The sequence below is a fragment of the Hwangdonia seohaensis genome, assembly GCF_031932625.1.
In the GTDB taxonomy this organism is placed as follows: domain Bacteria; phylum Bacteroidota; class Bacteroidia; order Flavobacteriales; family Flavobacteriaceae; genus Hwangdonia; species Hwangdonia seohaensis.
Window position 1 is genome coordinate 417,650 of record NZ_JAVSCK010000003.1, and the last position, 230,686, is coordinate 648,335.

The following is a 230,686-nucleotide window of genomic DNA, read 5'->3' on the forward strand; positions in this document are numbered from 1 at the left end:
CGTAACCGGAATGGATGAAGACGTTGCCAAATTATTGCGTAAAGTTAATAAGCCTGTTTTTTTAGTTGTCAATAAGGTTGATAATGCCAAACGGTCTGAAGATGCCGTAGAGTTTTACGCCTTAGGTTTGGGCGATTATTACACCATTGCCAGTATTAATGGAAGTGGAACGGGCGAACTTTTGGATGCATTGGTTGAAGCATTACCGGAAAATGAGGACAAGGTAGAAGAAACCTTGCCCAGATTTGCGGTTGTTGGTCGTCCAAATGCCGGAAAATCATCGTTTATAAATGCTTTAATTGGAGAAGATAGATATATTGTTACCGATATTGCAGGCACCACGCGTGATGCTATCGATACCAAATACAACCGTTTTGGTTTTGAGTTCAATTTGGTTGATACGGCTGGAATCCGCAGAAAATCTAAAGTAAAGGAAGATTTAGAATTTTATTCGGTGATGCGTAGTGTACGTGCCATTGAGCATGCCGATGTGTGTTTGTTGGTTTTAGATGCCACTAGAGGTTTTGACGGACAGGTACAAAATATTTTTTGGTTGGCAGAACGCAACAGAAAAGGTATTGTGGTTTTGGTGAATAAATGGGATTTGGTTGAAAAAGACCATAAATCGATGAAAGAATTCGAGAAATCCATCAGAAAACAAATGGAGCCTTTTACCGATGTGCCTATTGTTTTTATTTCAGCGTTAACAAAACAGCGTATTTTTAAAGCTATCGAAACGGCCGTTGAGGTTTATAAAAACCGTACCAAAAGGATAAAAACCAGTCAGCTAAATGATATATTGTTGCCCATTATAGAAAACTATCCGCCACCGGCTTACAAAGCAAAATTCGTAAAGATTAAATACATTATGCAATTGCCAACACCACAACCGCAATTTGCTTTTTTCTGTAATTTACCTCAGTATGTAAAAGATGCGTATAAGCGTTTTCTTGAAAACAAACTGCGTGAACATTTCGATTTTACGGGCGTTCCTATTAGTGTTTATATGCGGAAAAAGTAGATGCCTAAATTGGTTAGGATAGTGTTACCAACTTCCGCCAGCACCACCTCCGGAAAAGCCACCGCCACCGCCAAATCCGCCAAAACCACCGCCGCTGGAACCGCCGCCAAAACCGCCACCAAAACCACCAGAGCCTCTGCGGTAGTTACCACGGCCCATATTGCTTAATATAATGGCTTCTAAAATATCGCTGGCCGGCGATGATCTGCGCCCTCCATTTCTACCGCCACCGCGTCTGTTATTAGAAATGGAAATAAGAATTATAATAAAGATAAAAACAAGAATAATTATAAAACCAACCGGAAGTCCATTTGTTCTTTTCGATGGTTTTTGGTTGTTTTTATATTCACCGCTTAAAACCTGAAAAATAGCATCAATGCCTTTGTCCAATCCACTATAATAATCATTGCGTTTAAATTCAGGAATAATTATATTTCGTATAATTTCTCCATTTATTCCTGCAGTTAGTTTGTGTTCAACACCGTAACCAGGAGAAATCCATATTTTTCTGTCATCTTTTGCCAATAAAACAAGGATACCGTTGTCTTCTTTTTTTTGGCCAATTCCCCATTTATGACCCCATCGAGGAGCAAGCAATCCAATGTTTTCTCCTTTTGTTGTTGGTATGATTACAATTAAAATTTCAGTAGAAGTAGAATCGTTGTAATGTTTTAATTTATCATATAATAGTTGATATTCTTTGGTGCTTAAGGTTTTTGTACTGTCTATTACAGGCGGAATAAAACTAGGCTTTTTAGGAATGTTATACTGCCCAAAAGAAAGATTGAAAGCACAAAAAAGCATTAAAAAAGTAACGATAAACTTCACTTCTTTTTTTAGTGATGGAATACTTAAAACTGAATATTGCATATTAAAAGTTATCCTTTTGATATTTCGTTTGAAAGTTCGTTGTTGTCGTTATGTTTCCACGGAAAATGATGGGCAAGTTCGGTACCTGCTTTTTTAACGCCCTCAACTAAGCCTTGTTTAAAATTGCCGGCTTTAAAATGCGTTTGCATGATATCTTTCGTGCTGTTCCAAAAATTATTGGGAACCACGTCGTTAATGCCTTTGTCGCCATAAATAACAAAACTTCTATCATCAACCGCAACATAAATTAAAACCCCATTTTGTAGTTTGGTGTTATCCATTTTTAAATAATGAAACACTTCCATGGCACGGGAAAACACATCGGTTTTTGAGGTTTTTTCAATATGCACACGTATTTCTCCAGAGGTTTTTGCTTCAGCAATTCTGATAGCTTCTATGATTTCCTGTTCTTCATCTACGGAAAGAAAATCTTCTATTTTAGACATGTTGTTTTAGTTTGAAAAATCTACTTTAACAGGTTGGTTGGCACCGGCTTCTGAATCAAAATATGGTTTTTCATCAAAGTTTAATATACCGGCAAGTATAGTATTTGGAAATTCATTCACATGGATATTATAAGGTTTTATAGCTTCGTTATATCGTGTTCTTGCTGTTTGAATCGTGTTTTCGGTGCTCGTTAACTCGTCTTGTAGTTTTAAGAAATTTTGATTGGCCTTTAAATCGGGGTAGCGTTCTACGGTTACCAACAAACTTTTTAATGCACCGCTCAATCCACCTTGTACTTGATTGTACTGTGCCAATTGTTCCGGTGTCACATTTGCGGGGTCTATGGTAATTGAAGTTGCCTTGGCACGTGCGTTAACTACGGCCTCTAATGTGCTTTTTTCAAAATCGGCGGCACCTTTTACCGTGTTAACCAAATTGCCTATAAGATCGTTTCGGCGTTGGTATGAGGTTTGTACATTTCCCCAAGCTTCTTTAACGCCTTCGTTTAAATTAACTGCCGTATTATTAAACCCTTTTCCCCAGGAATATAAACCAATTACAAGTATTCCTAAGATAATCCATGGTAAAAATTTCTTCATTGTTGTTGTGGTTTTTTAGTTGATTTTTTTAATGTCACTATTATAGGTTGATAATAAACCGAAAATGTTACAAATGATTTTTAATTTTAATCAATTGATTTTTTACATCTTCAAGTTTACTTATAATTTCAAAGTTGTTTAAAGTCTCTTTTTTGCCTTCTTTTAAATGGATTTTAGCGCCATCTAAAGTAAAACCGCGCTCCTTAACTAGGTGGTAAATAAGCTTTAGGTTTTTAATGTCTTCGGGTGTAAATTTACGGTTGCCTTTGGCGTTCTTTTTTGGTTTAAGCGCATCGAATTCCTTTTCCCAAAAACGAATTAATGAGGTGTTTACATTAAAAGCCTTGGCTACTTCGCCAATAGCATAATATCTCTTTTCTGGTAAATCTATATGCATTAATCTAATGATTGATTTTCTAACGAGGCGTGTTCTAGTAATTTACTGAATTCTTCAGCAGTTAAACTACCATAATAAAAGTTTATAGGATTAATGCGTGTGCCATCCTTCCAAATTTCGTAATGTAAATGTGGCGCTTCAGAGCGTCCTGTGCTACCAACAAAACCTATCAAATCGCCGCGTTTCACTTTTTGGTTTCGTTTTACATTGTACTTATACAAGTGGGCATATAAACTCATATAGCCAAAACCGTGGTCTATTCTAATATGTTTGCCATAACCGCTCGACCCTGCATCGGCACGCTTTACAATACCGTCTCCCGTGGCGTAAACAGGTGTGCCTCGTGGTGCGGTAAAATCCATGCCCCAGTGCATTTTTCTAACTTTGGTAAAGGGGTCGGATCGCATGCCGTAACCCGATGCCATACGCGTTAAATCCTCGTTGCTAACGGGTTGAATGGCTGGTATGGCAGTTAATAGTTTTTCTTTTTCTGCGGCCAAAACAGTAATTTCATCCAGCGATTTAGACTGAACCACAATTTGTTTTTGTAAAATATCCAAGCGTTTATTGGTTTCGATAATCAATTCAGAATTATCGAATCCTTCTAAATTTTTATATCTGTTAATTCCGCCAAAACCCGCTTTTCGTTGCTCTTCGGGTATGGGGTTTGCCTCAAAGTAAATACGGTAAATATTGTTGTCTCTATCGGCAACGTTGGCAAGAACCGCTTCGGCCTCGTCCATTTTTTTATTCAATAGTTCAAATTGCAACTGTGCATTTTGAAGCTCTCTTTTTAAAGCCTTTTCCTTGGGCGATTCAATATATAAATTCCCAATAAAAATAATGATGAAGGAGAACAGAAAGGCGGCTAAAAGAAAAAGTGAAATATAGGCAAATGTTTTTCTTTTTTTGCGCTCAATTTTCCGATAGGAAAGCGATTCCGGATCGTAATAAAATTTTACCTTACTCATTGTTTAAATTATACTATTTTTGCTAAAATTTAAGATGATTTATCCTCTTATAATTATAACCAAACGAACAAACCTACAAAAAAATTATCTTATGTTTTGCAATAATAATTCAACCCTAGGTTCACGCTGTCCTAAATTTAAAATAAATTTGCAGCATAAATATAAAAATTGTTTCTCATTAAAAGCAATTTAGCGGAAACAAGATTTACAAAATATGTACATGAAGTCACAAGATATTCGATCGAAATTTTTAAGTTTTTTTAAAGAAAAGAAACACAGCATTGTGCCGTCTGCACCCATGGTTTTAAAAGACGACCCCACATTAATGTTTGTAAACTCCGGTATGGCACCTTTTAAAGAGTATTTTTTAGGGCATGCACAACCAAAAAACAATAGAATTGCCGATACCCAAAAATGCCTGCGCGTTTCTGGAAAACACAACGATTTAGAAGAGGTTGGTTACGATACGTACCATCATACCTTGTTTGAAATGTTAGGAAACTGGAGCTTTGGCGATTACTTTAAAAAAGAAGCCATAGCTTGGGCCTGGGAGCTTTTAGTTGATGTTTATGGCATTGATAAAGACATATTATACGTTACCGTTTTTGAAGGAAGTGATGATGACGATAAACTCCCCATGGACACTGAAACTTACGATTTTTGGAAACAATACATTTCTGAAGACCGCATTTTAACAGGGAATAAAAAGGATAATTTCTGGGAAATGGGAGACCAAGGCCCCTGCGGACCATGCAGCGAAATCCATGTTGATATTCGCTCTGCAGATGAAAAAGCAAAAGTAAACGGGAAAGATTTGGTAAACATGGATCATCCGCAAGTGGTTGAAATATGGAATCTGGTATTCATGCAATACAACCGAAAAGCCAATGGTAGCCTTGAAAATTTGCCTGATAAGCACATTGATACCGGCATGGGCTTCGAGCGTCTTTGTATGGTGTTGCAAGGTGTGCAATCCAATTACGATACCGATGTGTTTACGCCCATAATTAGAGAAATTGAAACCATAACCAATAAAAATTACGGAAAAGACGATAAGACCGATATTGCCATTCGTGTTATTTCAGACCACGTTCGTGCGGTAGCGTTTTCAATAGCCGATGGGCAGTTGCCAAGCAATACGGGTGCAGGTTATGTAATTCGCAGGATTTTGCGTCGTGCCGTGCGTTACGGATTTACTTTTCTCGATAAAAAAGAACCGTTTATTTACCGATTAGTTGATGTTTTAAGCAATAAAATGGGAGATGCTTTTCCGGAATTAATCGCTCAAAAACAACTCATAGAAAACGTTATTAAAGAAGAAGAACAATCCTTTTTAAGAACTTTAGACCAAGGATTGGTATTGCTAAATCGTATAGTTGACGAAACCACAGGTGATACCGTTTCTGGCGAAAAAGCTTTCGAATTGTACGATACTTACGGGTTTCCAATAGATTTAACGGCTTTAATTCTTTCTGAAAAAAACTTGAAGTTAGATGAAAAAGGTTTTAATGAACAGCTTCAAAAACAAAAAAACCGTTCGCGAGCAGCCAGCGAAATGTCTACCGATGACTGGACCATTTTAAAGGACGATGCCGTAGAAGAATTTGTTGGTTACGATACACTTGAAGCCAATGTAAAACTGACCAAATACAGAAAAGTCACTTCCAAAAAAGATGGCGATATGTATCAATTGGTTTTCAATATAACACCGTTTTACCCCGATGGTGGCGGGCAAGTTGGCGATAAGGGCTATTTAGAAGACGCCCACGGCGATGTGGTTTATATTTTAGATACAAAAAAGGAAAACAACGTTATTATCCATTTTGCCAAAAATTTGCCCAAGGATTTAAATGAAACTTTTAAAGCCGTTGTAGATGCCAAACAGCGTTACAGAACCGAGTGCAATCATACGGCTACACACTTATTGCACCAAGCTTTAAGAGAGGTTTTGGGCGAGCATGTCGAGCAAAAAGGTAGTGCTGTACATTCAAAGTATTTGCGATTCGATTTTTCTCATTTTTCAAAGTTGAGCGTGGAGCAATTACGCGATGTCGAAAATTTTGTGAATAGCCGAATTGAAGGGAAATTGCCGCTAATTGAAAAGCGAAATATCGCTAAGGAAGAAGCCCTTGCGGAAGGAGCGATGAGTTTGTTTGGCGAAAAATATGGCGATACCGTGCGTTCCGTTCGATTTGGGCAATCCATTGAGCTTTGTGGCGGAACACATGTAAAAAACACAGCGGATATATGGCATTTTAAAATCATATCGGAAGGTGCTGTGGCGGCCGGAATACGACGTATTGAAGCCATTACCAACGATGCCGTTAAAGATTATTATTCTGAAAATAATCGGGCTTATTTTGAAATGAAAGATTTGCTTAACAATGCCAAAGAACCCGTAAAAGCACTGCAGAATTTACAAGATGAAAATGCGAGCCTTAAAAAGCAAATTGAAGGGTTGTTAAAAGATAAGGCGAAAAATATAAAGGGCGAACTTAAAAACGAATTACAAGAAATAAATGGTATTCGGTTTTTAGCTAAAAAGCTGGATTTGGATGCAGCCGGTTTAAAAGATGTGGCTTTCGAGTTGGGGAGTCAGTTTGATAATCTGTTCTTATTGTTTGCCACCGAACAAAACGGAAAAGCATTATTATCCTGTTATATTTCAAAGGAATTGGTAGCCAGTAAAGGTTTAAATGCAGGACAAGTAGTAAGGGAATTGGGTAAATTTATTCAAGGCGGCGGCGGCGGTCAACCGTTTTTCGCTACAGCTGGTGGAAAGAAACCAGATGGCATTGATGAGTCTTTAGCTGAAGCTAAGAAGTTTATAGAATAAAAGTTATAACGCAGAGCTTCACAGAGTAAAAAAAACACAGAGATTCTCAGAGAATTTTAAAGGTAAAGTTTCTCTGTGAGTCTTTGTGATACTCTGCGAACCTCCGTGTAATAGTTGCGAGTTTATGAAACTACAAACCAAAATAACACTTCAACCACAGCAACATAATCAAATAGATTATAAATCTAATGTCTTGTTATTGGGTTCGTGTTTTGTTGAGAATATTGGTAACAAATTAAACTATTTTAAGTTTCAGAACCTTCAAAATCCCTTTGGTATTTTATTTCAACCTTTGGCCATTGAGAAGTTAATAACCAATGCTATAAATGAAAAAGAATATTCAGGAAACGACATTTTTTTTCACAACGAGCAATGGTATTGTTTTGATGCACACTCTAAGTTAAGTAACGCTTCAAAAGAAGACTTGTTAACTGATTTAAACAAAAGAATCAAATACACAAATCAACAAATTAACGAATCCACACACATCATAATTACGTTGGGAACCGCTTGGGTTTACAGATATGTTGAAACAGATACTATCGTAGCCAATTGCCATAAAGTACCACAGAAAAAATTTTTAAAAGAATTGCTTTCGGTTGATGAAATTTCAAAATCTTTGCAGTCCATTGAGGAGCTAATTAGAAGCGTTAACAAAAAGGCATCTATTCTATTTACCGTATCTCCAGTGCGTCATTTAAAAGATGGTTTTATTGAAAACACGCAAAGCAAAGCACATTTAATTACAGCAATTCACCAAGTGGTTGGGCCAAGAAACAATCTACACTACTTTCCTTCTTTCGAAATCATGATGGACGAGCTGCGCGATTATCGTTTTTATAATGAAGATATGTTGCATCCCAACCAAACGGCCATCAATTATATTTGGGAGAAATTTCAAAGTGTTTGGATATCTAATGAAGCTTCAAAAACCATGGAAGCGGTTGATGGTATTCAAAAAGGTTTGCAACATAAACCCTTCAACCCTAATTCAGAAGCACATCTTCAGTTTCTTCAAAATTTGGAACTAAAAATAAAAGAGATTCAATCTGCACACCCAAAAATTTCATTTTAATTTAAATTCTTTTTTCAGTATTGATTCTTGTTTCTAAAAGCGAAGCGATCTAACCTCTTTTTATAAAATATACGCAATTCATCGTATTGACTTCACACTCATTTAATTGCAATTTTGGTCGTACAATTTTAAACAAACTAACCAATGAAAAACTTAAAACAATACATTCTATTATTAACAAAACCATTTGTACTTGCAATCATAATAAATACATATTGTTGTCGAGATTTAGTGATTATATGTAATGGATTACATTATTGCGCTTAATCTTTTTTTATAACATTTGGTCGAAAAATTAACTAACATATCACTTTAAGTTGTAGATTTAAACTGCTATTAATCAGTTCATATCAAAAAACATCGATTGCTATAATCATTTTAAATGGTTTGCAGTTGATGTTTTTTTTGTAAATGAGTTTCTCGGTTAACGAAGCAATATAGATTGAAAGAGTCGTTGTCGCAAAGTCGGGAACCTTAATCCAATAATGTGTTTGCTTTTAGTTAAAGTTTCTTTCCTCTTAAAAAATATTTCTAAATTAGTGCATGCGAAAAATTCTATTTGGTGTCATCATTACATTGGTCGTTTTATTCACTTTTAAATATTGTGATAAAAAAAAGGAGGACAAAATCGTGCTTCACGAAAGTTCGGCACTCATTCAAAAGCAAATCAAAAATGTGGGTAAATTAATTGTTACCGAAGGCCATTTTAGCGAAGTTTTCAACTATAAAAATTCCAAAGAGATTTTTGGCGAGTACTTTACTTCGGACAAAAAAGCATTGGTTGTTGTTAATGCCGAAGTAACCATTGCATACGATTTAAGTAAAATTGAATTTAAAATTGACGAAGCCACCAAAACACTTCAAATAATAAGTATCCCAAAAGAAGAAGTGAAAATAAATCCAGATTTGGAATATTACGATATGCAATCCGATTTTTTAAATCCGTTTGAAGCCAAAGATTATAACGCTATTAAAAATACCGTTAAAGCATCGTTGACTAAAAAAATAGAAGCATCTGATTTAAAAGCAAATGCTAAAAATAGACTGATTAGCGAGTTGTCAAAATTCTATATTTTAACCAATTCCCTGGGTTGGACATTAACGTACAATGACACGCCAATGGAATCGTTGGACAACTTTCAAAACTTAAAACTGTAATTGCCCGTTATGGATAAAGCGACTTTACAAAACGTCCACAATCGTATAAAACCGTACATTCATAAAACGCCGGTGCTAACCTCAAAATTAATAGATGACATATGTGGTGCCCATGTATTTTTTAAATGTGAAAACTTCCAAAAAATGGGTGCCTTTAAAATGCGAGGAGCCGCTAATGCTATTTTAAATTTAACCGAAGCACAGAAAATTAAAGGCGTTGTAACCCATTCGTCGGGTAATTTTGCGCAGGCCTTATCCTTGACAGCAAAACAAATAGGTGTTAAGGCTTATATTGTCATGCCCAAAAATGCACCGCAAGTAAAAAAAGATGCGGTAAAAACCTATGAAGGGATTATTTTAGAATGCGATTCAAACATCAAAGCGCGAGAAGATGAAGCTCATAGGGTTGTAATTGAAAAAGGCGCAACTTTTATTCATCCATCAAATAATGATGATGTGATTTACGGCCAAGGTACTGCGGCCATGGAATTGCTTGAAGATTACCCCGATTTGGATTATATGTTTACACCCGTTGGCGGGGGTGGTTTATTGGCAGGCACGCTTTTGGCAGCAACATATTTTTCTAAAAATTGCAAAGTAATTGCTGGCGAACCTAAAAACGTTGATGATGCTTACAGATCGTTAATATCTGGAAATATTGAAAAAAACGATACCACAAATACCATTGCAGATGGATTGAGAACCCATTTGGGCGATAGGAATTTCCCAATCATTAAAAAACATGTTGAAAAAATAATACGTGTTGAAGAAGATGAGATTATTCACTCCATGAAACTCATTTGGGAACGCATGAAAATCGTTATCGAACCATCAAGTGCCGTAGCTTTTGCCGCCGTTTTAAAACAAAAAGATGCGTTTAGAAACAAGAAAATAGGCGTTATACTTTCAGGTGGAAACGTAGATTTAAACAACCTTTCTTTTGCGCTACAGCGCTAATTTGCTATTCAGACTATACCAGCCACCGCCATTTATCGCTTCAATACCGTTGCTTTTTAAAATGGTTGCAGCACTCGCCGAACGCATACCACTTGCACAACAAGTTATTACTGGTTTATTTTGTTTTTTTATCTCTTTAATTTTAGAATTGATGCTTTGTAACGGTATGTTTTTAGACCCAGGAATAGCGCCTTGAATATACTCGCCATGTGTTCTAACATCAATAACAATAGCGCCTCTAGTTTTGAAGTCTTCAATTTTTTTCTGTTTTTTGTTGCCAAAAAGAAAGCTAAATAATCCCATGTTGTAATTTTTATTTGTACAAATATCCAATTAATTTTAAAGAAGAATGTAACATGTGTTACCAATAATTTTATATATTCAGCCAAAAGAATTTAATAATGCAACCATACGTTACTTTAACTGTAGAAGGCCAAATTGGAGTGATTGAGTTTTTCCATCCAGAACACAATGCCATGCCTAGCGATAATCTTAAAAAACTGCAAAACACTATTGTTAAAGCTGGTAACAACGATGCCGTTAAAGTTATTGTTTTAAAAAGTGGTGGCGACCGAACTTTTTGTGCCGGTGCCAGTTTTAAAGAGCTAATTGCCATTGATGATGCCAAATCCGGAAAGCAGTTTTTTTTAGGTTTTGCCAATGTTATTAACGCTATGCGAAAATGCCCAAAGTTAATTATTGGTCGTGTGCAAGGTAAAGCAGTTGGCGGCGGCGTTGGTTTGGCGGCAGCAACCGATTATTGTTTGGCAACCCAATATGCCGCCATAAAACTCAGCGAATTGAGCATTGGCATTGGGCCTTTTGTTATCGAACCAGCGGTGTCTCGAAAAATGGGGCAGACAGCTATGTCTCAAATGACGATTAATGCAGAGCAATTTTATACTGCAGAATTTGCAAAAGAAAAAGGCTTGTACGCCGATGTTTTTGATAGTGTTGAAACTTTAGACGAAGCTGTAAAAACCTTGGCCGAAAAATTGGTAGGCTATAACCCCGAAGCTTTAAAAGCAATGAAAGACGTGTTTTGGAAAGACACATCGCATTGGGACAACCTTTTGGAAGAACGTGCCAAAATGAGCGGAACACTGGTGTTAAGCGCCTTTACTAAAGAAACTTTGAAACGGTTTAAGTAAGTTGAGCATTGTTGTGTCATTCTGAACTTGTTTCAGGATCACATTAAGTTTTTAGGATATTTTTTAATTATGCGACCCTGAAATAAATTCAGGGTGACGATAAAAGTTTATCTTTTCGTCATTCCGAGGAGCACCAAAAAGTGCGACGTGGGAATCTGTTTGTCCAATAAATTGTTTTGTTGAAATCGTATTTTTAATCTAAGATATTGTTACGCCCTTCCTCCTCATAATGACCTAGGTTTTCAACAATCCCCAACCCGTCATCAATCAAATGCCCGATTTCGGGCTTGTTTTGTTTAATGGTTTCTAAATGATTTATAATGCTTTTGCACAATTTACTTTCATTTCCTATAAAAGCAAGTTCGTAAAGTTCAACAGGCAATAACCAATCGTTTGGATGGTTTTCAATAAGTTCCTCCAAAACCTTGGTTCTGGAAATGGTTTTGTTTGTGCCATTTCGGTAATCTCTCACTTGGTGATAAAGTGCTTCGAGATTGAGTAATTCTTTAGACTTTTTTACACGAATGGTTTGTGAAGAAGGCACATGGGTAATTAAATCGAAACTGTTATTATCCGCTGGTCCCGAAAATGCCGAAACAATGTCTTTGCCAACAGCCATATCGTAAATGCCCCATTCCGGTTTAAACAAAATCGTGTCGTTATGTGTAACCGTGCAGTTATTTAAACTAATCAATATGATTTTGCCTTGAAGGTTTCGTTTTCCGGTAATAATTTCACCAGAAACTTTAATGCCGCCTTCAAATTCCAGCGTAACAAGCTGTTCTTCATAAATATTGTAAGCGCTTAAATCGCGCGGACTCATATCTTCAATAGCGAGATTAATGCCTTTCAGTTTCCCAATGGGTGATCCAAAGCCTTTTAAATGTGTTTCCGTACCATGGCCAACCAACTCTTTTTCCCTGTAAGCCAAAGCGGTTTTGCCCGTGGTTTGTATGTAAATGGGCTTGCCATCGTGAGCAATAACATTACTAAACACGCCAGAAATTTGTATGCCCGTGCTCAATTCGATGGTACCCAGTGCTTGGGAATGAATGAGTTTATTAACCCCAGAAAGCCCGCCTTTACGCAGCGACATTGTGTTGGCGAATTCTTCTAAAATTAAACTTAAATGCGCAAAATCCGGTGTAACAAAAAGTTGGGGTTGCGGTTTTGTAATGTCGAAATCCTTAAAGGTGGCATCAATATTATAGGGTAGTTTTTTGACTTCATCAGTCATGCACCACGCGCTTTCGCCAATAGACGATAACAAGCCTGCACCGTAAATTTTTGGGTTTTCCAAGGTGCCGATTAAACCATATTCAACCGTCCACCAATGCAGGTTTCGTATCAGAGCCATTTCACTGGGTTCACCCATGTTTTTTTGTAAATCTTCTACTTTTTTTTCCGCGGAAGCGATATCGGATTCTTTAGAATTTGGTGCTTCTTTGATGATAGAAAGATGTCTTACGGCTTCGTACAATTCATAATCCTTTGCCGACGAAATGGCTTTACAACCAATCTCTCCAAAGCGTCGTAAATATTCGGCATATTCTGGGTTGGCGATAATGGGAGCGTGTCCTGCTCCCTCGTGAATAATATCGGGAGCCGGTGTGTATTCAATATGTTCCAATTGCCTAATATCACTGGCAATAACCAGCACGTTGTAGGCTTGAAATTCCATAAAGGCATTGGGTGGGATAAAGCCATCAACCGCTACGGCTGCCCAACCAATATCTTTTAAAATGCGGTTCATCCCGTACATATTGGGGATGCTATCAATAGAAATCCCCGTTTGTTTTAAACCGTCTAAATACGATTTGTGCGCCACTTGAGTTAAAAAATCGACATTCTTTCGCATCACATAACGCCAAACCGCTTGATTGATAGCCGAATAATCATCGTAGTTTTGCGGTTTTATAAACTGTTTTAAATGCTCCGGCAAACGATTTAAAATAGGATTTGATGTATATGAATTGGACATGGTTTCGAATTAGGTAACTTTATGTAAAAATACGAACTCTTAATAAATGGGACGCTTCTTGGTTATTAAATTTAAGGATTCTTATAGTTTTAATGGTTTAAAATGGGTTTTAGGATGAACCGTTATTAAAATGAATTTGTATCTTTCAATAAAATAAGAAAATATGTATACATACAGAGCGAAAATAATTGATGTTTACGATGGCGATACCGTAACGGCCGTGGTGGATTTGGGGTTTCTTCATTCTCAAGAAATGAAATTACGGCTTTATGGCATAGATACTCCCGAAATGAGAGGGCCGGAAAAAATTGAAGGTAAAAAGGTGCGGGATATTGTACGTGAGATGATTCTTGATAAAGAAGTTACCATCCGTACCTACAAAGATAAACAGGGTAAATACGGGCGCTATTTGGCTAATATTGTTTTGGAAGACGGGCTGGAAGTTAACCAATGGTTGGTTGATAACGGACATGCAAAACCTTATTTGCCGTAAATAAAAAAGCAACCCGTTAAAGTTGCTTTTTATTGGAATTTGGAATTTTATTTTTTTTGTCCTGATAGTTATCGGGATTAATACCTCGTGCATTTGCTCCGAAGTAGTTTATTGTTGCATTCCCGGAGGATATTTTTCCAGAATTTTAGCAACAAACTCTTTTATACGGTCGTCTTTTTTCTCCATGTTTTGCGATAAATAGCCGGTTCCCATACCTTGCCATACCAATTCTTTTTTATTGGCATCAATTAAATCTACATATAAAACACCTTCTGTTGAACGCGAAACCGAACTGGTATTATAAGTATTCCAATACCAAGGATGCCATCCCCAACCGTAGCCGTAAGGGCCAAAACCGTTATTGTAAATGTTTATTTTTTCGCGGGATTTTGTAAACAGACTCACCAATAAATCTGGGTTTTCAGATTTAGTAAAGCCTTTTGCCAAAAGTTCGGTTTCAATAGCACGAAGGATTCGGCGCTTGTCTAAATCGCTAATTTCAGCCTTATCGATACCGGTTTTGTAAAAAGCAAAGGTTTTGTAAGCGTTAAAGTTTGCATTTTTATCGTAATCGGTTGCCACTCTCACCGAGCTGCAAGAGGATACTAAAAGTAACAATGCTAAAAGTGGTAATGTTTTAAAAAGTTTTTTCATAGCCTTAATATTTAGTTTTCTTTTTTATTTCTAAAATACAAAAATTCATTTACAAATTTTGATTTTTAGGTAATATTAACATCAATAATCGTACCAAGGAAATTAAAACAAAACTGTTATGTCCATTGTTTTTTTTCTGTTTTTTAATGGCGTTTTTTTATTTCCCTGTTCTGTGCTCAGTTGATGGATTGTAACCGTATGGGCAATGTCTGCAACCGCTTTCGCAACAATAGCCACGTTTTAAATGGTATTGCTCGGTAAAACAGCGGTAGCCTTCTGGCGTTAAGTAGTAATCGCCTTCTTCAATGGGGATGATTTTCTTCATTATATGGCAAATATAGCATATATTGGAAAACCATTCCTTGAATATTCAATCAAGGTTTTTATTTATTGGTCATGTTCACGAAAGTGGAAATTGGATTGATTTTTGAGTGTAGTTGTTTATGATTTTTATTTCGAAATACTTAGTGCCAAAAGGATACACGGGATTAACCATTTTTCCTTTTGTATTTTTAAAATCGATTCGGTTTAAAACGGATTATGTTTTAATTAACCACGAGAAAATTCATTTAAAACAGCAATTGGAAATGCTTTTGATTCCGTTTTATTTGGTTTATGGATTGGAATTTTTGTTTCGATTAATTCAATATAAAAATTGGAATGTTGCTTACCGTAATATTTCTTTTGAACGCGAAGCTTACACCAACGAATTGGATTTAGATTACCTAAAACAACGTCCGTTTTGGGGATTTTTAAAGTATCTTCGCGTCAATGATTTTTAAGCTTGAACATAGTGTCAATCAACCCGTGATTTTACCACAAAACAAAGGTGTTGCGTTGTTTGTAAAACGCGAGGACAGCATACATCCTTTCGTTTCGGGCAATAAATACAGAAAGCTAAAATACAATTTTATTGAAGCCAAAAACAGAGGCCTTAAAACACTGCTCACTTTTGGTGGCGCGTATTCAAATCATATTGCCGCGGTCGCCGCAGCTGGACAAAATCAAGGCTTTAAAACTATAGGCGTTATTAGAGGCGATGAGTTGTTTAATAACATCGAAAACAACCCAACCCTAAGTTTTGCAAAACAATGCGGCATGCGGTTTAAGTTTGTATCGCGTGAAGATTATCGCAATAAAACCTCTCAAGCGTTTATCGATAATTTAAAAAAAGAATTTTCGGCGTTTTATTTAATTCCGGAAGGTGGCACCAATCCTTTGGCCATTAAAGGTTGCGAAGAAATATTAACTAAAGATGACGCAAATTTCGATTTTATATGCACATCGGTTGGAACGGGGGGCACGATTTCAGGGCTTATAAATAGTTCGGCAGCCAATCAGCAAGTTTTGGGTTTTTCGGCTTTAAAAGGTGATTTTTTAAAAGAAGATATTAGTAAATTTGTAACCAAAACCAATTGGAAACTCGTAACCGATTATCATTTTGGAGGCTATGCTAAAATAAATGAGGCGTTAATCAGTTTTATTAATGATTTTAAAAAAGATTATCAAATACCCTTAGACCCTGTTTATACAGGGAAAATGATGTTTGGAATTTACGATTTAATCGAAAAAGGGTATTTTCCAAAAGGGTCAAAAATATTAGCCATCCACACAGGGGGTTTGCAGGGCATTGCTGGAATAAATGCGATTTTAAAAAAGAAGAATTTACAAATTATTGAATAAAAAATGAAGCGGATAGTATTAATATGTTGTTTAGTAACTGTGGTTTTTAGCTGTCGTTCTAAAAAAGCGATTGTAACCAAAAAAGAAAAAAACAAAACTGAGCAGGTTGAAACTAAAGTTGAAACCACCGAAACCGAAGGTAGAGTTACGGTTACACCGCCAAAGGTTTACACCAGTAAGGTTGAAAAATATATTGATACTTATAAGGCCATTGCGCAAACCGAGATGCAATTGTACCATATTCCGGCAAGTATTACCTTGGCCCAGGGCATTTTGGAATCGGGTTCTGGTTACGGGCGACTTTCGGTGGAAGCCAACAATCATTTTGGAATAAAATGCCATGAATGGACCGGGAAAAAGATCTATCACGATGACGATAAAGAACAAGAATGTTTCCGAAAATATAAAGACGCCAAATACTCGTTTAGAGACCATTCGCTGTTTTTAACCGAGCGTAAACGCTACGCAAAACTCTTCAATCTTAAAAAAGAAGATTACAAAGGTTGGGCCAAAGGCTTAAGAGCTGCGGGTTACGCTACCGATAAAAAATATCCACAGAAATTAATCAGTTTAATTGAGCGTTACAAGTTGTACGAATACGATAAAGAAGTGTTGGGTGATGCCTATGTAAAACACGAAGAACCCATATTGAGCGATGTTGTAACCTATACCGTAACTAAAGGCGATACCCTGTATTCAATCTCAAGAAAGTATAATATTAGTGTAAAAGAACTTCAAAATATAAATGGTTTAAACGATAACACCATCAGTATTGGACAGGCATTGATTGTTAAACCATCATCAAAAAATTAATAAAACACATGAATTACAAACGTAGTAGCGCTTTGTTTGCGCAAGCTGAAACCGTTATCCCTGGAGGTGTAAATTCGCCCGTACGTGCTTTTAAAGCCGTTGGAGGAACACCCATTTTTGTAAAAGAAGCCAAAGGCGCGTATTTGTACGACGAAGACGGCAACAAGTTAATCGATTATATAAATTCGTGGGGTCCCATGATTTTAGGTCACGCCCACAAACCGGTTGTAAATGCGGTAATTGATAAAGCCAAAAAAGGAACCTCGTTTGGCATGCCAACCGAAATTGAAACCAAAATCGCCCAATTAGCGGTTTCCATGGTGCCAAATATCGATAAAATCAGGTTTGTAAATTCGGGTACCGAAGCCTGTATGAGTGCGGTGCGTTTGGCACGAGGTTATACGGGAAAAGATAAAATCATAAAATTTGCGGGCTGCTACCATGGGCATTCCGATTCGTTTTTAATCCAAGCGGGTAGTGGTGCGGTAACTTTTGGGTCGCCAAATAGTCCGGGAGTAACACAAGGCACAGCAAAAGACACGTTGTTGGCTCGTTATAACGATATTGAAAATGTAACTGAATTAATTGAAGCCAACAACAACGAAATAGCCTGTATTATTATTGAGCCCGTTGCAGGTAATATGGGCTGTATTCCACCAAAAGAAGGTTTTTTACAAGCGTTGCGTGATGTATGCGATGCTCATAATATCCTTTTGATTTTTGATGAAGTGATGACGGGTTTCCGATTGGCAAAAGGTGGCGCCCAAGAACTGTTTAATATCAATGCCGATATTGTTTGCTTCGGAAAAGTAATTGGTGGCGGATTACCCGTTGGTGCTTTTGCGGCACGAAACGAGATTATGAATCATTTGGCACCATTGGGTCCCGTGTATCAAGCGGGGACTTTAAGTGGTAACCCGTTGGCTATGGCTGCAGGATTAGCGATGTTAAATGAATTGGATAATGACGCTGAAATTTTTAACCGTTTAGCTGAAAAAACAGCGTATTTGCACGAAGGCATAGCCAAAGTTTTAAATGAAAATAACATTGTGCATACCATAAATAGAGTGGGTTCGATGATTTCGGTACACTTTGATGAGGGTGAGGTTGTAGATTTTGAAACTGCTGCGAAAGGCAATAACGATACCTTTAAAAAGTTTTTCCACGGTTTGCTTAACGAAGGGGTTTACATTGCGCCAAGTGCTTTTGAAACCTGGTTTATTACCGATGCTTTAACTTATGAGGATTTGGATTTTACTATTGCTGCGGTTAATACGGTTGCGGAAACACTGTAATTCAAATCGAGATTTAATTGGTGTTCAAAAAAACAAAACGCATTTCTGAATTCAGAAATGCGTTTTTCATCAACCAAACTATAATCAACTAACCAACCAAAAAAGTTATTGTTGTTTTTTCTTGCCGTGTCCTTTTTTACGGTATTTGTTTTTGTGCATTTTTTTTGCTTGCCCTTTTTCCCATTTAGCGTATTGCTCGTTATTTAAAATGTCTTTCATTTTTGCTTTCATCGCTATTTGATGGTCCAATTTTGCATTCATCATCGCATAACGCTCCTCTTTTGTTGGCTTTTCGGCATTACCACTTTCCTTTTTTGCTTTACGCGCTTCCATCATCGCTTTTCTTTTTGTAGCGTTCTCCAAATTAATTTTCTGGATTTTGGCTTGCTGCGATTCGTTTAAATCTAAATGCAAGGTCATTTTTTTGGTTTGCAGTGTCGCTATTTCTTCGGGAGAAAGCATTATCATTTTATCGCCTCTTTCTTTGTTGGCGTGCTCTCTTTTTTGTTCTTGCGCTGTGGCTTGCAATGCTAATAAAGCGACGGCGATTATTGCTATTTTTTTCATTTTTATTATGTTTTGAGTTATTTGTAGTTAGGACTAAAACAAAACAAAAAGGTTTAATAGGCTTCTTTTAATTAACGTGATGTTAACATATTTTGGTTGTTGATTACTTGGCTTGAGCAAAGGTTTTGGCGTATAGGCCCCGCGTTAGGGATTGTTGTCCTTCGACAAGCTCAGGATAAACTCATCCTTTTTTTGAGGGAAACAAGACGTATTTTGCTGTAAACTGGAATTTAACAGATTGCCATACTTCGACTACGCTCAGCACAGGCTAACTCGCTCCTCGCAATGACACAAAAAAAGATATAGCGGAAAGCCCGACCCGCAGTGGAACGCCCAAATAAAAAAGAATATATTATTTAAAAACAGGAATGCTTAAGCTAATGCCTGTTTGTAAATCGGGAGCATTATTTACTAAAAAGTCTTCTTTAAAAAACAATGATAATTTAAAGGTTGGGCGGCCGTAAACATAAATAAACGACCAATTGGATTGTGCTCTGTATAGTGTAGAAATACCATGCTGCCAACCCCCGTTTATCTCTTCCCATTTGCCTAAAAGCTTGTAATAATCGGCTTCTTTTTGCTTGTTATATCGGGATTGGATTTGATAATTTATGCCAAAAGCGTGGTAATTTCCTTTTTCAGTATATTTTGTAAATTCGATGTGGGATTCAATGGTTGCCAGAAATTTGTTGTTTCCCAAATCCATAACGTCGTCAAAATTAATAATATTTTTACGAAGCAAATTCATTCCAACGCCCACATTAAATTCATTGTTACTTTTAAGCGTCACTTTTTTAATGGCACTTGCCGATACACCGACATCTATGGACGGATTGAATTGCGACGTATTAATCCCTAAATGATGCCCTAGGCTTATAAAAATGTTTTTGGTGCTGTTTATTTTTAATGATGGATAAAAGTAGTGGCTAAACTCAATACCGGCCAAAAAGAAGTCATTATCGTGTAACTCTAGCGTCCTTCCGTTTCTATCGGTGTATTTAAAATTCACTTGATTTAATCCGTAATAACGTCTTCCGTAAGGGTCTTCGCCACCAGAAATATGGCTGTGAAACCACTCAATAGTTTCATCGCTGGTAAAAAAAGAAAAAAACGGTTTGCCTTTGGTAATTAAATAAGACCGCAATGAAATTCCTAGCTCGTGGTGTTTGGCTAAAGGGATATTAATGCCAAGTCTAAATTCTTTAATAACGGCATCAATAACAATATTCATATAATCGGCCGGAGTTGTTTGCTGATCGATAAAATTAAAACTCCGGTCGTGCCAAATAACTTGACTGAGTCTTCTTCGGACTTCGGGATTTTTGGGCAAGTAAGCTTCAACAAAAGGATGGAAATTGTTGCCACTTGAGGCATTTACGCGAATGGTTGTGGTTTTTGGCGGAGCTATTTTGAAGTTTTGATGAATGCGCGAACTGAATATTCCAAAATGATGTGTCGATAAAATATTGGGATTATCAACACCATTTTTAAGTGATAAACTATCTTTTTGCTGCGCCGATAAACCAGACATGCTGAAAAATAGCGTTAAAACATAGAATAATCTTGCCATCAATACATGTATGAAAGTTTATTGTTAAATCGGTTTCACATTTTCAATTAAGGTTAAGGTCGTGTTATATAAGGGTTTGTTTTCCATTTTGCTTTTTAACCAAGCGTAGAAACTCATTACAAAAATGTCTTCGCGCTGGTTGTCAATCCACTCAAAAGATTTTTCAACTTTATCTTTAAAAGCTTTTGAAGTTATCTTTTCCGGATTTTTATAGCAATCTTCAACAAGACTTAAATAAGTTAGTACGCGTTGTTGGTTAATTCCTTTCAAATAATTGCGGTGGCTTCTTTTAAAACTCAATAACCGCGATTCAACTAAATCAATGTTTTTAAGTTCAATATGAAGCAATATTTCAATCAAATGCTTTTTGATAACCCAGTCTTTTCCGGCTTTTTCAGTGTACCAATTATCGGTATGATAAAATTTAGAAAAAAGTGTGTATGCTTTTTTCAACTCGTTTTTTTGAAAATAAAACATAATTAAACTTAACCTCATATCCAATAAAGTTTCAATGTCTGCATGTTTAATGGTTGCCAACTGTGTTAATACATCTACGGCTTCATCGGGTTTGTTGGTATAGTTTAAATTAAGGCTTAAAAGCAAATGGTATTTAAGTTTAAAGGTGTTGTAGTGCTTTTTTTGTTTCTCATTCATGTGTTCGTGCATCAATTCCAAATACTGCATAGATGCGTTGAATTTTTTATTTCGGAACAAGGTGTTGGCTATAAAATAAAGAATTTGAATGTGGTAATACAACTGTTTTTCACGGTCTTTATGCGCAATTATAGATTGATATGTGTTGATTAAAAAAGGTTCTATTTTTAAATAATCGTTGGTAACAAATGCCGAATAACTGTTAATGGCGACCAATTGATACAACGATTTAAACGACATGGAATCGGTTAAACTAATGCGGTGCTCCTTTAATGTATTGTTTAAAATGGTTTCAAAATCCACCACATCGCCTTTAAAAGTCATGTTATGAAGCGTTTGTCGGATTTTTGCATAAACGATATTGAGTTGGTCTTCGAGTTGATGGTTTTTTTGATTGCTTTTGAATTTTGAAATAAGCTGATTCATATCTACCGAGGGATACGCATAAGCATATTGGATTTTGGTATGGTAAATTTCGTTTAACAACGGAAACAAATGATGCTCGGTGGCCAATATTTCGGCTTTGTCTAAAATTTTATAAGCCACTTTGTATTGTTTGTGATGTAAACAGGTACGCGACGCCAATATGTATTTAATAATTTGCATGTCCACCGCTTTTTCATCTTGCAAGCTCGCATTGGCAATAAAATCGATGATGGATTGATACAAACGTTTTCTCAAAGCGTGATACGCCCCTTTTTTATGGTTGCCATAGAGTTTAAAACACAAGTCTTCCGAGTTTAAATCGTCATTTACCAAATACTTAAATAACTGAACGTTTTTAGTATCGTTGCGTTTGTTCTTTTTTTCTAAATAGCTTACAAAACGCTGTTGGTCTTCATTGGAAAAGGTAGAGATAATGGTGTTTAAATCATTCATTTAATCGTCATTAAAATATTTTAGATATCAATAAATATAGTTCTTTTGTAATTAATTGTAAAAAATATATCATCAGTTTTATTCAAAAGTAGTGTTTCATACCATCATAATGTTTCGCAGTTTTGTACGGTAATCATTAAAACAATAATTATGAATTATGAAACAACGTTGTCTTTGGATGAGAAATCTAAAAAATCAGACACTAAAAAAGAGATTAAAATTTACGACCAGAAACCAACAGCGGCATTTATTGGTGCCTCTTGGACAGCATTGTTAATAGGAATGACCTCGTATTGCATTGGCCTTTGGAATGCCGGAATGCAATTAAACGAAAAGGGCTATTATTTTACTATATTGTTGTTTGGGCTGTTCTCGGTAATTTCAGTTCAAAAAGCGGTGCGCGATAAATTAGAGGACATTCCCGTAACCGATATTTATTACAGCATCAGTTGGTTTACAACGGTAACTTCCATCGTGTTGTTGGTTATCGGACTTTGGAATGCCGATTTGCTTTTAAGCGAAAAAGGCTTTTATGGCATGTCTTTCCTGTTGAGTTTATTTGCTGCCATTGCGGTGCAAAAAAACACCCGGGATGTGCAGTATATTGATAGAGGTTGCCTTGAGGAAAAATAGACGTTGAAACAAAAAATCAAAACAAAAACACAAAGGCTTGTTTTGATGGTTGGTTAGTTAACCCAAAACCCCGTGGTTTATGGCTGCGGGGTTTTAAAACAGTTTACCATGAAAAAAAAATATAATATCGATAAAGTAATCTTTTGCGCTAGTGTAATTACTTCAGCATTTTTACTTTTTATTTATCTTAACTCAACGGTTTTTAAATTAAACTTTGTGTTAATAGGTGTTTTTCAAGAATTGCTTACAATTCCAAGTATTTTAGCTCAGCCCATACTTTTGTTTTTATCTTTAAGACGATTAATCAGAATAAAATTCAAAGTGAAATCGTATGTGTTTTGTGCATCAATTGTATCTTTAATAACCACGATATTAACTTTTGGAAGTTTCATTATAGCTAAATTACCATCAGTTTTTTAAATGAATAATTATGAATTCAAAAATCCAAAACGATATAAACGAACTTGTTGAAGCCCGGGTTATTTCAACCGAAGTGGCTACCAACATCGAAACCTATTATAAATCCAAAAAGGGCGATACACCAAACCGGTTATTTACGGTGTTTGCGGTATTGGGCTCCACATTGGTTGGTCTCGGAATTATTTTAATTTTGGCGCATAATTGGGATCATTTTTCCAGAGGCATAAAAACCATGTTTGCCTTTGCGCCATTGCTTATCGGACAGTTTTTTGTGGGCTATTCCATTTTAAAAAAGAAAAGTGCCACATGGAAAGAGGCTTCGGGCGTATTCTTGTTTTTTGCGGTTGGGGCTAGTATGGCATTGGTAAGCCAGATTTACAACATTCCGGGGAATTTTAGCAGTTATATGCTAACTTGGATTCTACTTTGCGCTCCCCTAATTTATCTGTTAAAATCTCATGCCTTAGCTGTTTTGCATATAGTTTTCGCAACCAATTACGCCTGTGCTTTTGGGTATTTTGATGGTAACCAAACGCCATGGATTTTCTTAATATTAGTCGCTGTAGTCATTCCACATTATTATAAACTACTTAATGAAAAGAAAACGCACAATATCACCTCCATTTTTAATTGGCTTTTACCATTAAGTGCTGTTATTGTATTGGGAGCTTTTGTTGATGGAAGCGGAGAATTCGGGTTTTTAATGTATGTTATTTTATTCGGATTGCTGTATAATATCGGGAAATTGCCATATTTCGATAATCAAAAATTAAGACCAAACGGCTATCTGATTTTAGGTTCCTTGGGCACCATATACATGTTATTATTAACCAGTTTTGAGTGGTTATGGCAGGATATTTTAAGGCACGATATGGAATTGGGCACTCAAGGGTTTTATGTGTCCGTTGTCCTTTTCTTGATAACCTTGGGCGTTTTAATCTATTCATATTCAAAAAAATGGATTCAAAATTTCAATCTATTTCAATATGTATTTATCATGTTTACGGTCATCTTTTTTATGGGAATGTCCGGTAATTTCATTTCAATACTATTAATCAACCTGCTCATTCTAGCTTTAGGAATTATCGCCATAAAAATTGGCGCCGATAAACTTCATTTTGGTATTTTAAATTACGGCTTACTAATCATCACAGCGCTTATTGTATGTCGTTTTTTCGATACGAACATGAGTTTTGTTATTCGCGGCTTGCTATTTGTAAGCGTTGGCGTTGGTTTCTTTTTAACCAATTATTTGATGCTTAAAAGACAGAAATCGAAGCAAATTAAATGATGAGGTTATTGAAAAAAATATTGAAATTTATTTTATGGGTTTTGGCAATTCCTGTAATGTATCTTTTGATTTCATTGGTGTTAACTTTAATTACCGCGAATAAAAATAACGTTAGTTTAATTACAGAAAAGACGATATATTTAAGTACAAACGGTGTGCATTTGGATATTGTAATTCCTGTAAGTGATGTTGACGATGCCTTAAAAAAAGGGCTTAAAATGAAATCTGAAACATACTTGTCTTTTGGTTGGGGCGACGAAAATTTTTATTTGAATACACCAACATGGAATGATTTGACCTTTAAAACGGCTTTTAGTGCCATGTTTTTAAAAGGTAACGCATTGATGCATGTAACGCGATATTCGGGGAAGAACCCAAAATGGACGATTGTTAATTTGAACGAAAAACAATTATCTAAACTTAACAGCTATATTTTAAACGCTTTTCAATTTGATACAGATGGAAATAAAATCATTTTAGAAAATAAAGGCTATGCTTTTAACGACGATTTCTATAAAGCCAAGGGCAGTTATTCAATTATAAAAACCTGTAATACTTGGGCGAATTCGGCCCTTAAAACAAGTGGTTTAAAAAGTTGTTTTTGGACGCCGTTTGATTTTGGAATTATCAATAAATATAAAAACTAAAAACATGAAAACCATATACATTTTCATACTATTTGTAGTTGTAGCAGTGGCACAATTATTCGTTCCGGCACAAATGATTTTTAACCAAGAATCGATTATTAAAACCGGTACTGCCTATAAATTTAAAACACAGCCTGTCGACCCCAGCGACCCGTATAGGGGCAAATACATTACCCTCAATTACGAGCAAAATACATTTATAACAACCGATTCGCTTTGGGATAGACAAGATAAAGTTTATGTGTATCTCGATACCGATAGCTTGGGTTTTGCAAAAGTGGACACGGTTAGTAAAACGCCTTTAATTTCAGATAGAGATTTTATTGTGGGCGACGTCTGGTGGTACAATAAAAGAGAACAAAAACTAAATTTCAACCTGCCATTTAATAGGTATTACATGAAAGAAACCAAAGCTTATGATGCCGAGGTTGCCGTAAGAAACAATCAGCGCGATACTATTCAAAATACAACCTATGCGTTGGTGTATATTAAAAATGGCGAAGCGGTGTTAAACGATGTGGTTATCAACGATATTTCTATTAAAGATTATGTTGAAAAAGAGGACGATAAACAATAGACCGATTTATTGTATATTAGTAATCTAACGTGTTTTAAACGGATTTTTTAAATGCCATATTGGTTACATACGCTTATAATTGTCTTGGTAATTTATATTGCAATAAGTATCGCTTTGTACTATTTGCAGGATTATATGCTGTTTAAACCAGAAAAACTTCCGAAAGATTTTCAGTTTAATTACGAAAACCAGGATTTTGAAGAACACAATCTTGAAACCCGCGATGGTGCCGTAATAAATGGGATTCTTTTTAAGCCCAAAGGTAAACCCAAAGGCATTGTTTTGTACCTAAAAGGAAACTCGAAAAGTATAAAAGGTTGGGGCAAATTCGCCGTCGATTTTACACGGCATGATTACAATGTTTTAATGGTCGATTATCGCGGTTTCGGAAAGAGTACGGGCAGACGCTCACAAAAAGCCATTAAACGCGATTTACAGGAAGTGTACAATAAAATAAAGGAGCGCACAACCGAAGATAGAATTATACTTTATGGGCGTTCGTTGGGCTCGGGTTTTGCAGCAAAATTAGCCTCAATGAACAATCCTAAAATGCTCATTTTAGACGCGCCATATTACAGTTTAACCAAGGTTACGGCACGCTATGCGCCATTTATGCCCTTGAGTGTTTTAATAAAATACCCGTTGCCAACCTATAAATGGTTAAAATATGTGCAATGTCCCATTCACATAATCCATGGGACAAACGATACGTTGATTCCGTTTAAAACCAGTATAAAATTATCAAAGGTCAACCCTAAATTAACCAAGCTGCATTCGGTAATTGGCGGCGGTCATAAAAATTTAAACACTTTTGAATCGTACCATAAAATGATTCATAATATACTTAACCAAAAACCACTCGACATCGATTTATCAACCACAAGCATTCATGTTAAACACAGCTCGAAACCCACGAAAACAAAAGTTTAAAAAAGCAATTTTAATCCTACTAAGTATCTATATTATGGTTGGTTCTCTATTATATTTTTTACAAGAAAAAATGTTGTTTTTTCCAACCGTTTTAGAACAGGATTACGTGTTTGAGTTTTCGAAACCTTTTGAAGAGTTGTTTTTAAAAACGGATAACGATGTAGTTATAAACGCCATTCATTTTAAAACTGAAAACCCAAAAGGTGTTATTTTGTATTTCCATGGAAACGCAGGCGATTTATCGCGTTGGGGATGGATTGCTGAATATTTTGTTGAAAGGCAATACGATGTGTTGATAATGGATTACCGAACCTACGGAAAAAGCACCGGAAAGTTAAGCGAACCAGCATTGTACAACGATGCACGGTATTGTTATGATTATTTAAAAGCACGCTATGCGGAAAAAGACATAACACTTTACGGTAGGTCCTTAGGCACGGGAATAGCAGCGTATTTGGCATCGCAGAGCGAACCCAATCAGCTTATTTTGGAAACCCCGTATTACAGCATTACCGATGTGGCAAAAACCAGATTCCCGGTGTTGCCCGTTGAAACCTTGTTAAAATACAAGTTGCCTACACATCAATACCTTGAGGAAGTTAGTTGCCCCATTACCATATTGCACGGAACAGATGATGTAGTAGTGCCCATTTCTTCAGCTGAAAAGCTTTTAAAATTGAATAAAGAAAATTTGAATTTTATTTCGATTGACGGTGGTGAACATAATAATTTAATTGAGTTTGAGGCTTATCATCGGACCATAAACAAAGTGCTTCCTTAGTTTAATTGTTGCTAAAATAAAAGTGTAAAAGCTTGTAGATGTTTTCTTTTTTAAAGGGTTTGGATATGTAGTTATTCATGCCATTTTCCAAAGCTCTATCTATGGCTTCTTTGGTAACATTGGCCGATAATCCAAAAATGATAACATCCTTACTAAGTTTTCTTATTTCCTTGGTGGCTTCCCATCCATCCATTACGGGCATGTGAATGTCCATGAAAATAAGTTGGTATGTTTTTGTTTTAAATTTTTCCAAAGCCATTTTTCCATTTTTTGCAGCATCTGAATTTATGCCCAAATCTTCAAGGAATTTTTTTAGCACTATAATATTTAGATTATTATCGTCAACGATTAAAACATTTAAATCTGTAAAAGCTACATTTTTTAAATCGGCCGAAGTTAATTGGTAGGTTTCTTTTTGCGCGATAGGAAATGTGACATCAAATTCAAAATTGGTCCCCACATCTGGAATGCTGCTTACAGATATTTCGCCACCCATCATTGAAATAAAAATTTTGCTAATGGCCAACCCAAGGCCACTGCCTTCGAACTGTTTTTTTATGCTGTTTTCAACCTGGGTAAATCGTTCAAAAATGGTATTTATTTTGTTTTTTGGTATGCCGATGCCGGTATCTTTGATGGAAATGTTTATTTTCAGTTGGTTTGTATTAACTATGGTTTCGCTGTATGTTAGGGTTACGCCACCGGAGTTTGTAAACTTTAGTCCATTTTTAATAATATTGCCTACGGCTTGAAGTAATTTGCTTTCGTCGCCAATAACGCTGATGTTATGGGGGTTATTGAAATTTCCTTTTAGATATAATTCCTTTTTAATGAAAAGAAACTGATTTACTTCCAACAATTCTTTTATTTTTTCCGAAGGGTTAAAACATACCTTTGCCAACTCTATTTGTCCGGCTTCAATTTTTTCGAAGTCCAAAATATCATTCACGATGCTTAACAAATTGTTAGAAGACTTACCCATTAAATCGAGATATTCCTTGTCGGTTTCGTTTAATTTACTGCCCTTTAAAAGCTCAATAAAACCCAAAATAGCATGAAGCGGCGTGCGTATTTCATGGCTCATATTAGATAAAAACTCCGATTTTGCTCGTGACGCTTTTTCCGCTGTTTTCCGTGATTTAATTAGTTTTTTATTGGTTTGTGAAAGCTTAAAATTTGAGTTGAGTGCAAGTTTTGTACTTTCCCTAGCTCTTAAATAAAAATAAACGAGCAAGCTTATTAAAACACAAAATATCAAGCCAACAACAAGAGATAAATTGGTAATGAATTTTCCTTGTGCTAAAATCAGTTCTTTATTTGCCGATACATGTAAAAGCCATTTTTGGTTATCTAAAACGTCTACTAAAATGCTGTCTTTATAAGTAACGTTATCTTTGGTTTTAAAATGGTTATGCGCGTTTAGTTCATAAAAAAGCGTACTTTTATCGTCCCAAAATTTTATGGTATAGCGGTTTTCTAAATTGGCAGCCAACTTATTAAAGTTTTCTTTAAAGTCCATTCCGGCAGTAATTGTACCTTGAAAACGGTCTTGAAAATAAACTGGAATATCAACCAAAAAGGCATTGCCGCCTTGTGTTAAATTCGCCCATTGGGTTATATTAATTGAGCCGTCTAAACTATGATTAATCCATTCATCTCTGCGGTATTCAACTTTTGAAATGTCTAAATTAATCACGTTCTCATTGCCTTTTAAAGGATTGATTTTCCTTATTACCATACTGCTATCAATCCATTCCAGAAATTTATAGGATGGATTTTGCTCTATCAGCATGTTGGCGTCCTTTTCCCAGTGCTCTAGATAAGCACCGTTTGTGAATTCAATTCTGTTTTTTAGATTTTCAAGATGAACAATATCGGCTTTTACAATGCTTTTGAATTCTTTAGAAACAAGGTTTCCGGTTTGGAGTACATTTTCCTTAACTAATTTGTCATCATTTTTTTGAGCCCGATTCCATACGGCAAAAACCATTAAAGCTGTTAGTGTAAATGATGCTATGGTAAGTAGAACATTTCTGTTTTTTAGGTTTTTAAGCATTGCTTTATTAGTTTGGGGCTAATGTGAGAGCAGTTTTTAAGCCAATTTTGATGATTGTAAAAATAGAATTTTTAAAATGATTGTAACGGTTAATTTAAGGGGGCAAAACTATAAATAATATTTAAAACTATCAATTAAAGTTTTAGATTTATAAACTGTTGGAGCCGGCAATATAAGTGTTTAATGTTTTTATGGCTATTGAATGTAGAAATAATGGACATTTAATTCGCTATGAACGGATTGCTTACAAATAAAAAAAACTTCAACAAATATTTTATTGTTTAAAAACCTTGCCGTCTTTCATTACAAAAGTAACATGCAATAGAGTAGAAATGTTTGTTAACGGATTTTCGTCCACGGCAATAATATCTGCTATTTTTCCGGAGGAAATCGTTCCCAGTTTATCAGACATTCCCAATAATTCTGAAGCCGTAATGGTTGCCGATTTTATGGCTTCATTTTCATCCATTCCGTATTTGACCATAAGTTCAAATTCCCTGGCATTGGTTCCGTGAACACTAACGCCGGAATCTGTTCCAAAAGCAATTTTTACGTTTCCTTTTAAAGCTCTTTTAAAGGACGCCTTGACAACGGGACCGACTTGACGAATTTTATCTGCAATGGCAGGTGGGATATTTTTGTTAACCTTTAACTCTTCGGAAACCGAAACACCTGCCAACAAAGTGGGCACTAAATATGCACCTGTTTTATTGAATAATGCTACGGATTCATCATTTAAATAAGACCCGTGTTCAATAGAGTTTACGCCAGCTTTTAAAGCGGCATTAATACCATTTGCTTCATGGGCGTGCGCTGCTACTTTTCTGCCCAAACCATGAGCGGTTTCTACAATGGCGACCAATTCCTCATCGGTAAGTTGCTGTCCAACACCTGCTGCAGTATTGCTTAAAACGCCTCCTGTAGCCGTAATTTTAATAACATCGGCACCTTGTTTTACAAGTTCTCTAACGGCTCTTCGGCAATCGTCGGCACCATCGCAAACACCAACCCGTTTTTCAAAAGCATTTAAAATTTCAGGCCTGTAACCATGCGCATCGCCGTGTCCACCCGTAGCGGAAACCGCGCCTGTTGCAGCAATAATTCTCGGGCCATGAATGTCGCCTCTGGCTATCGACCTTTTAATGGAGTTTATAAGCTGATAATCGGCACCTAAATTTCTAACGGTTGTAAAACCGGCCATAAGCGTTTTGTTAAGAAAGGGAATAGACCGAAAGGCAAAATCCTCATCATTAAGCGTTGTCCATTCATGTGGATTGCTGTTGGGGTTTCGCTCTTGCGTAATGTGCGTATGTAAATCGATAAAACCAGGTAATACGAACTTGTTTTTTAAATCGATAATACTCACGGTTGAATCGGGTAACTTTAAATCCGATGCGCCGATAAAACCATCTCTAACGTTTTTAATGATACCGTTTTCAACAATAATGCTTTTATTGGTTTCGGACTTGCTTCCAGGGTTTGCCAATAGGGTGCCGGCATGAATAATGGTTGTGTTTTGTGCATGGGTCAATAAAGAAAAACACAGCGATAGAGTTAAGCATAGTATGAGCTTTTTCATTGAAGTTTTATATTAGTTTCGATGGCTATTAAAAAACGAATAATTCCCCTAAAGATAGTTTTTTTATTGTTTTCACCAAAAGTTAACGACACCGCAACTCTTAAAATTTTAACAAGTTATTACCCAGTTCTTAAAGAAAGCATAAAACTGAAGTTTTGAGCGTTAAACATTTCTAAATAAGCATGATTTTTTAAGTTATTTGTCGTCAATTTGTGCCGAGGTTAGTTAGTAATACTTCATATTAAAAAGGTTAGTTAAGTTTAGTTAGTTAAAAAGCCCGTAATTGAAAAATTACGGGCTTTTTTTATTTTATAAAATCTTGTAAAAAGGAACGCTAAACGAGCTCAACAAACAAACCATCATCTGTTTTTTCAACTTTAGCCAGCTTGTTTTTAGTCAATTCCTTAATGGTTTTGTCCCATTTTTTATTCGATAAACCCGACTGTGTTTTTAAATCGTTTAAATCCAAAGTCTCTGCTTTTTTGAGTATTTCTAGAACAGCTTTCCCATCATCGCTTAGGGCAACCGCTTTTTTCTCTGGTCGCATTTGCGGAAAGAATAAAACCTCTTGTATCGATTGGTTATTGGTTAAAAACATAATCAATCTATCCATGCCAATGCCCATGCCCGATGTTGGAGGCATGCCATATTCTAAAGCGCGTAAAAAGTCGTGATCTATAAATTCGGTGGCTTCGTCATCGCCTTTTGCGGCAAGTTTTAATTGGTGCTCAAAACGCTCGCGTTGGTCTATAGGGTCGTTCAGTTCTGAATAAGCATTGGCAATTTCCTTACCGCAAACCATCAGTTCAAAACGCTCTGTTAATTCAGGATTGTCGCGGTGCTCCTTACACAACGGACTCATTTCTTTTGGATAATCCGTAATAAAGGTAGGCTGTATGTAGTTGCCTTCGCATTTTTCGCCAAATATCTCATCAATAAGCTTGCCTTTGCCCATGGTGTCATCAACTTCAACACCTAGGTCTTTTGCAGCTTGTCTTATCTCGCTTTCCGTTTTTCCGGTAATATCAAACCCTGTGAAATGTTTTATGGAATCGGCCATTGTTACTCGGGCATACGGAGCCTTAAAATCTATTTCGTGGTTACCAAAAGTGGCTTTTGTAGTACCGTTTACGGCAACGGCACAGTGTTCCAACAAACGCTCGCAAAAGGCCATCATCCAATTGTAGTCTTTATAAGCCACATAAATTTCCATGGCAGTAAACTCAGGGTTGTGGGTTCTGTCCATGCCTTCGTTTCTAAAGTTTTTAGAAAACTCGTAAACCCCATCAAAACCACCAACAATCAAACGTTTTAAATATAATTCGTTCGCAATTCGCATATACAAAGGCACATCCAAAGCGTTGTGGTGAGTTACAAACGGACGTGCCGCAGCACCACCGGGAATAGGCTGTAAAATAGGCGTTTCCACCTCAAAATAGCCAGCGTCGTTAAAAAAGTTACGCATGGCATTAAATAGTTTGGTGCGTTTTACAAATACGTTTTTTACATGCGGGTTCACCACTAAATCGGCATAGCGCTGTCTGTAACGTTGCTCTGGGTCGGTAAAGGCATCGTAAATTTTTCCATCTTTTTCTTTGGGTAACGGCAGGGGTTTTAAAGCTTTACTTAATAGCGTAAAATCTTTAACTTTCACCGTTTTTTCACCAACTTGAGTGGTAAACAATATACCTTCAATGCCAACAAAATCGCCAAAATCCAAAAGCTTTTTAAACACCTCGTTGTATTTTGTTTTGTCTTCGCCCGGGCAAATTTCGTCCCTGTTAAAATACACTTGTATCTTGCCTTCAGCATCTTGTAACTGCGCAAAACTCGCTTTGCCCTGTACTTTTATAAGCATCAATCTTCCGGCAATAATTACTTTTTTGCCTTCCTCAAATTCAGCCTTTACCTGTTTTGAGGTATGGTTTACGGGATACAAATCCGCTGGAAACGGATTAATGCCCATTTCACGTAATTTTGCTAACTTTTCTCTTCGTACAAGTTCTTGCTCTGATAATTGCGACATATTATAATTGCTGTGTGTAAATTTTTAATGCGCAAAGATACTATTAAAACCGCTCTTTTAAAATTAATTTTTTGGGCGTTACCACAACCCTTCGGCTGCGCTCAGGGCAAGTGGTCGGGCTATCCGCTACAATCTTTTTACTCGTGCCTCACAAAAAGGATTTTCACTACTATCCCTAACGCAGAAAGCATGCACTGAACGTAGTCGAAGTGTAACAAAAAACATACTTTTGCGTCAAATAGGTAAATCATCAATTAAAAAAAATCAAATGAGTTTCTGGAGAGTTTTACTGTCTATTATTTGTCCGCCTTTAGCCGTTTTAGATAAAGGTTGTGGCTCTATTTTAATCACTTTTTTACTATGGCTTTGCGGCTGGGTTCCGGGCGTTATCGCAGCATTGGTTATTGTTAATAATCCGAACAGATAAAAGTTTATCTTTGCAGTCTATCAACCTATTTAAAATTTAAAAATGAATAAATTTTATGTTGTGGCTGCATGCCTTATCACGTTGTTTTTTACCAGTTGCCAATTTTCAGAAAATATTTATTTTAATGAAGATGGTTCTGGTAAAATGGAATTTAGCTTTGATGCATCGGAAATTATGCAAATGGCAGGAGATACAATGAGCGAAAGTACTAGTGAAAAGGATATGGATTCTACATTTACTTTCAAAGAAATATTTGACCAGAAAAGGGATAGTATTTCAACATTATCTGTTGAAGAACAAGAAAAATTAAAAGCCTTAGAACCTTTTTCGGTACATATGTTAGTTAGTGAAAAAGAAAAGAAAATGAATTTTGAAATTTTTACAAATTTTAAAAGCGCGAATGAATTACAAGATATGTTTATGGCATTAAACGCAGTAAGTAATTTAAAAGGAAAAGAAGCGGCTAAAGTTAACGATCCTACTAATCCTTTTTCGTCAATGATGAATGGAGGTAATTCAAATTTGAGTTATTCTTTTAACAATGGCATTTTTAAACGTACGGTAAAAATAGTAGATAAGGAAGTACAAAAGCAAATAACAGATAGTTTAGGTAATGCGGCTATGATGTTTACTAATTCCAAATATAAGCTTAAATATCATTTTCCTAAAAAAATTAAGTCTGTATCAAATGAAAATGCGCTATTTAGTGCAGATGGAAAAACCGTAACCATTGAGTATGGCTTAATGGAATATATAACGGACCCTGAAATAATGAATTTAGAAATTTTATTAGAAGATTAAGTTTGAACAAAACAATAGAACTGCAGGATTTAGGCTATAAAGACTATAAGCAAACTTGGGATTACCAAGAGCAATTGTTTAAAGGTATTGTTGACACCAAAATTAAAAACAGGCGCGAAGAAGCGGGTTTAAAAACCCAAAACTATTTCTTGTTTGTTGAGCATCCGCATGTTTATACTTTGGGCAAAAGCGGCGATTTGTCAAATTTGCTTTTAAGCGAAGCACAGCTTACCGAAAAAGGCGCAACCTTTTATAAAATTAATCGCGGTGGCGATATTACCTACCACGGCCCGGGACAAGTGGTTGGCTATCCTATTTTAGATTTGGAAAACTTTTTTACCGACATCCATAAATACCTGCGTTTTTTAGAAGAAATGATAATTTTAACGTTGGCCGAATACGATTTAAAAGCCGAACGAAGCCCCGGAGAAACCGGTGTTTGGCTAGATGTTGGCACACCCTTTGCTCGTAAAATTTGTGCCATGGGCGTTCGGGCGAGCCGTTGGGTAACCATGCACGGGTTTGCATTGAACGTAAACGCTAATTTGGGGTATTTCGATAATATCATACCCTGTGGTATTCGCGGAAAAGCAGTAACCTCCTTAAACGTGGAGTTGGCTCAAAAAACAGTTGATGAAACCGAGGTTAAAGAAAAACTTTTAAAACATTTTTCCAATCTTTTTGAGGCTGAGTTTTATAACAAAATTTAAAGCTTAATGCTCTATGTTTTTTATTTTTTCAGCAATAAGGTGGTAGGTTTCCATTTCCTGTTCCAATTGTAATTTGCTGTCATTTTTCTTTTTAAAATCGTAATCCGTTAAAATAACATGTTCGGTTGGCTCAACATTTATACCCTTTAGGCAATGTTTGGCACATTGTAAAACACAGCCGTCTATGGCAATAATAGGTCTGTTGGATTGTGCTTTTTTAACCAAAGGCTTAACCTTTCCGCCTATGCCTGCGATACAGGACATTTCGGCTATACCATCAGCATTGGCTTTCAATGCTATGTCGTTTGCTAATTGGGCCACATTGCTACAACCTGAGCAAGAATAAATTAAGGGCTGTATTTTTTTTTGATCACTTTTTGTCATAAACCATAACCATTTATCGCGGTACTGAACTTTTTCGGCGAAATTTCACGATACAAAAATGATTATAACAAGAGTGATATAAAATGATAAATGTCATAATATAAACCTGTAAACGATTAAATTGAAGTTGCGTAAAGCTTTAGGGTTAAGTTGGTTAATTGCTGTAGTTTATTAATGTCTTTTTAGAACAAACAACGATTTTTTTATAATTTCGATTTTAGACTAAATGTATATTCTATTTTAGGTTATTTCGGCACTAATACGCTCTGTGGTTTCGAGGAAAAGTAGTAACTTTCTTGAATGTAGAGTTGGCTCAAAAAACAGTTGATGAAATTGAGGTTAAAGAAGAGTTCCTAAAATTTTTTTTGAGGCCGAGTTTTTAAACAATGAAAATAAAACGCTTTTTTAAAATACTATTATTGATTTGTTGTTTGTTGCTTACTTCAATGTCAATTGCTTTAATGTATTCAGTTATAATTGTTGAAAAAGGTTCTTTTGAATATAGCATGTTAATTCCTTTGTTAATGATTCCTACAGGTGCTTTAAGTGTAGTTTATCATTTTAAAACTTTTAAATATTATAATTTAACTTTTAATACAAGTATTTTAAAAGATGTTGTTTTATGGGTTGGTAATGTGCTATTTGCCATATCCACTTTTTTAATGGCTTTTTTTATGTTGTATTCAATTTATAGCTTAAATAAAACAAAACTAAGCTCAGAATTATATTCTATAATTATATTTTGTGGTATTATTTTTTTAATAGTTGTATTTCTAATTATTGAAGAAATATGGCTTTATAAAAGAATTATTAATATCAAAGAGCAATCTAGATTATCTAATATTGATGGTATTAAAGGTAATATCGATGACAAAATTTAGTTTGCGATTATTGAATATTATCTAATAAGTAAGTTTTAATCGTTAGAATATGCAATACCCAAATCGTTAGTTCTAATAGCTTTTAATTTCTTGGCAAGTTTCTTTTTGAATTGAGCGACAACCTTGGCATATTCCGGGTTTTCGGCTAAATTGGTATATTGTTTGGGGTCTGTTTCCATATCAAAAAGCTCAATGCCCGCTGAGGCATCTTCGTTATATTGAATATAAGCCCATTTATCATTCCGCAATAAAAAACTTTTTCCGCCTTGCGAAACACTAAAGGCCATATCCCGAACTTTCTTTTTGGGGTTGTCTAGCGTTTTTACCAAACTTTTTCCTTGTAAATGTTTTGATGGTTTTAAACCCGCTAGTTCGGCAATGGTTGGATACAAATCCAATAATTCAACAAAAGAATGACAAACAGCGGCTTTTTTACCGGGAACTTTAATGATTAACGGTACGCGAACAGACTCTTCGTGCAAACTCACTTTCATCCAGAAATCATGCTCGCCTAAATGGAAGCCGTGATCGGAAGTGAAAATAACAATGGTGTTGTCTTCCAACCCTTCATCTTTAAGCGTTTTAAGCACTTTCCCAACTTGTGCATCCATGTAGGAAACCGATGCGTAATATGCAGCCACTGCCTTTTTTTTTTGCTCTAAACTCATTTTTGCATTAAGGCTCGTTACGTAGTTTATGCCTCGTTTTGGTATATCGTCCCAATCGCCATCAACTTTTTTGGGTAAAATGACTTCGTTAAAAGGATATGGTTCAAAATACGATTTTGGCGCCACAAATGGCACATGTGGCCTTACAAAACCCACCGCTAAAAAAAAGGGTTTGTCTTTGTGTTTTTTAATAAGTTCTGAGGCTTTTTTGGCCGTTTTTCCATCGGAATGCACTAAATCGTCACCATCAGCTTTTACAATCGTCATGACGTTTCCGCCCTTTCTTTCAATTTTGCCATCAGGATTTCCTTGAACCAATTCGGCATCGCCATCGGCTTTCCATTCGGGGCCAGGGCTGTTAAAACGTTCGGTCCACGAGGCTTCATCATCTTGCCCGTTCGAGCCGGTTTCGATATCAATAGGAACACCCATGTGGTAAATTTTGCTTACCCGTGCGGTATAATAGCCGTTTTCCTTAAATAGCTGTGACCATGTTTTTCGGTCGTGACCTATATTTTTTCTACCGCTAACATAGCCAAAAGTAGTGGTGGCATTGGGGTAATAACCAGACATAAAAGAGGCTCGGGACGGACCGCAAACCGGGTATTGCGTATAGGCTTTGGTGTACCTAACGCCTTCTGAGGCTAATTGATCAATGTTTGGTGTGTAGCATGCTTTGTTTTCGTACGATGACACTGCTGTTGCCGTTAAATCGTCTGAAATAATAAACAATATATTGGGCTTTTTTTCTTGGGAAAAGACACAGAAACTTAGCAGAAAAAACACGGAATAAATAAATGGTTTCATAGTTTATTTCTTATAAGTTAAAGTCATTTTAGAGCTTTGTTTGAAACTTAAATACAGTAAAAACTACAGCTCGACCGCATTGTTATTTACAAAGAAAATGGCGTTTGCAAAAAACAGTTTTCCGTTTTCCCAAAAACTTCTAAACATTACATCGTCAACCATATAAATCATGCTGCCTTTGCCAATTCGTTCTTCTCCAAAAATTAAAGTGTTGTTTAGTTTTTTTAAGGCATTGCTTCCTGCAAACCCCGAGACTTTAGTTGGATTGTTATCTAGATAGGCCACATTAAAATGGTTTTTGCCCAATAGTTTGTAGGCGCTACTGCTAACTTTAAGTGACAGGTAATTGGTATCGTAACCAAAAGCCAGGGGATGTGTGTTATCGACTTTTGTTTTAAAAATAGCCCCGGAAATCAGGTTTTTTATAGCTTCGCGTTCTCTATCGGCGTAGGGTATTAAGTTGTTGCTATCCTCGTCTTTTTTGTCGGTTTCACTCTTTTTTATATTAAAACCATTTTTGCCCGTAAAAGCATTTAGGGCGTTGCCTATGGCGATTACTTTTCCGCCACTGGCAACCCACGATTTTAATTTTTCTAAACCTTTGTCGTTCAAAATACTTGAATAATATCCGTTGGGAATAATAAGAACATCAAATTTATTTAGGTTCAAACCAGCAAAATTTTCTGTGTTTATGGAAGTAACCGGGTAATGTAATTGCCTTTCAAAAAAGTACCAAAGTGCGCCGTAATTTAAAGATGAGGTGCTTTTACCGGAGAGCATTGCAATTTTTTGTTTGTTAACCAATTTAATCTCGGGCGAACCAAAATCGGGACCATCTGTTGAAAAACCGGATTGCGCAGTGGTTAGTTTTCGGTTGTGTTTGTTTGCTGTGTTTACAACAATATTATCGAAATCATCCACTTTTTTGTTATCGCCCCTAACAATAATCAAAGAGCCGCTGTTAAAAGTTTCTCCTTCGGTTTTTAATGGCTTTTCGGTAAATCTTACTTTTATATTTTGATTTAATAAATCGGCTAAAAATTTAGCGTCTTTTAAATGGTTCCACGTTACCAAATAACCCGTTGCGGTTTTGCTGATTGTATTATTTATTGCGGCTTGCAGTATTGTTTTTGTGGGTACTATGTTTTTACTTGCCACGGCATTTAGCCCGTAAGCATAAGGTAAACTCCAAGCTGTAATATCGTAAGTGATGGAATCGCTTAATTTGGTGTTTGGCTCAAAAAGTACTTTTACCATTTTGCCTTTTGGTTGATTGGTGCTCACCACCAAATCTTTTGATGTGGTGTTTATTTGCCCTTGGGAAGATGTATTATAATGGTAACCGCTAACTTTTCCGCCTTGAGCGAAACCATAAGAAATCTCGTGTTTGTCCAATAGATTTTTTAACGATTCAATGTTATCGGTATCGCCCTGCATTACATAGCTTTTATATGTTAAGTTTGAATTATCGAAGAATTTTTTAAACTCGGTATTTAATTTTTCAGCATGTTTGGAAGCTATTTCAACGGTTGATAAACCCGCTGTGGTGTGATGAGCAATTCTATCGATAAGCGTTAAAATAGCGCCTTCATCATTTAAAACACCCAATCCTGCACGCCCATGTCCAGCTTGCTCGTATGTCATGCCAATGGCGCCCATGTATGTAGGATACGTGTCGCCATAGCTGGGATAGAGTAAGTCGAAACGTTCTTTGGTAAAATAAAGCCAACCCGCTTTATCGAAATATGTCGCATGGTTTTTACCAATTTGTGTTTGGAAATCGCGTTGCCAATTGGTAATTATTTCATGAAAAGGTTCGGCAGCCGGCGCAAAATAGTAAGGCTCGTTAATGCCTTGTTCATGAAAATCCACATGAATATGGGGCAACCACTTGTTGTAAATTTTTAATCTAGAGGCCGACTCGATTTGGGTTGCCCACGCCCAATCTCTGTTTAAATCGAACAGATAATGGTTTGGTCTTCCACCGGGCCAAGGTTCATTATGTTCGCTGGCTTGTTGGTTTATATCGTATGGTGTACTTGCTGTTGTGTTGTACCAATTAACATAGCGGTCGCGGCCATCTGGATTTAAGCACGGATCGATAATAACTACGGTATTTTGCAACCAGTCTTGTTTTTCGGTTAAAAGTTTGTACAGCGTTTTCATGGCCGCTTCGCTACTCGACGCTTCGTTACCGTGTACGTTGTAGCTTAACCATAAAATGGCAATATCGGTTTTGGTTGGAGTACCGGCATTCACACCGGTGTTTTTTAAGTTGTTTTGTCGAATGGTTTCAAGGTTTTGCAAATTTTCTTCAGATGAAACGTAAGCAACCATTAGCGGTCTGCGTTCGTAAGTTTCGCCATACTTTTCAAGTTTAACTTGGTTCGGAAGTTGGTTGGAAACCTGTTTAAAGTAATCCACCACTTGATGGTGTCTGGAAAACTGAGTACCTAAATCGTAGCCTAAAAACTCTGAAGGCGATTGAATGTTTTGAGAATTGAGGTTAAGGGTAAATACCAAGAAAGTTAAAAACAGAAAACGACTTAAAAAATGTTTCATAAAAAATGACTGTATAAATGAGCCGCTAATTTACTCAATTTATAAATGCGTGCCTAACGTAAAAATCTTGATAATATTTAATGTTTAATAGATAATTTGATTTAGAAAATCAATTCACCTGAGATGTTTTTTTTTGAATAAATTATTTTTTCAAAGAAATAACGGTTTGATAGAATCAGGCAAACCATGGACAAAATGAATGATCCACATATTTGTCTATTTAGTGGTTTTAGTAGTTTTACAAACGGCCAATCATCGTTACCAAAATTTAAAAACCTAATATTTTTAAGTTTATGGTCTGTTTAAGCTAATTCCAAACATGATTAACCAACCAATCAGCGGCATCTTGTAAATAGGATGCGTATTCGCAAGGTTCGTTATGGGTTAAGCCTGGGGCAATTACCATGGTAATATCGCTACCGGAATCAATGCTGGCGTTTACCCAATTTTCGACATTCTCCACAGGAAATAAAGCATCATCCTCACCATGAATCACATACACCGGAATAGGTATTTTCCTGCCCACACCGTTGTTTGTTGTGTTATATTGACTGGCCATGGGAATAGATGCAGAGAAAATATCGGATTGGGTTTCGGCAAAAAACCAACTTCCGTTGCCGCCATCGCTATAGCCGTGTATCACCACTTTATTGGTATCTACCGGTAGGTATGTGGATGCTAAATCCACTAAGGCTAAAACCTGTTCGTTGTTATCAATTGTTGGCCATAATATGGCATTGCTATTCGGACTGATTATAATGGCATCAAGCGATTCAAAGCCTGTTTCAGCTAAACACTCCGTAAATTTATGGGCATTTGGCGAGTCGCCACAAGCAGCACAACCGTGTAAGGTAATAATTAGCGGTCTTTTGTTATTTGTAAAATCCACATCCGGCATAATTACCCTAAAGTTCCAAGTACCGTTATTTAGGTTTTCTAGTGAAATATCATTGTTTCCAGTATTAAAATCGATGTTGCTAAAATCGTCTTGAATATCTTCATAGGTCCGCGGTCCAGCATCACCAATATCGGGTTCATCAAAAATGCCGGATTTATTACAGCTCAAAAAAGAAAAGAGGATTAATGAAAAGATTAAAACGAATTTGAGGTTTTTCATGATTGATTTATTTTGATGATGCCATGTGAAATTAATAAAATTTGAATGAATCAGCTTCAAATTATTGTTAAAAATACATTGAATGACGTATATTGATAGGGAAACCGAATTCTTGAAATAGAATTAATGCCAAATGCTTTAACGTATTTTTTAGAATGATAAAATTGGAATAACTGTATATTTACATAATTTTTTAATTAAACATGCATCAAAATTATATTCCGTTTCGCGATACTGGTTACTTTTCATCATTAATTAGTGATTATTTAGATGAAAAAAGCGAGTTAAATCCGTTTTACAATCGTTTTCCAAATCTTGAAAATTTTAAGGCCCAAATGGAGGAGAAGCGCCATTCGGAACTTGTTTCAGAAACCCACCGTAAAATTTTGGCTTCAGTTTTAAGCCAACAATACCAAAATATTGAAGCATCAAAGCAAACCCTTCAAAATATTGAATGGCTAAAAGCCGAAAACACCTTTACAATAACAACAGGGCATCAATTAAATTTATTCACTGGGCCGCTGTATTTTCTGTATAAAATCATTTCAACCATAAACCTTACAAAACAATTAAAAGAGGCCTATCCAAAAAACAATTTTGTGCCTGTGTATTGGATGGCGACCGAAGACCACGATTTTGAAGAAATCAATTATTTTAATTTTAAGGGCAAAAAAATACAGTGGAACCACCAGTCAAACGGAGCGGTTGGTGAATTGCAAACTGATGGATTAGATAAGGTTTTCGAGCTGTTTTCAAAAGAATTGGGGCATGGTAAAAACGCCGATTATTTGAAGCAGTTATTTGAAGACGCTTATATAAAACACAGTAATCTAACAGATGCCACACGTTTTTTGGCTAACGCGTTGTTTACAGATTACGGATTGGTAATTATTGATGCCAATGAAGCCGACTTAAAAAGACAATTTATTCCTTTTTTGGAAGATGAATTGCTAAATCAAACATCGCATAAATCGGTTTCAAAAACAAATGAAGCGATTTCAAAAGATTATGGAATTCAAGTTAATCCACGGGAAATCAACCTGTTTTATTTAAAAGAAAATTTACGCGAACGTATTGTTTTTGAAGACGACATTTACAAAGTCTTAAATACTGATATTTCATGGCGTAAGAATGAGGTACAAAAAGAACTTTTAGAACACCCAGAGCGCTTTTCGCCAAACGTGATTATGCGCCCCTTGTATCAAGAAGTCATATTGCCCAATCTGTGCTACATTGGCGGCGGTGGCGAATTGGCATACTGGTTTCAATTAAAACAGTTTTTTAATACTGTTAAAGTACCATTTCCAATACTTTTGCTTCGTAATTCGGTTTTAATCCAAACGGAAAAGCAACAGGAAAAACTTGATAAGCTCCATATTTCAAAAGCCGATATCTTTCTGAAACCCGATGCGTTTATAAATAAAAAAGTAAGACAGATTTCGGATATTGATATCGATTTTTCGCCTCAAAAAGCACAGCTTAAAACACAGTTTGAAGCCTTGTACCAAATGGCCGAACAAACCGATAAGTCCTTTTTAGGCGCAGTAAAAGCCCAAGAGGTAAAGCAGTTAAAAGGGCTTGATAATTTGGAGAAACGCTTATTAAAAGCACAAAAACGACAACTGGCAGATCAAGTTTCTAGAATGCGCGACCTACAAAGAGTACTATTCCCAAACGGCAGTTTGCAAGAGCGAAACACCAATTTCTCAGAGTTTTATCTGGAATATGGCGAATCGCTTATTGTTAAATTGATAGAAAATTTAAAGCCATTAAAAGGGGATTTCTCAATCTTAACCTTTTAATCATTGTTATTTTAGGGATATACAGGAACTACCTTTAAAAGTAGTGCTTTCAATAACATTGTTTTTATTGGCCGTGAATGATGTTTGGCAATAATTTTGAGTTGTTGATTGGTAAGTTACATCGGCAAATTGGCTGTGTCGGGTCGTTACCAAGGAATTATTAACATACAAATACGTATACATTTTGCTGCCGTTTGGCAATTCGTAAATGTCGCTTGGTGGTCCCCAGCTGTTAATTAAGTCATTTACATCGGCTCCACGCCATGTATTAATTCTATTGGCGTAATTTTTTGAGGAAACACATGAGCTTACTAATAGGCCTATTACTATTATTTGAATTGTTTTTATAAGAGTTTTCATTTTTGTGGATGTTTATAATTTATCAATTAATTTGGATTTTAATTAATTTCTACCTAAGTCTAAGTCAGGAAATGTGGTTACATTTTCCTCGCAATTAGAAATCTCAAGTTCAGAGATGGTTTCGTTATGAATCTTATCTTGACAACGAGAGCATCTTCCTCTTTCATAAACAAAAGAGTAAAGCTTGTATTTTCCAGGTGTTAAAATGATGATTTGTGATTGTTTGGAAGGGATGATATAATTTGGAGGTAAATCGTTTTCATTTATATCATAAATGTCAGATTCATCTTCAATAAAGTATACATGTCTTGGGTACAAACTTTCATTGTTTTTAAGGGTTAATGTGGCTGGAGTATCACATATTTCGTCTTTGCTGCAAGAAACCAACATGGTCGTTGTGCTTATAACTATCAAACACAATGTGTTCAATCTATGGCTGTATTTTTTAAATAAAGAATTCATAATTTTTAAGTTATATGGCGATTAATTAGAATATTTTAGAAATTCTTCTTGACAACTGTATATGTCCATTTCCAAACTATTATCTACTACAATCCATTTATCATTGTTGGTTTTATATCTCAAATAGAGTGTATAAGGACCTTCAGGTAATGTAATAGTTTCTTTGCCTTGAGTATTTATAACATGGTCACCGTCTCTGTCGGAGCGGTCTACACTAGAAGCGTTTTCGTAAACGTGTAGGTTATAAGAGCGATTGTTGTTGGTAATGGTAAGCCAACCATTGCCATCGCATGTTTCTTGGTCTTCTGCCGAACAGGAAGTTAAGCATGCAACTAAGGAAATTTGCAATATTAACGTGCAAAGAGTAAATATTTTTTGTTGTAATGGAGTTTTCATAATTCATTGTTTTGCGGATTTATGATTAGTTTTTGGAGTTTCTTGCAACCGGTTTAGTCTGCAGCCATAACCAGTGCAAGACTCCACAAAACTTGTTTGTCAACTTAATGACATTACAAACTTAGAAGAGTGGTTCCAAGATTAAAAATATGGATGGGGTACAAAGGGGGTACACCTTTTTAGCCTAGAGTTTATAAGGGTTTTGAAAGGGGAGGAGAAATGAGTTAAATGGCTAAAACGGCGTTTTCTAGCGAATCTTGAGGGGTTAAATCCATTTTTTTACGGAGACGATGTCTTGCTTTTTTCACGCCACCGGTAGATATATTTAATATGGTTGCAATTTCTTTTGAAGACATATTCATTTTTAAAAGAGCCATAAAACGCAGTTCGTTTTTAGTTACTTCAGGGTATTTAGTTTTAACGTTAAAACTAAAATCTTTGTGAACCTGCTCAAAATATTGTGTAAAGTTTTCCCAGTTTTTATCATCCTTCTGGTCGAAATTTATAGTTTTAATAAGCTCTTGATAGCCTTTGCTTTCTTTTGAGGCAACCTTAAGCGCTTTTGCTTGTTGCTTTAAATTTTCTAAAACTTCGTTCTTTTTGGCTAAGTGCAAAGCATGAGTGGTAAGTTCTTTCTTTTTGAATGCCAATTCTGCTTTAACACGTTCTTTTTCTAAATGGTTACGCTTCATTTTTTGACGAATGGCATAAAAGCCTAGACCAAAAAATAAAAGTGATAGTACAAGCCCTCCACCTAAAAGCAATTTTTGTAAGTTATTTATTCGGGCTTCCTGCTCCAAAAGTGAAATGGCAGTTTCTTGTTGCGCAATCTGTAATTCCTTCTTTTCCGTTTCATAGATAGTTTTAAGCTTTTCTATTTCCTTTGTTTTTTCAATTTGGAATAAACTATCTTGTATAAACTTAAACTTAGTAAAATCTTCCACAGCAGGTTTAAAAGCACTTCTTTTTTTATAAATGTTCGATCGCAATTCGTACGTATGCATGCGCATAACATGGAGTCCTACAGAATCTGCTAGGTTAATGGCATTGTTAGCATATTTTAATGCCATATCAGTATTGTTTTCTTCATAATAAAACTCACTGATTTGATAGGCAGACTTAATTACATCCATAATACGGTTGTTCTTTTTACCAAAATCCATAGCGGTTTTTAAATAATTTAGCGCTTTATGGGGTTGGTTTAATCGTATATAAGTTTTACCCAATTCAAAAAGTGCTAAGCACTCAACAGTAGGTGATGGGACCTTACGAGCCAATTGTAGTGCTTGGGTAAGTGTTTTTTCTGCTTTGTTGTAGGCCTTGAGGTGATAATAATTACCACCAATATTCATAAGGCTTTGGGCTAAAAAATCTTGGTCATTTTCTTGTTCGTAAATGGCTTTGGCTTCATATAAGTAGGTATTGGCATTTTCAAAATTTCCTAATTCAGTCTCTATGCGACCAATTTCAGATAAGGTATCCGCTCTTTCCAATCTGTCGTAAGGTTTCGTTAAGAGTTTTAACGCTTTATAACAATACGCTAGCGCATTTTCAAAATCTCCTTTTTCTCTAAATATTAACCCCATGAATTTATATGCCAAACCTTCGCCCCTTAGATTATTGTTTGCTTGAGCGATAGTTACATTTTTTTGAGTAAGCTCAAAGGCAAGTTTATGGTCTCCCTTTTCGAGGGCCAAAGTAGCAAAGGCATTGTTTACCAAAGTTTCTCCTTCGGCATACCCATTAGTTTTAAAAATGGACTGGGCTTTTTTAAAGAAAATTGTGGCAGAATCTTTTTGACCTATTTGTCTAAAACTAGTACCTATATTGAAATTTGCAAATCCAATTTCCTCTGTTTCATTTAATTTAGTAGCCAAATCAAGCATGTTGAAAGCATATTTTTTAGCTAATCCAACATCATTGTATAATGTTGCATAGTGTAGTCTGTCAAGTATGTAAACCTTATCTGCATTGTCTGGTAAGCTGTTATAGATTTTTAATAAACTATCAACCTTTTTATTGTTTTGGGTAACTAATGCTAAAGGTATTAAGGAAAGTAAAAAAAAGGTCTTTATCATGTAATAGAAGGTTGGTGTTTGATAAAAATACCTTTTTATTCTTCGCGAAACAAATTGCTAAATAAGAATCAAGTTTATCAAGAGTTTGTAGACCAATAAATCCAACCATAAGTATTAAATTTACATCCTCTAAATAAAGAATTTTAATCTTAGAATTTAAATACATGCATAAAATAGACATGGATTTGATTGAAATGACCATGGATGTTATGAAATATACCATCGATAGAATTTCGTCAACACAACATAAAATTGGAAAACCCAAAAAGGCTGAAGAACTTAAAGGTTTGGTGGGCGATACCATCACACCAAAAGGTGTTGGCGGTGAATATGCCTTTAAAATGTGGAAAAAACACTTGGCCAAAGCCAATGTGCCTATCGATCACCCTAGGCATTTAGCCTTTGTTCCCGCATCGCCAACACGTGCCGCCATTATGTTCGATTTAATTACATCGGCATCCAGCATTCACGGTGCTTATTGGATGGAAGGCGCCGGCGGTATTTTTTGTGAAAACGAAGCCATGGAGTGGATTGTATCCTTAACCGGTTTGCCCAAGGGTGCATTCGGTGTTTTTACAAGCGGCGGTACGGCAGCCAACCTTTCGGCTATTGTAACTGCGAGAGAGTATTGGCGCAGTTTAAACGAGCAGAACAAAGTTGAAAAAGGCCTGGTGATTACATCGGTTGGGGCGCATTCTTCAATAAAAGCGATGGCTAAGGTTGCCGATGTGGATATTCTTTTAGTCGATACAGAAGATGTTATGTATGGCACAGCCTTGCAAGAGACTATCAATAATTTAACAGCGCATCAACGCAGACGTTTGTTTGCCATTGTGGCAACAGGCGGAACAACAAATGCGGGCATTATTGACGATTTAGAGGGCATTGCCAGAGTTTGCGAAGCAGAGAATTTATGGTTCCACGTAGATGCTGCTTATGGCGGTGGCGCTTTGGTTGCCGATTCTGTAAGACCGTTGTTTAAAGGTATTGAGCGCGCCGATAGCATTACTATCGACCCGCATAAATGGATGTTTTCGCCTTACGATTGTGGTGCCGTAATTTATAAAGAACCCGAATTGGCAAAACAAGCACACTCACAAGAAGGCTCGTATTTGGATATTTTTAAAGATGAGGGAGCGCACGGTTTCAATCCAACCGATTATCAAATCCAGTTAACACGTCGTGTTAGGGGCTTGCCATTGTGGTTTTCGCTGGCTACCCATGGCACAGACCGGTATAAAGAAGCGGTTGAGCGTGGATTGGAATTAGCTCAAATTGCAGGTGAAATTATCGAGAAGATGCCGCATGTGGAGTTGGTGCGAGCACCTAGTTTGTCTTGTGTACTTTATAGAAGAATAGGATGGAAGCCCGAAGATTACACGCATTGGACTTACGAAAACCACAAAAAGGGATTCGCTTTGGTTACTCCAACAAAATGGAAAACAGGCGATAGCTTTGAAACCGTTTCGCGTTTTTGTTTTATCAACCCGGATACCACAGAAGGTGATGTTAAGGCTATTCTAAACTCAATGAAATAAATATTTCTATGGTTTAACCAAACACAAAAAGCGAGCTTTTAAGCTCGCTTTTTGTGTTTTAAAGCTGACTAACTGTGGTCTATTTGTTTTTAGCCTCGCTAATTAATTTTGAAAGTGCTCCTTCCGGATTGCATGTGGTTGTTTTTACACGTGCCCTTTCTACCATTTCACTGCCACTAAAAACATCAAATTCTTTCACTTCTTTTTCTTCACCATTAATAATTATAAATGGTGTAAACGCTTTAGTATTGTGGTTATATGTAAAACCAGATGATTGTAAACCACTCGTTAATTCATTAATACATCCTTCAACACTATCTTTCAAATTTTCTAAATCTTCAATGGTCGGTAATTGGTCAAGAATTATTTGAGCGTCAAATTTAATGCCTTCAGCTTCAGTAATATATTGTACATTGTCGGCGGCCTCTAATAATTGCGATACTTGCTCCGTGGTTAGTATTGTGGCAGAAACGGTTCGGTTTCTTGTAGTACTACTAGACCAAACACTACATTTGCTAATATCGGGGATGGGACTTGGGTTGTTAACAGCTTTATTGCCATAGGTAATGGTTACTTTAACTGTTTTATCTATTTTGTTTAAAGAGGCTAAATGGCGTAATGCCGCTTCTAATTCTGTTCTAGTTTGCGTATTGTCATTTGAGTCGTCAACGGCATCTTTAAGTCTGTCAAGCGCGTCTCTATAAGGGTCTACTATGCCATTGACTTTTGAAGAAATATTTGTACTACATAAGGCAGCGCCATTTTCGCTAACTATGTCGCTCGCTTGCTTATTGGCACTCTCAATAGCTGAGGAAACGGCATCGTCAATTTCTTCCTGAGCTCTATCAATAATACCAGGTAGCGCTGCTCTTAAACCTCTTAAGCTCAATTCGAGTTCATATTGTTCGTTAGCTGCTTCTAAGTCAGCAATAGCTTGTTCGGTAGTTGCAATGGCATCATCAATTTGTCCTGTAACGGTTTCAGAAATACCCTCTGTAAAATTTACAGGTGGGGTTGCAATCATTTTGGTTTCATCAGTAGTAAATGTTGCTTGGGCTACCCAAACTTCATCATCCACTATTACTTGGCCTTCCATAGTAAATGCTTCAGGTGTTGCACGCATACCACCACCTACTGATTGTGTACCTGTTGGTGTTTCTAAACTTAATTCCCCAGATAAACCAATATCGAAATACCCGGTTTGTTCAACAAAACCGTAAGCATTTAAATTGCCACTTGGAGCCACGGGTATAATTTCTGGCCACCATGACAGGTCGGGTTCTACCAATCCGTTAATAAATGCTTTGGAAATTATACCGTTATTGGTACTGGCTTCTGCTACAATTGCTGCGCTACCAGAACCTATAGGAAATCCAAAGGAAATAAAGGAAGCAATATCAAATGAAAAATTTAGTTTTCCATTGATACCGGCTCTATAGTATGCTCCAAAATCAGATTCCATGGGTTCATCAAAATTGGCGTTAATATCAAATCCTCTGTTTTGATAATACATCCCTGAGGCCTCGAATACTTTATAAAACGATACGGTGCCACCAGTAACTTGGTTTGCTTCAAACGACACCACGTTACCTTCAACGGGGTTAGTGGGAACAAACATAAAATTAGAACCAAAAGAAGCGCCAAAACTTACGCTACCGAGTTTAGAGCTCGAATCGTTACTACCTCCGCTTCCGCCACTATTACCGCCATTATTGCCGCCATTGTTACTGCCATCGCCTCCTCCCAATGCATCGCCTCCTAAAGTGAAGAAAAACATGGGGTCTGTGTAGTCTGCAATATAAGTTATGTGTCCGCCAACAGGTGCTTTTATGGAAATAGGTTTCTGTGCATCGGGGTCATCATTTGCACCTACTTTTAGCTCGATGTTAACTGAAACGTGAAAAACAAAATAATAGCGTTCGTCTACCAATTGTATTTCAAAATCCCTGTTTTCGTTTAAAAACTTTCCTAAAAAATAGCCTACATCGGCTTGTACAGGGTTTTCGAATTCAAAATAATTGCTGTTTGATGGAATATCAGAAGTGCCCGTTACCCCAACTAAATTACCATTGTTGTCAAATTCTACATCTAAATCTGCATTATCAAACACAACATCGCCCGAGGTTTCAGTATCAATGGTTAAACTACCTTCTACATTATAGCCGTTTTTGGTTTGGGTAACATTGCCATTGGTTGTAATGTTTAGATTTGAAATTTTACCATTAGCGGCAGCTGGAATATCTACTGGTTCGGTGTTTGTTGAACAGTTTGTGAGTATAAATAAAATTAGTAAAAGGGAGCAAAACGTTTGAAGTTTGTTGTGTGTTTTCATAATGGTTTGTTTTGTGATTGTTAACTTAGCTTTGTGTGCCCTTGCTCTGTAAAGGTCTACAACCCAAGCTAGCGCAAGACACCACAAAACGGTATGCCAAATTAATGACATTCCAAACTTATTGTAAGAAATTTAAAATGAAGAATTTAAAGGGTGGACAATAGGTGGACAACCCGAAAACTAATAAAAGACAAAGGTTAGACAGGTGTTTAGTGCCACGTTTTTATAGGTTTAAAACGAGGTCTTGTAGCGAATCTTCGGTTGAAATTCCTAATTTTTTTCGAAGGCGGTAGCGTGCTTTTTTAATGCCTTCTGGTGAAATATTAAGAATGTTTGCAATTTCTTTTGAAGATAAATTCATTTTTAGAAGCGACATTAAACGCAATTCGTTTGAGGTAACTTCAGGAAATTTTTGTTTCACATTACTGTTAAAGTCTTTGTGCACCTCTTGAAAATATTTACTGAAATTCTCCCAATTATTGTCGTCTTTCAAATCGAAATTTATGGTTTGAATAAGTTGCTGGTAACCGTTAAGATCGTTTTCAGAGGTTTTAAATTTCTGGGCTTTTTGTTTTAAGCTTTCCAATACTTCATTTTTTTTAGCCAAATGCAGGGCGTGAGTGGTGAGTTCTTTCTTTTTAAAGGCTAATTCGGCCTTTATTTGTTCTTTTTCCAGTTTGTTTCGTTTAAGTTTTTGCCTAACAGCATAAAAACCTAATAGCGATAAAAGGAAGCCTATGCCTAAAAGTAATCGTTGTAAATTGTTGTTTTTTTCTTGTTGCTTTAGTAAATCTATTTCTTTATTTTGAAGCAGAATTTCTTGTTCTTTTTTCTCGGTTTCGTATTGGGTTTTTAATTCATCAATTTGCTGTGCTTTTTTACTATTAAATACCGAATCATTCAAAACGATGTGGTTTTTATAATCTGAAACGGCGTTTTCATAGCTGCCAATTTCCTCATAGGCTTCGGCTCGTTCTTTGTAATTATCAGATAAGTTATCAATAGAACCAATAGAGTCTGCTAAGTGGATAGCCTCGGAAAAATAATTTATGGCTTTTTGGTATTCTTTTTTGCCAAGGTATGCAGAGGCCACATCATTAAAATGAATAATTTGATTGTTTACAGAGCCATGCTTTTTAGAAATTTTATTGGAATTAAAAAAATGCTCTAAAGCTTTATCATATTCATTTTTGTCTAAATAAATAGCGCCTATGTTGGCCAAATATGGCGCAATAAAATCATTCCATTTTTTCTCCCTACTTATCTTTAAGCCTTTATTATAGTTTAAAAGGGCTTCATCGTAATTTTTTAAATGATAAAACGTATTTCCAAGTTCCATATATGTGATGGCCAGCCATTTGTGGTGATTCAAATCAATAAAAATAGCCAATCCATCTTCAAGGTATGGAATAGCTGCCTTGTAATTGTTCCTTAAGGTTTCTGTACGCCCAAGACCGGTTTTTATAATGGCTTCGCGTAATGGCTTTTTGTTAGCTAGTGTATCATGAACTTTAGATGCAAGGATTAAATTTTCAATAGCACTTTTAAAGTCCCCTTTATCTAAATGAATGTTAGCTTGTTGCTGGTAGGCATCACTTAACATTAACCCATGTTGTAAATTCTCTGCAATTTGAATGGATTGGTTTGATAACTCTAAAGCTGTTTTAAAATTACCCTCTAGGTTTTCCGTACGGTTCCAGGCATGCAATACCTTAAACAAGGATTTATGATCATTTAATTTTTTGTAAGCACTTTCGGCTTTAGCAAAATAATATCTTAAAGAATCTAGGTTATGATATTTTACATAGTAATGACCTAAGTTTTTATAATTTATAGCCACACCTTCAGGGTAGTTTATATTTTTCGATATGGTTAACCCTTTGTGCAGATACTCTAGTGCTAGAGCAGGATTAGAAACTCTACTTTCAATAAAAATTAAATCAGCGGTTTTTACTCTTTCTGTATTTTGAGATTGCTGCTGGAACACAGAGCGTAAACTATCTAGTTTTTTGTTGTTTTGGGAAATAAGAAAAAAAGGAACAAGGAAGGTTATAAAAAAGACTTTTTTCATATATCGGTTGGTTGGTTTTTGCTAAAAATAACTAATTATTCGTTGTAAGTCAAATAGTTGTGCCTTGGTTGTGTATTTGGAAGAGCTTAGAGTTATTCACATGTTAATGTTTTAAAAAATTATGTAAAAAAGTAGCGTGCCCAATTCGCTATTATAAAATCAATTATTACTTTTGCGCATGCAACACGATAAGGTATTAATTTTAGATTTCGGATCGCAATACACACAGCTTATTGCGCGTAGAGTTAGAGAGCTTAACATCTATTCCGAAATACATCCATTCAACAAAATTCCAACAAACATTGACGATTACAAAGCCGTAATTCTTTCTGGTAGCCCATTTTCGGTACGGGGCGAATCTGCTTTACATCCAGATTTATCTGAGATACGAGCAAAAAAACCACTTCTCGCCGTGTGTTATGGCGCGCAATATTTGGCCCATTTTTCGGGAGGTGAAGTGGCACCATCAAACACTAGGGAATACGGGCGTGCAAACTTGTCGTTCATTAAAAACGATGAGCCTTTCTTTAAACATATAAACGAAGGCAGTCAAGTTTGGATGAGCCATAGTGATACCATTAAACAATTACCTACAAAAGCTGTTTTATTGGCCAGCACAAACGATGTTGAAAATGCCGCATATAAAATTGAAGGTGAACAAACTTATGCCATTCAGTTTCATCCGGAAGTATATCACACAACCGATGGCAAACAACTTTTGGAAAACTTTTTAGTGGGCATTGCCAATCTCAATCAAGATTGGACACCCGATTCCTTTGTTGAAGAAACCGTTGAGGCGATTCGAGAAAAAGTAGGAAACGGCAAGGTGGTTTTAGGGCTTTCGGGTGGCGTAGATTCTACCGTGGCGGCAGTGTTGTTAAACAAAGCCATTGGAGAAAACCTGTATTGCATTTTTGTAAATAACGGTTTGCTCAGAAAGAACGAGTTCGAAAACGTATTAAACCAATACAAAGGCATGGGCCTTAACGTTAAAGGTGTTGATGCCTCTAAGCGATTTCTTGAGGCTTTAAAAGGCATTGAAGACCCAGAGCTGAAACGCAAAGCCATTGGGAATTCGTTTATCGAGGTTTTTGATGACGAAGCCAACAAATTGGAAGACGTAAAATGGTTGGCACAAGGCACGATTTATCCTGATGTTATCGAGAGTGTATCGGCTACTGGCGGCCCATCGGCAACCATAAAATCGCATCACAACGTTGGTGGATTGCCGGATTTTATGAAGCTTAAAATCGTGGAACCGCTTCGCGCTATTTTTAAAGATGAGGTAAGACGCGTTGGTGCGACTTTGGGTATCGATCCGGAATTGTTAGGGCGTCACCCATTTCCGGGACCCGGTTTGGGCATTCGTATTTTGGGCGATATTACGGCTGAAAAAGTACGTATGCTTCAAGAGGTTGATGCTATTTTTATTAATGGTTTGAAAGCTTGGGGACTTTACGATAAGGTTTGGCAAGCCGGCGCGATGTTATTGCCCGTTAACAGTGTTGGCGTTATGGGCGATGAGCGTACCTACGAAAAATGTGTGGCGCTTAGAGCCGTAGAAAGTACCGATGGCATGACGGCCGATTGGGTAAACTTGCCATACGAATTTCTTCAAAAAACATCCAACGATATAATAAATAAAGTAAAAGGCGTTAATAGAGTAGTGTACGACATTAGCAGTAAACCACCGGCAACCATTGAGTGGGAGTGATTAGGTTTTGAGGCTAGAAGCTTGAAGCTAGAAGTTGGAAGACATAAAAGTAAATAAGTTGAATTTATATTGAGCATTTAATTTTAACTACCAAATCAGTGCCCCTCCTTGGAGGGGTTAGGGGTGGGTTTTTAGAGCAAGAGTTTCGCGTTAGGGATTGAACGGCATGTTTGAGCTCGCCGACGAAGGAGGAAGCGAGTAGTGAAAGCCCGACCACTTGCCCTGAGCGCAGCCGAAGGGTTATGGTAACGCCCAAATAAAAAATTTGAACGCTTTAAAAATGTAGTTTTGGCACACTATGTGCTCTTGTTAAACGAAAAGGAAGCCTATGGCATCTATTAGGCAAAATAGCAACGTATATACATAGATTGCCCGCGTTTTATTATATTTATATCGATTAGACATTAACAACATGAATAGATTTTTATTAGTATTTATTTTGGTTTTGGCATTTGGTTTTACTTCGGTAAATGCCCAAAACTTTAGCACCCACCAAGTTAAAAAAGGCGAAACCATTGAAGAGGTCGCCAAACGATATTTTGTAACGCCATCGGATATTTATGAGTTAAATCCGGATGCCAAAAAGGAATTGAAGCCCAATACGATTTTAATCATTCCGTTGTCCAAAGCCCAAAAGCCCAAAATGGTTACGGTTAAGGAGTTGCAAGGTTTTGAAAAGCATAAAACCCGAAGAAAGGAGACTTTGTACAGTTTGGCCAAAAAGTATAATGTTACTGAAGACGATATAAAGAAATACAATAAATTTTTATATGCCGATCCGCTTAGGAAAGGGGATAAGCTGCAAATTCCGATTTTTAAAATTACCGAGGAAATTGAAGCAGAACCTACAAAAACTTACATAGTACAGCCTAAAGAAGGAAAATGGCGCATTGCCTATAAATTTGGGATTTCGGTTAAGGAACTGGAAGAGCTCAACCCGGAAATGGACGAGGTCTTAAAAGATGGCCAAGAAATTATTGTACCAAATATTGAGGATGGCGAAGAACGGGAAGTTGACGATAAATACAGCTATTACAAAGTATTGCCAAAAGAAGGCTTTTATCGATTAAAGCTTAAATTAGGTTTGGAAAAGGAAGCGTTGGAAGCTTTAAATCCGGGTTTGGCAGAAAGCGGTTTAAAAGTGGGCATGATTTTAAAAATACCGTTTAACGACACGCTTTCCATTGAAGCATCGAACAGCATTAATTTAACTGACAGTATTGTGGACTTTAATACAAAACACATTGCTGTAATGCTGCCGTTTAGATTGAATAGAGTAGATTTTCAATCCAAGGAAGAGACTAAAAATAGCATTGTTAAAGATCGATATTTAGACACTTCGCTCGATTTTTACTCGGGTGTTTTAATGGCCATTGACTCGTTAAAAACTTTGGGCATTTCGCTAAAAGTAGATGTGTACGATACTAAAAATGAAATAGGCGAAGTTTCAAAAATAATCAAGGAAAACGATTTTGAAACGGTGGATGCCGTAATTGGGCCATTAACCTCAAATACGTTTGATAAAGCGGCATTAGAACTAAGGCGTTATAACGTGCCCGTAGTTTCGCCCATTGGACTGAATTTAAAACTATACGACAATGTGTTTCAATCAAGGCCACCAAACGATAAGCTGAAAAGTACCTTGGTAAACTACGTTAAAACGGATACTTTACCGAGCAACATTATTGTAATTTCAGACTCTAAACACACACAAATCTCTAATGATTTAAAACGCGATTTTAATCACGCCAAACAAATACATTCAAGAAAAAACAAAAAGAGTGGCGATGATGATTTTTTTGTTACCAAAGAAGATATTGAAGAAGCGTTGAAACCCGGTAAAAACATGGTGTTTTTAGAAACTAAAAACGAAGGTTTTGTGTCTAACGTTACCAGTATTTTAGCTTCATTAATTAAAGCAGAAGACTTAATCACAAAAACAGAAGCGGTTGAAATTGTATTGGCGACTACCAATATGAATGCGGCTTTTACGGCCGATGGTGTATCTAACGAACATCTGTCTAAATTGCAATTTCTTTATGCGGCTACCTCTAAATCGTATAACGAATCTGATAATAATGCTTTTGTAAAACGCTATAAAAATCTTTACAATACCACACCAAATAGTGCAGCGGTTAAAGGCTTCGATTTAACGATGGATGTTGTGCTGCGCATTGTGAGTTCGGAAGACTTATACATGTCGGTTAACAATGCGCCACTAACGGAATATGTAGAAAACAAGTTTGCTTACAAAAAGAAACTTTTTGGTGGTTATTATAACGACACGGTTTACCTGGTTAATTACCAAGATTTAACCGTTGTTGAGGTTAAACAATAAGCTTTAAAGCAAAACGTTTTAAATACGTTAATACGAAGTAGTCGCGATGTTTATCGGGATGACTGGCTCTCTGTAAGAAAACAAACAGAACGCGTATTGGCAAAGTTTAAACGGTTGTTTTTTATCTAATTTTTGTGGCAAAAGTATTCCTTATTTTATGTGTCTTTTTATGTGTTCAGGATGAGCCAACGCTATCTTGGAACGAATCTTACAAACTATCGTGGGCAGATTTTAAAGGAGCGCCAAACCCTAAGGTGAGTGCTGTGGCCATAACTGCTTCGGGAATTTCGTTTGGGTTTTCGGTGCGAGAAACGGATGGTGAAGTTGTTGGTTTTTCAGCCGAAGTGTTTAGTCATTTTTATCCAGAACAATCGTGGTACAAATCCAACCTTGCCGATAATCATGTATTAGGGCATGAGCAATTGCATTTTGATATTACCGAGCTGCACGTTCGTAAATTTAGGCAACGCATCAGTCTGCTTAAAGTATCAAATCATATTAAAAATGAATTGCGCCAACATAATAAAACCATTAATAATGAATTGGCCGCAATGCAGGATAAATACGATGCCGAAACGAATTATTCCAGGGATAGTGAAAATCAAGCTAAATGGAAGAGCTATATTGCAGACGAACTTAATAAGCTTTCAAAATATAAATCGGTAGAGTAGTAGCGGCATGAATCCAGATAAAGATTTCCTTATAAAATTAGCGCATACTAAAATGCCTTTTGGCAAGTATAAAGACCGCTATTTAATTGATTTGCCCGAATATTATGTGGTTTGGTACAACAATAAAGGCTTCCCGAAGGGGAAATTGGGCGATATGCTTAAACAGGTTTACGAGCTTAAATTAAACGGGCTGGAAGATTTAATACGGAATATAAAGCGGCAGTATCCTAAGTAATTTTTTTAATCTATTCTTTTACTCAACCAATCTTTAAACTCAAAAAAATTCTGTGGCGCAACGCCGTGCCCGACAGGAAATTCAGAATACACATTCTTAATATTCAACACATTTAAAAACGGGGCTGTTTGTCGCGCCCAATCTACTGGAATCACTTGGTCCACGCTTCCGTGGGAACAGTAAAAATCCAGATTGGAATAATCTTTTTGCTTTATGTCTTCAGGTAAAATATCATGGTTAATATAACCGCTTAGTGCCACAACATTCTTTATTTTTTCGGGGTAAGTTAGCGCTACGGCATAACTTAAAATAGAACCTTGGCTAAAGCCTAAAAGCGATACATTGTTTTTGTTTACAGGATAATTATTTACAGCTTCATCAATAAAATTAGCAATTAATTCGAGGGATTCCCTGGCCTGTTCGTTGTCGTTCCATTTGCCTTTATCGGCATCAAAATTAATGGCATACCACGCATTGCCATAAGGCTGTAATGGGTACGGTGCTTTTACTGAGATGATAAAAAGCTCTTCTGGCAGTTCGTTGGCGAATGAGAATAAATCGTTTTCATCGCTACCATAGCCATGCAACATAATTAATAATGGTGCGTGTTCTGTTAGAGTAGATTCCCGAATGATATGCTGTAGTGAAAGAGATGTATTTGACATTTATTGACCTAAATTTGAAAATATTTTTTGATAAAAAGCACCAACCAACGGTATTTCTTGAGATTTTCCGCTAATCGCACCTATAAAAGCATAGATAAATAATACGCTAAAAAAAATCCAAAACCCTAATGTGGCAAACCAGCTATTTACGGCACTTACCACCCAAGCTAGTATAAAATAAGTGAGCCATAAACCTAATGCTTGTCTGACATGAAAATTAGTGAACACATTTTTTTTATCATTATTCATAAAATAGGCAATAATAGTTCCTATAATAGTAATGTAACTTACAATTGCCAAGGTTTTGCCTTCTTCAATATCTTGCTGTGTCATGATTACGGGTTTATAGAAATTTTATTATTCGAAATAATGCCATAAACTTTTCCTTTTAAAGGTTCATTTTCAAAAATGGCATTTTTAGACTTCGAAATGATATCCTTTTTAGTAAATGTATATTTATGTGCAGGATTAAAAAGCGTAATATTAGCCGTATTGCCAACATTTATAGGGGTTTGCTCCAATCCAAATCGCGATTTTCCTTTAGTTAAAATATCAATTGTTTTTTTAGTTGTAAAGATATTTTGTAGCGCACCAAAAGCCGATTCGAGTCCGATAGTGCCATAATCGGCATAATCAAATTCTATCTTTTTTTGTTCAATATCAATAGGGTTGTGGTCGCTGGTTACCATATCAATCGTGCCATCTTTAAGACCTTCAATTAGTGCCTCAATATCTTCTTGGGTGCGCAATGGTGGCGATACTTTAAAATGGGTGTTGAAATCATTTAAAATGGCATCGGTAAAATATAAATTATGTATGGCGACACTGCAACTTACATCCAGTTTTTTCTGTTTTGCAGCTCTAATCAAATCCACCGATTTTGCTGTAGAAATGGTCGGTATATGTAATTTTCCGCCGGTGTATTCCAATAAAAATAAATCGCGTACTATTTGCAATTCTTCTGCTAAAGCCGGATTTCCTTTTAAACCTAAAGTGGTGCTGGTAATGTTTTCGTTCATAACACCATGCCCGGAAATTTTATTTTCCTGCGGAAAGGAGCAGACCAAACCATCAAAATTACTGGCATATTGCAAGGCGATTTTCATTAGATTCGGATTGGAAATGGACTTTTTATAATCGTAAAAAGCTACCGAACCTGCCGTTTTCATATCAAACAATTCCGCTAAATCTTCCCCTTTGCTATTTACCGTTAACGCGCCAACGGGCAATAAGGTTACGGCGTTGTTGGCCGATTTTGAGTTTACAAAGGTAACATCCGAATTTGTATCGATTACAGGATTGGTATTAGCATGCATCGCTACCGCCGTAAAACCGGATGCCGCAGCGGTTTTTAGTCCGTTTAAAATGGTTTCGCGTTCCTCAAAACCTGGTTCGCCAAAACATACGCTGCTATCAAACCAACCTTGTGAGATGTGCAGATTGTCAAGTTCAATTTCGGCGTAATTATTGGGGTTTTTAAGCGATTTTCCAATTTTTGAAATCACACCTTTTTCAATTAATATATCTTGAGTGGAATTGTGAAACTCACTTTTAGAATCAATAATTGTGGCAGACTTTATAAGTATGTTCATTTAAAATATTTTAAGATGAGCATTTCAACAAGCAATAATAGTAGTGCAAAAATAACAAACCATTTCCACAGCGCATTAATTTTTGAGTCACTTTTTATGGTATCGAAAATTTCAGTAATGGAATGGCTTACGGTGGCATCTTTTACATTCGAAAGATTGCTGTAAATTAAATCGCTCTCATTTCTGTTGTAATTATAGCTCACCTTTGCAATGGTTTCAGCTTTGTTTTTTATGGCGTATGTACTGGCAACCGTTGGATTATCGGATGTATTAATCACCACTTTGTTGTTGAAGGATTGCTGTTTTGGTATCAAATTGATATCATTATTTACCAGTGCTAAAATATCGTCTTGCTGCAATTGCGTATCCACATCAAACCGGTTTTCTTCGCCTATGGTGTAATATAATTGCGGGATTTTAAAGCTGAATTTTGCGATATTATAAAGCGTGGGAACAATTAAAGGTGAACTCTTGAAATTTGAATTATCGTTATTTAAAGCCGAAGTAAATATAAACGCATTCTGGTTTTGGTATAAAAAAGCCTTGTTATCCTCAAAACTCAAAACTTTTGAAGCACCATTTGAAACCACATTGTAAAAGCTATTTACTTTGGGGTATTGAAAGTTACGCACCTGTTTTTCAAACACACCATTGCTGTATAAAGGATGCGAATAGTTTATGGTGGTCATGCGTTTTTCATTGGCATTTAAATCGCTAAACGAGGTTGCGTAGTTTAAAAGCAGTGCGTTGTAAGCTGATTTTGTAATGTCTTTTGAAGGTATAACAACCAGCGAGCCACCTTGATTTGTAAAGGCTTTTATGGCCGAAACTAAGGCATTCGGAATGGTTTTCAATTCATTTAAAACAATGAGATGCTGATTATCAAAAAGATTATAATTTAATTGATTGGTTGAAGTTGATGTATAATTGAATTCAGTTGAATTGTAAATACGTTTTAAAAACGAATCGTCACTTTCATTTATTGATAAAACATTAATTTTTGAAGCGGTATTTATATTGAAAAACAAGCTGTTGTCGAATTGTAAATGGGCATCGTTAATGGTGAGCTTTCCATCTATAACTTCATTTATGGGAAGCGAAAAAGTAGTGCTGGCTTTATCATTGATTTCCACCGAGGTTTTAGCAATTAAGTTCTCGTTGTTAAATAACGAAATGGGTACGTTTTCTGTGCCGTTCCCAGTTTGTTTTAATTGTACGGTAAGCTCAATATGTGTTGGAGAGGTTCCGGAAACATAGGCGCTATCAACCGAAATATTACGCGCATTTACTGGCTGTAGTTTAACAAAATGCAAATTGGTTAACGAGTCTTTTTTAACGGTTATTTCGCTGTTGTCTTCTTGGAAATCCGATATTAAAACGATGTTTTTAACAGCATTCGATGTTGCGTTGAAAAGCGTCTGGCTTTTTAATAATGCCGCTGTAGTTGTTAAATTGTTCGCTGTATAATCCAGTTGTAACAAATCATTTTTTATAGCCTTTATTGTCGTATTTTTATAAACCGTGTTGTTTGTAAATAATGCTATATTTTCGTTTTCGGGCACATTATTTATAAGGTCGTGTACGGCACGTTTTAAAAGCTCGCCGTTATTGCCTTTGGCTTGCATGCTAAACGAATTATCTAAATAAATAACCGTTTCTTTTTTGGTATTTAAGGCGTCGATTTTTGAAGTAAACGGTTGCGCAAATGCCAATACAATAGCCGCTAACAATAACAATCTGGTACACAGAATCAGCCATTTTTTTATTTGCGAACTCTTACGTGTTTTCAGTGTGGCCTCTTTTAAAAAAGCCACATTGGTGAACGCTGTTTTTTTAAATTTCCGGAGTTGAAATAAATGAACAATAATAGGTATTAGCAGTAAAAATAAGGCGTAAAGAAGTTCGGGGTGTTTAAACTGCATTCCTTTTTAGATTTGTCAAACCATAATTTTTTAATAAAAGTAAAACACAACGGTATAAGGTTTTAAGCTTTAAAGTTCTTTCAGATTTAATTTTCTCCATTTAATTAAAATGCCACCACCGCTATGTATTTGCAAGGCAATGCTGCCAGTGCCAGCCCCAATTTTCTCATCGTCAATGGTAACCATTTGCACGCCGTTTAACCACGACGTTATTTTACCGTCAATAGCTCTTATTTTTAGTTTATTCCATTTTCCCGATTTTAAAACCGCTTCTTTTTCAGGTGCAGGTTTAATAAGCCAACCACGACCGTAAGATTCATAAATGCCACCGGTGTGTAAATTTGGTGGAGCAACTTCAACTTGCCAACCGCTAACTTTTGTGCCTTCAATAGTAGAGCGAATAAAAACACCGCTATTGCCATTATCGGTTTCCTGTTTAAATTCTAAGGTGAGCTCGAAATTTTTATAATGTTTGTCGGTTGCTAAATAGCCATATTCCTTATCCGGACCACTTTCAGAGATTAAAAATCCATCTTCTACATACCATTTTTCGGTGCCGTAAATGGTCCAACCGCTCAAATCTTTTCCGTTAAAAAGAGAGACTTTTTTTTGGGCTGTAACAAATTGATTGGAAAAAAATAAAGAAAAAAGTAATACTACTGCTGTTGATTTTAGATTCATAATAATGATTTTTTAAGTGAGTGAATATAAGCATTTGTTAGCAAAAGAAGAAGTAATCTTTTTTATTAACCATGTGTATTGATTTTAAATAAGTGTTTATTTCTTTTTGAGCGGATTTGTTGGCTACCGTAATGATGCTTTGTGGGTTTTCGATACCTTCCAAATACCGAAAAGGATGTAATGTTTCGCCATAAATATCACGACCGATTTTTTTGGGGTTGTCGCAAATCCACTCAAAAGGAACCTTCTTCTTTATCAGCTTTTTTGCAATCGTTTTACCCTTGTTTCCCGCACCCCAAACCACCAGTGTTTTATTGGGATTGTAATCCAACTCTAAAAAATAATGGAGCTTTAAATCGATAAAATGATTTTCGGCATAATGCACATGCGTTCGTGATGTTCGCGACCTGTAATCGCGCCAATTGTGTATTACTTCATCACATGGGATGCATTTATAGTTGTGCTTGTAGAATCTGAAAGCCAAATCGTAATCCTCAGGATAGCTATTCGGGTTAAAGGCATCGCAAGCCATTAAATCGCTTCGGTAAACCATCCAACAAGGCGAGGGAATAACGCATTCTTTGTAAATTTCAGAATAATTTTCACCGCTTTTGGTCAAGTTGTTCAACCAGATTTCATAACTTTTATAACCGTCTTTTATGCCGTCTTCAGAAAAATAATTCACCAATCCTATGGCAACATGCTGTTTGCCATACGTTAAAAGCTTGTTTGCCAATACCTCTAGTTTGTTGGGCTGCATCACATCGTCGCTATCCATTCTGGTAATCAATTCGCCTTTACTGTTGCCAAATGCCAGTTTTAAGGCATCAATAATACCGTCGCCGGAATTTTTTAAAAGTTTAATCCTGCTATCTTTATCGGCATAAGCTTTAACGATGTTAGGGCTCGAATCCGTAGAAGCGTCATCAACAATCAATAATTCCCAATTTGTGTAGGTTTGATTTACTATAGAATTTAAACAAGCTTCTATATAGGCTTCGGTATTTTTAAAAGGCGTCAATATACTTATTAAGGGCTTTTCCATATTGCGAAAATAACGATAATTCGGCTTATTTTTAACAGAACCTTAAGAACAGTCATCGTAACATAGTAGTATTTTCGGCGTCTATAAGTAACCTATAATTACAGACATGAAAACGAGAACTTTAATCGCATTATTTGCAGGGATTTTACTTGCCAGTTGTAGCACCACCAAAACCACAGCTAACGATTTAGCCATTAATTTACCTATTGAAACGGCCATACATTTAGACAAAGTTGTAGACGATAAAGCGCCGGTTACCATTAACCCAGGGCGTTTTACGGTTGAAACGGTTACATACCGAATGCCCAAAGTGGTTCAAGGCACGTACGCTGTTAGCAATTTTGGAAGTTACATTGACGATTTTAAAGCTTTTGATTACCAAGGAAATGAAATGCCCGTAACCAAAGCGGATACCAATTCTTGGACGATTGCAAACGCAACACAGCTTGATAAAATCACCTATTGGGTTAACGATACTTTTGATATTGAAACCGAAGGAGGCATTGGAAAAGAAGTGCCGTTTTCGCCAGCAGGAACCAATATTGAGCCCGAAAATTATGTGTTGAATTTACACGGGTTTATCGGGTATTTTGATGTTTTAAAGAACAACCAATACAAACTGGATGTGACGGCTTCAAGCGATTTTGTTCGTACTTCGGCATTGCAAAAAATGGGTTCTCAATTAAGTGAAGACGGTAAAAACAAAACAAGCAGCTATTTTGCACCACGATATTTTGACATTACCGATAACCCCATGATGTACGGCAATTTGGATGTTGAGGAATTTATGGTGGGCGATATTAAAATTGTTTTGAGTGTGTATTCGCCAAATAAAGTGCATTCGGCCAAATCGTTAAAAGAAACGATTTATAACATGATGAAAGCACAAATAGCTTTTTTGGGCGATATAGATACCACACCTCGTTACGACATTTACTTGTATTTATCTGATGGCGAAGAAACCTCGCCAAAAGGTTTTGGGGCTTTAGAGCATCATACGTCTACCGTGGCTGTTATGCCTGAAGCTATGCCAAAAGAAGCCCTTGAAGAAGGCATGATTGATTTGGTATCGCACGAGTTTTTTCATATTGTAACGCCGTTGAGCGTGCATTCTGAAGATGTGCATTATTTTGATTATAACAATCCAACATTTTCAAAGCATTTATGGATGTACGAAGGGGTTACCGAATATTTCGCATCGCTGTTTCAAGTGAGTGAAGGTTTGGTTGATGAAGCTGCTTTTTACAATAAACTAATGGATAAAATTCAAGCAGCTTCTCAAATGGACGACGCTATGAGTTTTACCATTATGAGCGAAAATGTTTTAAAAGCACCGTACAAAGATCAGTATTTAAACGTGTATCATAAAGGGGCTTTAATAGGTATGTGCATCGATATTTTAATGCGCGAAGAAAGCCAGGGCAACAGAGGTATTTTATCCTTAATGAAAGAATTATCAAATAAATACGGGAAAAACAAACCGTTTGAAGATGATAAATTGATAGATGAAATTGTAGCGATGACCTATCCGTCGTTACGCGAGTTTTTCGACGACCATGTTATTGGCGATTTACCAATAAACTATACGACATTTTTCGATAAAGTAGGATTGGAAATCGGCGAAGGCAAAGTGGAAACCAATTACATATTAATGAATGGCGCGCCAATTGTTAGTGGCGACGGTCAAACAGGTACTATCTTTTTTACGGATATGGTTTTAGAAAATAGTTTTTGGGCGGATCATGGCGCAAAACCAAACGACGTTATAAAATCGATTAACGGAACATCGGTTAGCTTGCAAAATGCGAATAACGTTTTAGAAGGTGTGTTTTCTTGGAAACCGGGGAAAGAGATTGAAGTGGTACTTAATAGGGCAGGCGAAGATATTGTTATTAAAACAAAAACGACAAAAACCTATACCATAGGCCAAGGCATTATGCCCAAAGAAGATGCTACCGATGCACAAAAAGCATTGCGTGAAGCGTGGTTAAAGGGCTAGTTCTATTAAAAAAAAACAATAAAAAAAGATTGATAAATTATAGGTTTATCAATCTTTTTTTATTTATGAAAGCTTTTGAATCAATTAACTCAAAAACCCAAAAATTGGATTAAACATTGAACAAGAAGTGCATTACATCGCCATCCTTAACGATATAATTTTTGCCTTCAACACGCATTTTACCAGCTTCTTTAACTTTGGCTTCACTTCCAAAAGCCACATAGTCATCATAAGCAATAACCTCGGCTCTAATAAATCCTTTTTCAAAATCGGTATGGATAACGCCTGCTGCCTGTGGTGCCGTAGCTCCAATATCCACAGTCCATGCGCGCACTTCTTTTACACCAGCGGTAAAATAGGTTTGTTGGTTTAATAGTTTGTATGCAGAACGGATTAATTTAGCTGAACCCGCTTCATCAAGCCCAATGTCCTGTAAAAACATTTGGCGCTCTTCGTAATCGTCCAATTCGTTAATATCGGCTTCCGTTCCCACAGCAAGTACTAAAACCTCGGCGCTTTCGTCTTTAACGGCATCTTTTACTTGCTCAACATAAGCGTTTCCGGTAACGGCAGAACCTTCATCTACATTACAAACATACATAACCGGCTTATCGGTAATAAGTTGTGAAGGCTTTACAAAATCGTTGTAATCATCTTCAGAAAACGTTAATGCTCGTACCGAAACCCCAGCTTCTAAGCCAGCTTTTAATTTTAATAAAACAGCTTCTTCCTTTTGGGCTTCTTTATTCCCGGTTTTTGCAGCACGTTTTACTTTATCCAGTTTTTTATCGACGGTTTCCAAATCTTTCAACTGCAGTTCCATATCGATGGTTTCTTTGTCCCGAATGGGGTTTACGTTGCCATCAACATGCACGATATTATCGTTATCAAAACAGCGCAATACATGAAGGATAGCATCGGTCTCACGAATATTAGCCAAAAACTGGTTGCCTAATCCTTCGCCTTTACTGGCTCCTTTTACCAAGCCCGCAATATCTACAATCTCTACGGTTGCAGGTTGTACGCGTTCTGGATTTACCAATTCTTCCAGTTTTTCCAACCTCGGATCTGGTACATTTACCACCCCAATGTTAGGCTCGATAGTACAAAACGGAAAGTTTGCACTTTGCGCTTTGGCATTTGATAAACAATTGAATAAGGTCGATTTCCCTACGTTTGGCAATCCTACAATTCCTGCTTTCATTGAATAAGTTTTTATTCATTCCCTTGAAGAAGGGAATCTATATTTATTTGCGAGTGCAAATGTAGTTAATTAGTAGAATATTAGCTTACCTTATAATAGTATTAAATCAAACTAAATTACTTTAAATAAACCTATAATTGATTTTTCCTCAAAACATCAAAAAAATCATTCACAGCTTTAAATGCAAACTCACATTCTACTTTTGTTAATTTTTTGTTTTCATGTACAATTTCATTTCTAATCTTACGAATACTATCAATTTGACTCAAAACTTTCCTGTCATCATTAGTTATATTATTCAAAATAAGTGGCAATTCAACATTAATTAAGTAACTGATAGGTATGTTTTTTTTAAACTCCTTGAGTTTCTTGTTTGATACACCGTTAGCCAGTTTATATTTGGTTAATTTATCTACTATAAGAACTTCAATCATTGTAAATAATTCTAAAATAGCATACTTATAATTATTGTTGACATAAAATTCTTCTCTTGCTTTAAGATGAAATTCATCAATTTGAGATATTTTACTATTAGATTTTACAAACTCTTTTATTACTTCTCCATTTTTATCAAAATCTAAGTTTTTCTTAGAACCAATAGTAAAAGAAGTTGGCATTTTTAAGCTTTTGATTCCTATAGCAACTCTCATTTCTGAATTTAACCTTTCACTTATTTTCTTATCCAAATCTTCTTGAAGATATAAATATCTACCTTCTCTTATCACAAGTAACTCTTCATTCAAATCTTCTGGAAATTTTGTATGAATATCTCCTGATTTTATTCTATAAATTTTCAAAAAATACTTTAATATATCATCAAATTTATCTTGTACTGAATTGACATTTTCAATATCCTCAACCTCTATTCCAAATAATAAATTGGTTATATCTCTAGTTCTAAAAGAATTACAATTAGACCCAATAGTTTCAATAATTAATTTTGAATTCTCTATTTGAATAAAAAGTTCTTTTTTAGACAATTCTTTTATTTTGTTAGTTTTCAAAGTACTTTCAGTCTTCTTATCTGAAATTTTATTGACGATAATATCATTATTATAATCTAAAATTTGTAACGCTTTAACGTGTTGTTGAACCCTAACAGTAAAATCATATCCTTCATGGTTCATATGTAACCCAAAACCTTTTTTGAGAGTTATTAAACTAGGATAACTAACCAATTTATATAATATTCCTCTTTTCATTTTTGATTAAATTAATAAGCTTTATTTAATTCATTTTATGAATGTAAGATAAATAATAAAAAAATCTCAAGTTGAAATTTAAGACTTTATAACGTAAAACCTATTTCAATTTTTAACAAACTTATAAACACCAGTATTAATATCGTTGCTTTTTAGCTTAACAAAATAAATACCCGAAACCATATTTAAAGTTGATACATCTATTTTTGTTTTGGTTGTTGAATCATTTAAACGATTTAAAGGTCTCTCGAAGATTTTTTCGCCCAAAACATTATAAAACTCAACAGTAATCGTGTTATTTGTTTTCGCTTTCAATTCAATATTCAGTTCATCTTTAACCGGATTGGGATACATGTTTAAATGATGATTAGAATGCACAACTTCATCATTACTTAATGGGGCATCAACCTCACTAAACCGGATATAATCAAATTGCGCAAGCAGATTTCCCGGATAAGCTTCAAAAACATAAGCTATAAGCCCGACTTGTAATGTAGCTGGTAAATCTGGGCGATTAAATGCGTCTCTAAATATCCAAGTGGAGCTTCCAATTTGTCGTGAATAAAGACTGAAAAATGTTCCTTCCCGCACCATTCTGAGCTCTGCGGCGGTACCGGACATATTATCTGTAAAGGCGCGTATTGAACTTAAATTGTTGGTGGTAGATTTAAGCTCAATCGATGGATTATCAAAACGCATTCCGGCAACATTAAAAACATAGTTTTCGTTTCCGGATGTTGTAGATGCAGGGTCTCTGGCCATTAATCCAGCCAATTGCGTCCATCCATCAATATCTTGTGTGGGATTGTTTTTCTGTTTGGTGTAAACGGCTATAACCACATTAAAATCTCCCGTGATTTCTTTGTAGATAAGTCCCGCATTCATATCTACCCACCAAACGCATGTTCGGTTGCATTCCACGTCATCAAGGTTCATTTCCATAAATCCGTTATTCATGGGAACTGGTGTTTGGTAATATTGGGTTTGGAATAAATTCCATGATTCATCCAGTATTGAATCGTTAAACACATCGCTTAAAGCACTTATTTGACTGAAAACCGTTGTTGTAAAGCAGATGTAAACGATGCCTATTAAGTAGTTGTTTTTCATTTTTAGTTGGTTTTAAATTTATAATAGATTTACTGACTCCTGTTTAAGTTGCTCTAACAAATTTTAAAAGCCTATTTTGATTGCTCGCCATAGGCTTTTGGTTTTGAATAAATTAAATAATCCCCGAAAAAAAATTAATCATCCAAAAGTTCCTGTTGGTAATGTGATTATATAGTAATTTAAAAAGTTTTGATGTTTTTAGATTTATTGTTTTTTGAATTGATAGAATTAGACCTTTATTATTCAATTATTTGATCATTTCTGAATGTTCTTCCCATTTTTGAACGGTCCTTGGCATAGAAAACCATAGAATTATAAACATGGCCAATAGCAAAAAACCCGTATATAATGGAATGTAAAACAGGGTTTCTACGGGGAAGTTCAATCCCATAATTAGGCTTGTGGCCGAAATAATTCCTGCCATAATAGCGTACGTGTTGTCATCGTAAAACCAAGTATAAGGAAACAAGTGCGCGCCCGTAATAATGGCATATACCATTACAAAATAATCCGGTTGGGTAAGTAAAATAAATACCAAAAACGGAAAGTAAAACAACTGTGCAAAGTTTAACCAAAGCCCTAAGGATTGCAACGGGTTTTTGGCCACTTTCCATTGTGTTTTCAAGAGTTTTGAAAACACAAACGCCAACGGAAGCAACAATGCACCAATTATAAAAACCAATACGCTTTTGTTGTATGATGTGGCTTTTAACGACCATATGTAGGCTATGGCAAACCAAATTACAGATGCCGCCAATAAAAAGTCGGTGCCTTTTTTTGCTTTAACTGCGAGCTCTAATTTAAGTTTTTGGAGTTGGCAATAATTCATAATTATAGTTTTAAGATTTAATGTTTTCTACTGTGTTAAAAATTATTTAATGGCTTTTCCCCTTATTTGGGTTGTGATAGGAATAAAGGGCGAGTACAAATTATAAGCCTCAATTTCCAGTGTATTAAACCCGGCAGATTCCAATAATATTTTGGTGTCTCTATTGGTGTGGCACCCTTCAAAAAACCAATGCCACGGTTTGTGCAGTATTTTTTGAATGTAAGCTAAAATGCTTTTTTCTTTAGCTTTAACATGCTCAACAAACACAAAAACCCCGATGGTTTTAATATGCGTTTAATTTGCTTAATGCATGTTACAGGATTGTTTACCGTACAAAGCACTAAAGTTGATACCACAAAATCACATGAGTTATCTGGTAAACCTATCGACTCGCCAACCATGGTTTTTATTTCCAGATTAATGCCATATTTTGCAGCATTCTTTTTTAAATTATTATGCATATAAATATTGGGTTCTATTGCAATTAACCTTGTTCCCTTTTTTAAATAGCGCATATTTGCCCCTGTTCCCGAACCAATTTCAACAATGGTTTCTGGATGGTTTTTAAAGAGTTTCTTTTTAGATTTTCCAAAAAGATAATTCATGTAACCATCAAGGATTTTAAACACCCAAGCATTTATTGGCCCGCGAATGTTATTGGTTTCGAAATCAGAATGCTTCATCACTTATAAGCTTTGAAGGGCTTTGATATCTTCTATTAAACGCGAGACTTCCTCATCCTTAATACCATTATAAATACCTCGTATTTGTTTGTCTTTATCTATGAGGATAAAATTTGAGGTATGTATAAAATCTTGTAATCCACCATCGCCTTCATCAGTAACCGCGAAATAACTTTTGCGCGCCAGCTCGTAAATGTGTTTTTTATTGCCCGTTGTAATATGCCATTTTGAGTCTATCACACCATTTTTATCGGCGTAAGCTTTCAACCTCGGAATGCTGTCAATATCTGGGGTTACGGATAACGATAGAAGCATAACCTCGTCATCATTCAAAAACTCCTGTTGAATTTTGGCCATATTATTGGTCATAACCGGACAAATTGTTGGGCAACTGGTAAAAATGAAATCTGCTACGTAAATTTTATTTTTATAGGTGTCTTGGGTGATGGTTTTTCCGTTTTGATTGATTAATTCAAAATCGGCAACCCTGTGGTTTTCACTCAAATGGTGTAAACTCGCATCTACCAATTCAGGATTTACATCCGTTGGATTGTAGACAGCTGGCGCCTCTTTATGCGACAGATATAATTTATATACATGTGCTGAAATTAAAACCAATACCAATAATGATAATGACGATTTAACGATAAATACTTTCATTTTAAATACTGTTATAAAATTGAATTGCTAATGTTGATATCGGCGTCTTTCCAAGCTTTGTTGAATTCCTTTTTTATGGTCTTTGCCTGAGATTTTTTTCCTTGTGCCACATAGGCATTGTATAAACCGATGAGCGACCATCCGTTTTGTCTTAAAACTGCCAAATCTTCCTTGTATATTTTTTCGGCTGCTTCGTATTTTTTAGCCTTCATTAAAACAGCGCCTAAATTCTGCCTTGTTGGAATATGCCACGCCGAAGGTTCGGTATAAACGAGGGCATCTTCAAAAACCACAGCATTTTCAAGATGTTTGATAGCCGTTGGCAAATCGCCTTTTAAAGCCGCCAATTCTCCCGCCACAACCTCAAAAGCGATTGCTGCAATTGAAGCTGAATTATTGTTGGCTGTTGCCACGATATTTTCTAACTCTGGGTCGTTTTTAAGTGTCTTAATCGCTGTTAATTCTTCCTCCGCATCTTTTATATTTCCTTTTCTAATAAAGGCAATTCCCCTGGCGTAATGTCTTATCAGATTTAAATGTTTGATTTTTGGGCTTGGTGCCGGTGTCGATAAAATTTCATTCCATTTTCCGAATCGTGTATAAGCCAATAAAGGTGTTGAAGCAAAATCCTGTAAAAAGGGCATGTCAACAAATTCTCCAGCGGGTACTTTTTCAGCTGTTTTTCTGGCGGCATCAATAGCCAATTCGCTGCTCCCCAACAAACTCGCTGAAGACCATAAAAAATGTATGTTATGCGGATAATAACCCAACGGATACAGCCCTTGCGAAAAACATTGCGAAATATAATCCTCATCGGCCAAAATAGCCGCTTGATTAACTTTTACGGCATCTTTATAGCGGCCCACTCGAATATAAATATGCGAGGGCATGTGCACGATATGTCCTGCTCCAGGCATTAGCGACGCCAATTTATCGGCACTTTCTACACCAAGGTCTGGATAAGGCAATTCTACCATGTGGATATAATAATGATGCCCGCCCGGGTTTTCTGGCTCTAGTTTCATAGCTTTTTCCAATGCCGTTTTAGCCTCTTTTATATTTGGTGATGGGTTTCCGTTTTTATCCCAGTAATTCCACGGTACCGTATTCATTACCGATGCGGCATATAAAATCTGAATGTTCGCATCGTCCGGATACATTTTAACCACTTTGGCCATTTCCATCATGTAAGCCATATTTAATTCAGCAACATCTTTACTTAAATTTTCGCTATATCTTGCAGACAGCGCTTTAATTAATGCTTGTTCTTTTGGGGTTGCCAATGGTGCTAATTTTTTAGCCTTAGCGATGGCCTCATTATATTTTATCTTGCGCTCGTCATCTGGTTGGGTATCATTTATATTCGGGCCTAAAGCAAAGGCTTGTCCCCAATAATTCATGGCAACATTTGGTGCCAATCGTGCTGCTTCCATAAAAGAACGGTGTGCTTCGGCGTGATTAAAAGCGTAACTGAGTTTTAAACCTTGATTAAAAAAGGCCTGAACTCTATCATTAGTTGTAGAAATTTTAAAACTAAGGTTTCCCAGATTATTGAAAAGCGGAGAAATTTGTTTGGTTGTGTCCACTTCACCCAACAAAAATTTCGCTGGTGTACACTTTACAAAATTATAGGCCAAAGGTTTTGAAGCTTTCGGTTCGGTTTTATTTATAAGAATTGCGGTAACGCATAATGACAGTACAAAAGTTATAATTGTTGATGCATAAATTGTTTTTTTCATGATTTCTATAAGATTAAATTCGATTTACAAATCGTTTCTGGTTTTTATGATTTTATTTTAAAAGTGTTTTTGTTGATTTAATTGTCTTACTCTTAACTTGTACTTTCTATTAAACCAAATTTGCTTTAATGTTGAATCGTATTTTTTTGATTGTAAATAATTCATAACTGTTCGTTTTTGTTTTAAATGATGCTGCAAATCTAAATGCAGAGGAAAGAGATTTAAAAAAAAGGGCGTATACAAAAAGTGGTCTATCGAATTAATTTAGATAGACCACTTTTAGTTTTAACTTAAAAAAAGGTGAACAATAGGTGAACACTAACAGTGTAAAGAGTTAATAATCAATGATTTGAATATATTTTGTTTTTAAGGAAAAAAGAAGTAAAAATATAAAAGAAAAACAGAGGTTTTAGTTTTCCAAACTTAAAAAGTAGCTTAAAAGCTCCTCGTTGGGTTCCAGGTTAAGCTTTTTTCTGAGTCTGTAACGCGCTGTTTTTACACTCTCTGGTGTAATCCCTAATATGGTTGCAGATTCTTTAATGTTTAAATTAAGTCGGGTTAGCGCACAAATCCGTAAGTCGTTGGTGCTGAGATTAGGGTGCTTTGCTTTTAGCTTTTCGTTAAAACCTGTGTGCACATCTTCAAAATAACGCTTAAAATCTTCCCAATTCCTATCGATATTAACATGCTGTTTTATAACCCGGTTTAGCTCTCTAATAATTGTGTCATGCTGTTTGGGCGTCGCTGTTTTTAAAGATTCTATTTTTTCTTTAAGTTGCTGGAACAGCTCGCTTTTCTGTACAAAATTAAGCGTGTACGAGGTGAGCTCTTTATTTCTATAGTCTAATTTTTGTTTTAATTCTTGCTGTCTCAGTTTGGCGTTTTCCAATTCGGTTTTAGTAAACTCCTCCTTGGTAATTTGCAATTCTCTACTTTGGGCAATACGTTTTTTAAAATTCAGAAAATAAAATATGGTAAAAAACATAAGGGTTACCAAACCAATTATTAAGCTCCATTTAACAAAATTATTGGAACGCTCTTTTTCGGCAAGCAGTTCCAATGCCTTTTCATTGGCTTCAATTTGGTTGTTAAATTCCAATGCCGAAATACGCATGGTTTTTTCCGAGTTGAAAATACTATCTTTTAAAGACACATATTTATCGTAATATTCTAAAGCTTCTTCTGGTTTTCCCTCAAGTCGTTTTAATGTTTTTAACTCTTGGTAAGCCTCAAGTTCATAGCGTTTTAAATTGTTTTCTTTAGCGCGTTTTATGGCTAAAACCAAATGTTGTTCGGCAGCATCAAATTTATGGTCAAGCATAAGAAGCTTTCCGTATTGGATAAGATTACTGGTCATACCATCGGTATCGTTAACTTTTCTACCGTAAATTATCGATTTTTCAATGTGGTAATAAGCCTGTTCTTTTTCACCTTGCTTAACATACAAAATACCCAACCTGTTGTGGGCTTCGGCAATGCCATAAGTAAAATTAGCATCGGTATGCATTTTTAGTGCGTTTGTTAAATATTCCTTTGCGTCGTAAAGCCTATCCTGTTTTATATAAATCGATGCGATTTTTGTAAACGTTGTGGCAATTCTGCCATCTAAATTTAAAGCGGTAAATTGGGTAATGGCGTCGTCGTACATACTTAAAGCCTTTTCGTCTTCTTGCAGTGCGGCATAAACCATAGCGAGATTTAATGTGCAGTTTGCGGTACCTTCTAAATTGTTTAAGTTTTTATTTTGCTTTAAGGCTTCGTTTAAATGTTTAATGGCATCTAAATGATTGCCCTGCGACCAATACGCTACACCAAGTACGCGATTTGCCTTGGCTTTTCCGGATAGATAGTTAAGGCTATCGGCTAATTTTAAAGCCTGTTTTCCATATTTTAAAGATTCGTTGGAATCTACAATCCAATAATTATAACCCAATGCGTTAACAATATCGACATAAGCTTCAGACTTTGATATTTGGTTTTCAATGGCAACTTTTAAGCTATCAATTTTATGTTGCGAAAAACACACAACTGATATTAACAAAGCATAGATTGATATAAAAACTTTCATTATCTGTTTTGGGTGTGACATAAAAAGGAGTTCAAAGTTAATCTTTTTCTTTAAAATGATGGTTTTATGGCCATTCAAAGTATAGCCATAGTTTAAAGACGTAGTTAGATTAAAAATGTTTCACTTTATAAACGATTTACTTTTGATGCTGAATGTTTTTCAAAAAAAAATCCCAAGTAAAAACTCGGGATTCATTGTATAGTTAAATATCGATTATCGTCTATCCATCAGGATGCATAAAGCGTTGTTTGGCCAATAATTCTTCTTCGGTCTCCACCACATCTTCATCGGGCACACAACAATCAACCGGACAAACCGCAGCACACTGTGGCTCGTCGTGAAACCCTTTACATTCAGTACATTTATCGGGTACAATGTAATAAATTTCGTCGCTAATCGGTTCCTGCGCTTCGTCGGCATCAACCTCTGTCCCGTTGGTTAGTACAACGGTACCTTCTAAACTCGTACCATCTTTATAGCGCCAATCGTCCGCACCTTCATATATTGCTGTATTTGGGCATTCGGGTTCGCATGCGCCACAATTTATACATTCGTCTGTTATTATAATTGCCATAGCGTTTTTTCTCTTGAGTTTGCTTAAATTTGCAGTTGCAAAAATAAAGCCAAAACCATTCATAACCAAATATAGAATGAATTTACAACAAAGAATTAACGCTTTTGTAAAATTAGGAGATTTTATAAGTCAATTTTCTAATGAAGCTATCCAAAAAAAGGATAATGTGGAACACAACGTTTTATTCTTTGACGGGTTTAAGCATCAATTAAAGTTGGCCGAAGAACACAATGGCTGGTTCACTGAAGAAAACATAAAATTTGCCTTAAAAGGGTGGTCCGATTCCTTAACTCTCAAAAACTTAACAACATGGTTGCAGCCTTATAATTTAGATGCTGTTAACCCTAAAACGATCGCCATAATTATGGCAGGCAATATACCGTTGGTAGGGTTTCACGATTTTTTATCGGTGCTCATTTCTGGGCATCGGGTATTGGTTAAGCAATCATCAAACGATAAACATTTACTTCCTTTTTTAGCCAAATATTTAGAGTATGTTGAAAAGGATTTTAAAGGTAAAATTGAATTTACCGAAGAAAAGTTAACAGATTTTGATGCTGTAATTGCCACGGGAAGCAACAATACAGCGCGTTATTTTGAGTATTACTTTAAAGGTAAACCATCTATAATTAGAAATAACCGAAACTCGGTTGCGGTTTTAAACGGCAACGAATCGCAAGGAGATTTGGAAAATTTATCAGAAGATATTTTTAGATATTACGGTTTGGGTTGCAGGAATGTATCAAAACTTTTTGTGCCGAGAAACTATAAATTTGATGCTTTTTTTGAAGCCATTTATCATTGGCATCCCATTGTTGAAAAAGCCAAATACGCTAATAATTACGACTATAATAAAGCCGTGTATTTAATGAGTGAATTTGATATGCTTGAAAACGGCTTTTTTATGATTAAAGAAGATGCAAGCTATACATCGCCCATTGCAACCTTGTTTTACGAATATTACGAAGATGCAGATCAGCTAAAACAAAAATTAAAGGCCGATGCACAACAAATACAATGTGTGGTTTCAAACGGGTTTTTAGACAATGAAATTGCTTTTGGCAGCACACAAAAACCACAACTTTGGGATTATGCAGATGACGTGGATACTATTGCATTTTTAACAGAAATATAGGGCAAAAATTATTATTTTAATAACACAATTTTACATAGAAATTACCACCTTTGCAATCAAAATTAGTCAACAATATAGTTTTTCGCTTTCGTCGAAATAAAAAATAATATTTAATGAAAAAACACAACTTTAACGCAGGACCATCTATTTTACCACAAGAAGTCTTATTAAAAGCTTCTGAAGCAGTAATGGATTATAACAACAGTGGTTTATCTGTAATTGAGATTTCGCACAGAAGTAAAGACTTTGTTGAAATTATGGAAAAAGCCAGAGCATTGGCTTTGGAGTTGCTCGGTTTAGAAGGTAAAGGTTACAAAGCCTTGTTTTTACAAGGTGGTGCTAGCACACAGTTTTTAATGGTGGCTTTAAATCTATTGGAAAAAAGAGCAGGTTATTTAAACTCGGGGACTTGGGCAGACAAAGCCATTAAAGAAGCCAGAATTTATGATGATATTTACGAGGTAGCATCATCAAAAAACGCCAATTATAATTACATTCCTAAAGGTTACGATATTCCTTCAGATTACGATTATTTTCATTTTACAACCAACAATACCATTTTTGGCACACAAATGAAATCGTTCCCAAAATGCGATATCCCAATGGTTTGCGATATGAGTAGCGATATCTTTTCGCGTGCCATAGATTACAGCCAATTCGATTTAATTTACGCCGGTGCACAAAAAAATTTAGGAGCAGCGGGCACAACCTTAGTGGTTATTAAAGAAGATATTTTGGGCAAAGTATCGCGTAAAATTCCATCAATGATGGATTATAAAATGCACATTAGCAAAGGGAGCATGTTTAATACACCACCAGTTTTTGCCGTGTACACATCCATGTTAACTTTAGAGTGGTTAAAAAACCTTGGTGGCATTGAAGCTATTGAAAAGGAAAACGAAAAGAAAGCACGCTTAATGTATTCTGAGATTGATTTGAATCCGTTATTTAAAGGTTTCGCAACCAAAGAAGACCGATCAAACATGAATGCTACATTCACTTTAGAAAACGAAAATTTAAAAGAAACGTTTGAAGCCATGCTGAAAGAAGGTGGAATTAACGGTATAAACGGGCACAGAAGTGTTGGTGGCTACAGAGCCTCAATGTATAACGCATTGCCATTGGACAGCGTTAAAGCTTTAGTTGAAATAATGAGCGAATTGGAAAGTAAGGCGTAATAGATTAGCATTTGGTGTTCCCTCGAAGCAGGGTATCCCATGAAGCTAACTGAAATATAATTATTAAGATTCCCGCCTTTGTGGGAATGACAAAAACAGAATTTAAATGAAAGTATTAGCAAACGACGGTGTTTCTCAAAGCGGTATTGATGCTTTGGAAAAAGCCGGTTACCAAGTCATTACAACAACGGTTTCACAAGAGCAACTAATAAATTACATAAACGAAAATAAAATCGATGTTTTATTGGTGCGCAGTGCCACCAAGGTCCGCAAAGATTTAATTGATGCTTGCCCAAACTTAAAAATTATTGGTCGCGGTGGTGTTGGAATGGATAATATTGATGTTGAATATGCTCGCGAAAAAGGGATTTCGGTTATAAATACACCAGCAGCTTCCTCGCATTCGGTTGCAGAATTGGTATTTGGGCACCTTTACGGATTAGCACGTTACCTGCACAACTCAAACAGAGATATGCCATTGGAAGGCGATAGCAATTTTAAAGGCTTAAAAAAAGCCTATGCTAAAGGTACTGAATTAAAAGGAAAAACCTTAGGTGTTTTAGGTTTTGGCCGAATTGGACAAGCTACCGCAAAAGTAGCTATTGGCGCCGGTATGAAAGTGGTTGCTTTCGATCCGTTTTTGGAAAAAGCCAATTTGCAATTAGACTTTTTTGACGGACAAACCTTGAATTTTGAAATTGAGACCATTTCTAAGCAAGATGTTTTAAAACAATCAGACTTTATTACGTTACACGTTCCATCACAAGAAAGCTACGTTATAGACGAAGCCGAATTTAACATGATGAAAGACGGTGTAATCATTGCCAATGCAGCTCGTGGTGGTGTGGTAAACGAAGTAGCCCTTGTAAAAGCTATTGAAAGCGGTAAAGTAGCACGGGCAGCTTTGGATGTTTTTGAAAAAGAACCTAAGCCGGAAATTCAATTGTTAATGAATCCTTCGTTATCGTTAACACCGCATACCGGTGCAGCAACTAACGAAGCACAAGATAGAATTGGTACAGAATTAGCGTCACAAATTATAAGTATTCTTGGGTAAAGGAATTCTTTTTAATTAAAATGTGACCTAAACGGTATAAGTGAGTCCTAACAATATGTTGGGACTTTTTTTGTACCTTCAACATCCAATTTATTAATCTTAAAAAACAAAATACAATCATGTCAGGAATTTTAGACTTATTAAACAGCGACCTAGGAAAAACCATTGTTAGTGGTGTTTCGGGCTCAACAGGAACCGATGAAACCAGAACGAGCAGTGTTTTAACCATGGCTTTACCGGTATTAATGAAAGCTATGGAAAGAAACACATCAACGCCGGAAGGTGCCCAAGGCTTAATGGGTGCATTAATGAACAAGCACGACGGAAGCATTTTAGATAACCTTGGAGGTTTATTTAGTGGCGGTGTTAATGAAGAGGTTAAAACAGATGGCGATAAAATTCTAAATCATGTTTTAGGAAGCAAGAAGCAAGATGTTGAAAAAATTATTGGCGAAAAATCTGGTTTAGATGCAGGTTCTGTGGCCGATATTCTTAAGGTGGCCGCTCCAATTTTAATGGGTGTTATAGGAAAACAATCCAGACAAAACAATGTGAGTACGCCAAACGATTTGAGTGGATTGCTAGGTGGATTACTTGGTGGTAGCGCAGCCAAAGAAGAACAAAGTTTTTTAGAAAAAATATTGGATGCCGATGGCGACGGTAGTGTTATTGACGACGTTGCAGGAATGGTATTGGGAAGTGCCAAGAAAAAAGGCGGACTAGGTGGCTTATTAGGCGGCCTTTTTGGAGGAAAATAAAATAAATTCGTTTTATAGAATTAAAAATGCCAACCATTGTGTTTGGTATTTTTTTTTAAAATCAGTTAAAAATCAATCGATTAAGGAATGATTTTTGTATCTTTAAATTAAAAAAATTTAAGTTATGAAAACGTTTCTCTATCTAATCCTAGTCTTAGGTTTTCTTATTGGATGCAATTCCTCAAAAAAGATACCTTCTTCAAACAACGAAGTAACAAATAAAGTAACCCAGAACGATACGGTAAAAATTGCCAACAATGAGCTGGAATACGAAATAATTATTATCGAACCGGGATTTAATTTTTGGTTGGCAAGCAGAGCAAAACCAGAAGGTTACTATTCGCAACAATTTTTGGAAAACAGAAATTATCTTTACGTTACAGAATGGAATAGTAGGGTTATGCAGCCACAGCGCTTTAATCCGGACCTTTACGAATTGCGTATTGATTATCAACCAGGAATTGATTATGGCTACGATGTAAATTATAAACTTTATAATTACTTTATCTACTTCCAATTAACTTATAAGCAACAATTAGCTGGTTTTACACCTAGAATTTAAAACACTTTAACTATTTTTGCTCTCAAAATTTTTATAGTGAAGAAATTTAAAGAGCATTGGCAAATACATAAAAATTGGCAACTTATTTTTCCCCTTTTGGGATTAATAGCTTTAGGTTACTCATCTTATAAATTATCTAAAGTGCTTTTAAAAGATGTCCAAATCATGTTAACGTTATTGTTAAGTGGTGTTATCTTTTTTATACTTTTAAAGTTAACTCTTTTCATTTTCAATAAATTGGAAAAAAAATGGAATGTCACCTTTAAATGGGAAATGATAAGCATTTTTTTGGTGTTTGCAACCACGGGTACGTCATCATTATTTGTAAGCAGGCCACTCATTAAACTCATGGGCATAAATAAAGAGAACCTGCCAACTTATACGTATTGGGTATTGTATATAGTTATCGGATTTATTTTTTATCAAATACTTCTGGTTTTAATAGGATGGCTTTTTGGGCAATACAAGTTTTTTTGGGATTTTGAAAAAAAGATGCTTCGTAAAATCGGCTTTAAACGCTTTTTTGATTAATGCAGAGTATTAAAGAACATATCGCTTTTAAGGTTATTACACTGTGTATTGCTGCTCTGTTTTTAGTGCCATCGGCTGTAAAGTTTGCACATATATTTACCCACCACACCCACGAAGTTTGTGAAGGATATAACACCACCCATATACATAAGGTTGATGTGGATTGCGATTTTTACAAGTTTAAACTCAATAAAAATTTCACGTATTCTTTTTTTTATGTTGATTTGTTTTTAGAGCAAATTGACACCCAACAAATTGCATCACAATATTATTTTCTTAGTAAATACCAACGCTTACAAACTTCACTTCGCGGTCCGCCGACATTAATTTAATACCATTATAAAATTGTTGAAATTAGTTTTCAGCTTAAAATAATTATTAAATTAAAAATTCATATATGAAGTTGTTTCTCAATATATTGCTAGTATTGGCAGTATCAAATATATATTCTCAAAACAAAATAGAAGGCATCGTAACCGATGCTAGCACAAATATAGAATTAGTTTATGTAACCGTTTACGTGCCTCATTTAGAAAAAGGCACAAGCACTAACGAAAATGGTGAGTTTACTTTAAATGATTTACCCACAGGCACGCATATTTTGCTGTTTTCAATGATGGGTTACGAAACCCAATCGATAGCTATTACCATTCCGTTAAACAACCCTTTATCCGTTCAATTAAAACCTTCAGCCATTGAAATGGAAAGCATTATTATTTCCACACCTTTTCATAAACTACAGCGCGATAATGTTATGAAAGTTGAGCACAAAAACGTAGCGGACTTAAAGGCAAGTGGTGCCATAACATTGGCCGACGGCATTACGAATATTGCCGGTGTAGAAAGTGTTACTACGGGCATAGGCATTGGTAAACCTGTAATTAGAGGTTTGAGTTCTAACCGTGTTTTGGTTTACACGCAAGGCGTTCGGTTGGAAAATCAGCAATTCGGCAGCGAACACGGACTGGGAGTTAACGATGCCGGTGTTGAAAGTGTTGAGGTTATAAAAGGGCCAGCTTCGTTGCTTTACGGTAGCGATGCTTTGGGCGGCGTGCTTTATCTTAACCCCGAAAGATTTGCCAATAACAATACCGATTCAGGCGATTTTGGTACTAATTATTACAGCAACACCAAAGGCTTTAGTACCAATGCGGGATATAAATCTTCGGTAAATAATTTTAAATTTTTATTTAGAGGAAGTCTTACCGAACATTCAGATTACAAAACAAAAGCATATCGAGTTACCAATACGCGTTATAGAGAGCAGGATTTTAAAGCAGGTTTGGGCTATCAAAACCAAGCGATTAAAACGGCTTTTCGATATAATCTCAACAATTCTAAATTGGGCATTCCAGAAGAAATCGGAGAGCAATCAACAAACAAAACGCCGTTGTTGCCGTTTCAGAATATTACAAACCATATATTTAGTTCAAAATCGGTTTTGTTTTTCAACAACTCGAAATTAGACCTCAATTTGGGATATATTTATAATGATAGAAAAGAGTTTGAAGATCATCACCATCATGAAACCGAAGAAGAGCACGAACAACATGAAGGGGAAGAAGAAGACGATATGTTAGAAGCGGCACTTCGAATGAAACTAAAAACATTTAATTACGATGTAAAATATCATCTCCCAAAACTGGGCAAATTTGAAACCATAATTGGTGCCCAAGGGATGAATCAAATCAATTCAAATTATGGCGAAGAAGAATTGATACCAGATGCGACAACCAACGATTTTGGTGTTTTGGCAACTTCTCATATTCATTTTGAAAACATAGATATTCAACTTGGGGCACGTTTTGATAACCGGAACATCAATGTAGTTTCAAGCATAAACAAAAGCTTCAATAGTTTTAACGGGGCTTTCGGAATCAAAAAAAACATTGCGGAAAACATTACCGCACGATTAAATTTTGCAACAGGATTTAGAGCGCCTAATTTATCCGAACTTACATCGGATGGGAGTCACGAAGGAACGAATCGATACGAAATAGGAAACATCGATTTAAAAAGCGAACAAAACTTTCAAACCGATGTCGCTTTGGAATTGAAAAACGAACATTTAGAAATTTTTGTAAACGGTTTTTACAACCAAATAAACAACTATATTTTCCTTTCGCCCAACAGCAATGTTATTGATAATACGCCTGTTTTTGTGTATTTACAAAACGACGCTAAACTTTATGGCGGCGAATTTGGGTTGCATTTGCATCCGCACCCTTTGGATTGGTTGCATTTTGAGTCGAGTTTTGAAACCGTTACGGGAAAGCAAAAGGATGATACGTATTTACCGCTAATCCCTGCAAACTCGATAAGTAATATTATAAGAATTGAATTTGAAGATAATTGGATTAAAAAAGGCTATGCTTTTGTGAAGTTAAAATCGACATTCAAACAAAATAACGTGAGTGCTTTTGAAACCAATACCAATGGCTACAGTCTTTTAAGCGCTGGTTTAGGTGGAGATTTTTCGGTATTTAAAAATGAGTTGAGCGTTACGCTTTCCGGAAATAATTTAACCAATAAAACGTATGTAAATCATTTGTCGCGGTTAAAACCCGATGGTATATTTAATATGGGCAGATCTATTAATTTAGGATTTACCTATAGCTTATAACTAAAAAAGAAGCTGTCTAAAAGGTCTTACCCTATGTCATATTGAGCTTGTCGAAATATTTTAACTTACTGATAATCAAGATCGGTTTCGACAAGCTCAACCTGACAAATTAAATTCAAACGACTTTTTAGACAGCTTCTGCTTTTATAATCATATTATTATTCATTTTCAGCTTCAACCTCAATCACAATAGGCTTTTCTTCCTTTTGAAAAACATAGGTTAAAAACCACATAATCGTAAAGGTTGGAATAATGTCAAGACCCGGAATGGCCTCTTCAATAAACGATACAACACCTGCCACTTTACCTCTTGTCCCTTTATACATTTTACTCATTAAATAGGCCGATGCCGGTGCCCAAATGATATCTAAAAGGGTCAGCATACCAACAATATCAAACAATATGCTTAAGGTTAATTTTTTGTTTTTACTTAAATTTTCTAAATTCATAGGGCTTGTTTTAATCTAAATAACGCAAAAAATATACCAAAAATTACTTTCCAATCAGTTTTAAAAACTCGTTTCTGGTTTCAATTTTTTCAAACTGTCCCCTAAACCCAGAAGTTGTTGTTATCGAGTTTTGTTTTTGCACACCGCGCATCATCATACACATGTGCGACGCTTCAATAACCACAGCAACGCCTTGTGGTTTTAAGGTATCGTTTATGCAATCTAAAACCTGTTCGGTTAAGCGTTCTTGCACTTGCAGTCGTCTAGCAAATATATCTACAATTCGGGGCAATTTACTTAACCCGACTATTTGTCCGTTCGGGATGTATGCAATGTGGGCTTTACCAAAAAAAGGTAAAATATGGTGTTCGCAAAGCGAATATAATTCGATATCCTTCACAATCACCATTTCGTTGTAAGACTCTTTAAACATGGCGCTTTTAAGAACTTCAACCGGATCTTGGTTGTAGCCTTGGGTTAAAAATTGCATCGCTTTTGCGGCACGCTCGGGAGTTTTTAACAAACCATCACGTTGGGTATCTTCGCCTAAATCTTCAATAATGTTTTTATATCTGTCCTTAACATCGTCGGTTACCTGAATGTTGTACTCTTCAAAACTTTTATATGGCATGCTGTGTTTTTTATTAAAATTTATAGCTTAAGCGAGAATGACATTTTTACTGAAACATCAAAACCATGCTTCAAAACATTCTTGTTCGAATAAAAATAGTCAAAAAAACTTAGACGTTATCTTCTTATTAAAATTTCAAAAAAATATTAACAATTAGTTTGTTTTTTTAACGTTTACTTAAGATTAATACGGTTTTAACAAAAGTACATTTGTTAAAAGTGTAACAATTTTTGATTAATATGGTCTTTTAACCATCAACCAAAACAACAAAAATCAACCTTAATGAGGCAACCAACAACGCTCTGCTTTATTTTATTATTCTCTTTTTTTGCCTTTGCCCAGGATAAAAAAACCTTAAATATTGTAAGGACTGATAAGCCGCCGAAAATTGATGGTGTGCTAAATGACCCGGCATGGGAACAGGCAAACGAAGCCAAAGACTTTACTCAGTTTAGACCGGAAATGGGTGTAGCAGAGAAAGCGCATCAAAAAACGGTTGTAAAGATAACTTATGATGACAACGCCATTTATATTGCTGCCTATTTAAAAGATTATCCAGAGGATATTCAAAAACAATTTTCGACCCGCGATAATTTTGGGCAATCCGATTTTTTTGGTGTGGTGTTGAACCCTAATAACGATGCCCAAAACGATACCGAATTTTTTGTGTTTAGCTCAGGCAATCAGGCTGATGCTGTGGCTTCGCCGAGTATTGATAACGGCGAGGATTTTGGATGGAATGCCGTTTGGGATAGTGCCGTTAAAATTGTTGACGACGGGTGGATTGTAGAAATGAAAATTCCGTACCGAGCCCTTCGGTTTTCTAACGATGAGGTACAAACTTGGGGCGTGCAGTTTCACAGACGATTTAGAGTTGATAACTCGCAATATTCTTGGAATCCTATTGACAGAACCAAAGGAAATGTTGGTTTATATCACGGCGAATTAACCGGCATTAAAAACATTAAACCACCAACGCGTTTGAGTTTTTATCCGTTTGTGTCGGGCATTTCAACATCTTTTGATGGTGAACGCGAAACCGATTTTAACGTTGGGTTGGATGTTAAATACGGCATCACCGAAAATTTTACTTTAGATGCCACTTTAATACCCGATTTTAGTCAGGCAGCTTTTGATAACGTAAGATTGAACCTTGGCCCGTTTGAGCAAACATTTAGCGAACAACGCCAGTTTTTTAAAGAAGGTGTCGATTTGTTCAACAAAGGCGATTTGTTTTTTTCAAGGCGTATTGGTAATGCACCTGTGGAACAAGATCGTGTTGAGGACGAACTGATTAACAATAGCAATATTAACGAGGAAATTATCGATAACCCAGACATTGTTAAAACATTAAATGCCGTTAAGGTTTCGGGGCGTACAAAAAAAGGATTGGGTGTTGGTTTTTTTAATGCCGTAACCGAAAAAACGCAGGTTAAAATAAAAACCACCGAATACATTAGAGATCAAAACACACAAGCCATAACAGATAGTGTTATTTCATACAGGAATAGAGTTACCGAACCGCTTGCCAATTACAACATTTTGGTGCTCGACCAACAGTTTAATGGCAATTCTTCAGTAAGTCTTATAAACACCAATGTAACAAGAGATGGTGGTTTTAGAGACGCCAATGTTACGGGGTTTTTAGCCGATATTTCAAATAAAAGAAACACCTATAATATTCGTGGTCAAGTAAAAATGAGCAATGTGAATTTGCCCGATGGCGTGAGTACAGGTTTAAGTTCATTCTTTATGGTGGGAAAAACACATGGTAAGTACCGCTATAGTTTCGACCATAGTTTTGCAGATGAAGAATACGATATCAACGATTTGGGATTGAACAACCGAAACAACTATAACAATTTTGGTTTTGATGCTTCCTATCAAATTTTTGAACCTACTGAAAAGTTGAATGATTTTAGGTTTAACACTTGGGTAAATTACCGCCGGTTGTACAACCCGAGTACTTTTACTGGGGCAAACCTTGGAATGCGTGTTAATGCACAAACCAAAAAATTGATGTGGTTTGGGGCCCGGGTAAATTTTGATTTGGGAAAACAATACGACTACTTTGAACCCCGCGATTTTGAAAACAAACGCTTTTTTATTTACAAAAACTTCGGATCGGCCGGTGTTTGGTTTGAAACCAATGCCAATAAAACATTTTCAGTTGAAGCCAATTTAGGGTCGTTTACCATGTTTGACAAAGAAAGAGATTTGTTTGGCTATGAGTTTGAGGTGGAACCCACCATAAGATTTAATGATAAGTTTAGGGTGTCTTATGAATTTGAATACCAAAACAACAAAGGAAGTCGCGGTTTTGTTGATAATATAAATGTTGATATTGTTTTTGGCGAACGCGATGTGGTTTCGGTTGAAAACGGTCTTTCAGGAGCCTATAATTTTAATCCGCTACACGCCATAAGCCTAACTTTTAGAAACTTTTGGAGCACCGTAAACTACGATTACCAACTGTTTATTCTTGAAAACGACGGCACACTTTCAGCAAATAACGGCTACAATGTAGATAGCATAGCTGAAAGCCCGAATATTAATTTCAATACTTGGAATTTAGATTTGCGTTACTCGTGGCAATTTGCTCCGGGTAGCCAACTTACCGCGTTGTACCGAAACTCGTTATTCAATTCAGACTCGGCCTCAAAAGACAATTATTTTAATAGTTTAAACACCTTATTCGATCAACCTATACAACATGTGTTTTCATTAAAACTTCAATACTTTATCGATTATTCAAATCTTAAAAATGTTTTTAAAAAGAAAAGTAACAGCTAATCGTTGCTTATAAATCTATAAAGTATTACTTTCATTGCCCTAATTATTTTGTATGATTAAAGCACATAACGTTCATAAATATTACAACGATTTACACGTCCTTAAAGGTGTTGATATTCATGTGAAAAAAGGCGAAATCGTCTCTATTGTCGGTGCTTCTGGAGCAGGAAAAACCACCTTGTTGCAACTGTTGGGCACCTTAGATCGCGCTTCGGAAAAAGAAGATTTCAATATCACCATTAACAATACCGATATTAATACGCTAAACGATAAAGCCTTGGCAAAGTTTAGGAACGAGCATATTGGATTTATCTTTCAGTTTCATCAATTATTACCAGAGTTTACAGCTTTGGAAAACGTGTGCTTACCGGCATTTATAAAAGGCACCAAAAAAACAGAAGCTGAAAAACGCGCCAAAGAACTATTGGATTTTTTAGGCTTATCGCATCGTCAGGATCATAAACCAAACGAATTGTCTGGTGGTGAGCAACAACGGGTTGCCGTGGCTAGGGCTTTAATAAATAACCCCGATTTAATTTTTGCCGACGAGCCTTCTGGAAACCTGGACAGCGAATCGGCCGAAACCTTACACAGCCTGTTTTTTAAACTCCGCGAAGAGTTTGGGCAAACCTTTGTAATTGTTACACACAATGAAGAACTGGCAAATCTCGCCGATAGAAAACTCACGATGGTTGACGGGAAAATAATCAACAACTAAACTTAGATAATTTAAGCAATAAAAAAGGGCTCATAAATGTTTATGAGCCCTTTTGCTTACTTATGTGTTTTAATAATTAATTTCCTAAAGGATATGTTTGGCCCAAAATGGTTATGGTTGAATTGGTATAATTCAATTTAATATCATTTATTTCGGCCACATCAATATCAAGAATACCAGATTTTATACTTCTTGGCAACAGCACAAAATGCAAGGATTCTTCAACAGTCAGTGCATACGGAATGCCTTTGGAGCTTGTTCCAGATTGTGTACCATCTAGCATATATTCATCGTCCCAAATATTAAAGGGTGTATCGGAACCTGCTACCCAAGTTCTGGTAGAATTTTCGATGTAATTTACAGACGCGCCATTTTCTGCTGTGATTTTTCCGTTTTCGATGGTCACACTGTATTCTAAATGATCATCTTGATTTTTACCTAAATTTTTAACGTGGTGCGTGCCTTCAACCTTAAAGCCTTCATGGTAATAATCTGCAAAGGTTGTAGTGTGCTCACTATCTGGTTTGCCGTACCAATCGGTTGAAACAATAATGGCTTTACCTTTACGTGTAATGCCATCTTTACACAATACGCCTGATTGATAATCAATCGTAATGGTTTTAGGAAATGTAGTAAAATCTAATGGTTCAACAGTAATTATCGGGCTGTCGCCATTTTTGGTTTTACTCGATTTGGAAGTGGTCGAACTTTCCGAACTTAAAACAGCATCGCCACTGTTATTGCCTACATCCTGAAAAACTTTGTTTACAATGGCATACTCGGTTAAAACTTCAATAGCAGATGCGGAGGCATCAATTGGTTTTAATTCATCATCTTGACAGCTCATAAAAAGCAGTACAAGAATTGGGGCTAAAATTTTTCTCATAATATTTATTTTATTTGCTAATTAACGTTTTAAATTAAAATTTTAGTACAACTGGGCTATAAATTTTGTAATTTGAAGTTGATTTGTGTATTTCATCGATATTTTTTTAAATATTGTAAGTTTTTAACTTCGAATTATATTAAAGAAAATGCTCGGTTAAAATATAAACAGTGGAAATTATTCAGAAGCTCTAAATAACAATTGCTAGAATATCTTTCGATTATTTGAAGCTTTTTAGCAAACAAACCATTAAAACAAAACCAGATTATTTGGTGTTATTCTTTATCCTTTTTTTTGGATTCGTTAGCATTTGATATTACATGTAAATCCATTTGAGGAAAAGGTATAGAGATATTGTTTTTGGCAAATTCCCGACTAATAGTTCTGCGTATATCGCTTTTCACTTTACTTATCCGAAATATATTTTGACTGAAAAACAAAACTTGAAAATCCAATGATGAACTGCCAAAATTCACCAATCGCGCTTCTGTTGTTTCACGGTCAGGTATATCGGGATGTTCAAAAGCACTTTCTTCCATAATTTTTATAACCAAATCAATATCACTTCCATAAGCAACACCAACATCAATTCTAAAGCGCGTTTTCATGGTTTGATGGCTCCAGTTTATAACCTTATTGGTTGTGATTAATGAATTTGGAATAATTATAGAGACGTGGTCGGTATTTAGTGCTTTGGATGTTCGCAAACCAATACTTTGTATCTTAACGATATCGCCATCAATGTCCAAAACGTCATCTATTTTTATAGATTGTTCGGAAAGTAAAATTATTCCGGATATAATATCGTTGAATGTTTGCTGCAAACCTAAGCCAATACCAACTAGTAAAGCCGCAGAACCGGCCAGTAATACGGTAACCTTAACACCAACGGTTTCCAGAATAAGCCCGATTGCAATTATCCATATAAAATATCTAATAATTTGAAGTAGGGCATAAGCACTCCCTTTGGTGAGTTTTTTAAATTGACGTTTGCGAAAAAGCGCTTTTTTGATGACCAAAATGATGAGTTTGGAAACCAGAAAAATCATTAAAACGGTCACTAATGTAAACACCTCTATACTGTTTTTTCCTATACGGATAAGCTCAAGGTCTAAAAAATCTTTTAATGTTTCCATGTTGTTCTTTTACTGTCGCTCAGCGATTTGGATATGTTTCAATAATTTATATAAATCGTTTAGCTAAGTTAGTTTTTTTAACTTATAATTTCAATAACTCACTATTTATTTTATGACTAAACTTATTTAGATTACTTACTTTTACCCTCAAAATTTACTTCTTGAAAAAAGCAGAACTCAAAGAATTTTTAGACGCTAAAGTTATTCAGTACAATAACCCACAGTTTATTGAAAGCGACCCCATTCAAATTCCACATCAATTCCATAAAAAAGAAGATATTGAAATTGCCGGTTTTTTAACGGCGACCATTGCTTGGGGAAACCGTAAAAGCATAATTAACAATGCCAAGCGTTTGATGGAATTATTGGATAATGCGCCTTACGATTTTGTTTTAAATCACCGAGAAACCGATTTGGAAAAACTTCAACCTTTTGTGCACCGAACCTTTAATGGAAATGATTGTATTCAGTTTATAAAGAGTCTTAGGCATGTATATTTAAATCACTCGGGTTTGGAGTCTTTGTTCTCAAAGCATGCCGAAACCGATTCGCTTCAAAAATCCATTTCAAATTTTAAGTCTGTTTTTTTTGAAATTGAACATTTGCAGCGTACCCAAAAACATGTGAGCGATCCACTTAAAAATTCCGCCGCAAAACGCATTAATATGTTTTTAAGGTGGATGGTGCGCAACGACAACACCGGTGTAGATTTTGGTATTTGGAAAAGCTTGTTGCCTAGTCAGTTATCTTGTCCTTTAGATGTGCATTCCGGAAATGTAGCTCGAAAATTAGGCCTTTTAAAACGCAAACAAAATGATGCCAAAGCACTTTTGGAACTCGATTTGGCATTGCGAAAATTGGATGCAAACGACCCGGTAAAATACGATTTCGCCTTATTTGGGTTAGGTGTTTTTGAGGGTTTTTAATTGTGGTTTTCGCTACCGTGATTCCGTCGTTTTTAGTGTCGGATTCCATAAAAATGATCAGCTCTTCAAGCTTTACAATTGTTGCCGGAGTGGGACCGATTTCAACCATAGTTTTAGCTGCTATTTTTTTAAATGAAACTTTATCATTGCTTCAGCTATTTGGCGCTTTATTGGTAATTATTGGCATCTTATTGGTGTCTTTTAAAAAAGGAAACAATCTGTAGTTCAACGTTCTCAACAAAAACAATTTTTTATTGTTAATTACTTTGTGATATCGCTGTTTTATATTATAATTGGTTGTGTTATATTAGCGTCCTATCATTAAATTTTGCTCTATTTTATGGCTGTACAATCCAATTATACCGAAGACAATATACGTTCACTAGACTGGAAAGAACATATCCGTATGCGCCCAGGTATGTATATTGGGAAATTGGGTGATGGCTCGTCGCCAGACGATGGCATATACATCCTTTTAAAAGAAGTGCTCGACAACTCCATTGACGAGTATGTTATGGGCGCGGGCAAAACCATCGAAATTTCCATTCAAGGCACCAAGGTAACGGTGCGCGATTACGGTCGTGGCATCCCGTTGGGTAAAGTGGTCGATGTGGTTTCAAAAATGAATACCGGCGGTAAATACGACTCCAAGGCCTTTAAAAAATCGGTAGGTTTAAATGGTGTTGGTACCAAAGCCGTAAATGCGCTGTCGTCGTTTTTTAGAGTAGAATCTACGCGCGATAGTAAAAGCGCTTCCGCGGAATTTGAGCAGGGTAATTTGGTAACCAAGGATTTATTGGAAGATACGTCGCGCAGAAAAGGTACAAAAGTATCGTTCGTTCCTGATGAAGCCATCTTTAAAAATTATAAATACAGAAACGAGTATATCATTAAAATGCTGAAAAACTATGTGTATTTAAACCCCGGTTTAACCATAGTTTTTAATGGCGAAAAATATTTTAGCGAAAACGGTTTAAAGGATTTGTTAAGCGAAAATATTAATGAATCCGATAGGTTATATCCCATTATCCATTTACGTGGCGATGATATCGAAATTGCTTTAACACACAGTAAAACACAATATAGCGAAGAGTACCACAGTTTTGTAAACGGACAAAACACCACCCAGGGCGGTACCCATTTAAATGCCTTTAGAGAAGCTGTAGTTAAAACCATTCGTGAGTATTATGGCAAAAATTTTGATGCCTCCGACATTAGGAAATCGGTAGTCAGTGCCATTGCCATAAAAGTTATGGAGCCTGTTTTCGAGAGTCAGACCAAAACCAAATTGGGTTCCACCGATATGGGTGGCGATTTACCAACGGTGCGTACGTACATCAACGATTTTGTAAAAACGCATTTAGATAATTTTCTACATAAAAACCCGGATACGGCTGAGAAAATACAGCGTAAAATTTTACAGGCCGAACGCGAGCGCAAGGAATTATCGGGCATTAGAAAATTAGCCAAAGACAGAGCAAAAAAAGCAAGTCTTCACAATAAAAAATTACGCGATTGCCGTGTGCACTTTGGAGATACCAAAAACGAAAGAAACCTTGAAACCACTTTGTTTATAACCGAGGGCGATTCCGCTTCGGGAAGTATTACAAAATCGCGCGATGTGAATACACAAGCCGTTTTCAGTTTAAAGGGAAAACCACTAAACTGCTACGGATTAAGTAAAAAAATAGTTTACGAAAACGAAGAATTCAATCTGCTTCAGGCTGCTTTAAACATTGAAGAATCTTTAGAAGATTTACGCTATAATAATGTGGTAATTGCTACCGATGCCGATGTTGATGGGATGCATATTCGGTTGTTGCTTATAACATTCTTTCTTCAGTTTTTCCCTGAAGTCATCAAAGAAGGGCATTTGTATATTTTGCAAACCCCATTATTTAGGGTGCGCAATAAAAAGGAAACCATTTACTGCTATTCTGAAGAAGAACGAAGAGATGCCATTGAAAAATTAAAACCAAAACCGGAAATCACACGATTTAAAGGATTGGGTGAAATCTCGCCCGATGAGTTTAAGCATTTTATTGGCGATGATATTCGTTTAGACCCCATTATGTTGGACGATAATATGTCTATTGAAGATTTGTTGTCTTTCTACATGGGTAAAAACACACCGGATCGACAAGAGTTTATTATTGATAATTTGAAAGTAGAATTGGATTTAATTGAAGAAGAGAAAGCCTAACACAGCATGATAGAAGAAGAAAACGACGATTTAAACAACATAAATAAAGAACAAAACGATGCCCCCCAAGAAACCATTACCCGAATTACGGGTATGTACAAAGATTGGTTTTTAGATTATGCCTCGTATGTCATATTAGAACGAGCCGTACCTGCTATTGAAGACGGTTTTAAGCCCGTGCAGCGCCGTATTATGCATTCCATGAAAGATTTGGATGACGGGCGCTACAATAAAGTGGCGAACATAGTTGGTCATACCATGCAATACCACCCACACGGTGATGCCAGTATTGCCGATGCCATGGTGCAAATCGGTCAAAAAGATTTGTTAATTGATACCCAAGGAAACTGGGGAAACATTCTCACGGGCGATAGGGCAGCGGCATCGCGTTATATTGAAGCGCGTATCTCAAAGTTTGGTCTCGATGTTGTTTTCAATCCTAAAATCACCGAATGGCAGGCCAGTTATGATGGCAGACGAAAAGAGCCCGTAAACCTTCCGGTTATGTTTCCGTTGTTGTTGGCACAGGGTGGCGAAGGTATTGCGGTAGGTTTATCCACTAAAATATTACCACATAATTTTATCGAGCTTATTGAAGCTTCCATAAAACATTTACAAGGCAAGCGATTTACCATTCTACCAGATTTTCCAACGGCTGGAATTGCCGATTTTTCAAATTATAACGATGGTTTGCGCGGAGGCAAGGTGCGTGTTCGTGCAAAAATATCGCAAGTAGATAAAAATACTTTGGCCATTACCGAAATTCCTTTTGGCACTACCACATCAACGTTGATAGATTCCATTTTAAAAGCCAACGATAAAGGTAAAATCAAGGTTAAAAAGATTGAAGATAACACCGCAGCCGAAGTGGAAATATTAATCCATCTTCCGTCAGGATTATCGCCAGATAAAACCATTGATGCCCTATATGCGTTTACCAGCTGCGAGTCGTCAATTTCGCCATTAGGTTGTGTTATTGAAGATAATAAGCCTTTGTTTGTAGGCGTTACGGAAATGTTACGGCGTTCGACCGATAACACCGTTCAGCTTTTAAAGCAAGAATTGGAAATCAAATTAAACGAGTTTGAAGAGCAATGGCATTTCGCATCGTTAGAACGTATTTTTATCGAAAACAGGATTTACCGCGATATTGAAGAAGAAGAAACATGGGAAGGTGTTATTTCTGCTATCGATAAAGGCCTTCAACCTCATATAAAACATTTAAAACGTGCCATTACTGAAGACGATATTGTGCGTTTAACCGAAATACGAATCAAGCGTATTTCAAAATTCGATATCGATAAAGCGCAGCAAAAAATTGATGCTTTAGAAGATCAAATAGCGCAGATAAAACATCATTTGGCAAATCTAATTGATTATGCTATCGCTTATTTTAAGCGACTTAAAAAAGATTACGGCGAAGGGCGCGAACGCAAAACCGAAATCAGAACGTTTGATGATGTCGATGCTACCAAAGTGGTTATCCGGAACACCAAACTTTATGTAAATAGGGAAGAAGGTTTTATTGGAACCTCGTTGCGCAAAAACGAATATGTTGGCGATTGCAGCGATATCGACGATATTATTGTGTTTACCAAAGAAGGCAAAATGATGGTTACCAAAGTGGACACTAAAACCTTTATTGGTAAAGACATCATTCATGTGGCGGTGTTTAAAAAGAAGGACAAGCGCACCATTTACAATATGATTTATCGCGATGGAAAAGGTGGACCATCATACATAAAACGATTTGCCGTAACCAGTATTACACGCGACAAAGAGTACGATTTAACCAACGGAAACAAAGGGTCGATGCTTTACTATTTTTCGGCAAATCCTAATGGCGAAGCCGAAGTGGTTACCGTTAATTTGCGACAAGCGGGCAGTATAAAAAAACTAAAATGGGATATCGATTTTGCAGATATTCTTATAAAAGGGCGCACATCAAAAGGGAATTTGGTAACTAAATATTCCGTGAAGCGTGTGGAGTTGAAAGAGAAAGGTGTATCAACCTTAAAACCTCGCAAAATTTGGTTTGATGATGCCGTACAACGCTTAAATGTTGATGGAAGAGGTGAATTGGTGGGCGAGTTTAGAGGCGAAGACAAGTTATTAGTCATCAATCAATCGGGAATGGTAAAAACGGTAACACCGGAAGTTACCATGCATTTTGATGACGATATGATTGTTATGGAAAAATGGGTGCCTAAAAAGCCTATATCGGCCATTTATTTTAATGGTGAAAAAGAATTGTATTATGTAAAGCGCTTTTTAATTGAAAATGAAGGCAAAGAAGAATCGTTTATTTCTGAGCACCCCAATTCGCAGCTGGAAATAGTTTCTACCGATTGGAAGCCTATGGCTGAAATTGTATTTGCCAAAGAGCGCGGAAAAGACAGAAAAGAAAATGTTGAAATTAACCTTGAAGAGTTTATTGCGGTTAAGGGGATAAATGCTTTGGGGAACCAATTGACAAAAGACAAGGTCAATCAAATTAATTTGTTGGATCCTATTCCTTTTGAAGCACCAAAAGAAAAGCATGCCGATGAGATTGAAGTTGTGGACGAAATGGAAGTTTCGGCAAATAGTTCGGAAGATAAAAAAACAAGTAATATATCAAAGTCAAGCGATAAATCCCATGAATCGGACACAGATGATGAAGGGCAAATAACATTGTTTTAAAAAGGATATAATTTTAAATTAAAAAAGCACATGAAAATTTTCATGTGCTTTTTTGTTTTAGTTGATTAATAAATGCTATTCATATTTTATGGCATTTACGGGGTCTGAATTTGCAGCTAAATAAGCTTGAGAGCTTACGGTAATTAAGGCTATAATTAATGCTAAAAATGTTGCAAAAAAGTAGGGTAGTAACGGCATATCAATTTGATATGAGAAGTTTGTTAACCAATTTTTTGCTAGCAAATAGGTAATAGGCCATGCGAAAATATTAGCAATAAGAACAAGTTTTATAAAATCTTTGGTAAGCATTTGCATAATCTGCGGCACCGAAGCCCCTAAAACTTTACGAATGCCAATTTCTTTGGTGCGTTGTTCGGCAGTATAAGATGCTAAGCCATATAAACCCATTGCCGAAATAATTATGGCTAGAATAGTTAAAAACAAAAACATGGTTCCAAAATTCTCTTGCTGTCTTAATAATGCACCAAATTTTTGATCTAAAAAAGTATACCTAAAGGGATGCGAAGGTTCTAATTTGTTCCACTCATTTTCAATATAATCTATGGTGGCATTCATATCATTTTTTGCGATTTTAAAAGACGCAAACCATACATTATTTGTAATAGCCAATACCATTGGGCGAATAGGTTGGTTAAACCCTTCAATATGAAAATCTTTAACAATGCCAATAACATTTCCGTATTCAGCTGTTCCGTCCAAATTCATATTCCCGATACGACGTCCTACGGCATTTTCAATATTAAAACTTTTAACGGCGGTTTCATTTAAGATGTAGTATGGCACAGAATCAGATTCTTTTTCTCTATCAAATTTTCGTCCTTCTAATAATTCTACACCTAACGTTTTAAAATAATCATAGTCAACTTCCATATTCCACAACGGTAATTGTTCTTCACTTCCTTCTAAAGCAAATTGATTTTGATTAGGTGTGTCTCCGGGATAATATGATGCTCTTGTAACGCTTAGAACATTACTGTTCTTTAGAAAGACATCTTTATAGTTTCTAAAGTTTTCAGTCATAGCATCAGTTTGAATTGGAACAACAATGACTTGATCGCCTTTAAAACCAATGTCCTTATTATGTAAAAATGAAATTTGTTTAAATATAATTATCATCCCAATAATTAAAATAGTGGATGCTGTAAATTGAGTAATTACAAGCACTTTTCTTAATAATGCACCACCTTTGGTTTTTGTAAGATCGCCTTTTAATACGGCAATGGGTTGAAATGCCGATAAGAAGAATGCTGGATAACTTCCTGCAAATAAACCATAAACTAAAGTTACTAAAAGTGCAAATAAAATGGTTTTACCAATATATTCATTAAAGAGTGTAATATTGGTTTCCATGATATTGTTAAAACCCGGAAGAAATAACTCAACCAAAATAAAGGCTAAAAATAGTGCTATAAAACTTTGGATAACGGACTCTGTTAAAAACTGAATAATTAACATTTTTCTTGATGCACCCGTTACCTTTCTCACGCCAACTTCTTTGGCGCGTTTACCAGATCTGGCAGTAGACAAGTTCATAAAGTTTATTCCGGCAATTAGAATGACCAATAAAGCAATGCCAATAAAAACATAAATGTAAATAATGTTCCCGTTTTGTTGAATTTCCCAATCTTTTTGGGAGTATAAATGAATGTCTTTTAAAGGCATCAATTGATATTCAAAAGCATTGCCTTGGGCCATAAATTCCTCTACGGTAATTTTCATAAATTGCTCAACATCGGGCTCTATTTTCTTCATAAAGTTACGCCTCATTTCGGTTTGAAACGCATTAAAATTTGCACCTTCCTTAAGTTTTACATAAGTATAGTTATTATTACTCATCCAAACATTGCGGATGGTATTTTGAGCCATAAACATATTAAACTGAAAATGGGCATGCCCTTGGGGTTCTTTTACAATACCTCTAACAATAAAATCCCTTCTATTGTCGTAATTAACTACTTCACCCAAAGGGTTTTTGTCGCCAAATAATTTACGAGCACTTTCTTCTGTTAATACAATAGCGTTTTCTTCTTTAAGAGCTGTGTCCGGACTACCGTGAACAAATTCATAATTAAAAACCTTAAAAAAGGTACTATCGGCTTCAACGCCATTTTGAATGTATACCTTAGTTTGCTCATGGCGCATTAAAATTTCTTGATTTATGGTATGTATCCTTGTGGCATTTTCTACATCTGTAAATTCAGTTCTTAAAGCATTTGCCATCGGGCTTGGAGATACCGGAGCGTCCATTTTTTGTCCCATCAAATCGGCTTTTATGCCTGTGCGGTAAATGCGCTCGTAGCCATCCCAATGTTTTTCATAACTCGTTTCGTCTTTAATAAATAAGAACACAAGAATAGTTACCGTAAGCCCCAATGCTAACCCAAGAATGTTAATTAGGGCATAAATTCTATTTTTATTTAAGCTTCTAAAAGCAACTTTTATATAATTTTTAAGCATGATTTTTTTATTTTAAAATTATATAACAGCCTGTGTGAGCTTGCTTTTATTTTCAGATACAATCTGCCCATCGAGTAAATTGATTATGCGCTCGGAATAACTAGCATCATGAGGCGAGTGTGTTACCATTACTATGGTTGTTCCGGCTTCGTGCAATTCGCATAATAACTCCATAACTTCGTTACCGTGCGAGCTGTCTAAATTCCCAGTTGGCTCATCGGCTAAAATTAGTGGTGGTCTTGTAATTAAAGCCCTGGCAACGGCAACACGTTGTTGCTGACCGCCAGATAATTGTTGTGGAAAATGTGATGCTCTGTGCGAAATCCCGATTTTTTCTATCAACGCATTTACTCTTTGTTTGCGCTCTGATGCTGGTACTTTATTATAAAGTAAAGGAAGTTCTATGTTTTCAAAAACGGTTAATTCATCGATTAGATTAAAGTTTTGAAAGATGAAACCAATATTTTTTTTACGAATATTTGAACGTCCTTTTTCGTTCAAATGAGAAACTTCTTCGCCTAAAAATTGGTAACTGCCGCTTTCTGGCTTATCAAGTAATCCTAAAATATTTAAAAGTGTAGACTTGCCACAACCCGATGGCCCCATAACGGAAACAAATTCGCCCTTTTTTATTTCGAATGAGACTTCATTTAATGCCGTAGATTCTATTTCGTCCGTTCGGTAAACTTTGGTTAATTGATTTAGTTTGATCATGATTTTTGATTTAATTGATTTTGATTGATTCATAATTTTTGAAGTCGTCATAAGATGATGAAATAAATTCATCACCTACACTTAGTCCTTCCAATACTTGATAATAACTTGGGTTTTGGCTGCCTAATTTTATATAGCGTTTTGTGGCTCCTCCTTTGCCATTAAGCACATAAACATATTGTCCGCCAGAAGATTGAAAATAACTTCCTCTAGGAATCATAATGGATTTTTGTGCTTTGGATAATTCCAATCTTACTTGAAGTGATTGCCCAATAGTAATGGCTTTTGGTGGCGTATTTACAAAAATCAATTCAATTTCAAAACGTCTGTTCGCAACTTCGGGAAGCACTTTTTTTACTTTCAAATCTATTAGTTCGCCATCAAACGAAAAACGCGCTAATTGCCCCGGTTTTACAGTGCTCAAGTAGTACTCGTCTACTTGCCCTTTTACTTTAAATCCGGACTGAACATCTATTTTTGCAACCGTTTGGTTCCTTCCATAAGATTCGCCAATTACCGGGTCGAATGATGATAACATACCAGTCACCGGTGCGCGAACCAGCATTTTATCAATATTGTCGTGTATCATTTCTAAATTGCGTTGCATCATCGCAATAGATTGATTAATTTGCTGAATTTGAACTTTATTATCCGCTCTGCTTTTTTTAACATTACTGGCCACCAAATTGCGTTTGTTTTTTAAATATTTATACGATTCTTTTCTATCGATAAAATCATTTTTTGCAACAATGTCTTTTTGATACAAAATAGAATCTACTTTGTAATTGCGCTCAATATCTGCTAAATTATTTTCGCTATCAATAAGCGATTCTGTTAAAACACGTTGATCTTTTTCAAGTGATAATTTTAAATTTCTAAGATTGTTTATTTGCTCTACAATAGCCGTTTCCTGATTCATGTAACCAAGCGTAACCGAAGGATTGCTTAAGCGCAATAAAGGTGTTCCTTTATCAACTGCAATACCATCTTCAATAAATATTTCCTCTACAGTGCCACCTTCCAAAGTGTTTACCAAAACCAAATTAATGGGCTCTACATCGGCATCAATTAAAATCATATCTTGAAAATCACCTTCGATAACTTTTTTTACAGAAATTTTTGAAGCATCTACTTTATACGTTTTTTTATTAATGGCTTTAAACCCGAAAAAGACTAGAATTAAAAATACAGCTATACCTGCGATATACAGCCTTTTTGTATGATTCCATCTCTTTTTTTCGACTCTTTTGTCCATACCAATTTGTTTCATAACTTATAAATTAAATCAGAATTGAAAATGCTAAGTCTATTATTAATACAACGATTTCTATAAATAAGGCTATCATGATTTATTGGGTTTTAAAGTTGTTAGTCATTATGATTTTTAAAATTTTCATAACAGATTCGTTTTTTGATTGATGAATTTTGAATTGATATATTCAATCCTAATGCCAAATATTTTTTTAATGCAAATAACTGATAATCAATTAGTTAATTTTTTATACTTCACTTTAAGTGTTCATTTTCGAACATTTAATTGTTCGTTATTGAACATTTTGTACATTAGTAAAAATCTTATTGAAAGTTTAAAATGACAAAAAATATAGCAACTATTTTAATTATTGATGATGATGAAGATGTATTGCTCTCTGCCAAATTATTGTTGAAAAAACATTATACCAATATAATTATTCGTAATAATCCTAAGGAAATCAATCAAATACTTTCTAAAGAACACATCGATGTCATTGTGTTGGATATGAATTACAGAATAGGTTTTAATGATGGAAAAGAGGGCATGTATTGGCTAAAACATATCGTGGGTATTAAGCCGGAAATGGTTGTTGTTTTAATGACGGCTTATGGGGAAGTTGAATTAGCTGTTGATGCCATTAAAAATGGAGCATTCGATTTTATATTAAAACCATGGACCAACGAAAAGTTTTTGGCAACCATTCATGCCGGTTTAGAGTTAAGTAAATCCAATCAGAAAGTGTCAATTTTAAAGCATACCAATAAAACGTTATTAAAAAATGATGCCAAAAAATTTGGGCCCATCATAGGCAAATCTTCAGCAATGATGAAAGTTTTGGATGTTATTGAAAAAGTAAGCCATACCGATGCCCATGTTCTAATATTAGGCGAAAATGGTACAGGAAAACAGCATTTGGCAAGAGAAATACACCGACAATCTTCAAATAATGAAGGCTCATTTATTCATGTAGATTTAGGGGCTTTATCCGAATCTCTTTTTGAAAGCGAGCTATTTGGGCATAAAAAAGGAGCATTTACAGATGCCTTAGAAGATAAACCCGGACGTTTTGAAATGGCAGAAAACGGGACTCTCTTTTTGGATGAAATAGGGAATCTCCCTTATAATTTACAATCAAAATTATTAACAGTATTACAGGATAAGAAAGTATCGAGATTGGGTGAAGGCATAGAAAGACCCTTTAATGCAAGATTGTTATTTGCTACCAATGCACCACTACATCAGTGGGTTTTAGAAGGTAAATTTAGACAGGATTTATTATTCAGAATAAATACGGTTGAGATTGAAATTCCACCATTGCGAAAAAGACCAGAAGATATTTCAGAATTTGTTAGTTATTATTTAAAAGTGTTTAAGGAAAAATATCATAAATCGCATTTAACAATTACTGACGAAGCACTAAATACACTTAAATCGCATAAATGGCCCGGAAATATTCGAGAAATTCAGCACACTATCGAGCGAGGTGTAATCATGTCTGATGATGATGTAATAACACCTTCAGATTTTAATTTGAGTGCTATTGATACAAATAAAATGACTGATATCGCTGTTTATGATAATTTGAATTTACAAGACATTGAAAAGTTGCTCGTGCAAAAAGCAATGCATAAACATGAAGGGAATATATCCAAGGCCGCTAAAGAATTAGGGTTAACCAGAGCTGCACTTTATAGACGATTGGAAAAGTTTAATTTGTAATATTTTAGTATGATTAAACGATTTACACTTCAAGTTGTTATTCGCATTTTAGTAATTTTATTACTGTGTGTTTTGTTTTCGTTTTTTTTAATTAAGAGTTTTTGGTTTAGTACATGCGGTGTAGGTTTGTTAATTGTTTTACAGGTTTTTTTATTGATAAAGTATGTTAACAATACAAATTATTCGCTTGTAAAGTTTTTGTATGCTTTAAAAAACGAAGACTATTCGGTGTATTTTTCACCTTCAAAAAAAGGCGATTCGTTTGCCAAGGTTTTTGATGATTTTAACTTGATAATTAAAATTTTCAAGCAGAATAAAATTGAAAAAGAAGCCCAGTACAAATACTTCAAATACATATTAGAGCATGTAAATCTTGGGATTATTTCAATTAAAAAAGAAGATTTGCATCAACAGCAATCAAGTGAAGAAATCTTATTTCTGAATAAAGCGGCTAGTAACATACTTAAATTACCCAAACACAAATACTGGCATCGGTTGGCAAATCAAGTGCCCTGGTTGGTTTCTGAAATTAAAAAAATTGCCAATGGCGGAAAGGTTTTAGTAGATTTTGGAGGCGAAGATGAAATAAAGCAGTTATCATTAGAAGTGGTAGAAATACAATTGCTTAAAGAAGATTATTTAATAATTACATTTCAAGACATTCGATCGGAAATTGAACAAAAAGAAATTGAAGCATGGCATAATGTAATTCGAATTTTAGCCCATGAAATGCTTAATTCTTTCACGCCAGTTAGCTCTTTAGCTTCTACCATGAAATCTATTACTGAAGACGAAAACGGAAAACTTATAAATATAGGCAAGCTTGATAAAGAGGATATTTTGGATATTAATATGGCGGCCGCCACTATTAAAAAGCGCTCGGATGGATTATTGGCATTTGTAAAAGATTATCGTACAATTTCAAACATTCCAGTGCCTCAATTGCATAAAATTAATGTGAAAAGTTTTTTAGCCGGCATTCAATTATTTATGAAACCATTGATAGACGAAGCAAATATTAATTTATCTGTACAGCCAATGCCTGCAAATGCGACGATTTTTGCAGACACAAAGTTGATTGAACAGGTGTTAATCAATTTAATTAATAATAGTATTCATGCTTTAAACGGTGTTGAAATTCCAATAATAAAATTAAGTTGTGAGGTTAAAACCGATAAAACTTTAATTACGGTTTACGATAATGGAAAAGGTATCGAGGAACAGATAATCAACCAGGTTTTTATACCTTTTTACACGACAAAGAAAAATGGATCTGGGATTGGTTTAAGCCTTTCAAAAAACATTCTAAAAAAGCATAACGGCAATTTATTAGTTAATTCTGAATCCGGTAAATATACTGTGTTTACCTTAGTTTTTAACAGGTAATAACTCTTTGTTCAATTGTTTTATAATGTTGTTAACATCCGTTTCATAATCAAACCACAACGTCGTTTCATTTTTTTTAAACCATGTAAGTTGTCGTTTTGCAAATCGGCGGGTATTTTTTTTAACCTCGGAAATTGCGAAATCCAGAGGCCATTCACCATTTAGGTAATTAAAAAGTTCTTTGTAGCCAACCGTATTCAAGGCATTTAATGATTGATAAGGCAGCAAGGTTTTAACCTCATGTAATAAACCATTTTCCATCATTATATCAACGCGTTGGTTAATACGGTTGTAAATAATAGCTCTTTCGGCAGTGAGACCAACTGTAATGGTTTTAAAGTTTCGTTTGCTTTTTCCTTGGTTTAAAAAGGATGAATAAGGTTTACCCGAGCCCAAACAAATTTCTAAAGCGCGAATTACGCGATGCGGATTTTCAATGGCAATGGTGTTGAATGCTTTGGTGTCAAGTGCCTTTAATTGGTTTTGTAAATATTTTAAACCTTTTGTTTCCAAATCGTTGTTTAAACCCTGTCGGATTGTTTTATCAATTGCCGGAAATTCATCCAATCCTTTTGTAACGGCATCAACATACAAGCCCGAACCACCAACCATAATAACGACTTGTTTGGTTTCAAAAAGCATTTTTAATTTTTTAAGTGCATCTCTTTCAAAAGCGCCAACACTATAATTATCTTGTATGGATTTATGATGAATAAAGTGGTGTTTGGCCGCTGATAATTCCTCAGTTGAAGGTGCAGCCGTACCAATTTGCATTTCTTTAAAAAACTGCCTCGAATCTGCCGAAATAATATCCGTATTAAAATACTGAGCGAGTTTAATACTAAGTGCTGTTTTGCCTATTGCCGTTGGACCAACAATTGAAATTAAATAGTTACTCATGGTGTAATTTACAACCGCATTTATGGCAGTATTTGGCTTCGTCTTGATGCTTAACCGCTAAACAATTTACGCAACATTGTGAGTTAAGTTGAACTGGCATGGTTTTGTTTTGGGGCGTGTTTTCTTTTTCTTTCACAGATTTGTTTTGGCTGGTATATTCTGCCGATACAATACCTGTTGGCACCGCAATAATACCATAACCCAAAATCATAACAAAAGAGGCAATAAATTGCCCAAGTGGGGTTTGTGGAGTAATGTCTCCAAAGCCCACCGTTGTTAGGGTTACTATACACCAATAAACACTTTTTGGTATGTTAGAAAACCCGTTTTCTTCACCTTCAACCAAATACATAATAGTGCCCAAAATAATGGCAACAATTATAACGGCAAATAAGAACACCGATATTTTTGCTCTACTGGCTTTTAAAGCATTTAACAAATTATTTGATGCGCCTAAATAACGCGCCAGTTTCAATATTCTAAAAACCCGCAATAGCCTTAAAGCACGTAATGCGGCAAGGGCGTGTACACCTCCAATAATTAACGAAATGTATTTGGGTATGGTTGAAAGTAAATCTACAATACCATAAAAGCTAAAAATGTACTTTATCGGGCGCCTTACGGTTAATATTCTTGCGATATATTCGATGGTAAATAAAATGGTAATGATCCATTCTGAAATATTGAGGAAGTTATGGAAGTTTTCATCAATACTTTGAACGCTCTCCAGCATAACCAGTAAAATACTTGCGAGAATGGTTATTAGCAAAACTACATCAAACAGCTTGCCTTCGGGCGTGTCGGCTTCATAAATAATTTCATGAAGCTTTACTCGCCATTTATTTCTAGTGTATTTACTCATAAACTCAAAAGTAGTAAAAGATTTGCTATTTCTTCTTTAATAATATAAGCGAGTTGGTTTGTATATCTACAATTTTGCTCATAAACGCTTTTAAATACGGATAATATTCTGGTGGGTAAACTGCATCTTGAAAACTGATTTTTAACATGATATTAATTGCGTTACCACTCAAAATATTGGAAAAATGTACGGTTCCTTTATTGTTTGGTAAAGCAAAACTTGCATTTTCCGGTTTTTCCAACACGGTATAAGCATCACTAAAATTAAGCTTTAATATGTAATAATATGCGCCTTTGTATCCGAAATCGATGGGGTAGGTACGCTCTTGAAGTTTAAAAGGATTTTCTTTAAAAAACGCCGTAAAATAAGGGTTTAAATAAATGTTGTCTCCAGTTTCGTCCCAATTATATTCAATATTATAAGTTTCTAAAAAATCCGGATTTGTTTTTTCCTCGTTTGTTACCTTATGATTTGAAATTTCTATGTTTGGGTATCTGTCTTCTAAGTTTGTTACGTAAGCATCACTGTTTTGATGATATCTTTTTCTGTTGGCCAAAGCATGATAACCTGTTTGTTTAGAGTTTACAATACCTGTAATGTTATCGTTTTTATCCATATTCAGTTCTGCTCTAAATTGGATGGTCGATAATTTATTGGGTTTTAAATCTATCCACTCGCTTCCGTTTTTAAAATCCATTAATCGGCCGTAGTTATTCAAACACCTAAAGGGTATCTCGCCAAAGCTCAAATATTTGTCTGTAGCATCAAGTAGGTACGTTTTATCGTTAATAGTAGCTTGGACAATTAAATAGTTAAAATCTGAAATTACCGGATATATTTTAGTGGGAAACCCATTATCCCTTGTTGAAATTAAAACGGGATTAACATCAATATTGGCTTCTTTTAACAAGTTGTGCAACAAGATATTTATTGATGATACGTTGCCCGATTTATTTTTAATTAAATCTCTAACCGATACATCTGAAAATATTTTATAATCGCCGTTCCAAGTGTAATTTTCTTGAACATGTTTATAAATGGCATCGGCTTTTTTATAAGCGTCTTTTTCGGTAATAACGGAATGGCTTACAAAATCTTCTAAATTAAAGGATTTTGAGAGTTGCTTGCCAATATCTTTATCGGTTCTAAATTCCCTATCTGTGGTTTTCCATGTTTTGGTGTAATTATTTATTCTGCCATCAAATCCTTTAAATACTTTTAGCTCGTATTCAATCCGGGCTAAGTAATTATATTTACTGGTCATATAATCTTCTTCAATAAAAGCCGGAATATCTTTCATGGCATAAGAGGAAATGGTGCAATCGGCGTGGGAACCATTACCACCGTATAAACAATTTCGTTTTATTTTCTGATCGTTTTTAAACAATTTTTGGCCTCCAACTAATTTAATATTGTACTCGTAAATGGCAGGAATACTTGTGTTGTATTCGCTATAAAGCTTAGGAATATCGCTCTGAAAGCTCCAACCTTGATAATTAAACTTAAAAGGCGATTGCAGGGTGTAACTATAATTTATAACCGAACCCTCTTTAATATTTGGTAGCGTAAATTTTACCAATGTGAAATCGTCATTGTATTCTTCTTCAAAAATATGGGCGTCGCTTAATTTGGTGCTAGTCACTTTTCCGTCGACCAAATTATAAGTCGTAGCGATAATATTTTTTACTTTTTCTTTTCGGTCATCGCTTTTTTGTAAATAAATGGTAACATTGGCCTTATTAAAACCTTCGCGATTTAGTATTTTTATTTTGCGTTTTTCTTCGGTAACTAAAGAAAAATCGTTGTTATCAATATAACTGTTTCCGTATTCGTATAAAACCAAAGCATTTGCTGTCGAATCTTTTTCGTAAACATTTAGCTCTAAATCAGCACGAGTGACTTTTAACGTTTCTGAATTAAAATTGGTTTGAGCATAAATGGAAGTGTTTAAAAGCAGAAGTAGGAGTAGGGTAATTTTTTGCATGATGTATTAAAGCGTAATAATTTTTAACCGTTTATTTTTTCTGAGGTAACTTTGTATAATGTGTTGGGTGTCCCTATTGTTGGCCATAGGTGTAATGATGGATTCTAAAATCTCGATATTGTTTATTTGGTAATTCAAATTGAAATAGCCCAAACCTTTAAACACCCCATTTTCAATTAAGATGGCACTGCGTTCATCAACCGCTCGACCTTTATCGACAATAACCATGTTTTTATTGTTGTAACTGTTTTTATCAATTAACTCCTGTACACGTTTGTTGTAAATTTCGGCAGATTCTTTTTCAATACAGGCGCCATGGCAGGTTTTAATATCGTAGTTAAAGCAGCTGGTTTTGGTTTTGTAAAGTCCCGTTAATTTTTGGCAAAGGTTATAATCTTCAACCGCTTTTGTAATAAAACTTTTTCCGCTTTGGCGGTTGCTAAATGTGGTTATCGATTTTTTTCTTCCGTCGGCAACATCAATCTTTAAATTAATATAGCCGTTTTCATCCTTAAAACTATACAGGACATGAGTAAAAACGTTACGTCGTAAGGCCCTGTTATAAATGGGTTTGTTGTGTTTAATGGCTTCGCTTTCCTTTAGAAGCGCCACCAATTCGCTGCCCGTGGCTTCGTAAGTTACCGTGGCCACGTTTTGTTGTATTTTTTTTGATTTTTGATTGGTATTGGTAAAATGCTGATTGATGCGCTTTTTTATATTATTGCTTTTCCCGATGTAAATAATGTCGCCATTGGCTTTGTGGATATAGTAAACCCCTGTTTCTGAAGGCATTTGCTCTATAATATCGATGTGGCGAGGTTCTAATTGATGTTTGGGGTTTAAGCGAACGGATTGTTGGATGATGTTTTTTGAAGTGTCTTTCTCCAACAGTATTTTAAACAACTTAACCGTAGCCATGGCGTCGCCGGAAGCACGATGCCTGTCGGTAACCGGAATACCAAGCGAACGTACCAACTTGCCCAAACTATAAGAGCTTTGCCCGGGAATTAAATCTTTTGCCAATTCAACGGTGCAAAGGGTTTTACGCTCAAAATCGAAGCCGAGGCGTTTAAACTCAGTTTTTAAAATTCGGTTGTCAAACTTCGCATTATGCGCCACGATAATACAATCTTCGGTAATTTCAACAATACGTTTTGCCACTTCGTAAAACTTGGGAGCACTGCGTAACATGTTGCTATTTATACCTGTAAGGTTAACAACAAAGGGCTGTATCTCGCGTTCGGGATTGATGAGGCTTATAAATTGATCGACTATCTCGTGGCCATCGTATTTGTAGATCGCAATTTCGGTTATGCCCTCTTCGTTATACTTACCACCGGTAGTTTCTATGTCTAATATTGCGTAAATAGTGAGTTGTTATTTGTTGTTAAGCCGAAGTTCGTTAATTAAATTGCTACTGCAAACAGCGACCGCGATTGAAAACTAATTATAATTCCGTTCGCCAAATATACTACTTCCCACGCGAATCATATTACTGCCACAATCAATTGCCAATTGGTAATCGCCACTCATACCCATGCTTATAATTTTGAATTCTGAATTCTGAATTCTGAATTTATCAAAACTCGTTTTTAATAAAGTGAATTCTTTTTCTATTTGATTCATATCATCGGTAAACGTTGCCATTCCCATAACGCCAATAACTTTTATATGTTGTAATTCTGAAAAGGCATTGGATTGTAGAATTTCGGAAGCTTCGTCTGGCGACATTCCAAATTTAGAATCTTCTGAAGCAATTTTTATTTGAAGTAAACACGCTATTACTCTATCGTGTATTTTTCCTTGTTTGTTTATTTCCTTCAATAACTTAAGATTATCAACACCATGAATTAAACTAACAAACTCAGCCATGTGTTTTACCTTATTGCGCTGTACATGACCAATCATGTGCCACTCAACGTCTTTGGGCATGTCTTGATATTTGTCAACCATTTCCTGGATTTTGTTTTCTCCAAAAACGCGCTGACCTGCATTGTAGGCTTCCATTAAATCGCTAATGGGCTTGGTTTTAGAAACAGCAACCAAAGTGACGTGCTCAGGTATTGTTGATTTTAAATTTTTTAGGTTTTGTTGGATGCTCATTTATAAGGGTTTGTTGTTAAGTTGCTTGCTGTTAAGTTGTACATTCTAAACGACTTAACAGCTAACGAAATGCTTTTTTTAAATGATGTGGTGCATGCGACTTTTTACTTTAAAAACTGTTTGGCTACGTTTTCAGCCTTTCTGTTTTCAGAATAATCATAAAAACCTTCACCAGACTTTACACCCAATTTACCCGCTCGAACCATATTTACCAATAAAGGGCAAGGGGCGTATTTAGGGTTTTTAAAGCCTTCGTACATCACATTTAAAATGGAAAGACAAACATCTAAACCTATAAAATCGGCAAGTTGTAATGGTCCCATAGGGTGCGCCATACCAAGTTTCATAACGGTATCTATCTCTTCAACACCCGCAACGCCATTATATAAGGTTTCGATCGATTCATTAAGCATAGGCATTAATATGCGGTTGGCCACAAAACCTGGGTAGTCGTTAACCTCTGTTGGAGTTTTACCGAGCTTTCGGCTCATTTCCATAATGGTCTGGGTTACCGCATCGCTAGTGTTGTAACCACGGATAATTTCAACCAATTTCATAATGGGAACGGGATTCATAAAATGCATCCCAATAACCTTTTCCGGTCGTGAGGTTACCGCTGCGATTTGCGTTATGGAAATGGATGAGGTGTTTGTTGCCAAAATAGTTTCCTTTGGGCAGGCTTCATCTAATTGTTTGAAGATATTTAGTTTTAAATCTACGTTTTCGGTAGCCGCTTCAACCACAAGGTTAGCATTTTTAACACCTTCGGAAATATTTGTAAAGGTCGAAATATTTGACAGGGTATCGTTTTTATCGGCTTCGGTTATTTTTTCTTTGGCCACCATTCTGTCTAAATTTTTAGAAATGGTTGCCATACCTTTTTTGAGCGAATCTTCACTAATATCAATAAGTTGAACTTTAAATCCGCTTTGTGCAAAAGTGTGTGCAATACCATTTCCCATGGTTCCTGCTCCAATTACGGCGATGTTTTTCATATAAAGCTATTTTTCATTTCCGCGAAGGCGGAAATCTATTTTAATTTATATTCATTTTGTCTTGATACAAAACGAATCAAAAAATCATTTCAAAATTAGGAAATTGCTAAAGCACCATTCGCTTTCAGAATTTCGTGCTTAAAGCTTCGCTTTGCATCTTCATTCTTTCGCTCTTTATTTCTGAATTTTGATAATTCCGACTTTGTCGAAATTAGGGACTTGTATTTTTGCAATATTGTTTTTTAATTTTAATTACCTGTCTTTTAAAAACAATTAATTATTTGTGTTGCCACACGCAAAGCTTCGGTGCCATCGTGAAGGGTAACCACGGGTGTTGTGTTATTATTAATGGCATCGGCAAAGGCTTCCAACTCATCAAGAATGGCATTGTTGTTTTTAATTTCAGGGTTATCAAAATAGATTTGTTTTTTAATACCTTCGGCATTTTGAAGAATCATATCGAAATCGCCCGGGTTTTCTGGGGCATCTTTCATTTTAACCACCTCACATTTCTTTTCTAAAAAATCAACTGAAATATAAGCGTCCTTTTGAAAAAACCGTGCTTTACGCATATTTTTTAACGAAATCCTGCTTGCCGTTAAATTGGCCACACAGCCGTTTTCAAATTCTAAGCGTGCATTGGCAATATCGGGCGTATCGCTAATAACCGAAACGCCGCTTGCCGATATGGTTTTTACTTTAGATTTTACAACGCTTAAAATAATATCGATATCGTGAATCATTAAATCCAGCACCACGGGCACATCGGTACCACGCGGGTTAAATTCTGCCAACCGGTGCGTTTCAATAAACATGGGCGATTTAATGTCGTTTTTTACGGCGATAAATGCAGGGTTAAAACGCTCTACATGTCCCACTTGTCCCCGAATATTGTGCTCTGCTAAAAGTTCTCTAATATGCTCCGCTTCCTCAACGGTATTGGTAATTGGTTTTTCAATAAAAATATGCTTGCCTTTAGCAATGGCTTGTTTGGCACATTCGTAATGCGACAGTGTAGGTGTTACAATATCTACCATATCTACGGCATCGATAAGGGCTTCGATCGTATCGAAAAATTTATAGCCAAATTCGGCTTCTACTTTTTTTCCGTTTTCCGCATCGGCGTCATAAAACCCAACAAGTTTGTATTTATCCGATTGGTTAAGAAGTCTTAAATGAATTTTCCCCAGATGACCAGCACCTAGTACACCAGCTTTTAGCATATTATTACGTTTTCTACAAAAATAAGATATTTAACACAAGAAATTGATTATTTCCATCTAATTTTTTGCTTTATTGACACTTAAAAGAAATAGTGATTAAAATGGATTTAACTTAAAAATCTTTGCTTAATTTAGCTTTGAAAATTACCTGACCATTGAAAGATACATTTAAACACAAAGGATTACGACAGCAGTTAGTTAACGTTATAAGGAACAAAGGAATAACCAACGATGCGGTTTTAAAGGCTATTGGAAACATACCAAGGCATTTGTTTATGGACTCTGGTTTTTTAGACCATGCTTACCAAGATAAAGCGTTTCCTATTGCGGCAGACCAAACCATATCGCAGCCCTATACGGTGGCTTTTCAAACGGAATTGTTGGAAGTTAAAAAAGGCGACAAGGTTTTGGAAATTGGTACGGGCAGCGGGTACCAAACCGCTGTTTTATGCGAATTGGGAGCTAAGGTTTTTAGTATTGAACGCCAGCAGGAACTGTTTAAAAAAACCAGTAAGTTTTTACCAAAATTGGGGTATCGTGCTAAAAAACTCGTTTTTGGCGATGGTTACAAAGGCCTACCGGAAGAAGCGCCTTTTGATAGTATTATTGTTACCGCCGGCGCACCGTTTGTGCCAAAACCCTTATTGAGCCAGTTAAAAATAGGAGGAAGGCTTGTAATACCCGTGGGCGATGATGTGCAAATTATGACGCTTTTTATTAGAAAAGGACCAAAGGAATTTGAACAACACGAGTTTGGTGAGTTTCGTTTTGTACCGCTTTTGGAGGATAGGAATTAAGGATTTCAGTGTTCAGTCCGCTCATTTACCCAATTTCAGTATCCGAAATGCTCCCTGAACTACCAACACAAAAACAATTGTGCCAATAATTAAATCAGGTTTGTTTGAGCTTAACCAATTTACCAAAACTCCTGCAATTATTACTCCTAAATTTATAATCACGTCATTCGAGGTGAAAATCATACTCGCTTTCATATGTGCCTCTTCTTTGCTTTTGGACTTTTGTAAAATGTAAAGACAAATTCCGTTTGCAATAAGTGCAAAAATCGAAACGATAATCATTGTCGAAAAATCGGGGAGTTTCTCATCTCCGAAAAATCTTATTAAAACTTCTACAAATCCAATAATCGCAAGCGTGATTTGAAAATATCCAGCAAGTTTTGCAATCCGCTTTTTCTTAATTAAAGTTCCGCCAACCGCAAACAAACTAATTCCGTACACAAAACTATCGGCAAGCATATCCAAACTATCGGCAACAAGTCCCATGGATTTTGAAATGATTCCCGTTGTCATTTCGATAATAAAAAAGGCAAAATTTATTGCAAGTACAGACCAAAGTATCTTTTTTTGGTTTGCATTTTCTTTAAATTCCGTTTGGTCTGTATGTTCAGTCGATACTTTTTTTCCGCCTAAATTCAGTTCGATAACAGATTTTTCGATTTGGTCGATTTCTCCATTGTGAAAAACGGTCAATTTTCGATTAGGAATATCAAAATCCAAATTTGCAATGCTTGAAATTCCATCCAATTTCATTCGGATTAGATTTTCCTCCGAAGGACAGTCCATCTTGGTAATTTCAAATATTGTCTTTTTCACTCGTTTTATTATTTTTTTGGATTAACATCAACACCTTATAACCTAAGCTAAATGAATAAATCGAGATTATCAGTTGCCAAAAACTTCATTAAAGCTATCAGCCCCACCAACAACAGGTAAAACCAAGTACGTTCCATCCAAATCAACGGTCAATTCTGTTCCTGGTTTTGGGTGCAACGTAAACTCTTTATCACTTGAAAAAATCATCAATCCAATTTGTTGCCCTGCTTTAATGATTTGGTCGTCTGGTTGTAAATCAAAAGTAACGTCGTAAAACTTACCGGGTTTTAAAGGTTTGCTTTCGGTTAACGATTTATGGTTTTGAGGATCTGCCCATCCACGGGTAATAATATTATCGGTTGTTTTTGCGCGTCTGCTGTCATTCCAAGGCAGTGATACCAACCAAACCGATAAATTTGCAGCAGGTTTGTTGCTAGCCAATTTAATGGTGATTTGTGGTACACCCGAAATGTGAACATCCTTTGTTAGTTTGGGTGTTACAAACAGCAAACGGTGGTTCGTAATTTCTGCTCGCGCCAACGCTTCACCGGTAAACGAGTAATTGTCAACCAACGTTTCTTTGCCTTGTTTTGTTGGTTTTGTTGTGGTTAAACCGCCTGTTTTTGGAGTGCCGGATGTTAAGTGCAACGTTACTGGTTTTGCTTCAGGATTTGGGTAGTCTTTATAAGCAGTTGGTTCGTCCATTTTGTCGCCTTCGCGAACTATCCACGCTTTATGGGGTTCGTTTTCAATATCATTGTCAATACCGTGTAAATATTGTGTAAACCATTTATTCATCATGCTTATTGGTGGTGGTCCACCATGACCGAATTGATGGTAATATATTTGCGTGGTTAAGCCCATGTCTTTGGCTTTTTTATAAATGCGGTAACTGTGTTCCGGCATTACATTCCAATCGTTAAACCCGTGTGCCATTAACAATGCGGCTTTCATTGGTGCCATATCGTTTAAATAATCCCGACCTGCCCAAAAATCGTTATAATCGCCCGTAATTCTATCCATGCCATTTTTCATTTCCATATCGCGAACCATGGCATTGCTATACGCTCTTTTGTTTTTAAATGCTTTAGGAATATGGGCATCATTAATAGTTGCATTACTGTTTGGGATTATAGATTCCTCTCCACCACTATGGATATAATCGTATAACACATCGATATCCTCACCTAAATAACCACCCGGAGAACGCACCAATCCGTTGGAACGGTAATAATGATAATAAGACGTATTGGGTGCCACAGGAATAATAACCTCTAAGCCTTCAACGCCCGTGGTTGCGGCTGCCAAGGGAAGTGTGCCGTTGTACGATGTTCCCGTCATACCCACTTTTCCGGTGGTCCAAAACGCCTCAACCTCTTCACCGCCGTAAGCTTCAGTATAGCCTTTTGCACGACCATTTAACCAGTCGATAACCGCTTTTGGAGCCAAGGATTCGTTATCGCCACCAACCGTTGGCGAACCTTGGGATAAACCTGTTCCGGGAGATGATGAATGTACCACAATATAGCCTCGAGGCACCCAAGTTTGAATTTGCGAATTTGAAATAATGGGACGCTCGCCCAATCGGGTAACTTCGGGGTGTACCCTTGCTTTTTCCATAGCACCCAATTCGTGCTTTACATCCCAAAAAACACCATCAACATCTGGGGCAACCCCGGCGTAGTACGGACTGGTTTCGTAAATAACGGGAAGCTTTAAACCTTCGGTTTCGGTTTGATATGGTCTGGTTACACCAACATGCATGCGATCTAGTTTGCCATCGCCATCGGTATCGAAAGTCGTTTCGACAAATAAATCATGACGAATCCATTTATCCGGGGTATTAAAGGCCTCGACTATTTGAGCTTCACCATCTTTAAAAATAGGCGTTGCTTTTTCTTGGGCTACAACGGACAAAACGGTTGTGATGGTTAAACAAAAAGTGAGTATAGCTGTTTTAAATTTGGAATGCTGAGTCATGGAATTTATTGTTTTGGGAGATAAATATTAGGCATGGGTTGGTCTTTGGTTTCTTGGGTCCAGAAAACATTAACAATCCACCAACGCAAACCATCATAAAATAGTTGAATACTATTAATACCGCGCATAAAAGGTTTTTCGTCCCCTTCACTTTTATAAGCTTCGTAGGTGCTAAAAACTTGGGCAATATGACCAAAGGCATCAACTTTTCGGTGTATTTCTTTTTCAAAAAAACCGTTATCAACCAACCATTTGCCCGAACTTTTAATATAGTCGTCCGGTTTCATGTACCGCACTTTGTAAACACCTTTTTTATCCTTTCCTGAAGGAATTAGTTTAGCATTGGGTTTAAACAAATGTTTAAAAAGTGCCCAATCTCTAGCTTCGCCTCTTTCGCCGGAAATAACATCGTATAATGTACCGATAATGCTATCTAAGGTTTTTACCTTGTTAGAATAATCTATTTCCTTTTCGGCATTGTCTTGGGCGTTTATGGTAAAGGTTAATAGGCAAATTAATAATGTGGTAACAAGTTTTTTCATATTGAAAATTTTTCGAGGTTTTACAGAATACAAAGTAGAAATTTAACAATAATTGAAGCGTTAAGATAGTCTTAAATTTAAAAAAATTTCATTGCTGTTTATATCAATGCATTCAAAGAATTGTCATTCGCATTAAAATGGGAATTTATCTATAAGTTTTCTTAACTCTATCTAAATCGCGTTTATTGTCGCGGTCTTTTATGGTTTCGCGTTTGTCGAATAATTTTTTACCTTTTGCCAAGGCAATTTCCAATTTGGCAAACCCTCTATCGTTGATAAATAAACGCAATGGAATGATGGTTAATCCCGTATTCTGGACTTCTTTATTTAGTTTTTTTAATTCCTTTTTATTTAAAAGCAATTTTCTTTCGGCTTTGGGACGGTGGTTGTAATAATTGCCAAAAGCGTATTCTTGAATGGTCATGTTAATTACAAAAAGTTCGCCTTTTTCATTAAACTCACAAAAACTTTCGGCAATGGAGGCTTTGCTGCTTCTAATGGATTTAATCTCGGTTCCGGTTAACACAATTCCAGCGGTGTACTTATCCAATATTTCGTATTGAAAGCGCGCTTTTTTATTTTGTATGTTAATGGTTTTTTGCATGGAGCACAAAGCTAAACGATTTTACTTAAAAGTTAAAGGTTAATTTAAAATTAAAAAGAATGAGTTCAATAAAACCAACAGCACTATTTTTTGTGACACTAATTTCACTAATTAACACAAATAAGTAAGTTAAACTCATTTAAAATTGGTAAAATGATTGCACAAATAGAAAAATCTTTAGATTTTTTCAAATAATCCGTGGAAATCCGTGAAATTCGTGTCTCAATGTTTTTAATGGGCTTGTTCTGTTAAATTAAAATAATTACAATTACTTTAGTTGCCTTAAACGTGATTATTTTTTTTGAATGAAGAAATTCTTTCTGATATTTAGTGTTTTGCTCGTTGTTACTTCTTGTAGTAGCGTTAAAACTTATAACGAGCAAATTAAAGCGTTACACACGGTTGAAGATTTGCAAAACGATGTGGATAAACTCTATAATCAGCTTAAAAAACACCACCCAAAACTGTATCAATATACCTCCAAATCCGTTTTGGATTTTAAATTCGATAGCTTAAAAACGACGATAAAACAGCCGATGACTTCGCGTGAATTCTACAAAATACTGGCGCCCGTTGTTACAAACGTGAGGCAGGGTCATGTTTCGGTAGGTTCGGCAAATAAAAGGTTTACCAGAAAGGAGAGAAAGTTGTTGAAAAAGAAAAAATTTGAATTTTACGATTTGGATTTCGAATATTTAAACCATAAACTTTACGTCAAAAATACACGAGGTAAAGACTCTACATTGGTTGGAAACGAAGTGGTTAAGATTGAAAATGATTCCGCTTCAAATTTAGTCGATATCTACAAAACCCAATTTGCTTCCGATGGCTATAACACCACGCTACACAATCGGTTTGTTGGCAAGAATTTTAAAACCTTTTATTACAGAAACAAAGGCTTTGTAGATAGTTTGAAAGTGACGTTTAAAAATGAAGATTCAACTTTTGTAAAAACCTTTAAACGCTTAAAAAAAGAAGACAAAAAAAAGGATGCTGAAAGCGATTCCACCAAAACGGTTAAACCTAAAAAACTGACCAAAGCAGAAAAAAAAGCCAATCGGATTGCTCGAAAAAAGAAACGGAAATTCAACAAAAAGCACGGTTATATTGCAAGTAGAAAACAATACACGCGCAATTTTGATTTTATTGGAAAAGACAGCACTATTGCCCTTATGAAAATAAGAGGGTTTGGTAACGGGCCATTCAAAGAGTTTTACGAGGAAAATTTTGCAAAATTGGATTCGGCTAAAACCAAATATTTTATTTTGGATTTGCGTGATAATGGCGGTGGACGCATTGCGGAAATCGATAAGCTATACTCGTATTTAACCGATGAAAACTATCAATTTATTACCGAAAGCGAAGTCAATAGCAGAATTCCTTTTATGAAGTTTGTAATGAGCAACACCTCGTCAACCGGTCTTAAAATTGTTGGCGGATTGTTATCGCCCATCATAGTAACCCACAATTTGTTAAAGACCAAGAAAAAAGATGGCAAGCTGTATTACCGATTCAATAAATTTTCAAAAATAAAAGCCCCCAATCCGTTGCATTTTAAAGGCACCGTGTATGTATTGATTAATGGGAATTCGTTTTCGGCATCCTCACTTTTATCAACACATCTAAAGGCCAATAAACGCGCTGTTTTTGTAGGCGAAGAAACCGGTGGCGCATACAACGGAACCGTGGCGGGCATTTATAAATTATACCAATTGCCAACATCAAAACTTAAAGTACGGATGGGCTTAATGCAAATTGAAGCCCCACAAAAACAGCATCCCGACGGTTATGGCGTAAAACCAGATGTTGAAATTACACCAACTATTGAAGATAGAAAAATGAATATCGATACCGAATTGGAATGGGTTTTAAAGGTTATTGAAAATAATGAATAGTTTCGACAGATTATAAAATATGTTAATTACGTATTAATTAATGGGGGTTGACATAATGGTTTTTATACCTTATACGTAAATTTATTTTAGTTTAAAAAAACTAATAGTTGCAAATATGGTATTTTTAATATCCCTTTTTGGAATGGCCCAAACCAAAGATTCCATTCAGCCACAGCATGAAGTTTTTTTTGATAAACTATCCAAAGATTCTGGAACTTGGATTGCTAAAAATCCAAAGTACGACGTTAATAAACCGAATGATTTTTAAAAGTTTATCAATCAGAACCGCTTAAAATTGATGCGGATATATTGGGTGTCAACACCAAAAATGACACAATACCGTTTTGGAAGTTCTCAGAATTCTATGCGCCAGATAAAAAAAAAGAACATATTTTACCAACGCTCTAGGGATGGTTTGTATTATGCCATTGGGGAAGTGAGTATGACAGAAACCGAACGCCATTGCGAAATGTCGTTTTTTTATTATGGTGGTGAATATTTAAAACCTAAAGACACGCATATCTTACTAAGCGAGAATGAAATGCAATCGGTAAGTTATGATTACAACCCGAAATCGAAATCATGGACAAACGAGGCGATTGTGATTTGGAAACGGCAATAAAATAAACGCTAATGCTTTTCAAGAAGTGCCATTAACGACGCCCTATAAGTTGAACTTACAGGGATATGCCTACCCCCAATTTCCACAAATTCCTTTGTATATAATTTGATTTGTGAAACGTTAATAATATAAGATTTGTGTATTCTTATAAATTGATTTGCAGGCAGTTTTTTAATTAATGCGCTAAGTTTATCGTAAACCACAAATGAGTTTTCGTGGGTTCGTATTTTTACGTAATTGCTCAATCCTTCAATGTAAAGTAAAACGTCAAAATCTATTTTCAGCATTTGCTTATTTACCTTTACAAACATGTAGTCTATAGGATTGTCGTCTTTTGTTATTTGGGTTTTAACATGCGTTTTTTGTACCGCTTTTAAAAACCGATCAAACGAAAACGGTTTTAATAAATAATCTATGGCGTTTAACTCAAAGCCATCTAAAGCAAATTCTCTGTGCGCTGTGGTAAAAATTACTTGACTGTCCGAATCTAATATTTTTGCAAAATTTAATCCAGAAAGTTTGGGCATTTCAATATCCAAAAACAGCAAATCAACACTGTAATCTTGTAAATATTCTAGAGCTTCAATAGCGTTTTTAAACTCCCCTTTTAGTTCTAAAAAAGACACGTCTGCAATATATGTTTTGATAATATTTCGCGCCGTTTTCTCATCATCTATTATAATGCAAGTTTGTGTCATGCTGTTTTAATATGGAGTTTAATAGTGTAAGAATCGGGTTGTTCATTAATATGTAAACTGTAATTATCTTCATAAATAATGGCTAAGCGTTTTTTGATATTGATTAAGCCTAAACCTTTGTTTTTGCTTAAAATCCCAGAATCCAATGGTTTGGAATTTGTAACTGCAAAATTCAGGTTTTTTTCTGATACGGATAAATGTATATGAATAGTTGCCATTTCGGTTTCGTTCTTTAGACTGTGTTTAAAAGCATTCTCCACAAAGGGTACTAATATTAAAGGCGGAATTAAAATATCACTTGTTTTGTTTTTTGATAATTTTAACACCACTTTCACACGATCTTCAAAACGGCTTTTTTCCAGGGCGATAAAATCGTTCATCAATGCAATTTCTTTTTCCAGCGGAATTAATTTCTGATTACTTTCATATAAAGAAAAGCTTAAAAAGTCCGAAAGTTTTAAAATAAGACCTGAGGTTTTTTTTGAGTTTTCTAATGATAATCCATAAATATTATTTAGAGTATTAAACAAAAAGTGCGGATTAATTTGCGATTTTAGGTACTTGAGCTCAGAATCTGTTTTTTCCTTTTCTAATACTTTAGTAAACTGCTCCTTTTCTTTAAGGTCTACAAACAATTTCCAACCGGTTGTAATCGCTAATGGCGTTGCAATAATTAATGCAACTTGCACTAAACTTGTAAACTTAAAAACATGTATATGTTGCCCTACCGTCCATTCAGGAAAAAATTGCGGATAACCATAGTAAAGCACAAAAACTCTTTGTGTTATGGCTAATACCGAAAGCAAAACAATTATGGCTGTAGCGTAGTGTGTATGTTTATTGGTGTATAGAAATTTAGGAATAAACACTAACCAATTAATATAAACAGCAATCATTCTTATTGGTAAGAATAAGAACTCAAAAACAATCGCATCAATAAATGTGTTGCGATAATTCCATTCTGAAATGGCGAATGAAAGCATTAACAGAACCCAAAATAGAACATGAAATAAAATAGTTTTTTTAGACATTTTTGGATGGATCAGAATAACAAATCTATTGGAATAAAAGTAGAGATTTATTTTTAAGCACAACTTTTATGCGAAGTGGTTTGTTTTTTATGTGAATTGTTAATAAATGCCCTATGGTTTGTTTTACATAAGAAAGGTTGATGTTGGTATAAAAACTCACTTTTTAAAGGAAGTTAATTCTACATTTGGTTTGGAGGTCTTTAAAAAACCGGTTTAAATAAACAAGAAAACGTATCCATGAAAACCAATAATTATATATCAAGACGAGCAGTTGTAAAAAGTTCTATTTTCGGGGCTTTGGCAGTGGCAATTCCAAATGTTGCATATGCTAAAACTACGGTTGAAAGCAAAAGACAACCAAAAAATATAAACGATTTGTTTTATCGCTATCCCGCCATTCACGAGGATATTGTTTCAGAGGTTGTGGGTAAGTCGCATTTTGATTTAAACCGTGTAAGGGAATTGGTCGATAAACGCCCAGAACTATCTAGAGCGACTTGGGATTGGGGTTTTGGCGATTGGGAAACGGCCATTGGTGCGGCATCGCATGTTGGTCGTCGCGATATTGTTACCTATTTAATAAGTAAAGGTGCAAAACCCAACATATTCACTTTTGCTATTTTGGGGGCTTTCGAAATCGTAAAAAACATGATAGAATTTTACCCGGGAATCCAGAAAAATTATGGACCGCACGGCATCAGTTTATTGGAGCATGCCGAAGCTGGTTTACGAATGAAAGATAAAATGACCTCAAAGCAAATTTCAAACTCTGAAAACCTTATAAGTTACTTAGGAACACTTGGAAACGCTAACGGAGAAGTTTTTTTGAACGAACCAGAGGATAAGGAAAACTACTTAGGGGATTACAAATACGGAGATGGCGAAAATGATGGCTTTTCAGTTAAGCTTAATATGAGAAAAATGTTAACCTTGGGAAGCCTAGGTGCTTTTGGCGGTGCTTTATATCGGGTTAAAGAAAATGTGTTTAAATACAATAAGTTTCCAACGGTATCAATTCATTTTAACAAGGAAAACCGAAAGGTTGTTTCCCTTGAGGTAAGAGAGCCAGACCTCGTTTTAGTGGCAAAAAAAGTATAGCTTAAATACAATAGTTTCATCAATCAAAAAATACTATCTATGCGTATTAGAAGCCTCTTTATTGCTTTTTTTATTTTAACTAATGCGGGGTTTTCTCAAACTGAAATCCCAAAAGCAACAGCACCGATCCAATTAGATGGTTTTATCGATCCGGCCGAATGGCAACATGCTTTTGTTCTTACCGATTTTAAGCAAATAGAACCCAATTTGGGCGCCAGTACTTCGGAAAAAATCATTGTAAAATTGCTTTATAATACGCAGTATCTTTTTATCGCGGCCAATATTCCGTTTACCAATCCTTCAGAGATTTTCGCAACTACTTTAGAGCGCGACAAAGCACAATCAGACGATGATTATTTTGAGTTTTATATTGATTCTTATAATGATAAACTTAACACCTTGGTTTTTAGAACAAACCCTTTAGGGACCAGGCAAGATCTAGAAATTAGCAGAAATGGCGAGGATTTCAATAGTTCTTGGAACACCTTTTGGAGCGCTGCATCAAAAATAAATAATAATGGTTGGAGTACAGAAATACGTATTCCGTTTTCGTCGTTGCGCTACCAAGCTGCTACTATAAATACAATGCGCATTAAAGCTATTGTAAAATATAAAGAGAAAAACGAACGTGTTATTTCACCGCAAAACAACACGGAAGTTGCATCGGCTCATTATCATTTCAGTAATTCGGAAGAAGTACAATTTCAAAATCTACCAATTTCAAAACCGCTTTATATCACTCCGTATTTAAAAGGGAATTTTATCAGTCAGAATCTATTAAATGAAAACGGTACGGCCTATAAAAATCAAACCACTTTTTTAGAGCGAAAAAAATACACAGTTAACGAAACTTTAGATAAAATATTAAGTAATATGGGTTTGGATGTTAAATATAAACCCACGGCCAATAGCACCATTGATTTTACTTTGAATACAGATTTTGCAGAAGTTGAAGTAGACGATAGGGTGGTCAATATTTCAAGATTCCCCATTTTTTTACCGGAAAAGCGGTTATTCTTTTTAGAAAATGCAGATTTGTTCAACTCCAACCAGTTCGATCACCGATTGTTCAATTCAAGGCGAATAGGTATCGAAAATGGTTCGGCAATCCCCATCATCGGGGGTATTAGGTTTACAGGTAATAGCTCGAAGTGGCAATACGGCATGTTGAGTATGCAAACCCATAAGGTTGAAAGCATTGCGTTGTCAAATAATATGAGTGTTGCTCGGTTGCGAAAAACCATTGGTTCCAAAGGTTCAAATATTGGCATATTAAACACCAATAAAATTAATAAAGACGAGAGTAACCACCTTTTGGCCATTGATGCCAATATAAGGTTTACAGATATTATAAGATCCCGGTTTACGGTTGCCGCGACTTTTGACACCCAAACTGGAAACTGGAAACCCATGTACGGAGCGGCCGTTAACACATTTCGTCCCAACGGTTTTGGCATAGATTATTATTTTAGGGAATATACCGAAAATTTTAACCCAGAATTGGGGTTTGTGGAACGCCCCAACACCAAACGGCTTACGCTGAACAATGGCTGGCGAAAAACGTATGCCAATCCAACGTTTTTAAGGTATTTTAGAATTGGGCATTACATAACTAAATATTGGCTGTCGTCCAATGGTGCGCATGAGGTGTTTCAAACCAATTTTTATGTTACGGCAACGCACAAAAAAGGCTACGAGCTGTCTGCCTTTATGCCCATGTACCTCGAAGATAATTTATATGCGTCATGGCAAATAGCGGAGGATGTTGCTGTTCCGATGGGAGCTTACCAAATGTGGAAAATGAACCCGTTTATTAGCACAGGAAACGCAAAACCATATCAATTGTATTTAGATGTGGAATTTGGCGATTTTTACGGTGGTAAACAGTTAACTACTTATGTCAATGTGACCTACGATTTTAGTAAAACCTTTAAAGCGGAATTGGGAGTAAGATATAACAGGTTGAGTTTTCCAGTGACTTACACCACTAATAATGCCTCAAGAAAGTTAAATTTGAGTCGGTATTTTTCGCGTTTAAAACTTAATTTTTCATCCAAAGCGTCACTCAACAGCTATATGCAATACGATACACGGTCAAATAAAGCAGGTCTCAATTTACGCTTTAGGTACAACCCAACAGAGGGCACGGATTTATATCTTGTTTACAACCATAATGTCAATATAAATAGAGATGCGTTAACGCCAAAACCGCCATTTACCAACAATCAAGTCGTTGTTGTTAAATTTTCAAAAACCTTTTTAAGATGAAATTATTACAAGTTACTTTTATGGCAATTGCACTTTTTAAATGCACTACAACTAATGATAAAATTCCAATTACAACGCAATCAAATGAAGCAAAAACCATGTTTCTGCACGCCGTTGAATTTGAAGGATTATTAAAAACAGATGAAGCAGAAAAACAATATGAAAATGCCATAAAGTTAGATTCAACATTTGCTCTGGCACATATTCGATTAGCCATGTTAAAGGACGATTTTGCCAAAAGACGATTGCATATTAAACAAGCAATGCAACACCTCGATAAACTATCCGAAGGAGAAAAACTTTGGATTTTGGCAAGAAACAATTTTTATGGGACACAAGATGGAAAATCAGAATACGATTGTTTTAAAACCGTGGTAAAGCTGTTCCCCAAGGACGAAAACGCAAATTATATGTTTGGTTTTGTAAACCTTCATCACGGCGTAAATCAACCAGATTCTGCAATCCATTATTATAAAAAAGCCTTAAAAATCAACCCGAAAGTGTCGCGGCATTATAACGAATTAGCTTATGCTTACATGGCAAAGCAAGATTTTAAAAATGCTGAGAAAGTGATACAAGACTACATCGCTTTTCTCCCAAATCATGTAAACCCAAGAGATACTTATGCCGAACTTTTAATGCGGGATCATCGCTATAAAGAATCAATTGAAGCCTATAAAAGCGTTTTGAAAATTAACCCAAATGCCCCTTGGGCGTATATGGGAATGAGTGCTAACTTAAGTTTTTTACATCGTTTTAAAGAGGCCAGAAATTTTTTAAAACCTTTGGATACTCTTGAATTAAGCGACTACGAGTACCGCCATAAGTGGAGATCAAAAGTATGTGGTTATTTAATAGAGCAAAAAATAGATTCAGCAATCGTGGTTTTAAACCAACAAAATTCAGAAAGCCTTTCAGGAGAAAATAAAAGAGAGCCTATATTCCATCAATTTATAACCCATTCTCGAATAACCAGACTTTATTTTGAAAACAACCAACCAGACGAAGGAGTGCAAAGCTTTATGGCTTGGAAAAATTTTGTAAAAACTAACATTACAAGACAAGAGACAATAGATAATGTTTTAGGTTTAGAAGAATATTTTATGGCATTCGCCCATATTTTAAAAGGAAATGATGAAGCAGCAAAAATTATAATTGAAAACAACAAAAATCCTTCTGATGATATGAAACTACTCCGAGCGAGACTTTTCCTAAAAGAGAAAAATCACGACAAAGCCATAGGTTTATTAAACACTTTGGATGCCAACAACCCTTATTATTTACATTGGTTGTCAAAAGCTTATGGTCTTAAAAATGATGACCAAAATTTTAAATCGGTTTCAAATAAAATAAAAGATTTAATTGAGATGAATAATATTAATTATGCTTTAATCATTTCGGAACATAGTGAACTGTTGTAAATAATTAAAAACAGTTTGCAACCAACTTACCATTAATTCTATCTCTTTAGGGTTTACTATTGCCTTCCAATTAAAACATTTGTACTTTTGTGTTCGATTTGATAACGAATAACAAAACAGAATATATGAAATCATACGATGTAGCCATTATTGGTTCAGGTCCTGGCGGATATGTTGCAGCAATACGTTGCGCACAATTAGGGATGAAAACGGCAATAATTGAAAAATATGCAACACTAGGAGGCACTTGTTTGAACGTGGGATGTATTCCGAGTAAAGCGCTTTTAGATTCGTCGCACCATTACGAAGATGCGGTGAAGCATTTTGAAGAACACGGCATAGAAATCCCTGGCGATGTAAAAGTCAACCTAGAAAAAATGATTGCACGTAAGCAATCCGTTGTCGACCAAACCACGGGTGGCATCGATTTTTTAATGAAGAAAAATAAGATTGATGTATATCAGGGCTTAGGAAGCTTTAAGGATGCAACACATATTAGCATCAAGGGCGAGGAAACTACCGAGATTGAAACCAAAAACACCATAATTGCCACGGGCAGTAAACCATCAAATCTGCCGTTTATCAATTTGGATAAAGAGCGCATCATTACATCAACCGAAGCTTTAAAATTAAAAGAAATTCCAAAACATTTAATCGTAATAGGCGGAGGCGTTATTGGTTTGGAGCTGGGTCAGGTTTATAAAAGATTGGGCGCAGAAGTTACAGTGGTTGAGTATATGGATCGCATTATCCCAACCATGGATGCTGGTCTTTCAAAAGAATTAAACAAGGTACTAAAAAAGCAGAAATTTAAAATCAACGCGTCGCATAAAGTAAAATCTGTTGAGCGAAGAGGCGATGAGGTAATTGTAAAAGCAGATAACAAAAAAGGTGAAGAAGTAGAATTTAAGGGCGATTATTGCTTGGTATCTGTCGGGCGTCGCCCATATACAGATGGTTTAAACGCCGAAGCTGCGGGCGTAAAGCTGAATGATAAAGGTCAAGTTGAAGTTAATGATCATTTACAAACCAGTGCCTCAAACATTTACGCTATTGGCGATGTTATTAAAGGCGCGATGTTAGCGCATAAAGCCGAAGAAGAAGGGGTGTTTGTTGCCGAAACTTTGGCGGGACAAAAACCACATATCGATTATAACTTAATTCCCGGAGTGGTTTACACATGGCCAGAAGTTGCTGCCGTTGGTAAAACCGAAGAAGAACTAAAAGACGCTGGAGTCGATTACAAAACCGGTCAATTCCCTATGCGTGCTTTAGGTAGAAGTAGAGCGAGTATGGATTTAGATGGCTTTGTTAAAATTTTGGCCGATAAAAAAACAGATGAGATTTTAGGTGTTCACATGATTGGCGCTCGTGCCGCGGATATGATTGCTGAAGCAGTTGTAGCTATGGAATACAGGGCGTCAGCGGAAGATGTATCACGTATGTCGCATGCGCATCCAACATATACGGAAGCCATTAAAGAAGCTGCTTTAGCGGCCACGGAGGATAGGGCATTACACATTTAGAAACGAAATTTATGATAATAGAACCAAAAACAAGAGGCTTTATATGTTTAACATCGCACCCAACAGGTTGCGAACAAAACGTATTAAATCAAATTGAATACGTAAAAGAACGACCCGTTAAAAATGGGCCCAAAAAAGTATTGGTTATTGGAGCTTCCACAGGGTTTGGTTTGGCATCAAGAATTACCGCAGCTTATGGCTCTAACGCGGCAACCATTGGTGCTTTTTTTGAAAAACCACCAAGCGAAGGTCGGCCGGCATCTCCAGGGTGGTACAACAGTGCCGCTTTCGAAGCCCAAGCGCATAAAGATGGTCTGTATGCCAAAAGTATTAACGGCGATGCCTTTTCAAACGAAATAAAGGCGCAAACCATTGATTTGATTAAATCCGATTTAGGCGAAATCGATTTGTTGGTTTACAGTTTAGCATCACCGGTTCGTACGCATCCCGATACCGGCGAGCGTTTTAAATCGGTTTTAAAGCCAATCGGACAAACATTTACTGATAACACGGTAGATTTTCACACAGGTGAAGTCAAGGAAATTTCTATCGAACCCGGGACAGAAGAGGATATTAAAAATACCGTTGCTGTAATGGGTGGCGAAGATTGGCAGATGTGGATCGATGCCTTAAAATCTGCGGGTGTTCTGTCTGAAGATTTTAAAACGGTAGCCTATTCTTATATTGGGCCATCACTAACCGAGGCGGTTTACAGAAAAGGAACTATTGGGCGCGCAAAAGATCATTTGGAAGCGACGGCCTTTAAAATTACCGATGCTTTAAAAGCTATTAACGGTCAAGCCTATGTTTCTGTTAACAAAGCTTTGGTAACACAGGCGAGTTCGGCAATTCCCGTAATTCCCTTATACATATCTTTATTGTATAAAGTGATGAAAGAAGAAGGGATTCACGAAGGTTGTATCGAGCAAATTGAACGTCTGTTTAATGCCCGTTTATATGCTGAAAATTTGGAATTGGACGAAGCTGGTAGAATACGAATTGACGATTGGGAAATGCGCGACGATATTCAAGCGAAAGTTTTAGAGCTTTGGAAACAAGCAACCACCGAAACCTTACCAAATATTGGTGATTTAAAAGGCTACGAAACCGATTTTTATAACCTTTTCGGATTTAAGGTTGATGGTGTCGATTACGATAAAGACGTAAACGAAATGGTTGATATTCCTGGGTTGCAAGAATAATACCTTGTGATTTTTCAAATCGAAAAGAAATCTTATAAATTAAAAAGCCTCCAAAAGTTTAATGCTTTTTGGAGGCTTTTTTTATTGTGATAATAGGTGTTAATTATTCTGCATTTGTTCTAGCATATCTTGAGATTGTTGCATGAGTTCATCCCAACCAACAGTCGATATTCTGTAAATAGTCATTACTAAATATAAAATATTGATTATTAGAATAACCAGTGCTACAATTTTAGCTGTATTCATAGCTTTTATGCTTGCAGGTTCAAAATTTTCGGGATTAAGTTTTACGGCATTTAATTTGCTGTGGGCTATAAAAAAAGCGATACCAGCAAGAATAAAACCTAAACCGCCAAAACAGCAGCATAAAAGACCTAAAATAGCTAATACGTAAACAATAGTTGGATTGAGTTTTTGTTGTTCCATGTGTGAATTTTAATTGATTAATTTAATAATAAAACTTGTTATAATAGTTAGTACCGATATAATTGCAAGTATGGTAATTATTTTATTTGAATGTTTAAATTTAAAGAAAATATTTATTACGATAGATATAAAAAGTAAAATTAAGCTGTAAACGGCCGGATACATATAAAATGCCTCCACAAAATGACCTTGGAAAATTAGTGATACTGAACGTTGCAAACCACAGCCCATGCAATCCATTCCAAAAAGCGTTTTGTTTAAACAGGGGAGCATATATTCTTCAAGCGCTTGCATTAAAAAAAAGATTGAGTTTTGCCAAATTTAGAAAAAAAGCAAGTAAACTACCGCTTTTTTAAAACTAAATTACTGTTTAGTTTTTATTCGAAATAACCACTTTTTTAGTGTACCCTTGGTTGTTTTTTAAACGGATTCTCGCAATATAAACACCATCACTTAAAGATTTTGTTGAAAAGGTATAAGTGTTTTTTACTTCTGAAATAATTTGATTTAAAACTTGTTTTCCAGAAACATCGAATAAGTTGAATGATTTTACATCTAAAGCATTGGGGTTGATAATTTTTAATTCTGAAATGGTGTTGTTCTGATAGATGTTAAAATCGGTAAAAGTAGCCTCATCTACATGTAATGCTTTGCTGTTAAAGGTTATTTCGAAACGGCTGTTGTGAATGCCTTCATCTAAAGTTATTTCAAACGAAGCATTTTTAATATCGGTATACGTGCCATTCAAATTGTCATAAATAAAAATATTTACATCTGAAGGCACATCTTTAAGCGCATTAACTTTAATACTGAATGGCATGTTGTCGTGGTCGGCTTTCAATCCAAAAGGGATTCTTGTTGTTGCGTCATAATTAATAGACTTAATAGCCAATTCTTGATTTTCAGAAAGCAGATAAGCATCTGAACTTAACGCATGAATATTTATACCGTCGTAAAATCGATTGTGAGTTGCATTGTTTGGTGTCGAACTTCGAAACGCAATCACGTTTTCTTTATAAAAAGTATTGTTAACTCGCGTATGTATTCTTATTTCGGGAATAATTGTTGGATTTTTTAAAATAGTCGCATAGTCTACGTTATTGTGCGACATTATAACGACATCTTTTTTCGAATCTTCTTTATCCTTATTTCCTTTTGCAAAAACAGATCCGTTACCTCCAGGAGTTGAGTCTTCTGCTAAATACACGCGCATACTATTATTAAATTCAAAATTCCCACCCAAACCAATACTGCTTACCACAAAACCTTGGCCTATTGCGGCAAAACGCCTTGAGTTATTTGCGCTAAAATCCGTTGTGTTACCAGTGGTTGTGGTATTTGTGCTGCCATCTAAATTATAACTTTCAAAAGCTGCGGTTGCGTATGTACCATTATCCGATAAATCACCCGGGGCACCCGGAGTATATATGCTGTATCCACCTTCGTAATTTGCTAAAGCATGTGAGTTTTTTGGTTTTTGCTCCCAGAAAAAAACCTCGCTACTTAAAACGGTTTGATTTGTAGCATTAATTAAAAACAGCTTTAAATCCAATGCGGAAGGATAGGGGTTTCCTGTTAATGTTTCAGCTCTATTGGGTATGCCAGAATTTGGTTCATCGTCTATTCCGTCAAAAGCACAACTAACTAAAATGGTTCCATTGTTTGGTCTGCCTCTAAAATCTAAAACGTTATTGGCGTTTGGGCTTCCTTTTAGTGTAAACCCATAGCCTGTAGTAACCGGGTTGTTATCAAAAACCTGTACCCAATCAAAGTAGCCTTCGCCATCTTTTAAAGTATATAACCAATAATTTGAGAGTTGGGTGGCTGTTCCGTTGTGGGAATTTGTAAATAAGTATGCAGACGAGGTGACGTTTGTTAAATCGGTATGGTCCTGCGGATCGTGTATTGAATTGTCGCCCTGAAAAGAAACGTTAGCTCGTGTTGTGCCATCTAAACTTATTCCAACTGGAGAGCACCAAAAGTTATAGTCGTAAATACCCGTGGTTTGGTTTTGATAAACCGATAACTCACCAGCATCCGAATTCTTAATATTCGTATTTTGAATAAGCTGTGCGTCGCCCCTCAAATAAAAGTTCGATGTTGGGGCCTCAAGCCTAATATCATTATTAACAAACACCACAACATCCCTTGCATAAAGCTCAGTGTTGTTGCCAACATATAAGTCTTGTGCAAAAGACAAGCCAGTAATAAACAATAAAACAAAAGTAAATTTATGGGGCATAAAAAAGGTTTATCTAAAAAACAAAGATAGATTTTTTTTACATAAAATACAAAATACCGATTATCGGTGCATTACAACGATTATGACGCTTGTATTTTACCGGCCATTTATTGATACTAAAACTATTTTTTAGTGTAATTTGGTAACCTAAATTTAAGCGACTTTTTAAATGAAATATTTTAATTACATATTAATCATTCTAGGTGCTGTTATAGCCGTATATTCCAAGGCTGGAACCGAACAAAATCAATATGTTTTAATTGGTGGTATTATGGTGTTAATGATTGGAATTTATAGGATTTCTAGAGGTATTCCGAGTAAAAACACCGATGATGAAGATGTTGTTAACACTAATAAAGAGGATGAATGAAGGCTTTTAAACTAGGAGATGCCGTTTTGGTTTTAGATGAAAATTTATCGGGGGTGATAACACGGATTGATGGCGATTTAATTTCAATTGAAACCGAAGATGGTTTTTTATTGGATTTTAAGGCTGAAGAGTTGGTTAAAAACAAATCTGATAAAACGCTAAAAAACGAATTGTTTTCGCATTCAAATATTGATACCGTTATCTCTGAAAAAGAGCAGCCTAAAAAGAAAGCTTCAAAAAAAGTAAAAGCTAAAGAGCGCTACGAGCCTACCATGGAAGTGGATTTGCACATCAATCAATTGGTGAAATCTCCAAAAGGCATGACAAACCACGAGATGCTAACCTTACAGTTAAATACGGCGCAACGGCAATTGGATTTTGCCATTAAAAACCGCATTCAAAAAATCGTTTTTATCCACGGTGTGGGCGAGGGCGTTTTAAAAATGGAACTGGATTATCTTTTTGGGCGCTACAACAATGTAAAGTTCTACGATGCCAATTATCAAAAATACGGTTTAGGTGCCACCGAGGTTTATATTTACCAAAATGTAGCTCCTAATTAAAATCCGGAGTTTCGGTTCTGGAGCCCGATGTTTTGCTGTCTGATAGCTCTCCAAAATCAAGAAGGTCTTGCGATAAAATATCTATGTCAATGCCCTTTAACATCAACGTTACCACATAGGTTTTAATAATGGTATGTTTTCTGTATGCCGTGGCTGGTGTGTCTGTATTGGCAACAGCTGGGTTTAAATAATCGGGCCCCACATCGGGGTTGGTAATATCGTCTGTAGGGTCTTGGTTTTGGGTGTTGGTTTCTTCATCTATGGTTTTTACGCCATCGCCGTCATCGTCATCATCTAAATAATTGGGGATGCCATCCCCGTCGGTATCATCATTGGTAAAGTCGCCATCACCATTTAAATCTTCATCTTTTGTGGGTACGTTGTCGCCGTCGTCATCTTCATCAATATAGTCCCAAATCTCATCGCCATCGGTATCGTCGTTTTCTAAATTACCATCACCGTTTCTATCTTCCAACGCCGCTGGAATTCCATCATTATCATCTTCGGTTAAAGTTGCCGTTATTTCGGCATCGCAAGTACTTGCGTAATCTTTTGTAATTATAATGTCCGACGGTGGAATATCGTTACAAAACAAATCGTTGCCTATTATTTTTTCATTGCTGTACGTTCGGTAATTAAAGGCATTCGTGCTTTTTGTTATTAAAGTATCTGCACCAGTAAAACTTAATATTTGATCTAGCGTTAACGATTTTATAACCACGGATAAAGACTCCGAAGGATCGCTTTTGGTCTTATAAAACACTAAGTCTGAAGTGCCACAAGTTTTTGCGTAAAAATCATTCTCAAAATCCAGTTCAACATCAATAATATCGCCATCGCTACACGACATAAAACAAGCAAAACTAAAGGCTATTAAAGTAAAAAATAATTTACGCATGAGTTTGGGTTTTAAGGCAAAAATAATGGAATTGTTATTTATAACGTATCATATTGCTAATAATTTTATTTCAAGTATTTTTGGCACTTATTAAACCGCTTAATTTTAATTATCGATGAAACAGATATATTTTGATAACGCCGCAACCACACAAATTCGTGATGAGGTTATTGATAAAATGGCTGAAGTGATGCGAGCTAACTACGGAAACGCTTCATCTTCGCATAGTTTTGGGAGATCGTCTAAATCGTTAATTGAAAAGTCAAGAAAAACAATTGCGGGTTATTTGAATGTATCGGCTGCCGAAATTGTGTTTACCTCTGGTGGCACCGAAGCCGATAATTTAGTGTTGCAAAGCGCTGTACGCGACCTAAAAGTGGCGCATATCATTACCTCAAAAATTGAGCACCACGCCGTTTTGCACACCATCGATCAGCTTGAAAAAGAATACAATATAAGGGTAAGTTATGTGAATATTGACGGTAACGGAACCGTAGATTATGCGCATTTGGAAACTTTGCTTGATACGTCTGAAAAAACTCTGGTAAGTTTAATGCATGTTAATAACGAAATCGGAAACATTTTGGATATTAAAAAAGTGGCCGATTTATGTGCAGCAAAAAACGCCATGTTTCATAGCGATACGGTACAATCGGTAGGGCATTACAAATTAGATTTACAGGATGTTAAGTTGGATTTTTTAGCGGCCGCAGCTCATAAGTTTCACGGGCCAAAAGGCGTGGGTTTTGTTTTTATTAGGAAAAACTCGGGCTTAAAACCATTAATTTTTGGTGGCGAACAGGAACGCGGTTATAGAGCAGGGACAGAATGTGTGCATAATATTGTGGGTATCGAAGAGGCAATAAAATTGGCTTACGATAATTTAGACGAAGAGTCTGAATATATTAAATCTTTAAAGCAATATTTTATCGAACAGCTTATGGCAAAAGTCCCATCGGTAAAGTTTAATGGGTATTCAGGTGATATGGAAAAGGGAACTTATACTTTAGTAAATGTGTGTTTGCCCGTTGCACCCGAAAAAGCCGGCATGCTGTTGTTTCAGTTAGATTTAAAGGGCATTGCCTGCTCAAAAGGAAGTGCGTGCCAAAGCGGAAGCACAAAAGGCTCTCATGTGTTGGCAGAAATATTGGATGAGAGCGATATGCAAAAACCATCCATTCGGTTTTCGTTTAGTATATATAATACAAAGGAAGAAATAGATTACGTCGTTGATGTTTTGCGTGAATTTATTTAAAATGTAACCTCATTTATGCTTGATGTCGTGCAGCAAATCGCGTATTTCTTCAAGTAAAATATTCGTTTTTTCATTTGAAGAAACAGATTGTGAGTTGTTCTTTGAATTCGATTGAACGGCCTCGCGCTGTTTTAAAACCTGCTTTTTAAAATTGCCGGAATCAATAATTCCAATAAGCTTCATATCACTGCCCTTGGGGTTGCTTTGGCCGGCGGTTTCAATTTTAAGAATACGCAAATCGAGGTATTTTAACAACGGATTTTCAATAAAGGTTAAATCTTGAATGTTTTCCAACGGAATTGTTTTTTCAACTTTAAACAACACGCCTTTTTTAAACTCTAAATGGCGGGTTGTCAATTGGCATTCCAAATTGTCGTAAAACCGTTTGCTAATGTGTTGTCCGAGACCTAAAATCCAAACGATTAATATCGGGATGCCCAAAATGGAAATCAGCAAAAAAAAAGAAACCACATATAGGATGTACGATTTAATTTTTGGGTTAAATTCTGCTTTTTTAATAACAATGGGTTCTTCGGTCATTTTTGTTTTATATGATTTTAAAAAGAAGTTGCATAAATATACTAAATTTAAAACCTTAATAATGAGGTTGCTGTTTCTTTAAATAACAACACGCCATATTACATAGAAAACTAAAAAACTATCAATATAGCGTGTCACCAATCAAACTAACAAAAAACAATGTTTTAGGCTGCTTTTACATTTTTTAACAATTTGCTGATAATCATAGCCTCCCATTTTTTTACCAAATCGAATTCGTTGCTCATTTCAAAATTTACATCGATGTTGTAAAACTCCAAAATGCTTGCCGGTTTTTTAGGGGTTTTATAAGTAATCACCAAATCTATTTTATCGGTTTCAGATTTGTTTGTTGTTTTGTTTTTTAAGCGTCTTTCGGTTTTTTTAATACTACAGGAGTTAACCGAGCTTAAATCAATTACTGCAGTGTTGTGAACGCCGTTGATTATCTTGGAATAGAGTAGTTTATTAGCAACTTCGTCTGTTGCCATGGCGTAATAGGTGCCCCAAAAATCGACGGTTGTTAGGTCTAAATGATGTTTTTCAGCATCTTCAAAAAACTCTTTTTTAGACTGTTTCTTTTTCTTTTTTTGAGAGGCTTGTATTAAAATTAAAGGTGTTATGACTATCAATAATATAATGAATCCAATTATTGTGGCTTGTGTATCCATGATTGAAATTTTTATTTGTTATAAGTTGAATTAGTTGGCTGTTTTGCCAATTAAAATGAAATAATAGAGCCAATTAGTCAAACAGACCATTAGCGTAAATAAAAAGCAATCTGGAATTTAAGAAAACGTATGAAACGGGTAGAGCAGAGCCTTAATAGATAGCCCCGGTTGTATGTGTTTACTATAATTTAGGTAAGTGTTTACTTTGTTTTGCGTATACGGTTCTTTGTGTTTTAAAGCCGAAAACGAAGTTTTAAAATCCTCAGTTTCAAAATTAAAATCAAAAGAAAAATCGTTGAAAACGCTATCGATAAAACCTTTATTCGAATACAAATAAGAAACAAGTGCTTTTGTAGCATCTGAGTCTTTTACGGTATCGCCTTGATGCTTTTCAACGCTTGAAACCGAATTGCTAACAACCTGTTGTATAGAAATAACATTGCCTAAGCTATAAACAAGCAAAACACTTAAGGTAAAAATATTTCTAAAAAGCTGTTTCATCTTTTGAAGGTTTTGCAAACCCTGTTTTTAGTAGTTTATTAATTTCAAGCAACATGGGTTAAAGCATCCAAAAGTCCGTTTCGGACTTTTACATATACAAAGTTATAACTGTTTTTAATACAAAATTTAAAATGGCTGTTAAAAAAACATTAAAACTTCATGGTGGTTCGCACATTAAAAACCCGCGGTGTTAAAAAGTTGGGAATGGCATATTGGCGTTTGCTATACACATCGCGCACCCAAGTATTTGTTATGGAGTTTTGAACATCGAAAATGTTAAAAATCTCAACTCCAAACGTAAGTTCCTTAAATGGTTTTTTCCAACCGCTGTTAAATTGCTTTTTATCGTCAACAATTACAAACTGAAAACCAACATCGGCGCGTTTGTACGATGGCAAACGGTTTTGGTATTCATAAGGGTCGGCATAACTTGGCGAGCCACCCGGTAAACCCGTGTTAAATACCAAATTTAAGTACATTTTCATGCTCGGAATGTTGGGCACGTAATCCTGAAACAATGCCGCAAACTTTAAACGTTGGTCGGTGGGGCGTGCAATATAGCCTCTGTTGTTTATGTTTTCTTCGGTTTTTAAATAGCCAAAACTAAACCACGATTCGGTTCCCGGTACAAATTCGCCATTCAAACGCATATCCAATCCATAGGCATACGCTTTCGCGGAATTGTTAGCGCGATAACGGATGCGAACGTTTTCCAAAGTATAAGGGTTTACATCGCTTAAACATTTATAATAAGCCTCGGTTGTTAATTTAAAGGGGCGCTCCCACATTTTAAAACTGTAGTCATTTCCCAATACCAAATGAAACGATTGTTGCGCCTTTACATTGGGCTGAACAACGCCATCGGCATCTCGTAACTCTCTATAAAATGGTGGTTGATAATATAAGCCTCCTGCAATTCTAAACAACATATCTTTTTCCCAATAAGGTTTTATGGCGAATTGCGCACGCGGACTAAATACGATTTGATTAGAAGATGAAATGCCATCACCATTAACCGACCAATTATGCACTCGCAATCCCGCATTGTACCAAACATCACTGGTTCCTATTACAGAACGTTTGCTCCATTGGGCGTAGGCTTGCAGCCTGTTAATTTTGGTGTTGTTTGTGGCTCGCACGTTTTGAAAAGGTTCAATGGGGCCTTCAAACGGCGTGTAAGGTTGCTCGTTAAAAGCATCGATATGTGGCGGACGAATTGAAAATCCAGCGGAATCGATAACCTCCCATTCCACCAAGCTGTCGCGAATATCTTCGTTGGTATACTTAACAGACCATTCAATACGGTTGTCATTAATTTTTAAATCGCCTTTATGCTCAATCGTGGTTATAAGTGCATCTAAATCGTTTCGTCCATGATTTAATTGTCCACCAATACCTTCGCTAAATTCAACTTCGCCCAAATCTTCATCACCAATATTGGTGTTTACTTCTCCCAATCGGTATTGCGCTAAAATATCAAAATACTCTTCTTCTGTGGTGTGATAGGTTGATGCAATGGCATGAAGCGTTAAATTGTCGTTTGCAAAATAAGTGCCTTTCAAAGCGCCAAAAAGCGTTTGATATTGGTCTTTTTCCTGGCCTTCGTAAAATACTAATAATGCCAACGGATCAGCCAGCGTACCAAAATTGGTTTGTCGCGTTTGTGGCTCGTAATTGTATTTGTTTAATGAGGCGTTTCCTAAAAAACTCAACTGGAATTTATCGGTAAATTTATAAGTTAAAAATGCTTGAGCATCGGCAAAAGCCGCATTATAATTGGTTTCGGTTTCTTTGGCATTGACCAATAAACCATTATCGCGGTAGCGAATGCCAACAATACTTGTGAATTTTGAGTCTTTGCTTATGTCTTCGTACGAAAGACTACCGCCCAATAAACTTAAATCGGCATTGATTTCGAATTGATACGGATTTTTATAGGTAATATCTAAAACCGATGATAATTTATCGCCGTATTTGGCTTGAAATCCACCCGATGAAAAATCGACATTCTGCACCAAATCGGTATTTACAAAACTTAAACCTTCCTGTTGCCCCGAGCGAATTAAAAACGGCCGATACACTTCAATGCCATTTACATATACCAAATTTTCGTCGTAATTGCCACCGCGCACCGAGTATTGTGTACTCAACTCATTATTGTTGCTAACTCCGGGGAGGGTTAATAATAAATTCTCGACACCGGCATTGGCACCCGGTATTTTTCTTATGGTTTTGGGTTTTAGTGAAGTCACGCCTTCAACATCTTTTCTGCGATTTCCAGAAACGACAACGGCTGCAATTTGGGCAACAGTGGTATTCATTACGGGATTAAACTCATGGCTTTCGCCATTTTTAAGATTGAAAGTGATGCTTATTTTTTTATAAACAAGATGAGAGAATTCAACGGTAATATCTTGGTTTGCAGGAATTTTTAAAGTGTAAAATCCGTTTTCGTTGGTGGTGGTGCCATCACTTCCGGCTTTAATGTTTACTTTGGAAACGGGCGTATTTTCTTCATTTAAAACAATACCTTTAAGGGTTGCCGTTTGCGAATAGCCCAATGCAAGAAACAATAAAAAAAGGATGGCTGTAAGTGAAAATCTTGAATTCAAAAGCGAGAAAATTTATTTCCTGTAAAACACAGTTTCAAAAGTAGAATTATTTCCAACATTATCGGTAACAATTAGCTTTAAATTATTTTTTGTTTCCGTAATCATCCCATCGTTAAAATCGTGTGTTAGGGTTTTTGTTTTGTAATCGTACTCCATTAAAATCCATATTCCGTTTACGGTTGCCCTATAATTTGATATGCCAGAAAGTTCATCATCAATCTTAATTTTTAAAAATCTAAAGTTGCTTAACCATTGTCCTTTTTTAAAATTTATCGGTGTTATGGTGGGGCTTATGGTATCGGTTGCCAATGCGAATTCTCCCAAATTTTTTGAGTAAGTCGTTAAAATATCGCCTATTTTTTTTGTTGAAGAATATGCCGGAAATTTTTTGTAACCTATCAATTTAGCAATATATAATTTGCTTTTATCCTTATCGGAATAGGCACTAACATCATAAGAAATTTTAAAGCTTTTTTTAGTTGGAATAATGTCTTCGTGCAAAAGAAGGGTGTCGTTTTTTACATCGAAATCCAAATAAAAATTTTCGTAAAAGGTGTCTTTATATAAATCGACCGATACTTTTCCTTTTTTTAAATTGGTGGTTTCATTGGCATTAATAAAATACGGTGTCGTTTTTTTGGGTAGCGCTTCACCGCGATTTGTTTTATTGCCTTTAATGTTTATGGTGGCCCAGGTGTTGTTGTTTTTAAAATCGCCCACTTTTATTTTGTAAACCGAATGGGTGCTATCTTTTATTGATAAAACACCATCGTTTAAAACATCTTTATACAAACTTAAAGGGTTGTTTTGATTGAATAGCTTTTGAACCCGAGATTTTTGGGTTTTGTAATGTTCGTAATCAATAAGTCTATTGAGGTGCTTGGTTTCGCTAAATGAAAACCGACTGAAATCGAGCTCGAAGTTTTTACTGCCATTAACAAAGGTTTGGATATTGTAAACCCCGTTTTTATTGGCGGCCCAATTTTGTCGGTCAATGGTTTCAATGCCAAAACCAATATTGCCTATGGCTTCAATGTTTTCAACTACATAATCGCCATTTTGTATAGGGATTAAGCGCAGTTTTGTTTTGGAATTGGATTGGTTTATAAATGAATGTTCATCCATCGGATAAGCATAAATAGAAGAAATTAGCGGGTTAATGGAATCTTTTATATCCATGCCAAACAACATGGGGTTTATGGGACGCTCCGTTTTATCGCGAATCTCATAATGTAAATGTGGGCCGCCCGAACCGCCGGTGTTTCCGCTTAAAGCAACAATTTGGCCTTTTTCAATTTTTAATTCATCGGTGCTCGGGAACAATTCAATTTCAAAAGATTCCTTTTCATATTGATGCTTTTTTACATAAGCCTCAATATCGGACGAAAACTTATTTAAATGCGCATAAACCGTGGTGTAACCATTTGGGTGCGTAATGTACAGGGCTTTTCCGTAGCCATAATGAGATACCTTAATTCTGCTAACAAAACCACCGGCCGAAGCGTACACATTTAGGCCCACACGCTGTTGCGTTTTTATATCCAGCCCCGAGTGAAAGTGATTGGAGCGCAACTCTGCAAACGTACCCGATAAAATTAAAGGAATGTCCAGCGGGCTTCTAAAATAATCTTGTGGATAGTTGTTTTGTGCCACAGTAATTGTAGAGAGCAATAAAAAAAGCATGAGGGTTAATCGCATATCTATGGTTTACCAATTGAGTTAAAAAATGGTGTTAAATGGCTATTGATAGTTCTGATTGGAATTAGCTAAATTATTAATTTGGTGTGAATAAGCAAAGTTAAAAGCAATAATCGAGCCAATACTCTGGTTATGAGCCTTAATGAATAAATTAAAATTTTATGATAAAACAATTGTAATTTAAGCCTAGGTATCTTAACTTTGTGATATAAGTATTGAAATTTGTAAATGAGTCATATTGAAGATATTGTAGATTCTTTAGAAAACAAAATTAGCAAACTATTGCACAAACAAGAGCTTTTAAAGCAAGCTAATTTAAAATTGAATGAAGAACTGGAAGCTTCAAAACAAGCACTTCAAAACCAGGAATTGCAAATAACAACTTGGGAAGAAAAATACGAAGCGCTTAAAATGGCAAATTCGATACTTGGTAGTGACGATAATAAGAGAGAAACAAAGCTTAAAATAAACGCATTAATTAGGGATATTGACCATTGTATTGCTCAACTTTCAGATTAATGCAACATAGATTAAATGTCAGAAAAGCTTAAAATAAAGCTCTCAATAGCAAACAGGGTGTATCCCTTAACTATTGAAGCTAGTCAAGAAGAGGGATTGCGTAAGGCCGCAAAAAACATCGAGGCCATGATTAAGCAATTTGAACAAAGCTATTCTGTTAGAGACAAGCAAGATGTATTGGCTATGTGCGCCCTACAGTTTGCCTCTCAAGTTGAACAGAAATCTATTGATAAAGCGAATGTGAGCGAGCATGTGGAGGAAAAGCTAAATGCTTTAAACGAGCTGTTACAATCGCATTTAATCTCTTAAACGTTCTTTAAAATAAACTAAAAGTTACTGCCTACATTGGTTATTTTTTTTGATAAACTCAACGTTAATTCTTTAAAAAGGGTGAGTTTAAGTTGTAAAAGCAAGCTGCATGTGTTATTTATTAGCACCTAGCAGATCCTTGATCAGCTTGTTAGCCCTAAACTTGTTTTTAAGGAGTTTATACAAAACTTTATACTGGTGTAGGCTTTTTTATATACACTAACCAACAAACATAATGGATAATAATTCAATAATATTAACAGTAGGAGGCGTACTATTAGGGCTTATAATAGGATTTATTATAGCTAAAATGCTTGAAAAAAACAAAGCTTCTAAGTTAATACGAGATGCCAAACGAAGCGCATCCAACATATTAAAGGAAGCTAATACCGAAGGCGAATCTATTAAAAAAGATAAAATACTTCAAGCCAAGGAAAAGTTTATAGAGCTAAAATCTGAGCACGAAAAAGTTATTTTATCTCGTGATAAAAAGATTGCTGAAGCCGAAAAGCGCATCCGCGATAAAGAATCTCAAATATCGAGCGAGCTTTCAAAAAACAAAAAGTTGAATGCCACGCTTGAAGCCAAACAAAAAGATTACAGTTACAGACTCGATGTTTTGGACAAGAAACAGGAGGCCTTGGATAAACTTCACAAAAGCCAAGTGCAACAACTCGAGGTTATTTCCAGTTTATCGGCCGAAGAAGCGAAAGAACAATTGGTTGAATCCTTAAAAGGAGAAGCCAAAAACGACGCTATGTCCTATATCCAAGGCGCGTTGGAAGAAGCAAAATTAACTGCCGAACAAGATGCTAAAAAGATTATTATAAATACTATACAACGTATAGGAACTGAGGAAGCCGTTGATAACTGTGTGTCTGTTTTCAATATAGAATCAGACGATGTTAAAGGACGCATTATTGGACGGGAAGGAAGAAATATTCGTGCTATTGAAGCGGCTACAGGTGTTGAAATTATTGTTGACGATACGCCAGAAGCCATTATTTTGTCGTGTTTTGATTCGGTTCGAAGAGAAATTGCTCGATTATCGCTGCATAAATTAGTGACCGATGGCAGAATTCACCCTGCAAGAATTGAGGAGGTTGTAAAGAAAACACAAAAACAAATTGAACAGGAAATAATTGAAGTTGGTAAACGCACCGTTATAGATTTAGGAATTCATAATTTACATCCGGAACTGATAAAGATGGTTGGAAGAATGAAGTACCGTTCTTCTTACGGCCAAAACCTGTTACAACACTCACGCGAAGTAGCTAAACTTTGTGGTGTAATGGCCGCCGAATTGGGGCTGAATCCTAAATTGGCAAAACGTGCAGGTTTACTGCACGATATTGGAAAAGTGCCAGATGCAGAAGCAGATATGGAAACACCACACGCTATACTTGGTATGCAATGGGCTGAAAAGTATAATGAAAAGGATGATGTATGCAATGCTATTGGAGCGCACCATGATGAAATTGAAATGAAATCGTTGCTCGCGCCAATAGTACAGGTTTGTGATGCCATTTCTGGAGCACGCCCTGGAGCACGCCGACAAGTATTGGATAGTTATATTCAACGTTTAAAGGATTTAGAAGATATTGCTTTTGGTTTCCAAGGCGTTAAAAAAGCTTATGCTATTCAAGCAGGTAGAGAACTACGAGTTATTGTTGAAAGCGAAAAAGTGGACGACCAAAAAGCCGCGGAATTATCATTTAGTATTTCCCAAAAAGTACAAACCGATATGACTTATCCAGGTCAAGTTAAGGTGACCGTAATTAGAGAAACAAGAGCGGTAAATATTGCAAAATAGCAAGTTAAACGAATCATAAAAAAAAAAATCAGCTTTAAGCTGATTTTTTTTTGTTTGGAATAGTGATTGTAAAGGTGGTACCAACATTTACTTTGCTATCAAGGGTTATCTCGCCTCCGTAAGCTTCAATTTGGTTTTTTATTAAGTAAAGGCCAACACCTTCAGAATCTTGGTTGTTGTGAAACGTTTTATACAGCCCAAAAACGGAGTCTCCAAATTTTTCTAAATCGATACCAATACCGTTATCGGTTAATATAACTTTTATGGTTTCTTTTGTTAAAATAGTTTTTAGAGTGACTTCTGGTGCTCTATCCGGATGCCTGTATTTAATGGCATTGGTGAACAGGTTTTGTATGATGCTTTCTAAATAGGTTGGACTGTAAAAAATGTATAGTTTTGGGTCTATGTTATTCACTATTTTGGCATTATTCTCAGTGATAGCAATGTTTAGTACGTCCATCATCTTATTCACTTCCTCTGCCAGATAAAGTTTTTCAATTTTATTGTTTTTATTATTTTGTATAGAAACAATTTCATTTAAATTACTAATTGTTTTAGTTAATGAACTTGACAGTGATTTTAGGTAATCTATTAATTCTTGTTTCTCGTTTTCAGATTTGGCTTCCTCATAAAATTCGAGCAAGCTTTCAAAATTACCTGCATGCTGTTTTAAATTATGGGTAACAATATGCGCAAAGTTTTTAAGCTTGTTATTTTGTTCGCTAACCAGGTTTAACGTATTTGATAGTTTTGTTTCATTTTCAATATGCTTTGTAATATCCACATGTGTTCCAATAAAACGAATTGGTTTGCCATTTTTATCCCATTCAATTACTTTCCCTTTGTCCAGTATCCACCTGTAAGAGCCATCTTTACATTTTATTCTATGCTCGTTAACGTATAATGGTATTAATCCATTTATATGGTCTTGATAGTCCTGAAAGTATTTTCCCCTATCCTCCGGATGCACCCTGTCATTCCAAGCGTTTATATCGTCGCCAAAGGTATCGTCGTCTTCAAAACCTATAATTCGTTTTGATGGTTGCGAAAAATAAACCCTATTTAGTTTGGCATCAAAATCCCAGACACCGATATCGGAAATATCAACGGCCAATTGCCATTTTATATCTTCGCAAGGTTTTTTAGAATTATTGATTTTAGGAGTTTCTGGCTTCAGGAAACCCTTAAATTTATTTAGAATTAAAGTATGATAGCTGTGAAATTTCAATTGTATTTTCTAAGGTATTTAATTAGGAATGCATTTATAAAGTTAGCATTAATTTGTTAAAACTAAAAATCTGATTAGCAAAATGATACAATAAAATTTAATGCTTTCTATTTTCTAGGGTGGTATTTTTCTACAACATCGGTTAAATGGCTTTTATCTAAATGCACATAAATTTCGGTTGTGGTGATACTTTCGTGTCCGAGCATGAGTTGAATGGAGCGTAAATCGGCATTGTTTTGTAATAAGTGGGTCGCAAAAGAATGCCTAAAGGTATGCGGGGATATATTCTTTTTCAAACCAATTTTTTCTGCAAGTTGTTTAATAATCGTAAAAATCATGGCGCGTGTTAATTGTTTTCCGCGTCGATTTAAAAACAAGGTATCTTCAAAGCCCACTTGGATATTGATATGATTGCGCATTTCTTTCCTATAGATATTAATATACTTTTGAGTTATAGCAACAATAGGCACAAAGCGTTGTTTGTCGCCTTTACCGGTTACTTTTATAAAACCTTCATCAAAAAATAAATCGGATAATTTAAGATTTACCAATTCGCTTACCCGCAATCCGCAACCGTAAAGCGTTTCTAAAATAGCGCGATTGCGTTCGCCCTGGGGTTTGCTTAAATCGATGGCATTAATGAGTTGGTCTATCTCATCTTCAGATAAGGTGTCGGGTAATTTTCTTCCAATTTTTGGCGATTCAATCAATTCCAACGGATTGGATGTTCTGTAATCTTCAAAAACCAAATAATTGAAAAAACTGCGCAATCCGGAAATTATTCGCGACTGCGACCGCGCATTTACCTGTTTTGCCGTTTCGTAAACAAATTGCTGAATGACTTCAGAAGTAATGGAAACAGGCGATAAGCTAATATTATTTTCTTCTAAAAAAACAATCAACTTTTTTATATCAAGCGAATAGCTGTCTATAGAATTCTGCGATAATCCGCGTTCTATTTTTAAATAAAGTTGATAATCTTTAAGTGCGTGTTGCCATTTCATCAGTGTGTAAAAATAAAGAAAATCTTATAAAATAAAGGTTTAGTGCCTGTGAAACTAAAGATTAAAAGTTCTGCTTTTCAATTAAAACTCAATGCTTTTATTGAGACTTAAACCAATTAAATTCAATCTTGAAAGAAGACCTTTAGAACCCTGTTTTTACCAATTTCAAAGTAGAAAATTAAAGCTAATAGCATTTTTTTAAACTGTTGTTTTGTTAACACAGTTTGTTTTTATCATAATAAAACATTAAATTTAAAGATGTTAATCAACTAAAAACCAGCTAATTATGAAAATTAAATTTATTATTTTGATGTTTGCTGCTTTAACTTTATCTAGTTGTTTTTGTAGAAAAGGCATTAAAGCAGGTGTGAATTTCTCTTCTCTTTCGGGAGAAAACACTGAAGACTTAAGTTCCAGGACAGGTTTTCACTTTGGAGGTTATGGTAGGTTTTGCATAGATGCAGATGGCAATTTAGCAATCCAACCAGAGATATTGTTTTCCACTCAAGGTGCAAATTACGATGATGGTTTTGATGAAGGTTCATTTAATCTAAATTACATCAATGTTCCTGTATTGGCGCAAGTTAAAATAACCGATGGGTTTTATGCCGAGGCAGGACCGCAATTTGGGTTTATTTTGAGTGCTAAGGATAAATACGATGGGGGGGAAGATGATTTAAAAGACGATATAAATTCATTTGATTTTAGCGGAAATGTTGGGTTGGGTTATCAATTCGATAGCGGATTAAATTTGAATGCTCGTTATAATCTTGGGTTTTCCGAAGTGCCGGATACTAACAACTTAAATTGGAAAAATGGTGTATTTCAGTTTTCAGTTGGATTTTCATTTTAAATCATACGATTGAACTTTAAAGAAACCGGAGTTTAACTTCGGTTTTTTTTATGCCCAAACTGGATTCATAAAAAAACGTTTTAACGCTTTATTTGGTTTTATACATTAAATTAGCTGGTTGATAATTTCATTTTTTGCTTAATAACATATTGGCAGTCAATATTGTAGGAAAAAATATCTATATTATACATGTTTTTTCTTGTAAAACAGGTAGGGTTATTTTATGTTTGTTTGAGTATAATTAATAAACTTAAATCAATTATGAAAAAATTACTACTATGTTTTGCTGTGGCATTATTTGGATTAACCTCTATAAATGCTCAAAACTTTGGATTAAAAGCTGGAGCTGATTTTGCTTCCATGAAACTTAAAGCAGATGGAGACAATGTTTCAACCTCAGAAACGGGCTTCTATATTGGAGCTTTTGTTGAAGTAGAAGTTTCGGATTCTTTTATTTTCCAACCTGAAGTACTTTATGTGTCAGTTGAAGAATTAGATCAAATTGCAATACCGCTTTTAGCTAAATTTCCTGTTTCAGAAGAGTTTAATATATTAGCAGGACCTGCTTTAGGAGTTTTGCTTGATACTGAACCTGGTGCGAAATCGTTTAATTTTGGATTGGAAGCAGGTATAGGTTATGATATAACTGAAAATTTCTTGCTTGAAGCCAGATATAATATGGGATTAGCAAATTTACTTGAAGATGCTCCAAGTGGTTACTCGATTAAACTAAGTGGTTTCTTTGTTGGATTGGGGTATAGATTCTAATTTTATCAAATACTTAAATATAGAAAAGGAGCTTGTATAGTTCCTTTTTTTATGCCCAAATTTTAAATATATTTACGATATGAAAAAACTTATCATCATCAATGGGCCTAATTTAAATTTATTAGGAAAACGCGAACCCAATATTTATGGCAGTTTGTCCTTCATCGAGTTTTTAGAGGAAGTAAAAAGAAAATATACAGACATTGAAATTGATTATTTTCAATCTAATATTGAAGGCGAAATCATTGATAAATTGCACGAGGTTGGTTTTAATTTTGATGGTATTATTTTAAACGCAGCAGCTTACACACATACATCGGTGGGTATTGGAGATGCTGTAAAAGCTATTGAAACCCCAGTGGTTGAGGTGCATATTTCCAACACGTTTAATAGAGAAGAGTTTAGGCATCAGTCGTTTATATCACCAAACGCGAAAGGTGTCATTCTCGGGTTTGGCTTGCAGAGTTACGAGCTGGCGATACAAAGCTTTTAAAATTTAAAGCCTAAAGCTCGCCTCCCTAGAGGGAGTGAATGCCACCCTTACATATAACCAATAGTAAAAAAAATGCGATTCAATTTGATGAATCGCATTTTTTATGATTTAATCGAGTAAATGTTTATTCTTTAGGAATTAGGAAACTCTCTACAAATGAATTACCTCGCCATACGCATCAGCAACGGCTTCCATAACCGCCTCACTCATGGTTGGATGCGGGTGTACTGCTTTTAAAACTTCGTGTCCTGTGGTTTCTAGCTTTCTGCCTAAAACTGCTTCAGCAATCATATCGGTAACTCCGGCACCAATCATGTGGCAACCTAACCATTCGCCATATTTGGCATCAAAAATCACTTTAACAAAACCATCTTTTGTTCCGGCAGCACTCGCTTTACCTGAAGCAGAGAACGGGAACTTTCCAACTTTAATATCTAAACCTTTGTCTTTGGCTTGTTTTTCGGTTAACCCAACACTTGCAATTTCCGGTGAGCAATAAGTACAACCCGGAATGTTTCCGTAGTCTAAAGCTTCAACATGTTGCCCAGCAAGTTTTTCTACACATAAAATCCCTTCCGCGGAAGCAACATGTGCCAACGCTTGCCCAGGGGTAACATCGCCAATGGCGTAATACCCGGGAATATTGGTTTGGTAGAAATCGTTTACCAAAATTTTATCCTTATCAACCACAATACCAACATCTTCTAATCCAATATTTTCAATATTCGATTTAATGCCTACGGCAGAAAGAATAATATCGGCCTCAAGAATTTCTTCGCCTTTATTGGTTTTTACGGTAGCCTTAACGCCTTTGCCCGACGTATCTACTTTAGTAACTTCTGACGAAGTCATAATTTTTATACCGCTTTTCTTGAAAGAACGCTCTAATTGTTTCGACACATCTTCGTCTTCAACAGGAACAACATTTGGTAAATATTCTACAATAGTAACATCGGTTCCCATAGAATTGTAGAAATAAGCAAACTCAACACCAATAGCACCCGAACCGACAACAATCATTTTTTTAGGTTGGTTTTTTAGTGTCATCGCTTCTCTGTAACCAATTACCTTTTTACCGTCTTGTGGTAAACTTGGCAATTCGCGAGAACGTGCGCCTGTGGCAATAATAATGTTATCGGCACTGTATTCTTTTCCATCAACATCAATTTTTTTACCTGGTTTTATTTTGCCATAGCCTTCAATAACGTCGATTTTATTTTTTTTCATTAAAAACTGTACACCTTTGCTCATGCCATCGGCTACATTTCGACTTCGTTTTACAACCGCATCAAAATCTTTATCATAGTCTTTAACGGATAACCCATAATCGTCTGCATGTTTAAGATATTCAAAAACTTGAGCAGATTTTAGTAAAGCTTTTGTAGGAATACATCCCCAATTTAAGCATACTCCCCCAAGGTTTTCTTTTTCAACAATAGCCGTTTTAAAACCCAACTGAGAGGCTCTAATGGCAGTAACATAACCACCGGGGCCACTTCCAAGAACTATAATATCGTATTTCATCTGTAAAATTTTAAGTCGTTTTTTGAAGCTACGAATTTACGAAATCGAATTCGAATAAAGAATTTAGAACCCTATAAATTTGCATCTTTAATAGTACCTTTGTGTAGCAAGTATTATTTTATGAACATACCTATTACAAGTTTTTCCAGAATAATTATAATTGGTGGCGGTTTTTCGGGTATAGCCTTAGCCAAAAAATTATCGAAACAAGAAGTGCAAGTGGTGCTGTTGGACAAGAATAATTACCACACCTTTCAACCTTTATTATACCAAGTTTCTACCGGCGGATTGGAACCAGATTCCATTGCATACCCCATTAGAAAAGTATTAAAGAATTTCCCCAATTTTCATTTTAGGTTGGCCAATGTTACCCAAATTGATGATAAAAACAACACCGTTATTACCGATATTGGTAATTTAAAATACGATTATTTGGTAGTGGCATCGGGCTCGACAACCAATTTTTTTGGAAATGCCGAAGTAGAAAAACACAGTATGGCCATGAAAACCATACCGCAGTCTTTGAATTTAAGAAGCTTGATTCTTGAAAATTTTGAAGATGCCTTATTAACGTCCGACTTGAACGAACGCAACGCCTTAATGAATTTTGTAATAGTTGGCGGCGGACCAACGGGCGTTGAACTTGCCGGTGCGCTGGCCGAAATTAAAAAAGGCATCCTCCCAAAAGATTACCCCGATTTGGATACGCGTTCGGTACAAATTAATGTGATACAATCCAGCGATTATATTTTAAAGGGCATGAGCGAAAAAGCCTCGGAAAAAGCCGAAGATTTTCTGGAAAAATTGGGCGTTAACGTTTGGAAAAACATTAGGGTAACCAATTACGATGGCAAAACGGTAACCACAAACACCGATTTGGTTTTCGAAACCGCTACCGTTATTTGGGCTGCTGGCGTAAAGGGCGCGCTTATAAAAGGTTTGGACAGTGCCGATTTTGTAACCCGCAGCAACCGGCTTTTGGTAAACCCATTTAACCAAGTAAAAGGCTATCAGCATATTTTTGCCGTTGGCGACATTGCTTGCATGGTAACCGACGATTTTCCAAACGGATTGCCAATGATGGCGCAACCGGCCATTCAACAAGGTAGGCAGTTGGGCGATAACATGCTGCGATTAATTGAGGGCAAACCCATGCAGCCCTTCATTTATAAAGACAAAGGCACCATGGCAACCATTGGCCGAAACAAAGCCGTGGTCGATTTAGAACGATTCAAATTCCAAGGCATATTTGCGTGGTACATTTGGATGTTCGTGCACTTGTTTTTCCTTATCGGTTTCAGGAATCGCATGGTCGTATTCGTAAACTGGGTCTACAATTATGTACGGTTCGACCGAGAGGCGCGCCTCATAATTAGGCCTTATAAAAAAAAGCATAAAGTTTAAGGTCGCTATTTGGGCGAGTTGCCATAAAAAAGGCAAACAGGCTTTCGGCAGTCGCTTCCTCTTAAGTCGGCGAGCTCCAACAAACCTGTACTGAGTTTGTCGAAGTATGCCTCAATCCTTCTGGCGTGCCTACTTGCAAAAGTGCTTTTTCAGGAATTTAGTTTTTATTTTTTTGGAATTTTTCTTTCCTATAAATCATCCGTAAAATGACGCTTCCCTTTTGTTTTGGCAAACTTTTCTTCATTATATTTTACAGAATTCCCTTTTGGAATAGATAACGATTGCCAATCTTCACCTTTAATAAGTTTCCCTAAAAACACCATTTGCCCGATGTGGTAGGCGTAATGTGTCAATTGCCTATTAATGGCCTCGGTAACGGTGTGCCCCTGGTTTCTTATATAAATAATACGTTCCAAGTCCTCGGTCTTTAAAGGCTTAATGGCATTAAACAAACAGAGCCAACCATTTTCCCAAGCCGCCTTTAAATCTTCAATGGAATTAAACGAATCAACAAACTCTTCATCGCGTTGCCGCCATTCCTTTTCGCCATCTTCGGTTAAAAAATCAGTCCATCTACTCAACATATTTCCAGCCATGTGTTTTACAATTATGGCAATACTGTTCGAGTCTTCGTTACTTTGCCACTGCATGTTTTCAAAAGTGAGTTGGTTAAAGGTTTTGTCACCCAGACTTTTATAATATTCAAACTGTTTAATAATGCTTGTTAAATATGAGGTTTCCATAAGAAGAAAGGTATGTGAAGTCTAAAAAAACAAATTTCAAATTTCGAAAAACATCATTTTGGAATTTAATTTTTTACAATTGGAAGTTTTAAACTTTATTCTTTCGGAATAAACTTTAAAGCCACTCCATTAATACAGTGTCTTTTGCCCGTTGTGTTTTTAGGGCCATCGTTAAAAACATGCCCCAAATGGCCGCCGCAAGTGGCACAATGTTCCTCGGTACGCGTATAGCCTAAATCGTTATCTGTAGAAAACCCGACGTTGCCATTTATTTCCCTATCAAAACTAGGCCAACCCGTACCAGAATCAAACTTATGTTCGCTCTTAAATAAAGGCGTGTTACATGCAACACAATGGTAGGTTCCCTCAGCGTAGTTTTTATTCAACGGACTGGAAAACGGACGCTCTGTACCGGCATTTCGCAACACATAAAATTCCATTTCAGATAATTCGGCTTTCCATTCGCTTTCAGTTTTCGATACTTCAAAGGTTTTGGATACTTTTTCGTTCTGTTTTTGGGCCGAAGAGTTGCAGTTAAAAAGAATTATAAAAGCCAATAAAGGGATTAGGTTATTCATATTCATAGGTGTTTTTTTTATTAAATATGTCGGTAACACGCATTAAACTTAACAAACAAATTGTAAGAAGTTGAGCAAATCAGGTAAACTTAAAGCCAAATGGGTTAATTTAAAATATTAACACAGTTTATTTTTACCATGTTGTGACCAATAATTAAATGTTGTGTCAGAAACAATAAAGGTACAATTTTTGTATTTTTATCAAATATAAAAACCCTATTGAAAAATGAGATTTAAACAAACACTTATATTATTTGGAATGGCACTATTGGTTTTTTCTTGTGCCGAAAACCCATTTACCGGAAAAAGTACATTGGCCATCATGCCAAATTCCCAATTATTCCCAACGGCCTTTGCCCAATACGACCAGTTTTTAAATGAACACAAAGTAGTAAAGGGAACCAAGGATGCCGAAATGATTAAGCGCGTTGGGCAACGAATTGCTGTGGCGGCAGAACGTTGGTTAAACGCGAATGGGCACCAAGGCTATTTAACCGATTATAAATGGGAATATACTTTGGTAGAAGATAAAACCGCAAATGCTTGGTGCATGCCTGGTGGTAAAATTGTGTTTTATACGGGCATATTGCCCATTGCGAAAAGCGAAACCGGGGTCGCTGCCATTATGGGGCACGAAGTAGCTCACGCCTTGGCTAACCATGGGCAACAACGTATGAGTGCAGGTATATTGCAACAAGCGGCTGCTGTAGGGCTTAATGTAGCTTTAAAAGACGACGAAAACTTAGAACTTTACAACCAAGCTTTTGGTATAGGGTCGCAAGTAGGAGTGATGCTTCCTTTTAGTAGAGCCCACGAAACCGAAGCCGATAAAATAGGATTGTATTTAATGGCTATTGCAGGCTATAACCCGGATGAAGGTGCAGAATTATGGGAACGCATGAAAGCCAATAGTGGTGGGCAATCTCCACCGGAAATTTTGAGTACGCACCCGTCAAACGATTCGCGTATTGCAAACTTAAGAGCATTGGCACCACAGGCCAAAGCAGAAGCAAAAAAGTTTGGTGTTACCTCATTTAGATAATAAATATTATCTCTTTTAAAATATTTGATTACTTTAGAAGCTGCTCATAAAAGAGCAGCTTTTTTTATGAATCAACTTAAAAAAGGAAGTAAAAAACTTCTTAATGCATGGGCATTTTACGATTGGGCAAACTCGGTTTACACCCTTACTATTGCATCTTCCATATTTCCTATTTTTTATTCGTCGCTATTTCTTTCGGAAATTAAAAACTTACAAGCTTTTGGAATGGAATTTAAAAGTACCGCTTTAATAACGTTTGTTACGGCATTTACGTTTTTAGTGGTGGCTTTTACGTCGCCAATATTATCCGGAATAGCAGATTATGTTGGAAACAAAAAGAATTTTTTAAAGTTTTTTTGCTACGTGGGAAGCGCAGGTTGCATTGGTTTATATTGGTTCGATATTTCTCCTGATGGCATCCATTTAAGTTTACTATTTTATTTTATGGGACTTATTGGGTATTGGGGAAGCTTGGTGTTTTACAATTCGTATTTACCGGATATAGCCTATGAAGACCAACAAGACGCCATTAGTGCCAAAGGATTTTCAATGGGTTATATTGGGAGCGTGTTATTGCTCCTTGTAAATTTATTTATGGTAATGAGTCAAGATGAAGGCGCCGCCAAAATGCAAATGATGCGCTATTCGTTTGTAACCGTTGGTATTTGGTGGGCATTGTTTAGCCAGTATTCGTTTTACTATTTACCAAAAGGCACATCGTCTGGACATAAAGTAACGCGGGCCATTGTTTTTAATGGTTTGAAAGAGCTAAGGCAAGTTTGGAAACAGCTTAAACAAGATTTACGGTTAAAGCGTTATTTGTATGCTTTTTTTGTGTTTAGTATGGCAGTGCAAACCATTATGTTGGTGGCTGTATATTTTGGTGAAGAAGAAATTGATTGGGGCGGTGATAGCGAAAAAACAATGGGTTTAATTATTAGCATTTTAGTGATACAGATTGTGGCGGTTTTTGGGGCGATACTAACTTCAAGGGCTTCCAATAAATACGGAAATATTAAAACACTTATTGCTGTAAACTGCGTTTGGATGTGCCTGTGTTTCTATGCTTATTTTATGAAATCGCCTATGCAGTTTTATATTGCAGCCTCTATAGTTGGTTTGGTTATGGGTGGTATTCAAGCGTTGGCACGATCAACCTACTCTAAGTTTTTGCCCGAGACCGATGATACCACGTCGTATTTTAGTTTTTATGATGTTGCCGAAAAAATAGGTATCGTTTTCGGAATGGTGATTTTTGCGACTATCGATCAAGTTACCGGTAGCATGCGAAACGCTATTTTGTTTTTGTTTGTCTTCTTTTTATTAGGAATCATTTTATTGTTTAGAGTCCCGAAACACAGAACCGTTGCATCCGATTAATAAAAAAAACACCGTTTTAAAAGTGTTACTTTTTTGTCGTATTAACGATAATCCAAAGCTTGTGGATATTCCAAAATTTAAAAGCTGTCAAAATAAATGTTTGGCAGTCTTTTTGTAATATACAATTTGAAACTATTTTTCGTTAGTATTACATAATCACAAATTCTTAAAAAGATTCTTAAGATGAAACACATATTTATTTTCCTATTATCTTTTATAACGTCATTTGCATTTGCACAAAGCATCAATCAATTTGATGCCAACGGAAAGCGCCATGGTATTTGGAAGAAAACATTTGAAGGTACTGAGGTTTTAAGATACGAAGGCGAATTTTTTCACGGAAAAGAAATAGGATTGTTCAAGTTTTATAAAAACATTAGAAAGAAACCCGTTTTAACCGCCACTAAACAGTTTAATAAAACTGACAATAAGGCTTATGTTACTTTTTTGTCCTCAAAAGGAAAAGTTATTAGTGAAGGGCAAATGGATGGGAAAACCTATATAAGTGAATGGAAATATTATCAAAATCGAAATGATAATTTACTCACTTTAGAGCACTATAACAATGAAGGTGTTTTAGACGGCGAACGCTTTGTGTATTATGAAAACGGACAGGTTGCTGAAAAACAGTTTTATAAAAACGGAAAATTGGATGGGGTATCGGTTTGGTATTCAGAAAACAACATTGTTTTAAAAGAATTTTTTTATGTAAATGGCGAACTGCACGGACCATCAAAATATTATAATTCAAAGGGCGAACTAATAACAGAGGGCCTTTATAAAAACGGAAAGAAACATGGCATATGGAACTACTACGAAAACGGTGAATTAATGGACGAAAAAAACTTCACATATAGTCCTAAGTATATTAAAAACGAGCCATAAAAAAAAGACTACCTTTACGGGCAGCCTCCTCTTTTTCATAGACAAGATCTTCCCTGTCTACAATCTAACAACCAAACTAATCTAATTAAATCCCTGTTTATTAATTTAAAATCGTTTTGGCAATCAACTATAAAGATGATTTCGGTTATTCTATTTATAATTTAATAATAACAGCCTTAATGTCATAAATTGTAAGTACAACTAAAGTTGTTATTGTGCTTTATTTATGCTGTTGTTTTATTTTTTAAAATCAGTTTAACTTTGGCAAAACCACTTTATCGATTACATGTATAACACCGTTAACAGCTTGTACATCGGTAACTACTATATTGCTCACTCTACCATTGGAATCGGTTAATGTAGCGCCACCTGTAACATTAGCGGTAATATCACCTCCTAATGTAGTTACGGTCATATTATCGGTTAAAGTAGATGCAAGCACATTGGCACCAGCAACAGCGTGTAAATCGAGGGTTGCTTTCAGGGTAGGTTCATCTATATCGTCTAAAGATGACACACCTAATTCAGAAAGTAAACTTACAAAAGCATCATTTGTAGGTGCAAACACTGTAAATGGAGCAGGTGCTGTACCATTTGAAGTAGATAAGGTAGTTACATAATCAAACGTTAAATCGCTTCTTGTTAATGCCGAGACCAATATCGAAAAGGTGTCATCTGCTAGTGCGAAATCCACTATGTTTGGTAAACCAATTACATTATCTACTATATGGATAACGCCGTTAGTGGCATCAATATCTGCTGTAACAACATCTGAAACACCATTTAGTTTCACACCCGCATTGGTGTTGATGTATATGCTCAAATTATTATCAGAAGAGGCTTCAGTAGCTAAGGTTTCACCGTAACCTGTTGTTAAATCACCCGATTTTACTTCTCCGGAAATCACATGGTTTAATAATACTTGTTTTAACACATCTACGGGGACGTCATCTAAACTAGCAAAGCCATTATCGGTTAAAAATTTTGAGAATGCCACATTTGAGGGTGCGAATACTGTAAACTGTCCACTACCATTTAACGTAGTTACAAGGTCTGCGCGCTGTAAGGCTGCTACTAAATTACTTAAATCAGGTGTCGCCATTGCTAATTCTGCAATCGTTTCTGGTTGTTTAACCACAATTGGGTCGTCGTCGTCACTACATGAAAATGATAATACCGATATCATTGTGAGTAATAACACTTTTTTTAATGCTGTTAATGCTTTCATTTTTATTAGGTTTTCTATTTTGTTCAACAAATATATAATAAAGTTAAACAAAAATTCAAACTTTGTTGAAGTTTTTTTCAAAAAAAATAAACAAAATATGGTTTATCGATGTTTTCAAATGATTTTTTAAAACTTCTATTTTCTATATTTATCTTATCTTTGTAGCCAATTTTTAATTATGAAACGCGTAATAATAGGACTTTCAGGGGGTGTTGACTCTAGCGTTGCAGCTTATTTATTAAAGCAGCAAGGGTATGAGGTTATTGGCTTGTTTATGAAAAACTGGCATGATGATTCTGTGACTATTTCTAACGAATGTCCTTGGTTAGACGATAGTAACGATGCGATGTTGGTTGCCGAGAGATTAGGAATCCCTTTTCAAACGGTAGATTTAAGCGAACAATACAAAGAGCGCATTGTAGACTACATGTTTAACGAATACGAAAAAGGCAGAACGCCAAACCCCGATGTACTGTGCAACAGGGAGATTAAGTTTGATGTGTTTATGAAGATCGCCTTAGAGCTGGGAGCAGATTATGTTGCTACGGGCCATTATTGCAGAAAAGGAACCATTGAAAAAGATGGTGAAACCATTTACCAATTACTTGCAGGCGTTGATGATAATAAAGACCAATCGTACTTTTTGTGCCAGTTATCGCAAGCGCAATTGGCAAAATCATTGTTCCCTATCGGCGAATTAACCAAGCCGGAAGTTAGGGACATTGCTACGAAATTAGATTTAGTAACTGCCGAGAAAAAGGATTCTCAAGGTTTGTGTTTTATTGGTAAAGTGAAGTTGCCTGATTTTCTACAGCAGCAATTAAAACCAAAAGAAGGTGTGATTGTTGAGGTATCAAAAGAGCAGGAGTTTTTTAATGAGTCTGTACCGGAGTTTCAATCTGAAGAAGACAAACTAAAATTCCTGTCTAAAAAAATTGAATATAAAATAAACGACGGAAAAATTGTTGGCAAGCACCAAGGTGCTCATTATTTCACTAAAGGTCAGCGCAAAGGACTCGCTGTGGGCGGAACCGTTGAGCCTTTATTTGTAATTGATACCGATGTAAGTGAGAACATCATTTATACCGGACAAGGTAAAGAACACCCCGGTTTATACAAAAAAGCCTTGTTTGTTACTAACGAAGAATTGCATTGGGTGCGTGAAGATTTGGCATTAAACGTTGATGAAACCATGCAAGTTCAGGCTCGCATTCGCTACCGCCAATCTTTGCAAAAAGCAACGTTGCACAAAGTGGATAGTGGATTATATGTTGAGTTTGAAGCATTTCAATCGGCCATCACCGAAGGACAGTTTGTAGCTTGGTATTTAAATGACGAACTAATAGGTTCCGGAGTAATTTCGTAACTTACCAAAAAAAAATATAATATGTTAAGGCGATTTTTAATTCTAAGCTTTCTTGCGTTTCAATTTTTCACGTTTGCCCAACAAGAAGATGCTTGGGTATATTTAACAGACAAACCTACCAATATATATCCCGTTAACAATCCTTCTGCATTTCTTATGCAAAAAGCCATTGATAGAAAAGCTAAACACGGGGTAACAATAGATGTTAGAGACGTTCCGGTTAACGAATCATACATTACCACACTTAAAAATGCCACGGGAATTACCGTTATGGCAAAATCCAAATGGTTTAATGCGGTACACGTTAGGGGGACTGAAACCAACATAAATGATTTACTAACAAATCCTGCAACATCATCGTTTGTAGACCGTATTGATTTTGCCGATAAAAGCTTGAACATCACCAAAAATTCTAATGAAAAAGAGGTTCTAAAAACCAAGGATAAATTTACCGTTGAGAATACCTTTGTGAATTTTACTTATGGTAATACCCAAAATCAGGTAGAGATGATTAATGTCGATGATTTGCATGTTGCGGATTATACGGGCTCTGGCGTTACCATTGCAGTATTGGATAGTGGTTTTGAAAATGTTGATACCATGGGGGCTTTTCAGCGATTAAGAGATGCGGGAAACTTAATGGGAGGTTACGATTTTGTAAACCGAAATGCGAATGTATATGCAAGTCCTGGCGACCACGGTACCCAAGTTTTAAGTACCATGGCCGGTTATGTGTTAAATAATTTTGTGGGTACAGCACCAGACGCCACCTATTATTTGTTTAAAACGGAAGATAATAATGATGAAAACCCAGTTGAAGAAAGTTATTGGGTTGAAGCCGCAGAACGGGCAGATAGCTTAGGAGTGGATATAATAAACACGTCTTTGGGTTATAAAGATTTTCCCAATTATCCTAACTATGATTATACAACTGCCGAAATGGATGGGAATACGACCTTTATTACAAAAGGCACTAATATTGCTTTTGAAAAAGGCTTGTTACTGGTTACATCGGCAGGAAACGAAGGTAGTGCAGGAGTTAGCGGTCCAGCAGATTCCGAATATACTTTAACCATTGGTGCCGTAAATTCAGCAGGGGGTTATGCGACGTTTAGTTCTGTTGGAAATGGTTTTCAACCCTCACAAAAACCCGATGTTGTTGCGCAAGGTCAGGCTTCGGCGGTTATAAATTCAAGTAATGTAATTGGTGCAAACAATGGTACATCATTTAGTTCGCCTATATTGGCCGGCGGAATTGCATGTTTAATGCAAGCCTTACCAAATAAAACCAATGCAGAAATCATGCAGGTGGTTCGCGAATCGGGTTCTCAATTTAGCACACCAGATTATCAATTAGGTTACGGTATTCCCGATTTATGGAGTGCGTTCAACGCTTTATCAATTGATGATTTAGAAAATGATAATAATATTTCAATTTATCCAAACCCTTCCAAAGCTGTTGTTTTTGTAAAAATGCCTTCTAACGAAGACAAACTAACCATAATGTTTTTTGATATTTTAGGTAAGCAGGTTTTACAACGTTTTATTAACAGTACAGATAATAAAATCGACATCGCTACCTTATCAAAAGGCATTTATATTATCAATGCGACATCAAAAAACAGCGTAAAATCTTTTAAATTTATAAAGAATTAAATGCCCAATAAAATTACTGAATTATTCCATATTAAATACCCCATTATTCAAGCTGGAATGATTTGGAATAGTGGTTGGCGATTAGCCTCGGCTGCAAGTAATGCTGGTATTTTAGGGCTTATTGGGGCAGGAAGCATGTATCCTGATGTTTTACGCGAACACATCCAAAAATGTAAAAAAGCCACAGATAAACCTTTTGGGGTTAATGTGCCTATGTTGTATCCTAATATTCAGGATATCATGGATATTATTGTTGAGGAGGGTGTTAAAATCGTATTCACTTCTGCAGGAAACCCAAAAACCTGGACCTCGTGGTTACAAGATAGAGGTATTATAGTGGTGCATGTAGTAAGTAGCGTAAAGTTCGCTTTAAAGGCTCAAGATGCCGGTGTGGATGCGGTTGTTGCCGAAGGTTTTGAAGCTGGTGGACATAACGGTAGAGATGAGACCACAACATTAACGCTTATCCCCATGGTTAAAGAACAAATTGACATTCCGTTAATCGCCGCCGGTGGTATTGCCACAGGCAAATCCATGCTTGCCGCAATGGTTTTAGGTGCCGATGCCGTACAGGTTGGCAGTAGGTTTGTAGCTAGCGAGGAAAGTTCGGCACATCAAAACTTTAAACAAGTGGTTGTTGATGCCAAAGAAGGTGATACCCAGTTAACCTTAAAAGAACTCGCGCCTGTTAGATTGATTAAAAACAAGTTTTACAACGATATTCAAGAACTATATAAAACTGCACCAACACCAGAAGAACTAAAACAATTGTTGGGACGAGCCAGGGCAAAACGCGGTATGTTTGAAGGCGATTTGGATGAAGGTGAACTGGAAATTGGTCAAATTTCAGGATTGATTCACGATATAAAACCGGTGGCACAAATTGTTACAGATATGATGAGTGAGTTTGAAACCGCTAAAAAAGAAGTTCCTAAACTGTAAGTTTTCAATTGAATATGTGTGTTTGGCTTATATGACGTAAGAATGACATACGCTTGACGGTATCAATAATACACAACGAAACTACATTTGTTCTAAATAATTTATACTACTAAAATGAAGAACAAAAATTTAGCAAATCGAGTTAAAGCATTAAGAAAAAGAAAAGGGTTTTCTCAAGAAGAGTTAACCGAGAATTCAGGTTTAAGTTTAAGAACCATTCAAAGAATAGAAAATGGCGAAACCGAACCGCGAGGTGATACACTTAAACGGTTGGCAAATGCACTACATGTTACTCCTGATGATTTAATTGATTGGACTGTGCAGGAAGATAATGGTTACTTGCAGGCTCTAAATCTATCTGCTCTTTCTTTTTTGTTTTTTCCATTATTAGGTATAATTATTCCATTGATTATGTGGATTTCTAAAAAAGATAAATTAAAAGATGTAAATGTTTTGGCGAAATCAATTATTAATTTTCAAATAACTTGGATAATAATTTTTTCTGTCGGCTTTATATGTAATGCGTTACTATTGGCTAATAAAATAGATACTACTGGAGTGTTAAGCCCAACAATAATTATTAATAATTTAAGAAATCAGATGATTCTTGTGGTTGTAATGTATTGCTTTAACCTCATAATAATTCTGATTAATTCATATAGAATTCATAAGAAAGTGAATGTTAGGTATTTACCAAAAATTAATTTTTTAAGAACCTAAAATTAATTTTTAAACGGATCAGTGTTAAATTTAATCGTATACAATCTACTCAACCCATTATCGTATTTATTAAACTCGGTTAGTAATTCGTTAAGAGTTAAAGGATTTTTAAAATGCGATTTGGTATTATCTAATTTACTTGTAAAGTAAAGGGTGTTTGTTTTTACATCAACAAATGGGCAATAATCCATTTTTTGGCTATTGATGGTGTCTCCTAAGTTTTTCGCTTTCGTCCAGCCTTCATCAGTGTTATAACTAATATACAAATCGCCACTGCCCAAACCGTCTTTTCGGTTGTAACCACCAAAAATCAAATACGATTCGTCGGGCGCAATAAAAGCATTGTATTCGTAACCTTCAGAATTTATGGTATTTGGTAATGCTTGGGGTTCGGTTAAGTTTCCGTTAATGTTTTTACTTACATAAATATCATCTTTACGTTTTAGCTCGGGGTTATCACGAGTGAAATAAAAGTTTCCGTTTTTGGCTATTGAAGGATAAAACTCCCCATGTTCGGTATTTATCGGGCTTCCCATATTTTTGGGTGAAGACCAATTGCTTTTTAAACCCTGTCGTTCAACATACCAAATGTCAAAATCCTTTGGCTCGTTGCTTGAAGCTTCTATTGGTCTTGTCGATACAAAATAAAGCTTTAACCCATCATGCGAATAAAAAGGTTCTAAATCGAAATACTGTCCAGAAAACGATGCGATTTTTGGATCGTTCCATAAACCATTTATTTTTGAAACGGTAACAATAGCAGATGTGTTCCCCATAACGCTTTGCGCAGAAAACATAATTTCGTTGCCCTTTGGAGCAATGGCAATATCCCTAACATTAGGAAATTGTTTTACAATATGCTCTAAAAATGGCGTAACGTTTTGTTGCGAAAAACTAAAAAATAAATTAAAAGTAAACAGCAGGAATAATAGTCGCTTCATAAAAAAAATAATAGGTATCACAAGATACTAAATGCATGAAATAAAAAATCTAAAAACTATGTTAATGTTAAAATGAAAAAAGAGGCTATCTCTATTTTGAGACAGCCTCTTTTAAAAATTTAGAAACATAAAAGCTTCAGTTTTTTTAAATCCCTATTAAACAAAAGCGAAAATGGTTTCTAATCAAATAGAATAAGCGCTTAACTATGTTGAGGGATTATAAATATACGAATAAATATTTAATAATCAGCTATTTATAGATTTTTTTTATAATGTTTAATGTATGAATTATTAATTTTTCAGAAAATTATATCATAAAGTTTAAAAAGCTAAAGCTAAAGTTTACTTTTGCGGGATGCAATTAAAAGATTATACCAAAGAATTCAAATACAATTGGCAATTGGCGGCTCCGGTTATGTTGGGAATGCTAGGGCATACCTTTGTAAGTTTTGTTGATAATATCATGGTTGGTCAATTGGGAACTGCTGAATTGGCTGCCGTATCTTTAGGTAATAGTTTTATGTTTATTGCTATGTCTTTGGGTATCGGGTTTTCAACGGCTATTACGCCTTTGGTCGCCGAGGCTGATGCCGAAGGGAATTTTAAAAATGGCAAATCATCTTTTAAACACGGGTTGTTTTTATGCACGGTCTTAGGTGTTTTATTGTTTTTGGTGGTGTTTTTTGCAAAACCACTTATGTATTTAATGAAACAGCCTGTTGAGGTTGTCGAACTGGCCATTCCGTATTTGGATTTGGTGGCGTTTTCATTAATTCCGTTAATTGTTTTTCAAGGCTTCAAGCAATTCAGCGATGGATTGTCTATGACCAAATATCCCATGTACGCTACCGTTTTAGCCAATATTATAAATGTATTTTTAAACTATATTTTAATTTTTGGAAAATTCGGTTTTCCCGAAATGGGCATCGTAGGTGCCGCTTACGGCACTTTAATATCACGATTTATTATGGTTTGGTATTTATGGTATTTGTTAAAAGGAAAAGACAAATCGAAAGCTTTTGTAACCAATATTAAGTTTTTTGTGCTCAATAAATTGATGCTTAAAAAAATTATAAACCTTGGAGCACCAAGCGCTATGCAAATGTTTTTTGAAGTCGCCATTTTTACCGCTGCCATTTGGCTAAGTGGATTGCTGGGGAAAAATCCGCAAGCGGCAAATCAAATTGCCCTAAACTTGTCGTCAATGACCTTTATGGTTGCCATGGGTTTAAGTGTTGCATCCATGATTAGGGTGGGCAATCAAAGAGGTTTAAAAAGTTATTTTGAGCTGCGCCGTATTGCGTTTTCATTGTTTTTAATGGGCACCTTGTTTGCCGTTGGTTTTGCTATTGTTTTCTTTGCGTTTCATAACCAATTACCTAAAATATATGTCGATTTTGATGATGCAAAAAATCTGGTTGATAATACCGAAGTGGTTAAAATCGCATCAAAATTATTAATTGCGGCAGCCATTTTTCAAATAAGTGATAGCATCCAAGTTGTGGTTTTAGGCGCATTACGCGGATTGCAAGATGTTAAAATACCAACTGTTATCACCTTTATTTCGTATTGGTTAATTGGTTTTCCCATAAGTTGGTTTTTAGGAAAGGAAGAGGCGTACGGAAGTTTTGGTATTTGGTTAGGATTGCTGGCGGGATTAACAACAGCTGCCATTTTATTGTATATTCGATTTGATTATTTGACAAAAAAATTGATTAAAGTTGAAAGTATTTAAAGTGCGCTTGAGTACTTAAAGTTAAATGAATAAATGATAACTTTGCTTTTTTAAAATAACTTTAGTGCATTTTAGGCACTTATAATTTATAACTTCCATGGCACTTCCAAAATTTATACTTGGCGATAATACAGAATACCCAAATGCTATTTTTGTAATTCATACTGAATTTCCTAGATTTATTATCAATCTTGAAGATGATGAGGTGGAATGGTTTGAGGATTTTGATGTTGAAGACCAAAAGGAATTGGAAAACGAAACCGAAAATGCTATAAAATTAGCGACCGAGTTTTATGATAGCGAAGTGGCAAAATACGAGGAATAGATACCTTGGGGACAGGGAAAGTTTTTTGCCGGTATACAGTCGCAAAAATTAACAATAATGATTGATACACTTTTAGAATACGACACCGAACTTTTTTTGTTTTTAAATAATTTAGGGGCGCAGCCTTGGGACAATTTGTGGTTAATTATCACCAATAAGTTAGCGTCTATACCGCTTTATGCGTTGTTGTTGTTGTTTCTATATAAGAAATTTGGAGCAAAATCATTATTGGTTTTTGTTGTTGTAGTGGCTTTAATGATAACCTTTACCGACCAAATAACCAATGTTTTTAAGCGTACATTCGAACGTCCGCGACCTTGTGGTGAAGCCGATTTAATTGATCAAATGCGATTTATTGCCGTTCGTTGCGGTAAGTATGGTTTTTTCTCAGGACATGCATCAAACTCCATGGCAGTAGCCGTATTTGCAGGATTAATGCTTAAACCTTATTATAAAAACCTTATTTTTATTTTATTGTTTTGGAGTGCTGTTTTGGCGTATAGCAGAATTTACGTTGGCGTACATTACCCGTTGGACCTTTTATGCGGATTAACTTTTGGCGCAATTTCAGGGTTTTTATTCTACAAACTGGCAAAATATCTTTTAAACAGATTTGCACCCCAGAATTAATGCGAAAGGTTTAACAAATAATAAGCCGCTGCGAAAGGCGTGGTTTTATTGTTGTCTATTAAATGCAGTTGTGTAGCCAATTCTTTTTTAATATCCGGACGGTTAAAAAAATCTGATTTTAATTGGTCTTCAATTGTTTGAATGAGCCAAAATTTATTTTGCTCCTTTCTTTTTTTGTTGAAATAATTATTTTGGGTTGTGGTTTCAATATACTCTAAAATGATATTCCAAATATCGTCAATACCTTCGTTTTTCAGCGCACTGCACAACATAACTTTTGGTTTCCAATTTGAGGTTTTTTGAGGATAGAGGTGTAGCGCTCTGTTAAATTCTACCTTGGCGATTTTAGCCTGTTTTAAATTATCGCCATCGGCTTTATTGATAGCAATGGCATCGGCCATTTCAATAATGCCGCGTTTAATGCCTTGCAGTTCGTCGCCAGCACCCGCTAATTTCAATAATAAAAAGAAATCGACCATACTGTGTACGGTGGTTTCGCTTTGCCCTACGCCAACGGTTTCAATAATAATCACATCAAAACCTGCGGCTTCGCATAAAATGATGCTTTCGCGTGTTTTTCTGGCAACGCCACCTAAGGATTTTCCGGAAGCCGACGGACGGATATACGCATTCTCGTCTTTTACCAATTCTTCCATTCGGGTTTTATCGCCCAAAATACTGCCTTTTGTTAGCGAACTACTTGGGTCGATGGCTAATACGGCAACGCGCTTTCCTAATGCGGTCAAGTGTTTTCCGAAGGTTTCGATAAAGGTGCTTTTTCCAACTCCGGGAACGCCGGTAATACCAATTCTAATGGATTTGTTGGCATGCGGTAAACACTGCTTTATAATGCTATTGGCGATGAGGAAGTGGTCGGTATTTTTACTTTCAACCAAAGTAATGGCCCTGCTTAGCGCCGTAATATCATTTTTTAAGATGGCCGCCACTAAGGTTTTTGGGTTTATTTTAGCGTTGCGTTTCTTTTTTATGTTTTTAATAGAGGCAGCGTTGGTGATTTCGGACTGCGAAACACCTTCATTTTCTTTTAAAGCTGATTTTTTTTCTTTTGCCACGAATGCACGAATGTTTGTCTAATTTACAATAATTTTTATTGTATATTTTTTAAGACCGAATACAGGTTACTGCCAACTGAAAACTGCCAACTTATTTTAGCGGTACAGCAACTTTTACATCGTCCCAAGCCATGGTTAAAAATAATTTATCCGTCGAGTTATCGAAAGCTATGGTAAATTGCTCGACGGTAGAGTCTAGTTTTTCAACCGGAATATCCACATTAAGCACATCGTAATTGGGGTCCCAATAAGGTTTCATTTCGTTGGTAACACCCCAAGGGTATTGCTTGGAGTTGAATATTACCGTCCAAACCGAATCTTTGGGCACGGTCCAAAGCGTATATTTGCCTTTTGGTAAAGGCATGCCGTTTACATCGAGGGTTTGATTGGTTTCAAAGGTAGTTGCTTCGTTTGCACCTGTTCGCCACACTTGATTAAAGGGCACCAAAGCACCAAAAATCTCGCGGTCTTTTTTTGATGGCCTGTTGTAAAATACTTCGAGTTCTAAATCGTTTAGTTTGAATTCTACGGTATCTTTAGGGCTTAAACGATTGGAAAAAATATTTTCAACAAAATAAGAATATAAAAATAATCCAAGTGCTACAACAGACAATAGGATTAAAACGCGTTTTAAAAAGGTGTTCATATAGGAGAATTTATTAAGGGATAAAGATACTTTAAAAAGTAATAATTAATAAAGTTGAAACGTACATTTATTTGGTTTGTTGTGTGGTTGATTTTTTTAGTGAAGACTAACGGCATTTGACCAATGTATATTGAATTTTTAACGGCTATTTACCGCTACCTTGGCGGATAAGCCCGCGTTAGGGATAGTAGCGGCATCCTTTTATTTGGTGACTGAGGTTCTCGAAGTTACCAAATAAAAGATATAGCGGATAGCCCGACCCGCAGGGAACGTCCAAAAACATATCATTCTAAAAAAAAAACAATCTTTTTTGCAACACGTTACTTTTTTAATCGTCTTTTATAATGACTAACTTAATCCCATGTGATGTGGGTTGGAACCAAAAGTAGAATTAGCATGCTTAAAGTTGACATTATTGAACAATGTAAACAAAACAACAGGAAAGCACAATTGCAGTTATACAACCAGTACTGCGACGGGATGTATATTGTTGCCAACCGTTTTTTAAAGAATGCTAATGATGCCGAAGATGTGGTGCAGGAGGCCTTTATTAAAGCGTTTACCAAATTGCACCAATACAAGGCGGAAGTTACTTTTGGGGCCTGGTTAAAACGTATTGTTGTTAATAAGAGCATTGATTTCTTAAAGTCCAAAAAACAAAAACTTGTGGCCTTGGACGAGGTGCACCTAAAAGTGGTTGATGCCGATAATGACGACAAATGGTTGGTAGACGATGCCACTACATTAAACGATGTAAAAAGGGCTATTGATAATTTACCGGATAAATACCAATATGTGGTGATGCTGTATTTGATTGAGGGCTACGACCATCAGGAAATATCGGAGATTTTAAATATTACCGAAGTCGCATCGCGCACCCAATTGTTTAGAGGTAAAGCAAAATTACAAGAACTGTTAACACTTAAAAAAAATGGCACGAGATATTAGGGAATTATTTAAAGAGGATGAGGCTTTGAACGAAAAGATGCCAAAAAACCATCAGGATAGATTTCTTGAAAAGTTGGATAAAGCATTGCCAAAACGACGAAAACCCCTGTTTTACGGGATGCGAATAGCCGCTAGTTTGGTGGTGCTTTTAGGGTTGAGCTTTGTGGCGTATCAATACTTTCAACCCGATGGACCTATTGAAGTAGCAACCACAAATGCCGCTGAAATTAAAACATTGGGCGATGTGTCTCCCGGGTTAAAAAAGGTTGAAGATTATTATTTGGCAAGCATCAATTTAGAGTTGTCTAAAATGAAATATACGCCAGATACCAAAGCGGTTTTTGATGGTTATTTATTGCAGTTGGATGAATTGGATAAAGAATACCAACGCCTATCAATAGAATTAACCGAGTCCGGACCCAGCGAGTTAACGGTAAATGCATTAATCGATAATTTAAAATTCCGTTTAAATCTGTTGCATCGTTTGCGGTCGCAATTAAATGAATTACAAACTTCTGATGATAATTTTGAAGACACAAAACAAGCCGTCTAATCATCTTAAAAAAATCAAAAAAATGAACAGTACAATTATAAAAATCAAACAATTTGCTTTAGTGTTTTTTATTTCGAGCAGTTTATTGGCTCAACAAAAACTAACCAAAGTATCGCAATCCATTAAAGTAGATAAAGACGTTACCATCGATTTAAACACAAGCCATTGCAATATTGTATTCGATACCTGGAACAAAGGCACAGTGGAAATTGAAGCCTTTATTGAAAGCGACGATTTAAGCAAAGAAGAATTAGAAGCCGTTTTAAAAGACTGGGACGTAAATGTTGCGGGTTCGCAAGGGCAGGTTTCAATAAAAACCAGAGGGCATTCATCATCCCTTTGGGCATATAGCAGCGATGAAGATAATGAGGCTGTACACGCCGTATTAAAAGAGTTGAAGTTTGAATTGGCAGATATGCCCGATTTCGATTTCCACTTTGATATGTCCGATATGCCAGAATTACCCGAATTGCCGGAATTACCAAAAATGCCAAAAATGCCAGAGTTGCCCGAATTGCCAGAGGGCGTAAATAAAATTTATTTCGATTATAATGCCTATAAAAAAGATGGCGAAAAGTATATGGAAGAATACACCAAAAATTTCGAAAAAAAGTTTGGTAAGGATTACGAGGAGAAAATGAAAGCTTGGGGCGAGAAATTCGGAAAGGAATGGGGCGAAAAATACGCCGAACAAATGGAAGAATGGGCAGAAAAGTTTGAAGGCAAATGGGACAATGAAGCCTATGCCGAAAAAATGGAAGCTTGGGGCAAGCGTTTTGCAGAACGCATGAAAGCACAAACAGAACGCGTTGAAGCTCATAAAGAGCGAACCGAAGCACAGGCAAAAGCGCATAAAGAACGGGCCGAACAACTTGCCAAAGCCCATAAAGAACGGGCAGAAGTACATAAAAAGCACGCCAAAGAACGCAAAAAACTATCAGACGAGCGTCGCGTTTTAATCGAACGCTTGGTTAACAAAAAGTCTAACTCAAAAGTTAAAAAAACCATCCGTATCAAAATGCCAAAAGGCGCTAAATTAAAAGTAAACGTTAGGCATGGCGAAATAGAATTCGCCTCAAACATCGACAATTTAAAAGCAGATCTATCGCATACCAAATTTACAGCACATAGCATTAATGGGAGTTCTACTTCCATTAATGCTTCCTATTCGCCAGTTTACGTTACGCATTGGAATTTGGGAGAACTCAATTTAAAATACGTTGAACATGCCGAGTTAAACAATGTAAGACAGCTGGTATTAAGCGCCAATTCTTCAAATATCGAAATACAAAACCTATTGGGCAGCGCCATAATCGATGGCAGCATTGGCAACCTGAAAATCTTAAAAATCGACGATGCTTTTAACAATCTAAACCTTATTCTTCAAAACAGCGATGCCGTAATAACGCTGCCAAAAACAGGCCATAATTTGCAGTACAAAGGCACACGCACACGCTTTAAGCACCCCGAAAAACCTACCGATAATAACCTCTCTTCGTTTACAACCAATAACACCGAAACCAACAAAACCATTGTGGTTAATGCCAAGTACAGCAATGTGGTGATGCAGTAGTGTTTTCTTCCTTAGTTTCAGAAATTCTTATTTTATTTTTTTTGGCGTTACCCCACTTGCTCGCTGAGGCTCCCGAAGCGGGGTCGGGCTTTCCAATACAATCTTTTTGCTCGTGCCTCACAAAAAGGATTTCCATTTCAATCCCTAACGCACATATTTGCTGGCTTATATGTTAAACCCGAAAAGTCTTTTGTTTTTTGGAGTGGTTTGGATAACGGGTTTTGTACATAATTTCGTTGTGTATTTTAGCAACCAAATTAGAAAATACAACAGGGCATGTAAGGCACTTTTTGATAGGATCGTAGCTAAGAAAAAGAGCGCAAAACTAGCGTTGATAGCGGTAACTAACTAGTTGTAGAAACAAGCTTTTGCCATTTCAAAAAGCGGATTGCCCTATGATGAGAATTTTGTTTCTAAATTAGCTTAAAATTGCTTGTTTTTTAACTTAGTTATTTGTTAGCTGTCTGTGTTGTTTGATATTGTAACTAGTCGTTGAACAAGAGCTCTGTATTCTTTTGGTGTTTTCTTATCATGTATTCCTAAATGACCATCAAAATTGCCTCGAATCTTATTTAAAATTGACGTTTTTCTTGTAATAACAAATGAGCCACCTAAATATCTTTGGACCTTATTTTTCACTTTGGTTTGCGACATTGAATAATCTCCATCTTCAGTTAAAAAGAGAGCTTCTCTTATTTGATTTTTGTTGTCGATATCCAAAGGTGACACATCATTTAATTGCAATAAAAAATAACTAAAATCTAAATTGCCCATTGATTCAAAAATTAACCTTTTTGGGTTCACAACATAATAATCATTTATTATTAAGCAATCTTTCTCTTTCGCGTAATCAATTTTATAAATATCAATTCCACCATGTTCAGGTAAAAAGGAATAGTTCAATTGATCATATTCTTTTGATATTAACTGCAAAATGTCATGAGTTTCCTTTGGGTTTGTCCATGATGAACTCTCAGGAATTGAAATAGGGAAAATTCTAGTTAGACAATGTTCCCATTCATAATTATTTCTTTTTTCCAATACTGAACTAGTATTGTACCAATCACTAAGTCTTGAATAAAAATCTAAAGCACTTGGTCTATTCAATGGGTTATTATCGGTTGAATCTTTTATTAAACTTTCTAATAAAATAAGAGATTCATATCTCCATTCTCCAAATGTTCCAAAATGGTCATTGATTTTTAAATCGACAAAATTCTCAATAGAAATAGAACTTTTTTCAACATACTGACCTTCGAAACCTTGTTTTTGTTTAGTGATTAATATCCATAAGGTTTTAGCAAAAGAGTATATGTCTGCTTTTTTAAATTGAGCTGCAGATGATATTCGTTTCATTTCAGGTGCTATTGTCCAAACAGCTCCAATTCTTTCGGTTAAGCTAGAAACTTTTTCTTTTTTTGGAAAATGAGCTAATCCAAAATCAGAAAAGACAGGTTGGTCATTAACCACTAAGATGTTTTCTGGCTTAATATCTCGATGTGTAATATCCAATTCATGCAACTGAACTAATGTTTCAGCCAATTTTAATATGATGCTGTAGAATTGCTCATATCTTTTTCCCCATAAATAGTCTTCTAATCGAGTTGCCAATGGCATTAAATAATAGGCGATTTCTCCTTTATTTAGTTTTTTGGGTAAGTTATATTCTATAATTTTTATTACACCTCTAACATCATCTAATTGATTTATGATCTCAATTTCGTCTCTAAATCTTTTGTATGCTTTATTGTTTTTTACTCGAGTTAGAACTTTAACTGCAAAAACTTCTCCTTGTGTATTTTCTACACGATAAACTTTTCCGTTTCCTCCTCGTCCTATTTGTTCTTTATCATCCCATTTTAATGTCATTTGTGTAGTTTTCGTTTTTAGAGAACATTGCAGCTAACGGCTACGTGTAAGAATCCGTTGCGTAAATTTAGAGAAAATTATGGAAAAAAGAACAGAACAAAAAGAAAAGATAGGACTTTCCGAAGGAAACGTCCGAAGCAATGGTTTTTACACATTGTTGGCAAATCGTTTTTTTAAATCGGTCAGTCGGTTTTTAGGTCAGATGGATTTTTGGGCTGTGATGTGGCTGGTAATGACTTGTCTTTATATTCAATCTGCTTATTATTTAAACGATTCAATTCAATTTTTAGAGAATCACGTTCAACAGTCAGAGAGTCGAAGTCAGATTTTAAAATTTCAAATCGATTCTTTAACCCACTATATTCAGACTTTTGATAAAGATTTAAGCAACCAAAAACAACAGTCAGAATGATAGGAACGATTTTATACCAATCTAAAGGTTTTGACTTTAAACTTTTCTCGAACTTTAAATATCCTTGTCCAAAGTCTTTGAGTTCAATGCCTTTTTCATCTAGCATTAAAATCCGCCCCTCAACAATTTTAAACAACTTTTTCTTAAGACCGAAATCCATGATTGAATCCTCTAAGTCCATACGCTCAGATTTTTTCATGTTTTCAGTCCGAAATCTTTGGCTTTCATTTAAAAACTCATTAGTGGTGAAATCTTGGAAAGGACTATTTAAAAAGTCATTTACCAATTCATCAACGTACTTAATTAAAATTTTTTCATCCATGCGTCTGAGTGAGGTCAAATGTTTGCCAACAATTATATATAATTAATATTAACTATATACCAATTATGTGTGTAATAGTTAATGCACATATTAATGCTGTAAACGAATTTAGATATTTTTTCTCACAATTTCAAATTGATTTAAACTATTAAAACAAAAAATCCCAATAGACAAACTATCAGGATTATTAATACTTTAAAGCGGTACTGTTATTTGTTTTCTTCCATTATTAAAGGCGAATGATGCTCGTGTACTATTCTCCAACCATTTTTGGTTTTTACAAGTAACAAGGTCATTTGCTCGTTAACCACTACAAGGTCTTCGCCAAATTTTAAATGAAAATCTGTATGAAGGGTTACATTTGCTACTTGCCCATAAACCGCAATTTTCATGTCGTTCATATCAAATTTCAATATTTCTGAGACCGAACCAAATACATTGCGTTCATATTTTTCATTTTCTTCGCCGTCATTTCGGGGTTGTCCATCTTTAAATTCAGTAAACTTTGGGCTGTAAGCATGGAAAGAGATTAACTTATCAATGTCGCCATCCTGCGCACTTTTTGAAATACTATCCATGGTTTGTTTTACTTCTTGTTTGGCTTCTGGAAAGTCGTCGTTTAAGAGGTCAATCTTCACGTCTTCAACTTCAACATGTTCCTCTTTTTGTTTACATCCGGTGATTAAAATTCCAAAAATTAAAATCAATGTAAATGATAGTTTTGCTTTCATAAATTTAGTGTTTAATTGGTTTTTTGATTTTCAGCAAGTTACAACAATTTAAGACAGTATTATCTTATAAATTAAAACATCAAGTTTATAAAAGCAAAAATCCCGATAGAAACACTATCGGGATTTTAAAATGTTACGTTATTGCGAATCACGCTTTTTTACGCGATGTGACAATCTGTTAACTGGAGTTTCGAGATTCAATTTAAAAGATTACCACGTCGCCCCAATTGCTATCGGGACGCCTCGAAATGACGTTTATTCCTCAACCAAAACCCAATCGCCTTTGGCAATTAAAGGTTCGGCTTGTTTGTATTTTAAGGTTTTGTTTTCGCCATTTAAAACGTGCTTAATGGTAACGCGGTCGTTACGTCCAATTTTGGGTCGGTCCCGAACAATGGTTTCAACCACTTCTGGTTGGCGTTGCGTATTGCCGGCTGCTCTGTTTTGCGCAGAACGCTCGTCTAAATTAGGAATCTCATCTTTTTGGATATTTAGTTTTTCCTGTTTACGGGCTCGCGCTTCTTGAATGGTGTCTTGTGTTTCTTGAGGCAATTCCCCTTTAAACAAGAATGAAATTACATCTTTGTTCACTTGGTCAATCATCGCTTTAAACAACTCGAACGCTTCAAATTTGTAAATCAATAAGGGGTCTTTTTGCTCGTGAACCGCCAACTGCACCGATTGTTTTAACTCGTCCATTTTACGTAAATGGGTTTTCCAAGCATCGTCGATAATGGCGAGCGTAATGTTCTTTTCAAAATCGGTAATTAATTGTTTTCCGCCAGATTCGTAGGCTTTCTCCAAATCGGTAACCACGTTTAGGCTTTTTACACCATCGGTAAACGGTACCACGATACGTTTGAATTTATCGCGTTGGGTTTCATATACGTTTTTAATAACGGGGAAAGCAATATCGGCATTTCGAGCCATTTTTTCCTTGTAACCATCAAAAGCGGCATTGTATATTTTCGAGGTGATTTCCTGTGCTGTAAGCTTCCCAAATTCTTCCTCCGTAATGGGCGAACTCATTGAAAAATAACGAATCAATTCAAATTCGAAATTCTTAAAATCGTTGGCACCTTTATTGGTTTCGGCAATACCTTCCGACGTATCGAAAATCATATTGGCTAAATCTACGCGCAAGCGCTCACCAAATAAAGCGTGGTGGCGACGTTTGTAAACTACTTCACGTTGCGCGTTCATAACATCATCGTATTCCAACAAGCGCTTACGAACACCAAAGTTGTTTTCCTCAACTTTTTTCTGGGCGCGCTCAATAGATTTCGAAATCATGGAATGCTGAATCACTTCGCCTTCTTTTAATCCCATTCTATCCATCATTTTCGCAATACGCTCGCTACCAAATAAACGCATTAAATTATCTTCCAACGATACGTAAAACTGCGAGCTTCCCGGGTCTCCTTGACGACCGGCACGACCACGCAACTGTCTGTCCACACGACGCGAATCATGGCGCTCGGTACCTACAATGGCCAAACCACCGGCAGCCTTAACTTCATCGCTTAACTTAATATCGGTACCACGACCGGCCATATTGGTGGCAATGGTTACTTGTCCCGTTTTACCTGCCTGATCTACAATTTCAGCCTCTTTTTTGTGCTGTTTTGCATTTAATACATTGTGCGATATTTTGCGAATACTCAACATTTTACCAAGTAATTCGGAAATTTCAACCGAAGTGGTTCCTATTAAAACCGGACGACCGGCTTCTGATAATCTTGTAACATCGTCGATAACCGCATTGTATTTTTCGCGTTTGGTTTTATAAACCAAATCTTCTTTATCGTCCCTGGCAATGGGGCGGTTTGTTGGAATTTCAACCACATCCAGTTTGTAGATTTCCCAAAACTCACCAGCTTCTGTAACCGCAGTACCCGTCATACCCGACAGTTTGCGGTACATTCTAAAGTAATTTTGAAGCGTTACCGTAGCAAAGGTTTGGGTGGCATCTTCAATTTTCACGTTTTCTTTTGCTTCAATGGCTTGGTGCAATCCGTCAGAATAACGACGGCCATCCATAATACGACCCGTTTGCTCGTCAACAATCATAACTTTATTTTCCATCACCACGTATTGGGTGTCTTTTTCAAATAAAGCATAAGCTTTTAAAAGTTGATTAAGCGTGTGGATACGTTCCGATTTTACACCAAATTCCTTAAATAAGTCTTCTTTAAGGTTGGCTTCTTCTTCGGCCGATAGGCCTTGTTCTTCAATTTTAGCAATTTCAATGCCTATTTCTGGCATGATGAAAAAGTCTGGATTGTCTTTACCGGAAAGGTATTCAATACCTTTATCGGTCAGTTCTATTTGATTGTTTTTTTCTTCGATAACATAGTACAATTCGGCATCAACCTTTGGCATTTCGCGGTTGTTGTCCTGCATGTAAAAGTTTTCGGTTTTTTGAAGCAATTGTTTTACACCTTCTTCAGATAAAAACTTAATGAGTGCTTTGTTTTTTGGAATACCACGATACACACGAAGCAGTTGAAAACCACCTTCTTTAGTGTCGCCCGCTTTGATAAGCTTTTTAGCTTCGGCCAAAACGCCCGTTAAGTATTTACGTTGTACCGAAACAATATCGTCAACTTTGGGTTTCAGTTCGTTAAACTCGTGGTGTTCACCTTGCGGAATGGGACCGGAAATAATCAAGGGTGTTCGCGCATCATCCACTAAAACCGAATCCACCTCATCAACAATGGCGTAGTGGTGCGGACGCTGTACCAAATCGTCTGGCGAATGCGCCATATTATCACGTAAATAATCGAAACCAAATTCGTTGTTGGTGCCGTAAGTAATGTCGGCGTTGTAGGCTTTAATACGCGCTGCGGAGTTTGGTTGATGGTAATCAATACAATCTACGCTCAATCCGTGAAACTCAAAAATAGGAGCCATCCACGCGCTGTCACGTTTTGCCAAATAATCGTTTACGGTTACCAAATGCACACCTTTACCGGTAAGCGCATTTAAGTACACGGGCAATGTAGCTACCAAGGTTTTACCTTCACCCGTTTGCATTTCGGCAATTTTACCCTGATGCAATGCCACACCGCCAATAAGCTGCACATCGTAGTGCACCATATCCCAGGTAATGGGTTTTCCGGCGGCATCCCACGAATTAGCCCAAATGGCATGGTCGCCATCAAGGGTTACATACGTTTTGTCGCCCGATAACGATCTGTCAAACTCATTGGCTTTAACCGTAATATTCGTGTTGTCCACAAAGCGTTTTGCGGTTTCTTTAACCACGGCAAAAGCTTCGGGCATAATATCGTTTAAGGTGTTTTCAACAGCGTCGTAAGCTTCGTCTTCAATTTTATCGACTTCTTGGTAAATATCTTCACGTCTATCAATATCTTCGGTAGCTTCGGCTTCTTTTAAAAGAGCTTCTTTTCGCTCATTAAAGGGTTTGCGTGTTTCGGCAATAATCCCTTTAAATTCGGCTGTTTTGGCTCTTAGTTCATCGTGCGATAAAGCTTCCAATGCGGCCTCAAAAGTTTTAACTTGTTCAACTATGGGCATTAAAGCTTTTACATCTTGCTTGGATTTATCGCCAACAAACATTTTTAGTACAGAATCTAAAAAACTCATGGGTGTATGTTTTATGTTTACGCTTAGGCAGAGCTAAGTGTAATTAGTTATTTGTATTTTGGTTGATGCTTTTTTTAAAAGCACTCAAAGATACATTATGTAATTATTTTATAAAGATTCAGAATAAAAAAAAAGCCTCAAATCGAGACTTTTTAACTTATCTTTATGTTTTATTAATATTCATCTTCATTCCAAAGATAATCTTCGTCGGTTGGATAATCTGACCAAATTTCCTCAATCGAGTCATACGAGTCGCCTTCGTCCTCAATCGATTGTAAATTTTCAACAACTTCTAACGGTGCGCCAGTTCTAATAGCGTAATCTATCAATTCATCTTTGGTTGCTGGCCAAGGCGCATCACTTAAATACGATGCTAATTCTAAAGTCCAATACATTTTTTATGCGTTTAATTTTTTGCAAAAATAAATTTTTAGTTTAAACACGCAAGGAAAAAATGATTTATTTCATTATTATTTTTAAGAACGTATCCCACCTGCGTTTTAAACCGCTAAAAATTACCGTTGCAGATTCAGGTTTATGGCAAATAAAGCAAGATTATTTTTTTGGGCGTTCCCTTCGCTTCATACCTACAAGGTTGGATACTGAAACAAGTTCAGTACAAGAAACCTTGCAGGAAACGCTTCGGTCGGGCTTTACGCTACAAGTCCTCGCTCCCAAAAAAGGTCGCTGCGGGCTTTTCGCTGCAATCCCTAACGCGGATAACGTACCCATAGAAAATTACTTGTCATTACAAGGAGCTTTTGCGACGTGGTAATCTGTTGCAATTTAAAAGATTGCCTCATTACGCAAAAAAGCGTAATTCGCAATGACGAATTTAGTTTAATGTTTCTCAGGAATCCACTTCACCTCATTTGCTTGCAAGTCAAACGACAACTTTCGTGCCAACACAAACAAATAGTCAGAAAGCCGGTTTAAGTAAGTTAGGGCATTGGCCTCAAAAGGTTCCAAATCGTTAAGTGCCGAGGCCAAACGTTCGGCCCTACGGCACACACAGCGTGCAATATGACAGAATGACACCGTTTGATGCCCACCCGGAAGCACAAAATGCGTCATTGGTGGCAACGCCTCGTTCATGGTGTCCATTTCCTGTTCTAAGCGTGCAATGTTTTCTGCGGTAATCTTTTCAATATTTAAACGTTCTTTACCGCTTTTTAAAATCGCTTTTTCAGGGTCGGTGGCCAAAATTGCGCCAATGGTAAATAATCGATCTTGAATGTGCATCAATACGGCTTTGTAGTGCTCATTAATATCTTGGTCGCGAATTAAGCCCAAATGCGAGTTGAGTTCATCAATTGTTCCGTAGCTTTCAATACGAATATGGTGTTTGGGTACGCGCGTGCCGCCAAATAATGCCGTGGTGCCTTTGTCGCCTGTTTTGGTGTAGATTTTCATATTACGAAGTTAAATCATTTCTCGCAAAGGCGCAAAGGCGCAAAGTTTTATGTGCTTGTATTTAGACTTTTTATTCCCACAATCCCGATTGCTATCGGGACACGGATGTTTTTGTTTTTGTCATTCCTGCGCAGGCAGGAACCCACAATCAAAAACGTAATTTAGTTATCGAGCAATTTTCTTTAAGTGAATTATTAGAACACAAGAATATTTTAAAACTCCAAAGTAGATTCCTGCCTGCGCAGGAATAACAGCTAAACGACGTAACAGCTAACATCTAAACTCTTATTGTAAAATGTTCCTTAACCTGTTCTGTCCTAAAAAACACAAATCCCCAAAAAAAGGTATCAATGGTTACTGTAACTTTTGGATGCTGTTTTATGGTTTCCCAAGCTTCGGTCATGGATTTACTCCAATAAATATCATCAAAAATAAAAACTGAATCGTTGTGTGCGGTTTTAAGTAGAGTTTCAAAATATCGTAAAGTCGCTTCTTTTTGGTGGTTGCCATCAAAGAAAATGAAATCGTATTTGTTTGATGCCAATGCTTTTGTTGCGTTATCAAAATTATCAGTAATAACGGTGATGTGGTTTAGGTTGTGTTTTTCAAAATTGGCTTTCGTAAAATTTGAAATATTCGGGCAACCTTCAATGCTTGTAATATTTGCTTTGGGGTTGGCTAAGTGCATCGCTTGAGTGGCTATGCCCAACGATGTGCCCAATTCCAATATCGTTTCAAATTCAAAATAACGAACCAATCTGTGTAAAAGTTTGGCTCTTTTATAGGTGGTACCCGCATTTTTTGCCATGTCGGAAACGCGTCTTTTTGTGTGTTTTAAAACTCGCGAGCCTGCACCTAAATCGGTTACTTTAATGTTGGTTTTCGTTTTTAGGAGTGCTTTTCTGTAGTTTATAATGTTTTTATACGCAGGGAAATTGTAGGTATCGTAAAAGCATTTGGTTACCAAATTATAAACAAAAGGCGAATGCACACCGTGTTGGTTGCTGGATTTTAAAAGGAATTTTATGTATTGTTTTATTTGGTAAAGCATTATTTTAGTTCAGAGTTCAGAGTTCAGAGTTCAGAGTTCAGAGTTCAGAGTTCGGGAAACTTTGCGTCTTTGCGTCTTTGCGAGAAAAAAAACTAATCTTCTAATTTAGAAGACAATTCAAACCAGCGTTCCTCCTTGGTTTCAATAGTGTCAATGATTTTTTGAAGCTCGTCAGACAGTTTATTGATTTCATCTTGCGATAAATCCGGATTATTGAATTTGTTTTCCAGTTCTTTTTTATCAAAAGCTAAAGCGTTTAGTTTGCTTTCAATGTTCCGCAGTTCTTTTTCTTCGTTAAACGATAGTTTTGAAGCTTCATTTTGTTTCCAAGAAGTATGGTCTTTTTTATCTTCGGTAACTTCAGAAATTACAGGTTGGCTATCTTCATAAACCCGATAATCGGTGTAATTTCCGGGGAAATCCTCAATAACCCCGTCACCCTTAAAAACAAAAAGATGATCGACCACTTTATCCATAAAATACCGGTCGTGCGAAACCACAATAATGCATCCCGGAAAATCCAAAAGAAAACTTTCAAGCACATTTAAGGTAACGATATCCAAATCATTTGTGGGCTCATCGAGAATTAAAAAATTGGGATTCTGAATTAAAACCGTGCATAAATATAGGCGTTTACGCTCGCCACCACTTAGTTTTTCAACAAAATCGTATTGTTTTTTTCGGCTGAACAAAAAACGTTCCAACAGTTGTTGTGCGCTAATTTGTCGTCCTTTTTTTAACGGAATGTAATCTCCAAATTCACGAATCACATCAATAACCTTTTGTTCGGGTTTTATGGTGATGCCGTCTTGGGTATAATAACCAAATTTTACGGTATCGCCCCTAACAACCTTCCCAGAATCGGGTTGGGCCGTTTGGGTTAAAATATTTAAAAACGTGGTTTTTCCGGTGCCGTTTTTACCAATAATACCAACGCGTTCGCCTTTTTTAAAGGTGTATTCAAATTTATCGAGAATAATTTTATCCTTAAACGCTTTTGATACGTTGTGGAATTCCAGAATTTTGCTGCCCAAGCGCTCCATATTCAATTCCAGCTGCACTTCGTGGTCGTTTCTGCGCTGGTGGGCGCGGTGTTTTATATCGGCAAAATCATCAATTCTGGATTTCGATTTTGTGGTTCGCGCTTTGGGTTGGCGGCGCATCCACGTTAATTCCTTTTTAAAGAGTTGTTTGGCTTTTCCGGTTTCAACGGCTTCCCGCTCAATTCGGGCATCACGTTTTTCCAAGTAATACGAGTAGTTGCCTTTGTAGCTGTATAGTTGCCCTTCATCTAATTCTATAATTTCGTTGCACACGCGCTCTAAAAAATAACGGTCGTGCGTAACCATAAAAAGCGTGAGGTTTTCTTTGGCAAAAAAGTCTTCGAGCCATTCAATCATCTCTAAATCCAAATGGTTGGTGGGCTCGTCTAAAATCAACAAATCGGGTTTGTTAATTAAAGCATTCGCTAGTGCTAAACGCTTTTTTTGTCCACCGGAAAGCGCACTCACTTTATGGCTTAAATCATCAAGTTTTAACTTAAAAAGGATTTGTTTGTAAATGGTTTCAAAATCCCACGCTTGGTGTTGTTCCATAGCATCAAATGCGGTTTGATAAGCTTCGGCATCATCTGGATTTAAAAGTGCCTTTTCGTAATTTGATATCACTTTTAAAATGGGGTTTTCGCTTGCTAGAATGGTTTCTTCAACAGTTAATGCGTTATCAAATTTGGGGTTTTGGGAGAGGAATGAAACTTTAATGTCCTTTCTGTAAATAATGTTGCCGGAATCGGCTTGGTCATCGCCCGAAAGAATATTTAAAATGGAGGTTTTTCCCGTACCATTTTTAGCGACAAAAGCTATTTTTTGGTCTTTGTGGATGCTAAAGGAAAGGTCCTTAAAAAGCGTTACCTCGCCGTAAGATTTCGATATGTTTTCTACTGTTAAATAATTCAAAGGGAAAATTTTTCTGCAAATAACGGATAAAAAACCAAAAATACTGATATATGTTTTATTGTTCAAGACGAAAAGTTATATTTGTTGGATATCAACGTGCCTCAGTATGACAAGATTATTTTTAATAGCCTTACTAACCATTGCTTCTGTGTCAGTGTCCTGCGTCCCTTACAAAGACACGCTTTACCTTCAAAATAAAAACACTGCAACGGATTCAACCCAAATTATTGTTGAGAAACAAAAGCCGTATCGGGTACAAATCAACGATATTTTAAATATTAGAATTAAGGCTGCAAAGCAAGAAACAGTACAGATTTTTAATCCCATTGGAGAAGGCGATTTGAATGCCAGTAGCGAAGAGCGTGCATATTTTGATGGGTTTACGGTGGATTTACACGGCAATATATTGATGCCTAAATTGGGCGAAATTAATGTGCTGGGTTTTACTACGGATGAAATAAAGCAGATTATTGAAAACAAATTATTGGAAACCGAATACAAAGCCGCCAACGATATTTTTGTAACCGTAAAACTAACCGGATTACAATACACCGTTACGGGCGAAGTTGGGAGTACGGGCACCAAAACCATTTTTAAAGAACGTGTTAATATTTTTGAAGCACTGGCGAATTCTGGCGATATACCAGACACCGGCGATAAAAAAGACGTGTTGATTATTAGGCAATTTCCCCAAGGGCAAAAAATATTCCATCTGGATTTAACCGATACCAATGTTATGAATTCGCCTTACTATTATATCCAGCCCAACGACATGATTTACGTGAAACCCTTAAAACAAAAATCTTGGGGAACGGGTACAAACGCCATTCAGAATATTGGAGCAATTGCTACCGTTTTATCATTAATTACAACAACTATTTTACTTTTAGATAGGATATAGCCATGGCTTACGACGATATAGAAGATATAGAATACTCCGAGCAAAAGAGCCTTAATTTTGATTTAAGGGGCTTCCTGTTTAAGCTGTTAAAATTCTGGAAATTATTTGTAATTTCTATCGCCATAGGCTTGTTTGTAGCGTATTCTGTTAATGATAGAAAACAGAATATTTACAGATTGAGTTCCTTAATATCTTTAGAGAACGACCAAAATCCGTTTTTTACCGCGAACACCAGTATTTCGTTTAATTGGGGCGGCGTTTCCGGTAAAGTGGGCAAAACCATTATAGCATTAAAAACCAGAAACCATAACGAGCTTGTTGTTGATTCGTTACAATTTTACATTCAATATTTAAAAGAAGGGAAATACCGAAAAGAAGATATTTATAAAAAAGCGCCATTTTACATTGATATAGATAAAAACAAGGGGCAATTACTTGGAAAACCAATAGGTGTAAAATTTCTTAGCAATACACAATACGAGCTTTTTATAGATTTTGAAAACGATAAAGCCACAACTCAAAAATACAGCGATAAATCGGTGCAAAGTGTTGCCGTACCAAAGGGTAAGTTTTCTAAAATCTTTGAAGTTGGCAAGCCCGTTGATTTGGCGTTTGCAAAGTTTACTTTAAACTTAAAAGACGATGTAGCCATTGCGCCAGATTCAGAATATTTTATACAGTTTTTAAATTTTGATGGTGTTGTAAACGGCTACAAAGGAAGGTTAACCGTAGCACCTTACAATAAAACATCGTCATCTATATTAACATTGGCTTTATCAGGAAATAACAAGCAAAAAATTGTTGATTATTTGAATGCCACGACAGCCATTTTAAGTACCACGGATTTAGAGCGGAAAAACCAATACGCCACAAACACCATTAAGTTTATTGATAGCAGTTTAAGTATTGTTAACACGGAATTAAAAGCCATTACCGACACGATGAATGCTTTTAGAAAGCAAACCAAAATGTTTAATGTGGATGAAGAGCTTTTACAGATTTCGGAAAAAATAAGTGAATTAGAATCGCGTGAAGAAGAAAACCAATCTAAATTACAGTATTTAAGTATTCTGGCAGATTATTTACGAACTAAAACAGATTACACCAAAATTGCCGCTCCAACATCGGTAGGGATTGAAGAGATGAACATTGCGGGTAGCGTAAGTAAAATAACGGCATTGGCCATACAAAGGCAGGAGCTTGAGCAATTGGTGCAGGAAGGGTCTTCATCTTTACAGGAATTGGATGGAAGCATTGATGCCGAAAAAAACGTGTTGTTGGAAACCATTGCTTCAACAAAAAAAACAATAAACATTCAGCTTAATCGCGTTAGGCAAACAAAGGCCAATTTACAAAACAGGTTAAACGATTTGCCCGAAGACCAACAACAGTATTTAAAAATCCAACGCAACTTAAATATAAGTCAAGAAGCCTATAATGTGTATATGGCCAAACGTAGCGAAGCCGCTATTGTTAAAGCCGCAAATATTTCAGATATTTCAATAATTGAAGCCGCCAAAGATGTTGGAGGCGCATTGATAGGGCCTAACAAAAATTTGAATTACATGATGGCCTTGCTAGTTGGTTTTTTTGGGCCTTTTGCACTGGTTTTTATTCTGTTTCTCTTGGACAACACCATTCACGGTGCCGATGAAGTAAAGCGTCTGTCAAAAATCCCCATACTAGGTTTGGTGGGTAAATTCGAACACGATAATAGCTTAGTGGTTCATGAAAAACCAAAATCGGCTGTAGCAGAGTCTTTTAGGGCCATTCGTTCCAGCTTGCAGTTTTTCTATAAAAAAACCGATAAAAAGGGCGGGCGTACCATTATGTTAACATCTTCAGTGAGTGGGGAAGGCAAAACATTTTGCTCTATTAACATAGCTAGTGCCTATGCCTTATCGGGTAAAAAGACGATTCTTTTGGGATTGGATTTACGCAAACCCAAGATTTTTGGCGATTTTAATATCGATAATAATACCGGAATCGTTAACTATTTTATTGGGGATAAAAGCTTGGAAGAAGTAACGTTTAAAAGCCATATTGAGAACTTAGATGTGATTACTTCGGGCCCCATTCCGCCAAATCCTTCGGAATTATTGATGAGCGATGCCATGACCGAGCTGATTGAAGAATTAAGGAAAACCTATGATATGATTGTCCTCGATTCGCCGCCATTAGGTTTGGTTACCGATGCTTTGGAACTTTCGCAATTTGCGGATGCATCCTTATTTGTAATTAGATTGAATTACACAAAAAAAGGGATGTTAGAACTTGTAAATGCGAAGCATAAAACAGGAGAATTGAAAAATGTAAGTTATGTGTTGAATTTCTATAAGCATAACAAAAGCCATGGTTATGGTTACGGTTATGGTTACGGTTATAGTTATGGATATGGTGTTTACGGCAATGCCTATCATGAAAACACTAAAAAGAAAACGTTTGTAGATAAAGTAAAAAATTGGCTTAAAATAGGTTAATAAACAACCCAAAACACACATTGAATACGTCAAAAAACGATAATTGGTTATATACCATCTCTCCAAAACAAAGTTTGATTCATTTGAATTTTAAGGAGATTTGGCAATACAGGGATTTGCTGTTTTTGTTTGTAAAAAGAGATGTGATTACGCTTTACAAACAAACCATTTTAGGGCCTTTGTGGTATTTTATCCAACCATTATTTACCTCTATTATTTTCACTTTGGTTTTTAATAATATTGCTGATATTGAAGTAGGCAAGGGTATTCCTGCATTTCTTTTTAATTTAGCAGGAATCACTTCTTGGAATTATTTTAGCGAATGTATTAAGGGCACAAGCGATACTTTTAAGAAAAACCAAAACATATTCGGAAAAGTATATTTCCCAAGGGTAATTATGCCCATGTCTACGGTAGTTTCAAATCTAATAAAGTTAGGTATTCAGCTTTTAGTATTCGTTTGCTTTTATATGTATTTTGTTTTTTTTACTGACAAAGCAAGCCATAGTTTGCCACAGATAGAATTAATTTTACTGCCCATTTTAATAGTTTTAATGGGGTTTTTAGGTTTAGGATTAGGAATGATAATTTCATCGATGACCACTAAATACAGAGATTTAACTTTCTTGGTGGGGTTTGGTGTACAATTGTTAATGTATGCATCGGCAGTCATGTACCCCATGGAACTTATTAAACAAAAGGTTGAAGCGGGCGTAATCCCAAAATTTGCAGGTGCGTTTATTGAATATAACCCAATGACAACAATAATAGAAATGTTCAGATATATGACCTTGGGAACTGGTGCTTTTAAAATGAGCGATCTTATTTACATAAGCGTAATATGTTTGGTTACTTTTTTGTTAGGGTTAATTGTTTTTAATAAAACCGAAAAAACTTTTATTGATACTATTTAGTTAAAACAAATGAAAATAAGACTATTTTGGTGGCAAGAAAAACGAGAAGACAGAAGAGAGAATTATGGCGATTTAATGTCTAAATATCTTGTTGAGAAAATTTCAAAGGAGAAGATAATAACTGTTAGTCATCCATCAAAACGTTTATATAAACACATATTTAAACATTATTTGGCTATCGGGAGCATTATATCGTCGGCTAATAAAAACTCGATCGTTTGGGGAAGTGGCATCATAAAAAAAGATGATAATATTCGCGATGCTAAATTTTTGGCAGTTAGAGGCCCAAAAACCAGAAAACGAGTTTTAGAAAAAGGCTTTAATTGCCTCGAATTTTATGGTGATCCTGCGTTATTAATGCCAGATTATTATAATCCTAAAATCGAAAAAAAATATAAACTTGGTATCATTCCACATTATGTAGATTATAAGGAAGTTAATAATTATTTTACAAATAATACTTCGGTAAATGTGATAGATTTATTAACTTATAATGTAGAAAAAACCACTGATGAAATTTTAGAGTGCGAACGCATCATCTCATCATCATTGCACGGTGTTATCGTTGCCCAAGCATATAAAATACCAGCGTTGTGGGTCAAGTTTTCCAATAAGTTATCTGGCGATAATATTAAGTTTTATGATTATTACGAATCGGTTGGAGTGCCATTTCAAGATGAAGTTTTTATAAACCCAAAAGACTTAAATGAAGCTTTAATTGAAAAACTATTAGATGAAAATAACCCTATTTTATTGGCAGATAATGCGCTATTGAAACAACGAAAAAAAGAATTAATGCAGTCTTGCCCTTTTAAATAAAAGTTATGAGTAATGATATTATTTTAGTAGCTAAAAATATTTCCAAACAATACCGTTTGGGACTTGTGGGCACGGGCACTATTAGCCATGATTTAAACCGTTGGTGGAGCAGAATTAGAGGAAAAGAAGACCCGTATTTAAAAGTGGGCGATGTTAACGATAGAAGCACCAAAGGAAACTCAGAGTATGTTTGGGCTTTGCAAGACATTAATTTTGAAGTACAGCGCGGCGAAGTACTTGGCATTATAGGAAAAAATGGAGCAGGAAAATCTACACTTTTAAAAATACTATCTAAAGTTACAGGGCCAACAACAGGCGAAATTAAAACCAAAGGACGCATTGCTTCTTTGTTGGAAGTTGGCACAGGATTTCATCCAGAAATGACAGGACGGGAAAACATATACCTTAACGGTGCAATTTTAGGAATGACCAAAGCTGAAATAAAATCTAAAATTGAAGATATTATCGATTTTTCAGGCTGCCAACGCTATATCGATACGCCAGTAAAACGCTATTCTTCAGGTATGACTGTGCGCTTAGCCTTTGCAGTTGCCGCTTTTTTAGAACCCGAAATTCTGGTAATTGACGAAGTGTTAGCTGTTGGCGATGCCGAATTTCAGAAAAAAGCCATCGGTAAAATGCGGGATATTAGCAAAGGCGAAGGACGAACCGTTTTGTTTGTCAGTCACAATATGGCAGCGGTTAAACGCTTGTGCACTCGTGGCGTTTTGTTGGAAAATGGTAAAATAGCCTATACGGGAAAAATCAATGACGTTATCGATGCGTACTTATCTTCAAGCAATAAAAACTTTTGTAACTATTTAAGAAGCAGTAATAAAAGCGGTACTTATATTAAATCCGTTAGTGTAAAAACAAGTACCAAAGGTAGACTGCACGAGTTTAATAAAGATTTAAAAATTGAAATAGAATTGCATTGTAATGCGACCATTAAAGAACCAGCAGTTTCATATCAAATATTGAACAACGAAAACGTTCCGATAATCCACGAACTCATTTTAAGAAACGACATTGCGTTCTGTAACAAAAAAGGAAAGTTCATATTAACATCAACTATAGAAAAAATCAAACTGTACCAAGGGCGTTATAGGCTGAATGTGTATTTTGCCGATAATTTCACAAAATCTAAATACGATACATTATTTGAAATTTGCCCGTTTGAAGTGATTAACGAAAACAAAAGGCCCTATTATTGGGCAGATGGTTCAGCGATTTATAAAGAAGACAAAACAAAATGGGAGGTAGTTTTAAAAGATGAATAATATAAAAAGCCCATTGTTTTTAAACGGAAAAAATGCAGAATTAATTGAAACCTTTGATTCTGAAACCATTATATCCAAATACAAAGCTTTGAATATTGAAGTAGCGCGCTTTTTTAAAACACCAAACATCAGCCTTTATAAATGCCAAAAAACAGGATATCGGTTTTATTATCCTTTTGAAATTGTTGGCGATGCAAGGTTTTACGAAGATTTATCAAAAAACAAATCAAATTATTATTCAGAACGATGGGAGCATAAAAGAGCATTGAATTATATTGAAAAACATGATCTGGTCTTGGAAATCGGGTCTGGTTTTGGAGCCTTCTTAAATATGCTAAAAGCCTCTAATATACAATCAGTTGGATTGGAATTAAATCCGTATGCCGCAGAAGTCTGTGCTAAAAACGGGTTAACAGTTAAAAATGAGCTTATCGAGAACGAAGCAAAAACAAACAAAGGCGTTTACAATGTGGTTTGTTCTTTTCAGGTTTTAGAGCATATTACCAACGTGCATAGTTTTATAAAAGCTTCCATTGATGCACTTAAAATAAACGGTAAATTAATTATTGGCGTACCAAATAACAACCCTTATTTGTTTGTAAACGATAAGTACCACACATTAAATTTACCGCCTCACCACGCCGGATTGTGGGATAAAAAAGCTCTAAAAGCTTTAGAAACCGTTTTTTCAATACAATTGGAGCGTATGGAATTTGAGCCTCTAAATGTGAATTACTCGTATTTTATTCATTTTCAAATAACCAATAACAAAAGTAAAACTTTAAGGTTTTTGTTAAGGGCGTTCAATAAAATGTCACCTGGTTTACTCAAATTCATTCTTTGTAAATTTATAAAGGGAAGAAATGTTTTAGCAGTATTTAAAAAAATATAAAATGGATAATTTTATTAATGTGCCGTTTACAAATTCTAATTTAGATGATTATATCATTCGAACTGCTATCTTTAATGCGATAAAAGAAAACATTGATTTATTTGAAGGTGATTTATTGGATGTTGGATGTGGTAAAATGCCGTATAAAGATTATATTTTGCAGCATTCAAAAGCTGAAAATTATACGGGATTAGATATCGAAACTGCATTGCCCTATGATAGCAAAGTTAAGCCAGATTATACTTGGGATGCCATTAAAATGCCTTTCGAAGATAATTCGTTTCATTGTGCTTTCGGAACAGAGGTTTTAGAGCATTGCCCAAAGCCCGAAGTCATTTTAAAAGAAACCTATCGTGTTTTAAAACCCGGTGGCACTTTCTTTTTTACAGTACCTTTTTTATGGCCTTTGCACGAAGTACCAAATGATGCCTATCGATACACCCCTTTTTCCTTAGAACGTCATTTAAAGAATAGCGGATTTAAAGACATTCAAATTCAAGCTACTGGCGGTTGGCATGCCGCTATGGCGCAAATGTTGGGGTTGTGGGTTAAAAGAAGCGGGATTTCACGTAAAAAAAGAAAATGGATTTCCTTTGTTTTAAAGCCCATAATAAAGGGTTTAATTAACAAAGATCAACCTGAAAAAGTGGTGTTTAAAGAAGAACAAATGATAACCGGTTTATATGGATTTGCAAAAAAGTAGAATAGCAATTGTATCGCCCTCAAAGCATTCGTATTCCGAGACTTTTATACATGCACAAAAAAACGGATTAAAAGGCGATGTGTTTTATTATTACGATGGTGCATTGCCCAAATGTTTAGAAGGTTATGGTTTGTTGCTTTCTACCAGCGTTTCGGTTGTTAATAAATTAAAACGGCTATTAAAACTATCTCAATTTTCTGCTAACGAAACAGCTTTTATTCAATCATTAAAAAAGAATAAAATACAAGTTGTTTTAGCACAATACGGACCAACGGCACATAGAATACTCAACATTTGCAAATTTTTAAAGCTGCCGTTAGTCGTTCATTTTCATGGCTACGATGCTAGCGTTAACAGTACTATGGAACAGCATAATAATTATAAGGAAGTATTTGAGTACGCATCCAAAGTCATTGCAGTTTCTAAGCACATGGAAAAGAAGTTGATTACTTTAGGTTGCGACGCAGAAAAAGTCGTTTTTAATCCTTGTGCCCCACATAACGATTTTTTTAAAGTAGATGCAAAATTTACAAAAAAACAATTTGTTTCTGTTGCAAGATTCACCAATAAAAAAGCACCGTATTATACCATTCTAGCCTTTAAAAAAGTTGTGGAAGCACATCCGGATGCGCAACTAATTATGGCAGGAAACGGAGCATTGCTCAATACCTGTAATAACTTGGTATCGTTTTATGGCTTAGAAAATAATGTGCAATTTATTGGGGTAATTGATAGAGAAGTATTTATAAATTTATTAGAAAAATCTTTAGCTTTTATACAGCACTCAATAACTGCAGAAGATGGCGATAGCGAAGGCACACCAGTTGCGATTTTAGAAGCGAGTGCAGCAGGATTGCCTGTGGTTTCAACAGTTCATGCAGGAATTCCAGATGTTATCGAACATGGAAAAACAGGTTTGCTATCTAATGAGCATGATGTAAAAGCGATGAGTGAAAACATGCTAAAATTAATTGATAATATAACTTTAGCTAAACAATTGGGAACATCTGGAAAAACTAAAATCAAAACAGAATTTAATTTAGAAAAGCATTTAAAAACATTACAAAAAACTATTGAATTGGCTTAATTCCAATTTAGCTATTAATCATTTGTTATATTAGCAAAATACCCTAAACTTGTCTGAATTAATGGATTCATTGGTATCTATAATCATTCCCGCTTACAACCGCTCGCCATTAATTAGCGAAACTTTAAACAGCGTTTTAAACCAAACCTACACCAATTGGGAATGCATTATTATTGATGATGGATCGACCGATAATACCATAGAAATCGTTAAAGAATACACAGTCAAAGATTCTAGATTTGCAATTAAAAACCGACCTTCAGGAAAACCAAAAGGTGCCAATGCATGCAGAAATTACGGTTTAAAATTAAGTAAAGGCGAGTATATTTTGTTTCTTGATTCTGATGATATTTTAAAAAACACCTGTTTAGAAAACCGATTGAATGCCTTTAAAACATCGAAAAATATAGATTTTGTCATTGCAAATTCATCGTATATAAAAGATAATGTTTATTATAACAAACCTATTTGCGAATTTCCTAGTGATTATAGCTCAGAAAACTATCTTAAACTGTTTTTAAGTTATAAATTACCATGGACTATAATGAGTGTCCTCTGGAAAAGAGAGCTGATAAATAATTTTCAATTTGATGAAAACCTAATGCGTTTTCAGGACTTAGATTATCATATTTCTATTCTATCAAATAAAAAATATAATTTAACTAGGTTAAATTATGTCGATACATATTATCGCGTTGAGGATGAGAAAGTATTAAGTGAGAATTATATTGCTACTGTAATCAATAGTCTCAATTATTTTTTGAAAAAGCATATAAATCAAGATTATATTCAGAAAAAATATCCGAATAGTTTTAAAAATTTCATCTTGTTTTTTTTAGTAAATTACCTGTATCCAAATTATAAAAACCATAAATCAGAAATTCATAAAATTGAAGATATTATAAAGGATTCCAAATTGTTTTCTTCAAAAGAATCATACTTATTGAAAATCAAAAAGGCATTAATTACTAAAGATTTGGTAAACAAAAAAGGCTTTGGGATAAACAGATTTAATAAGCTCATAATGAAAGGTTTAGAGTATGAGTAAAATATCTATCATTGTGCCTTGTTATAACCAAGCTTCCTTTTTGTATGAAGCATTAAATTCGGTTTACAATCAAACGTTTAAAGATTGGAAATGTATTATTGTAAATGACGGCAGTACAGACAATACCGAAGAAATAGCATCCATTTGGGTGCAAAAAGACGAACGCTTTAAGTATGTTTCAAAACCAAACGGAGGCTTATCCCGCGCAAGAAATAAAGGAATAGAAATCAGTAACTCAAAATATATTTTTCCATTTGATGCGGATGATAAATTGCATCCAGATTATTTAGAAAAAGCCATTCCTATTTTGGAAAATGATGATGCTATTGAAGTATTGACCTCAAAAGTGCAATTTTTTGGAGTAAAAGAAAATGTATATCAATTACCAACTTATACTTTTGAAACCCTATTGCTTAAAAATTGTTTTATAGCCTGTTCTGTTTTTAAAAAAGAATCTTATTTAAAAGTTGGCGGTTACGATGAAAACCTAAAATCTTTTGAAGATTGGGACTTCTGGATTTCTGTTTTAAAACATGGCGGTAAAGCCTATGTTATTGATGAGGTTTTATATTATTACAGAAAACACGAAGCCAATTCGCTCTCCAACAGGTTTTATACCGACGGCGATTTTTACTACGGATTATACGATTATGTTTATAAGAAACACATCGATTCGTATTTAAAAGCATTTCCAAACTTTATATTTGTTTACAAAGATTATTTAAGGCTAAAAGCTTTTAACGAAAAGGTAAAAAAGAATATGCTTTTTAAAATATATGCCCAATTTAAAAAGATGTTTAAAAAGTAAATGCGCGAAGGCCAAAACATATCGAGAGACCAATTAATTGATAAAACACCTTATAACCATAGGGTGATCATGCCTTTATATATTCCAAATAATACAGGTTATTATAAAGATGCGTTTTCAATTTTCGAGATGTGTTTAAAATCCGTAAACAAAACGGCAAGTTCCAATATTGCTGTTTCTGTTGTGAGTAACGGTTGTAGTGATGACGTAAATAATGCATTGTTAAAGTTTTATCAAGAAGGCTTAATAAACGAGCTCATTATCGAAAAAGAACAAATAGGAAAATTAAATTGTATTTTAAAAGCCTTGAGAACTTCAGATGAACGCTTTTTAACCATAACAGATGCCGATGTTTTGTTTATGAATGATTGGGAAAATGAAATTATGAATGTGTTCGAGGCATTCCCCAAAGCATCAGCGGTAAGCCCAATTCCTGTTTTTAGAACCCAAAATCATTATACATCAAATATTATTTTTGATTACTTTTTTTCAAAGAAGATAACGTTTTCAGAAGTTAAAAATCCAGAAGCTTTAACTAAATTCGGAAAGAGCATTGGTTGGGAATGGTTAGACGAAAAATGGAAAGACGTTATTATGACTCTTGATGCTCCAAAGGGCGATTTAAAAGCCGTTGTGGGTTGTAATCATTGTACGGTAACTTACAAAAGAGAAATTTTTGAGAGTATACCCCATTGCAATTCAAAATACAAATTAGGAGGCGATAGCGAAGGTTTGTATTTAGATAAACCATCCATGTTTTATGATGGTTACAGGCTGGCAACTTATAATAATTATGCCTACCATTTAGGAAATAAAATAGAAGATTGGATGCTTGATGCTTTTAATAATTTGAAAGAATCAGGCAAAAAGGAATTCACGTTTAAAGCACCAATTTTAAAGAAATCCAAGCTGAGGCATATTATAAAAAATGTGGTTTTTAAAAAGATAATCGCTCGAAAGCCAATAAGAAAATGGTATTATTTAAGGAAAGGTTTGGGCAAGAATAAAGTCAACGATTTTGTTTAGAAAACGTTTAAATTAATGAAGATTTACAAATACTTTAAAGCTAAGGTTGCCGAGTTTAAGCGCAGGTTTATAACCAACTTAAACACAAAGCAAAACAAATCGGATGTCGATAGATGGAAGCAGAAAAAATGGCTTTTTGACGATTGGAACGAGCGCACCAAAATCATGGCACAATGGATTAAACCTAACTCAACTGTGTTGGAGTTTGGTGCCGCAAAAATGGCCTTAAAACAATTTTTGCCCAAAGGTGTTGTTTACACACCATCTGATATTGTTGATAGAGGCGAAGGCACTCTGGTATGCGATTTAAACCGAGAAATGCCAGATTTTAAACCTCAAGATGTTATCTTTTTTAGCGGTGTTTTAGAGTATATTTACGATGTTCCAAAATTGATAGAAAACTTGTCCAGCAAAACAAATCGGTTTATTATTTCTTACGGCACTTTTGATGTGTTTAATAGTGAAAAACATCGTAAAATAAACGGGTGGGTTAACACCTTTACAAACGATGAAATTCTAAGCATTTTTAAAAAAAACAATTTTGAACTGATTGAAACTGAAACTTGGAGAAAGCAAACCATTTACGTTTTCGATAAGCTAAAAAGCTAATGATTTCAATAATTTATCCATATCGTAATAGAGATATTCAAAGAGTAAAAAACTCTTTGGAATCTTTGCAGTTTCAAACAAATAAAGTTTTTGAAGTGCATTTTGTTAATTACGGATCGAATGAAAATTATACCCATCAAATTGAAAATTTACTTAAAGGTTTCAGCTTTGTAAACTACACTTATTTATACACCAAAAAACAACCTTGGAACAAATCCAAAGCCATAAATAGTGTGTTGAAAAACTTGGAAACTGGCTATTTTTTTGTGGCCGATATCGATATGATTTTTCATTCCACTTTTATTGATAAAGCATTAGAACTTTCAAAAAATAATGAAGCGTGGTATTTTCAAGTGGGGTTTTTAAGTGAAGAAGAATCAAAAACATCAAAAAAGTTTGAAGATTACACTATAAAATTTAAAAGTAATAAAGAGGCAACAGGTTTAACGATGTGCTCAGTAAAATCTGCTAAAGCCATTCGCGGATTCGACGAGTTTTATCATTTTTGGGGTTCAGAAGACTCCGATTTTCATGTAAGGCTTAAAAATTCTGGTTGTAATGTCAATTATTTTAATGAGAAACTTTTGATGCTGCACCAATGGCATAAAATATACAGGCACAAGGAAAGTGAAAGCTTAACTGCCGACTTGCAAGTGTCTGGTATTGTTCAGCTTAATAGTTGCTATTTAAAGCAAACTATTCAAAATAAAAAAACAATTGTTAATGGTAATGATTGGGGCGAAACACAAACCAAACAACAGTTTGAAAAGTTAGTTGCACATTCTAATAAGCAAAACAAATTAATTAGTAATGGCTGTGCAGAAATAGATTATTTTCTTTTTCAAGAATTACCAAATTTAAAACCTGGAATTTATAGTTTTCAAATACGTGCAAAACAACAAAATACCTCATTAAAAACAACCCTAAAAAGTGTACTTAAAAATAAAAAAACACAATGTTATTCACTTAAAACCATAAACGATAAACTATTATTCCATATCGTAAATTTTTATAGAAATAATCCGTACAATTACAATGTTTCAAAGGATTTAAAAAGTATTACATTTGTTATTGAAAAACCTTAAATCTTGTCGATGATATCAGTTGTAATCCGAAATAAAAATCAAGATAAAGCACTCGCGTTTTTATTAAAAAACTTAACGGAGCGCTATAAAGATGATGTTTCTGAAATTATAGTTATTGATAATCTTTCAACAGATAAAAGTGAATCCGTATCAAAGCAATATGGCGCACGATTTGTAACCATAAAAGACTTTAGTTACGGGGGAAGTGCAAATTTAGCTGCAAGCGAAGCCAAAAATGATATTGTTGTTATTTTTAGTGCGCACTCGTATCCTGTAAGCCACGATTTTTTTAAACTCATAAAAGAGAAATTTAAAGGCCGTAAAGATTTAGCGGGTTTACGTTGTTTGCATAGCACAATCGATTATAGGAATTTTATAAATAAAGTATCTGCACAAACCGACCCTAATAAATCTGGATTGATTTTTTCTGGATCTGCGTTTAATAGAAAAGTTTGGGAGCAACACTCTTTTAAAGATGATGTGGCAACTTTCGAGGACAAAGAATGGTCCAAAAGAGTGATTAAAGCAGGCTATAAAATAGAATTTGTAGCATCTATTTTCAGTTATGAAATTAAAAGAACAAAAGCACAGAAATTCTTTAGGTTTAAAAGCGATGTGGTTGGTAATTACCAATTATGGCATCAAGATTTGAGTTTGAAAAATGCTTTTAACGCTTTAGTAATGGGAACTTTCAGATTAATAAAGCACTTTGTAATTGATTTTTGGTACATTGTAAAACGATTTATATTTAGCTTAAAATTTGTGTTTAATAAACCTGAAAAGTTTGATTAATATGAGGAAAATAGGATTTATTCCACTTCGCAAAGGTTCAAAAGGCATTCTTAATAAAAACAAACGTAAAATGGTTGGCAGACCATTATTCACTTGGGTTTTAGGAGAAGCCATTTTTTCTGATTTAGATGAAATTTATGTTTATACAAACGACCAAGACATCATCGATTTTATAAACAAAGAATACCATTGGACAAACAAAGTAAAAGCGCTTTTAAGAAGTGTTGAAAGTGCAAGTGATACGGCCTCAACCGAATTTGCCATGCTGGAATTTGCTGAAGCTATAAACTACGATTTTGATGTTTTTTGCTTGCTTCAAGCCACATCGCCATTTACTAAAAGAGAAAATATTAATGAGTGTCTAAATAAATTGAATAATAATTACGATTCTGCTTTAACCGTTGTAAATACACACAGGTTTACTTGGAATGAAGACGGAACACCTGCTAATTATAATATTAACAATCGCCCAAGAAGGCAAGATTTTGATGGTTTATTGATTGAAAACGGTGCCGTTTACGTTACAGCTAAAAAGGCACTTCAAGACAGCAAAAATAGAATTAGTAATAATATTGCTTTGGTAAAAATGCCAGAGGATTCTTTGCACGAAATAGATTCTGAAAACGATTGGACGGTTGTTGAACAACTACTTATTAACCGACAAAAAAAAGAAAGAAAACCAAGTAAAATCACACATATAGTATTGGATGTTGATGGCGTATTTACAGATGGCACAATTACTTACACCAAAGATGGCGAGCATACCAAAAGCTTTGATATGCGTGATGGCATGGGACTTGAAATTTTAAGACAATTTGGAGTTGAGGTTATGATTATGACTTCGGAACAATCAGAATTGGTTGCAAAACGCATGCAAAAGTTAAAAATTGAACATGTGTTTTTAGGCGTAAAAGATAAATATAGCTTGCTTCAAAATATCATTCAAAAAGAAAACATATCCATTAATAATGTAGCATATTTAGGTGACGATGTTAACGATTTAACCAATATTTGTAGCGTGGGCTGGTCTTTAGCTCCAAACAATGCCACGGATATTGTAAAACTACATGCCGATGTTGTGCTATCAAAAAACTCGGGAGCGGGAGCCATACGGGAAGCTTGCGAGTTTATAATAAATTATAATAAAAGATTTTAATTGCCCTAACCCAATGAATACATACAAAAAACCTTATGTTATTGCCGAAATTGGTTGCAACCATAAAGGCGATATGGAGATTGCCAAAGAGCTTATAAAAGTGGCTAAAATATTCTGTAATGTTGATGCTGTAAAGTTTCAAAAGCGACATAATAAAGAGTTGTTAACCGAAGCGCAATACAATCAGCCACATCCAAATCCAGCAAATTCTTATGGCGATACTTATGGCGCACATCGCGAATTTTTAGAGTTCGATGTAAATCAGCATAAAAAGCTTAAAGCATATTGTGAAGATATTGATATTACGTATTCAACCTCGGTTTGGGATCTTACTTCGGCTAAAGAAATCGCTTCAATTAACCCTGAATTTATTAAGATACCTTCGGCGTGCAATAACAATGCGGCAATGTTAAATTGGTTATGTGAAAATTATAAAGGAGAAATTCACATTTCAACAGGAATGACCACAAAAGATGAAATTGAAGCTTTGGTTAATCTGTTCAAAAAACAAAACAGAAATAAAGATTTAGTGCTTTATAATTGTACTTCGGGTTATCCCGTTCCGTTTGAAGATGTCTGCCTTTTAGACATCAACTTATTAATAGATAAATATAAAAATGACGTAAAACATATTGGTTTTTCGGGGCATCATTTAGGAATTGCAGTTGATGTTGCTGCATATACCTTAGGCGCAAATATTATTGAAAGACACTATACCATTGATAGAACTTGGAAAGGTACAGACCACGCCGCATCTTTGGAACCCATGGGTTTACGTAAATTATCGAGAGACTTAAATGCGGTTTACAGCGCTTTAAGTTTTAAAACCCAAGATATTTTACCAATTGAGCAAGTACAACGCGATAAATTAAAAAACCAAAAAGGATAATTTTATTTTGAAGAAGAAAAAAGTATTCGTTTTTTTCCCCGATGGTGTTGGTTTAAGAAATTTCGCTTTTACCGATTTTAAGAATATCGGCGAACAAAAGGGTTTTGATATTATCTATTGGAACAACACCATTTTTTCGTTAAAAGACAATTTGGGTTTTAATGAAGTTAAAATAGAAGACCATTCGGCGCATCCACTTTTGCCCATATATTCAAGAGCAAGAAAACGCGCAGAATTAAATGTTTCGCGAGATAAATTTAAGGATGATGTGTATCCAACTTATAAATTCCCATTCAATTATAAAGGCTTAAAGAATATATTTAAAAGCCTTTATACCAAGTGGTTGATTGGCTTGTATTCCTCAGAAAAGGGCATAGTTAAGCTCAGAAAAAAGATTAATAAGTTAGAACGCTCAACTTCAAAATATAAGTATTGCAAAGCACAGTTAGACGAGCATAAACCCGATTTAGTGTTTTGTACCACACAACGGGCCACACAATCTATTAGTGCGCTTTTGGCTGCTAAAGATTTAGGAATTCCCACAGTTGCATTTGTATATTCTTGGGATAACGTGCCTAAAGCCATGCAAGTGGTAGAGACCGATTATTATTTTGTGTGGAGCGATTTAATGAAGGAACAAGTGTTGCAATATTATCCGTTTATAAAAGAAGAACAAGTTTTTGTAACAGGAACGCCACAGTTTGAACCACATTACGACACTAGTTTAAAGCAATCTAGAGCAGAATTTTTTAAAGACTACAATCTTGATTTAAGCAAAAAATACATCTGCTATTCGGGAGATGATGAAACCACTTCTCCATTAGATCAATATTATTTAGAAGATTTAGCAAACGCAGTTAGAAAATTAAACGCCAAAGACGAAAACTTAGGCATAATTTACAGAAAATGTCCAGTTGATTTTACTACTAGATATAATGCTGTTATTGAAGCCAATAAAGATATTATTAAAATTTTAGACCCCATTTGGAAGCAAGTTGGTAGTCAATGGAATCAAGTATTACCAACTCCAGATGACTTTAAAATGCTCTATAATGTTTGTGAACATAGCGAGTTTGTAACCAATGTGTGTTCATCAACCGTATTCGATTTCGTTGCACATAGGAAACCATGTATTTATTACAATTATGAGCAACCACAATTAAAAAAAGGTATTCGTGATATTGGACAAAATTATAAATATGTACATTTTAGAAGTATGCCAAGTGATAAAGCAGTAATTTTTTGTACCGATAAAAACGATTTAGAAGGTTTGGTAAAGCAGATTTTAAATGGTAAACTTTCGAATATTGATGAAGGAAAAAAGTGGTTTGAAGTAATTGCTGGTAAAACACCAACTAAAGCTTCAGAGAAAATATGGAACGCTATAGAATCTGTTTTAAATTAAGAATAACCTAGAATTATGAATATTGGTTTTATCACACCTGAATATCCGCACCAGAAAATAAAATATGCAGCAGGAATAGGAACCAGCATAAAAAACCTGGCTATTGCTTTGGTAAAAAAAGGGGTCAAGGTTACTGTTTTTGTTTATCACCAAAATAGTAATGAAGTTTTTGTTGATGGAGGTGTAGAAATTCATTCAATAAAAACAAAAAGATTTAAAATAGCTACTTGGTTTTTTTATAGAAAACATGTTCAAAATTACGTAAGACAAATTGTAAAAAGGAATGAGATACAACTTTTAGAGGCGCCAGATTGGACAGGTATTACTGCTTTTATGGTGTTTAAAGTACCTTTAGTTATTAGATTTCATGGGAGTGATGCGTACTTTTGTAAACTGGAAAAAAGAAAGCAAAAGTTCAAGAATTTTATGTTTGAAAAGCTTGCTTTAAAGCAAGCAACAGCTTTTATAGCACCAACTAATTATGCTAGTAACGAAACAAAAAAAATATTTGGTTTAGATAAAAAAAAGATAAAAACGATTCATTACGGTCTAGAATTAGAAAATTTTGAGAATGATACCCCTGTGAATTATAACAAAAACACCATTTTGTATATTGGAACAATCATTAGAAAAAAAGGTGTTTTAGAACTCGCCCAAATATTTAATAAGGTTATTGAAACAAATTCAGAAGCGCAGTTAATTTTGATTGGAGGTGATGCTACAGACATTAAAACCGGAAATGTTTCAACATATAGTTTGATGCAAAATATTTTTTCCGCGAAAGCGAAAGAACAATCAAATTATTTAGGAAAGATACCTTATGAAGATGTAAAAGAGTACATTAAAAAGGCTCAAGTTTGTGCATTTCCGTCATTTGCTGAAACTTTAGGGATGGTTACTATCGAATCTATGGCATTGAAAAGACCCGTTGTAAATACAAGCATAGGTTGGGCACAAGAATTAATTGATGATGGCGAAAACGGGTTTTTGGTGCATCCTTCAAAAATAAATGATTACGCATCTAGAATTATTGAGTTGTTTAACGATGAAAATTTGTGCCTAGAAATAGGGATAGCGGCTAGAAAAAAAGTGGAAACCCTTTTTGATATTGAAAAAAATGCTGATATAAATATAGCATATTATAAATCTATTTTGAATACATGATTCTTTTAATGCATAACAATGAGGTAGTAATTGAAATTATTGATTTGGATTCTAAAAAATCGATTTCTCTTACTACTCGGGTAATCATTGATGAGTTATTTAATCAAGCGCAAATCAATTCGGAGAGTATACTTGTTTGGTGCCACGAATCTCTAAAAGAACATATTAATATTGAAGGTATAAAGGCATCTTTTCATCTTAAAAACATGATGCTTTCTTATGGGGAAAACCCATATTTTTCCAACCGGATTGGTTATGTTGAAGACTCTCCATTTTTAAAAGTAAATAAAACCGTAAAATACCCAACATGGTTAATGAGCAGTCAAGTTGGCGCTATTTACGCATCGCAGCTATTAAAGTTTAAAAACAAAATAAAGATAGACGATACTTTCGATTTTGTTTTAAACGCCATAGCAAAACAAGGCATGCCCAATGGTTTGTTTTGTTATTCCGAGCCTAAACTTTTAAATAAGAACGCCGCTTTAATTCATTCTGAAACAGCTTCAAACGTTCAATTGTTTAAGTTTGTAAAACTACATTATAAAAGTGTTTGGAGCATTTTATTACTTCTTAATATAATGATTAATGAAGGCAAGTTTCCTATATGGGCTTTTGTTCGGAATTTGCTTAAAAGACAACAAAAATTCAAGTTGAAATTTGATTTAGAACCTCTTGAGAAACAAGTTATAAAAACGAGCTCGACAATAGATGTTATTATTCCAACCATCGGGAGAAAAGAATATTTGCATAATGTGTTAAAAGACTTGTCAAATCAAGCTTTATTGCCCACAAAGGTGATTATTGTTGAACAAAATGAAGCTATTAATAGTAAAACGGAATTGAATTTTATTAAAAATGAAAAGTGGCCTTTTAGTATTGTTCATAAATTTATACATCAAACAGGAGCATGCAACGCCCGTAATTTGGCTTTAAAAGAAACAACATCAAACTATGTTTTTTTTGCTGATGATGACATAAGATTTAATGAAAATTTATTGTTAAATAGCATTAATTTTATGCATGAGAATTATATAAATGCGCTGACCTTAAGTTGTTTAAGGAAAGATGAAGTAGAAGTTTTTAAAACCACATTTCAGTGGTCGTCATTTGGTTCGGGTTGTAGTATCGTAAAACGTGAAGTTTTAAATAAAACCGAATTTAAGGTAGCTTATGAACATGGTTTTGGAGAAGATGCCGATTATGGCATGCAATTGCGACATTTAGGATCAGATGTAATTTACTATCCAAAAGAAAAAATAACCCATTTAAAAGCGCCAATTGGTGGCTTTCGTGAACCTTACAAACATCCGTGGCAAAGGGAAGGCGAGGTGCAACCCAAACCTTCACCAACAGTAATGCTGAATCGATTGAATAACTCAACACCACAACAAGTATTGGGTTACAGAACCAAGCTGTTTTTTAAATATTACAAAACGCAAAAAGTTAAAAATCCTATTGCATATTATAAACGGTTTAAAAAACAATGGGCACAAAGTTTGTTTTGGGCAAATATTTTAAAAGAACAAGATAAATAAATGAAATTTTCATTAATTATATGTACCTATATGCGGAGCGAACCTTTATTGAAGTTGCTGTTTTCAGTAAAGGAACAAACCCTATATCCAAATGAAATATTAATTATCGATGGCTCAATTGATGATAAAACGAAACAACTATTTAAAAACCATACCTTTAAAAACCTAAATTATTATAAAGTTGAAGAAAAGGACAGAGGCCTAACCAAACAACGTAATTTCGGAATTAATTTAGTTGATGAAACTTCAGAAATTATTTGTTTTTTAGACGACGATATTATTGTGAAACCAAATTACTTTGAAAATTTATTAACTACCTACAAAGCAAAACAAGATGCTTTGGCTGTTGGCGGTTATATTTTAAATGATAATGTATGGAAGTTGTCCGATAATAAAAACAATAACAACAATTTCTATTTTGATGGCTGGATGCGAATTGAACCCTCACGTTTTAAACTAAGACGAAAGTTTGGTTTGTTTCCAGATAAAATACCCGGTTTTTTCCCAACCTTTGCCCACGGAAGGTCTGTTGGTTTTTTACCGCCTTCTGGAAAAATTTATCAAGTGGAACAAATTATGGGGGGCGTATCGTCATATAAAAAAGAGATTTTTCAGCAACTTAATTTTTCAACCTATTTTGAAGGCTACGGATTGTACGAAGATGCCGATTTTAGTTTACGGCTCTCAAAAATAGGTAAGCTTTACGTAAACACTGCTGCCCAATTGTACCATTATCACGACGATTCGGGCAGACCAAATAAGTACAAATATGGGAAAATGGTAGTAAGAAACGGGTGGTATGTTTGGCGTGTAAAATACCCAAAACCCACTTTAAAAGCCAGAATAAAATGGAACGCCACTTCGTTTTTATTAACGATTATCAGGTTTACAAATGTTGTAAATACAAATAAGAAGAAAGAGGCTTTAACCGAAAGTTTGGGTAGGATAGTAGGTTGGTGGTCATTAGTTTTTAATAAACCAAAAGTGCAATTATGAGGTTTTTAATCATTTCGCACACCAAACATAAGCAGCAAAATAATGTGCTTTATGCTTATGCGCCTTATGTTCGCGAAATGAATTTATGGTTAAAATATGTAGATGAAATTGAAATTGTAGCTCCAAAAATAAAGACTCCTATTTCAACTATCGAAATGGCGTACAGACATGATAATATTCGCCTTAACACCGTACCCTCAATAGCATTTACTTCGATTAAAAAGGGGTTAGAATCCTTTATTAAAATTCCAATAATTTTCATTTCTATTTTTCAGGCCTGCAAAAGAGCCGACCATATTCATTTACGTTGCCCCGGAAATATTGGGCTTTTGGGGAGTTTGGTTCAAATATGTTTTCCAAAAAAAATAAAAACCGCAAAATACGCTGGCAATTGGGATCCAAAAAGCAAACAACCATTAAGTTACAAATTTCAACAATGGATTTTAAGCAACACGTTTTTTACTAAAAATATGCAAGTGTTGGTTTATGGCCATTGGAAAAACCAAGCCAAAAATATTAAGCCGTTTTTTACGGCCTCATTTTCTGAAAAAGATAGAGTTAAGGTTGAAGAACGCGATTATAATAACAGGTTGCACTTTGTTTTTATAGGGACTTTGGTAAAAGGAAAACGACCCCTTTTTGCTATTAAATTGGTGGAACAATTAAAAAAAGAAAACAAAAATGTTTTTTTGGAACTTTATGGGGAAGGACTTTTAAAAGAAACGCTCAACGATTATGTAATTAAAAATGGTTTAAAAGATGTTGTTTTATTTAAAGGCAACCATAGCGCGTCGATAATTAAACACACGCTGAAAAGAGCACATTTTTTAATACTGGCATCAAAGTCCGAAGGCTGGCCCAAAGCCATTGCCGAAGCTATGTTTTTCGGAACTATTCCAATTGCTACCAAAATTTCGTGTCTACCGTTTATGCTTGATTATGGAAATCGCGGTATTTTGATTGATGAAAATTTGGATACGGCCATCCATCACCTTACGAATCATTTAAAAAATGAATCGCTCTTAAAATCTATTTCGAAAAACGCTAGTAATTGGTCTCAAAATTATACTTTAGAAGCCTTTGAAAAAGAAATTGTTAAATTGTTAAAGCCACAATGAAAGTATTACAATTAATAGATTCTTTACAAACTGGAGGTGCAGAACGCACTGCGGTAAATTATGCTAATTTACTGGCTGATTTAATTGATAAATCTTTTTTGTGCGCAACACGTTTAGAAGGTGCGTTAAAAACAACCATAGACAAAGATGTTGGATATGTGTTCTTAAATAAAAAAAACACCATCGATTTTAAAGCCATAAAAAAACTGAATGCATTTATTAAAATGCACGACATTGATTTTGTGCACGCGCATTCTACATCCTATGTGCAAGCAGCTATTTTAAAAATATTTAATAGTCGTATTCAGGTCATATGGCATGATCATAATGGAAATAGAAATTCCCACGGCTTATTTAAAAATTTGGTGTTAAAGTTCTGCTCGATTTTTTTTAATAAAGTAATTGTGGTCAACACCAATTTAAAGCTTTGGGCAGAAAAAAACCTATTTACAAAAAACATATACTACCTATCTAATTTTTCTGTTTTAACAGAAGAAAAACAACGCACAGTTTTAAAAGGAAATATCGGGAAACGTATTGTTTGTTTGGCAAATTTAAGGCATCCCAAAAACCATATACTGCTTTTAAATGCATTTAAAAATATTTCAGACTATAAAACTGATTGGAGTTTACACTTAATAGGCGAAGATTTTAACGATGCCTATTCAAACCAAATAATAGCATATATTATTGAAAACAAACTAGAGGATCACGTTTTTTTATATGGCTTAAGGCAAGATATAAATTATATTTTATCACAATGTGATATTGGGGTATTATCCTCGTCATCAGAAGGGTTACCATTGTCTTTGTTAGAATACGGATTAGCTAAACTAGCTGTTGTAGCTACTAATGTTGGCGATTGTAATAAAGTGATAACTAACAATTCAGAAGGTATATTGGTAAATTCTAATGATGTAGATGCATTTTCAAAAGGCTTATTAAAATATATCAATAATGAAGACGAGCGCACACAAGCTGGCGAAATGCTGTATAAAAATGTAACTAATAATTTTAGTGCTAAAAAAAACTTAGAGCAATTAATTTCAATTTATAACAAAGCGTGAAACAGTATAGTTACATAACGTTAATCGTGTTTCATGTGGCTTTAGCTGTGGGCATATTTATTTTTGAGCCCTTATCTAAAGTTTACTTTATAGCCATTCTAGCTATTAGTTTATACAGCATCATAAATGCTCCAGCAAAAAAACGATATGTATATGTTTTGGGAGCGTGTGCGTATGTGGTTGGTTCAGAGGTGTTTTTAAGGATGACTGGAGGCAATTTTATATACGAAGCATCAAAGTATTTTGTTATTTTATTTGTTTTGTTAGGTATGGCTTTGGGCGATGGTATTGGTAAAAAATCATATATATACTTTATGTATATTTTGGCTTTAATACCCGGCATTGTTGTGGCAGCTAATACACTGGGTTTTGAAACCAATGTAAGGACAGCCATTGCTTTTAACTTAAGCGGACCAATTTGTTTAGGAATAGTGGCCTTATACAGTTACAAACGAAATGTATCAATTATAGCATTACAGAATATTTTATTAGCCGCAGTTTTACCAATAATAACTACAACAGCTTATTTGTTTTTATATAACCCCAGTATTGAAGCCGTTTTGTCTGGAACTCAGTCAAATTTTGAAGCTTCAGGAGGGTTTGGGCCAAATCAAGTGTCAACCGTATTGGGTTTAGGTGTTTTTTTATTGGCAGGCAGATTGTTTTTGCAATCCAAAACACTTTTTTTAAAGATTTTAAACGTTTCAATATTAGGCTTAATGGCATACAGGGCTATCATCACATTTAGTAGAGGGGGCGTTTTCGTTGCCGTTGTCATAATTTTAGCTTTTATTGCTGTGTTTTATTTTAAATCTTCGTCCAAAACAAAGCTACGGCTAACGTTTACATTACTGATTTTAGGATTGGCAATATTGTTAACATGGTATGTTAGCTCTTTTAATACAGGAGGCTTAATAGATAAACGTTATAATAATCAAGACGCAATTGGCAGAACAAAAGACGATGTAACCACGGGAAGGACAGGTTTGCTAACAAACGAATTAAACGAATTTTTCGAAAATCCATTTTTAGGCGTTGGCGTTGGTAAATTAAAGGAGTTACGATTTGAAAAAGAAGGCATACAAGCTGCATCACATAACGAAATGAGTAGAATAATTGGAGAACACGGTATTTTTGGCGTGGTAGCATTTTCAATAATATTGCTAGCACCATTGTTTTTAAGGTTTAAAAACAAAAAAAACATATATTTCTTTTCCTTTTACTTATTTTGGTTTTTAACCATTAACCATTCATCCATGCGTATCGCAGCACCCGCTTTTATTTATGGCTTATGTCTGTTAAATATTCAGTTTGAAAAGCGAACAAAGAAAAAAAGCATATCAATTAAAAATGCATCGTCGCGAATAACAAATGACATCTAACCCATTAAAAAGCAATAAAACTTTAACAGATGAAAAACCTATTGTACATAGGAAACAAATTATCAAACAAGGGTAAAACAGTAACCTCTATTGAAGTTTTTGGGAAGTTGCTTGAAGCTGAAGGTTTTGTAATAAAAACAGCTTCAAGTAAAACAAACAAGGTGTTTAGAATGGTTGATATGTTATATCATGTAATGAAGTACAGAAAAGAATCGCATTTTGTGCTAATCGATACATACAGCACTTCTAATTTTTATTACGCGTTTTTAGTTAGTCAATTTTGTAGGCTGTTAAATTTAAAGTACATTCCAATATTACATGGAGGAAATTTACCCAGTCGATTAAAATCGCACCCAAAATTATCAAAATCTATATTTAATTACGCGTATAAAAATGTGGCGCCATCAAAGTATACACAATCTAATTTTGAAGCCTTGGGATATTCAAATTTAGTTTGTATTCCCAATAGTATCGAAATAAAAAATTACCCGTTTAAGGCACGTCACTTTGATAAGGTGAAACTATTGTGGGTGCGTTCGTTTTCAAAAATCTATAATCCATTATTGGCCATAAAGGTTTTAAAAGCCTTAAATGACGACCAGATCGATGCGGAACTTTGTATGGTCGGTCCAGAAAATGATGGGAGTTTAGAAGAAGCAAAAAAATATGCTGAAACGCTTAATGTAAAAGTAACCTTTACTGGAAAATTAGAAAAAGAAGCATGGATTAACTTATCTAAAAGCTTCAATATTTTTATAAATACCACCGATTTAGACAATATGCCTGTAAGCGTTATTGAAGCCATGGCGTTGGGCTTGCCTGTAGTTTCCACAGATGTAGGTGGTATGCCTTATTTAATAACCAATAACAAGCATGGTATATTGGTAAAACCCAATAATGTTGAAGCGTTTATAGAAGCCATAAAAAAAATTAAAAACCAACCAGAACTAACAAAATTAATGATGGCTTCTGCCAGAAGTAAAGTAGAGGAATTGGATTGGAATACAGTTAAAAACCTATGGATTAAACTCTTAAAATAATTAGAGCATAATTAAATTTACTTACTATATTTATAGTCTCTCGATTTTCACTTAAAACATGTCAAAAAAAGGAATTCATTTTAATATTTCCGAACGTAAAGTTCTACTGCGAATATTCGATATTATTTCCGTGCTAAGTGTATTGTATTTTGTAAGCGATACATTCGATTTTGACTATTTTACCATTACCAAAGAAAACTGGACCTGGGTTTTTGTATTAATAATTTATATATTGGTTTTTGGTACAATTTTCGAATTGTACGATTTGCAAAAAGCGAGCAAGATAGAAACGGTGTCGGCTAACATAGTGTTAACAGTGTCTATTACAGTTTTGTTCTATTTTTTAACACCATTTTTCACACCTGTATTACCGGTTAATCGACTACAAATCCTATACTTTTATTTCGCAATTCTGTTTGCACTTTTTGTTTGGAGACTGGCATACATAACCTTTGTGGTGTCGCCCAGATTTTATAAAAAAGTACTTATTGTGGGTGAAACATCCAATATTCAAGCTATTGTTGAGGCTTTTAATGTTGCAGATCCGAATTATAAAATAGTGGGCTTTATTAATTGTGAAGACAATAAAACCGATAAAATTAAATTTAAAGGAATTGTTGAGTACAGTCCCAAGCAAATTTATCAGGTTATTAAAGATGAAAACATATCCGAAGTCGTTATAGCGAGTTACAATTCCGAAACCATAACCCCAACCATTTACAAAGACCTTATTACACTTTTAGAAGGCGGATTTCCCATAAACGAATATACACAGGTTTACGAGGATTTAACCCGTAGAATTCCCATACAATTCATCGGAAAGGATTTTTACAAGTATTTTCCGTTTAGCCGAAGCAACCAAAATAAACTGTATTTATTTTTTCATCGATTTTTCGATATGCTCATTGCGGTAATGGGTGTTTTGGTCGGGATTATTTTATTGCCATTAATCCTTTTGGGAAATGCTATTGGCAATAGAGGAACGCTTTTTTATTCCCAAGAGCGCATCGGTAAACACGGAAACCTTTTTAGGATTATCAAATTCAGAAGCATGATTAAAAATGCTGAAAAAGAAGGTGCGGTTTGGGCAAAGAAAAACGATGCCAGAATTACCAAATTCGGTAAATTTTTAAGACATTCAAGGTTAGATGAAATCCCACAATTTTGGAATATTTTAATGGGTGATATGAGTTTGATCGGCCCAAGGCCAGAGCGTCCGTATTTTGTTAGAGAACTATCTCAATTACTTCCGTTTTACGAAACCCGCCATATCATTAAACCAGGGTTAACAGGTTGGGCGCAGGTAAAAACCAGATACGGCTCATCGGTTGATGATAGCCTTCTTAAACTTCAATACGATTTGTATTATATTAAACATCGAAGCTTTTTTCTGGACATGAATATTCTTGTAAAAACGCTAAGTACCGTGATATTTTTTAGAGGACAGTGATTTTGTGTTCAGTTTTCAGTCGAAGTATTCAGTCACAGTCTCAGTTTTTAGTATATCATGGTTTCGGTCAAAACTCCGTGCACCTCTGTGAATCTCAGTGAATCTCTGCGAAATAATTTAGTCTCGGTTTTCAGTCGCAGTTTTCAATCATTTAACATTAAAATATTTTATCAAATACACATATCTAATAAAAAGGGCGATTAAAAGCGGAATTAATCCAATGGCAAACACTTGTACGCCAATTAGCCAATGCAGGGTCATTAAACAAAGTAAAATGACCAATAGCTTTAAATATTTAACAAACCAATTGCTAGGTTTCTTTTTTAAGAGTTGCGGTATCACTAATAAATTAAGTGCAAAAGCCCAAAGTAAATTGTAGTTTTGGTGTGTTCCGGTGTGGTCGGTTGCAAACCAAAGCAATAAAATAAATACACCAACAATGCCTGTAATGCTGAACAAGACAACGTCCAGCCATGTGCTGCGTTTTTCATTTTTTCGGTCGTTGTAAGTGATATATAATATGAGTAATCCTACAAACCCAAAAACGAATAACGGACTGGTAAAAAACGACGTTGGTTTAACTCTGTTTTTTTGTTGAAAAAGTATTTTGCTTTCCTTTACCAACGGCTCGTTATTGGTTTTAATAGTTGCATTTTCAAAGAATTTATAAATAAACTCAGGTAAAAACATGTGCTGTTCGGGTGTTGCTTTTCTGTCGATTACCGAACCTAAAGCCACATCAATCCCCAAACTTCCCCAAGAATTTTTGTTGAGGTTATTATGAATTAAAGTTCTAAAAGTTTCATGTTTAAAGCCTTTGGGTTCGTTAAAAGTAATGTTGTCATTTAAAGCAATTTTGGTAACATCCTTAATTTTAGTCGCACAATTATCAAAAAAGAACTCATATAAATACTCCCTGTTTTCTGGCTTGTAGTTATTGACCAAAAAATTATAAAGCCTTTGTTTCTCCAGTTGCGAAAGATTTAAAACTTGTTCTTTAACCGTTCTATCTTGTCTAATGTAATAACTTAAAAGATCATAATAATCACTTTTTCCAAGCGAATAATTTAATTTGCCAGTTGCAAATTTTAAATAAAAATAAGGTGTCGAAAAATTAAAAAGACCATAATCATACGTTTTATCAAGATTTAGGGACTCATCTTTTATTCTAAAAGCGTTATGTCCAAAAGCGTCATTTAAAGAATTCCCGGGTCCAATAGTTAATACACTAATTTTGGCTTCGTTTGACAATTCAATTTGTTGCCCAAATGAAGTTTTAATACATAAAAGAAAACATAAAAGAAGTAGTGTTTTTTTCATTTAAAATTGTTTTTTTGGCTTTAGCATGATTTTATTTAACAAATACTTTTTAATGAGCTTATCTAAAAATACTTAAGTCGAGTTTTAATGAAAACACATTCGAGTATAAGGCTACACTCTGGTCGCCAATATCGGTAAACGCATAATCTATTTGAACGCCGTTATATTTAAAACCCACACCAAAACTGGGTTGAAAGCTCAATTGCTCGGTGTTATCTATTTGCATTTCGTTTTGAAAATTACCAACACCAGCACGTAAATAAACCATATCGACATAGCCAAACTCAAAGCCTATAGCTGGATTTATACTGGCGAATGATGATGAAATAACATCGTTGTTTTCCTCGAACCGAACATTTAAATTAACCGCTGTTAACAAGGTGTAGTCCACATTAAAATCGACTAATTTTGAAACTCCTATTTGTAGTTTCGGTATGGTGATTTCGGTAGTTTCTGGTAATTCTTGATTTTGGCCTGCAACCGCATTTTGTATTTTGGCAAACTCGTCCTCGTCAATGGCCCAAGCATTAAACGTGGTGGTGATATCGCGCGCCATAACACCAAATTTCCAATTGTTTTTGGTTTCAAACTGAATGCCAACATCAAAACCAAAACCCCAAGACGCCGCAAAATCGCCAATAACGCGTCTTATAATTTTCGCATTTACCCCATAATTTAAACCTTGAACCGGAAGTTTTCTAGCATACGAAAAGGTTAACCCGTAATCGGCAGTCGAAAACAAACTAATTCTGTCGTAATTAATATTGCCCTGTGCATCAATTAACTGTGTGGTATTTAAAATGTCATCAACCGCAAAACGAATTAGCGAAATGCCCACAGCACTTCTGTTATCAATAGGCATCGCAAAGGCCGCATAATCGTAATTGGCAATATTGGCAAAGTAACTGGAGTGCATCAAAGCGAGCTGATTGTCTTCAAGATTTAATAACCCCGCAGGATTCCAATAGCCGGAATTCACATCGTTGGTATGCGCCGTAACCGCGCTACTCATGCCCAAAGCTGCGGCATCAACGCCAATATTCATAAACTCGTTGGAGTATTTTCTAACGGTTTGAGCGCATAGGGTTAGTGTTAAAAAGCAAAATAATGTGGTTATGTAAGCCTTCAATCGCTATTTTTTTTACAAAGATGCATATAATTTATCACCTAATAAACTTGAAATAATAATAGATATTGTTTGATAGTTGTTTTTCACAGCAATAGTTTGTTATTTTTACATCTCTAAAAATTAAATTTATGAAGCGATATATTCCGAATGCACTCACTCTTTTAAACCTATTTTCAGGATGTATTGCCGTAATTTTTGTCGTTAACGATAGTTTTGTTGCAGCGGCTTTGTTTGTTTTTCTCGGAATTTTCTTTGATTTTTTTGATGGTTTTGCAGCACGAAAATTAAACGTACAAAGCGAATTGGGCGTGCAATTGGACTCTTTGGCGGATATGGTTACCAGCGGATTGGTACCCGGAATTGTTATGTTTAAACTTATAGGGTTAACGCAACGTGTTTGGACAGATGATTTTTACGACCACGACAGTTACAATTCGCTTTTAGAAATAACGAGTGGAAGTTTTTTGCCGTTTTTAGGATTGGCAATTACATTGGCATCGGCCTATCGATTGGCAAAATTCAATATTGATACCGAACAACAAAGCTATTTTAAAGGATTACCAACACCGGCAAATGCTTTACTTATATTGTCGTTGCCGCTAATTATGGAATATCAGAATAGCGATTTAATAAACTCTATAATTTTAAATCAGTGGTTTTTAATGGGATTAACCGTTTTTAGTTGTTGGATATTAAATGCAAACACTAAACTCTTCGCCTTAAAATTTAAAGATTGGAATTTTAAAAACAATGCCACACGCTACATTTTTATACTGCTCTGTGTGGTGCTGCTAATTATAATTCAGTTTGCGGCCATCCCAATTATTATAATACTTTATATTTCCATGTCTGTTTTAGACAACCTAACATCAAAATAGCATATATGGCATCAGGGTTTTTTGCAATATTCGACGACATAGCGGCTTTAATGGACGATGTTGTGGTAATGAGTAAAATAAGTACAAAAAAAACAGCAGGTATTTTGGGCGATGACTTAGCGGTGAATGCCGAAAAAGCCACTGGGTTTGTTTCCTCAAGAGAGCTGCCCGTTTTATGGGCCATTACCAAAGGTTCTTTTTTAAATAAATTAATCATTTTACCCATTGCCTTTTTGCTTAGTGCATTTGCGCCATGGGCGGTTACATTGGCTTTGATTTTGGGCGGTGTGTATTTAGCTTTTGAAGGCGCAGAAAAAATATACGGATTTTTTGTGCCCCACGAACACGCTAAAGTTGAAACTAAACCTGAAAATCTTTCAAAAGAAGCTATTTTAAAAAATGAAAAAACCAAGATTAAATCGGCTATACTTACCGATTTTATTTTGTCGGTAGAAATTGTAATTATTGCTTTGGGGACGGTTTTAGGAAGACCTATTTTGTTTCAAATTATAGTGGTTTCCATTGTTGCAATTATTGCTACCGTTGGCGTTTATGGTATTGTAGCCCTTATTGTGAGAATGGACGATTTTGGTTATAAGCTTGTAAAAATGAGCAGCAAAGAAAAAAGTGTTTCAAAGTTTATCGGTAACTTTTTAATAAATGCATTGCCTGTTGTTATTAAAAGTTTAGCGGTAATTGGTACGATAGCTTTACTGTTGGTTTCAGGCGGCATTTTTGTCCATAATATTGAATTTCTTCATCACTTTTTAGAGATTTTGCCGTCTATTTTAAGGGACTTTATTGTTGGGTTGTTGGTTGGTTTAATAGCGGTTTTCGTGGTTAAGGCTTTTAAGCGTATTTTTAAAAGAAAGGTTGACAAAGAATAATACAGGCTCTGTCATTCCTGCGCAGGCAGGAATCCACTTGTTTAACTTGAAATTTTCAATGCATAAAACCATTCATCAATATTATTTATACATTTTAACCAATAAAACTTATGGCACGTTATACATTGGTGTTACAAACGATTTGGAGCGCAGAATGTTTGAGCATAAAAACAAATTAGTCGAAGGGGTTACTAAAAAATACGGTTTATGTAAACTCTTGTATTTTGAAACCTATCAATTTGTAAATGATGCTATTAAAAGAGAAAAAAACATGAAAAAGTGGAAACGACAATGGAAAATTGATTTGATTGAAAAAGATAACCCTAATTGGAAAGATTTATCCAAAGATTGGACTTATTTAGTTGATTAGGGAATTTGTATAAAATTGGAATAACCTTAACCTTTAAGTGGATTCCTGCCTGCGCAGGAATGACAAACAAAAAAAGTAAAAGAATTAAGAGACACCAAAGTCACTTTGAAGTCTCATCAATCTAAATAATTTAGATTCACAAAAGCCATAAATATTTTTTTCAAAGTAGAATAATTATTGCTCTTTTAGTGGATTCCTGCCTGCGCAGGAATGACAAACAACTTAGTAACGACATACAAACTAACCAATAAAAATTACTAAATGACACTTAGTGTCTACTCACGGATTTTCTTTTTACGCAACTCGAAGTTTTGGCCTAAATATACTTTGCGCACCATCTCGTCTTCAGCTAATTCTTCAGGTTTTCCGGCTTTTAAAATACCGCCTTCAAACATTAAATAGGTTCTATCGGTAATGGCCAGGGTTTCTTGTACGTTGTGGTCGGTAATTAAAATACCGATATTTTTTTTGGTAAGTTGGGCTACAATCCGCTGAATATCTTCAACCGCCACGGGATCTACTCCTGCAAAAGGCTCGTCCAATAAAATAAAACTAGGGTCGGTTGCCAAAGCACGGGCAATTTCGGTACGTCTCCGCTCGCCACCCGACAATAAATCGCCGCGGCTTTTTCGAATATGGCCCAAACCAAACTCTTCAATTAACGATTCCATTTTATCGTGTTGCTGTTTTTTACTCAGTTTTGTAAGTTGCAACACGCTTAAAATATTATCTTCAATACTTAGTTTTCTAAACACCGAGGCTTCTTGCGCCAAATACCCAATACCGTTTTGCGCTCGTTTGTACATGGGATATTTGGTAATTTCGGTATCATCTAAAAAAATATGTCCGCCATTGGGTTTTATCAAACCCACAATCATGTAAAACGAGGTGGTTTTACCGGCACCATTTGGTCCCAGAAGTCCAACAATTTCACCTTGGTTTACCTCAAGTGAAACATCTTTTACAACTTTTCGTCCGCTGTAGGACTTCATTAAATTTTCGGCTCTTAAAATCATATCTTTAAATACTAAACGCTAAAAATAGTAAAATCATATAGGCTATTATAACGCAAGGTTCATTTTTATCTTATTGCTGTGCCCATCTGCGCAGCAACCAATAATCTATTTGTCTTTGGCTTCTAAAGCATCCCAAAATTCGTAAGCACGACGCAAATGCGGAATAACAATGGTGCCGCCAATTAAATTCGCGATACTTAAAGTTTCAATAACCTGTGCTTTTGGTATGCCTTCTTTATAACAGGTTTCAAGATGGTATTTTACGCAATCGTCGCAACGTAAAACCATGGATGCCACTAAGCCTAAAAGCTCTTTTGTTTTAACATCTAAAGCGCCTTCCGCGAAAGCGTTGGTATCTAAATTAAAGATGCGCTTAATAACTTTGTTGTTATCGGCGAGAATTTTATCGTTCATTCTCTGGCGATATTCATTAAATTCGGTAACGATATCAGACATGCTTTTTTTCTTTTCTTTTTTGATTTCTAATAACGATTTTAGAAATATAAATACTTATTTGATATAAAACTATAATTGGGATGGCTACTATAACTTGACTCGCGATATCTGGAGGCGTTATAATGGCTGAAAGTATAAGTACAACTACGAGGGCGTATTTTCGATATTTTCTTAATATTTCGGGTGTAACCAATCCTATTTTGGTTAAAAAATAGATGATGATGGGCAGTTCGAAAATCAATCCTGAAGCCAACGCAGAAGACCGCACCAGAGCAATATACGAACCAATATCGATTTGATTGTCTACCGCATCAGAAATGCTGTAATTGGCTAAAAAATTAAGTGATAAAGGCGTTACAATGTAATATCCAAACAATACGCCAATAAAAAACAAGAGCGATGAAATGATGATAAAACCACGCGAATGCCTGCGCTCGTTTGAATGCAGCCCCGGACTGATAAATTTCCATAATTGGTAAACAACATAGGGGAATGATATAATGAAACCTGCTAAAATAGCGGTCCAAATATCTGCCGAAAACTGACCGGCCATGGTACGGTTTTGCAGTATCATGGGCATTTCATCGGCACAAAACGTAGTGTCCAGACCTATAAAATTTGCAGCATTACATAAAAAATTATAGGTTGGAAAACTCATTTCCAAGGGTGCAAAAATGATCTCATCAAAAATAAATCGGCTAAAAATAAAAGCCAAGGTTGCCACTAAAATTACCGCTATACAAATGCGTATTAAATGCCAGCGTAAATCTTCAAGATGGTCTAAAAAAGACATCTCATTAATATTCTTTTTCGCCATTATATAATGCCTTCTTTAATTAAATCGTGTAAATGTACCACACCTGCATAATTGCCATTGTCTTCAACAAGTAACTGAGAAATACCGTTGGTTTCCATAACTTCTAAAGCATCAACAGCCATGGCATCTACATTGATGTGTTTGGGGTTTGAGCTCATAATATCTTTGGCGGTTAAACCAGAAAAATCCTCCACTTTGGTTAACATTCTACGTAAATCGCCATCGGTAATGATACCAATAATTTTTCCGTTTTCAACCACAGCGGCAACGCCCAACATTTTTTCTGTAATTTCAATTATAATATTTTTAATGCTCGTATCTAACTGTACTTGTGGCTTTTCGTTTACGGAGGAGATATCATGAACCCGTAAATACAATTTCTTTCCTAAAGCACCACCGGGGTGGTATTTGGCAAAATCGTTGCTCGAAAAACCTCGTAACTCCAATAAACAAACGGCAAGCGCATCGCCAATTACCAATTGTGCCGTTGTGCTTGTTGTTGGTGCCAAATTATTTGGGCAGGCTTCCTGTTCGACATAAGCGTTTAAAACAAAGTCTGCCTGTTGCCCTAAAAACGAATCTATGTTACCGGTAATGGCAATCATTTTGTTTTTGGCACTTTTTATTAAAGGCACCAAAACTTTAATTTCGGGTGTGTTTCCGCTTTTCGAAATGCAAATGACCACATCGTCTTTAAGGATTAACCCTAAATCGCCATGAATGGCATCGGCGGCATGCATAAAAATGGCAGGCGTTCCGGTGGAGTTTAAGGTGGCTACAATTTTATTGGCTATAATGGCACTTTTGCCAATTCCTGTAATAATTACGCGTCCTTTGGAGTTGTAAATTAGTTTTACCGCATGGGCAAAATCATCGGTAATAAGAGAAACTAAGTTAGAAATGGCCTTACTTTCCATTTCAATAGTGTGTTTGGCAGTACCAATAATAGAAATTTCGTCTTTCAAAATTTATTATATTTTTTGGTTGAAGCTTTAAAGATTTTGTTATCTTTAAATGTTAATCCATATTGAATTTTTATTGTAAATTCGAATTGCGTTACAAAACTAACGAAAAAAACATGAGGGTTCTCTAAATACACTGCTAAATTAATGAATATCATACTTAGAAATGGTGTATTTTTTATCGCGTAAATTAATTTTTTATTTTATCAATGTTAACAGCAAAAAGTGACATTCATTCTGCATTAAAAAAGTATTTTGGATTTAACAAATTCAAGGGATTGCAGGAAGATGTAATTAAAAGTATTTTATCAGGAAACCATACGTTTGTAATTATGCCAACAGGGGGCGGAAAGTCGCTTTGTTACCAACTTCCAGCATTAATGCAAGAAGGCACAGCCATTGTGGTGTCTCCGTTAATAGCCCTGATGAAAAATCAGGTAGATGCCATTAGAGGTCTTTCAAATGAAGAAGGTGTGGCGCATGTATTAAATTCTTCATTAAATAAAACCGAGGTAAAGCGCGTTAAAGAAGATATTGTTAACGGCATTACCAAACTGCTTTACGTGGCACCAGAATCGTTAACCAAAGAGGAAAACGTAGAGTTTTTACGCTCTGTAAAAGTGTCTTTTATGGCTATTGACGAGGCCCATTGTATAAGTGAATGGGGACACGATTTTAGGCCGGAATATAGAAATCTCCGCAATATAAAGGAACGTATTGGTGACGATATCCCCATAATTGGTTTAACCGCTACAGCAACGCCAAAGGTACAGGAAGATATTATAAAAAACTTAGGTATTGCCGGCGCTACAACGTTTAAAGCGTCATTTAACAGACCAAATTTATATTACGAGGTACGCCCAAAAACAAAAAACGTCGATGCCGATATTATTCGATTTATTAAACAAAACGAAGGAAAATCCGGTATTGTTTACTGTTTAAGCCGAAAGCGTGTTGAAGAACTGGCACAGGTATTACAGGTAAACGGTATTAAAGCAGTGCCATACCATGCCGGTTTAGATGCCAAAACCAGATCGAGCCATCAAGATAAATTTTTAATGGAAGATGTAGATGTTGTTGTGGCCACAATTGCCTTTGGGATGGGTATCGATAAGCCCGATGTGCGCTTTGTAATCCATCACGATATTCCTAAGAGCATAGAAAGTTATTATCAAGAAACCGGTCGAGCCGGTCGCGATGGGGGCGAAGGCCATTGTTTGGCGTTTTACGCTTATAAAGACATAGAAAAGCTAGAGAAATTTATGTCTGGCAAACCCGTTGCCGAACAAGAAATTGGGCACGCATTGTTGCAAGAAGTTGTCGCTTTCGCGGAAACATCCATATCGCGTAGAAAATTCATTTTACATTATTTTGGCGAGGAGTTTGACAATGAAACAGGAGAAGGTGGCGATATGGACGATAACGTACGTTACCCCAAAAAGCAAAAAGAAGCTAAAAACGATGTTAAGCTACTATTGGAAACCATTGATAAAACCAACGAAAAATACAAATCCAAGGATTTGGTAAATGTGCTCATCGGGAAAGAAAACGCTTTGATAAACTCGCATAAAACCAACGAACAAGACTTTTTTGGTAAAGGTAAAGCGCAAGACAACAAACATTGGATGGCCTTATTGCGGCAAGTATTGGTTTCGGGGTATCTTAAAAAGGATATTGAAACTTATGGCGTTATAAAGTTAACGGATTCCGGTAAGGCATTTATTAAAAAGCCAGTGTCGTTTATGATGACCGAAGACCATATTTTTGAAGGTGAACAAGAAGACGGCAGCATCATTACCGCCGAAAAAGGAGGTGGCGCCGTAGCTGATGATGTGTTAATGGGCATGCTTAAGGATTTGCGTAAAAAAAATGCAAAAAAACTGGGTGTTCCGCCGTTTGTTATTTTTCAAGATCCGTCGTTGGAAGACATGGCTTTAAAATATCCCATTACCATGTCCGAGCTTAGTAACGTGCATGGTGTTGGCGACGGCAAAGCAAAAAAATACGGTAAAGATTTTATCGACCTTATTTCAAAATATGTCGAGGAAAACGACATTACGCGTCCAGACGATTTGGTGGTAAAATCTACGGGCAGCAACTCTGCAAATAAGCTGTATATCATTCAAAATGTAGACCGAAAATTACCTTTGGATGATATTGCGTCGTCTAAAAAAATGTCTATGGAAGATTTTATAAAAGAAATGGAAGCCATAGTATATTCTGGCACCAAGCTGAATATAAATTATTGGATTGATGAGATTCTGGACGAAGACCAACAAGAGGAAATCCACGAGTATTTTATGGAATCTGATTCTGATAGTATCGATGATGCCATTGAGGAATTTGATGGCGATTATGACGATGAGGAATTGCGTTTATACCGTATAAAATTCATTAGCGAAGTAGCTAATTAGATTTCAAATTAATAAGTCTTTGGGCGTTACCACAAGGGTCGGGCTTTACGCTATATCTTTTTTTAACGTCATAGCGAGGACGAAGATAGCCTGCACTGAGCGCAGTCGAAGTGTGGCTATCTGTTGAATTTTAGTTCAAAACAAAGCCGTAATTTCTCTTTTCTTAAAAAAGGATGCCGCTGCAATCCCTAACGCAATTATCTGCTAAGGTATTTTTATAATCGATAAATAGATTTATTTTTTTTAGTTGTTGATTCCGCGTGTTGGCTGTGGTTTTTATTTATGTTAATCTATTTACTATTCTGTTTAGTTGATTTTCTGTTAATACAGGTTCAAAGTATTTTATATAATCATTCATTTCTCGTAATAGTTTTATTTTTACGTACTTAAATTTAGATTTTGGTTTATTATTAATCATTACAATGAGATTTCGTATAGGAATTTGTTGCTCTCCCCAATGATGTTCATTTAATGTTATATTCTCTGAAAGATATACATAAAGCGCAAAATTGGACCTTTCAATTTGTTCAATCGGTGACCTTAAACTAATAGAATCGACAGATGATTTACTCCAGTTTTTCGTTTCTATTATAAAAATTCCTGCTCTTGAAATCAAAAGATGATCAACTTGTATAGAATAGATTCTCTGATTGTGTTTTTTGTAAAAAATGGGATGAGAAAAATTTAAATTAAAATCATTAATCAGAATATAATCATCTGAAAGTCTTTTTATTTCTTTAACAACTAAGTTTTCACCTATTGCTCCTGAAATTAGATTTCTTGAATTTTCTAAAACATTACGAGTATATTCTAATTTTTCAATTTTAGGTTTTGCTCTTTTTTCAATTAAGTTTTGTTTTTCAGTTTCATATTTTTTTATGAAATGTTCATCAATTTCAATATTTTTAATTATCTCTTTTGCAGAAGAGTTTATCTGTTTAGTTTTAGTTTTTACAAAATTATTGTACTGATTTTTTAGAAAATAAAGATTGATACTTGAGAGCATTTTTCTTAAAAAGTTTTCGCCTTTATTATTATATATAAAATCAATTTTTGTCTTTAAATCAGAAATTATATTGTTAATTTTTTCCGTCTCTAAATTGATTATTTCAGCTTTTTTCTGAATTCTTTGTTCGAGGTTGGTACACGTTTCAAAAAATTCTTTATCTAATTCATCGGAAGTGTCATTAAGAATTGTTAGTTTTTCAGAGTTGTAATTTGATAAAAAATCATTAATTTGTTTTACAGAACTAAATCTGGAAATTCCTTTATCCTCTAATTCAAATTTTAAGGATTTTAACGATTCTATTGTTCCAAATATTCGTGCCATTTATGACTTCTCAAATTACAGCCAACGGTTTTGTTTATGATTAGTGGCGGATTTAAGCACCCAATTTAGCAAATAAAAACCGAATAGAAAATCCGCGAGGATTTTCCGAGTAGGCTAGAACCAAGCAATTATTTTTACACGGTGTTGTAGCCAGTTACTTAATCAAAATCCACCATAAATCCGATACCAGTTTTTGTCAAGTTTCCAATTGTTTTTCGGATTCTCTTTTAATTTTTGTTCGAGGTCAGCAATTCTTCCTTTATCATCTGAATAAACAAAAAGAGTAGAAGGTGAATCGAAAAAATTTCTAAAAACCCAAAATTGAACTGTAACCGAATTATTTTCCTTGTTTTTATATACCCAAACATCGTTTCCTCCATTTGAAACAATTGGAAACTCAAAAGGCAATTCAAAAATTCCGTTTCCGCTTATACCTTTTCCTTTTATCTCGTTTCGCTTAATTTGTTGTACAATTTCAGTTCTTTTATTTTTCAAAATTGTCCAGTCCGTTTTTTCAATTATTCCGTTTGGGATTTTTCGGTGGAAAGTCAGAATGAATAGTAGAATAAAAACGATAACTTTTAAAACTCGAAACTTGGTCAAGTTTTTACGTTCACTAATCAGTTTCACAATTTGAAATAATGCTACAATTCCAAAAATCAAACTCATTCCGAGCCAAATGAAAGCAAGTATGAAAAAATTCGTGTAATAGAAGTTAATCAGCGTAATTAAAATCCAAATTACAATAATCCAAATCAGAGTTTTCTTTTTTATCGATGAGGTTCGTTTTAATTGGCTACAACTCATTATATAATAACTTTTATTACTCATATCCCCTAAATAAGTCAAGATATGATACGTTATTTGTCGTTGTTATCACGTAAATATAATTAATTTTTCTTACAGAATTACACTAAAAAAGGTATCACTATTTAATCTAATCTTTCTTTATAGCATTCAATGGTGTGTTAAATATAATCTCATGCTTTTTTGCAGTTAACCTTAAGGCATTGATACGTGCTTTATCAAATTTTTCAACGTCTTCTTTTTCAATTTGAAAATCGATTCTGGTTATAAATCGGTTCGACACATTTGAATGATCCGATTGAAACTCATCCATATCCGATTTTAAATCCAATTTAAAATCGGTGCCTTCAATGTTAAGTTTAGCACCTTTCATGGTTTTAATTTTAAAAGCACCCACAATTATGGTAATGACGTAATGGTAGCCACCAAGTTCTTTAGTGCTGGCATATAGCACGTTTTTTTCAGATATGGCAAATGCGTCATCTGTAATGGAATTGATGATGTCTTCGGTGTGGTTATCAACATGAGTGCGTTCCATGGCACGCCTATTTCCAAAAGCGGCCAAAATTTTATCCAAGTTTAATTTCATAATCTAAGTTTCAAAAAAAAAATCTATTGTTTAACAACTTGCGCATGGTACATAAAACCGTTTTGCCAACGCTTAAAACGGGCATCGAATTTATCAGCAAAAACCAGATATTGGCATTTGCCGATACTTTCTGGCGTACGGGTGGCTTCTGCGAAATTATTGTTTCTAAATAAAAAATCGGCGTCTTCAACAATGCAAATTTGTAGCTTATTCAAATTTATGCCGTTTAGGTAAAACAATCTGTTCAAGCGTTTTGGTGTGGCAATCACGATGTCGGTGCCTTCGTAAATCTCGTCGCGCTGTATATCGATACTGTGTTCGTCGTAAGCGCAGTACACCCTTAAATCGGTGCCGCGTTTAAAGGCATTAAACTCTAACTCTAAATTTAAAGCGGCTTGTTTGTCTTTTACAAAAATTAAGGCTCTTGGTGCATCTTCAACGGCATGTTTTAATTTCTGGATAACGCTAATAACGATGCTTGTGGTTTTGCCACTTCCTTCTGGGGCGATAACAAACAAACTTGCACCTCCTTTTATGTTGGGTAAAATTTGTTTTTGAAGCGGTAAAGGTTCTTTAAATCCTTTGTGATTAATGGCATCTGTTAACGGTTCAATTAATTTTTTAAAAGACATATAAGATTTTCTTTAAGCTGTAAAGGTAGGTTTTTAAATACCTACGAGTATTAACGCTTAATTGATTTTTAGAAAATAATTAGTTTACTTTTGCCCCATGCAAAACAACAACACTTATAAGTTTGAGTTTGTCGCTTTAATGGCATCATTAATGTCTATTGTGGCTTTATCCATAGATGCTTTATTGCCGGCTTTACCCGAAATAGGGTATGATTTAGGGGTTACAAATCCGGCCGACAAACAACTGCTTATCACCATGATATTTTTGGGTTTGGGTTTTGGGCAACTCCTTTTTGGACCGCTTTCAGATAGTTTTGGAAGAAAACCCATAGTTTATATTGGATTTCTCGTTTTTATTGTGGCGAGTATTATCTGCGTAACGACTAAAAGTTTTGAGGTGATGATTTTAGGGCGGATACTACAGGGTTTTGGACTATCGTCTCCCAGAAGCCTGAGTATGTCTATGATTAGGGATTCTTTTAGCGGTAATTATATGGCAAAAATACTATCGATTGTGGTTATGTTTTTTATTTTGGTACCGGTGGTTGCCCCAACTTTAGGCCAGCTTTTGCTCTATCTTTTCAACTGGAAATCGATATTTCATTTTAACTTGATATTTGGCGTTTTAATAATGCTTTGGTTTTGGTTACGGCAACCCGAAACACTGCCCAAAAGCAAGCGTATTAAGTTTAACAGTCGCCTGTTTATTGATGGTGTAAAAGAGTTTTTTAAGTATAAAGAAGCGGTGGCTTTTACTATGGTTTCCGGTTTTATTACGGGGTCTTTTTTGGTGTATTTAAGCACCTCGCAACAAATTTTTCAAGAGCAATATAATTTGGCAGAAATGTTCCCGTATATTTTTGCGAGTTTAGCGATTTCCGTAGGTTTGGCAACCTTTTTAAATAGCCGGTTTGTGGTTAAATATGGCATGTTGAAAATTGCCTTTGTGTCTTGTATAGCTTACGCTTTAATTTCGGTTTTATATGTGGTTTTGTTTTCATCGGGAGAAAACCCGAGCATTACCGTTTTGTTGAGCTTTTTTGCATTACAGTTTTTTGCTGTTGGTTTTTTATTCGGGAATTTACGGGCCTTAGCCATGCAACCTTTAGGGCATATTGCCGGGATTGGCGCTGCTTTAAATGGGTTTGTTTCAACGGTTATGGCAGTGCCCATCGCTAACTATATTGGGGGTTTTGTAACCACTTCGGTATTGCCGTTATTTATTGGGTTTTCTATATTTGGAGTCCTTTCTCTATTGGTTTTTATAATCGTGAAGAGAAAAGTTACATTTATAAATGCATAAGTTATAATTTATAAATAGTGTGTTTTTATAACATCGATATGCCAGATTTCGTGACCAAGAATAATGAAAGCGGCAGCTCGGGCAGATAGGGTGTTTTCAGAAGCTGTACCAACAAATTTTAAATCTTCGTCGCTCAAACTATTTAATAAGGTGATGGAGTTTTTCCTAACTGACGAATATTCCAAAAGTAACGTTGCCATAGATTTTTTATGGGCTTGAGAAGGCATAATATAATCGTCTTGATTGAAACCAGGCAATGGTGTTTTATCATGTCTTGCGATACGAAAGCAGCGATACATAAAAACACGTTCGGTATCAATAATATGCTGAAAAACTTCTTTTACACTCCATTTGCCTTCTGCGTATCTGTATTCTAATTTTTCTGATGGAATGGAATGAAAAAATTGCAATACATTATCTAAACCTTCAGTAAAACCATCAATTAAAGCCAAGTTTTCCGGAAGCTTTTTAATATAAGGACCATAATATGAATTGTATTCGGTGGGATTTAAATCTTTTACTGTCATAATTACGGGTTTAAATTTTGGCTTGATAGGTGTATAAATCGTAATACCTGCCACGTTTTTCAATTAACTCGTCATGCTTGCCTCTTTCTACAATATGGCCAGCTTCAATAACTAAAATTTGGTCGGCCTTTCTTATGGTACTTAGGCGGTGCGCAATTACGATAGTGGTTCGGTCTTTAATCAATTCGCTTAAACTTTTTTGAATAAGCGCTTCACTTTCGGTATCTAAACTTGAGGTTGCTTCATCTAAAATAATAATTTTTGGATTTGCCAAAATAGCCCTTGCTATAGCCAAACGCTGACGTTGCCCTCCGGATAGTTTTACACCTCGTTCGCCAATTAAAGTTTCTAAACCATCATCAAACCTATCGGTAAATTCATTTACATAAGCGGCTTTTACGGCGTTTTGTAATTCTGCTTCGGTAGCATTTGGCCTTGGAAACATTATGTTTTCTTTTATGGTGCCTTCAAATAAAAATTCGTCTTGTAAAACCACGCCCAAATATTTACGATAACTACTCAGTTTAACTTTTGATAAATCTTGATTATCAATAGTAACTTTGCCGAGTTTTGGTGTTAAAAACGTAGCCGATAATCCTGCAATGGTTGATTTACCAGAACCCGAGCTGCCCACCAAAGCCGTTACAGAGCCTGCGGGTGCTTTAAAGTTGATATTATGGAGCACGTCTTTACCTGCTTCATAAGAAAAAGAGACATCTTCAAAGTCAATATTTCCATGGAGTGTTTCTAGTGTAATGTCTCGATCTTGGTTATCTTTCTCCGAGGTCATATTCATCAATTCTTCGGTTCTGTCTAAACCCGCCAATGCTTCCGTTAATTGGCTGCCAATATTGCTCATTTGTACAATGGGTGCAATCATAAAACCGAGTATTAAGGTGAAGAATAAAAAATCGCCGGTTGTCATTTCACTTTGAATCATATAATAACCTCCAATTCCCATAATACCAGTGGTAGCAACACCAATTAAAAAGGTAGATGCGCTTGTCATAAATGCAGTAGCCGTCAAGCTCTTTTTTACATTTTTATATAATTTTTCAACACCTTTTTCGAACACCAAATTCTCTTGATTTTCAGCATTAAAAGCTTTTATAACCCTAACTCCCGCTAAAGTTTCCGTTAGCCTGCCAGTTACTTCGGCGTTAATCTTTCCTCGAATTCTAAAAATAGGACGAATATATTTGAAAGCCCTTAGTGCGATGTAGCCGAATATGGAAAGCGGAACAAATACAAAAAGTGTCATCCAAGGGTTTAGTTTTATTAAAATGATGAGCGACACAATGGCTGTAAAAGAACCGCCAACCAACTGTACCAAGCCAGTGCCAATAAGGTTTCTTACACCTTCAACGTCACTCATAATTCTGGAAACCAAAGCGCCCGATTTTGTATTGTCGAAAAAACTAATTGGTAAAGTCAGAACTTTTTTCTGCACTTGAGCCCGCAATTCGCTTATTAAATATTGTGCCTGTACACTTAATATGCGCGTTAATAAAAATGATGTTACCGCTTGAATTGTTATGGCGCCTATAACGATGGCAATTAAATAATACAGTTGCGTATAATCTTTGTTTGGAACAACATCGTCTAGCAAAACCTTACTCTGCCAAGGCAAAACCAAACCTGCCAAACTTTTTATAACTATTAAAATTAAACCAATAAAAACAAGATTTCGCCGTGGCCAAATAATGGTTTTAAAAGCTTGTGCCATGGTTATTTTCGATTGTGTTTTAGGGGATTTTATATTGTGTTTCATTCAGTTTCGTATTAAAAGATCTTTTTTCCGATAGGTAATTGGTGTAAATGTAAAATTAAAAAACCACTCAAAAGGAGTGGTTTTTTAATTTATAATAAGAATTATAAACAATTTTACTACATGCGTTTCGCCTTTTTTGCTAGTTTGGCAGCCTTTTTCTCTTTTGGTGTTAAAAGGGGTTCTTTTTTTACGTTTTTCTTTGCGTCTTGAGATTTTGCCATATTTTTATTCACTTTAAGTGTTAATTGAACAAGGTAGTTAAATTTAGGTTTAATTATTTACCTTATTACAAATATTAAGTTAAAGTTGAATAATAACAATGTTGCTTGTTGATTTCTTATATTTACGAGTATAATTTTAGTGTTAATGATAGAAAATAAATTAGGCAAATCACTTTCAAATGGTGCAGTTAAAAATTTTAAGATGAACCATTTGAAAGCTTCAATTGAAGGCAAACTACTGCTGAATTTTAAACATATTTAATATACAAAACACAGCATTTTAATGAAAAATTCTATAGCAGAACGGGTCAGTGATTTTTTGAAGAACCATCCGCCCTTTGACTTATTGGACGCTAAAAAACTTCTTAATATAGCAGAGGAAGTGGTTATTATTTATCTGGAAAAAGGCGATGTTTTGTTTAAACAAGGCACCAGTTTTAACAATCACTTTTATATGGTTAGAAATGGTGGCATCAGCTTAACATATTCCAACAATAACACGCAAGAAGTTGTTTCCATTAGCGATGCCGGTGATATATTTGGCGTAAGACCTTTAATCGCACAAGAAAATTATAAACTTACTGCGTCTGCCCACGAAGAGTCTATAGTTTATGGCATTCCTATTGATAGTTTTAGATTGGCGGCCGAAAACAATTCCAAGGTATATAAATATCTTATTACAGCCTTCGCAACCAATGCTTACGACGCTTATACCACCAAAGAAACCCATGAGATTTTTGTAGATTACCTACCCAGTAATTCGCGAGATATTGCTAATTTTCAAACGGCCAATTATACCAAAAAACCCGTTACATGTGGTGTTAATTCATCATTAAAAGAGGCCGCCTTAAAAATGAGCAAAAACAAAATTGGGTATATAGTTGTTATCGACGACACTAAAAAACCAGTAGGTATTATTACAAATAGCGATATAAAAAATAAAATCGCGACGGGTATATTTCCTATTGATACGGTGGTAACCAATATTATGAGCTCGCCCGTTATAACAAATAAAAGGAACCTAACCGTTGCAGATGGCCAATTGCAAATGATAAAACATAATATTGCCCACTTGTGTATTACCAAAGACGGTACGGTAAATTCTAAACTGGTAGGCGTATTAACAAATCACCATATTTTGGTAGCATTGGGCAACAATCCAACAGCTATTTTAAAGGAAATAATACGGGCAAAACGCACAAAAAAATTACGTAATGCGCGATTAAAAGCCGACACGTTACTCAAAAACTATTTAGAACAAAACATTCCCATTACACATATTACAAAGGTAATTTCTAAAATTAACGATGCCCTTACGGTAAAGGCGATAGAAATTGCGCTGCCGAAAATGCCAACACCTCCGCCCGTAAAGTTTTCGTGGCTGGCCATTGGGAGCCAAGGCAGGAAAGAACAATTGCTGTACACCGATCAAGACAATGCCCTGGTGTTTGAAGATGTGCCCGAAGCAAAATACGAGGAAACCCAAGCTTATTTTTTAGAGCTTTCAAAATATGTTACAAAATCATTAAATAAAATAGGATTCGAATATTGCGAAGCCGACATGATGGCGAGCAATAGTGCCTGGTGCAAATCTATTTCTGAATGGAAAAGCCAATTTAAGGAATGGATATTAACACCCGGTGAGGAGGCTGTGCTGTTATCTTCTATTTTTTTTGATTATAGTATGGTTTACGGAAGTCAAAACCTAACCGATGAGATAACGGATACCATTTATGAAGCATTGGAAGAAAGCAATTTGTTTTATAAACTATTGGCGCAAGATGCCGTAAAAAGCCCTTCGCCCTTAGGGTTTTTTAAACAGTTTTTAGTAGAAAAAAATGGAGAACAAAAAGATATGTTCAACATAAAAAACAGAGGGCTTATGCCTTTAGTTGATGCAGCGCGGTTACTGGTGTTAACCAAACATATAAAAGGCATAAACAATACTTTTGAACGTTATGAAAAACTAGCCGAAATTGAACCCGCTAATAAGGAGTTATACGAATCTTGCTCTTACGCCTTTAAAGCACTTACAAAGTTTAAAACAAAACAAGGTTTGCAACACAATAACTCTGGAAAATTTATTGATTTGGAAACACTGTCCAAAGAAGAAAAATTAAAGCTGAAACGCTGCTTTAAGCCTATTGATGAAATCCAAAAAACGCTAATTCTAAGGTTTGATTTAAAAACTTTACCAATATGATATTAAATTGGTTTAAACGAAAAAAAAGAAACTATCCCGATTTTTGGTTGCGCTATTTAGAGACTTTCAGCAATACTAAAAAGGAAACTATAGCAACTACCAGATTTGTGGCCTTTGATACGGAGACCACTGGATTTGACAAAAAAAAGGATAGGGTATTATCTATTGGGGCTGTTTCTATTTTAGATAAATCGATTGAAGTAAACAAAAGTTACGAGGTGTATTTGAAACAAGATGTTTTTAGTAACAAAACCGTCGAGATACATGGCATATTAAAAACAGGGTCTTTAAAAAAAGTCTCTGAATTGGAGGCTGTTATATCTTTTTTAGCGTATATAAAAGATGCTGTATTGGTAGCGCACCACGCCAATTTCGATAAAGACATGGTGAACGAAATGCTATTGAGACATGGCTTAGGAAAATTAAAAAATGAATTTATAGATACGGGTTATTTGTTTAGTAAATCTAAGCATATTATATATCGGGAAAACCTAAAAGACCATTACACATTAGACGATTTATGTGCCGAACTTAATGTGCCAAAAGTAGATAGACACACAGCGAGTGGCGACGCCCTTATTACGGCCATTGTGTTTTTAAAGATATTAACGCGATTAAATAGGCGCAAGCACTTAAATTGGGATTATCTTTTAAATAAATGATGCATAATTATTGGACTAGGGCAGTTAGTGTGTCGCATGGCCCGCACCACTAGGAATTCTAATTTTTTCTACAATTTCCTGTACGTCTTTTGGCGGTGCTTTAGTAAATTTCATAATGGTAATGGATACTATAAAATTAAGCACCATGGCAACCGAACCAAAACCTTCGGGAGAAATGCCAAACCACCATTCGCTTTTATCCGGCAGCACGTCATCAAACCAACCCAATTTATACTTAATCATGTACAGCAACATCGCCGTGATTCCCACAACCATACCTGCAATAGCACCTTCTTTATTCATGCGTTTGTAAAAAATCCCTAAAATAATGGCAGGGAAAAACGAAGCGGCTGCCAAACCAAAAGCCAATGCAACCACAGCGGCGACAAACCCCGGCGGGTTTATGCCAAAATACCCAGCAACACAAACCGCTCCAACAGCCGATAAGCGCGCTGCAACCAGTTCGCCTTTTTCAGAAATTGACGGTTTGATTATTTTTTTGATTAAATCATGAGATACCGACGATGAAATCACCAACAACAAACCTGCTGCTGTTGATAGTGCTGCCGCTAATCCACCAGCGGCAACCAAAGCTATAACCCAATTTGGGAGTTTCGCAATTTCGGGGTTTGCCAATACCATAATATCTCTATCGACAGTTAATTCGTTTTTATTTTCATCGGCCACGTAAGAGATTAATCCGTCTTCATTTTTGTCATTAAACGTGATAAGTCCCGTAGTTTCCCATTTTTTAAACCAATCCGGCACATCTGCATACGGTTGGTTTGAAACGGTTTCAATCATATTCGTTCTGGCAAATACGGCTACCGCTGGTGCTGTGGTATATAAAACAACAATTAAAAGCAATGCGATTCCTGCGGATTTTCTGGCGTCCTTAACCCGTTTTACGGTAAAGAAACGAACAATAACATGAGGTAAACCGGCCGTTCCAACCATTAAAGCAAGTGTTATTGCAAAAACATCTATTAACGATTTGGAGCCTTCGGTATATTCGGCGAAGCCCAACTCGGTACTCAATCCGTCTAATTTATCCAATAAATACGTTCCGGAACCATCTGCCAATTCACTGCCAAATCCCATTTGCGGAATGGGGTTTCCCGTCATTTGAATGGAAATAAAAATAGCAGGCACCATAAAGGCGAATATCAACACACAATATTGAGCCACCTGTGTATACGTGATGCCTTTCATTCCGCCTAAAACGGCATAAAACAAAACGATAAGCATGCCTATGATGACGCCCGTATTGATATCGACTTCCAAAAAGCGGGAAAATACGATACCAACACCGCGCATTTGTCCGGCAACATAGGTAAACGATACCAGTAAAGCACAAAACACAGCCACGATACGCGCCGTTTTTGAATAATATCTGTCGCCAATAAAATCGGGAACGGTAAACTTTCCGAACTTTCGTAAATAGGGTGCCAGCAATAATGCGAGCAGTACATAGCCACCTGTCCATCCCATTAAATACACGGCGCCATCGTATCCGGCAAACGATATAATACCCGCCATTGATATAAAGGATGCAGCACTCATCCAATCGGCTGCCGTTGCCATGCCGTTGGCCAAAGGCGAAACGCCTCCACCGGCAACATAAAAATCTTTTGTAGAACCAGCTCTGGACCAAATGGCAATTCCAATATATAAGGTGAAGGTTAAGCCAACTAAAATGTAGGTCCAATTTTGAACGCTTATCTGTTCGGCTATCAATAAACTATTCATCATAGCCATATTTTTTATCGAGTTTGTTCATTAATCTAACGTAAATGAAGATTAGGATAACAAACACGTACATAGACCCTTGTTGTGCAAACCAAAACCCGAGTTTAAATCCGCCTACTTTTATTTCATTTAAAATATCCTTAAAAATGATACCAGCGCCGAAAGATACCAGAAACCAAATGGTAAGCAGTATGAGTACAATTTTTATATTTTCTTTCCAGTACGCTTTAGGTTTGTTTTGATGGGTCATGCTTTATTTTCTTTTAAACGTTTTTTATAAGCAGCCAATTCTTTTACAACTTTTGGTGCCAATATGATAGTGGATAACATGGTTGGGATTGCCATTAAAGCAAACACGCCATCGATAAGATTTATCATCATATCCAAGGTTGTGGTTGCACCTAAAATAATACTGGCAATATAGAAATAGTTGTAGTAATGCATTTTATCCGCTCCGATTAAAAACGACAAACATTTTGAGCCATAATATGAAAATGAGAACAATGAAGATATACTAAACACCGCAATACAGACCAAAAGCAAATACTTGCCAAATCCAGGCATGGCATTACCAAAAGCATTGGCGGTTAAGCTCACACCGTTGTCGGCCGTGGTTTCCCAAACACCGGTAACCAAAATGGCTAAAGCGGTAAGTGTACACACAATTAAGGTATCGATTGCTGGTCCCAACATAGCTACTAAACCTTCGCGAACAGGCTCGTCGGTTTTTGCAGCGCCATGGGCTAGGGGAGCGGTACCAATACCCGCTTCGTTTGAAAAAGCACCACGTTTAATGCCCAATAAAATCAATCCGCCTACAACACCGCCAAAAAAAGCATCGCCTTTAAAGTTATTGGCCGCAAAAGCATCCGTAAAAATCATGGCAAAATACTTTGGAACCACATCAATATGTACAACCAAAATAATCATAACAGAAACAAAATAAAGCAGTACCATGGACGGCACGAGTTTAGATGCCGTTTTGCTGATACGCTTAATACCGCCAAGTATTACCACGGCTGTAATACTAACCAAAACCAGTCCAACAATTAAGTTAGATGAGAACCCAACTTCCACGCCATTTGGTGCAAGTAAAATATGGTTAATAGCTTGCGTGAGCTGATTGACATTAAAAACGGGCAAAGCCCCAACCAAACCGCACACACTAAACATAATAGCCAGAGGTTTCCAAGATTTGCCCAAACCTTCTACAATAAAATACATGGGGCCGCCTTGTAATTCGCCATTACTGTCTTTA

Annotated in this window: 212 protein-coding genes, 1 other RNA gene and 1 pseudogene (2 of these 214 cut by a window edge); 112 read left to right on the plus strand and 102 right to left on the minus strand. The window is 35.6% G+C overall.

Annotated features, from left to right (window positions below; genetic code table 11):
* Window positions 1-1,021, plus strand: the 3' portion of a protein-coding gene (der, locus tag RNZ47_RS10860) for a ribosome biogenesis GTPase Der (RefSeq protein ID WP_311939845.1). The gene continues 284 nt to the left of window position 1, outside the view; the window shows 1,021 of its 1,305 coding nt (coding positions 285-1,305); the start codon falls outside the window, past its left edge; the stop codon is at window positions 1,019-1,021.
* Between the two features lie 24 nt (window positions 1,022-1,045).
* On the opposite strand, the gene RNZ47_RS10865 is transcribed toward der, so the two are convergent.
* The 5 genes from RNZ47_RS10865 to RNZ47_RS10885 form a co-directional block, all read right to left on the minus strand.
* The gene (locus tag RNZ47_RS10865) at window positions 1,046-1,891 is read right to left on the minus strand and encodes a TPM domain-containing protein (protein ID WP_311939847.1); all 846 of its coding nucleotides are present in this window, start codon (window positions 1,889-1,891) and stop codon (window positions 1,046-1,048) included.
* Between the two features lie 8 nt (window positions 1,892-1,899).
* Complete coding sequence (locus tag RNZ47_RS10870; protein WP_311939849.1) at window positions 1,900-2,337, minus strand: TPM domain-containing protein; 438 nt, start codon at window positions 2,335-2,337, stop codon at window positions 1,900-1,902.
* A 6-nt stretch (window positions 2,338-2,343) separates the two neighbouring features.
* Entirely contained in the window at window positions 2,344-2,937 is a 594-nt protein-coding gene (locus tag RNZ47_RS10875) for a LemA family protein (RefSeq protein ID WP_311939851.1), read from the minus strand.
* Window positions 2,938-3,004: 67 nt separating this feature from the next.
* Complete coding sequence (locus tag RNZ47_RS10880) at window positions 3,005-3,334, minus strand: MerR family transcriptional regulator (RefSeq protein WP_311939853.1); 330 nt, start codon at window positions 3,332-3,334, stop codon at window positions 3,005-3,007.
* Window positions 3,334-4,305, minus strand: coding sequence for a M23 family metallopeptidase (locus RNZ47_RS10885; RefSeq protein WP_311939855.1), 972 nt, complete (start codon window positions 4,303-4,305; stop codon window positions 3,334-3,336). Before RNZ47_RS10885 ends, RNZ47_RS10880 begins: the two co-directional genes overlap by 1 nt.
* Window positions 4,306-4,525: 220 nt before the next feature.
* Between RNZ47_RS10885 and alaS the strand changes: the two genes are divergently transcribed.
* The 4 genes from alaS (at window position 4,526) to RNZ47_RS10905 (ending at window position 10,331) form a co-directional block, all read left to right on the plus strand.
* Window positions 4,526-7,141, plus strand: a complete 2,616-nt coding sequence (alaS, locus tag RNZ47_RS10890; RefSeq protein ID WP_311939857.1) for an alanine--tRNA ligase — start codon at window positions 4,526-4,528, stop codon at window positions 7,139-7,141.
* 124 nt (window positions 7,142-7,265) lie between these two features.
* Entirely contained in the window at window positions 7,266-8,216 is a 951-nt protein-coding gene (locus tag RNZ47_RS10895; protein ID WP_311939859.1) for a GSCFA domain-containing protein, read from the plus strand.
* Window positions 8,217-8,759: 543 nt separating this feature from the next.
* Window positions 8,760-9,374, plus strand: a complete 615-nt coding sequence (locus RNZ47_RS10900) for a DUF4230 domain-containing protein (protein ID WP_311939861.1) — start codon at window positions 8,760-8,762, stop codon at window positions 9,372-9,374.
* A gap of 9 nt (window positions 9,375-9,383) precedes the next feature.
* Complete coding sequence (locus RNZ47_RS10905) at window positions 9,384-10,331, plus strand: pyridoxal-phosphate dependent enzyme (RefSeq protein ID WP_311939863.1); 948 nt, start codon at window positions 9,384-9,386, stop codon at window positions 10,329-10,331.
* On the opposite strand, the gene RNZ47_RS10910 is transcribed toward RNZ47_RS10905, so the two are convergent.
* Window positions 10,320-10,634 (minus strand): rhodanese-like domain-containing protein, encoded by a 315-nt coding sequence (locus RNZ47_RS10910; RefSeq protein WP_311939865.1) that lies wholly within the window; start codon window positions 10,632-10,634, stop codon window positions 10,320-10,322. The two genes, RNZ47_RS10905 and RNZ47_RS10910, sit on opposite strands and share 12 nt — an antisense overlap.
* A gap of 95 nt (window positions 10,635-10,729) precedes the next feature.
* Between RNZ47_RS10910 and RNZ47_RS10915 the strand changes: the two genes are divergently transcribed.
* A complete protein-coding gene (locus RNZ47_RS10915) occupies window positions 10,730-11,482 on the plus strand; it encodes an enoyl-CoA hydratase/isomerase family protein (protein ID WP_376717824.1) in 753 nt (250 codons plus the stop codon).
* A 193-nt stretch (window positions 11,483-11,675) separates the two neighbouring features.
* Here the strand turns inward: RNZ47_RS10915 and RNZ47_RS10920 are convergent, their stop codons facing one another.
* Window positions 11,676-13,463, minus strand: a complete 1,788-nt coding sequence (locus RNZ47_RS10920) for an aromatic amino acid hydroxylase (protein WP_311939869.1) — start codon at window positions 13,461-13,463, stop codon at window positions 11,676-11,678.
* Window positions 13,464-13,626: 163 nt separating this feature from the next.
* On the opposite strand from RNZ47_RS10920, the gene RNZ47_RS10925 reads away from it, so the two are divergent.
* Window positions 13,627-13,956 (plus strand): thermonuclease family protein, encoded by a 330-nt coding sequence (locus RNZ47_RS10925; protein ID WP_311939871.1) that lies wholly within the window; start codon window positions 13,627-13,629, stop codon window positions 13,954-13,956.
* Window positions 13,957-14,064: 108 nt separating this feature from the next.
* Here the strand turns inward: RNZ47_RS10925 and RNZ47_RS10930 are convergent, their stop codons facing one another.
* Window positions 14,065-14,610, minus strand: coding sequence for a DUF4136 domain-containing protein (locus tag RNZ47_RS10930; RefSeq protein ID WP_311939874.1), 546 nt, complete (start codon window positions 14,608-14,610; stop codon window positions 14,065-14,067).
* 157 nt (window positions 14,611-14,767) lie between these two features.
* Window positions 14,768-14,935, minus strand: coding sequence for a C1orf53 family protein (locus RNZ47_RS10935; protein ID WP_311939875.1), 168 nt, complete (start codon window positions 14,933-14,935; stop codon window positions 14,768-14,770).
* Between the two features lie 118 nt (window positions 14,936-15,053).
* On the opposite strand from RNZ47_RS10935, the gene RNZ47_RS10940 reads away from it, so the two are divergent.
* The 4 genes from RNZ47_RS10940 to hemL are packed head-to-tail and all read left to right on the plus strand — an operon-like array spanning window position 15,054 to window position 18,401.
* Entirely contained in the window at window positions 15,054-15,392 is a 339-nt protein-coding gene (locus tag RNZ47_RS10940; RefSeq protein ID WP_311939876.1) for a hypothetical protein, read from the plus strand.
* Window positions 15,382-16,293 (plus strand): 1-aminocyclopropane-1-carboxylate deaminase/D-cysteine desulfhydrase, encoded by a 912-nt coding sequence (locus RNZ47_RS10945; protein WP_311939878.1) that lies wholly within the window; start codon window positions 15,382-15,384, stop codon window positions 16,291-16,293. The genes RNZ47_RS10940 and RNZ47_RS10945 overlap by 11 nt, the downstream gene beginning before the upstream one ends.
* A gap of 3 nt (window positions 16,294-16,296) precedes the next feature.
* Window positions 16,297-17,106, plus strand: a complete 810-nt coding sequence (locus tag RNZ47_RS10950) for a glucosaminidase domain-containing protein (protein ID WP_311939880.1) — start codon at window positions 16,297-16,299, stop codon at window positions 17,104-17,106.
* 8 nt (window positions 17,107-17,114) lie between these two features.
* Window positions 17,115-18,401 (plus strand): glutamate-1-semialdehyde 2,1-aminomutase, encoded by a 1,287-nt coding sequence (gene hemL / locus RNZ47_RS10955; RefSeq protein WP_311939882.1) that lies wholly within the window; start codon window positions 17,115-17,117, stop codon window positions 18,399-18,401.
* A 105-nt stretch (window positions 18,402-18,506) separates the two neighbouring features.
* Here hemL and RNZ47_RS10960 read toward each other — a convergent pair whose 3' ends face one another.
* The 3 genes from RNZ47_RS10960 to RNZ47_RS10970 form a co-directional block, all read right to left on the minus strand.
* Entirely contained in the window at window positions 18,507-18,968 is a 462-nt protein-coding gene (locus RNZ47_RS10960) for a DUF4890 domain-containing protein (RefSeq protein WP_311939885.1), read from the minus strand.
* Between the two features lie 352 nt (window positions 18,969-19,320).
* Window positions 19,321-20,538, minus strand: a complete 1,218-nt coding sequence (locus tag RNZ47_RS10965) for a hypothetical protein (protein ID WP_311939887.1) — start codon at window positions 20,536-20,538, stop codon at window positions 19,321-19,323.
* Window positions 20,539-20,562: 24 nt separating this feature from the next.
* Window positions 20,563-22,071 (minus strand): hypothetical protein, encoded by a 1,509-nt coding sequence (locus tag RNZ47_RS10970; RefSeq protein ID WP_311939890.1) that lies wholly within the window; start codon window positions 22,069-22,071, stop codon window positions 20,563-20,565.
* 150 nt (window positions 22,072-22,221) lie between these two features.
* Between RNZ47_RS10970 and yiaA the strand changes: the two genes are divergently transcribed.
* The 7 genes from yiaA (at window position 22,222) to RNZ47_RS11005 (ending at window position 27,350) form a co-directional block, all read left to right on the plus strand.
* The gene (gene yiaA, locus RNZ47_RS10975; protein WP_311939892.1) at window positions 22,222-22,704 is read left to right on the plus strand and encodes an inner membrane protein YiaA; all 483 of its coding nucleotides are present in this window, start codon (window positions 22,222-22,224) and stop codon (window positions 22,702-22,704) included.
* Between the two features lie 108 nt (window positions 22,705-22,812).
* Window positions 22,813-23,124, plus strand: a complete 312-nt coding sequence (locus RNZ47_RS10980; protein ID WP_311939894.1) for a hypothetical protein — start codon at window positions 22,813-22,815, stop codon at window positions 23,122-23,124.
* A gap of 10 nt (window positions 23,125-23,134) precedes the next feature.
* On the plus strand, window positions 23,135-24,415 hold the full coding sequence (locus tag RNZ47_RS10985; protein WP_311939896.1) for a DUF2157 domain-containing protein: 1,281 nt from the start codon (window positions 23,135-23,137) through the stop codon (window positions 24,413-24,415).
* A gap of 20 nt (window positions 24,416-24,435) precedes the next feature.
* The gene (locus RNZ47_RS10990) at window positions 24,436-25,062 is read left to right on the plus strand and encodes a DUF2459 domain-containing protein (RefSeq protein ID WP_311939898.1); all 627 of its coding nucleotides are present in this window, start codon (window positions 24,436-24,438) and stop codon (window positions 25,060-25,062) included.
* Between the two features lie 4 nt (window positions 25,063-25,066).
* Window positions 25,067-25,639: a GDYXXLXY domain-containing protein gene (locus RNZ47_RS10995; protein ID WP_311939900.1), complete on the plus strand. Its 573-nt coding sequence runs from the start codon at window positions 25,067-25,069 to the stop codon at window positions 25,637-25,639.
* Between the two features lie 51 nt (window positions 25,640-25,690).
* A complete protein-coding gene (locus RNZ47_RS11000; protein WP_311939902.1) occupies window positions 25,691-26,569 on the plus strand; it encodes an alpha/beta hydrolase in 879 nt (292 codons plus the stop codon).
* 70 nt (window positions 26,570-26,639) lie between these two features.
* Window positions 26,640-27,350, plus strand: a complete 711-nt coding sequence (locus RNZ47_RS11005) for an alpha/beta hydrolase (RefSeq protein ID WP_311939904.1) — start codon at window positions 26,640-26,642, stop codon at window positions 27,348-27,350.
* Between the two features lies 1 nt (window position 27,351).
* Here the strand turns inward: RNZ47_RS11005 and RNZ47_RS11010 are convergent, their stop codons facing one another.
* The 3 genes from RNZ47_RS11010 to lysS form a co-directional block, all read right to left on the minus strand.
* Entirely contained in the window at window positions 27,352-29,406 is a 2,055-nt protein-coding gene (locus RNZ47_RS11010; RefSeq protein WP_311939906.1) for a response regulator, read from the minus strand.
* Window positions 29,407-29,680: 274 nt separating this feature from the next.
* Window positions 29,681-30,985 (minus strand): metal-dependent hydrolase family protein, encoded by a 1,305-nt coding sequence (locus RNZ47_RS11015; protein WP_311939908.1) that lies wholly within the window; start codon window positions 30,983-30,985, stop codon window positions 29,681-29,683.
* A gap of 334 nt (window positions 30,986-31,319) precedes the next feature.
* On the minus strand, window positions 31,320-33,011 hold the full coding sequence (gene lysS / locus RNZ47_RS11020; RefSeq protein WP_311939910.1) for a lysine--tRNA ligase: 1,692 nt from the start codon (window positions 33,009-33,011) through the stop codon (window positions 31,320-31,322).
* A gap of 268 nt (window positions 33,012-33,279) precedes the next feature.
* Here lysS and RNZ47_RS11025 point away from each other — a divergent pair, with 268 nt between their 5' ends.
* The 3 genes from RNZ47_RS11025 to lipB are packed head-to-tail and all read left to right on the plus strand — an operon-like array spanning window position 33,280 to window position 34,949.
* Window positions 33,280-33,438 carry a YqaE/Pmp3 family membrane protein gene (locus RNZ47_RS11025; protein ID WP_311939912.1) on the plus strand — a complete coding sequence of 53 codons (159 nt, stop codon included), beginning with the start codon at window positions 33,280-33,282 and terminating at the stop codon, window positions 33,436-33,438.
* A gap of 42 nt (window positions 33,439-33,480) precedes the next feature.
* Complete coding sequence (locus RNZ47_RS11030) at window positions 33,481-34,239, plus strand: hypothetical protein (protein WP_311939914.1); 759 nt, start codon at window positions 33,481-33,483, stop codon at window positions 34,237-34,239.
* A 2-nt stretch (window positions 34,240-34,241) separates the two neighbouring features.
* Window positions 34,242-34,949: a lipoyl(octanoyl) transferase LipB gene (gene lipB, locus RNZ47_RS11035; RefSeq protein ID WP_311939915.1), complete on the plus strand. Its 708-nt coding sequence runs from the start codon at window positions 34,242-34,244 to the stop codon at window positions 34,947-34,949.
* Window positions 34,950-34,952: 3 nt separating this feature from the next.
* On the opposite strand, the gene RNZ47_RS11040 is transcribed toward lipB, so the two are convergent.
* The gene (locus RNZ47_RS11040; RefSeq protein WP_311939917.1) at window positions 34,953-35,333 is read right to left on the minus strand and encodes a putative zinc-binding protein; all 381 of its coding nucleotides are present in this window, start codon (window positions 35,331-35,333) and stop codon (window positions 34,953-34,955) included.
* A 386-nt stretch (window positions 35,334-35,719) separates the two neighbouring features.
* Here RNZ47_RS11040 and RNZ47_RS11045 point away from each other — a divergent pair, with 386 nt between their 5' ends.
* The gene (locus RNZ47_RS11045; RefSeq protein ID WP_311939918.1) at window positions 35,720-36,214 is read left to right on the plus strand and encodes a hypothetical protein; all 495 of its coding nucleotides are present in this window, start codon (window positions 35,720-35,722) and stop codon (window positions 36,212-36,214) included.
* Between the two features lie 35 nt (window positions 36,215-36,249).
* On the opposite strand, the gene RNZ47_RS11050 is transcribed toward RNZ47_RS11045, so the two are convergent.
* The 3 genes from RNZ47_RS11050 to RNZ47_RS11060 form a co-directional block, all read right to left on the minus strand.
* Window positions 36,250-37,689 (minus strand): sulfatase, encoded by a 1,440-nt coding sequence (locus RNZ47_RS11050; RefSeq protein ID WP_311939920.1) that lies wholly within the window; start codon window positions 37,687-37,689, stop codon window positions 36,250-36,252.
* 63 nt (window positions 37,690-37,752) lie between these two features.
* Window positions 37,753-40,251, minus strand: coding sequence for a M14 family metallopeptidase (locus RNZ47_RS11055; RefSeq protein ID WP_311939922.1), 2,499 nt, complete (start codon window positions 40,249-40,251; stop codon window positions 37,753-37,755).
* A gap of 307 nt (window positions 40,252-40,558) precedes the next feature.
* The gene (locus RNZ47_RS11060) at window positions 40,559-41,368 is read right to left on the minus strand and encodes a carboxylesterase family protein (protein ID WP_311939924.1); all 810 of its coding nucleotides are present in this window, start codon (window positions 41,366-41,368) and stop codon (window positions 40,559-40,561) included.
* Window positions 41,369-41,571: 203 nt separating this feature from the next.
* On the opposite strand from RNZ47_RS11060, the gene bshC reads away from it, so the two are divergent.
* On the plus strand, window positions 41,572-43,170 hold the full coding sequence (gene bshC, locus RNZ47_RS11065; RefSeq protein WP_311939926.1) for a bacillithiol biosynthesis cysteine-adding enzyme BshC: 1,599 nt from the start codon (window positions 41,572-41,574) through the stop codon (window positions 43,168-43,170).
* A 6-nt stretch (window positions 43,171-43,176) separates the two neighbouring features.
* On the opposite strand, the gene RNZ47_RS11070 is transcribed toward bshC, so the two are convergent.
* From RNZ47_RS11070 to RNZ47_RS11085, 4 genes are all read right to left on the minus strand, one after another.
* Window positions 43,177-43,530: a hypothetical protein gene (locus tag RNZ47_RS11070; RefSeq protein ID WP_311939928.1), complete on the minus strand. Its 354-nt coding sequence runs from the start codon at window positions 43,528-43,530 to the stop codon at window positions 43,177-43,179.
* Window positions 43,531-43,572: 42 nt separating this feature from the next.
* A complete protein-coding gene (locus RNZ47_RS11075; RefSeq protein ID WP_311939930.1) occupies window positions 43,573-43,992 on the minus strand; it encodes a hypothetical protein in 420 nt (139 codons plus the stop codon).
* 21 nt (window positions 43,993-44,013) lie between these two features.
* A complete protein-coding gene (locus RNZ47_RS11080) occupies window positions 44,014-44,340 on the minus strand; it encodes a hypothetical protein (protein ID WP_311939932.1) in 327 nt (108 codons plus the stop codon).
* A 272-nt stretch (window positions 44,341-44,612) separates the two neighbouring features.
* Window positions 44,613-46,466, minus strand: coding sequence for a tetratricopeptide repeat protein (locus RNZ47_RS11085; RefSeq protein ID WP_311939934.1), 1,854 nt, complete (start codon window positions 46,464-46,466; stop codon window positions 44,613-44,615).
* A gap of 164 nt (window positions 46,467-46,630) precedes the next feature.
* Between RNZ47_RS11085 and RNZ47_RS11090 the strand changes: the two genes are divergently transcribed.
* Window positions 46,631-48,004 (plus strand): pyridoxal phosphate-dependent decarboxylase family protein, encoded by a 1,374-nt coding sequence (locus RNZ47_RS11090; protein ID WP_311939936.1) that lies wholly within the window; start codon window positions 46,631-46,633, stop codon window positions 48,002-48,004.
* Between the two features lie 79 nt (window positions 48,005-48,083).
* Here the strand turns inward: RNZ47_RS11090 and RNZ47_RS11095 are convergent, their stop codons facing one another.
* Both RNZ47_RS11095 and RNZ47_RS11100 read right to left on the minus strand, forming a co-directional pair.
* Window positions 48,084-50,336 (minus strand): hypothetical protein, encoded by a 2,253-nt coding sequence (locus tag RNZ47_RS11095; RefSeq protein WP_311939938.1) that lies wholly within the window; start codon window positions 50,334-50,336, stop codon window positions 48,084-48,086.
* A 223-nt stretch (window positions 50,337-50,559) separates the two neighbouring features.
* On the minus strand, window positions 50,560-52,407 hold the full coding sequence (locus RNZ47_RS11100; protein WP_311939940.1) for a tetratricopeptide repeat protein: 1,848 nt from the start codon (window positions 52,405-52,407) through the stop codon (window positions 50,560-50,562).
* A gap of 178 nt (window positions 52,408-52,585) precedes the next feature.
* Between RNZ47_RS11100 and guaA the strand changes: the two genes are divergently transcribed.
* From guaA to RNZ47_RS11120, 4 genes are all read left to right on the plus strand, one after another.
* On the plus strand, window positions 52,586-54,121 hold the full coding sequence (gene guaA, locus RNZ47_RS11105) for a glutamine-hydrolyzing GMP synthase (protein WP_311939942.1): 1,536 nt from the start codon (window positions 52,586-52,588) through the stop codon (window positions 54,119-54,121).
* A gap of 412 nt (window positions 54,122-54,533) precedes the next feature.
* Window positions 54,534-56,459, plus strand: a complete 1,926-nt coding sequence (locus RNZ47_RS11110) for a LysM peptidoglycan-binding domain-containing protein (RefSeq protein WP_311939944.1) — start codon at window positions 54,534-54,536, stop codon at window positions 56,457-56,459.
* Window positions 56,460-56,593: 134 nt separating this feature from the next.
* Window positions 56,594-57,130, plus strand: coding sequence for a DUF922 domain-containing protein (locus RNZ47_RS11115; RefSeq protein ID WP_311939946.1), 537 nt, complete (start codon window positions 56,594-56,596; stop codon window positions 57,128-57,130).
* A 7-nt stretch (window positions 57,131-57,137) separates the two neighbouring features.
* Window positions 57,138-57,365: a DUF3820 family protein gene (locus tag RNZ47_RS11120; protein WP_311939948.1), complete on the plus strand. Its 228-nt coding sequence runs from the start codon at window positions 57,138-57,140 to the stop codon at window positions 57,363-57,365.
* 5 nt (window positions 57,366-57,370) lie between these two features.
* Here the strand turns inward: RNZ47_RS11120 and RNZ47_RS11125 are convergent, their stop codons facing one another.
* The 6 genes from RNZ47_RS11125 to RNZ47_RS11150 all read right to left on the minus strand — a co-directional run bounded on the left by RNZ47_RS11125 (window position 57,371) and on the right by RNZ47_RS11150 (window position 63,270).
* The gene (locus RNZ47_RS11125) at window positions 57,371-58,030 is read right to left on the minus strand and encodes an alpha/beta hydrolase (RefSeq protein WP_311939950.1); all 660 of its coding nucleotides are present in this window, start codon (window positions 58,028-58,030) and stop codon (window positions 57,371-57,373) included.
* Complete coding sequence (locus tag RNZ47_RS11130; protein WP_311939952.1) at window positions 58,031-58,363, minus strand: magnetosome magnetite crystal formation protein family; 333 nt, start codon at window positions 58,361-58,363, stop codon at window positions 58,031-58,033.
* A 2-nt stretch (window positions 58,364-58,365) separates the two neighbouring features.
* Window positions 58,366-59,622 carry a dihydroorotase gene (locus RNZ47_RS11135; protein WP_311939955.1) on the minus strand — a complete coding sequence of 419 codons (1,257 nt, stop codon included), beginning with the start codon at window positions 59,620-59,622 and terminating at the stop codon, window positions 58,366-58,368.
* Entirely contained in the window at window positions 59,619-61,544 is a 1,926-nt protein-coding gene (locus RNZ47_RS11140) for a BatA domain-containing protein (protein WP_311939957.1), read from the minus strand. The genes RNZ47_RS11135 and RNZ47_RS11140 overlap by 4 nt, the downstream gene beginning before the upstream one ends.
* 69 nt (window positions 61,545-61,613) lie before the next feature.
* Window positions 61,614-62,225: a 3-keto-disaccharide hydrolase gene (locus RNZ47_RS11145; protein WP_311939959.1), complete on the minus strand. Its 612-nt coding sequence runs from the start codon at window positions 62,223-62,225 to the stop codon at window positions 61,614-61,616.
* A gap of 37 nt (window positions 62,226-62,262) precedes the next feature.
* Window positions 62,263-63,270, minus strand: a complete 1,008-nt coding sequence (locus tag RNZ47_RS11150; RefSeq protein WP_311939960.1) for a glycosyltransferase family 2 protein — start codon at window positions 63,268-63,270, stop codon at window positions 62,263-62,265.
* A 106-nt stretch (window positions 63,271-63,376) separates the two neighbouring features.
* On the opposite strand from RNZ47_RS11150, the gene RNZ47_RS11155 reads away from it, so the two are divergent.
* Window positions 63,377-65,269 carry a M61 family metallopeptidase gene (locus RNZ47_RS11155; RefSeq protein ID WP_311939961.1) on the plus strand — a complete coding sequence of 631 codons (1,893 nt, stop codon included), beginning with the start codon at window positions 63,377-63,379 and terminating at the stop codon, window positions 65,267-65,269.
* A 109-nt stretch (window positions 65,270-65,378) separates the two neighbouring features.
* On the opposite strand, the gene ychF is transcribed toward RNZ47_RS11155, so the two are convergent.
* From ychF to RNZ47_RS11205, 10 genes are all read right to left on the minus strand, one after another.
* Window positions 65,379-66,473, minus strand: coding sequence for a redox-regulated ATPase YchF (gene ychF / locus RNZ47_RS11160; RefSeq protein ID WP_311939963.1), 1,095 nt, complete (start codon window positions 66,471-66,473; stop codon window positions 65,379-65,381).
* A 131-nt stretch (window positions 66,474-66,604) separates the two neighbouring features.
* The gene (locus RNZ47_RS11165) at window positions 66,605-67,675 is read right to left on the minus strand and encodes a hypothetical protein (protein ID WP_311939966.1); all 1,071 of its coding nucleotides are present in this window, start codon (window positions 67,673-67,675) and stop codon (window positions 66,605-66,607) included.
* Between the two features lie 105 nt (window positions 67,676-67,780).
* Window positions 67,781-68,785 (minus strand): T9SS type A sorting domain-containing protein, encoded by a 1,005-nt coding sequence (locus RNZ47_RS11170; RefSeq protein WP_311939968.1) that lies wholly within the window; start codon window positions 68,783-68,785, stop codon window positions 67,781-67,783.
* A 247-nt stretch (window positions 68,786-69,032) separates the two neighbouring features.
* Window positions 69,033-69,614 carry a DUF7010 family protein gene (locus RNZ47_RS11175; protein ID WP_311939971.1) on the minus strand — a complete coding sequence of 194 codons (582 nt, stop codon included), beginning with the start codon at window positions 69,612-69,614 and terminating at the stop codon, window positions 69,033-69,035.
* Window positions 69,615-69,656: 42 nt separating this feature from the next.
* Window positions 69,657-69,881 (minus strand): hypothetical protein, encoded by a 225-nt coding sequence (locus tag RNZ47_RS11180; RefSeq protein ID WP_311939973.1) that lies wholly within the window; start codon window positions 69,879-69,881, stop codon window positions 69,657-69,659.
* On the minus strand, window positions 69,839-70,297 hold the full coding sequence (locus RNZ47_RS11185; RefSeq protein ID WP_311939974.1) for a class I SAM-dependent methyltransferase: 459 nt from the start codon (window positions 70,295-70,297) through the stop codon (window positions 69,839-69,841). Before RNZ47_RS11185 ends, RNZ47_RS11180 begins: the two co-directional genes overlap by 43 nt.
* Before the next feature lie 3 nt (window positions 70,298-70,300).
* Window positions 70,301-70,957, minus strand: coding sequence for an SCO family protein (locus RNZ47_RS11190; protein WP_311939977.1), 657 nt, complete (start codon window positions 70,955-70,957; stop codon window positions 70,301-70,303).
* Between the two features lie 11 nt (window positions 70,958-70,968).
* Entirely contained in the window at window positions 70,969-72,696 is a 1,728-nt protein-coding gene (locus tag RNZ47_RS11195) for a tetratricopeptide repeat protein (protein ID WP_311939979.1), read from the minus strand.
* Between the two features lie 409 nt (window positions 72,697-73,105).
* A complete protein-coding gene (locus tag RNZ47_RS11200; RefSeq protein WP_311939981.1) occupies window positions 73,106-74,764 on the minus strand; it encodes a tetratricopeptide repeat protein in 1,659 nt (552 codons plus the stop codon).
* A gap of 220 nt (window positions 74,765-74,984) precedes the next feature.
* A complete protein-coding gene (locus RNZ47_RS11205; RefSeq protein WP_311939983.1) occupies window positions 74,985-75,338 on the minus strand; it encodes a 4Fe-4S dicluster domain-containing protein in 354 nt (117 codons plus the stop codon).
* Window positions 75,339-75,414: 76 nt separating this feature from the next.
* On the opposite strand from RNZ47_RS11205, the gene RNZ47_RS11210 reads away from it, so the two are divergent.
* From RNZ47_RS11210 to RNZ47_RS11245, 8 genes are all read left to right on the plus strand, one after another.
* Window positions 75,415-76,473, plus strand: a complete 1,059-nt coding sequence (locus RNZ47_RS11210) for an acyl-CoA reductase (protein ID WP_311939985.1) — start codon at window positions 75,415-75,417, stop codon at window positions 76,471-76,473.
* A 113-nt stretch (window positions 76,474-76,586) separates the two neighbouring features.
* Window positions 76,587-77,651, plus strand: a complete 1,065-nt coding sequence (serC, locus tag RNZ47_RS11215) for a 3-phosphoserine/phosphohydroxythreonine transaminase (RefSeq protein ID WP_311939986.1) — start codon at window positions 76,587-76,589, stop codon at window positions 77,649-77,651.
* Window positions 77,652-77,757: 106 nt separating this feature from the next.
* Complete coding sequence (locus RNZ47_RS11220; RefSeq protein ID WP_311939988.1) at window positions 77,758-78,708, plus strand: D-2-hydroxyacid dehydrogenase; 951 nt, start codon at window positions 77,758-77,760, stop codon at window positions 78,706-78,708.
* 119 nt (window positions 78,709-78,827) lie between these two features.
* Complete coding sequence (locus RNZ47_RS11225) at window positions 78,828-79,466, plus strand: DUF937 domain-containing protein (RefSeq protein WP_311939990.1); 639 nt, start codon at window positions 78,828-78,830, stop codon at window positions 79,464-79,466.
* Window positions 79,467-79,590: 124 nt separating this feature from the next.
* A complete protein-coding gene (locus RNZ47_RS11230; protein ID WP_311939992.1) occupies window positions 79,591-80,028 on the plus strand; it encodes a DUF6146 family protein in 438 nt (145 codons plus the stop codon).
* A 36-nt stretch (window positions 80,029-80,064) separates the two neighbouring features.
* A complete protein-coding gene (locus RNZ47_RS11235) occupies window positions 80,065-80,559 on the plus strand; it encodes a DUF6787 family protein (protein WP_311939994.1) in 495 nt (164 codons plus the stop codon).
* On the plus strand, window positions 80,559-80,891 hold the full coding sequence (locus RNZ47_RS11240; RefSeq protein ID WP_311939996.1) for a hypothetical protein: 333 nt from the start codon (window positions 80,559-80,561) through the stop codon (window positions 80,889-80,891). Before RNZ47_RS11235 ends, RNZ47_RS11240 begins: the two co-directional genes overlap by 1 nt.
* 65 nt (window positions 80,892-80,956) lie before the next feature.
* Window positions 80,957-83,182, plus strand: coding sequence for a TonB-dependent receptor (locus tag RNZ47_RS11245; protein ID WP_311939999.1), 2,226 nt, complete (start codon window positions 80,957-80,959; stop codon window positions 83,180-83,182).
* A 158-nt stretch (window positions 83,183-83,340) separates the two neighbouring features.
* Here RNZ47_RS11245 and RNZ47_RS11250 read toward each other — a convergent pair whose 3' ends face one another.
* The gene (locus RNZ47_RS11250; protein ID WP_311940001.1) at window positions 83,341-83,631 is read right to left on the minus strand and encodes a hypothetical protein; all 291 of its coding nucleotides are present in this window, start codon (window positions 83,629-83,631) and stop codon (window positions 83,341-83,343) included.
* Window positions 83,632-83,674: 43 nt separating this feature from the next.
* On the minus strand, window positions 83,675-84,262 hold the full coding sequence (gene folE / locus RNZ47_RS11255; protein ID WP_311940003.1) for a GTP cyclohydrolase I FolE: 588 nt from the start codon (window positions 84,260-84,262) through the stop codon (window positions 83,675-83,677).
* Window positions 84,263-84,544: 282 nt separating this feature from the next.
* Here folE and RNZ47_RS11260 point away from each other — a divergent pair, with 282 nt between their 5' ends.
* Together RNZ47_RS11260 and RNZ47_RS11265 are read left to right on the plus strand one after the other, a co-directional pair.
* A complete protein-coding gene (locus RNZ47_RS11260; RefSeq protein WP_311940005.1) occupies window positions 84,545-87,055 on the plus strand; it encodes a DUF5916 domain-containing protein in 2,511 nt (836 codons plus the stop codon).
* 52 nt (window positions 87,056-87,107) lie between these two features.
* Window positions 87,108-87,773, plus strand: coding sequence for an ABC transporter ATP-binding protein (locus tag RNZ47_RS11265; RefSeq protein WP_311940007.1), 666 nt, complete (start codon window positions 87,108-87,110; stop codon window positions 87,771-87,773).
* Window positions 87,774-87,849: 76 nt separating this feature from the next.
* Here the strand turns inward: RNZ47_RS11265 and RNZ47_RS11270 are convergent, their stop codons facing one another.
* Both RNZ47_RS11270 and RNZ47_RS11275 read right to left on the minus strand, forming a co-directional pair.
* The gene (locus tag RNZ47_RS11270) at window positions 87,850-88,659 is read right to left on the minus strand and encodes a hypothetical protein (RefSeq protein ID WP_311940009.1); all 810 of its coding nucleotides are present in this window, start codon (window positions 88,657-88,659) and stop codon (window positions 87,850-87,852) included.
* Window positions 88,660-88,934: 275 nt separating this feature from the next.
* Entirely contained in the window at window positions 88,935-89,795 is an 861-nt protein-coding gene (locus RNZ47_RS11275) for a mechanosensitive ion channel family protein (RefSeq protein WP_311940011.1), read from the minus strand.
* 161 nt (window positions 89,796-89,956) lie between these two features.
* Between RNZ47_RS11275 and RNZ47_RS11280 the strand changes: the two genes are divergently transcribed.
* The 4 genes from RNZ47_RS11280 to RNZ47_RS11295 all read left to right on the plus strand — a co-directional run bounded on the left by RNZ47_RS11280 (window position 89,957) and on the right by RNZ47_RS11295 (window position 95,606).
* Window positions 89,957-90,721 (plus strand): TIGR02757 family protein, encoded by a 765-nt coding sequence (locus RNZ47_RS11280; protein WP_311940013.1) that lies wholly within the window; start codon window positions 89,957-89,959, stop codon window positions 90,719-90,721.
* 2 nt (window positions 90,722-90,723) lie between these two features.
* Complete coding sequence (locus tag RNZ47_RS11285; protein ID WP_311940015.1) at window positions 90,724-90,945, plus strand: EamA family transporter; 222 nt, start codon at window positions 90,724-90,726, stop codon at window positions 90,943-90,945.
* Between the two features lie 116 nt (window positions 90,946-91,061).
* Window positions 91,062-92,924: a DNA topoisomerase IV subunit B gene (locus RNZ47_RS11290; RefSeq protein WP_311940017.1), complete on the plus strand. Its 1,863-nt coding sequence runs from the start codon at window positions 91,062-91,064 to the stop codon at window positions 92,922-92,924.
* A gap of 6 nt (window positions 92,925-92,930) precedes the next feature.
* A complete protein-coding gene (locus tag RNZ47_RS11295) occupies window positions 92,931-95,606 on the plus strand; it encodes a DNA gyrase/topoisomerase IV subunit A (protein ID WP_311940018.1) in 2,676 nt (891 codons plus the stop codon).
* A 75-nt stretch (window positions 95,607-95,681) separates the two neighbouring features.
* Here RNZ47_RS11295 and RNZ47_RS11300 read toward each other — a convergent pair whose 3' ends face one another.
* From RNZ47_RS11300 to RNZ47_RS11310, 3 genes are read right to left on the minus strand one after another with little or no spacing between them, the layout of a single operon-like run.
* Complete coding sequence (locus RNZ47_RS11300) at window positions 95,682-98,084, minus strand: ABC transporter permease (RefSeq protein WP_311940020.1); 2,403 nt, start codon at window positions 98,082-98,084, stop codon at window positions 95,682-95,684.
* A gap of 18 nt (window positions 98,085-98,102) precedes the next feature.
* Complete coding sequence (locus tag RNZ47_RS11305; RefSeq protein ID WP_311940022.1) at window positions 98,103-98,798, minus strand: ABC transporter ATP-binding protein; 696 nt, start codon at window positions 98,796-98,798, stop codon at window positions 98,103-98,105.
* A gap of 10 nt (window positions 98,799-98,808) precedes the next feature.
* Window positions 98,809-100,053, minus strand: coding sequence for an efflux RND transporter periplasmic adaptor subunit (locus tag RNZ47_RS11310; RefSeq protein WP_311940025.1), 1,245 nt, complete (start codon window positions 100,051-100,053; stop codon window positions 98,809-98,811).
* A gap of 336 nt (window positions 100,054-100,389) precedes the next feature.
* Here RNZ47_RS11310 and RNZ47_RS11315 point away from each other — a divergent pair, with 336 nt between their 5' ends.
* Window positions 100,390-101,772, plus strand: coding sequence for a sigma-54-dependent transcriptional regulator (locus RNZ47_RS11315; RefSeq protein ID WP_311940026.1), 1,383 nt, complete (start codon window positions 100,390-100,392; stop codon window positions 101,770-101,772).
* A gap of 153 nt (window positions 101,773-101,925) precedes the next feature.
* Window positions 101,926-103,158: a sensor histidine kinase gene (locus RNZ47_RS11320; RefSeq protein ID WP_311940028.1), complete on the plus strand. Its 1,233-nt coding sequence runs from the start codon at window positions 101,926-101,928 to the stop codon at window positions 103,156-103,158.
* Here the strand turns inward: RNZ47_RS11320 and miaA are convergent.
* The 7 genes from miaA to RNZ47_RS11355 form a co-directional block, all read right to left on the minus strand.
* Entirely contained in the window at window positions 103,141-104,058 is a 918-nt protein-coding gene (miaA, locus tag RNZ47_RS11325) for a tRNA (adenosine(37)-N6)-dimethylallyltransferase MiaA (protein WP_311940030.1), read from the minus strand. The genes RNZ47_RS11320 and miaA overlap by 18 nt on opposite strands.
* A complete protein-coding gene (locus RNZ47_RS11330; protein ID WP_311940033.1) occupies window positions 104,051-104,920 on the minus strand; it encodes an ion transporter in 870 nt (289 codons plus the stop codon). Before RNZ47_RS11330 ends, miaA begins: the two co-directional genes overlap by 8 nt.
* A 25-nt stretch (window positions 104,921-104,945) precedes the next feature.
* Window positions 104,946-106,904, minus strand: a complete 1,959-nt coding sequence (locus RNZ47_RS11335) for a DUF3858 domain-containing protein (RefSeq protein WP_311940035.1) — start codon at window positions 106,902-106,904, stop codon at window positions 104,946-104,948.
* A gap of 6 nt (window positions 106,905-106,910) precedes the next feature.
* Window positions 106,911-108,272 (minus strand): exonuclease domain-containing protein, encoded by a 1,362-nt coding sequence (locus RNZ47_RS11340; protein WP_311940578.1) that lies wholly within the window; start codon window positions 108,270-108,272, stop codon window positions 106,911-106,913.
* 75 nt (window positions 108,273-108,347) lie between these two features.
* Window positions 108,348-109,007 carry a YggS family pyridoxal phosphate-dependent enzyme gene (locus RNZ47_RS11345; RefSeq protein WP_311940037.1) on the minus strand — a complete coding sequence of 220 codons (660 nt, stop codon included), beginning with the start codon at window positions 109,005-109,007 and terminating at the stop codon, window positions 108,348-108,350.
* A gap of 104 nt (window positions 109,008-109,111) precedes the next feature.
* The gene (locus RNZ47_RS11350; protein WP_311940038.1) at window positions 109,112-110,002 is read right to left on the minus strand and encodes a 3-hydroxybutyryl-CoA dehydrogenase; all 891 of its coding nucleotides are present in this window, start codon (window positions 110,000-110,002) and stop codon (window positions 109,112-109,114) included.
* Window positions 110,003-110,265: 263 nt separating this feature from the next.
* A complete protein-coding gene (locus RNZ47_RS11355; protein WP_311940041.1) occupies window positions 110,266-111,225 on the minus strand; it encodes a Gfo/Idh/MocA family protein in 960 nt (319 codons plus the stop codon).
* Window positions 111,226-111,380: 155 nt separating this feature from the next.
* Here RNZ47_RS11355 and RNZ47_RS11360 point away from each other — a divergent pair, with 155 nt between their 5' ends.
* Window positions 111,381-112,022, plus strand: a complete 642-nt coding sequence (locus tag RNZ47_RS11360; protein WP_311940043.1) for a protein-L-isoaspartate(D-aspartate) O-methyltransferase — start codon at window positions 111,381-111,383, stop codon at window positions 112,020-112,022.
* 21 nt (window positions 112,023-112,043) lie between these two features.
* Here RNZ47_RS11360 and RNZ47_RS11365 read toward each other — a convergent pair whose 3' ends face one another.
* The 4 genes from RNZ47_RS11365 to smpB all read right to left on the minus strand — a co-directional run bounded on the left by RNZ47_RS11365 (window position 112,044) and on the right by smpB (window position 115,964).
* A complete protein-coding gene (locus tag RNZ47_RS11365) occupies window positions 112,044-112,838 on the minus strand; it encodes a cation efflux transmembrane domain-containing protein (protein ID WP_311940045.1) in 795 nt (264 codons plus the stop codon).
* A gap of 69 nt (window positions 112,839-112,907) precedes the next feature.
* Window positions 112,908-114,818 (minus strand): Xaa-Pro dipeptidyl-peptidase, encoded by a 1,911-nt coding sequence (locus RNZ47_RS11370; RefSeq protein WP_311940047.1) that lies wholly within the window; start codon window positions 114,816-114,818, stop codon window positions 112,908-112,910.
* 5 nt (window positions 114,819-114,823) lie between these two features.
* Window positions 114,824-115,360 (minus strand): hypothetical protein, encoded by a 537-nt coding sequence (locus RNZ47_RS11375; protein ID WP_311940049.1) that lies wholly within the window; start codon window positions 115,358-115,360, stop codon window positions 114,824-114,826.
* A 145-nt stretch (window positions 115,361-115,505) separates the two neighbouring features.
* Entirely contained in the window at window positions 115,506-115,964 is a 459-nt protein-coding gene (gene smpB, locus RNZ47_RS11380; protein ID WP_311940051.1) for an SsrA-binding protein SmpB, read from the minus strand.
* A gap of 305 nt (window positions 115,965-116,269) precedes the next feature.
* Here smpB and RNZ47_RS11385 point away from each other — a divergent pair, with 305 nt between their 5' ends.
* From RNZ47_RS11385 to RNZ47_RS11395, 3 genes are all read left to right on the plus strand, one after another.
* Window positions 116,270-117,859, plus strand: a complete 1,590-nt coding sequence (locus tag RNZ47_RS11385; protein ID WP_311940054.1) for a S41 family peptidase — start codon at window positions 116,270-116,272, stop codon at window positions 117,857-117,859.
* Window positions 117,860-117,974: 115 nt separating this feature from the next.
* Entirely contained in the window at window positions 117,975-118,127 is a 153-nt protein-coding gene (locus tag RNZ47_RS11390; protein ID WP_311940056.1) for a hypothetical protein, read from the plus strand.
* A gap of 27 nt (window positions 118,128-118,154) precedes the next feature.
* A complete protein-coding gene (locus RNZ47_RS11395; protein WP_311940058.1) occupies window positions 118,155-118,481 on the plus strand; it encodes a hypothetical protein in 327 nt (108 codons plus the stop codon).
* An 8-nt stretch (window positions 118,482-118,489) separates the two neighbouring features.
* Here the strand turns inward: RNZ47_RS11395 and RNZ47_RS11400 are convergent, their stop codons facing one another.
* The gene (locus RNZ47_RS11400) at window positions 118,490-119,179 is read right to left on the minus strand and encodes a LytR/AlgR family response regulator transcription factor (protein WP_311940061.1); all 690 of its coding nucleotides are present in this window, start codon (window positions 119,177-119,179) and stop codon (window positions 118,490-118,492) included.
* Entirely contained in the window at window positions 119,176-120,210 is a 1,035-nt protein-coding gene (locus tag RNZ47_RS11405; RefSeq protein ID WP_311940063.1) for a sensor histidine kinase, read from the minus strand. The genes RNZ47_RS11400 and RNZ47_RS11405 overlap by 4 nt, the downstream gene beginning before the upstream one ends.
* Before the next feature lie 237 nt (window positions 120,211-120,447).
* On the opposite strand from RNZ47_RS11405, the gene RNZ47_RS11410 reads away from it, so the two are divergent.
* The 5 genes from RNZ47_RS11410 to fabV all read left to right on the plus strand — a co-directional run bounded on the left by RNZ47_RS11410 (window position 120,448) and on the right by fabV (window position 127,725).
* Window positions 120,448-121,308, plus strand: coding sequence for a hypothetical protein (locus RNZ47_RS11410; RefSeq protein WP_311940065.1), 861 nt, complete (start codon window positions 120,448-120,450; stop codon window positions 121,306-121,308).
* Between the two features lie 39 nt (window positions 121,309-121,347).
* The gene (locus tag RNZ47_RS11415; RefSeq protein ID WP_311940068.1) at window positions 121,348-123,576 is read left to right on the plus strand and encodes a carbohydrate binding family 9 domain-containing protein; all 2,229 of its coding nucleotides are present in this window, start codon (window positions 121,348-121,350) and stop codon (window positions 123,574-123,576) included.
* On the plus strand, window positions 123,573-124,997 hold the full coding sequence (locus RNZ47_RS11420; RefSeq protein ID WP_311940070.1) for a tetratricopeptide repeat protein: 1,425 nt from the start codon (window positions 123,573-123,575) through the stop codon (window positions 124,995-124,997). The genes RNZ47_RS11415 and RNZ47_RS11420 overlap by 4 nt, the downstream gene beginning before the upstream one ends.
* Before the next feature lie 125 nt (window positions 124,998-125,122).
* Entirely contained in the window at window positions 125,123-126,523 is a 1,401-nt protein-coding gene (lpdA, locus tag RNZ47_RS11425) for a dihydrolipoyl dehydrogenase (protein WP_311940072.1), read from the plus strand.
* An 11-nt stretch (window positions 126,524-126,534) separates the two neighbouring features.
* Window positions 126,535-127,725, plus strand: coding sequence for an enoyl-ACP reductase FabV (fabV, locus tag RNZ47_RS11430; RefSeq protein WP_311940075.1), 1,191 nt, complete (start codon window positions 126,535-126,537; stop codon window positions 127,723-127,725).
* Window positions 127,726-127,824: 99 nt separating this feature from the next.
* Here the strand turns inward: fabV and RNZ47_RS11435 are convergent, their stop codons facing one another.
* The 3 genes from RNZ47_RS11435 to RNZ47_RS11445 all read right to left on the minus strand — a co-directional run bounded on the left by RNZ47_RS11435 (window position 127,825) and on the right by RNZ47_RS11445 (window position 130,393).
* On the minus strand, window positions 127,825-128,151 hold the full coding sequence (locus tag RNZ47_RS11435; RefSeq protein ID WP_311940077.1) for a CCC motif membrane protein: 327 nt from the start codon (window positions 128,149-128,151) through the stop codon (window positions 127,825-127,827).
* A gap of 9 nt (window positions 128,152-128,160) precedes the next feature.
* Entirely contained in the window at window positions 128,161-128,445 is a 285-nt protein-coding gene (locus RNZ47_RS11440) for a DUF2752 domain-containing protein (RefSeq protein WP_311940079.1), read from the minus strand.
* 76 nt (window positions 128,446-128,521) lie between these two features.
* Window positions 128,522-130,393, minus strand: a complete 1,872-nt coding sequence (locus RNZ47_RS11445; protein ID WP_311940081.1) for a T9SS type A sorting domain-containing protein — start codon at window positions 130,391-130,393, stop codon at window positions 128,522-128,524.
* A 169-nt stretch (window positions 130,394-130,562) separates the two neighbouring features.
* Here RNZ47_RS11445 and RNZ47_RS11450 point away from each other — a divergent pair, with 169 nt between their 5' ends.
* The gene (locus RNZ47_RS11450) at window positions 130,563-130,763 is read left to right on the plus strand and encodes a hypothetical protein (RefSeq protein WP_311940082.1); all 201 of its coding nucleotides are present in this window, start codon (window positions 130,563-130,565) and stop codon (window positions 130,761-130,763) included.
* Window positions 130,760-131,326, plus strand: a complete 567-nt coding sequence (locus tag RNZ47_RS11455; protein WP_311940084.1) for a DUF8465 domain-containing protein — start codon at window positions 130,760-130,762, stop codon at window positions 131,324-131,326. The genes RNZ47_RS11450 and RNZ47_RS11455 overlap by 4 nt, the downstream gene beginning before the upstream one ends.
* Here the strand turns inward: RNZ47_RS11455 and RNZ47_RS11460 are convergent.
* A complete protein-coding gene (locus tag RNZ47_RS11460; RefSeq protein WP_311940086.1) occupies window positions 131,319-132,224 on the minus strand; it encodes a hypothetical protein in 906 nt (301 codons plus the stop codon). The two genes, RNZ47_RS11455 and RNZ47_RS11460, sit on opposite strands and share 8 nt — an antisense overlap.
* A gap of 115 nt (window positions 132,225-132,339) precedes the next feature.
* Here RNZ47_RS11460 and RNZ47_RS11465 point away from each other — a divergent pair, with 115 nt between their 5' ends.
* Window positions 132,340-133,479, plus strand: a complete 1,140-nt coding sequence (locus RNZ47_RS11465; RefSeq protein ID WP_311940088.1) for a cysteine desulfurase family protein — start codon at window positions 132,340-132,342, stop codon at window positions 133,477-133,479.
* Window positions 133,480-133,488: 9 nt separating this feature from the next.
* Here RNZ47_RS11465 and RNZ47_RS11470 read toward each other — a convergent pair whose 3' ends face one another.
* From RNZ47_RS11470 to RNZ47_RS11490, 5 genes are all read right to left on the minus strand, one after another.
* Window positions 133,489-134,019: a PH domain-containing protein gene (locus RNZ47_RS11470; protein WP_311940090.1), complete on the minus strand. Its 531-nt coding sequence runs from the start codon at window positions 134,017-134,019 to the stop codon at window positions 133,489-133,491.
* 164 nt (window positions 134,020-134,183) lie between these two features.
* A complete protein-coding gene (locus tag RNZ47_RS11475; RefSeq protein WP_311940091.1) occupies window positions 134,184-134,687 on the minus strand; it encodes a hypothetical protein in 504 nt (167 codons plus the stop codon).
* A 117-nt stretch (window positions 134,688-134,804) separates the two neighbouring features.
* Window positions 134,805-135,188: a hypothetical protein gene (locus tag RNZ47_RS11480; RefSeq protein WP_311940092.1), complete on the minus strand. Its 384-nt coding sequence runs from the start codon at window positions 135,186-135,188 to the stop codon at window positions 134,805-134,807.
* Window positions 135,189-135,337: 149 nt separating this feature from the next.
* Complete coding sequence (locus tag RNZ47_RS11485) at window positions 135,338-137,800, minus strand: TonB-dependent receptor (RefSeq protein WP_311940094.1); 2,463 nt, start codon at window positions 137,798-137,800, stop codon at window positions 135,338-135,340.
* A 12-nt stretch (window positions 137,801-137,812) separates the two neighbouring features.
* Window positions 137,813-139,498: a M23 family metallopeptidase gene (locus RNZ47_RS11490; RefSeq protein WP_311940096.1), complete on the minus strand. Its 1,686-nt coding sequence runs from the start codon at window positions 139,496-139,498 to the stop codon at window positions 137,813-137,815.
* A gap of 228 nt (window positions 139,499-139,726) precedes the next feature.
* On the opposite strand from RNZ47_RS11490, the gene RNZ47_RS11495 reads away from it, so the two are divergent.
* From RNZ47_RS11495 to rny, 4 genes are all read left to right on the plus strand, one after another.
* A complete protein-coding gene (locus RNZ47_RS11495; RefSeq protein ID WP_311940098.1) occupies window positions 139,727-140,017 on the plus strand; it encodes a coiled-coil domain-containing protein in 291 nt (96 codons plus the stop codon).
* A gap of 15 nt (window positions 140,018-140,032) precedes the next feature.
* Window positions 140,033-140,326 carry a cell division protein ZapA gene (locus RNZ47_RS11500; RefSeq protein ID WP_311940100.1) on the plus strand — a complete coding sequence of 98 codons (294 nt, stop codon included), beginning with the start codon at window positions 140,033-140,035 and terminating at the stop codon, window positions 140,324-140,326.
* A 56-nt stretch (window positions 140,327-140,382) separates the two neighbouring features.
* Window positions 140,383-140,506: non-coding RNA, 6S RNA (gene ssrS, locus RNZ47_RS11505), on the plus strand.
* Window positions 140,507-140,561: 55 nt separating this feature from the next.
* On the plus strand, window positions 140,562-142,139 hold the full coding sequence (gene rny / locus RNZ47_RS11510; protein ID WP_311940102.1) for a ribonuclease Y: 1,578 nt from the start codon (window positions 140,562-140,564) through the stop codon (window positions 142,137-142,139).
* A gap of 34 nt (window positions 142,140-142,173) precedes the next feature.
* Here rny and RNZ47_RS11515 read toward each other — a convergent pair whose 3' ends face one another.
* Both RNZ47_RS11515 and xerD read right to left on the minus strand, forming a co-directional pair.
* On the minus strand, window positions 142,174-143,367 hold the full coding sequence (locus RNZ47_RS11515) for a sensor histidine kinase (RefSeq protein ID WP_311940103.1): 1,194 nt from the start codon (window positions 143,365-143,367) through the stop codon (window positions 142,174-142,176).
* Window positions 143,368-143,474: 107 nt separating this feature from the next.
* Window positions 143,475-144,371, minus strand: coding sequence for a site-specific tyrosine recombinase XerD (gene xerD, locus RNZ47_RS11520; RefSeq protein ID WP_311940105.1), 897 nt, complete (start codon window positions 144,369-144,371; stop codon window positions 143,475-143,477).
* Between the two features lie 286 nt (window positions 144,372-144,657).
* Between xerD and RNZ47_RS11525 the strand changes: the two genes are divergently transcribed.
* The 3 genes from RNZ47_RS11525 to aroQ all read left to right on the plus strand — a co-directional run bounded on the left by RNZ47_RS11525 (window position 144,658) and on the right by aroQ (window position 146,485).
* On the plus strand, window positions 144,658-145,224 hold the full coding sequence (locus RNZ47_RS11525) for a porin family protein (RefSeq protein WP_311940107.1): 567 nt from the start codon (window positions 144,658-144,660) through the stop codon (window positions 145,222-145,224).
* Window positions 145,225-145,485: 261 nt separating this feature from the next.
* On the plus strand, window positions 145,486-145,992 hold the full coding sequence (locus RNZ47_RS11530) for a porin family protein (protein ID WP_311940109.1): 507 nt from the start codon (window positions 145,486-145,488) through the stop codon (window positions 145,990-145,992).
* A 79-nt stretch (window positions 145,993-146,071) separates the two neighbouring features.
* Window positions 146,072-146,485: a type II 3-dehydroquinate dehydratase gene (gene aroQ / locus RNZ47_RS11535; protein ID WP_311940112.1), complete on the plus strand. Its 414-nt coding sequence runs from the start codon at window positions 146,072-146,074 to the stop codon at window positions 146,483-146,485.
* Window positions 146,486-146,635: 150 nt separating this feature from the next.
* Here aroQ and lpdA (RNZ47_RS11540) read toward each other — a convergent pair whose 3' ends face one another.
* Window positions 146,636-148,009, minus strand: coding sequence for a dihydrolipoyl dehydrogenase (gene lpdA / locus RNZ47_RS11540; RefSeq protein WP_311940115.1), 1,374 nt, complete (start codon window positions 148,007-148,009; stop codon window positions 146,636-146,638).
* A gap of 120 nt (window positions 148,010-148,129) precedes the next feature.
* Between lpdA (RNZ47_RS11540) and RNZ47_RS11545 the strand changes: the two genes are divergently transcribed.
* A complete protein-coding gene (locus RNZ47_RS11545) occupies window positions 148,130-149,413 on the plus strand; it encodes an NAD(P)/FAD-dependent oxidoreductase (RefSeq protein ID WP_311940117.1) in 1,284 nt (427 codons plus the stop codon).
* Window positions 149,414-149,601: 188 nt separating this feature from the next.
* Here RNZ47_RS11545 and RNZ47_RS11550 read toward each other — a convergent pair whose 3' ends face one another.
* Window positions 149,602-150,156, minus strand: a complete 555-nt coding sequence (locus RNZ47_RS11550) for a DUF1572 family protein (RefSeq protein WP_311940119.1) — start codon at window positions 150,154-150,156, stop codon at window positions 149,602-149,604.
* Between the two features lie 95 nt (window positions 150,157-150,251).
* Window positions 150,252-150,734 carry a peptide-methionine (R)-S-oxide reductase MsrB gene (gene msrB / locus RNZ47_RS11555; RefSeq protein WP_311940121.1) on the minus strand — a complete coding sequence of 161 codons (483 nt, stop codon included), beginning with the start codon at window positions 150,732-150,734 and terminating at the stop codon, window positions 150,252-150,254.
* 226 nt (window positions 150,735-150,960) lie between these two features.
* Between msrB and RNZ47_RS11560 the strand changes: the two genes are divergently transcribed.
* From RNZ47_RS11560 to RNZ47_RS11570, 3 genes are all read left to right on the plus strand, one after another.
* Window positions 150,961-151,776: a M48 family metallopeptidase gene (locus RNZ47_RS11560; RefSeq protein WP_311940122.1), complete on the plus strand. Its 816-nt coding sequence runs from the start codon at window positions 150,961-150,963 to the stop codon at window positions 151,774-151,776.
* Between the two features lie 66 nt (window positions 151,777-151,842).
* Window positions 151,843-153,156, plus strand: coding sequence for an MFS transporter (locus RNZ47_RS11565; RefSeq protein WP_311940124.1), 1,314 nt, complete (start codon window positions 151,843-151,845; stop codon window positions 153,154-153,156).
* A 183-nt stretch (window positions 153,157-153,339) separates the two neighbouring features.
* The gene (locus RNZ47_RS11570; protein ID WP_311940126.1) at window positions 153,340-154,041 is read left to right on the plus strand and encodes a toxin-antitoxin system YwqK family antitoxin; all 702 of its coding nucleotides are present in this window, start codon (window positions 153,340-153,342) and stop codon (window positions 154,039-154,041) included.
* A 250-nt stretch (window positions 154,042-154,291) separates the two neighbouring features.
* Here the strand turns inward: RNZ47_RS11570 and RNZ47_RS11575 are convergent, their stop codons facing one another.
* Window positions 154,292-155,269, minus strand: coding sequence for a fasciclin domain-containing protein (locus RNZ47_RS11575; protein ID WP_311940128.1), 978 nt, complete (start codon window positions 155,267-155,269; stop codon window positions 154,292-154,294).
* Window positions 155,270-155,447: 178 nt separating this feature from the next.
* Here RNZ47_RS11575 and mnmA point away from each other — a divergent pair, with 178 nt between their 5' ends.
* The 4 genes from mnmA (at window position 155,448) to RNZ47_RS11595 (ending at window position 159,953) form a co-directional block, all read left to right on the plus strand.
* Window positions 155,448-156,635 carry a tRNA 2-thiouridine(34) synthase MnmA gene (gene mnmA, locus RNZ47_RS11580; protein WP_311940130.1) on the plus strand — a complete coding sequence of 396 codons (1,188 nt, stop codon included), beginning with the start codon at window positions 155,448-155,450 and terminating at the stop codon, window positions 156,633-156,635.
* Between the two features lie 21 nt (window positions 156,636-156,656).
* A complete protein-coding gene (locus tag RNZ47_RS11585) occupies window positions 156,657-158,291 on the plus strand; it encodes a S8 family serine peptidase (RefSeq protein WP_311940132.1) in 1,635 nt (544 codons plus the stop codon).
* The gene (locus RNZ47_RS11590) at window positions 158,292-159,233 is read left to right on the plus strand and encodes an NAD(P)H-dependent flavin oxidoreductase (protein ID WP_311940134.1); all 942 of its coding nucleotides are present in this window, start codon (window positions 158,292-158,294) and stop codon (window positions 159,231-159,233) included.
* Window positions 159,234-159,347: 114 nt separating this feature from the next.
* Window positions 159,348-159,953: a magnetosome magnetite crystal formation protein family gene (locus RNZ47_RS11595; protein ID WP_311940137.1), complete on the plus strand. Its 606-nt coding sequence runs from the start codon at window positions 159,348-159,350 to the stop codon at window positions 159,951-159,953.
* A gap of 2 nt (window positions 159,954-159,955) precedes the next feature.
* On the opposite strand, the gene RNZ47_RS11600 is transcribed toward RNZ47_RS11595, so the two are convergent.
* Window positions 159,956-160,894, minus strand: coding sequence for a TolB-like translocation protein (locus tag RNZ47_RS11600; RefSeq protein WP_311940139.1), 939 nt, complete (start codon window positions 160,892-160,894; stop codon window positions 159,956-159,958).
* Between the two features lie 355 nt (window positions 160,895-161,249).
* On the opposite strand from RNZ47_RS11600, the gene RNZ47_RS11605 reads away from it, so the two are divergent.
* The 3 genes from RNZ47_RS11605 to RNZ47_RS11615 all read left to right on the plus strand — a co-directional run bounded on the left by RNZ47_RS11605 (window position 161,250) and on the right by RNZ47_RS11615 (window position 163,584).
* The gene (locus RNZ47_RS11605; RefSeq protein WP_311940141.1) at window positions 161,250-162,629 is read left to right on the plus strand and encodes an MATE family efflux transporter; all 1,380 of its coding nucleotides are present in this window, start codon (window positions 161,250-161,252) and stop codon (window positions 162,627-162,629) included.
* Between the two features lie 97 nt (window positions 162,630-162,726).
* Window positions 162,727-162,954, plus strand: coding sequence for a DUF8828 family protein (locus RNZ47_RS11610; protein WP_311940143.1), 228 nt, complete (start codon window positions 162,727-162,729; stop codon window positions 162,952-162,954).
* A 57-nt stretch (window positions 162,955-163,011) separates the two neighbouring features.
* On the plus strand, window positions 163,012-163,584 hold the full coding sequence (locus RNZ47_RS11615; protein ID WP_311940145.1) for a phosphatase PAP2 family protein: 573 nt from the start codon (window positions 163,012-163,014) through the stop codon (window positions 163,582-163,584).
* On the opposite strand, the gene meaB is transcribed toward RNZ47_RS11615, so the two are convergent.
* Window positions 163,581-164,657, minus strand: a complete 1,077-nt coding sequence (meaB, locus tag RNZ47_RS11620; RefSeq protein WP_311940147.1) for a methylmalonyl Co-A mutase-associated GTPase MeaB — start codon at window positions 164,655-164,657, stop codon at window positions 163,581-163,583. The two genes, RNZ47_RS11615 and meaB, sit on opposite strands and share 4 nt — an antisense overlap.
* Before the next feature lie 91 nt (window positions 164,658-164,748).
* The gene (locus RNZ47_RS11625) at window positions 164,749-165,303 is read right to left on the minus strand and encodes a DUF2911 domain-containing protein (protein WP_311940149.1); all 555 of its coding nucleotides are present in this window, start codon (window positions 165,301-165,303) and stop codon (window positions 164,749-164,751) included.
* Between the two features lie 396 nt (window positions 165,304-165,699).
* On the opposite strand from RNZ47_RS11625, the gene RNZ47_RS11630 reads away from it, so the two are divergent.
* From RNZ47_RS11630 to RNZ47_RS16275, 4 genes and pseudogenes are all read left to right on the plus strand, one after another.
* Entirely contained in the window at window positions 165,700-166,251 is a 552-nt protein-coding gene (locus RNZ47_RS11630; RefSeq protein WP_311940151.1) for an RNA polymerase sigma factor, read from the plus strand.
* A complete protein-coding gene (locus RNZ47_RS11635; protein WP_311940153.1) occupies window positions 166,235-166,804 on the plus strand; it encodes a hypothetical protein in 570 nt (189 codons plus the stop codon). The genes RNZ47_RS11630 and RNZ47_RS11635 overlap by 17 nt, the downstream gene beginning before the upstream one ends.
* A gap of 22 nt (window positions 166,805-166,826) precedes the next feature.
* Window positions 166,827-168,377 (plus strand): hypothetical protein, encoded by a 1,551-nt coding sequence (locus RNZ47_RS11640; protein WP_311940154.1) that lies wholly within the window; start codon window positions 166,827-166,829, stop codon window positions 168,375-168,377.
* 262 nt (window positions 168,378-168,639) lie between these two features.
* Window positions 168,640-168,804: pseudogene (locus RNZ47_RS16275) on the plus strand (IS110 family transposase); the annotation flags it as partial.
* Window positions 168,805-168,833: 29 nt separating this feature from the next.
* On the opposite strand, the gene RNZ47_RS11650 reads toward RNZ47_RS16275, so the two are convergent.
* The 5 genes from RNZ47_RS11650 to RNZ47_RS11670 all read right to left on the minus strand — a co-directional run bounded on the left by RNZ47_RS11650 (window position 168,834) and on the right by RNZ47_RS11670 (window position 175,715).
* Entirely contained in the window at window positions 168,834-170,246 is a 1,413-nt protein-coding gene (locus RNZ47_RS11650) for a protein kinase domain-containing protein (RefSeq protein ID WP_311940156.1), read from the minus strand.
* 182 nt (window positions 170,247-170,428) lie between these two features.
* The gene (locus RNZ47_RS11655; RefSeq protein WP_311940158.1) at window positions 170,429-170,980 is read right to left on the minus strand and encodes a hypothetical protein; all 552 of its coding nucleotides are present in this window, start codon (window positions 170,978-170,980) and stop codon (window positions 170,429-170,431) included.
* A 209-nt stretch (window positions 170,981-171,189) separates the two neighbouring features.
* Window positions 171,190-171,711, minus strand: coding sequence for a YybH family protein (locus RNZ47_RS11660; RefSeq protein WP_311940159.1), 522 nt, complete (start codon window positions 171,709-171,711; stop codon window positions 171,190-171,192).
* 255 nt (window positions 171,712-171,966) lie between these two features.
* Window positions 171,967-175,320, minus strand: coding sequence for a preprotein translocase subunit SecA (secA, locus tag RNZ47_RS11665; protein ID WP_311940160.1), 3,354 nt, complete (start codon window positions 175,318-175,320; stop codon window positions 171,967-171,969).
* A gap of 173 nt (window positions 175,321-175,493) precedes the next feature.
* Window positions 175,494-175,715: a DUF2795 domain-containing protein gene (locus tag RNZ47_RS11670; RefSeq protein WP_019387375.1), complete on the minus strand. Its 222-nt coding sequence runs from the start codon at window positions 175,713-175,715 to the stop codon at window positions 175,494-175,496.
* 59 nt (window positions 175,716-175,774) lie between these two features.
* On the opposite strand from RNZ47_RS11670, the gene RNZ47_RS11675 reads away from it, so the two are divergent.
* Window positions 175,775-176,095, plus strand: coding sequence for a hypothetical protein (locus tag RNZ47_RS11675; protein WP_311940176.1), 321 nt, complete (start codon window positions 175,775-175,777; stop codon window positions 176,093-176,095).
* Between the two features lie 65 nt (window positions 176,096-176,160).
* On the opposite strand, the gene RNZ47_RS11680 is transcribed toward RNZ47_RS11675, so the two are convergent.
* The 3 genes from RNZ47_RS11680 to RNZ47_RS11690 all read right to left on the minus strand — a co-directional run bounded on the left by RNZ47_RS11680 (window position 176,161) and on the right by RNZ47_RS11690 (window position 179,739).
* On the minus strand, window positions 176,161-176,733 hold the full coding sequence (locus tag RNZ47_RS11680) for a cob(I)yrinic acid a,c-diamide adenosyltransferase (protein WP_311940178.1): 573 nt from the start codon (window positions 176,731-176,733) through the stop codon (window positions 176,161-176,163).
* Window positions 176,734-177,010: 277 nt separating this feature from the next.
* On the minus strand, window positions 177,011-177,784 hold the full coding sequence (locus RNZ47_RS11685) for an O-methyltransferase (RefSeq protein WP_311940180.1): 774 nt from the start codon (window positions 177,782-177,784) through the stop codon (window positions 177,011-177,013).
* Between the two features lie 92 nt (window positions 177,785-177,876).
* Complete coding sequence (locus RNZ47_RS11690; RefSeq protein WP_311940182.1) at window positions 177,877-179,739, minus strand: ABC-F family ATP-binding cassette domain-containing protein; 1,863 nt, start codon at window positions 179,737-179,739, stop codon at window positions 177,877-177,879.
* Between the two features lie 106 nt (window positions 179,740-179,845).
* On the opposite strand from RNZ47_RS11690, the gene RNZ47_RS11695 reads away from it, so the two are divergent.
* From RNZ47_RS11695 to RNZ47_RS11815, 25 genes are all read left to right on the plus strand, one after another.
* On the plus strand, window positions 179,846-180,640 hold the full coding sequence (locus RNZ47_RS11695; RefSeq protein WP_311940184.1) for a polysaccharide biosynthesis/export family protein: 795 nt from the start codon (window positions 179,846-179,848) through the stop codon (window positions 180,638-180,640).
* Window positions 180,641-180,642: 2 nt separating this feature from the next.
* Window positions 180,643-183,120, plus strand: a complete 2,478-nt coding sequence (locus tag RNZ47_RS11700; RefSeq protein ID WP_311940185.1) for a GumC family protein — start codon at window positions 180,643-180,645, stop codon at window positions 183,118-183,120.
* Between the two features lie 20 nt (window positions 183,121-183,140).
* Window positions 183,141-184,034 carry an ABC transporter permease gene (locus RNZ47_RS11705; RefSeq protein ID WP_311940187.1) on the plus strand — a complete coding sequence of 298 codons (894 nt, stop codon included), beginning with the start codon at window positions 183,141-183,143 and terminating at the stop codon, window positions 184,032-184,034.
* A 9-nt stretch (window positions 184,035-184,043) separates the two neighbouring features.
* Window positions 184,044-184,853 carry a polysaccharide pyruvyl transferase family protein gene (locus RNZ47_RS11710; RefSeq protein ID WP_311940190.1) on the plus strand — a complete coding sequence of 270 codons (810 nt, stop codon included), beginning with the start codon at window positions 184,044-184,046 and terminating at the stop codon, window positions 184,851-184,853.
* A 5-nt stretch (window positions 184,854-184,858) separates the two neighbouring features.
* Complete coding sequence (locus RNZ47_RS11715) at window positions 184,859-186,133, plus strand: ABC transporter ATP-binding protein (RefSeq protein WP_311940192.1); 1,275 nt, start codon at window positions 184,859-184,861, stop codon at window positions 186,131-186,133.
* Entirely contained in the window at window positions 186,126-187,025 is a 900-nt protein-coding gene (locus RNZ47_RS11720; protein WP_311940195.1) for a class I SAM-dependent methyltransferase, read from the plus strand. The genes RNZ47_RS11715 and RNZ47_RS11720 overlap by 8 nt, the downstream gene beginning before the upstream one ends.
* 1 nt (window position 187,026) lies before the next feature.
* Window positions 187,027-187,728 (plus strand): methyltransferase domain-containing protein, encoded by a 702-nt coding sequence (locus tag RNZ47_RS11725; protein WP_311940197.1) that lies wholly within the window; start codon window positions 187,027-187,029, stop codon window positions 187,726-187,728.
* Window positions 187,709-188,815, plus strand: coding sequence for a glycosyltransferase (locus RNZ47_RS11730; RefSeq protein ID WP_311940199.1), 1,107 nt, complete (start codon window positions 187,709-187,711; stop codon window positions 188,813-188,815). Before RNZ47_RS11725 ends, RNZ47_RS11730 begins: the two co-directional genes overlap by 20 nt.
* 61 nt (window positions 188,816-188,876) lie before the next feature.
* The gene (locus RNZ47_RS11735; protein ID WP_311940201.1) at window positions 188,877-189,863 is read left to right on the plus strand and encodes a glycosyltransferase family 2 protein; all 987 of its coding nucleotides are present in this window, start codon (window positions 188,877-188,879) and stop codon (window positions 189,861-189,863) included.
* Window positions 189,856-190,671 carry a glycosyltransferase family 2 protein gene (locus RNZ47_RS11740; protein ID WP_311940203.1) on the plus strand — a complete coding sequence of 272 codons (816 nt, stop codon included), beginning with the start codon at window positions 189,856-189,858 and terminating at the stop codon, window positions 190,669-190,671. The genes RNZ47_RS11735 and RNZ47_RS11740 overlap by 8 nt, the downstream gene beginning before the upstream one ends.
* On the plus strand, window positions 190,672-191,697 hold the full coding sequence (locus RNZ47_RS11745) for a glycosyltransferase (protein ID WP_311940205.1): 1,026 nt from the start codon (window positions 190,672-190,674) through the stop codon (window positions 191,695-191,697). It abuts the gene before it with no gap.
* Window positions 191,698-191,712: 15 nt separating this feature from the next.
* The gene (locus RNZ47_RS11750) at window positions 191,713-192,306 is read left to right on the plus strand and encodes a methyltransferase domain-containing protein (protein WP_311940207.1); all 594 of its coding nucleotides are present in this window, start codon (window positions 191,713-191,715) and stop codon (window positions 192,304-192,306) included.
* Entirely contained in the window at window positions 192,306-193,391 is a 1,086-nt protein-coding gene (locus RNZ47_RS11755) for a galactosyltransferase-related protein (RefSeq protein WP_311940209.1), read from the plus strand. Before RNZ47_RS11750 ends, RNZ47_RS11755 begins: the two co-directional genes overlap by 1 nt.
* A gap of 9 nt (window positions 193,392-193,400) precedes the next feature.
* Complete coding sequence (locus RNZ47_RS11760; RefSeq protein ID WP_311940210.1) at window positions 193,401-194,183, plus strand: glycosyltransferase family 2 protein; 783 nt, start codon at window positions 193,401-193,403, stop codon at window positions 194,181-194,183.
* Between the two features lies 1 nt (window position 194,184).
* On the plus strand, window positions 194,185-195,339 hold the full coding sequence (locus tag RNZ47_RS11765; RefSeq protein WP_311940212.1) for a cytidylyltransferase domain-containing protein: 1,155 nt from the start codon (window positions 194,185-194,187) through the stop codon (window positions 195,337-195,339).
* A 13-nt stretch (window positions 195,340-195,352) separates the two neighbouring features.
* Window positions 195,353-196,228 carry an N-acetylneuraminate synthase family protein gene (locus RNZ47_RS11770; RefSeq protein WP_311940214.1) on the plus strand — a complete coding sequence of 292 codons (876 nt, stop codon included), beginning with the start codon at window positions 195,353-195,355 and terminating at the stop codon, window positions 196,226-196,228.
* Between the two features lie 7 nt (window positions 196,229-196,235).
* Window positions 196,236-197,633 (plus strand): glycosyltransferase family protein, encoded by a 1,398-nt coding sequence (locus RNZ47_RS11775; protein ID WP_311940216.1) that lies wholly within the window; start codon window positions 196,236-196,238, stop codon window positions 197,631-197,633.
* Window positions 197,634-197,648: 15 nt separating this feature from the next.
* The gene (locus RNZ47_RS11780; protein WP_311940218.1) at window positions 197,649-198,797 is read left to right on the plus strand and encodes a glycosyltransferase family 4 protein; all 1,149 of its coding nucleotides are present in this window, start codon (window positions 197,649-197,651) and stop codon (window positions 198,795-198,797) included.
* Window positions 198,794-200,332 carry a glycosyltransferase family 2 protein gene (locus RNZ47_RS11785; protein ID WP_311940220.1) on the plus strand — a complete coding sequence of 513 codons (1,539 nt, stop codon included), beginning with the start codon at window positions 198,794-198,796 and terminating at the stop codon, window positions 200,330-200,332. Before RNZ47_RS11780 ends, RNZ47_RS11785 begins: the two co-directional genes overlap by 4 nt.
* Window positions 200,333-201,328, plus strand: a complete 996-nt coding sequence (locus RNZ47_RS11790; RefSeq protein ID WP_311940222.1) for a glycosyltransferase family 2 protein — start codon at window positions 200,333-200,335, stop codon at window positions 201,326-201,328. It begins immediately after the preceding gene.
* Entirely contained in the window at window positions 201,325-202,446 is a 1,122-nt protein-coding gene (locus RNZ47_RS11795; RefSeq protein WP_311940224.1) for a glycosyltransferase, read from the plus strand. The genes RNZ47_RS11790 and RNZ47_RS11795 overlap by 4 nt, the downstream gene beginning before the upstream one ends.
* Window positions 202,443-203,513, plus strand: coding sequence for a glycosyltransferase family 4 protein (locus RNZ47_RS11800; RefSeq protein WP_311940226.1), 1,071 nt, complete (start codon window positions 202,443-202,445; stop codon window positions 203,511-203,513). The genes RNZ47_RS11795 and RNZ47_RS11800 overlap by 4 nt, the downstream gene beginning before the upstream one ends.
* Window positions 203,510-204,895: an O-antigen ligase family protein gene (locus RNZ47_RS11805; protein ID WP_311940228.1), complete on the plus strand. Its 1,386-nt coding sequence runs from the start codon at window positions 203,510-203,512 to the stop codon at window positions 204,893-204,895. Before RNZ47_RS11800 ends, RNZ47_RS11805 begins: the two co-directional genes overlap by 4 nt.
* A gap of 29 nt (window positions 204,896-204,924) precedes the next feature.
* Window positions 204,925-205,935, plus strand: a complete 1,011-nt coding sequence (locus tag RNZ47_RS11810) for a glycosyltransferase family 4 protein (protein ID WP_311940230.1) — start codon at window positions 204,925-204,927, stop codon at window positions 205,933-205,935.
* A gap of 58 nt (window positions 205,936-205,993) precedes the next feature.
* A complete protein-coding gene (locus RNZ47_RS11815) occupies window positions 205,994-207,385 on the plus strand; it encodes an exopolysaccharide biosynthesis polyprenyl glycosylphosphotransferase (protein ID WP_311940232.1) in 1,392 nt (463 codons plus the stop codon).
* A gap of 147 nt (window positions 207,386-207,532) precedes the next feature.
* On the opposite strand, the gene RNZ47_RS11820 is transcribed toward RNZ47_RS11815, so the two are convergent.
* Both RNZ47_RS11820 and RNZ47_RS11825 read right to left on the minus strand, forming a co-directional pair.
* Entirely contained in the window at window positions 207,533-208,705 is a 1,173-nt protein-coding gene (locus RNZ47_RS11820) for a lipoprotein N-acyltransferase Lnb domain-containing protein (protein WP_311940234.1), read from the minus strand.
* A 58-nt stretch (window positions 208,706-208,763) separates the two neighbouring features.
* Window positions 208,764-209,834, minus strand: coding sequence for a putative type IX sorting system protein PorV2 (locus tag RNZ47_RS11825; RefSeq protein WP_376717822.1), 1,071 nt, complete (start codon window positions 209,832-209,834; stop codon window positions 208,764-208,766).
* A 128-nt stretch (window positions 209,835-209,962) separates the two neighbouring features.
* Between RNZ47_RS11825 and RNZ47_RS11830 the strand changes: the two genes are divergently transcribed.
* Genes RNZ47_RS11830 through RNZ47_RS11840 form a run of 3 tightly spaced genes read left to right on the plus strand, consistent with a single transcriptional unit; the run spans window position 209,963 to window position 211,969 of the window.
* Complete coding sequence (locus tag RNZ47_RS11830; RefSeq protein WP_311940236.1) at window positions 209,963-210,712, plus strand: CDP-alcohol phosphatidyltransferase family protein; 750 nt, start codon at window positions 209,963-209,965, stop codon at window positions 210,710-210,712.
* Window positions 210,713-210,717: 5 nt separating this feature from the next.
* Window positions 210,718-211,599: a DUF808 domain-containing protein gene (locus tag RNZ47_RS11835; RefSeq protein ID WP_311940238.1), complete on the plus strand. Its 882-nt coding sequence runs from the start codon at window positions 210,718-210,720 to the stop codon at window positions 211,597-211,599.
* A gap of 58 nt (window positions 211,600-211,657) precedes the next feature.
* On the plus strand, window positions 211,658-211,969 hold the full coding sequence (locus RNZ47_RS11840; protein WP_311940240.1) for a GIY-YIG nuclease family protein: 312 nt from the start codon (window positions 211,658-211,660) through the stop codon (window positions 211,967-211,969).
* A gap of 275 nt (window positions 211,970-212,244) precedes the next feature.
* On the opposite strand, the gene lptB is transcribed toward RNZ47_RS11840, so the two are convergent.
* From lptB to RNZ47_RS11860, 4 genes are all read right to left on the minus strand, one after another.
* Window positions 212,245-212,985, minus strand: a complete 741-nt coding sequence (gene lptB, locus RNZ47_RS11845; RefSeq protein WP_311940242.1) for an LPS export ABC transporter ATP-binding protein — start codon at window positions 212,983-212,985, stop codon at window positions 212,245-212,247.
* A 105-nt stretch (window positions 212,986-213,090) separates the two neighbouring features.
* Window positions 213,091-213,441 (minus strand): carboxymuconolactone decarboxylase family protein, encoded by a 351-nt coding sequence (locus RNZ47_RS11850; protein WP_311940244.1) that lies wholly within the window; start codon window positions 213,439-213,441, stop codon window positions 213,091-213,093.
* On the minus strand, window positions 213,434-214,258 hold the full coding sequence (gene tatC / locus RNZ47_RS11855) for a twin-arginine translocase subunit TatC (protein ID WP_311940246.1): 825 nt from the start codon (window positions 214,256-214,258) through the stop codon (window positions 213,434-213,436). Before tatC ends, RNZ47_RS11850 begins: the two co-directional genes overlap by 8 nt.
* Window positions 214,258-215,175: a KpsF/GutQ family sugar-phosphate isomerase gene (locus RNZ47_RS11860; protein WP_376717825.1), complete on the minus strand. Its 918-nt coding sequence runs from the start codon at window positions 215,173-215,175 to the stop codon at window positions 214,258-214,260. The genes tatC and RNZ47_RS11860 overlap by 1 nt, the downstream gene beginning before the upstream one ends.
* A 254-nt stretch (window positions 215,176-215,429) precedes the next feature.
* On the opposite strand from RNZ47_RS11860, the gene recQ reads away from it, so the two are divergent.
* Complete coding sequence (gene recQ / locus RNZ47_RS11865; RefSeq protein WP_311940250.1) at window positions 215,430-217,634, plus strand: DNA helicase RecQ; 2,205 nt, start codon at window positions 215,430-215,432, stop codon at window positions 217,632-217,634.
* 280 nt (window positions 217,635-217,914) lie between these two features.
* Here recQ and RNZ47_RS11870 read toward each other — a convergent pair whose 3' ends face one another.
* The 4 genes from RNZ47_RS11870 to RNZ47_RS11885 all read right to left on the minus strand — a co-directional run bounded on the left by RNZ47_RS11870 (window position 217,915) and on the right by RNZ47_RS11885 (window position 220,992).
* Entirely contained in the window at window positions 217,915-218,964 is a 1,050-nt protein-coding gene (locus tag RNZ47_RS11870) for a nuclease-related domain-containing protein (protein WP_311940252.1), read from the minus strand.
* A 162-nt stretch (window positions 218,965-219,126) separates the two neighbouring features.
* Window positions 219,127-219,795, minus strand: a complete 669-nt coding sequence (locus RNZ47_RS11875) for a hypothetical protein (RefSeq protein WP_311940255.1) — start codon at window positions 219,793-219,795, stop codon at window positions 219,127-219,129.
* A gap of 106 nt (window positions 219,796-219,901) precedes the next feature.
* The gene (locus RNZ47_RS11880; protein ID WP_311940257.1) at window positions 219,902-220,360 is read right to left on the minus strand and encodes a hypothetical protein; all 459 of its coding nucleotides are present in this window, start codon (window positions 220,358-220,360) and stop codon (window positions 219,902-219,904) included.
* A 23-nt stretch (window positions 220,361-220,383) separates the two neighbouring features.
* Window positions 220,384-220,992 (minus strand): DEAD/DEAH box helicase, encoded by a 609-nt coding sequence (locus RNZ47_RS11885; protein WP_311940259.1) that lies wholly within the window; start codon window positions 220,990-220,992, stop codon window positions 220,384-220,386.
* A 97-nt stretch (window positions 220,993-221,089) separates the two neighbouring features.
* On the opposite strand from RNZ47_RS11885, the gene RNZ47_RS11890 reads away from it, so the two are divergent.
* Window positions 221,090-222,295, plus strand: coding sequence for a multidrug effflux MFS transporter (locus RNZ47_RS11890; protein WP_311940262.1), 1,206 nt, complete (start codon window positions 221,090-221,092; stop codon window positions 222,293-222,295).
* A gap of 8 nt (window positions 222,296-222,303) precedes the next feature.
* Here the strand turns inward: RNZ47_RS11890 and RNZ47_RS11895 are convergent, their stop codons facing one another.
* Both RNZ47_RS11895 and RNZ47_RS11900 read right to left on the minus strand, forming a co-directional pair.
* Window positions 222,304-222,822, minus strand: a complete 519-nt coding sequence (locus RNZ47_RS11895) for a DinB family protein (RefSeq protein WP_311940264.1) — start codon at window positions 222,820-222,822, stop codon at window positions 222,304-222,306.
* A gap of 10 nt (window positions 222,823-222,832) precedes the next feature.
* Window positions 222,833-224,593, minus strand: coding sequence for an ABC transporter ATP-binding protein (locus tag RNZ47_RS11900; protein ID WP_311940267.1), 1,761 nt, complete (start codon window positions 224,591-224,593; stop codon window positions 222,833-222,835).
* A 504-nt stretch (window positions 224,594-225,097) separates the two neighbouring features.
* On the opposite strand from RNZ47_RS11900, the gene RNZ47_RS11905 reads away from it, so the two are divergent.
* Together RNZ47_RS11905 and RNZ47_RS11910 are read left to right on the plus strand one after the other, a co-directional pair.
* Complete coding sequence (locus RNZ47_RS11905; protein WP_311940269.1) at window positions 225,098-227,017, plus strand: DUF294 nucleotidyltransferase-like domain-containing protein; 1,920 nt, start codon at window positions 225,098-225,100, stop codon at window positions 227,015-227,017.
* Complete coding sequence (locus RNZ47_RS11910) at window positions 227,014-227,679, plus strand: 3'-5' exonuclease (RefSeq protein ID WP_311940271.1); 666 nt, start codon at window positions 227,014-227,016, stop codon at window positions 227,677-227,679. Before RNZ47_RS11905 ends, RNZ47_RS11910 begins: the two co-directional genes overlap by 4 nt.
* A 24-nt stretch (window positions 227,680-227,703) precedes the next feature.
* Here RNZ47_RS11910 and RNZ47_RS11915 read toward each other — a convergent pair whose 3' ends face one another.
* The 3 genes in view from RNZ47_RS11915 to RNZ47_RS11925 are tightly spaced (at most 19 nt apart) and all read right to left on the minus strand, a layout consistent with a single transcriptional unit that may run on beyond the window.
* Window positions 227,704-229,401, minus strand: a complete 1,698-nt coding sequence (locus RNZ47_RS11915; protein ID WP_311940581.1) for a sodium:solute symporter family protein — start codon at window positions 229,399-229,401, stop codon at window positions 227,704-227,706.
* Between the two features lie 19 nt (window positions 229,402-229,420).
* Entirely contained in the window at window positions 229,421-229,678 is a 258-nt protein-coding gene (locus RNZ47_RS11920; protein ID WP_311940273.1) for a DUF4212 domain-containing protein, read from the minus strand.
* Window positions 229,675-230,686 carry the 3' portion of an alanine/glycine:cation symporter family protein gene (locus RNZ47_RS11925; RefSeq protein WP_311940275.1) on the minus strand. It continues 368 nt past the right edge of the window, so only the last 1,012 of its 1,380 coding nucleotides appear in the window; its start codon lies off the right edge, out of view; its stop codon occupies window positions 229,675-229,677. The genes RNZ47_RS11920 and RNZ47_RS11925 overlap by 4 nt, the downstream gene beginning before the upstream one ends.

Coding starts and splice junctions, on each gene's coding strand:
- RNZ47_RS10865 (WP_311939847.1), bottom strand. CDS start 1,891: ATGCAATATTCAGTTTTAAGTATTCCATCACTAAAAAAAGAAGTGAAG.
- RNZ47_RS10870 (WP_311939849.1), bottom strand. CDS start 2,337: ATGTCTAAAATAGAAGATTTTCTTTCCGTAGATGAAGAACAGGAAATC.
- RNZ47_RS10875 (WP_311939851.1), bottom strand. CDS start 2,937: ATGAAGAAATTTTTACCATGGATTATCTTAGGAATACTTGTAATTGGT.
- RNZ47_RS10880 (WP_311939853.1), bottom strand. CDS start 3,334: ATGCATATAGATTTACCAGAAAAGAGATATTATGCTATTGGCGAAGTA.
- RNZ47_RS10885 (WP_311939855.1), bottom strand. CDS start 4,305: ATGAGTAAGGTAAAATTTTATTACGATCCGGAATCGCTTTCCTATCGG.
- alaS (WP_311939857.1), top strand. CDS start 4,526: ATGAAGTCACAAGATATTCGATCGAAATTTTTAAGTTTTTTTAAAGAA.
- RNZ47_RS10895 (WP_311939859.1), top strand. CDS start 7,266: ATGAAACTACAAACCAAAATAACACTTCAACCACAGCAACATAATCAA.
- RNZ47_RS10900 (WP_311939861.1), top strand. CDS start 8,760: ATGCGAAAAATTCTATTTGGTGTCATCATTACATTGGTCGTTTTATTC.
- RNZ47_RS10905 (WP_311939863.1), top strand. CDS start 9,384: ATGGATAAAGCGACTTTACAAAACGTCCACAATCGTATAAAACCGTAC.
- RNZ47_RS10910 (WP_311939865.1), bottom strand. CDS start 10,634: ATGGGATTATTTAGCTTTCTTTTTGGCAACAAAAAACAGAAAAAAATT.
- RNZ47_RS10920 (WP_311939869.1), bottom strand. CDS start 13,463: ATGTCCAATTCATATACATCAAATCCTATTTTAAATCGTTTGCCGGAG.
- RNZ47_RS10925 (WP_311939871.1), top strand. CDS start 13,627: ATGTATACATACAGAGCGAAAATAATTGATGTTTACGATGGCGATACC.
- RNZ47_RS10930 (WP_311939874.1), bottom strand. CDS start 14,610: ATGAAAAAACTTTTTAAAACATTACCACTTTTAGCATTGTTACTTTTA.
- RNZ47_RS10935 (WP_311939875.1), bottom strand. CDS start 14,935: ATGAAGAAAATCATCCCCATTGAAGAAGGCGATTACTACTTAACGCCA.
- RNZ47_RS10940 (WP_311939876.1), top strand. CDS start 15,054: ATGATTTTTATTTCGAAATACTTAGTGCCAAAAGGATACACGGGATTA.
- RNZ47_RS10945 (WP_311939878.1), top strand. CDS start 15,382: ATGATTTTTAAGCTTGAACATAGTGTCAATCAACCCGTGATTTTACCA.
- RNZ47_RS10950 (WP_311939880.1), top strand. CDS start 16,297: ATGAAGCGGATAGTATTAATATGTTGTTTAGTAACTGTGGTTTTTAGC.
- hemL (WP_311939882.1), top strand. CDS start 17,115: ATGAATTACAAACGTAGTAGCGCTTTGTTTGCGCAAGCTGAAACCGTT.
- RNZ47_RS10960 (WP_311939885.1), bottom strand. CDS start 18,968: ATGAAAAAAATAGCAATAATCGCCGTCGCTTTATTAGCATTGCAAGCC.
- RNZ47_RS10965 (WP_311939887.1), bottom strand. CDS start 20,538: ATGGCAAGATTATTCTATGTTTTAACGCTATTTTTCAGCATGTCTGGT.
- RNZ47_RS10970 (WP_311939890.1), bottom strand. CDS start 22,071: ATGAATGATTTAAACACCATTATCTCTACCTTTTCCAATGAAGACCAA.
- yiaA (WP_311939892.1), top strand. CDS start 22,222: ATGAATTATGAAACAACGTTGTCTTTGGATGAGAAATCTAAAAAATCA.
- RNZ47_RS10980 (WP_311939894.1), top strand. CDS start 22,813: ATGAAAAAAAAATATAATATCGATAAAGTAATCTTTTGCGCTAGTGTA.
- RNZ47_RS10985 (WP_311939896.1), top strand. CDS start 23,135: ATGAATTCAAAAATCCAAAACGATATAAACGAACTTGTTGAAGCCCGG.
- RNZ47_RS10995 (WP_311939900.1), top strand. CDS start 25,067: ATGAAAACCATATACATTTTCATACTATTTGTAGTTGTAGCAGTGGCA.
- RNZ47_RS11000 (WP_311939902.1), top strand. CDS start 25,691: ATGCCATATTGGTTACATACGCTTATAATTGTCTTGGTAATTTATATT.
- RNZ47_RS11005 (WP_311939904.1), top strand. CDS start 26,640: ATGTTGTTTTTTCCAACCGTTTTAGAACAGGATTACGTGTTTGAGTTT.
- RNZ47_RS11010 (WP_311939906.1), bottom strand. CDS start 29,406: ATGCTTAAAAACCTAAAAAACAGAAATGTTCTACTTACCATAGCATCA.
- RNZ47_RS11015 (WP_311939908.1), bottom strand. CDS start 30,985: ATGAAAAAGCTCATACTATGCTTAACTCTATCGCTGTGTTTTTCTTTA.
- lysS (WP_311939910.1), bottom strand. CDS start 33,011: ATGTCGCAATTATCAGAGCAAGAACTTGTACGAAGAGAAAAGTTAGCA.
- RNZ47_RS11025 (WP_311939912.1), top strand. CDS start 33,280: ATGAGTTTCTGGAGAGTTTTACTGTCTATTATTTGTCCGCCTTTAGCC.
- RNZ47_RS11030 (WP_311939914.1), top strand. CDS start 33,481: ATGAATAAATTTTATGTTGTGGCTGCATGCCTTATCACGTTGTTTTTT.
- RNZ47_RS11040 (WP_311939917.1), bottom strand. CDS start 35,333: ATGACAAAAAGTGATCAAAAAAAAATACAGCCCTTAATTTATTCTTGC.
- RNZ47_RS11045 (WP_311939918.1), top strand. CDS start 35,720: ATGAAAATAAAACGCTTTTTTAAAATACTATTATTGATTTGTTGTTTG.
- RNZ47_RS11050 (WP_311939920.1), bottom strand. CDS start 37,689: ATGAAACCATTTATTTATTCCGTGTTTTTTCTGCTAAGTTTCTGTGTC.
- RNZ47_RS11055 (WP_311939922.1), bottom strand. CDS start 40,251: ATGAAACATTTTTTAAGTCGTTTTCTGTTTTTAACTTTCTTGGTATTT.
- RNZ47_RS11060 (WP_311939924.1), bottom strand. CDS start 41,368: ATGAAAAACCTCAAATTCGTTTTAATCTTTTCATTAATCCTCTTTTCT.
- bshC (WP_311939926.1), top strand. CDS start 41,572: ATGCATCAAAATTATATTCCGTTTCGCGATACTGGTTACTTTTCATCA.
- RNZ47_RS11070 (WP_311939928.1), bottom strand. CDS start 43,530: ATGAAAACTCTTATAAAAACAATTCAAATAATAGTAATAGGCCTATTA.
- RNZ47_RS11075 (WP_311939930.1), bottom strand. CDS start 43,992: ATGAATTCTTTATTTAAAAAATACAGCCATAGATTGAACACATTGTGT.
- RNZ47_RS11085 (WP_311939934.1), bottom strand. CDS start 46,466: ATGATAAAGACCTTTTTTTTACTTTCCTTAATACCTTTAGCATTAGTT.
- RNZ47_RS11090 (WP_311939936.1), top strand. CDS start 46,631: ATGCATAAAATAGACATGGATTTGATTGAAATGACCATGGATGTTATG.
- RNZ47_RS11095 (WP_311939938.1), bottom strand. CDS start 50,336: ATGAAAACACACAACAAACTTCAAACGTTTTGCTCCCTTTTACTAATT.
- RNZ47_RS11100 (WP_311939940.1), bottom strand. CDS start 52,407: ATGAAAAAAGTCTTTTTTATAACCTTCCTTGTTCCTTTTTTTCTTATT.
- guaA (WP_311939942.1), top strand. CDS start 52,586: ATGCAACACGATAAGGTATTAATTTTAGATTTCGGATCGCAATACACA.
- RNZ47_RS11110 (WP_311939944.1), top strand. CDS start 54,534: ATGAATAGATTTTTATTAGTATTTATTTTGGTTTTGGCATTTGGTTTT.
- RNZ47_RS11120 (WP_311939948.1), top strand. CDS start 57,138: ATGAATCCAGATAAAGATTTCCTTATAAAATTAGCGCATACTAAAATG.
- RNZ47_RS11125 (WP_311939950.1), bottom strand. CDS start 58,030: ATGTCAAATACATCTCTTTCACTACAGCATATCATTCGGGAATCTACT.
- RNZ47_RS11130 (WP_311939952.1), bottom strand. CDS start 58,363: ATGACACAGCAAGATATTGAAGAAGGCAAAACCTTGGCAATTGTAAGT.
- RNZ47_RS11135 (WP_311939955.1), bottom strand. CDS start 59,622: ATGAACATACTTATAAAGTCTGCCACAATTATTGATTCTAAAAGTGAG.
- RNZ47_RS11140 (WP_311939957.1), bottom strand. CDS start 61,544: ATGCAGTTTAAACACCCCGAACTTCTTTACGCCTTATTTTTACTGCTA.
- RNZ47_RS11145 (WP_311939959.1), bottom strand. CDS start 62,225: ATGAATCTAAAATCAACAGCAGTAGTATTACTTTTTTCTTTATTTTTT.
- RNZ47_RS11150 (WP_311939960.1), bottom strand. CDS start 63,270: ATGGAAAAGCCCTTAATAAGTATATTGACGCCTTTTAAAAATACCGAA.
- RNZ47_RS11155 (WP_311939961.1), top strand. CDS start 63,377: ATGAAAACGAGAACTTTAATCGCATTATTTGCAGGGATTTTACTTGCC.
- ychF (WP_311939963.1), bottom strand. CDS start 66,473: ATGAAAGCAGGAATTGTAGGATTGCCAAACGTAGGGAAATCGACCTTA.
- RNZ47_RS11165 (WP_311939966.1), bottom strand. CDS start 67,675: ATGAAAAGAGGAATATTATATAAATTGGTTAGTTATCCTAGTTTAATA.
- RNZ47_RS11170 (WP_311939968.1), bottom strand. CDS start 68,785: ATGAAAAACAACTACTTAATAGGCATCGTTTACATCTGCTTTACAACA.
- RNZ47_RS11175 (WP_311939971.1), bottom strand. CDS start 69,614: ATGAATTATTGCCAACTCCAAAAACTTAAATTAGAGCTCGCAGTTAAA.
- RNZ47_RS11185 (WP_311939974.1), bottom strand. CDS start 70,297: ATGAAGCATTCTGATTTCGAAACCAATAACATTCGCGGGCCAATAAAT.
- RNZ47_RS11190 (WP_311939977.1), bottom strand. CDS start 70,957: ATGAAAGTATTTATCGTTAAATCGTCATTATCATTATTGGTATTGGTT.
- RNZ47_RS11195 (WP_311939979.1), bottom strand. CDS start 72,696: ATGAAAAAAACAATTTATGCATCAACAATTATAACTTTTGTACTGTCA.
- RNZ47_RS11200 (WP_311939981.1), bottom strand. CDS start 74,764: ATGAAAGTTTTTATATCAATCTATGCTTTGTTAATATCAGTTGTGTGT.
- RNZ47_RS11205 (WP_311939983.1), bottom strand. CDS start 75,338: ATGGCAATTATAATAACAGACGAATGTATAAATTGTGGCGCATGCGAA.
- RNZ47_RS11210 (WP_311939985.1), top strand. CDS start 75,415: ATGAATTTACAACAAAGAATTAACGCTTTTGTAAAATTAGGAGATTTT.
- serC (WP_311939986.1), top strand. CDS start 76,587: ATGAAAAAACACAACTTTAACGCAGGACCATCTATTTTACCACAAGAA.
- RNZ47_RS11220 (WP_311939988.1), top strand. CDS start 77,758: ATGAAAGTATTAGCAAACGACGGTGTTTCTCAAAGCGGTATTGATGCT.
- RNZ47_RS11225 (WP_311939990.1), top strand. CDS start 78,828: ATGTCAGGAATTTTAGACTTATTAAACAGCGACCTAGGAAAAACCATT.
- RNZ47_RS11230 (WP_311939992.1), top strand. CDS start 79,591: ATGAAAACGTTTCTCTATCTAATCCTAGTCTTAGGTTTTCTTATTGGA.
- RNZ47_RS11240 (WP_311939996.1), top strand. CDS start 80,559: ATGCAGAGTATTAAAGAACATATCGCTTTTAAGGTTATTACACTGTGT.
- RNZ47_RS11245 (WP_311939999.1), top strand. CDS start 80,957: ATGAAGTTGTTTCTCAATATATTGCTAGTATTGGCAGTATCAAATATA.
- RNZ47_RS11250 (WP_311940001.1), bottom strand. CDS start 83,631: ATGAATTTAGAAAATTTAAGTAAAAACAAAAAATTAACCTTAAGCATA.
- folE (WP_311940003.1), bottom strand. CDS start 84,262: ATGCCATATAAAAGTTTTGAAGAGTACAACATTCAGGTAACCGACGAT.
- RNZ47_RS11260 (WP_311940005.1), top strand. CDS start 84,545: ATGAGGCAACCAACAACGCTCTGCTTTATTTTATTATTCTCTTTTTTT.
- RNZ47_RS11265 (WP_311940007.1), top strand. CDS start 87,108: ATGATTAAAGCACATAACGTTCATAAATATTACAACGATTTACACGTC.
- RNZ47_RS11270 (WP_311940009.1), bottom strand. CDS start 88,659: ATGAGAAAAATTTTAGCCCCAATTCTTGTACTGCTTTTTATGAGCTGT.
- RNZ47_RS11275 (WP_311940011.1), bottom strand. CDS start 89,795: ATGGAAACATTAAAAGATTTTTTAGACCTTGAGCTTATCCGTATAGGA.
- RNZ47_RS11290 (WP_311940017.1), top strand. CDS start 91,062: ATGGCTGTACAATCCAATTATACCGAAGACAATATACGTTCACTAGAC.
- RNZ47_RS11295 (WP_311940018.1), top strand. CDS start 92,931: ATGATAGAAGAAGAAAACGACGATTTAAACAACATAAATAAAGAACAA.
- RNZ47_RS11300 (WP_311940020.1), bottom strand. CDS start 98,084: ATGCTTAAAAATTATATAAAAGTTGCTTTTAGAAGCTTAAATAAAAAT.
- RNZ47_RS11305 (WP_311940022.1), bottom strand. CDS start 98,798: ATGATCAAACTAAATCAATTAACCAAAGTTTACCGAACGGACGAAATA.
- RNZ47_RS11310 (WP_311940025.1), bottom strand. CDS start 100,053: ATGGACAAAAGAGTCGAAAAAAAGAGATGGAATCATACAAAAAGGCTG.
- RNZ47_RS11315 (WP_311940026.1), top strand. CDS start 100,390: ATGACAAAAAATATAGCAACTATTTTAATTATTGATGATGATGAAGAT.
- miaA (WP_311940030.1), bottom strand. CDS start 104,058: ATGAGTAACTATTTAATTTCAATTGTTGGTCCAACGGCAATAGGCAAA.
- RNZ47_RS11330 (WP_311940033.1), bottom strand. CDS start 104,920: ATGAGTAAATACACTAGAAATAAATGGCGAGTAAAGCTTCATGAAATT.
- RNZ47_RS11335 (WP_311940035.1), bottom strand. CDS start 106,904: ATGCAAAAAATTACCCTACTCCTACTTCTGCTTTTAAACACTTCCATT.
- RNZ47_RS11345 (WP_311940037.1), bottom strand. CDS start 109,007: ATGAGCATCCAACAAAACCTAAAAAATTTAAAATCAACAATACCTGAG.
- RNZ47_RS11350 (WP_311940038.1), bottom strand. CDS start 110,002: ATGAAAAACATCGCCGTAATTGGAGCAGGAACCATGGGAAATGGTATT.
- RNZ47_RS11355 (WP_311940041.1), bottom strand. CDS start 111,225: ATGCTAAAAGCTGGTGTACTAGGTGCTGGTCATCTGGGGAAAATTCAT.
- RNZ47_RS11370 (WP_311940047.1), bottom strand. CDS start 114,818: ATGACTCAGCATTCCAAATTTAAAACAGCTATACTCACTTTTTGTTTA.
- RNZ47_RS11375 (WP_311940049.1), bottom strand. CDS start 115,360: ATGAAAAAACTTGTTACCACATTATTAATTTGCCTATTAACCTTTACC.
- smpB (WP_311940051.1), bottom strand. CDS start 115,964: ATGCAAAAAACCATTAACATACAAAATAAAAAAGCGCGCTTTCAATAC.
- RNZ47_RS11385 (WP_311940054.1), top strand. CDS start 116,270: ATGAAGAAATTCTTTCTGATATTTAGTGTTTTGCTCGTTGTTACTTCT.
- RNZ47_RS11390 (WP_311940056.1), top strand. CDS start 117,975: ATGGTATTTTTAATATCCCTTTTTGGAATGGCCCAAACCAAAGATTCC.
- RNZ47_RS11400 (WP_311940061.1), bottom strand. CDS start 119,179: ATGACACAAACTTGCATTATAATAGATGATGAGAAAACGGCGCGAAAT.
- RNZ47_RS11405 (WP_311940063.1), bottom strand. CDS start 120,210: ATGTCTAAAAAAACTATTTTATTTCATGTTCTATTTTGGGTTCTGTTA.
- RNZ47_RS11410 (WP_311940065.1), top strand. CDS start 120,448: ATGAAAACCAATAATTATATATCAAGACGAGCAGTTGTAAAAAGTTCT.
- RNZ47_RS11415 (WP_311940068.1), top strand. CDS start 121,348: ATGCGTATTAGAAGCCTCTTTATTGCTTTTTTTATTTTAACTAATGCG.
- RNZ47_RS11420 (WP_311940070.1), top strand. CDS start 123,573: ATGAAATTATTACAAGTTACTTTTATGGCAATTGCACTTTTTAAATGC.
- lpdA (WP_311940072.1), top strand. CDS start 125,123: ATGAAATCATACGATGTAGCCATTATTGGTTCAGGTCCTGGCGGATAT.
- fabV (WP_311940075.1), top strand. CDS start 126,535: ATGATAATAGAACCAAAAACAAGAGGCTTTATATGTTTAACATCGCAC.
- RNZ47_RS11435 (WP_311940077.1), bottom strand. CDS start 128,151: ATGGAACAACAAAAACTCAATCCAACTATTGTTTACGTATTAGCTATT.
- RNZ47_RS11440 (WP_311940079.1), bottom strand. CDS start 128,445: ATGCAAGCGCTTGAAGAATATATGCTCCCCTGTTTAAACAAAACGCTT.
- RNZ47_RS11445 (WP_311940081.1), bottom strand. CDS start 130,393: ATGCCCCATAAATTTACTTTTGTTTTATTGTTTATTACTGGCTTGTCT.
- RNZ47_RS11450 (WP_311940082.1), top strand. CDS start 130,563: ATGAAATATTTTAATTACATATTAATCATTCTAGGTGCTGTTATAGCC.
- RNZ47_RS11455 (WP_311940084.1), top strand. CDS start 130,760: ATGAAGGCTTTTAAACTAGGAGATGCCGTTTTGGTTTTAGATGAAAAT.
- RNZ47_RS11460 (WP_311940086.1), bottom strand. CDS start 132,224: ATGCGTAAATTATTTTTTACTTTAATAGCCTTTAGTTTTGCTTGTTTT.
- RNZ47_RS11465 (WP_311940088.1), top strand. CDS start 132,340: ATGAAACAGATATATTTTGATAACGCCGCAACCACACAAATTCGTGAT.
- RNZ47_RS11470 (WP_311940090.1), bottom strand. CDS start 134,019: ATGACCGAAGAACCCATTGTTATTAAAAAAGCAGAATTTAACCCAAAA.
- RNZ47_RS11475 (WP_311940091.1), bottom strand. CDS start 134,687: ATGGATACACAAGCCACAATAATTGGATTCATTATATTATTGATAGTC.
- RNZ47_RS11480 (WP_311940092.1), bottom strand. CDS start 135,188: ATGAAACAGCTTTTTAGAAATATTTTTACCTTAAGTGTTTTGCTTGTT.
- RNZ47_RS11490 (WP_311940096.1), bottom strand. CDS start 139,498: ATGCGATTAACCCTCATGCTTTTTTTATTGCTCTCTACAATTACTGTG.
- RNZ47_RS11495 (WP_311940098.1), top strand. CDS start 139,727: ATGAGTCATATTGAAGATATTGTAGATTCTTTAGAAAACAAAATTAGC.
- RNZ47_RS11500 (WP_311940100.1), top strand. CDS start 140,033: ATGTCAGAAAAGCTTAAAATAAAGCTCTCAATAGCAAACAGGGTGTAT.
- rny (WP_311940102.1), top strand. CDS start 140,562: ATGGATAATAATTCAATAATATTAACAGTAGGAGGCGTACTATTAGGG.
- xerD (WP_311940105.1), bottom strand. CDS start 144,371: ATGAAATGGCAACACGCACTTAAAGATTATCAACTTTATTTAAAAATA.
- RNZ47_RS11525 (WP_311940107.1), top strand. CDS start 144,658: ATGAAAATTAAATTTATTATTTTGATGTTTGCTGCTTTAACTTTATCT.
- RNZ47_RS11530 (WP_311940109.1), top strand. CDS start 145,486: ATGAAAAAATTACTACTATGTTTTGCTGTGGCATTATTTGGATTAACC.
- aroQ (WP_311940112.1), top strand. CDS start 146,072: ATGAAAAAACTTATCATCATCAATGGGCCTAATTTAAATTTATTAGGA.
- lpdA (WP_311940115.1), bottom strand. CDS start 148,009: ATGAAATACGATATTATAGTTCTTGGAAGTGGCCCCGGTGGTTATGTT.
- RNZ47_RS11545 (WP_311940117.1), top strand. CDS start 148,130: ATGAACATACCTATTACAAGTTTTTCCAGAATAATTATAATTGGTGGC.
- RNZ47_RS11550 (WP_311940119.1), bottom strand. CDS start 150,156: ATGGAAACCTCATATTTAACAAGCATTATTAAACAGTTTGAATATTAT.
- msrB (WP_311940121.1), bottom strand. CDS start 150,734: ATGAATAACCTAATCCCTTTATTGGCTTTTATAATTCTTTTTAACTGC.
- RNZ47_RS11560 (WP_311940122.1), top strand. CDS start 150,961: ATGAGATTTAAACAAACACTTATATTATTTGGAATGGCACTATTGGTT.
- RNZ47_RS11565 (WP_311940124.1), top strand. CDS start 151,843: ATGAATCAACTTAAAAAAGGAAGTAAAAAACTTCTTAATGCATGGGCA.
- RNZ47_RS11570 (WP_311940126.1), top strand. CDS start 153,340: ATGAAACACATATTTATTTTCCTATTATCTTTTATAACGTCATTTGCA.
- RNZ47_RS11575 (WP_311940128.1), bottom strand. CDS start 155,269: ATGAAAGCATTAACAGCATTAAAAAAAGTGTTATTACTCACAATGATA.
- mnmA (WP_311940130.1), top strand. CDS start 155,448: ATGAAACGCGTAATAATAGGACTTTCAGGGGGTGTTGACTCTAGCGTT.
- RNZ47_RS11585 (WP_311940132.1), top strand. CDS start 156,657: ATGTTAAGGCGATTTTTAATTCTAAGCTTTCTTGCGTTTCAATTTTTC.
- RNZ47_RS11590 (WP_311940134.1), top strand. CDS start 158,292: ATGCCCAATAAAATTACTGAATTATTCCATATTAAATACCCCATTATT.
- RNZ47_RS11595 (WP_311940137.1), top strand. CDS start 159,348: ATGAAGAACAAAAATTTAGCAAATCGAGTTAAAGCATTAAGAAAAAGA.
- RNZ47_RS11600 (WP_311940139.1), bottom strand. CDS start 160,894: ATGAAGCGACTATTATTCCTGCTGTTTACTTTTAATTTATTTTTTAGT.
- RNZ47_RS11605 (WP_311940141.1), top strand. CDS start 161,250: ATGCAATTAAAAGATTATACCAAAGAATTCAAATACAATTGGCAATTG.
- RNZ47_RS11610 (WP_311940143.1), top strand. CDS start 162,727: ATGGCACTTCCAAAATTTATACTTGGCGATAATACAGAATACCCAAAT.
- RNZ47_RS11615 (WP_311940145.1), top strand. CDS start 163,012: ATGATTGATACACTTTTAGAATACGACACCGAACTTTTTTTGTTTTTA.
- RNZ47_RS11625 (WP_311940149.1), bottom strand. CDS start 165,303: ATGAACACCTTTTTAAAACGCGTTTTAATCCTATTGTCTGTTGTAGCA.
- RNZ47_RS11630 (WP_311940151.1), top strand. CDS start 165,700: ATGCTTAAAGTTGACATTATTGAACAATGTAAACAAAACAACAGGAAA.
- RNZ47_RS11635 (WP_311940153.1), top strand. CDS start 166,235: ATGGCACGAGATATTAGGGAATTATTTAAAGAGGATGAGGCTTTGAAC.
- RNZ47_RS11640 (WP_311940154.1), top strand. CDS start 166,827: ATGAACAGTACAATTATAAAAATCAAACAATTTGCTTTAGTGTTTTTT.
- RNZ47_RS11650 (WP_311940156.1), bottom strand. CDS start 170,246: ATGACATTAAAATGGGATGATAAAGAACAAATAGGACGAGGAGGAAAC.
- RNZ47_RS11655 (WP_311940158.1), bottom strand. CDS start 170,980: ATGGATGAAAAAATTTTAATTAAGTACGTTGATGAATTGGTAAATGAC.
- RNZ47_RS11660 (WP_311940159.1), bottom strand. CDS start 171,711: ATGAAAGCAAAACTATCATTTACATTGATTTTAATTTTTGGAATTTTA.
- secA (WP_311940160.1), bottom strand. CDS start 175,320: ATGAGTTTTTTAGATTCTGTACTAAAAATGTTTGTTGGCGATAAATCC.
- RNZ47_RS11670 (WP_019387375.1), bottom strand. CDS start 175,715: ATGTATTGGACTTTAGAATTAGCATCGTATTTAAGTGATGCGCCTTGG.
- RNZ47_RS11675 (WP_311940176.1), top strand. CDS start 175,775: ATGATTTATTTCATTATTATTTTTAAGAACGTATCCCACCTGCGTTTT.
- RNZ47_RS11680 (WP_311940178.1), bottom strand. CDS start 176,733: ATGAAAATCTACACCAAAACAGGCGACAAAGGCACCACGGCATTATTT.
- RNZ47_RS11685 (WP_311940180.1), bottom strand. CDS start 177,784: ATGCTTTACCAAATAAAACAATACATAAAATTCCTTTTAAAATCCAGC.
- RNZ47_RS11695 (WP_311940184.1), top strand. CDS start 179,846: ATGACAAGATTATTTTTAATAGCCTTACTAACCATTGCTTCTGTGTCA.
- RNZ47_RS11700 (WP_311940185.1), top strand. CDS start 180,643: ATGGCTTACGACGATATAGAAGATATAGAATACTCCGAGCAAAAGAGC.
- RNZ47_RS11710 (WP_311940190.1), top strand. CDS start 184,044: ATGAAAATAAGACTATTTTGGTGGCAAGAAAAACGAGAAGACAGAAGA.
- RNZ47_RS11715 (WP_311940192.1), top strand. CDS start 184,859: ATGAGTAATGATATTATTTTAGTAGCTAAAAATATTTCCAAACAATAC.
- RNZ47_RS11720 (WP_311940195.1), top strand. CDS start 186,126: ATGAATAATATAAAAAGCCCATTGTTTTTAAACGGAAAAAATGCAGAA.
- RNZ47_RS11725 (WP_311940197.1), top strand. CDS start 187,027: ATGGATAATTTTATTAATGTGCCGTTTACAAATTCTAATTTAGATGAT.
- RNZ47_RS11730 (WP_311940199.1), top strand. CDS start 187,709: ATGGATTTGCAAAAAAGTAGAATAGCAATTGTATCGCCCTCAAAGCAT.
- RNZ47_RS11735 (WP_311940201.1), top strand. CDS start 188,877: ATGGATTCATTGGTATCTATAATCATTCCCGCTTACAACCGCTCGCCA.
- RNZ47_RS11740 (WP_311940203.1), top strand. CDS start 189,856: ATGAGTAAAATATCTATCATTGTGCCTTGTTATAACCAAGCTTCCTTT.
- RNZ47_RS11745 (WP_311940205.1), top strand. CDS start 190,672: ATGCGCGAAGGCCAAAACATATCGAGAGACCAATTAATTGATAAAACA.
- RNZ47_RS11750 (WP_311940207.1), top strand. CDS start 191,713: ATGAAGATTTACAAATACTTTAAAGCTAAGGTTGCCGAGTTTAAGCGC.
- RNZ47_RS11755 (WP_311940209.1), top strand. CDS start 192,306: ATGATTTCAATAATTTATCCATATCGTAATAGAGATATTCAAAGAGTA.
- RNZ47_RS11760 (WP_311940210.1), top strand. CDS start 193,401: ATGATATCAGTTGTAATCCGAAATAAAAATCAAGATAAAGCACTCGCG.
- RNZ47_RS11765 (WP_311940212.1), top strand. CDS start 194,185: ATGAGGAAAATAGGATTTATTCCACTTCGCAAAGGTTCAAAAGGCATT.
- RNZ47_RS11770 (WP_311940214.1), top strand. CDS start 195,353: ATGAATACATACAAAAAACCTTATGTTATTGCCGAAATTGGTTGCAAC.
- RNZ47_RS11780 (WP_311940218.1), top strand. CDS start 197,649: ATGAATATTGGTTTTATCACACCTGAATATCCGCACCAGAAAATAAAA.
- RNZ47_RS11785 (WP_311940220.1), top strand. CDS start 198,794: ATGATTCTTTTAATGCATAACAATGAGGTAGTAATTGAAATTATTGAT.
- RNZ47_RS11790 (WP_311940222.1), top strand. CDS start 200,333: ATGAAATTTTCATTAATTATATGTACCTATATGCGGAGCGAACCTTTA.
- RNZ47_RS11795 (WP_311940224.1), top strand. CDS start 201,325: ATGAGGTTTTTAATCATTTCGCACACCAAACATAAGCAGCAAAATAAT.
- RNZ47_RS11800 (WP_311940226.1), top strand. CDS start 202,443: ATGAAAGTATTACAATTAATAGATTCTTTACAAACTGGAGGTGCAGAA.
- RNZ47_RS11810 (WP_311940230.1), top strand. CDS start 204,925: ATGAAAAACCTATTGTACATAGGAAACAAATTATCAAACAAGGGTAAA.
- RNZ47_RS11815 (WP_311940232.1), top strand. CDS start 205,994: ATGTCAAAAAAAGGAATTCATTTTAATATTTCCGAACGTAAAGTTCTA.
- RNZ47_RS11820 (WP_311940234.1), bottom strand. CDS start 208,705: ATGAAAAAAACACTACTTCTTTTATGTTTTCTTTTATGTATTAAAACT.
- RNZ47_RS11830 (WP_311940236.1), top strand. CDS start 209,963: ATGAAGCGATATATTCCGAATGCACTCACTCTTTTAAACCTATTTTCA.
- RNZ47_RS11835 (WP_311940238.1), top strand. CDS start 210,718: ATGGCATCAGGGTTTTTTGCAATATTCGACGACATAGCGGCTTTAATG.
- RNZ47_RS11840 (WP_311940240.1), top strand. CDS start 211,658: ATGCATAAAACCATTCATCAATATTATTTATACATTTTAACCAATAAA.
- lptB (WP_311940242.1), bottom strand. CDS start 212,985: ATGATTTTAAGAGCCGAAAATTTAATGAAGTCCTACAGCGGACGAAAA.
- RNZ47_RS11850 (WP_311940244.1), bottom strand. CDS start 213,441: ATGTCTGATATCGTTACCGAATTTAATGAATATCGCCAGAGAATGAAC.
- tatC (WP_311940246.1), bottom strand. CDS start 214,258: ATGGCGAAAAAGAATATTAATGAGATGTCTTTTTTAGACCATCTTGAA.
- RNZ47_RS11860 (WP_376717825.1), bottom strand. CDS start 215,175: ATGGAAAGTAAGGCCATTTCTAACTTAGTTTCTCTTATTACCGATGAT.
- recQ (WP_311940250.1), top strand. CDS start 215,430: ATGTTAACAGCAAAAAGTGACATTCATTCTGCATTAAAAAAGTATTTT.
- RNZ47_RS11870 (WP_311940252.1), bottom strand. CDS start 218,964: ATGGCACGAATATTTGGAACAATAGAATCGTTAAAATCCTTAAAATTT.
- RNZ47_RS11875 (WP_311940255.1), bottom strand. CDS start 219,795: ATGAGTAATAAAAGTTATTATATAATGAGTTGTAGCCAATTAAAACGA.
- RNZ47_RS11880 (WP_311940257.1), bottom strand. CDS start 220,360: ATGAAATTAAACTTGGATAAAATTTTGGCCGCTTTTGGAAATAGGCGT.
- RNZ47_RS11885 (WP_311940259.1), bottom strand. CDS start 220,992: ATGTCTTTTAAAAAATTAATTGAACCGTTAACAGATGCCATTAATCAC.
- RNZ47_RS11890 (WP_311940262.1), top strand. CDS start 221,090: ATGCAAAACAACAACACTTATAAGTTTGAGTTTGTCGCTTTAATGGCA.
- RNZ47_RS11895 (WP_311940264.1), bottom strand. CDS start 222,822: ATGACAGTAAAAGATTTAAATCCCACCGAATACAATTCATATTATGGT.
- RNZ47_RS11900 (WP_311940267.1), bottom strand. CDS start 224,593: ATGAAACACAATATAAAATCCCCTAAAACACAATCGAAAATAACCATG.
- RNZ47_RS11905 (WP_311940269.1), top strand. CDS start 225,098: ATGAAAAATTCTATAGCAGAACGGGTCAGTGATTTTTTGAAGAACCAT.
- RNZ47_RS11910 (WP_311940271.1), top strand. CDS start 227,014: ATGATATTAAATTGGTTTAAACGAAAAAAAAGAAACTATCCCGATTTT.
- RNZ47_RS11920 (WP_311940273.1), bottom strand. CDS start 229,678: ATGACCCATCAAAACAAACCTAAAGCGTACTGGAAAGAAAATATAAAA.